General features: G+C 74.3%; 173 protein-coding genes and 3 pseudogenes (2 of these 176 only partly in view). 114 read left to right on the forward strand and 62 right to left on the reverse strand.

Going from position 1 to position 230,686, the window contains the following annotated elements:
* A protein-coding gene (locus AB0H28_RS04975; protein WP_358034367.1) for a rhomboid family intramembrane serine protease crosses the window boundary here: on the forward strand, positions 1–477 show its 3' portion. 213 nt of this gene lie to the left of the window's left edge; only the last 477 of its 690 coding nucleotides appear in the window; its start codon lies beyond the left edge, outside the window; the stop codon is at positions 475–477.
* A gap of 62 nt (positions 478–539) precedes the next feature.
* Here the strand turns inward: AB0H28_RS04975 and AB0H28_RS04980 are convergent, their stop codons facing one another.
* The 4 genes from AB0H28_RS04980 to AB0H28_RS04995 form a co-directional block, all read right to left on the reverse strand.
* Positions 540–2,339 carry an anthranilate synthase family protein gene (locus AB0H28_RS04980; protein WP_358034368.1) on the reverse strand — a complete coding sequence of 600 codons (1,800 nt, stop codon included), beginning with the start codon at positions 2,337–2,339 and terminating at the stop codon, positions 540–542.
* A 226-nt stretch (positions 2,340–2,565) separates the two neighbouring features.
* A complete protein-coding gene (locus tag AB0H28_RS04985; RefSeq protein WP_358034371.1) occupies positions 2,566–4,401 on the reverse strand; it encodes a VWD domain-containing protein in 1,836 nt (611 codons plus the stop codon).
* Positions 4,402–4,630: 229 nt separating this feature from the next.
* A complete protein-coding gene (locus AB0H28_RS04990) occupies positions 4,631–6,763 on the reverse strand; it encodes a discoidin domain-containing protein (protein ID WP_358034373.1) in 2,133 nt (710 codons plus the stop codon).
* A gap of 282 nt (positions 6,764–7,045) precedes the next feature.
* Positions 7,046–8,098 carry a hypothetical protein gene (locus AB0H28_RS04995; RefSeq protein WP_358034376.1) on the reverse strand — a complete coding sequence of 351 codons (1,053 nt, stop codon included), beginning with the start codon at positions 8,096–8,098 and terminating at the stop codon, positions 7,046–7,048.
* 154 nt (positions 8,099–8,252) lie between these two features.
* Here AB0H28_RS04995 and AB0H28_RS05000 point away from each other — a divergent pair, with 154 nt between their 5' ends.
* From AB0H28_RS05000 to AB0H28_RS05030, 7 genes are all read left to right on the forward strand, one after another.
* A complete protein-coding gene (locus AB0H28_RS05000) occupies positions 8,253–8,852 on the forward strand; it encodes a hypothetical protein (protein WP_358034378.1) in 600 nt (199 codons plus the stop codon).
* Positions 8,853–9,146: 294 nt separating this feature from the next.
* Positions 9,147–12,143 (forward strand): BTAD domain-containing putative transcriptional regulator, encoded by a 2,997-nt coding sequence (locus tag AB0H28_RS05005; RefSeq protein ID WP_358034380.1) that lies wholly within the window; start codon positions 9,147–9,149, stop codon positions 12,141–12,143.
* 375 nt (positions 12,144–12,518) lie between these two features.
* Positions 12,519–13,964: a family 43 glycosylhydrolase gene (locus tag AB0H28_RS05010; RefSeq protein WP_358034383.1), complete on the forward strand. Its 1,446-nt coding sequence runs from the start codon at positions 12,519–12,521 to the stop codon at positions 13,962–13,964.
* 117 nt (positions 13,965–14,081) lie between these two features.
* Complete coding sequence (locus AB0H28_RS05015) at positions 14,082–15,590, forward strand: family 43 glycosylhydrolase (RefSeq protein WP_358034386.1); 1,509 nt, start codon at positions 14,082–14,084, stop codon at positions 15,588–15,590.
* Positions 15,591–15,685: 95 nt separating this feature from the next.
* Positions 15,686–17,350, forward strand: coding sequence for an RICIN domain-containing protein (locus AB0H28_RS05020; RefSeq protein WP_358034389.1), 1,665 nt, complete (start codon positions 15,686–15,688; stop codon positions 17,348–17,350).
* A gap of 140 nt (positions 17,351–17,490) precedes the next feature.
* Entirely contained in the window at positions 17,491–18,879 is a 1,389-nt protein-coding gene (locus AB0H28_RS05025) for an RICIN domain-containing protein (RefSeq protein WP_358035148.1), read from the forward strand.
* Between the two features lie 157 nt (positions 18,880–19,036).
* Positions 19,037–20,518: a hypothetical protein gene (locus AB0H28_RS05030; protein WP_358034392.1), complete on the forward strand. Its 1,482-nt coding sequence runs from the start codon at positions 19,037–19,039 to the stop codon at positions 20,516–20,518.
* 22 nt (positions 20,519–20,540) lie between these two features.
* Here AB0H28_RS05030 and kynU read toward each other — a convergent pair whose 3' ends face one another.
* Complete coding sequence (gene kynU, locus AB0H28_RS05035; RefSeq protein ID WP_358034395.1) at positions 20,541–21,806, reverse strand: kynureninase; 1,266 nt, start codon at positions 21,804–21,806, stop codon at positions 20,541–20,543.
* 190 nt (positions 21,807–21,996) lie between these two features.
* Between kynU and AB0H28_RS05040 the strand changes: the two genes are divergently transcribed.
* Positions 21,997–22,998 (forward strand): beta-ketoacyl-ACP synthase 3, encoded by a 1,002-nt coding sequence (locus tag AB0H28_RS05040; RefSeq protein ID WP_358034398.1) that lies wholly within the window; start codon positions 21,997–21,999, stop codon positions 22,996–22,998.
* A gap of 335 nt (positions 22,999–23,333) precedes the next feature.
* Here AB0H28_RS05040 and AB0H28_RS05045 read toward each other — a convergent pair whose 3' ends face one another.
* A complete protein-coding gene (locus AB0H28_RS05045; protein WP_358034400.1) occupies positions 23,334–24,608 on the reverse strand; it encodes an alpha/beta fold hydrolase in 1,275 nt (424 codons plus the stop codon).
* A gap of 333 nt (positions 24,609–24,941) precedes the next feature.
* Between AB0H28_RS05045 and AB0H28_RS05050 the strand changes: the two genes are divergently transcribed.
* From AB0H28_RS05050 to AB0H28_RS05060, 3 genes are read left to right on the forward strand one after another with little or no spacing between them, the layout of a single operon-like run.
* Entirely contained in the window at positions 24,942–25,712 is a 771-nt protein-coding gene (locus AB0H28_RS05050) for a response regulator transcription factor (protein WP_358034403.1), read from the forward strand.
* Positions 25,712–26,611, forward strand: coding sequence for a branched-chain amino acid transaminase (locus AB0H28_RS05055; protein WP_358034406.1), 900 nt, complete (start codon positions 25,712–25,714; stop codon positions 26,609–26,611). Before AB0H28_RS05050 ends, AB0H28_RS05055 begins: the two co-directional genes overlap by 1 nt.
* Positions 26,608–27,792 (forward strand): acyl-CoA dehydrogenase, encoded by a 1,185-nt coding sequence (locus AB0H28_RS05060; protein ID WP_358034410.1) that lies wholly within the window; start codon positions 26,608–26,610, stop codon positions 27,790–27,792. Before AB0H28_RS05055 ends, AB0H28_RS05060 begins: the two co-directional genes overlap by 4 nt.
* 46 nt (positions 27,793–27,838) lie before the next feature.
* Here the strand turns inward: AB0H28_RS05060 and AB0H28_RS05065 are convergent, their stop codons facing one another.
* From AB0H28_RS05065 to AB0H28_RS05075, 3 genes are all read right to left on the reverse strand, one after another.
* The gene (locus AB0H28_RS05065) at positions 27,839–29,467 is read right to left on the reverse strand and encodes an AMP-binding protein (protein ID WP_358034413.1); all 1,629 of its coding nucleotides are present in this window, start codon (positions 29,465–29,467) and stop codon (positions 27,839–27,841) included.
* A gap of 87 nt (positions 29,468–29,554) precedes the next feature.
* Positions 29,555–30,109: a ferritin-like domain-containing protein gene (locus AB0H28_RS05070; protein ID WP_358034415.1), complete on the reverse strand. Its 555-nt coding sequence runs from the start codon at positions 30,107–30,109 to the stop codon at positions 29,555–29,557.
* Entirely contained in the window at positions 30,106–30,354 is a 249-nt protein-coding gene (locus tag AB0H28_RS05075; protein ID WP_358034417.1) for an acyl carrier protein, read from the reverse strand. The genes AB0H28_RS05070 and AB0H28_RS05075 overlap by 4 nt, the downstream gene beginning before the upstream one ends.
* A 315-nt stretch (positions 30,355–30,669) precedes the next feature.
* Here AB0H28_RS05075 and alr point away from each other — a divergent pair, with 315 nt between their 5' ends.
* The 12 genes from alr to AB0H28_RS05135 all read left to right on the forward strand — a co-directional run bounded on the left by alr (position 30,670) and on the right by AB0H28_RS05135 (position 69,930).
* Positions 30,670–31,785, forward strand: coding sequence for an alanine racemase (gene alr / locus AB0H28_RS05080; protein WP_358034420.1), 1,116 nt, complete (start codon positions 30,670–30,672; stop codon positions 31,783–31,785).
* The gene (locus AB0H28_RS05085) at positions 31,782–32,549 is read left to right on the forward strand and encodes a tryptophan 2,3-dioxygenase family protein (protein WP_358034422.1); all 768 of its coding nucleotides are present in this window, start codon (positions 31,782–31,784) and stop codon (positions 32,547–32,549) included. Before alr ends, AB0H28_RS05085 begins: the two co-directional genes overlap by 4 nt.
* A 196-nt stretch (positions 32,550–32,745) precedes the next feature.
* Complete coding sequence (locus tag AB0H28_RS05090; RefSeq protein ID WP_358034425.1) at positions 32,746–33,825, forward strand: acyltransferase domain-containing protein; 1,080 nt, start codon at positions 32,746–32,748, stop codon at positions 33,823–33,825.
* On the forward strand, positions 33,825–37,049 hold the full coding sequence (locus AB0H28_RS05095; RefSeq protein WP_358034428.1) for an amino acid adenylation domain-containing protein: 3,225 nt from the start codon (positions 33,825–33,827) through the stop codon (positions 37,047–37,049). Before AB0H28_RS05090 ends, AB0H28_RS05095 begins: the two co-directional genes overlap by 1 nt.
* A gap of 79 nt (positions 37,050–37,128) precedes the next feature.
* Positions 37,129–51,069: an amino acid adenylation domain-containing protein gene (locus tag AB0H28_RS05100; protein WP_358034430.1), complete on the forward strand. Its 13,941-nt coding sequence runs from the start codon at positions 37,129–37,131 to the stop codon at positions 51,067–51,069.
* On the forward strand, positions 51,056–52,279 hold the full coding sequence (locus AB0H28_RS05105; RefSeq protein ID WP_358034432.1) for an NAD(P)/FAD-dependent oxidoreductase: 1,224 nt from the start codon (positions 51,056–51,058) through the stop codon (positions 52,277–52,279). The genes AB0H28_RS05100 and AB0H28_RS05105 overlap by 14 nt, the downstream gene beginning before the upstream one ends.
* Before the next feature lie 209 nt (positions 52,280–52,488).
* Entirely contained in the window at positions 52,489–58,629 is a 6,141-nt protein-coding gene (locus tag AB0H28_RS05110) for an amino acid adenylation domain-containing protein (protein WP_358034434.1), read from the forward strand.
* Positions 58,626–66,191 carry an amino acid adenylation domain-containing protein gene (locus AB0H28_RS05115; RefSeq protein ID WP_358034436.1) on the forward strand — a complete coding sequence of 2,522 codons (7,566 nt, stop codon included), beginning with the start codon at positions 58,626–58,628 and terminating at the stop codon, positions 66,189–66,191. The genes AB0H28_RS05110 and AB0H28_RS05115 overlap by 4 nt, the downstream gene beginning before the upstream one ends.
* Positions 66,188–67,375: an acyl-CoA dehydrogenase family protein gene (locus AB0H28_RS05120; RefSeq protein WP_358034438.1), complete on the forward strand. Its 1,188-nt coding sequence runs from the start codon at positions 66,188–66,190 to the stop codon at positions 67,373–67,375. Before AB0H28_RS05115 ends, AB0H28_RS05120 begins: the two co-directional genes overlap by 4 nt.
* 3 nt (positions 67,376–67,378) lie before the next feature.
* Positions 67,379–68,119, forward strand: coding sequence for an alpha/beta fold hydrolase (locus AB0H28_RS05125; RefSeq protein WP_358034440.1), 741 nt, complete (start codon positions 67,379–67,381; stop codon positions 68,117–68,119).
* The gene (locus AB0H28_RS05130; protein WP_358034442.1) at positions 68,119–68,718 is read left to right on the forward strand and encodes a class I SAM-dependent methyltransferase; all 600 of its coding nucleotides are present in this window, start codon (positions 68,119–68,121) and stop codon (positions 68,716–68,718) included. The genes AB0H28_RS05125 and AB0H28_RS05130 overlap by 1 nt, the downstream gene beginning before the upstream one ends.
* Positions 68,719–68,733: 15 nt before the next feature.
* A complete protein-coding gene (locus tag AB0H28_RS05135; protein WP_358034445.1) occupies positions 68,734–69,930 on the forward strand; it encodes an NAD(P)/FAD-dependent oxidoreductase in 1,197 nt (398 codons plus the stop codon).
* A gap of 92 nt (positions 69,931–70,022) precedes the next feature.
* Here AB0H28_RS05135 and AB0H28_RS05140 read toward each other — a convergent pair whose 3' ends face one another.
* Positions 70,023–71,591: an MFS transporter gene (locus AB0H28_RS05140; protein WP_358034448.1), complete on the reverse strand. Its 1,569-nt coding sequence runs from the start codon at positions 71,589–71,591 to the stop codon at positions 70,023–70,025.
* Between the two features lie 204 nt (positions 71,592–71,795).
* Here AB0H28_RS05140 and AB0H28_RS05145 point away from each other — a divergent pair, with 204 nt between their 5' ends.
* The gene (locus AB0H28_RS05145) at positions 71,796–72,806 is read left to right on the forward strand and encodes a histidinol-phosphate transaminase (protein ID WP_358034450.1); all 1,011 of its coding nucleotides are present in this window, start codon (positions 71,796–71,798) and stop codon (positions 72,804–72,806) included.
* 68 nt (positions 72,807–72,874) lie between these two features.
* On the opposite strand, the gene AB0H28_RS05150 is transcribed toward AB0H28_RS05145, so the two are convergent.
* From AB0H28_RS05150 to AB0H28_RS05170, 5 genes are all read right to left on the reverse strand, one after another.
* Positions 72,875–74,128 carry an aminotransferase class I/II-fold pyridoxal phosphate-dependent enzyme gene (locus AB0H28_RS05150; RefSeq protein WP_358034452.1) on the reverse strand — a complete coding sequence of 418 codons (1,254 nt, stop codon included), beginning with the start codon at positions 74,126–74,128 and terminating at the stop codon, positions 72,875–72,877.
* 234 nt (positions 74,129–74,362) lie between these two features.
* Positions 74,363–75,958, reverse strand: coding sequence for a hypothetical protein (locus tag AB0H28_RS05155; RefSeq protein WP_358034455.1), 1,596 nt, complete (start codon positions 75,956–75,958; stop codon positions 74,363–74,365).
* Positions 75,955–76,842: an ABC transporter ATP-binding protein gene (locus AB0H28_RS05160; RefSeq protein ID WP_358034458.1), complete on the reverse strand. Its 888-nt coding sequence runs from the start codon at positions 76,840–76,842 to the stop codon at positions 75,955–75,957. Before AB0H28_RS05160 ends, AB0H28_RS05155 begins: the two co-directional genes overlap by 4 nt.
* A gap of 126 nt (positions 76,843–76,968) precedes the next feature.
* Complete coding sequence (locus tag AB0H28_RS05165; protein ID WP_358034460.1) at positions 76,969–77,646, reverse strand: TrkA family potassium uptake protein; 678 nt, start codon at positions 77,644–77,646, stop codon at positions 76,969–76,971.
* Positions 77,639–79,006 (reverse strand): potassium transporter TrkG, encoded by a 1,368-nt coding sequence (locus tag AB0H28_RS05170; RefSeq protein WP_358034462.1) that lies wholly within the window; start codon positions 79,004–79,006, stop codon positions 77,639–77,641. Before AB0H28_RS05170 ends, AB0H28_RS05165 begins: the two co-directional genes overlap by 8 nt.
* A 226-nt stretch (positions 79,007–79,232) precedes the next feature.
* On the opposite strand from AB0H28_RS05170, the gene AB0H28_RS05175 reads away from it, so the two are divergent.
* The gene (locus tag AB0H28_RS05175) at positions 79,233–80,555 is read left to right on the forward strand and encodes a cation:proton antiporter (protein WP_358034464.1); all 1,323 of its coding nucleotides are present in this window, start codon (positions 79,233–79,235) and stop codon (positions 80,553–80,555) included.
* Here the strand turns inward: AB0H28_RS05175 and AB0H28_RS05180 are convergent.
* The 3 genes and pseudogenes from AB0H28_RS05180 to AB0H28_RS05190 form a co-directional block, all read right to left on the reverse strand.
* A complete protein-coding gene (locus AB0H28_RS05180; protein WP_358034467.1) occupies positions 80,537–81,832 on the reverse strand; it encodes an ArsB/NhaD family transporter in 1,296 nt (431 codons plus the stop codon). The genes AB0H28_RS05175 and AB0H28_RS05180 overlap by 19 nt on opposite strands.
* Positions 81,829–82,275, reverse strand: coding sequence for a CBS domain-containing protein (locus AB0H28_RS05185; RefSeq protein ID WP_358034470.1), 447 nt, complete (start codon positions 82,273–82,275; stop codon positions 81,829–81,831). Before AB0H28_RS05185 ends, AB0H28_RS05180 begins: the two co-directional genes overlap by 4 nt.
* Positions 82,276–82,395: 120 nt before the next feature.
* A pseudogene (locus AB0H28_RS05190) lies at positions 82,396–82,832 on the reverse strand (MarR family transcriptional regulator).
* Positions 82,833–82,957: 125 nt separating this feature from the next.
* On the opposite strand from AB0H28_RS05190, the gene AB0H28_RS05195 reads away from it, so the two are divergent.
* Positions 82,958–83,731 carry an ion channel gene (locus AB0H28_RS05195; protein ID WP_358035150.1) on the forward strand — a complete coding sequence of 258 codons (774 nt, stop codon included), beginning with the start codon at positions 82,958–82,960 and terminating at the stop codon, positions 83,729–83,731.
* Positions 83,724–84,824: a PP2C family protein-serine/threonine phosphatase gene (locus tag AB0H28_RS05200; protein WP_358034473.1), complete on the forward strand. Its 1,101-nt coding sequence runs from the start codon at positions 83,724–83,726 to the stop codon at positions 84,822–84,824. Before AB0H28_RS05195 ends, AB0H28_RS05200 begins: the two co-directional genes overlap by 8 nt.
* 18 nt (positions 84,825–84,842) lie before the next feature.
* Here AB0H28_RS05200 and AB0H28_RS05205 read toward each other — a convergent pair whose 3' ends face one another.
* The 3 genes from AB0H28_RS05205 to AB0H28_RS05215 form a co-directional block, all read right to left on the reverse strand.
* The gene (locus AB0H28_RS05205; RefSeq protein ID WP_358034476.1) at positions 84,843–86,549 is read right to left on the reverse strand and encodes a protein kinase; all 1,707 of its coding nucleotides are present in this window, start codon (positions 86,547–86,549) and stop codon (positions 84,843–84,845) included.
* A gap of 577 nt (positions 86,550–87,126) precedes the next feature.
* Positions 87,127–88,422 carry a low temperature requirement protein A gene (locus AB0H28_RS05210; RefSeq protein ID WP_358034478.1) on the reverse strand — a complete coding sequence of 432 codons (1,296 nt, stop codon included), beginning with the start codon at positions 88,420–88,422 and terminating at the stop codon, positions 87,127–87,129.
* Between the two features lie 81 nt (positions 88,423–88,503).
* Positions 88,504–89,526, reverse strand: coding sequence for a trypsin-like peptidase domain-containing protein (locus AB0H28_RS05215; protein WP_358034481.1), 1,023 nt, complete (start codon positions 89,524–89,526; stop codon positions 88,504–88,506).
* Positions 89,527–89,738: 212 nt separating this feature from the next.
* On the opposite strand from AB0H28_RS05215, the gene AB0H28_RS05220 reads away from it, so the two are divergent.
* From AB0H28_RS05220 to AB0H28_RS05230, 3 genes are read left to right on the forward strand one after another with little or no spacing between them, the layout of a single operon-like run.
* Positions 89,739–90,008: a BON domain-containing protein gene (locus AB0H28_RS05220; RefSeq protein ID WP_358034484.1), complete on the forward strand. Its 270-nt coding sequence runs from the start codon at positions 89,739–89,741 to the stop codon at positions 90,006–90,008.
* Between the two features lie 33 nt (positions 90,009–90,041).
* Positions 90,042–90,425 (forward strand): DUF1330 domain-containing protein, encoded by a 384-nt coding sequence (locus AB0H28_RS05225; protein ID WP_358034487.1) that lies wholly within the window; start codon positions 90,042–90,044, stop codon positions 90,423–90,425.
* Positions 90,426–90,439: 14 nt separating this feature from the next.
* Complete coding sequence (locus tag AB0H28_RS05230; RefSeq protein WP_358034490.1) at positions 90,440–90,865, forward strand: hypothetical protein; 426 nt, start codon at positions 90,440–90,442, stop codon at positions 90,863–90,865.
* Positions 90,866–90,868: 3 nt separating this feature from the next.
* Here AB0H28_RS05230 and AB0H28_RS05235 read toward each other — a convergent pair whose 3' ends face one another.
* Together AB0H28_RS05235 and AB0H28_RS05240 are read right to left on the reverse strand one after the other, a co-directional pair.
* Positions 90,869–91,249 (reverse strand): hypothetical protein, encoded by a 381-nt coding sequence (locus tag AB0H28_RS05235; protein WP_278106314.1) that lies wholly within the window; start codon positions 91,247–91,249, stop codon positions 90,869–90,871.
* 65 nt (positions 91,250–91,314) lie between these two features.
* Positions 91,315–92,523, reverse strand: coding sequence for a DUF2254 domain-containing protein (locus AB0H28_RS05240; RefSeq protein WP_358034493.1), 1,209 nt, complete (start codon positions 92,521–92,523; stop codon positions 91,315–91,317).
* Positions 92,524–92,610: 87 nt separating this feature from the next.
* Between AB0H28_RS05240 and AB0H28_RS05245 the strand changes: the two genes are divergently transcribed.
* Positions 92,611–93,528, forward strand: a complete 918-nt coding sequence (locus AB0H28_RS05245) for a L,D-transpeptidase family protein (protein WP_358034496.1) — start codon at positions 92,611–92,613, stop codon at positions 93,526–93,528.
* Positions 93,529–93,532: 4 nt separating this feature from the next.
* Here the strand turns inward: AB0H28_RS05245 and AB0H28_RS05250 are convergent, their stop codons facing one another.
* Positions 93,533–94,996 carry an MFS transporter gene (locus AB0H28_RS05250; RefSeq protein WP_358034500.1) on the reverse strand — a complete coding sequence of 488 codons (1,464 nt, stop codon included), beginning with the start codon at positions 94,994–94,996 and terminating at the stop codon, positions 93,533–93,535.
* A 164-nt stretch (positions 94,997–95,160) separates the two neighbouring features.
* Here AB0H28_RS05250 and AB0H28_RS05255 point away from each other — a divergent pair, with 164 nt between their 5' ends.
* From AB0H28_RS05255 to AB0H28_RS05265, 3 genes and pseudogenes are all read left to right on the forward strand, one after another.
* Positions 95,161–95,955 (forward strand): GNAT family N-acetyltransferase, encoded by a 795-nt coding sequence (locus tag AB0H28_RS05255; RefSeq protein WP_358034503.1) that lies wholly within the window; start codon positions 95,161–95,163, stop codon positions 95,953–95,955.
* Positions 95,956–96,027: 72 nt separating this feature from the next.
* Positions 96,028–96,408, forward strand: coding sequence for an SCP2 sterol-binding domain-containing protein (locus AB0H28_RS05260; protein ID WP_358034506.1), 381 nt, complete (start codon positions 96,028–96,030; stop codon positions 96,406–96,408).
* Positions 96,405–98,437: pseudogene (locus AB0H28_RS05265) on the forward strand (glycogen debranching N-terminal domain-containing protein). The gene AB0H28_RS05260 and the pseudogene AB0H28_RS05265 overlap by 4 nt, the downstream one beginning before the upstream one ends.
* A gap of 105 nt (positions 98,438–98,542) precedes the next feature.
* Here the strand turns inward: AB0H28_RS05265 and AB0H28_RS05270 are convergent.
* A complete protein-coding gene (locus AB0H28_RS05270) occupies positions 98,543–99,223 on the reverse strand; it encodes a hypothetical protein (protein WP_358034509.1) in 681 nt (226 codons plus the stop codon).
* 42 nt (positions 99,224–99,265) lie between these two features.
* Positions 99,266–99,619 (reverse strand): hypothetical protein, encoded by a 354-nt coding sequence (locus AB0H28_RS05275; protein WP_358034512.1) that lies wholly within the window; start codon positions 99,617–99,619, stop codon positions 99,266–99,268.
* 139 nt (positions 99,620–99,758) lie between these two features.
* On the opposite strand from AB0H28_RS05275, the gene AB0H28_RS05280 reads away from it, so the two are divergent.
* The 18 genes and pseudogenes from AB0H28_RS05280 to AB0H28_RS05365 all read left to right on the forward strand — a co-directional run bounded on the left by AB0H28_RS05280 (position 99,759) and on the right by AB0H28_RS05365 (position 117,456).
* Positions 99,759–100,193 (forward strand): phage holin family protein, encoded by a 435-nt coding sequence (locus AB0H28_RS05280; RefSeq protein ID WP_358034515.1) that lies wholly within the window; start codon positions 99,759–99,761, stop codon positions 100,191–100,193.
* A 20-nt stretch (positions 100,194–100,213) separates the two neighbouring features.
* Positions 100,214–100,648: a ChaB family protein gene (locus tag AB0H28_RS05285; protein WP_358034518.1), complete on the forward strand. Its 435-nt coding sequence runs from the start codon at positions 100,214–100,216 to the stop codon at positions 100,646–100,648.
* A 55-nt stretch (positions 100,649–100,703) separates the two neighbouring features.
* Positions 100,704–101,918 carry a cation:proton antiporter gene (locus tag AB0H28_RS05290; RefSeq protein ID WP_358034521.1) on the forward strand — a complete coding sequence of 405 codons (1,215 nt, stop codon included), beginning with the start codon at positions 100,704–100,706 and terminating at the stop codon, positions 101,916–101,918.
* 262 nt (positions 101,919–102,180) lie between these two features.
* Positions 102,181–102,831: pseudogene (locus AB0H28_RS05295) on the forward strand (sigma-70 family RNA polymerase sigma factor); the annotation flags it as partial.
* A gap of 586 nt (positions 102,832–103,417) precedes the next feature.
* The gene (locus AB0H28_RS05300) at positions 103,418–104,992 is read left to right on the forward strand and encodes an ANTAR domain-containing protein (protein ID WP_358034524.1); all 1,575 of its coding nucleotides are present in this window, start codon (positions 103,418–103,420) and stop codon (positions 104,990–104,992) included.
* 141 nt (positions 104,993–105,133) lie between these two features.
* On the forward strand, positions 105,134–105,544 hold the full coding sequence (locus tag AB0H28_RS05305; protein WP_358034527.1) for a DUF1622 domain-containing protein: 411 nt from the start codon (positions 105,134–105,136) through the stop codon (positions 105,542–105,544).
* Positions 105,541–105,801: a hypothetical protein gene (locus AB0H28_RS05310; RefSeq protein ID WP_358034530.1), complete on the forward strand. Its 261-nt coding sequence runs from the start codon at positions 105,541–105,543 to the stop codon at positions 105,799–105,801. Before AB0H28_RS05305 ends, AB0H28_RS05310 begins: the two co-directional genes overlap by 4 nt.
* Positions 105,802–105,865: 64 nt before the next feature.
* A complete protein-coding gene (ctaD, locus tag AB0H28_RS05315) occupies positions 105,866–107,545 on the forward strand; it encodes a cytochrome c oxidase subunit I (RefSeq protein WP_358034534.1) in 1,680 nt (559 codons plus the stop codon).
* Positions 107,546–107,649: 104 nt separating this feature from the next.
* Complete coding sequence (locus AB0H28_RS05320; RefSeq protein ID WP_358035153.1) at positions 107,650–107,964, forward strand: NADH-quinone oxidoreductase subunit A; 315 nt, start codon at positions 107,650–107,652, stop codon at positions 107,962–107,964.
* Complete coding sequence (locus tag AB0H28_RS05325; RefSeq protein ID WP_358034537.1) at positions 107,955–109,067, forward strand: hypothetical protein; 1,113 nt, start codon at positions 107,955–107,957, stop codon at positions 109,065–109,067. Before AB0H28_RS05320 ends, AB0H28_RS05325 begins: the two co-directional genes overlap by 10 nt.
* Positions 109,064–109,987, forward strand: coding sequence for an NADH-quinone oxidoreductase subunit H (locus tag AB0H28_RS05330; protein ID WP_358034540.1), 924 nt, complete (start codon positions 109,064–109,066; stop codon positions 109,985–109,987). The genes AB0H28_RS05325 and AB0H28_RS05330 overlap by 4 nt, the downstream gene beginning before the upstream one ends.
* A 1-nt stretch (position 109,988) precedes the next feature.
* Positions 109,989–110,510: an NADH-quinone oxidoreductase subunit J gene (locus AB0H28_RS05335; protein ID WP_358034543.1), complete on the forward strand. Its 522-nt coding sequence runs from the start codon at positions 109,989–109,991 to the stop codon at positions 110,508–110,510.
* Entirely contained in the window at positions 110,507–110,812 is a 306-nt protein-coding gene (nuoK, locus tag AB0H28_RS05340; RefSeq protein WP_358034546.1) for an NADH-quinone oxidoreductase subunit NuoK, read from the forward strand. The genes AB0H28_RS05335 and nuoK overlap by 4 nt, the downstream gene beginning before the upstream one ends.
* A complete protein-coding gene (locus AB0H28_RS05345) occupies positions 110,809–112,728 on the forward strand; it encodes a proton-conducting transporter membrane subunit (RefSeq protein WP_358034549.1) in 1,920 nt (639 codons plus the stop codon). The genes nuoK and AB0H28_RS05345 overlap by 4 nt, the downstream gene beginning before the upstream one ends.
* Before the next feature lie 3 nt (positions 112,729–112,731).
* Positions 112,732–114,213 carry an NADH-quinone oxidoreductase subunit M gene (locus tag AB0H28_RS05350; RefSeq protein WP_358034552.1) on the forward strand — a complete coding sequence of 494 codons (1,482 nt, stop codon included), beginning with the start codon at positions 112,732–112,734 and terminating at the stop codon, positions 114,211–114,213.
* A complete protein-coding gene (locus AB0H28_RS05355) occupies positions 114,210–115,622 on the forward strand; it encodes a proton-conducting transporter membrane subunit (RefSeq protein ID WP_358034555.1) in 1,413 nt (470 codons plus the stop codon). The genes AB0H28_RS05350 and AB0H28_RS05355 overlap by 4 nt, the downstream gene beginning before the upstream one ends.
* A 145-nt stretch (positions 115,623–115,767) precedes the next feature.
* Positions 115,768–117,222 carry a cation:proton antiporter gene (locus tag AB0H28_RS05360; protein ID WP_358034559.1) on the forward strand — a complete coding sequence of 485 codons (1,455 nt, stop codon included), beginning with the start codon at positions 115,768–115,770 and terminating at the stop codon, positions 117,220–117,222.
* 57 nt (positions 117,223–117,279) lie between these two features.
* On the forward strand, positions 117,280–117,456 hold the full coding sequence (locus tag AB0H28_RS05365) for a hypothetical protein (RefSeq protein ID WP_358034562.1): 177 nt from the start codon (positions 117,280–117,282) through the stop codon (positions 117,454–117,456).
* A 209-nt stretch (positions 117,457–117,665) separates the two neighbouring features.
* Here the strand turns inward: AB0H28_RS05365 and AB0H28_RS05370 are convergent, their stop codons facing one another.
* The 6 genes from AB0H28_RS05370 to ccsA all read right to left on the reverse strand — a co-directional run bounded on the left by AB0H28_RS05370 (position 117,666) and on the right by ccsA (position 122,639).
* Positions 117,666–117,974 carry a hypothetical protein gene (locus AB0H28_RS05370; RefSeq protein WP_358034564.1) on the reverse strand — a complete coding sequence of 103 codons (309 nt, stop codon included), beginning with the start codon at positions 117,972–117,974 and terminating at the stop codon, positions 117,666–117,668.
* A 122-nt stretch (positions 117,975–118,096) separates the two neighbouring features.
* Entirely contained in the window at positions 118,097–118,987 is an 891-nt protein-coding gene (locus tag AB0H28_RS05375) for a cytochrome c-type biogenesis protein CcmH (protein ID WP_358034566.1), read from the reverse strand.
* Positions 118,984–119,526 carry a TlpA disulfide reductase family protein gene (locus AB0H28_RS05380; protein ID WP_358034569.1) on the reverse strand — a complete coding sequence of 181 codons (543 nt, stop codon included), beginning with the start codon at positions 119,524–119,526 and terminating at the stop codon, positions 118,984–118,986. The genes AB0H28_RS05375 and AB0H28_RS05380 overlap by 4 nt, the downstream gene beginning before the upstream one ends.
* On the reverse strand, positions 119,523–121,439 hold the full coding sequence (locus AB0H28_RS05385) for a cytochrome c-type biogenesis CcmF C-terminal domain-containing protein (RefSeq protein ID WP_358034571.1): 1,917 nt from the start codon (positions 121,437–121,439) through the stop codon (positions 119,523–119,525). The genes AB0H28_RS05380 and AB0H28_RS05385 overlap by 4 nt, the downstream gene beginning before the upstream one ends.
* Complete coding sequence (locus AB0H28_RS05390; RefSeq protein WP_358034574.1) at positions 121,429–121,836, reverse strand: cytochrome c maturation protein CcmE; 408 nt, start codon at positions 121,834–121,836, stop codon at positions 121,429–121,431. The genes AB0H28_RS05385 and AB0H28_RS05390 overlap by 11 nt, the downstream gene beginning before the upstream one ends.
* On the reverse strand, positions 121,833–122,639 hold the full coding sequence (gene ccsA / locus AB0H28_RS05395) for a cytochrome c biogenesis protein CcsA (RefSeq protein WP_358034577.1): 807 nt from the start codon (positions 122,637–122,639) through the stop codon (positions 121,833–121,835). The genes AB0H28_RS05390 and ccsA overlap by 4 nt, the downstream gene beginning before the upstream one ends.
* A gap of 84 nt (positions 122,640–122,723) precedes the next feature.
* Here ccsA and AB0H28_RS05400 point away from each other — a divergent pair, with 84 nt between their 5' ends.
* The 15 genes from AB0H28_RS05400 to AB0H28_RS05470 all read left to right on the forward strand — a co-directional run bounded on the left by AB0H28_RS05400 (position 122,724) and on the right by AB0H28_RS05470 (position 138,731).
* Positions 122,724–123,740 (forward strand): cytochrome c oxidase subunit II, encoded by a 1,017-nt coding sequence (locus AB0H28_RS05400; RefSeq protein WP_358034580.1) that lies wholly within the window; start codon positions 122,724–122,726, stop codon positions 123,738–123,740.
* Positions 123,741–123,757: 17 nt separating this feature from the next.
* Positions 123,758–125,686: a cytochrome c oxidase subunit I gene (gene ctaD, locus AB0H28_RS05405; protein WP_358034583.1), complete on the forward strand. Its 1,929-nt coding sequence runs from the start codon at positions 123,758–123,760 to the stop codon at positions 125,684–125,686.
* On the forward strand, positions 125,683–126,303 hold the full coding sequence (locus AB0H28_RS05410; RefSeq protein ID WP_358034585.1) for a heme-copper oxidase subunit III: 621 nt from the start codon (positions 125,683–125,685) through the stop codon (positions 126,301–126,303). The genes ctaD (AB0H28_RS05405) and AB0H28_RS05410 overlap by 4 nt, the downstream gene beginning before the upstream one ends.
* A complete protein-coding gene (locus AB0H28_RS05415; protein ID WP_358034588.1) occupies positions 126,303–126,701 on the forward strand; it encodes a hypothetical protein in 399 nt (132 codons plus the stop codon). The genes AB0H28_RS05410 and AB0H28_RS05415 overlap by 1 nt, the downstream gene beginning before the upstream one ends.
* Positions 126,689–127,570, forward strand: coding sequence for a cytochrome c oxidase assembly protein (locus tag AB0H28_RS05420; protein WP_358034590.1), 882 nt, complete (start codon positions 126,689–126,691; stop codon positions 127,568–127,570). Before AB0H28_RS05415 ends, AB0H28_RS05420 begins: the two co-directional genes overlap by 13 nt.
* Entirely contained in the window at positions 127,567–127,956 is a 390-nt protein-coding gene (locus tag AB0H28_RS05425) for a c-type cytochrome (protein WP_358034592.1), read from the forward strand. The genes AB0H28_RS05420 and AB0H28_RS05425 overlap by 4 nt, the downstream gene beginning before the upstream one ends.
* 3 nt (positions 127,957–127,959) lie before the next feature.
* Positions 127,960–128,778, forward strand: coding sequence for a c-type cytochrome (locus AB0H28_RS05430; protein ID WP_358034594.1), 819 nt, complete (start codon positions 127,960–127,962; stop codon positions 128,776–128,778).
* Positions 128,775–129,638, forward strand: coding sequence for a Rieske (2Fe-2S) protein (locus AB0H28_RS05435; RefSeq protein WP_358034596.1), 864 nt, complete (start codon positions 128,775–128,777; stop codon positions 129,636–129,638). The genes AB0H28_RS05430 and AB0H28_RS05435 overlap by 4 nt, the downstream gene beginning before the upstream one ends.
* Entirely contained in the window at positions 129,635–131,347 is a 1,713-nt protein-coding gene (locus AB0H28_RS05440) for a cytochrome bc complex cytochrome b subunit (RefSeq protein WP_358034598.1), read from the forward strand. Before AB0H28_RS05435 ends, AB0H28_RS05440 begins: the two co-directional genes overlap by 4 nt.
* Positions 131,344–131,835: a YetF domain-containing protein gene (locus tag AB0H28_RS05445; protein WP_358034601.1), complete on the forward strand. Its 492-nt coding sequence runs from the start codon at positions 131,344–131,346 to the stop codon at positions 131,833–131,835. The genes AB0H28_RS05440 and AB0H28_RS05445 overlap by 4 nt, the downstream gene beginning before the upstream one ends.
* Before the next feature lie 166 nt (positions 131,836–132,001).
* Entirely contained in the window at positions 132,002–133,768 is a 1,767-nt protein-coding gene (locus AB0H28_RS05450) for a thiamine pyrophosphate-dependent enzyme (protein WP_358034603.1), read from the forward strand.
* A gap of 5 nt (positions 133,769–133,773) precedes the next feature.
* Positions 133,774–136,842 (forward strand): FAD-binding and (Fe-S)-binding domain-containing protein, encoded by a 3,069-nt coding sequence (locus AB0H28_RS05455; RefSeq protein ID WP_358035155.1) that lies wholly within the window; start codon positions 133,774–133,776, stop codon positions 136,840–136,842.
* Positions 136,839–137,927 carry an enolase C-terminal domain-like protein gene (locus AB0H28_RS05460; RefSeq protein ID WP_358034605.1) on the forward strand — a complete coding sequence of 363 codons (1,089 nt, stop codon included), beginning with the start codon at positions 136,839–136,841 and terminating at the stop codon, positions 137,925–137,927. The genes AB0H28_RS05455 and AB0H28_RS05460 overlap by 4 nt, the downstream gene beginning before the upstream one ends.
* Before the next feature lies 1 nt (position 137,928).
* Positions 137,929–138,294, forward strand: coding sequence for a hypothetical protein (locus AB0H28_RS05465; RefSeq protein ID WP_358034608.1), 366 nt, complete (start codon positions 137,929–137,931; stop codon positions 138,292–138,294).
* Positions 138,291–138,731: a PPC domain-containing DNA-binding protein gene (locus tag AB0H28_RS05470; protein ID WP_358034611.1), complete on the forward strand. Its 441-nt coding sequence runs from the start codon at positions 138,291–138,293 to the stop codon at positions 138,729–138,731. Before AB0H28_RS05465 ends, AB0H28_RS05470 begins: the two co-directional genes overlap by 4 nt.
* 5 nt (positions 138,732–138,736) lie before the next feature.
* Here the strand turns inward: AB0H28_RS05470 and AB0H28_RS05475 are convergent, their stop codons facing one another.
* A complete protein-coding gene (locus tag AB0H28_RS05475) occupies positions 138,737–140,509 on the reverse strand; it encodes a glycoside hydrolase family 15 protein (RefSeq protein ID WP_358034615.1) in 1,773 nt (590 codons plus the stop codon).
* A 150-nt stretch (positions 140,510–140,659) separates the two neighbouring features.
* Between AB0H28_RS05475 and AB0H28_RS05480 the strand changes: the two genes are divergently transcribed.
* On the forward strand, positions 140,660–141,673 hold the full coding sequence (locus AB0H28_RS05480) for an SDR family oxidoreductase (protein WP_358034618.1): 1,014 nt from the start codon (positions 140,660–140,662) through the stop codon (positions 141,671–141,673).
* A gap of 113 nt (positions 141,674–141,786) precedes the next feature.
* On the opposite strand, the gene AB0H28_RS05485 is transcribed toward AB0H28_RS05480, so the two are convergent.
* Complete coding sequence (locus tag AB0H28_RS05485; protein WP_358034621.1) at positions 141,787–142,314, reverse strand: YetF domain-containing protein; 528 nt, start codon at positions 142,312–142,314, stop codon at positions 141,787–141,789.
* A gap of 174 nt (positions 142,315–142,488) precedes the next feature.
* On the opposite strand from AB0H28_RS05485, the gene AB0H28_RS05490 reads away from it, so the two are divergent.
* Positions 142,489–143,220 (forward strand): hypothetical protein, encoded by a 732-nt coding sequence (locus AB0H28_RS05490; protein ID WP_358034623.1) that lies wholly within the window; start codon positions 142,489–142,491, stop codon positions 143,218–143,220.
* 65 nt (positions 143,221–143,285) lie between these two features.
* Here the strand turns inward: AB0H28_RS05490 and AB0H28_RS05495 are convergent, their stop codons facing one another.
* The 3 genes from AB0H28_RS05495 to AB0H28_RS05505 form a co-directional block, all read right to left on the reverse strand.
* Positions 143,286–143,762 carry a GNAT family N-acetyltransferase gene (locus AB0H28_RS05495; protein WP_358034626.1) on the reverse strand — a complete coding sequence of 159 codons (477 nt, stop codon included), beginning with the start codon at positions 143,760–143,762 and terminating at the stop codon, positions 143,286–143,288.
* 135 nt (positions 143,763–143,897) lie between these two features.
* A complete protein-coding gene (locus tag AB0H28_RS05500) occupies positions 143,898–144,701 on the reverse strand; it encodes a hypothetical protein (RefSeq protein ID WP_358034629.1) in 804 nt (267 codons plus the stop codon).
* Positions 144,702–144,921: 220 nt separating this feature from the next.
* Positions 144,922–146,466, reverse strand: coding sequence for a helix-turn-helix transcriptional regulator (locus AB0H28_RS05505; RefSeq protein ID WP_358034632.1), 1,545 nt, complete (start codon positions 146,464–146,466; stop codon positions 144,922–144,924).
* 284 nt (positions 146,467–146,750) lie between these two features.
* Between AB0H28_RS05505 and AB0H28_RS05510 the strand changes: the two genes are divergently transcribed.
* The 9 genes from AB0H28_RS05510 to AB0H28_RS05550 all read left to right on the forward strand — a co-directional run bounded on the left by AB0H28_RS05510 (position 146,751) and on the right by AB0H28_RS05550 (position 158,143).
* Positions 146,751–147,590: an SAM-dependent methyltransferase gene (locus AB0H28_RS05510; protein WP_358034634.1), complete on the forward strand. Its 840-nt coding sequence runs from the start codon at positions 146,751–146,753 to the stop codon at positions 147,588–147,590.
* Between the two features lie 565 nt (positions 147,591–148,155).
* Positions 148,156–149,115: an ABC transporter substrate-binding protein gene (locus AB0H28_RS05515; RefSeq protein ID WP_358034637.1), complete on the forward strand. Its 960-nt coding sequence runs from the start codon at positions 148,156–148,158 to the stop codon at positions 149,113–149,115.
* On the forward strand, positions 149,112–149,945 hold the full coding sequence (locus AB0H28_RS05520; RefSeq protein ID WP_358034640.1) for an ABC transporter ATP-binding protein: 834 nt from the start codon (positions 149,112–149,114) through the stop codon (positions 149,943–149,945). Before AB0H28_RS05515 ends, AB0H28_RS05520 begins: the two co-directional genes overlap by 4 nt.
* Positions 149,942–150,772 carry an ABC transporter permease gene (locus AB0H28_RS05525; RefSeq protein WP_358034643.1) on the forward strand — a complete coding sequence of 277 codons (831 nt, stop codon included), beginning with the start codon at positions 149,942–149,944 and terminating at the stop codon, positions 150,770–150,772. Before AB0H28_RS05520 ends, AB0H28_RS05525 begins: the two co-directional genes overlap by 4 nt.
* A gap of 74 nt (positions 150,773–150,846) precedes the next feature.
* Positions 150,847–152,856, forward strand: coding sequence for a hydantoinase/oxoprolinase family protein (locus AB0H28_RS05530; RefSeq protein ID WP_358034646.1), 2,010 nt, complete (start codon positions 150,847–150,849; stop codon positions 152,854–152,856).
* A gap of 4 nt (positions 152,857–152,860) precedes the next feature.
* Positions 152,861–154,423, forward strand: a complete 1,563-nt coding sequence (locus tag AB0H28_RS05535) for a class I adenylate-forming enzyme family protein (protein ID WP_358034649.1) — start codon at positions 152,861–152,863, stop codon at positions 154,421–154,423.
* Complete coding sequence (gene purB, locus AB0H28_RS05540; RefSeq protein WP_358034651.1) at positions 154,423–155,781, forward strand: adenylosuccinate lyase; 1,359 nt, start codon at positions 154,423–154,425, stop codon at positions 155,779–155,781. The genes AB0H28_RS05535 and purB overlap by 1 nt, the downstream gene beginning before the upstream one ends.
* Positions 155,778–156,527, forward strand: coding sequence for an enoyl-CoA hydratase/isomerase family protein (locus AB0H28_RS05545; protein ID WP_358034653.1), 750 nt, complete (start codon positions 155,778–155,780; stop codon positions 156,525–156,527). The genes purB and AB0H28_RS05545 overlap by 4 nt, the downstream gene beginning before the upstream one ends.
* A complete protein-coding gene (locus AB0H28_RS05550; protein ID WP_358034655.1) occupies positions 156,524–158,143 on the forward strand; it encodes a thiamine pyrophosphate-binding protein in 1,620 nt (539 codons plus the stop codon). Before AB0H28_RS05545 ends, AB0H28_RS05550 begins: the two co-directional genes overlap by 4 nt.
* Positions 158,144–158,148: 5 nt before the next feature.
* On the opposite strand, the gene AB0H28_RS05555 is transcribed toward AB0H28_RS05550, so the two are convergent.
* Entirely contained in the window at positions 158,149–158,973 is an 825-nt protein-coding gene (locus tag AB0H28_RS05555; protein WP_358034657.1) for an IclR family transcriptional regulator, read from the reverse strand.
* A 103-nt stretch (positions 158,974–159,076) separates the two neighbouring features.
* Between AB0H28_RS05555 and AB0H28_RS05560 the strand changes: the two genes are divergently transcribed.
* From AB0H28_RS05560 to AB0H28_RS05620, 13 genes are all read left to right on the forward strand, one after another.
* Positions 159,077–161,095: a hydantoinase B/oxoprolinase family protein gene (locus tag AB0H28_RS05560; RefSeq protein WP_358034660.1), complete on the forward strand. Its 2,019-nt coding sequence runs from the start codon at positions 159,077–159,079 to the stop codon at positions 161,093–161,095.
* On the forward strand, positions 161,092–162,075 hold the full coding sequence (locus tag AB0H28_RS05565; RefSeq protein ID WP_358034662.1) for a tRNA U-34 5-methylaminomethyl-2-thiouridine biosynthesis protein: 984 nt from the start codon (positions 161,092–161,094) through the stop codon (positions 162,073–162,075). The genes AB0H28_RS05560 and AB0H28_RS05565 overlap by 4 nt, the downstream gene beginning before the upstream one ends.
* Complete coding sequence (locus AB0H28_RS05570) at positions 162,068–162,907, forward strand: 2-amino-5-chlorophenol 1,6-dioxygenase subunit alpha (protein ID WP_358034664.1); 840 nt, start codon at positions 162,068–162,070, stop codon at positions 162,905–162,907. Before AB0H28_RS05565 ends, AB0H28_RS05570 begins: the two co-directional genes overlap by 8 nt.
* A gap of 10 nt (positions 162,908–162,917) precedes the next feature.
* On the forward strand, positions 162,918–163,208 hold the full coding sequence (locus AB0H28_RS05575; protein ID WP_018783793.1) for a BMC domain-containing protein: 291 nt from the start codon (positions 162,918–162,920) through the stop codon (positions 163,206–163,208).
* 22 nt (positions 163,209–163,230) lie between these two features.
* Complete coding sequence (locus AB0H28_RS05580; RefSeq protein ID WP_358034667.1) at positions 163,231–163,557, forward strand: BMC domain-containing protein; 327 nt, start codon at positions 163,231–163,233, stop codon at positions 163,555–163,557.
* On the forward strand, positions 163,557–163,823 hold the full coding sequence (locus tag AB0H28_RS05585; protein WP_358034670.1) for a EutN/CcmL family microcompartment protein: 267 nt from the start codon (positions 163,557–163,559) through the stop codon (positions 163,821–163,823). Before AB0H28_RS05580 ends, AB0H28_RS05585 begins: the two co-directional genes overlap by 1 nt.
* Positions 163,824–163,838: 15 nt before the next feature.
* Complete coding sequence (locus tag AB0H28_RS05590; protein WP_358034673.1) at positions 163,839–165,350, forward strand: 2-hydroxymuconic semialdehyde dehydrogenase; 1,512 nt, start codon at positions 163,839–163,841, stop codon at positions 165,348–165,350.
* Positions 165,347–166,141 (forward strand): fumarylacetoacetate hydrolase family protein, encoded by a 795-nt coding sequence (locus AB0H28_RS05595; protein WP_358034676.1) that lies wholly within the window; start codon positions 165,347–165,349, stop codon positions 166,139–166,141. The genes AB0H28_RS05590 and AB0H28_RS05595 overlap by 4 nt, the downstream gene beginning before the upstream one ends.
* A complete protein-coding gene (locus AB0H28_RS05600) occupies positions 166,138–167,073 on the forward strand; it encodes an acetaldehyde dehydrogenase (acetylating) (RefSeq protein WP_358034679.1) in 936 nt (311 codons plus the stop codon). Before AB0H28_RS05595 ends, AB0H28_RS05600 begins: the two co-directional genes overlap by 4 nt.
* Positions 167,070–168,098, forward strand: coding sequence for a 4-hydroxy-2-oxovalerate aldolase (gene dmpG / locus AB0H28_RS05605; RefSeq protein ID WP_358034682.1), 1,029 nt, complete (start codon positions 167,070–167,072; stop codon positions 168,096–168,098). The genes AB0H28_RS05600 and dmpG overlap by 4 nt, the downstream gene beginning before the upstream one ends.
* Positions 168,095–168,826, forward strand: coding sequence for a fumarylacetoacetate hydrolase family protein (locus AB0H28_RS05610; protein ID WP_358034685.1), 732 nt, complete (start codon positions 168,095–168,097; stop codon positions 168,824–168,826). Before dmpG ends, AB0H28_RS05610 begins: the two co-directional genes overlap by 4 nt.
* Entirely contained in the window at positions 168,823–169,290 is a 468-nt protein-coding gene (locus tag AB0H28_RS05615; protein WP_358034688.1) for a RidA family protein, read from the forward strand. Before AB0H28_RS05610 ends, AB0H28_RS05615 begins: the two co-directional genes overlap by 4 nt.
* A gap of 65 nt (positions 169,291–169,355) precedes the next feature.
* Positions 169,356–169,739: a hypothetical protein gene (locus AB0H28_RS05620; RefSeq protein WP_358035158.1), complete on the forward strand. Its 384-nt coding sequence runs from the start codon at positions 169,356–169,358 to the stop codon at positions 169,737–169,739.
* Positions 169,740–169,781: 42 nt separating this feature from the next.
* Here the strand turns inward: AB0H28_RS05620 and AB0H28_RS05625 are convergent, their stop codons facing one another.
* The 4 genes from AB0H28_RS05625 to AB0H28_RS05640 all read right to left on the reverse strand — a co-directional run bounded on the left by AB0H28_RS05625 (position 169,782) and on the right by AB0H28_RS05640 (position 175,650).
* The gene (locus AB0H28_RS05625) at positions 169,782–170,465 is read right to left on the reverse strand and encodes a response regulator transcription factor (RefSeq protein WP_358034690.1); all 684 of its coding nucleotides are present in this window, start codon (positions 170,463–170,465) and stop codon (positions 169,782–169,784) included.
* Positions 170,462–171,649 carry a sensor histidine kinase gene (locus AB0H28_RS05630; protein ID WP_358034693.1) on the reverse strand — a complete coding sequence of 396 codons (1,188 nt, stop codon included), beginning with the start codon at positions 171,647–171,649 and terminating at the stop codon, positions 170,462–170,464. The genes AB0H28_RS05625 and AB0H28_RS05630 overlap by 4 nt, the downstream gene beginning before the upstream one ends.
* Positions 171,574–172,413: a hypothetical protein gene (locus AB0H28_RS05635; RefSeq protein WP_358034695.1), complete on the reverse strand. Its 840-nt coding sequence runs from the start codon at positions 172,411–172,413 to the stop codon at positions 171,574–171,576. Before AB0H28_RS05635 ends, AB0H28_RS05630 begins: the two co-directional genes overlap by 76 nt.
* A gap of 99 nt (positions 172,414–172,512) precedes the next feature.
* Positions 172,513–175,650 carry a hypothetical protein gene (locus tag AB0H28_RS05640; protein WP_358034697.1) on the reverse strand — a complete coding sequence of 1,046 codons (3,138 nt, stop codon included), beginning with the start codon at positions 175,648–175,650 and terminating at the stop codon, positions 172,513–172,515.
* A 206-nt stretch (positions 175,651–175,856) separates the two neighbouring features.
* Between AB0H28_RS05640 and AB0H28_RS05645 the strand changes: the two genes are divergently transcribed.
* Entirely contained in the window at positions 175,857–176,030 is a 174-nt protein-coding gene (locus AB0H28_RS05645) for a hypothetical protein (protein WP_358034700.1), read from the forward strand.
* Entirely contained in the window at positions 176,027–177,040 is a 1,014-nt protein-coding gene (locus tag AB0H28_RS05650) for a cupin-like domain-containing protein (RefSeq protein ID WP_358034702.1), read from the forward strand. The genes AB0H28_RS05645 and AB0H28_RS05650 overlap by 4 nt, the downstream gene beginning before the upstream one ends.
* A 201-nt stretch (positions 177,041–177,241) precedes the next feature.
* On the opposite strand, the gene AB0H28_RS05655 is transcribed toward AB0H28_RS05650, so the two are convergent.
* Positions 177,242–178,189, reverse strand: coding sequence for a TIGR01777 family oxidoreductase (locus AB0H28_RS05655; RefSeq protein ID WP_358034704.1), 948 nt, complete (start codon positions 178,187–178,189; stop codon positions 177,242–177,244).
* A gap of 241 nt (positions 178,190–178,430) precedes the next feature.
* On the opposite strand from AB0H28_RS05655, the gene AB0H28_RS05660 reads away from it, so the two are divergent.
* Positions 178,431–179,735, forward strand: a complete 1,305-nt coding sequence (locus tag AB0H28_RS05660) for an extracellular solute-binding protein (protein WP_358034706.1) — start codon at positions 178,431–178,433, stop codon at positions 179,733–179,735.
* A gap of 35 nt (positions 179,736–179,770) precedes the next feature.
* Here the strand turns inward: AB0H28_RS05660 and AB0H28_RS05665 are convergent, their stop codons facing one another.
* The 7 genes from AB0H28_RS05665 to AB0H28_RS05695 form a co-directional block, all read right to left on the reverse strand.
* Positions 179,771–180,352 (reverse strand): dihydrofolate reductase family protein, encoded by a 582-nt coding sequence (locus AB0H28_RS05665; protein WP_358034709.1) that lies wholly within the window; start codon positions 180,350–180,352, stop codon positions 179,771–179,773.
* Between the two features lie 43 nt (positions 180,353–180,395).
* Entirely contained in the window at positions 180,396–181,595 is a 1,200-nt protein-coding gene (locus AB0H28_RS05670; protein ID WP_358034712.1) for an acyl-CoA dehydrogenase family protein, read from the reverse strand.
* 142 nt (positions 181,596–181,737) lie between these two features.
* On the reverse strand, positions 181,738–182,127 hold the full coding sequence (locus AB0H28_RS05675) for a YciI family protein (RefSeq protein WP_358034714.1): 390 nt from the start codon (positions 182,125–182,127) through the stop codon (positions 181,738–181,740).
* A 141-nt stretch (positions 182,128–182,268) separates the two neighbouring features.
* On the reverse strand, positions 182,269–183,285 hold the full coding sequence (locus AB0H28_RS05680; protein WP_358034716.1) for an alcohol dehydrogenase catalytic domain-containing protein: 1,017 nt from the start codon (positions 183,283–183,285) through the stop codon (positions 182,269–182,271).
* Positions 183,282–184,541: a cytochrome P450 gene (locus AB0H28_RS05685; RefSeq protein ID WP_358034718.1), complete on the reverse strand. Its 1,260-nt coding sequence runs from the start codon at positions 184,539–184,541 to the stop codon at positions 183,282–183,284. The genes AB0H28_RS05680 and AB0H28_RS05685 overlap by 4 nt, the downstream gene beginning before the upstream one ends.
* Before the next feature lie 192 nt (positions 184,542–184,733).
* The gene (locus AB0H28_RS05690; protein ID WP_358034720.1) at positions 184,734–185,861 is read right to left on the reverse strand and encodes an acyltransferase; all 1,128 of its coding nucleotides are present in this window, start codon (positions 185,859–185,861) and stop codon (positions 184,734–184,736) included.
* 250 nt (positions 185,862–186,111) lie between these two features.
* Positions 186,112–186,756, reverse strand: a complete 645-nt coding sequence (locus tag AB0H28_RS05695; RefSeq protein ID WP_358034722.1) for a TetR/AcrR family transcriptional regulator — start codon at positions 186,754–186,756, stop codon at positions 186,112–186,114.
* Between the two features lie 142 nt (positions 186,757–186,898).
* On the opposite strand from AB0H28_RS05695, the gene AB0H28_RS05700 reads away from it, so the two are divergent.
* The 3 genes from AB0H28_RS05700 (at position 186,899) to AB0H28_RS05710 (ending at position 190,816) form a co-directional block, all read left to right on the forward strand.
* Positions 186,899–187,666: an SDR family oxidoreductase gene (locus tag AB0H28_RS05700; protein ID WP_358034725.1), complete on the forward strand. Its 768-nt coding sequence runs from the start codon at positions 186,899–186,901 to the stop codon at positions 187,664–187,666.
* A 27-nt stretch (positions 187,667–187,693) separates the two neighbouring features.
* Positions 187,694–189,076, forward strand: coding sequence for an FAD-binding monooxygenase (locus tag AB0H28_RS05705; protein WP_358034727.1), 1,383 nt, complete (start codon positions 187,694–187,696; stop codon positions 189,074–189,076).
* Between the two features lie 153 nt (positions 189,077–189,229).
* The gene (locus AB0H28_RS05710) at positions 189,230–190,816 is read left to right on the forward strand and encodes an MFS transporter (RefSeq protein WP_358034730.1); all 1,587 of its coding nucleotides are present in this window, start codon (positions 189,230–189,232) and stop codon (positions 190,814–190,816) included.
* A gap of 233 nt (positions 190,817–191,049) precedes the next feature.
* Here AB0H28_RS05710 and AB0H28_RS05715 read toward each other — a convergent pair whose 3' ends face one another.
* The 3 genes from AB0H28_RS05715 to AB0H28_RS05725 form a co-directional block, all read right to left on the reverse strand.
* Positions 191,050–191,820: an FkbM family methyltransferase gene (locus tag AB0H28_RS05715; RefSeq protein ID WP_358034733.1), complete on the reverse strand. Its 771-nt coding sequence runs from the start codon at positions 191,818–191,820 to the stop codon at positions 191,050–191,052.
* A 30-nt stretch (positions 191,821–191,850) separates the two neighbouring features.
* Complete coding sequence (locus AB0H28_RS05720; protein ID WP_358034736.1) at positions 191,851–193,167, reverse strand: GNAT family N-acetyltransferase; 1,317 nt, start codon at positions 193,165–193,167, stop codon at positions 191,851–191,853.
* A gap of 128 nt (positions 193,168–193,295) precedes the next feature.
* Positions 193,296–193,844: a dihydrofolate reductase family protein gene (locus tag AB0H28_RS05725; RefSeq protein ID WP_358034738.1), complete on the reverse strand. Its 549-nt coding sequence runs from the start codon at positions 193,842–193,844 to the stop codon at positions 193,296–193,298.
* A 275-nt stretch (positions 193,845–194,119) separates the two neighbouring features.
* Between AB0H28_RS05725 and cmdF the strand changes: the two genes are divergently transcribed.
* Positions 194,120–195,751 carry a tyrosine 2,3-aminomutase gene (gene cmdF, locus AB0H28_RS05730; RefSeq protein ID WP_358034740.1) on the forward strand — a complete coding sequence of 544 codons (1,632 nt, stop codon included), beginning with the start codon at positions 194,120–194,122 and terminating at the stop codon, positions 195,749–195,751.
* Positions 195,752–195,782: 31 nt separating this feature from the next.
* Positions 195,783–197,138, forward strand: coding sequence for a condensation domain-containing protein (locus AB0H28_RS05735; RefSeq protein ID WP_358034743.1), 1,356 nt, complete (start codon positions 195,783–195,785; stop codon positions 197,136–197,138).
* A gap of 270 nt (positions 197,139–197,408) precedes the next feature.
* Here AB0H28_RS05735 and AB0H28_RS05740 read toward each other — a convergent pair whose 3' ends face one another.
* From AB0H28_RS05740 to AB0H28_RS05760, 5 genes are all read right to left on the reverse strand, one after another.
* Positions 197,409–198,212: a TIGR03084 family metal-binding protein gene (locus tag AB0H28_RS05740; protein WP_358034746.1), complete on the reverse strand. Its 804-nt coding sequence runs from the start codon at positions 198,210–198,212 to the stop codon at positions 197,409–197,411.
* 120 nt (positions 198,213–198,332) lie between these two features.
* Positions 198,333–199,436 carry a carboxymuconolactone decarboxylase family protein gene (locus AB0H28_RS05745; protein ID WP_358034748.1) on the reverse strand — a complete coding sequence of 368 codons (1,104 nt, stop codon included), beginning with the start codon at positions 199,434–199,436 and terminating at the stop codon, positions 198,333–198,335.
* Between the two features lie 24 nt (positions 199,437–199,460).
* Entirely contained in the window at positions 199,461–201,095 is a 1,635-nt protein-coding gene (locus AB0H28_RS05750) for a GMC family oxidoreductase (RefSeq protein ID WP_358034751.1), read from the reverse strand.
* Positions 201,092–201,622, reverse strand: coding sequence for a DUF5987 family protein (locus tag AB0H28_RS05755; protein WP_358034754.1), 531 nt, complete (start codon positions 201,620–201,622; stop codon positions 201,092–201,094). The genes AB0H28_RS05750 and AB0H28_RS05755 overlap by 4 nt, the downstream gene beginning before the upstream one ends.
* A gap of 274 nt (positions 201,623–201,896) precedes the next feature.
* Positions 201,897–202,949, reverse strand: coding sequence for an NAD-dependent epimerase/dehydratase family protein (locus AB0H28_RS05760; RefSeq protein WP_358034757.1), 1,053 nt, complete (start codon positions 202,947–202,949; stop codon positions 201,897–201,899).
* A 199-nt stretch (positions 202,950–203,148) separates the two neighbouring features.
* Between AB0H28_RS05760 and AB0H28_RS05765 the strand changes: the two genes are divergently transcribed.
* The 5 genes from AB0H28_RS05765 to AB0H28_RS05785 all read left to right on the forward strand — a co-directional run bounded on the left by AB0H28_RS05765 (position 203,149) and on the right by AB0H28_RS05785 (position 212,588).
* Positions 203,149–204,144: a DUF1702 family protein gene (locus AB0H28_RS05765; protein ID WP_358034760.1), complete on the forward strand. Its 996-nt coding sequence runs from the start codon at positions 203,149–203,151 to the stop codon at positions 204,142–204,144.
* A 282-nt stretch (positions 204,145–204,426) separates the two neighbouring features.
* Entirely contained in the window at positions 204,427–210,243 is a 5,817-nt protein-coding gene (locus AB0H28_RS05770; RefSeq protein ID WP_358034763.1) for a type I polyketide synthase, read from the forward strand.
* Positions 210,244–210,248: 5 nt separating this feature from the next.
* Complete coding sequence (locus tag AB0H28_RS05775) at positions 210,249–210,677, forward strand: acyl-CoA thioesterase (protein WP_358034766.1); 429 nt, start codon at positions 210,249–210,251, stop codon at positions 210,675–210,677.
* A 19-nt stretch (positions 210,678–210,696) separates the two neighbouring features.
* Positions 210,697–211,227: a flavin reductase family protein gene (locus tag AB0H28_RS05780; RefSeq protein ID WP_358034769.1), complete on the forward strand. Its 531-nt coding sequence runs from the start codon at positions 210,697–210,699 to the stop codon at positions 211,225–211,227.
* Positions 211,227–212,588, forward strand: coding sequence for a cytochrome P450 (locus AB0H28_RS05785; protein WP_358034772.1), 1,362 nt, complete (start codon positions 211,227–211,229; stop codon positions 212,586–212,588). The genes AB0H28_RS05780 and AB0H28_RS05785 overlap by 1 nt, the downstream gene beginning before the upstream one ends.
* A gap of 16 nt (positions 212,589–212,604) precedes the next feature.
* On the opposite strand, the gene AB0H28_RS05790 is transcribed toward AB0H28_RS05785, so the two are convergent.
* The gene (locus AB0H28_RS05790) at positions 212,605–213,354 is read right to left on the reverse strand and encodes a helix-turn-helix transcriptional regulator (RefSeq protein ID WP_358034775.1); all 750 of its coding nucleotides are present in this window, start codon (positions 213,352–213,354) and stop codon (positions 212,605–212,607) included.
* 227 nt (positions 213,355–213,581) lie between these two features.
* Here AB0H28_RS05790 and AB0H28_RS05795 point away from each other — a divergent pair, with 227 nt between their 5' ends.
* Both AB0H28_RS05795 and AB0H28_RS05800 read left to right on the forward strand, forming a co-directional pair.
* Entirely contained in the window at positions 213,582–215,807 is a 2,226-nt protein-coding gene (locus AB0H28_RS05795; RefSeq protein WP_358034777.1) for a molybdopterin oxidoreductase family protein, read from the forward strand.
* 67 nt (positions 215,808–215,874) lie between these two features.
* Positions 215,875–217,338 carry a multicopper oxidase domain-containing protein gene (locus AB0H28_RS05800; RefSeq protein ID WP_358034780.1) on the forward strand — a complete coding sequence of 488 codons (1,464 nt, stop codon included), beginning with the start codon at positions 215,875–215,877 and terminating at the stop codon, positions 217,336–217,338.
* Between the two features lie 60 nt (positions 217,339–217,398).
* Here the strand turns inward: AB0H28_RS05800 and AB0H28_RS05805 are convergent, their stop codons facing one another.
* Both AB0H28_RS05805 and AB0H28_RS05810 read right to left on the reverse strand, forming a co-directional pair.
* Entirely contained in the window at positions 217,399–217,965 is a 567-nt protein-coding gene (locus AB0H28_RS05805) for a thiamine pyrophosphate-dependent enzyme (RefSeq protein ID WP_358034783.1), read from the reverse strand.
* Complete coding sequence (locus tag AB0H28_RS05810) at positions 217,962–218,483, reverse strand: thiamine pyrophosphate-binding protein (RefSeq protein ID WP_358034786.1); 522 nt, start codon at positions 218,481–218,483, stop codon at positions 217,962–217,964. Before AB0H28_RS05810 ends, AB0H28_RS05805 begins: the two co-directional genes overlap by 4 nt.
* Positions 218,484–218,848: 365 nt before the next feature.
* On the opposite strand from AB0H28_RS05810, the gene AB0H28_RS05815 reads away from it, so the two are divergent.
* The 6 genes from AB0H28_RS05815 to AB0H28_RS05840 all read left to right on the forward strand — a co-directional run bounded on the left by AB0H28_RS05815 (position 218,849) and on the right by AB0H28_RS05840 (position 226,739).
* Positions 218,849–220,111 (forward strand): acyl-CoA dehydrogenase family protein, encoded by a 1,263-nt coding sequence (locus AB0H28_RS05815; protein WP_358034789.1) that lies wholly within the window; start codon positions 218,849–218,851, stop codon positions 220,109–220,111.
* A 71-nt stretch (positions 220,112–220,182) separates the two neighbouring features.
* Positions 220,183–221,754, forward strand: coding sequence for a 4-hydroxyphenylacetate 3-hydroxylase N-terminal domain-containing protein (locus AB0H28_RS05820; RefSeq protein ID WP_358034792.1), 1,572 nt, complete (start codon positions 220,183–220,185; stop codon positions 221,752–221,754).
* Positions 221,755–221,972: 218 nt separating this feature from the next.
* Positions 221,973–223,331 (forward strand): DUF6002 family protein, encoded by a 1,359-nt coding sequence (locus AB0H28_RS05825; protein ID WP_358034794.1) that lies wholly within the window; start codon positions 221,973–221,975, stop codon positions 223,329–223,331.
* A 5-nt stretch (positions 223,332–223,336) separates the two neighbouring features.
* Positions 223,337–224,464 (forward strand): GNAT family N-acetyltransferase, encoded by a 1,128-nt coding sequence (locus AB0H28_RS05830; RefSeq protein WP_358034797.1) that lies wholly within the window; start codon positions 223,337–223,339, stop codon positions 224,462–224,464.
* A gap of 53 nt (positions 224,465–224,517) precedes the next feature.
* The gene (locus AB0H28_RS05835) at positions 224,518–225,666 is read left to right on the forward strand and encodes an MFS transporter (RefSeq protein ID WP_358034800.1); all 1,149 of its coding nucleotides are present in this window, start codon (positions 224,518–224,520) and stop codon (positions 225,664–225,666) included.
* Positions 225,663–226,739 carry a potassium transporter TrkA gene (locus AB0H28_RS05840; protein ID WP_358034803.1) on the forward strand — a complete coding sequence of 359 codons (1,077 nt, stop codon included), beginning with the start codon at positions 225,663–225,665 and terminating at the stop codon, positions 226,737–226,739. Before AB0H28_RS05835 ends, AB0H28_RS05840 begins: the two co-directional genes overlap by 4 nt.
* A gap of 14 nt (positions 226,740–226,753) precedes the next feature.
* Here the strand turns inward: AB0H28_RS05840 and AB0H28_RS05845 are convergent, their stop codons facing one another.
* The gene (locus tag AB0H28_RS05845; protein ID WP_358034806.1) at positions 226,754–227,929 is read right to left on the reverse strand and encodes a hypothetical protein; all 1,176 of its coding nucleotides are present in this window, start codon (positions 227,927–227,929) and stop codon (positions 226,754–226,756) included.
* Between the two features lie 195 nt (positions 227,930–228,124).
* On the opposite strand from AB0H28_RS05845, the gene AB0H28_RS05850 reads away from it, so the two are divergent.
* Positions 228,125–230,686, forward strand: partial view of an amino acid adenylation domain-containing protein gene (locus AB0H28_RS05850; RefSeq protein ID WP_358034809.1) — the 5' portion only. The gene runs 576 nt beyond the window's last position; 2,562 of the gene's 3,138 nt are visible here — the first part of the coding sequence; its start codon is at positions 228,125–228,127; its stop codon lies off the right edge, out of view.

Here is a 230,686-nt window from a genome sequence, read left to right on the forward strand (position 1 = left end):
GAGCTGTTGGATCAGCTGGCCCGACACGCCGACACCTGGTCCAGCGGCCGATGGTGGCAGTTCGGCACCCAGTTGCTGGTCCAGGATCCGTGGTGGCAGACGCCCATCAACCTGATCGCCCTGCTGCTGGTGGGTCCGACAGTGGAGCGGCTGTTCGGGCCGGGCCGCTGGCTCCTGCTCTACCTCGGCGGCGCCGCCGCCGGTGAGGCGGTCGCCAGGTTCTGGCAGCCCGACGGCGCGGGCAACTCGATCGCGGTGCTCGGCCTGCTCGGCGGTCTGTTCGGGTGGGTGCTGCGCCGCTTCCCGGGCCCGGCGCTCGTCGCCCGGACGATGGCCGCGCTGGGCGTGGCCGCGGGCGCCGTCCTCGCCCTGGTCCGGGACATCCACGGCCCGGCGCTGCTCGCGGGGGTCGTGCTCGGGGTGCTCGCCGCGCCGCGCCGGCCCGTCGCCGACCGCCACCGCCCGGCGGTCGGCTGACCCGGGCGGACAACCCGCAGGCCAGGAGCGTCAGGTCGCCCGGTGCCGCGGACGGCGGCAGCTCACCTCAACAGCCACAGCAGCGCCTCGCGGAGGATGGTGATGCAGTTGGTGGTGAGGACGGACTCGACATGGAACTGGAAGCTGGTGAAGCGTTCGGAGCGCAACGCCACCACCCGGCCGTCGGGCTCCACCGCCACGGTCACCCCGGCGGGGGCCTCGGCCGGGGCGTCGGCGAAGAAGGTGTTGTAGAAGCCGACGGGCTCGGCCCGGCCGAACAGGTCGACGGTCTCCTGCACACCCTGCAGCGGGGGGTCCACCGGGCGCACGGTCATGCCGAGCAGACGGCAGAGGATCTGGTGGCCGAGGCAGACGGCGAGGAACGGCGTGCCGGCCCGCATCAGCTCGCCCACGATGCGGTGCAGTTGGGCGATCTTCGGGTCGCTCAGCTCGTTCGGGTCGCCGGGACCGGGCCCGACCAACACCAGGTCGTAACCGGTGAGGCCGATGCCGGACTCCCGGTAGTCGCGCATGGTGACCTTGAACCCGAGGTGCTCGAGGATGTGCTTGAGCATCTCGGTGAACTGGTCCTCGTTGTCGACGATCAGCACCGAGCGGCCGATGAGCTCGGGGGCGGCGTACCGGTCGTCGACCTGCCGGTTGATCCAGAACCGCGACAGGTAGCGGTTGCGCCCGTTGAGCACCTCGATGACCTTGTCGTCCACGAACCGGTCGAGGAAGGGGCCGGGCGGTTCGGCGGTGGTGATCGCCTTCAGCAGCCCCTCGGCCTTGGTGCGGACCTCCCGGCACTCCTTGGCGGGCACCGAGTCGCGCACGACGCTGGCACCGCTGCGGATCACGGCGTGCCCGTCGGCGTCCACCGCCATCGTCCGGATCGTGATCGCGCTGTCCAGCCACTCCTGGCCGTCGTCCTCCAGGCCGCGGATCATCAGGGCCGACGAGTAGTAGCCGCGGGATTCGGACTCGTGGCGGTGGATGACCCGGGCGGCGTTCTCCAGCGGGCTGCCGACCATGGTCGCGGCGAACATCGACTCCCGGAACGCGTCGAGCGGGCTCATGGTGGCGCTGCCCTCGAGCACGTACTCGGTATGCACGAGCGCGCTCATCTCCTTCAGGTACGGCCCGCGCACGACGCCGCCCTCGCCGCAGATCCGCGACATCATCTTGAGCTCCTCGTCGACCACCTGGAAGAGCTCGTTGACCTCCTTGCGGTCGGAGAGGAACTCGATGAGGTCGGCCCGCTTCTGCAGCGCCGCGCGCGGCAGCGTGCCGCAGATCGGGTTCATCGTGACCGTGCCGCGGCGGTAGGTCAGGTGCCGTTCGGGCGAGGACCCGATGAAGTAGCGCTCCCCGTCGAAGAAGCAGAAGGTCAGGTACGCCCCGATCTCGTTGCGGGCGAGCCGGGCGAAGATCGTGTGCGCGACCTCGGGCCCGAAGTCACCGATGGTGACGTCGCAACGCCGCGAGATGAGGAAGTTGGAGCCCTCACCGCGCTGGATCTCCTCCTTGATCACCCGGTCGATGCGGGCGGCGAACTCCTCGTCGTCGGGGGTGTGCACGGGCTCGGAGACCACCCGCACGTCGGCGCGCACATCGGCGAACGACTCCAGGTCGACCTCACGGAACTCGCTCGGCACCAACGAGATGAGGGGCTCGTCGTCGTCGTGGCAGACGTAGCCGCGCTCCCGCAGCTGCGCGTAGGGCACCATGGTCAGCACCGGGTGGGCGGTCGGGCGAGGCACCTCGGCGAGCGACCAGGACCGCACCGTCTCGCCGCGAGCGTAGTTGACCCGGCCCTCGGAATGGACGAGGCAGTAAGGGCTGACAAAGTCAAGACTCACCGGAGGCCACCTTGCTGATCAGAAAGTGGTGTAGCACCTGCTAATCGATTTCCGCATCGGGGAAGCAGCTTAGCCCATCGGCGCCCGGCACGAGCTTCTGGTATTCGGATCACACCGGGAAGACGACCGGCAGGGCGCGGGTGTCCGGGGCCGGACCTGCCGGGCACGGCCGCGACGGGAGACGGACGAGCGCCGGAGGTGCGGGCCCCCCGGCGCTCGTCGTGCGCTACTGCTTGTTGCCGTCGACGACCGGCGGCACCAGGCCGACGTACGTCAGGGCGGCCCGGCCGCCGACGACCGCGACGTCCAGCGTGCAGGCGTCGAGCCACTCCTGGCGCACCTTGTACTCCAGGCAGGTGGCCTCCGCCCGCTTGCGGAGGTCCTCGTCGAGGTCGCGGGCGAAGAACGGCTTCGACGGGTTGCCCGAGGAGACCGCGCCGCAGGGCGCGAGCAGGGTCCGCATCGGCGACACCCGCCAGCTCGCGCCGAAGCGCTGGTAGAGGTCGTCGAAGGAGAGCGGGACGGCGAACTGGGTGCCGTCCTTGGCGGCGAGCCGCTGGGGGTCACCGTCGGGGTTGCCGAGCAGGCCGACCACCGGCGTCGGGTAGGTGCCGAGGCCGACGGTCACGTCGATGTAGCTGCTGTTGACGGTCACCCGGATGCTGTTGCCGCCGGAGTCGGTCACCACGTAGACGTTGCCGAGGCGGTGGATGTCCACCCCGGAGGGCAGGTGCAGCGCGCCGCCGGAGGCGACCTCCCTGGTCCGGCCGTCCACCACGAGGGCCTTGCCGTCGCAGAGCGCCACCTTGGTGCTGCCCATCCGCGTCGCGACCGACCTGTCGACGGAGGCGTTGGGCCAGGTGGGCGCGCCGGACGCCTTGCGGGTCTGCACCTCGAAGTCGCTGCCGGCCTGCGCCTCGACGAAGTCACCCGAGGCCTGGAAGTCGTACAGCAGGCCGGCGAACGTGTGCTGGTGGGTGTCCCCGATGACGGAGGCCGCCGCGCAGTTCGTGGCCGCGCCGCCGGCGGTGTTCTCCACGAAGACGACGGCCGGGCCGGGCGCGGTGGCGGCGGGCGCGGGCGAGCCGAAGTTGAGGTTGTTGGTCTCGCCGGTGTAGCCCTCGGCCGCGCAGATGGGCGCGGCGGTGCCGCCGTAGGTGATCCTCGTCCGGACGTTCAGCGACGCCCCGGCGTTGAAGGTGGCCGCGCCGCCGCCGTCGCTGTTGCCGCCGTAGCCGAACACGTTGAACTCGGACCGGGTCCAGCCGGCCGCCGCGTTGACCGAGTTGGAACCCGTCGCCGTGTAGGCGGTCGCGCCCACGAACAGGGTGGCGCTGTCGCTTGTCGCGCTGACCGTGCCGGTCAGCCGCAACGATCCCAGGTTGGTGATCGGTTGGTTGGGCACGGCGGTCGCGGTCGGGCTGTTGCGGTAGCAGTAGATGTCGGGGTCGCCGGTGAACGAGAACTGGGTCCAGCCGCCGGCCGGGCAGGCCGCGTTGTACTGCAGCAGCCAGTACTGGATGAACACCTGGCCACTGGAGCCGTTGTTCGCGTAGACGAACTGCTCCCAGCCCCGGCATCCGGGGTTCGGCGACCCGGCGCAGGCCGTGCTGGCGAAGAAGTTGGTGTTGACCTGGAGGGTGTAGGCGTTCGCCACGGGCGGGCCGGCGTTGGCGATGGGCGAGCTCTCGCTTGTCACGTTCACGATGTTCTCGAACGTGCCGGACGACTCGGAGATGAATCCGCTCGGGGCCTGGGCGGAGATGTCGTTGCCGTTGCCCACCACCAGGGGGCGGATGCTGCGTTTGGGGGTCATCGGGATCGCCGGCGCCACGACGCAGCCGGACCGCTGCCACGCCAGTCGCGGGTAGTCGGCGGTGAAGCATCCCTTCGCCGAGGGGCGCGGGACGGACGTGATCTGCGCCTGCCACGAGTTGAGGTTCGTGGACGAGGGCGCCGCGTTCGCCGCCGCGGCCGACCCACCGACCGCGATCAGCACCGCCAGCGCCGTGACGCCGGTAAGTCTGCGGGTCACCCCGCGTGTTCGCGCAAACAGCCCCATGGCCGCTCCATTCTCTAGCCGGCAGTGACGTCGCCGGACAGGGGAAAGGCAACCATCGATGCCGCAGTGCGGGCACCCGTTGTGACGGCGTTCTTACACGGCATGGTGGTGTCGTCTCACCGCCAGTGTCCGGGCGCGGACAGTGCCGGCGCTGCGGCGTGGGGACGGGTCGATGATGGGTCGTTGGCGGCCGGGTGCGGGGCGGCCCGGCCGCCCCGCACCCGCCGTCTCAGCGGTACACGCGCACGTAGTCGACGAGCATCCGCGCCGGGAACGGCGTCGACGCGTCCGGCGGGCCGGGCCAGTCGCCGCCCACGGCCAGGTTGAGGATCAGATAGCAGGGGTGGTCGAACACCCATGGGCCGCGGGTCGCCTCGACCGTCTCCTTGCTGGCGTAGAACACCTGCGTGCCGTCGACGAGGAAGCGCATCCCCCGGCTGTCCCACTCGACCGCGTAGACGTGGAAGTCGGCGGACAGGTCGACGGCCCAGACGTGCTCCTGACCGTAGCCGCCGCCACCGTTGTAGGCGGGCGCGTGCAGGGTGGTGTAGCTGCGGTGGGTGTCGCGGCCGAGGATCTCCATGATGTCGATCTCGCCGTTGTACGGCCACGGCCGACCGGTGAGGAAGTCCCCGCCCATCATCCAGAACGCCGGCCAGAGGCCGTTGCCCCTGGGCACCCTGATCCGCGCCTCGATCCGGCCGTACTGCACCTGGAACGTCCTGCCGGTGTTCATCCGGTGCGAGGTGAAGGCGCGCCCGCCGGCATTCTCCCGACGGGCCTCCAGCACGAGCTGACCGGTGCCGTTCATCGCCGCGTTGGCGTTGTCGGTGTAGTACTGCGACTCGTTGTTCTGCCCGGTGCCGGGGTCGGCGGTCCACTTCGCCGCGTCCGGGCGGGCGCCGGCCGGACCGTCGAACTCGTCGGCGAAGACGAGCGTGGTGGCGGGGAACGTCGGGTCGGCGGGCCGGGCCGGGGGAGCGGTCGGGGCGCCTCCGGTGCCGTACACCTGGAACTCCCACAGCGAGTATCCGTAGCCGTTGCTGCGCGCGGTGCCGTACATCCGCACGTAGCGGCCGGTGCCGGTGACGGTGAGGTCCTGCCGGAAGCCCGGGTTGGCCGTGGTGCGGTAGATCGTGGTCCAGGTGGTCGCGTCCGTCGAGGTCTGGAGCTGGTACGCGGTGGCGTAGGCCGGATCCCACTGCAGGACCACCCGGTGCACGGTGGCGGTGGCCCCGAGGTCCACGTAGATCCAGCCCGGGTCGACCCAGCCGGTGGTGGGGCTCGTCGCCCATCGCGAGGCCGGGTCCAGGTCGAAAGCCCGCGCCGGCGTGCACTGCCAGCAGGCGCCGTCGTCCTGGTGGGAGGAGGCGACGGCCGGCTTGCCGTAGGACAGCAGCACGTCACCGCCGGACGGTGGCGGTGTCGTCGGCGTCGGGTCCGTGGTGCGGACCGCGAGTTCCCAGAGCGAGTAGCCGTAGGGCGTCGCCCGCGCCGTGCCGAGGACCCGCAGGTAGCGGCCGGAACCGGTGACGGTGAGCTGGCGGCTGCCGCCGGCGCCGGTGGTGGTGGCGTAGACGGTGGTCCAGGTGGCGCCGTCGGCGGAGAGCTGGATCTGGTACGCCGTCGCGTAGGCCGCCTCCCAGGTGAGGTCGACCCGGCAGACGGCGCGTTCGACGCCGAGGTCGACGCGCAGCCACTGGGGGTCGGCGGCGGCGCTGGACCAGCGGGTGCCCGGGTTGCCGTCCACCGCCGCCGAGGCGGGCAGCGCGGCGTTCTCGGTCGAGGAGGCGGTGGCCGGGCGGTTCAACGCCGCGTTGCCGGTGGTGTCGCAGCCGGTGGCGGTGCTCGTGCCGTACACCTGGAACTCCCAGAGCGACACCCCGTACGCGGTGCCGCGGGCGGTGGTGTAGACCCGCACGTACCGGCCGGTGCCGGCGACCGCGAGGGTGTCGACGCCGCCGTCGCCGCCGGTGACGGTGCGCAGCGTCGTCCAGGTCGCGCCGTCGGCGGAGACCTGCACCTGGTAGGCGGTGGCGTAGGCGGCCTCCCAGGTGAGCGCCACCTGGCTGACGGTGGCGGCGGCGCCGAGGTCGACGCGCAGCCACTGGGGGTCGGCGGCGGCGCTGGACCAGCGGGTGCCGGGGTCACCGTCCACCGCCGCCGAGGCGGGGAAGGCGGCGCTCTGCGTGGACGAGGCGGTCACCGGCCGGCCCTGGGAGAGCAGCGGGTCGGCGCCGTGGGCCGGGCCGGCGGTGAGGCCGGTCAGGGTGGCGACGAGCGTCGCCGCGAGGGCGGCGGCGAGGAGGCGGCGACGGCGCCGCGACGGGGGGTCGACGGTGCGGACGAGGTGGTGGTTCATGGGCGTCTCCAGGAGCGGGCGGTGGCCGGAGATCGGTTCGCTGATCGGCCGTGACCAGCGATGGAGAGCGCTCCCTGGCGACAAGCGTCGGCGCGGGACGGGCCCGTGTCAAGGAAATCCGGTGGTTCCGGAACCACGCCCGCCGCTCCGCCGGGCATCGACATGCGTGCTCGCGCGCAGGGGTGGCGCAACCACTTCGCCCCGCCGGAGTCGATCCGGCGGGGCGAAGCGGGCCACTTCCCGCGGCGGTTGCGGGCTCGGGCGAGCCGGGCCGGGCACCGATCAGTTGAAGGTCGCGTCCAGCGCCCCGGCCAGCCTGTTGTGGCCCGACTCGTTGGGGTGGGGGGAGCCGCCGAAGGCCGTCTTCTGCAGGTCGGTGACCCCGAGCGCCGGGGGCGGTGCGAACCGCACCTTCGGGTGGTTCGCCGGCAGTCCGGCGCGGATCACCACGTTGAGCTCGTTCGTCCAGGCGGCTACCGTCGCCTTCCAGCCCGGGTCGTCGATCAGGTCCCGTTCCTGGGAGGGGATCTGCCCCGGCAGCCAGCCGTTCAGCTTCTGGGCGAGGTTCACCCGGTACTGCTCGGCGAGCCGGCCGACGTCGAACCGGGCCGGGCTGATGTCGTAGTAGCCCATCCACACCACCTTGTCGGCGCCGGCGTCGAGCACGTCGTCGACGATGTCTTCGACGTCGGTCTTGATCTGGTTGTAGAGGGCCGGACCGTCCCAGACGGGGACGTCGATCCGATGGTGGATGTACTGGATCCCGGTGACGTCGCCGACGACCTTGCCGTGACACGCGCCGCCTTGGATGATCTTCGACTTCGCGATGTCGTTGCCCGCCAGGTCGAACCAGTCCATCTGCGCCTGCAGGGGCAGATCGTGGTCGGCGAAGAACTCCTGCATGAGGAACCGGTAGTGGTCCATCAGCCCACACTTGGCCAGGGCCTTGAGCAGATCCGTCCACGCGGTGTTGTTCACCCCGCCGGTGCTGACGAAGTAGGCGGCCTTCCGATCCGCCTTGGCCTGCCGGATGGCCCGGGTGGCCAGATCGACCGGGGGCCAGTTGCGGGCCCATTGGTTCTTGCAGGCGTCCAGTTGTCCGAACGGCGCGTCGATGATCTGCCGCGTGCCGTAGCCGGTGCGGGCGAAGTTGTAGTACTCCACGACCCGCTGGTTGCGGTTGACGGCGTACTTGCCGGCGTAGCTGAACAGCATGTCGTTGCCGGGCAGGCCGCGGAAGTCGGCCTTGGTGTTACCGGCGCAGGCGCCCATCGGGTAGGCGTTGATGAGCTGCAGGTGGGCGGAGGTGATCGAGTCGCCGGTGGCCACCAGCACGACCGGCTGCGCCGGGTTGCGGTTCGGCGGGCAGTAGCGGTCCTTGCGCGCCTCGGTCAGCTTCGCGTCGACGGTGTTGCCCGGGCACGGTGGGGCGGTCGTCGGGCTGGGCGGCGGGGGCGGCGGGTAGGTCGGGGTGGTCGGCGGCGTGGTGGTGGGTGAGTGGCTCGGGCTGCCGGACGGCGATCCGCTGGGGCTTCCGGACGGGGACCCGCTCGGGCTGCCGGACGGGGACCCGCTGGGGGAGCCGCTGGGGCTGCCGGAGGGCGATCCGCTGGGGCTGCCGGACGGCGATCCACTGGGGCTTCCGGACGGCGATCCGCTCGGGCTGCCGGACGGGGACCCGCTGGGGGAGCCGCTGGGGCTGCCGGACGGCGATCCGCTGGGGCTTCCGGACGGCGATCCGCTCGGGCTGCCGGACGGGGAACCGCTGGGGCTGCCGGACGGCGATCCGCTCGGGGAGCCGCTCGGGCCGGGCGACGAACTGGCGCACGGCGAGGGACTGGTGCTCGGACTGCTGCTGGCCGAGGCGGTGGGGCTTGCGCCCGTCGCGACGGGCTGCGCCGTGGCGGCCCGGGTGGGCTGCGCGACCCGGGTCGGCTGCGCCGAGGAAGCCGTCGCGCTCGGAGTCGCCGACGGGCAACCGCGCGCGTCCCGCACGTCCTGCTCCAACGCCTGGCGCACGTCGGCGGGCAGCGGCTGCCCGGCCGGCACGCAGGGGTCGAAGGTCCAGCGGGTGAGCACCCCCTGGTAGGTGATGTCGCGGGTGCAGATGTTCGGGTCGGCGCCGGGCTCGGCGGCCACCGGGCTGATGGTCAGTGGGTCGGGGGGCGCGACGTGCGCGCCGATGCCCAGAGTGAGGCTGAAGACCGCCGCCGCCGCCAGGGCGGCGGTGACGGCGCTCCAGGTTCTCCCCCTGCGGTGAAACGCGGATCTCATGAGCGGGCGTCTCCTCTCAGGCTGTCAGCCGGGGCGCGCAGCACCGGGTTGTGCCCCTACGCCTCGCGAGGAACGTAGCGACGGGTGATAATTCGTCGATGAATCCGCGGTGAAGCGATGGGACGGGGCCGTGCGGATAAAGGCGCTGGGGCCGGTGCTGATCTGGGACGGCACGCAGTGGACGTCGATCACCGCGCCGCACCACCGCGTCGTGCTGGCGGTGTTGCTGGCCGAGGCCGGGCGGCCGGTGAGCCGGGAACGACTGGTCCACGAGATCTGGGGCGCGCGCCCCACCCGGACGGCGAGCAGCGCCGTCAACGGCTACGTGATGCGCCTGCGCCGGATGCTGCGCGCCGGTGAGGCCGGCGACGTGGTCAGCCGCGCCGCCGGCTACGAGCTGGTGACCGGCGAGGACCGGGTCGACATCCAGGTGTTCGAGCGGATGGTGCGCGCCGGGAAGCGGGAGGCCGCCGAGGGCCGGATCGCCGACGCGGTGCGGCAACTGTCCGAGGGGCTGGCGTTGTGGCGGGGGCCGGCGCTGGCCGACGTGCCGGACACGCTCACCGTGTCGGCGGAAGCGGCCCGGATGGAGCAGTTGCGACTGGCCGCGTACGAGGAACGGTTCGCCGCGCAGCTCGAGTTGGGCCAGCACGGGGAGATCGTCGAGGAGGTGGCCGCGCTCGCGGCCGTCCATCCGATGCGCGAGCGGCTCTGCCGGCATCTGATGATCTCGCTCTACCGCTGCGGGCGCCGCGCGGAGGCGCTGGAGGCGTACCGAAGGGTCCGTGACGTGCTCGGCGCGGAGACCGGGATCGAGCCCGGCCCGGAGCTGCGGGACCTGGAACGTGCCGTGCTCACCGACGATCGGAGCCTCGCCGCGCCCGCCGTCCGGCCGGTGACGCCGGCGCAGTTGCCCGCCGCGGTCGCCGACTTCGCCGGCCGTCGCGACCCGTTGGCGGCCCTGGACGCCAGCACCGCTCGACCGCCCGCGCCGCCGGTGGTCATCACCGGCCTGGCCGGGGTCGGCAAGACCGCCCTGGCCGTGCGCTGGGGGCACGCGGTGCGCGACCGGTTTCCCGACGGCCAGCTCTATCTCGACCTGCGCGGCAGCTCACCACGGCCGCCGGTGACGCCGATGGCCGCGCTGGCCCACTTCCTGCAGGCCCTGGGCGTGCCCGCCGATCAGATCCCGGACCAGCTGGACGAGGCCGTCGGCCTCTACCGCAGCGTGACGGCGCTCCGGCGGATCCTGGTGATCCTCGACAACGCGGCGGACCCCGACCAGGTCCGCCCGCTGCTGCCCGGGGGAGCCGGTTGCGTGGTGCTGGTGACCAGCCGCGAGCAACTCCGCGGGCTCGCCGCCCGGGAGGGGGCGGTGATGCTGCGGTTGGACGTGCTGTCCCGGGACGAGGCCGGCGACCTGCTGGCCAGGCTGCTACCCGGCGCGGCGGGGCGGGACACGGCGGAACTGGCGCGGCTCTGCGGTCACCTTCCGCTTGCCATCCGCATCGCGGCCGCCAACCTCCGGGCCGAGCTGACGCCGATCGCGCAGTACAACCGACGGCTCGAAGCCGGTGACCGGTTGGCGGCGTTGGGCATCCCCGGCGACACCGCGACCACCACCGTCGCCGCCTTCGACCTTTCCTACCAGGCGCACTCCCCGGCCGCCCGCCGGTTGTTCCGACTGCTCGGCGTCGCGCCGGGAGATGCCGTCACCGCACCGACGGCCGCCGCCCTGGCCGGCGTGCCGGTGGCCGACGTCGAGCCGCTGCTCGACGCGCTCGCCCGCGCCCACCTGCTGGAGCGGGTCGCCCCCGGCCACTACCGTTGGCACGATCTGGTCCGCCTCTACGCCCGGCGACGGAGCCTGGCCGAGGAGACCGACCGGGAGGCCGCCCTCGACCGCCTCTACGACCACTACCTGTCCACGACAGACAGTGCCGTGAGCCTGCTCTATCCGAGCGTCGTCCGGCTGCCGTTGCCGGCGCAGGTGAGCGCGCGGCACCGCGTCGAGTTCGCCGAAGCCGCCGCGGCGCTGCGCTGGGTGGAGACCGAGCGGGGCAACATCATCGCCGCGATCATGGCGGCCGGGCCGGAGCACCGTACGGCCGCCTGGCGGCTCACCGACCATCTGCGCTGGCACCTGGACTTCACCTCGCCGTCGGCGGAGTGGTTGCCGGTCACCGAGGCCGCCCTGGAGTACGCCCGCGCCGACGGCGACCCGTTGGGGCAGGCCGCCGCGTACCTGAGCCGGGCCACCGTCCTGCTGGCCGCCAGCCGGTACGCCGAAGCGCTCGACGAGTTCCACCGCGCGCTCGACTTCGCCCGGCGGGGTGGCTGGGCCGAGGGCGAGGGCAGCGCCCTGAACAATCTCGCCCACGTCTCGTTCGAGACCGGCAGGTTGGACCTGGCGGCCCGGTACAGTCTCGACGCCCTGGAGATCGACACCAGGATCGGCCGCCTCGCCGGCCGGATGGCACGGCTGGCCAACCTCGGCAACATCCGCCTGCAGCAGGGCCGGCTGACCGAAGCCATCACCTACTGCGAGCAGGTCATCGAGCTGGAGGGCAGGGTCGGTGAGTGGCACGGGCAGGGCACGGCGCACGGCTGCCTGGGCGAGGCGCATCTGCTGCTCGGCCGCCATGCCGAGGCGTCGGCCTACCTCACCCAGGCACTGACCACCCACCGCCGGGCCCGGGCCCGTAGCTGCGAGGCCGACACCCTGCGCCTGCTGGCGGCGGTGCACGCGGCGACGGGTGACCTCGATGACGCCCGGAGCGAGGCGGCGGAGTCCCTGCGGATCGCCCGCGAGGCCGGCGACCGCTGGGTGGAGGCACACGCCCTGCTCGCCCAAGCCGGTCTCGACCTCGCCGGCGGCGACGCCGACCTGGCGGTCGCCCACCTGCGGCAGGTTCTCGCCCTGGCTCGGGGCGACGGGGCCCGGCACGCCGAGGCGCAGGCGTTGATCGGTCTGGCCCGGGCCTGCCGGATGCGCGGCGCGACCGCCGCCGACGAGGCAGAGGCGTACGCGACGCAGGCATTGACCATCTGCCGGGAGTACGGCTATGAGCTGTTGGAAAAAGGCGCGCTGACGGTGCTCGACTAGCGATGTTCCACCCCTGTTATCGCTAACACAACGGCTTGGCCTGCGGGTTGGTCGATAGCGGACCCCGGACGTCGTTGCGCCGGGCCGGAAGCGCGGCTGGGGCCCGGTCGAGGCGTGTCGATGTAGTTCGATGCCTGCATTGCCTTGACGGCTGCATCTTGTTAACGCAAACATTGAGAAGTAACGCTGTGGTAACCCGGACGCCATGACTGTCGGCTCGCCTTCGCCCCTCGCGGTCCGGGCCGGTGTCGCCGTCCGAACCACCGAAGAGGGCCGGCGTCGCGAGCCGGAACGGACCAGCCACAGGAGGACCCGATGACGACGACAGGGACGGATCAGGTGCCCCGGTCGGGGTCCCGGTCGCGGGGTTGGCGGGTGGGGACGGTCGCGGGCGCCGCGGTGCTGCTGCTCGGCGCCGGGACGGTGCACGGGTTGCCGTCGGCGTCGGCGGCGACGGTGGACACGACGGCGACGTACGTGTTCGTGAACCGCAACAGTGGCAAGGCGATGGACCTCTACAACTGGTCGACGGCGGAGAACGCGCCGGTGAACCAGTGGACCCGCAACGACCTCGCGGTGCAGCAGTGGCAGTTCGTGGACGCCGGTGGCGGGTTCTACACGGTGCGGTCGCGGCACAGCGGGAAGGTGCTGGAGCTGCCGAACGGCAACGACGGCACCCAGTTGGTGCAGTCCACCGACCGGTCGTCGGCCACGCAGCAGTTCCGGTTGCAGGATTCCGCGGGTGGGTTCGTGCGGTTCGTCAACCGGCAGTCGAACAAGGTCATCGACGTGTGGGAGTGGTCGACGGCCGACGGCGGGCGGCTGGCCGCCTACTCCGACACCGATGGCGCCAACCAGCAGTGGCAGTTGGTCCGCCTGGGCGGCGGGGACCCGACCACCGGGCCCGGCCCCACCACGTCGCCGCCCGGCACCCCGCCGCCGGCCTACCCGCAGCCCGGCCGGGTCACCGGCGACATCGGCGTGCACGACCCGACGGTGGTCAAACGACCCGACGGCACCTACCTCGTCGCGCACACCGGCAACGACATCGCGTTGAAGACCTCCACCGACCGGGTCGCCTTCCGCAACGCGGGCGCCGCCTTTCCCGGTGGTGCGCCGTGGACCACCACCTACACCGGTGGCGCGCGCAACCTGTGGGCGCCGGACCTGTCCTACCACAACGGGCGCTACTACATGTACTACTCGGCGTCCACCTTCGGCTCCAACCGCTCGGCGATCTTCCTGGCCACCAGCACCACCGGGGCCTCCGGGAGCTGGACCAACCAGGGCCTGGTCATCGAGTCGCGGACCTCGGACACCTTCAACGCCATCGACCCGAACCTGTTCGTGGACGACCAGGGCCGCTGGTGGCTCACCTTCGGCTCGTTCTGGTCCGGCATCAAGCTGATCGAGATCGATCCGGGCACCGGCCGCCGGCTCGGCAGCTCCCTGCGCGGCCTCGCCGCCTACGGCCCCGGCATCGAGGCGCCCGTCCTGGTCAAACGCGGCTCGTGGTACTACCTGTACGTCTCGTTCGACCGCTGCTGCCAGGGCGCCGCCAGCACCTATCGGGTGATGGTCGGTCGCTCGGCGAGCCTGACCGGTCCGTTCGTCGACCGTGCCGGCCGGGACATGCTCTCCGGGGGAGGCACCCAGGTCCTGGCCTCGCACGGCAGCGTGCACGGCCCCGGTCACCAGGCCTTCCTCGCCGACACCGACGGTGACCAGCTCTTCTACCACTACTACGCCGACAGCGGTGTCTCGCTGCTCGGCATCAACCGCATCGGCTACGACGCCGCCGGCTGGCCCTGCGTCTACTGAGCCGCCGGTCCCGGTGGGCGGGCGCGAGCCCACCCGCCGGGACCGGACCGGGCCACAAGCGCCGGGCGCCGGTACGCCACCTCCTCCGACGACCATCTCGACCAATCGGGAGTGCGCATGTCGCACCAGCACCCTGTCCCCGCGGCCGGCCGGGCGGCCAACCCGGTGCTCGTCACCGTGCCCGCCTCCTGGCGGCTCCGATCGACCCTGGCCGTGCTGCTCGCGGTGGTCGCCGTGTCGGCCGGCCTGCCGATGTCCCGACCCGCGCAGGCGGCACCGTCGGTGACCTACACCAACCCGCTCGTCAACCAGCGGGCCGATCCACACATCGTCCGGCACACCGACGGCTACTACTACCTGACGGCGACGGTGCCGCAGTACGACCGGATCGTGCTGCGCCGGGCCACCACCCTGCAAGGGCTGGCCACCGCCGCGGAGACGACGATCTGGCGTCGGCACACCAGCGGGGAGATGGGCGCCCACATCTGGGCCCCGGAGATCCACTTCATCAACAACAGGTGGTACGTCTACTTCGCCGCCGGGCGGGCCGACGACGTGTGGCGGATCCGGATGTACGTGTTGGAGAACGCGAGCGCGAACCCGCTGGCCGGCTCGTGGACCGAACGCGGCCGGATCACCACGCCGTGGGACACGTTCAGCCTGGACGCCTCGACGTTCGCGGTCGACGGGGTGCGGTATCTGACCTGGGCCCAGCAGGAGCCCGGCATCTCCACCAACTCCAACGTCTACCTCGCCCGGATGGGCGCCGACCCGTGGCGGATCACCGGCCCGGTGACCCGGCTGGTGGTGCCGACGTACGACTGGGAGACCCGCGGCTACCGGGTGGCCGAGGGCCCGTCGGTGATCCAGCACGACGGCCGGGTGTTCCTCACCTACTCGGCCAGCGCCACCGACGCCAACTACTGCCTCGGCCTGCTGAGCGCCCCCGCCGGCGCGAACCTGCTCGACGCCGCCGCCTGGCGCAAGAGCCCGACCCCGGTGTTCGCCAGCAACGCGGCCACCGGCCAGTACGGCCCCGGGCACAACTCCTTCACCGTGTCCGAGGACGGCCAGAGCGACATCCTGGTCTACCACGACCGCAACTACCGGGACATCACCGGTGACCCGCTCAACGACCCGAACCGCCGGACCCGGATCCAGAAGCTCTACTGGAACGCCGACGGCACCCCGAACTTCGGCATCCCGGTGGCCGACGGCATCACGCCGGTCCGGCTGCGGTCGCACGACCTGACCGACAGCTACGTCCGCCACTACGACTACCGGGCGCGCGTCGAGCCGAACGTGACGAACCTGGCCGACTCGCAGTTCCGCATCGTCGCCGGCCTCGCCGGCTCGGGGACCGTGTCGCTGGAGTCCGCCAACTTCCCCGGGTACTTCCTGCGCCACCGCGACTTCGCTCTCCACGTCCAGCGGGACGACGGGTCGACCCTGTTCGACGCCGACGCGAGCTTCCACCGGCGGTCCGGCCTGTCCGCCGGCGACGGGCTCTCCCTGGAGTCGCAGAACTTCCCGGGCCGCTACGTCCGCCACCGCGACGGCCTGTTGTTCCTCGAACCCGTCGGTTCGAGCGCCGACCGTGACTCCGCCACCTTCCACCTGGAGTAGCGGTCGCGCGAGTCGCCCTGCCCACCCCGCCGACGCGCCACCTCGTCCACCCCGACGCCGGGCTCGGCGCGACGGCCTCACCGGAAGGTTCAACCATGCTCAACCCATCAGTGAAGCCGCCCCCACGGGCACAACGTAGCCGGGGCCGACGCGCCGGCCTGGTGCTGGCCCTGGTGGCGGCGCTGGCCGGCGCGGCCGGCGCCGCAGTGGTGGCCGCGCCGCCGGCGCGGGCCGCCACCATCGACACCAGCGCCTACTACGTGCTGGTCAACCGCAACAGCGGCAAGGTCCTCGACGTCCGGGACACCTCCACCAGCGACGGCGCGGCGATCCAGCAGTGGTCCCGCAACGACGGCGAGTGGCAGCAGTTCCAGTTCGTCTCCTCCGGCGGCGGCTACTACCGCCTGCGCGCCCGCCACAGCGGCAAGGTGGTGGACCTGTGGGAGTGGAACACCGCGGACGGCGCGGAATACCGGCAGTGGCCCGACCTCGACGCGACCAACCAGCAGTTCCGGGTCCTCGACTCCGACGGCGGCTACGTCCGGCTGATCAACCGGCACTCCGCGAAGGCCCTGGAGGTCTGGCAGTGGTCGACCGCCGACGGGGCCCGGATCAGCCAGTACGCCGATCTCGACGGCGCCAACCAGCAGTGGCGGATGGTCCGGGTCGGCGGCGGCACGCCGACCACCCCGCCGCCGGGCACCGGGTGCGGCAGCGGTTCGTACCAGGCCGAGGCCGTGCTGAACGGCGGCACCTGGACGGCCCGCAACGGATCGTCGACCGTCTACTCGGGTTCGAGCATGCTCTCGGCGATGCAGGCCGCGGTAAACTCGCTGTCGCCGGGACGGACCGCCAAACAGCGGGTGGTGGTGCGCGGCTCGGGCTCGGTGAGCGCCGGATCGCGGTTGTCGCTGCCGTCGTACACGACGCTTGCGGTCTGCGGCACGATCAACGTGACCGGTTCGGGATCGGGTGACAACGCGCCGGTCTACTCCCGAGGCACCACGGACGTCGAGGTGCAGAACCTCACCCTGACCGGATCGCCGCTGTACGGGATCTTCATGCGCAACGTCAACAACCTGACCCTGGGCCAGATCGACATGCGGCTCTCGGGCGGCCTCGGGGTGCGGATCGACAACCACGGCGGCGACCGGGCGGTCAAGGTGCGCAACGTGCGGATCGACACCGTCTACGTGTCCGGGACCGGCGCGCACGGGGTGGAGACGTACGGTGTGGACGGCCTGACGATCGGCACGGTCACGGCGCGCAACACCGGCTACTCCGGCCTGCTGCTCAACGACACGATCAACGCCACGGTAGGCACCGTCGACGCGCAGGGCGCCGGGACCGGCACCGGATACGCGGCGTTCCGGATGGCCAACCGCAACGGCCGGGTGGGCAGCTCGTACCCGACGAACATCCGGGTCGGCAACGTGATCGCGTCCGGCGGCGGCCGGGGGATCTTCTGCGTCTCGGAATCCGGCGGCGCGGTCATCGACCGGGTGACGATCGCCGACACCGGCAACAACTCGATCCTCGTGGAGAACTGCTACAACGTCACCATCGCCGCGGTGTCCGGCACGGTGACCGGCGGCGGCGAGGTGCGGATCGCCGCGCGGACCGAGTTCCCGATCTCCTCCGGCATCCACCTGCAGAACCTGACCGTCACCAACACCAACATCACCCAGAGTCCCTGCGGCGGATCGAACAACACGATCAGCAACGTCACCCGCATCAACTCGGCACTGACGTGGTGTTGAGCGCCGGGGCGCCGCGGCGCACCCGGCCGGAAGGCAGCAACCTCAGCCGTGGCGCCACCAGCCACCGTCCGCCAGAAGGAGTTCCCGTGACCCAGATTCTCACCGGCCCCCCGCCGGGGCGCCGGCGACGCCGGCGTTCCCTGCTCGCCGCCGTCGGCGCCCTCGTCGTCGGCATCGTCGGCGTGGTGGTCGTCTCGCCCTCGGCCGAGGCCGCCTCCATCGACACCAACGCCTACTACGTGCTCGTCAACCGCAACAGCGGCAAGGTCCTCGACGTGACGGACACGTCGACCGCCGACGGCGCGCCCCTGCAGCAGTGGTCCCGCAACGACGGCGCCTGGCAGCAGTTCCGGTTCGTCAGCTCCGGCAGCGGCTGGTACCGGTTGCAGAACCGCAACAGCGGCAAGGTGGTCGACCTGTGGGAATGGAACACCGCCGACGGGGCCGAATATCGGCAGTGGCCCGATCTCAACGCGACCAACCAGCAGTTCCGGGTCCTCGACTCGGACAGCGGTTACGTCCGCCTGATCAACCGGCACTCGAACAAGGCCATGGAGGTGTGGCAGTGGTCCACCGCCGACGGCGGCCGGATCTCCCAGTACGCCGACCTCAACGGCGCCAACCAGCAGTGGCAGCTCGTCCCGATCGGGGGCGGGAACCCGGGGACGCCCCAGACCGGCCTGGTCGGCTGGGCCACCCAGAACGGCGGCACCACCGGCGGCGGTAGCGCCGCGACCACCACGGTGACCAGCGCGTCCGCGCTCTCCAGCGCGGTCGGCTCGGCCAGCCCCGCGGTCATCCGGGTGTCCGGCACCATCTCCTGCTCCGGCATGCTGCGGGTCCGGTCCCACAAGACGATCCTCGGCATCGCCAGCGCGACGATCTCCGGCTGCGGATTCACCGTCAGCGGTGACCGCAACGTCATCATCCGCAACCTGAACTTCCGCAACTGGAACGACGACGCGATAAACGTGGAGCAGTCGGCCACCAACATCTGGATCGACCACAACAGCTTCACCAACGGCTACGACGGCGCGATCGACATCAAGCGCGGCTCCGACCTCGTCACCGTGTCCTGGAACCGGATCTACGGCCACGACAAGTCGATGCTGCTCGGCCACAGCGACAGCAACGGCAGCCAGGACATCGGACACCTGCGGGTCACCTACCACCACAACTGGTTCGACGGCTCCAACCAGCGCCACCCCCGGGTCCGCTTCGGCAACCCGGTGCACGTCTACAACAACCTCTACAGCAACGTCGGCGGCTACGGCGTCGCCTCGACGATGAACGCCGGGGTGCTCGTCGAGGGCAACTACTTCGAGAACACCGCCGATCCCTACCACCGCGGTGAGGCCGCGTCCGGCCCCGGTTCGCTGGTCGCCCGCGACAACTGCTTCGTCAACTCGGGCAGCGGGCAGGCCGGCGGCAGCGTGGCCGGCATCCCGTACCCGTACCAGATGGACACCGCCTGCACCGTGAAGGCCGTCGTGTCGGCGGGCGCCGGCGCCGGTCGCATCGGCGTCTGACCGGGCACCGCTCCCGCGCCACCACGGCACCGGCCGGGCCGCCCCGAGATCGCGTTCGGGGCGGCCCGGCCGCGGCGAGCGGACCGGCGCCGGTTGCTAGTCTGCGCGTCGCCGCAGGAGCGCCCCACCGGGCGCCGCGACCGACGGAGGAACTGGCATGCCCGCGATCCCGCGATCACGTCGCCGGCTGGCGGCCGGGGTCGCCCTGGTGCTGCTGTCGGTCGGCTGCGGCACGGACGCATCGCCTCGGGTCGACGGTCCGGTCGCCGCACCCACCTCCGCGAGCCCCGCCCGGCCGGGCGGGACCGCCACGGCGGCGTCGCCGGGCGCACGGGCGGGCCTGGGCGCCGCGCCGGTGGACTGCCCGCAGCCCGGCGCGGCGGCCCGGTCACCGAGCCGGCTTACCCCGACCGCCGGGGCGTACCTGGGGCGGGCCGGCGGCGTGGCGACCGCGGTGGACGTGACCCCGGCATGCCAGCTCGCGGTCGGTGGCCGGTTCACCGCGGTGGCCGGCGGACCGGTGACCACGATCGGCCGCGGCGGCGCCGGCGCGGTGCTGCTCCTCGACGGCACCGGCCGGCGGCTGCTGCGTACCGTCCGGCTGGCCGGCGCGGTCGAGGATCTGGAGGCACGGCGGCCGGGCGGGGAGATCGCGGTGGCGACCGACCGCGGCGTCATGCTGCTGGACCCCACGGCGGACCGGGTCCGTTGGCAGCGCGGTGGCGCCGCCGGCCGGGTCGCGGTCGGGTCCGCCGGCACGGTCGCGGCGCTGCGCGGTTCGACAGTCACCGTGTACGACCTCGGCGGCGCGACGCTGGGCCGGGTCGCGTTGCCCGGTCGTACGGTCCGCGACGTGGCGGTGGACGACCGCAGCGGCCTGGTCTTCGTCAGCGGGTTCCGGCAGACCGGCGGTGGCCGGTGCGTGCCGGTGCAGATCGCCTACCTGCACGCCTACGACCGGCGGGGGAAGCTGCGCTGGCGGGCCTACGACCATCCCGCGGACCGGTTGGGCGACCTGTGCGCGGACAGCCGCGCCGACCGGGTCGCGATGGGCCGCGACGGCCGGCTGTACCTGGCGGGGGAGACCGCCGGCGGGAACACGATCTTCTCGCGTTCGGCCGGCGACCCGGGACGTGCCGCGCCCAACGTGGTCACCGACGACTTCAGCCGGGCCAGCAACACCGCCGACGCGCACTACACCTACCTGGCGCGCTTCGACCCCGCCTCCGGGCGCCAGCTCGCCGGGCAGGTGGTGATCAGCCGGATCGACAGCAAGGGCGACCGCGGCAACACCATCACGCCGCTCGCGGTCACCGCCGACGAGTCCGGCCGGATCTACGCCGGCGGGGTGTCGGCGTACCAGATCGCCGGCCGGTCGCAGGTGACGCTGGGTGGCCGGCGGCTGGCCCCGTACGCCGGTGGTGACGCCTGGGTGCTGGTGCTCTCCGCCGACCTGCGGCGGCGGCTGACCTGGGTGGTGTTCACCGACGGCGGCGCCGGCGTGGTGCGGGGGGTGGCCGTGGCCGGCGGGGTCGCGGCGGCGGTCGCGCAGGTCGACAAGGTCGGCTTCTGGCGCGGACCGGGCCCGTCGTTCGGCACCGGTGGCGGTTACCTCGCCGCCTGGCCCGGCCTGCGCTGACCGCCGCCCCCGGGCTCGTGGCTCACGTGACCCGGGTGGGTTCGCCGGGCATCCGTTCCCACGCGCGGCGGGCCGCGATGTCGCGGAGCCGGTCCATGGCGTCCCACACGTCGACGAACCGGGTGTAGAGCGGCGCCGGACCGAGCCGGAGCCGGTCCGGGGTGCGGTAGTCGCCGACCACCCGCCCCTCGGTGGCGAGCGCCCGGGAGATACGCAGCGCCTCCGGGTGGCGCAACGTGACGTGGCTACCGCGCCGCCTCGGGTCGCGGGGGGAGGCCAGCCGGAAGCCGTACGGGGTCAGCCAGGCGTCGGCCAACTCGACGAGCAGGTCGCCCAGTCGCATCCCCTTGCGCCGGACCCGGTCCACCCCGGCCTCGGCGAGCACGTCGAGCGCGGGGTCGAGCGCGGCCAGCGACAGGATCGGCGGCGTGCCCACCAGGAACCGGTCCAGTCCCGGCGCGGGGTCGTACCCCGCCGCCATGAGGAACTGGTCCCGCTGGCCGAACCAGCCCTGGATGGGCTGGCGGAGCCGACTCTGCAGCTCCTGGCGGACGTAGAGGAACGCCGGCGCGCCCGGGCCGGCGTTGAGGTACTTGTAGGTGCAGCCGACGGCCAGCTCGGTGCCGGTGTCGGTCAGGCGCACGGGGACCGCTCCGGCGGCGTGGGACAGATCCCACAGCACCATCGCCCCGGCCGCGCGGGCGGCGGCGTTGATCCCGCCCAGGTCCAGCAGCGCCCCGCAACGGTAGGAGACCGCCGAGAGAACCACGAGCGCCACGGTGTGGTCGAGGGCCTTCCGCAACTCGTCGAGGCGGAGTCCGTGGTCGAGATCCGACGGCAGGTGCCGGACGGTCAGCCCGCGGGCGGCGGCGAGACCCTGCACCACGTACCGGTCGGTGGGGAAGTCCTCGGCGTCGACGAGGATCGTGCGGCGCGTCGCCGGGGCGGCGTCCAGCGCGGCGGCGGCCAGCTTGTACAGATTGACGGAGGTGGAGTCGGAGACCACCACCTCGCCCGGGCGGGCGCCCAGCGCGTGTCGGGCGAGCCGGTCGCCGAGGCGTCGGCTCCAGTCGATCCACGTCGGCCAGGATCGCACCAGTTGCTCGCCCCAGCCGCGTCGGACGAGCCGGTCGAGGTGGGCGGGGGTGGCCGCCGGCAGCCGGCCCAGCGAGTTGCCGTCGAGGTAGATGAGATCGTCGTCGGCGACCACGAAGCGGTCCCGCAGGTGCGCCAGCGGATCGTCGGCGTCCAACTCCTTCGCCACGTATCGCGGATGGTCGTCGCTCATGGGTCGCCTCCTCCGGCTCCGGTCTACCCGGACGGTGGTGGTTCGTCGGTGCCCGGTCGGGCACTCCGACCGTCGCGGCCCGCCGGGCGCGGTCGGCCGCACCAGAGGGCATCGCGGACGGGCGGTCCCGGCGTCAGGCTTCGGACGGGCCGTCGACCGGACACTGCGTCGGCGTCCGGAGGGAGTCGCCATGGAGGTGTCGAAGCGTCCGGTGCGGCACGCCTCGATCGCGGGGACCGGTGGTTATCTTCCCGATCGGGTGGTCGGCAACGAGGAGGTGTGCGACGGGATCGACTCGAGCGACGAATGGATCGTCCGCCGCTCGGGCATCCACCGCCGGCGGTTCGCCGGACCGCAGGAGAGTCTGGCGGCGATGGGCCACGCCGCGGGCACCAAGGCGCTGGCGGCGGCGGGCATCTCGGTGGAGCAGGTCGACTGCGTCATCGCCACCACGATGAGCCACCTCAGGCAGGCGCCCGCGCTGGCCACCCGGGTCGCCAACCTGCTCGGGTCCGGGGCGCAGCACCCGGCGGCGTTCGATGTCAACGCCGGCTGTGCCGGCTTCTGCTATGCCCTCGGCACGGCCCGCGACCTGGTGGCTGGCGGTTCCGCGGAGCACGTGCTGGTGGTGGGCGTCGAGCGAATGAGCGACATCGTCGACCCGCACGACCGAACCTCGGCCTTCCTCTTCGGCGACGGCGCGGGCGCGGTGGTGGTGGCCCCCTCGGACACCCCGGGCATCTCCACCGTGGTGTGGGGATCGGACAGCGACCACGGCGACGCCATCGCCCAGCCCCACGACTGGTCGCTGTTGCAGGACCGCGCCGGCCCGGGCTATCCCTACCTGAGGATGCAGGGGCCGACGGTGTTCCGCTGGGCGGTGACCCGCATGCGGGAGGTGGCGCTCGCCGCGTTGGCGGCGGCGCGGGTGGAGGTCGACGACCTGGTCGCGTTCGTTCCGCACCAGGCCAACGACCGGATCACCGACGCTCTGGTGCAAGCGCTCGACCTGCCCCCGAGCGTGTTGGTCGCCCGGGACGTGGCGGAACTGGGCAACACCGCGGCCGCATCGGTGCCGTTGGCGCTGGACCGGCTGGTGAGCCGGGCCCCGGAGGCCGGTGGCGGGCTGGCGCTGCTGCTCGGCTTCGGCGCGGGCCTGCTCTATGCCGGCCAGGTGGTGCGTCTCCCGTGATCGACGGCGGGGCCGCCGCGGCCGGGTGTGCGGGCGTTCCTCGGCCTGGTGGAAAAGGCCACGGCCGGGTGGATGATAGTTGCGCCGTCAGTATTCGGCGGCGGTTGCATCGAACGCCCGGAATCGTCCGGCCCGCCCGTTGTCACTGTCGGTAGCTTAACGTTGGGTAAGGAGGCGCTGACGGTTCTCCGGGGTGCGGGGAATAGCTCCGGATTTGGGGTGTGGGAGCTGCCCGCCGGGCCGCTGGCCGGTCGCCGCCGGCAAAATTCCGCTCACAATTTACAACGTTAAGACAAAGAGCAGGTCGGACGGACCGCGCGATTGCTGGCGGCCGGTCAGGCCGTCCCCCGATAGGACGACGGCGGCGTCAGCGCCGTCCACGTCGGCCACGGCGGCGGCGCGTCGGCCAGGAACGCGGTGACCACCGCCAGGAACCGCTCCGGGTGCTCGGCGTAGGTCTGGTGCCCGCAGTCGTCGAAGTAGACCAGCTCGCTGCCCGGCAGGCTGCGTCGGTAGTCGGCCACGAAGGACCACGGCAGGTAGTCGCACCCGCCCTTGACGATCAGGGCGGGCACCCGCAGCCCGGTGAGCGCGGGACGGATGTCGGGGGCCGGGCGGGAGCGGTTCAGTGGCACCTGGTTGGCATAGAAACCGGGCCGTTCCGGCGTGGCCGGGACAGGGTTTCCGGGGCAGACGAGGCCGGGTGCGGACTGCCGGTACAGCGTCGCGAACCGGCTGTCCATCTCGTCGTCGCCGGACAGTGCGTGGGCCGCCCGGGGGCTGACCTTGAGCAGGCTGTAGGTCAGCATCGCCCGCGGTCGCAGGAGGGTGCCCAGCACGCGGAGCTGGTGCCGGACGTCCAGCCGGCCCACCATCCCGGTGCCGCTCACGTCGCCGACCTCGGGGACCAGGCGTCCTGGTGAGGAGAAGACGACCCGAGAGACGTGCTCGGGATGCCGGGCCAGGTAGGCGGCGGCGAGTGTCGCACCGTAGGAGTGACCGATCAGCACCATCCGCGGTGTGCCGATCCGCAGCCGGACCTGCTCCAGATCGGCCAGGTCACGCCCGAGCGAGTAGCCGGTCGGATCGGCCAGCCGGCTGGAGCGGCCGGCCCCGATCTGGTCGTAGAACCACACGTCGCGCCCGGTCTCGGCCAGCCGGCCCAGGATCGGCGCGTCGTGGTCCATGTCGGCCACCCCCGGACCGCCGTGCAGGAAGACCACCGGATCGCCCGGGGCGCCGGCACGGCCCGGCACCCGCAGCGCGGCGATCCGCGACCCGTCCGGCAGGACCCAGAACGTCGTGCCGGCCGGCGGTGGCGTGGTCTGCGGGGTGGCCGGGTTGAGCGTGGTCCATGCCGCGGGCAGCAGCACCAGGGCAGCCGCGACGCCGCCGCCGATCACCCGGATCCGCATCGCCTCCCCGGGACGCAGCTGCCGGGTCAGCAACCAGCCGGCGGCCACCGTCACGGCCGCGTAGGCGATCAGGCCGGCGGTGAGGAAGACGGCCGGGCGGGTGGTGAGCCGCGCCGCCCCGGATGCCGCCGACCAGCCCGCCGCGAGGCCGAAGAGGAGCGAAGCTAATGCTCCGCCAATGCGCAGAACGGTCATTAGGGCCTACCGAGTGGTCGAATTCGCCGACAAGGCGCATGATGCCACAATGAGGTTACCCAACAAAGGCGTTGTGCGCCCCGCCGAACGCGCATCCGCTGTTGGGGTCGCCTACTCATCGTAGTCATTCGCTTGTTGTGGTGCGGACGGCGTCGGACCGTTAACATTCGCATAACTGATCGACCTGAACGGATATCGCATGTTGGCCGTCCGGTCGACCCGTATGGCCATGTCCACCCTCGGAGGGCGTCGACGTGCCGCAGCCCGTAACGGCCGTGGCACCCGCATGCCCAGGTGCGCGAGAGGCCCCACGGGGCCGTGGTGAGGAGAAGCATGCACGACCTGAGCAAGGCGACACCGCAGTCCGCCGGACTGGCGATCCTGGTGGCCATCGATAACGAGCTGACCCGATGCGGCCTCAGCCAGATGCTGGGTGATCTGCCGATGGTGACCGCGGTCCAGCCGGAAGGCGATCCGCACGTCACCGCCCGGTTGCTGGAGAGCGGGGCGTACCAGATTCTGATCATCTCCGCGGGCGGGCCGACCGGCGGCGCCGACGCGCTGCTCGCCGCCGCCGCCCGCGGTGGCACGTCGTCGCTGTTCCTGCTGCGCCAGGCGGAGGACGCGCTGCTGCCGGAGGTCGCCGCTCTCTCGGTGGACGGTTTCCTGCTCGAACCCGGGCTGAACCGGACGGTCCTGGCCGACAGCCTGCACAAGCTGCGCCACGGCGAGATGCCCATCCCGGGCTCCCTCGCGCGGCGCATTCTCGACGAGCTACGCACCGCTGGCAAGCCCCGCTCAGACCCGCCGTTCATGCTCACGCCCCGGGAACGGCAGGCCCTTAAGCTGCTGGCCGAAGGGCTCAGCAACAAGCAGATCGCCCGGCGGCTCGGCATCTCCGAGCACGGCGCGAAGCGGCACGTCGGCAACGTCCTGGCCAAGCTGAACTGTCCCAACCGGACGGTGGCGGTGACGGTCGCCCTCAACCACGGCTTGCTGGCCGAGGAGCGGGCGTCCCCACCGGACCCCGCCGTGGTCAACCTTCGTCGTCGCATCGCATCCGTGCCGGAGCGCCAGCAGTGGGGCAAGGGAGGGAGAGCATGATGAGCGGCACAGTGTGGCTGGACGGGTCGCTGGTCGACTGGGACGACGCGCGGGTGCACGTCAGCGCGCACGGACTGCACTACGGGATCGGTTTCTTCGAGGGCGTCCGCTGCCACGGCACCCCACAGGGGCCGGCGATCTTTCGGCTGACCGATCACCTGCGGCGGTTGGCCCGCTCCGCGGCCACCTACCTGGTCCGACTGCCCTACAGCGTGGAGGACCTCGCCGAGGCGTGTCGCGCCGTCGTCCGCGCCAACGGCCTGACCGAGGCGTACCTGCGGCCGATCGTCTTCCTCGGCCCGGGAGAGAGCCCGCTCACCGCGCCGTACCAGGTGGCGGTGCTCACGTCCGCCGACGGGCCGCTGGCCGGCGGCGCGAAGCAGGACGGGGTGCAGGCCAAGGTCGCCAGCTTTCAGCGGATGCCCTCCCAGGTGCTGCCGCCCGCGGCCAAGGCCACCGGTCAGTACCTCAACTCCTACCTCGCCCAGATGGAGGCGCTGACCAGCGGCTTCGACGAGGCGATCATGATCAACACCGAGGGGCAGGTCACCGACGGCTGGGCGCACAACCTCTTCGTCGTCCGCGACGGCGAGCTGCGTACCCCGCACCTGGCCTCGGGCGCCCTGGAGGGCGTCGTCCGCGACACCGTGCTCACCTTGGCCCGGGAGGCCGGCACGCCGGCCCGCGCCGACGTGCTGGTGCGCACCGACCTCTACCACGCCGACGAGTGCTTCCTCACCGGCACCGCGGCCGGGATCGTGCCCGTGCTCGGCGTGGACCGCCGGCCGGTGGGCAGCGGCAAGGTCGGCCCGCTGACGCAGCAGCTCGCCACCGCGTACGCCGACCTCACCAGCGGTCGGAACACCGCGCACGCCGCCTGGCGGGAGCTGGTCGGATGACCCCCGTGGCGGCAGTGGTCGAACCGGACCACCGGGCCCGCGTCCGGGCCGCGATCGCCGGCATCGACCCGGACCGGCGGCGCGACTGGACGACCGACGGCCACCTGCCCCGCGACGTGCTCACCACCCTGGCCGACCACGGGGTCTTCCGCGACCGCTGGGCGCCCGGAGCCATCGCGGGGCTGCCCCGGGTGGTCGCCATGGCCGAGGAACTCAGCGAGTTCGACAGCGGTCTCGCCCTGGCCGCGATGGGACACAGCGAGGTCTTCGTCGGGGCGTTGCAATGGCTCGCCGCCGACGACGCGCAGCGGACGCTGCTCGACGACGCGCTCGACGGGCGGGCCGTGGGCTGCTTCGGCGCCACCGAACCACAGGGCGGATCCGACCTGGCCGGACTGCGCAGCACCGCCACCCCACACCCGCGCGGCTGGCGACTGGTCGGGCGAAAGCGGTACGTGTCCAACCTGGGCGGCGCCACCCATCTGCTCGCGGTGGCCCGGGTGGCCGGCAGCGGTCCCCGTGACCTGGCGCTGTTCCTCGTCCCGCTGGATGCCCCCGGCGTCCGGGTCGAGGGCTTCTTCGGCACCGCCGGCCTGCGCTCCTGCGACGTCGGCGAGGTCGGGATCGACACCCTGCTCGGCCCCGAGGCGCTGCTCGGCGCCCCCGGCATGGGCCTGGCCTACGCCAGCCGGCTGCTCCAGTTCGAGCGGCTGTCCATCTGCGCCCAACTGCTCACCGCCGGCCGGCAGGCGCTCGGCCTGGCCGCCGCGTTCGCCCGGCGGCGGATGATCGGCGGCGGCCCGTTGCTGGACAAGCAGGCCGTTCGGCACCGGCTGGCGCTCGCCCAGGCGCGCCTCGCGGTGGCGGCGTCGGCACTGCGTGACACCGTCGCCCGGGCTACCGCTGGCGAGGGTTTCGCGCACGAGGTCGCCGCGCTGAAGCTGGTCGTCTGCGACACCGTGGAGCAGGTCACCGACGACTGTCTCCAGGTCTTCGGGGCACGTGGCTACACCACCAACTTTCCGCTCGAGGGCTGGTGGCGGGACGTGCGCCTGGCACGGATCGGCGGCGGCGCCGACGAGGTGCTGACCGAGCTGGTCGCCAGCCGGCTGATCCGGCCCGACAGCCGCTTCGACGCCCAGCTCGACGTGCTGCTCGACGCGGACCTGCCGCACCCGTGAGATCGGGGGGTGGGGCACGCCGCGGCGTGCCCCACCCCCCGAGACGTCAGGCCAGCGTGGCGAGGACGCGGCGCGCGGGCAGCTCACCGCCGAGGACCGCGTCGCGCAGCACCGGGCGGCGGGGCTTGCCCGAGGTGGTCCGCGGGATCGCCCCCTGCGGCACCACCAGGACCGGGCCCGGCCGGGTGCCGAGCGCGTCGGTCACCGCCCGCCGGGCCGCCCGGGCCAGCTCGGGCGCGACCTCGCGAGCCCGCGGCGAAACCTCCAGCACCAGCCCGAACCGTTCCCCGGCATCCCCGCGGTGCTTGAACGCCGCGCACCCCAGCAGGGCCGGCCCGGCGGTGCTGAGGGCCACCGCCTCGACGTCCTCGGCGAACACGTTGTGCCCGGACACGGACGCCACCTCCGACCGTCGGCCGATCACGTACAGCTCTCCGTCGTGGACGAAGGCGGCGTCATCGGTGTCGAACGGGCCCGGCCGCCGCTCCTGGAAGCCGTCGGCGGTCCAGTAACCCTCGAAGAGCCAGTCGGAGTCGAGCAGCAGGCTTCCCGGCGCTTCGCCGGGCGCGACCGTGTACCGGTTGCCCGGCAGCGGCGGGCCGAGCGAGACGTGCCCGTCCGGCCCCCGGACCGGCCCACGGTCGTGCGGCGCACAGGACACGCCGACGGTGCCCTCCGCCAACCCGTACGCCGGCATGATCGCTTCCCAGGGAAAGCCGAGCGGTCCGGCCACCCGGTGGAAGTCGACCAGGTCCTCCCAGATCACCCGCTCGGCGGCGTTGAGGCAGGAGCGCATCGACGACAGGTCCAGCCCGTCCGGGTACGGCACCCGGGAGGCGAGCCGGAAACCGAAGTTCGGCGCGCCACTGACCGTGGCGCGTTCCTGCGCCAGCATGGTCAGCCAGCGTGCCGGGTCCAGCACGAACGACCTCGGGTCGGCGTGGGTCTGCGTCGTGCGGGCATAGAGCGCCGAGCCGAAGAAGCAGACGAAGCCCAGATCGTGGTAGAGCGGCAGCCAGGTCGACACGATGTCCCGGGCCGGGTCCAGCCGGAAGCACCGGCTGATCATCTTGACGTGCCCGGCGAAGGTGTCCCCGCGCACCGCGACACCCTTCGGGGAGCCGAGGCTGCCCGAGGTGAACTGCACCAGGGCGGTGCGCGGTACGGCCGGCTCCGGGTCGGCGACCCGCTCCTCGCCCTGGACGGCGGCGATCGGCACGGCGCGCATCCGGCCGGTCAGCGCGGGCTCGTCGGCTGTCCCGGTGAGGTGCAGCCGGCAGTCCATCGCGTCGAGCACCGCGCCGAACCGGGCGGCGTGCCCCTCCCGGCCCCGACGTGGCGCCGGGGGGAGCGAGACCAGGGTGCCGCCGGCGGCCCAGACGGCCAGTGCGGCGGTCACCGTCGGCAGGTCGTTGGCCAGGGTGACCGCCACCGGGTCGCCGGGACGCAGGCCGGCGGCCCGCAGCCGGTGGGCGGCGGTGGCGATCCGCCGGGCCAGCACGTCGTAGCTGGCCGTGTCGCGGTCACCGTCGCCGGCGACGAAGGTGACCGTCTCCGGCGACCCGTACGGGCGGACGATCTCCTCGAGCGACAGGCCCGGCGCGGTGGCGTGAGCGTCCGGCCAGGCGACGGAGGAAGGGGGAAGATCGAGCTGGGTCACGGGCTCGCCAATCATCGTCGGAGCTGTGGTGGGAGTCGACCGGCCGGAGGACCGGCCGACGGGTGGCTGCGCCGCCACCGGCCCGGCCAGGGCGGCGACAGCTCACCGGTCGGTGCCCGCCGCCTCCGTCTCCAGCTCGGCCACGGCCAGCACGTCCGCCCGCTCGGCGCGTTCGATGATGTCGTTCACCCGCCGGTCCGCCCGGGCCCGCTCCCGCAGCGCCTCCTCGATGTAGGAGACGTGCCACGCCTCGTCGCGGATGATCGCCTTCAGCGGACGGCGGACCGCCTGCGGCAGGTCCGCCTGGTCGACGTGCAGCTCGTACTCGGACAGGCCGCGCTTCTCCGACACCAGGGTCAGCGCCAGCATGTCGGTGAGCGTCTTCGGGATGCCGAAGTGCGCCGACAGCCGTGCCTGGTACGGCTGCGCCACCTCGGCCACCTCGCCGCCGAAGTCCTCGATGGCGCGGGTCCACAGCCAGGCGTGCACCGCCTCGTCGCGCAGGTGGCGGGACAGGTCGCTGCGGAGTCGGGCGGTGTCGGCCAGCCGGGCCATCCGCATGATGGCCCCGGCGCCGTGCACCTCCGCCGCCCGGTACTGGTTGAGGATCCAGACCGGATCCTCGGGGTCGATGTGCCGGCCGCTGACGCCGATCACCGGACAACCTGCCGGGTGCTCAGCGCGCGACCGACGTCGCCGATCGTGCGCAGGTCGGACAGGTCGGACAGCGGCAGTTGGGTACCGGTCTCGCTGTGCAGGGCGGCGAGCAGCTCCGAGGCGTCCAGGGAGTCGAACCCCAGGTCGTCCACCAGATCGGTGTCCGGTTCCAGTGCCCGGGGGTCCACCCCCCGGCCTCGGGCCACCAGCCGGGTGACCAGTTCCATCGCCTGTTGTTCGTCCATCACACGCTCCCACCGGTTGCCACGAGCGGATCCGTCGGCCGGCCCACCTCGGACGGTGGGCCGCTTCCCGGACGCTAGGGCCGCTGCCGGAAACCCGGATCCCCGGAAGAGGGACCCACTTCGCCGTCACCGGTTGACCGTCGCGGTCGGAGTGCCCGACCGGGCCCGGTCCGGGTACCGGGTCGCGCCGGCGGGCCGGGCACCGAGCGCCGACGACCTGGTGCTCCGCCCGGTGCCGGCGGTCACCCGGCATCCCACCTCGGACGGCCCGATCAGGCACTGCGCCTTCCCGGGGGCGCTCGACAGACTCGCCGTATGGTCGGGTGCGAAGCGGAGATCGAGCTGGGGGCCGTCGCGCACAACGTCTCCGTCCTGCGCCGGCTGCGCGGCGTCGAGGTGATGGCGGTGGTCAAGGCCGACGGGTACGGCCACGGCCTGGTTCCCGTCGCGCGGGCCGCTCTCGACGGCGGCGCCACCTGGCTGGGCGTGGCGTACCTGCCGGAGGCGATGGCGCTGCGGGCCGCCGGGATCACCGCCCCGGTGCTGTGCTGGCTGCCGCGTCCCGGCGAGGAACTGGAACCGGCCGTCCGGGCCGGCGTCGACCTCTCCGCCTCGGACCCGGGCACCCTCGACGACCTGCTCGCCGCGGCGCGCCGGGTCGGCCGGCCGGCCCGGGTGCACCTGAAGGTCGACACCGGCTGCGCCCGCGCCGGGGCCACCCCGGCCCGCTGGCCCGACCTGGTCCTCGCCGCCGGGAAGGCGGCCGGGGAGGAGTTGGAGGTGGTGGGGGTGTGGAGCCACCTGGCCAACGCCGACCAGCCGGGTCACCCGTCGACCGCGCGGCAGGTGGCGCGCTTCGACGAGGCGCTCCTGGTGGCCGCGGCGCACGGCATCACGCCCCGGCTGCGGCACCTGGCGAACTCGGCCGGCGCGCTGGCCGTGCCGGCCGCCACGTACGACCTGATCCGGCCGGGCATCGCGATCTACGGCATCAACCCGTTGCCGGTGCCACCGCCGGTGACCCTGGTGCCGGCGATGACCCTGCGGGCACCCGTCGTGCTGGCCCGCCAGGTTCCCGCGGGCACCCCGGTCTCCTACGGTCACGAGTACGTGACGCCCGGGCCGACCACCCTGGCGTTGGTCGCCGCCGGCTACGCCGACGGGGTGCCCCGAGCCGCCGGTAACCGCGCCGAGGTGCTGCTGGCCGGGCGCCGCCGGCCGATCAGCGGACGGGTCTGCATGGACCAGTTCGTGGTCGACGTCGACGACGCACCGGTGGTCGCCGGTGACCCGGTCGTGCTGTTCGGACCGGGCACGTCGGGCGAGCCGACGCTGGCCGAGTGGGCCGCGGCGGCCGGCACCATCCCCAACGAACTGCTCACCCGCGTCGGCCCTCGGGTGCGGCGGGTCTACCGAGGAGGCCAGCGATGACCATCCACCAGGACCGGCGTGCGGAGTCGGCAGTGGTCGCGCCGGGCACCGACGACTACGGAAGCTTCCTGCACCTCGACGCGCTGCTGGCGGCCACCCACCAGGTGCCGGACCACCCGGACGGGCGGTTCTTCGTCCTGGTGCACCAGGCGTTCGAGGTGTGGTTCGAGCTCATCGTGCACGAGCTGGTGGCCGCCCGGGCAGCGCTGCACGCCGACGCCCTGCCGGACGCGCTGCACCGGCTGCGTCGGGTGGTGACGGTGGACCGGCTGCTGGTGACCCAGCTGGACACGTTGACGACGATCAGCCCGGCCGGGTTCGCCGGCCTCCGCCCGCACCTCGGCACCGCGAGCGGATTCCAGTCGGTGGGTTACCGGGAGATCGAGTATCTCTCCGGCCTGCGCGGCCGTGGTCACGCGGTGGTCGCGCCGCCGGGCAGTGCCGCCGCCGACCGGCTCGACCGGCGGTTGCGCGAGCCGAGCCTCGCCGAGACCTTCCGGGTGCTGCTGCGTCGTCGCGGGGTGAGCGACCCGGTCCGACTGCTGCGCAGCGGCCGGCCGGACAGCGACCTGCTGGCGGTCGCCGAGACGCTGCTCGACCACGACGAGGCATGGGCGATGTGGCGGGCCCGGCACGCGCTGGCGGTCGAGCGGCTGATCGGACACAAGGGCGGCACGGGCGGCTCCGCCGGGGTGGCGTACCTGCGGTCCCGGCGGGACGAGCGGTTCTTTCCCGACCTGTGGCAGCTCCGGACCCAGTTGTGAGCGTCGGGCCGGCCGGGCGGCCGGGTAGCCGTTCGGGCACCGCCGGGCGACCCTGCCGGACGGTACCCGGGCGGAGTCTCCGTCCGAGGGCGGCCCGGCCGGGAAGCGGACGGCAACGTCATCGACGGGCGGCGCCCCGGCGACCCCCGCCGGCCGCCGGCCCGACCGGTCTCGCCCACCGAGGAGAGGGGACCCGATGACCGAGACGCCGCCGACCACCGCCACCGTGGCCGAGGCTCCCACCGCGGTCCCGCGGCCGGGCGACCCCGTCCGGCTGGTGTTCCTCTTTCCCGGTCGGGCCGCCGCCACCGCCGGCATGGGTCGCGCCCTGGCCGCCGACCCGGCGGTGCGGGCCGGCATCGACACGCAACTCGCCGCCCTGGACGCCGTCGTGGCCGGTCGGGTGCACGCCGTGCTGTTCGGGCCGCCCGAGGCGGCAGCGCCACCCGACGCCGCCGGCCCCGCGTTGTTCATCCTGGAACACGCGCTGACCCGGCTGCTCGCCGGTGCCGGACTGGTACCCGACACGGTCGTCGGGTACGGCGTCGGCGAGGTCGCCGCCGCCTGCGCGGCCGGGGTCCTCGAGCCGTCCGACGCGCTGCGGCTGGCGGTCGCGTACGGCCGGCTCGCCGCCGACCTGCCGCCGACGGCCACCATGAGTGTCGGGCTACCGCCCGCGGACCTGACCCGGCACCTGCCGCGCGGGGTACGGCTCGTCGCGGTGGACACCCGGGAGTCCTGCGTGGTCGCCGGCCCCGAGCCGGAGCTGCGGCGCTGGGAACGTGACCTCGCCCAGCTCTACGTCGCCTGTCACCGGTCGGCGGCACCCGCCGCCGGGTATCCCGACGACGTGCCGGCCCGGCTCGGTCCGGTGGCGGCGGCCCTGGCCGGAACCGCGCCCCGCACCCCGCGGATCCGCTGGCTGAGCACCGTCACCGGTCGCCCCGTCAGCGCCGACGAGGCGGTCGACCGGGAGCACTGGCTGCGCCATCCGCTGCACCCGGTGCGGTTCGCCGACGCCGCCGCTCAGCTCGGCCCGGGGGACCGGTTGGTGGAGGTGGGGCCGGGTAGCACCCTCACCGCGCTGCTCCGCCAGCTCACCCCGCACCTGCCGACGCGGGCGGTCCTGCCCGCCGACAACGCCGGCCGGCTGCCGAGCCACCCCGATCCGGTCGGCACGGTGCGGGCGTTGCTCGCCGGGACCGGTCGATCGGAGTCACCCCACTTGCCCGACCAGACGGAAGCCGGCGTGCCCCGGCCCGGGAGGAGACGCTGATGGAGCACGAGGGCATCGAAGACGTCTACGAGCTGTCCCCCATCCAGGAGGGGCTGCTCTTCCACAACCTGTACTCGCCCGGCAGTGGCATCTATCTGGAGCAGGTCACCATGCGGATGCGCGGCCCGCTCGACGTGTCCGCGTACCGGGCGGCGTGGCAGGCCATCGTGGACCGGCACGCGGTGCTGCGCACCAGCTTCCACTGGGAGGGTGTCGACAAGGCGCTCCAGGTGGTGCACCGGGAGGTGGAGTTCCCGATCGAGGTGCTGGACTGGCGCGACGCCGACCCGGCCGGGCAGCGCGACCGGTACGCTCGGTTCGTCAACGAGGACCGGATGACCGGCTTCGACTACGCCGACGCCCCGCTGATGCGGGGCCGGCTGCTCCGCTTCGCCGACGACGAGTGGGAGTTCTTCTGGAGCTTCTCCCACCTGCTGATGGACGGCTGGTCGTTCGGCCTGGCCTTCGCCGAGCTGACCGCCCTCTACAACGCGTTCGCCGGCGGCGGGCCGGCCGACCTGCCGCCGGCCCGCCCGTACCGGTCGTACCTGTCCTGGTGGGCCCGGCAGGACCGGTCGGCCGCCGAGGACTTCTGGCGGGCGCACCTGGCCGGTTACACCGCCCCGGACGTCCTGGAGCTGGGTCCGGCCCCGGCCGGCCCGCTGCCCGAGGGCGAACCCACCCATGCCGTGCTACCCACGCCGGAGCTGCTGGAGCAGCTCCCGCCGCTGACCACGTTCGGCCGGCAACACGGCTTGACGTTGAACACCCTCATGCAGGGCGCCTGGATGATCGTGCTGAGCCGCTACCTGGGCCGGCCGGACGTCCTCGTCGGCTCCACCGGGACCCAGCGCCCGCCGACGCTCACCGGCAGCGAACGCATCATGGGGCCGATGCTGGCCACCATGCCGGTCCGGGGCCGGGTGCGCGACGACGCCGACCTGGTCGAATGGCTGCGCGAGCTGCAGAACGACATGGCCCGGGCCCGCGAGCACGCCGACATCTCCCTGACCGACCTGCGCTCGCTGGCCGACCTGCCGGGCAACCGGCCGCTCTTCGAACTGGACCTGGCCTTCGAGAACGTGCCGGTGCCGGACATGGCCCTGCACGAGGTGGAACTGCTGGAGTCCACCTACGACGGGCGCCCGCACTTCCCGCTCACCATGATCGTCATGCCGGGCGAGGCGATGCCGGTGCCCCGGATGGTCTACGACCAGACCCGCTTCACCGAGGCCGCCGTCCGCCGGCTGGTCGACCAGTTCTCCGCCACCCTGACCAACATGACGCGCTACCCCGAGCTGCGGCTGGGCGACGTGGACATCATGCCCGCCGACCAGTGGCGGCAGATCCTGCTGGACTGGAACCGCACCGAGGGGCAACCGGTGGCCGCCCTGCCGGAGCTGTTCGCCCGCTCCGCCGCCGCCGACCCGGGGGCCGTCGCCGTGGTCTGTGCGGGCGCCCGGCTCAGCTACGCCGACCTGGCCGCGCGGGCCAACCGGCTCGCCCACCACCTGCGCGAGTCCGGCGTACGCCCCGGCGACCGGGTCGGGCTCTGCCTGCAACGCTCCCTGGACACCGTCATCGGCGTGCTCGGCGTGCTCACCGCCGGGGCCGCGTACGTGCCGCTGGACCTGGGACACCCGGTGGAGCGGATGCGCTGGATCCTCGCCGACGCCGACGTCGCCGCCCTGGTCACCCACGACGCGGTGGCCGGCTCCGCCCCGGACTTCGCCGGCACCGTGGTCAACCTCGACACCGACGCCGAGGCGATCGCCGCCCGGCCGGCCGCCGCACCGGCCGACGGCCCCGCCCCGGACGACGTCGCCTACCTGATCTACACCTCCGGGTCCACCGGTCACCCCAAGGGCGTGCTGGTCAGCCACGCCAACGTGGCCCGCCTGGTCGCCGGGGCCGGCACCCGGATGGCGCTGACCGCCGACGACGCCTGGAGCATGGTCCACTCGTACGCCTTCGACGTGTCGGTGTTCGAGATGTGGGGCGCGTTCGGCGCCGGCGCCCGGCTGGTGGTCGTCCCGCACGACACCATCCGCGACCCGGAGGCGCTGCTGCGCCTGCTCGACGCCGAGCGGGTCACCGTGTTCAGCCAGACCCCGTCGGCGTTCCGCCAGTTCATGGTGCCCGCGCTGGCCGACGACGCGCCCCGGCTGCCGCTGCGCTACGTGATCTTCGCCGGTGAGTATCTGGACACCCCGGCGCTGGCGCCCTGGATCGACAGGTACGGCGACGAGCAGCCGCACCTGGTCAACATGTACGGCATCACCGAGACCACGGTGCACTCCACCTACCGGCGGATCACCCGCGCCGACCTCACCGGGACGGTCCGCAGCAACGTCGGACGGCCCCTGCCCGACCTGCGGATCTATCTGCTCGACGAGCGCGGGATGCCGGTGCCGCCCGGGGTGCGGGGGGAGATCTGGGTCGCCGGCGCCGGCGTCACGCTCGGCTACCGGAACCTGCCCGAGCTGACCGCCGCGCGGTTCGTGCCCGATCTCTACGCCGGGGAGGGCGAGCAGCGGATGTACCGCTCCGGCGACCTGGCCCGGTGGACCGACGACGGGGAACTGGAGTTCCTCGGCCGCGCCGACCACCAGGTCAAGATCCGTGGCTTCCGGGTCGAGCCCGGCGAGATCGAGGCCGCGCTGCGCGACCGGCCGGAGATCGCCGACGCGGTGGTGCTGCCCCGCACGATCGCCGGGGACACCCGGCTGGTGGCGTACCTCGTGCCGGCCGACGGGGCGGCGGTGGCCGACGCCGACGTGACCGCCGCCCTGCGCGCGGTGCTGCCCGAATACATGGTGCCCGCCCACCTGGTCACCCTGGAGCGGTTCCCGCTCACCCCGAACGGCAAGACCGACCGGGCCGCGCTGCCCGACTTCGACGGCGCCCGCCCCGACCTGGCCCGGGAGTACGTCGCGCCGCGCACCCCCACCGAGGAGGTGGTCGCCACCGCGTGGCGGGAGATGCTCGGGGTGGAGAAGGCCGGTGCGCACGACGACTTCTTCGCTCTCGGCGGGCACTCCCTGCTCGCCACCCGGGTGGCGTTCAAGCTGCGCGGCACGCTCGGCGTCGAGGTGCCGGTCCGGGCGATCTTCGACCACCCCGTGCTGGAACGGCTGGCCACCGCGATCGACGACCTGAGCCGCCGCCCGGCCGTCGCCGCACCGGTGATCGCCCGCCAGCCGCGCCGGGCCCAGCGGGTCTGATCCCGACCCGTGCCGGCGGGGCGCGCCCGTGCCCCGCCGGCCCCGCACCGTCCGTGTCACCCCAGCGAGGAGCGTCCGCGTGAGTGTCGATGACAACCCGGTCTCCACCCGGGAGGCGTATCTGCTGCCCACGTCGTACGGGCAGCGCCGGCTCTGGTTCCTCGACCTGCTCGAACCGGGCAGCGCCGCGTCGTACACCGAGCACGGCGCCCTGCGGATCACCGGTGAGCTGGACGTCACCGCGCTGACCGGCGCGGTCGCGGCCATGGTGGCCCGGCACGAGACGCTGCGCACCGGCCTGGTGCTGGTCGACGGCGAACCGGTGCAGGCCGTCGCCACCGACCTGACCGTGCCGGTGGAACAGGTCGACGCCACCGGTCGGGTGCCCGCCGGCGCGGACACCCCGACGGTGCACGCCGCCCTCGCCGACGAGCTGCGGGAGCTGCTGCGGCAGCCGTTCGACCTGACCCGGCCGCCGCTGTTCCGGGTGGTGCTGTACCGCCTCGGCGTGGGTGACCACGTCCTGGTGGTCGCCTTCCACCACGCCGTCTACGACCAGTGGTCCGGCGCGGTCTTCGTCCGGGAGCTGCTGGCCTGCTACGACGCCGCGGTGGCCGGGACGGAACCGGAGCTGCCCGAGCTGCCCGTGCAGTACGGCGACTTCGCCGCGTGGCAGCGGGAGTGGGTCGGCGGCGACGAGGAGGCCGGCCAGCTCCGGTACTGGGCACAGCGGCTGGCCGGACTGCCGCCGCTGGAGCTACCCACCGACCGGTCCCGACCGGCCACCCAGACCTTCGCCGGGGCCACCGTCGACACCGTGCTCCCCGCCGAGCTGGTCGCCGGGCTGGACCGGCTCGGCCGCGCGCACCAGGCCACCCCCTTCATGACGGTGCTGACCGGTTTCGCCGCCGTCCTGGCCCGACACACCCGCCAGACCGACCTGGCCATCGGCACCCCGGTCGCCGGACGACGCGCCCCGGAGCTGGACCACCTGATCGGCTTCTTCGTCAACAACCTGGTGCTGCGCGTGGACGCCGACGGCGACCCCGGCTTCGCCGGCCTGCTCGACCGGGTCCGCGCCACCTGCCTCGACGCGTACGCCCACGCCGACGTGCCGTTCGAGCGGGTGGTGGAGCGGTTGCGTCCCGACCGGGACCTGGCTCGCAGCCCGCTGTTCCAGGTGATGTTCGTCTTCGGCAACGTGCCGCTGCCCGCGCTGACCGCCACCGGGATCACCGCCGAGCTGTTCCGCGTCGACCCGGGCACCGCCAAGTTCGACCTCTTCGTCACCTGCGTGCCCCGCGCCGACGGCGCGCTCACCGTCACCGTGGAGCACAACACCGCCCTGTTCGACCCGACCACCGCCCGGCGGCTGGTGACCCACCTGCGGCGGGTCCTCGACGCGGCCGTCGCCGACCCGGACCGGGCGCTGTCCGACCTGCCGCTGCTCACCGCCGCCGACCGGGCGCGGCTGGTGGAGTGGGGGAGCGGCCCCACCCGCGAGCTGCCGGCCGACACCCTGCCGGCCCTGGTCGCCGCGCGCGCCGCCGTCGACCCCGGCCGGGTCGCGGTCACCGGCCGTTCCGGCCGACTGGGGTACGCGGACCTGGTGGCCCGGGCCCAGCGGATCGCCGCCGCCCTGCACGCCGCCGGGGTACGCCCCGGACAACTCGTCGGCGTCGCCGTGGACCGCGACGTCGACCTGCCCGCCGCCCTGCTCGGCGTGCTCGGCTGCGGTGCGGCGTACCTGCCGGTGGACGTGGCGTTGCCGGCCGACCGGGTGCGCTTCGTGCTCGCCGACGGCGAGGCCGCGCTGGTGCTCGCCGACGCCACCACCGCCGACGCGCTGCCCGGCGACCTGCCGGCGCTGCGGGTCGACGGCGACCTGCCCGAGGCGGCCGGCTGGCCGGCGGTGCCCGGCCCGGACGACCTGGCGTACGTGCTGCACACCTCCGGGTCGACCGGCGTCCCGAAGGGCGTCGCGGTGCCGCACCGCGCGCTGGGCAACCTGCTGGCCACCCTCGCCGACCGGCCCGGCCTCGGCCCGGACTCCGTGCTGGCCGCGGTCACCACCCTCTCCTTCGACATCGCCGCCCTGGAGCTGTTCGGGCCGTTGACCGTGGGCGGCCGGGTGGACGTGGTGCCGCGTGTGGTCGCCGCCGACGGGTCCCGGCTGGCCGCCCACCTGGCCGAGGCCGGCGCGACAGCCGTGCAGGCCACCCCGACCACCTGGCGGCTGCTGCTGGCCGCCGGCTGGCGTCCCGGCCCGGACTTCGCGGTGTGGTGCGGCGGGGAGGCGTTCCCCGCGGACCTGGCCCACGCCCTGGCCGCCACCGGCGCGGCGGTGTGGAACCTGTACGGGCCGACGGAGACCACGGTCTGGTCGACCGCGCACCGGGTCGGCGGCGACGAGGACCCGGTGCCGCTGGGCGCTCCGGTGGCGAACACCGAGCTGTTGGTGGTCGACGACGCCGGCCGGCGGGTGCCGGTGGGGGTGCCGGGGGAGCTGTGGATCGGCGGCACGGGCGTGGCGGCCGGCTACTGGCGGCGCGACGAGCTGACCGCGCAGCGCTTCGTGGCGCATCCGGAGCGACCGGACGCGCGGGTGTACCGCACCGGCGACCTGGTGCGCTGGTGCGACGACGGCCGCCTGGAGTTCCTCGGCCGGCTCGACTTCCAGGTGAAGCTGCGCGGGCACCGGATCGAGCTGGGCGAGATCGAGTCGGTGCTGCGGGCCCACGACGGCGTCGGCGAGGCGGTGGTGGTGGTCCGCGAGGACGCCCCGGGCGACAAGCGGCTGGTGGCGTACCACGTCGGGGGCGCCGACGCCGACGCGCTGCGGGAGGTCTGCGTGGACCGGCTTCCCGGATATCTGGTGCCGGCGGCGTTCGTGGCGCTGCCCGCCCTGCCGCTCACCCCGAACGGCAAGGTCGACCGGCGGGCGCTGCCCGCTCCCGACCCGACCCGTCGGGCCGGCGCGTACGACCCGCCGCGGGGCGAGGCGGAGGAACGCCTCGCCGACGTCTTCGCCGACCTGCTGCGGCTGGACCGGGTCGGCCGGGACGACGACTTCTTCGCCCTCGGCGGGCACTCCCTGCTCGTCACCGCCCTGGTCGGCCGGATCGCCGCCGAGCTGGGCGTCGAGGTGCCCGTCCGGGCGGTCTTCGCCCAGCCCACCGTGGCCCGGCTCGCCGCCGTCCTCGGTCTCGGCGCACCGCCCGCCGCCGGGGATCTCACCCCCGCCGAGCGTCGCGCGGACGCCGACGGCCTGATCCGGCTGCCCGCCTCGTTCCAGCAGCGCCGGGTCTGGTTCCTCGCCCAGTTCGAACCGGACACCGCCGCCGCCTACCACCTGTACGGCGGGCTGCGGCTGCACGGCCGGCTCGACCGCGACGCGCTGCGCGCCGCCGTCGACCTCGTGGTCGGCCGGCACGAGACGCTGCGCACCGGGTTCGCCGCCGTGGACGGCGAACCCGTGCAGGTGATCCGTCCCGAGGTGCCCAGCCCGCTGTCCGAGGTGGACCTGACCGGGGCCGCCGACCGGGACAGCGCGCTGGCCGACCTGCTCGACGACGCCGCCCGCCGGCCGTTCGACCTGACCGAACCGCCGCTGCTGCGGGTCGTCCTGGCCACCCTCGGCGACGACGACGCGGCCCTGCTGGTCACTCTGCACCACGCCGTCGGCGACCGGCTCGCCGTGGAGGCGCTGACCGGTGAACTGTCGGCCGCGTACACCGCGTTGGCGGCCGGGACCCGGCCGGAGCTGCCCGACCTGCCGGTGCAGTACGGCGACTACGCCGCCGCCCAGCAGCGCTGGGCCGGCGGCCCGGCCGAGCGGCGGCAGCTCGACCACTGGCACCGGCAGCTCGCCGACCTGCCGGTGCTCGACCTGCCCACCGACCGGCCCCGCCCGGCGGTGCAGACCCACCGGGGCGCCACCTGCGACGCCGAACTCCCCGCCGACCTGGTCACCGGCCTCACCGCGCTGGCCGCCGAGCGGGGCGGCACCCTGTTCATGGCGCTGCTGGCCGGCTACGCGCTCACCCTGTCCCGCTACGCGCGCACCTCCGACGTGCCGGTCGGCTCACCGATCTCCGGCCGGTACCGCCCCGAGCTGGAGCCGCTGGTCGGCTACTTCACCAACAACCTGGTGCTGCGCGCCGACCTCACCGGCGACCTGACCGTCGGCGAGCTGCTCGACCGGGTCCGCGACACCTGCCTGGACGCGTACGCCAACGCCGACGTGCCGTTCGAGCGGCTGGTGCAGCGGCTGCGCCCGGACCGCGACCTCGCGCACTCGCCGCTGTTCCAGGTGATGTTCATCGCCGCCCCGCTGCCCGCGCCGTCGCTGCGCCTGGGCACGGTCACCGCCACCGCGTTGCGCGCCCCGGAGACCGCCGCCAAGTACGACCTCACCCTCACCGTCTTTCCCGCCGGGCCGGACACCACCGCGCAGCGGGTCGTCGCCGAGTACAACACCGACCTGTTCGACGCGGCCACCGTGAACCGGATGCTCGACCACTACCGGCTGGTCCTCGACGCCCTCGTCGCCGGCCCGGAGCGCCGGCTGGCCGACCTGCCCGCCCTGCCGGCCCGGGAGCGGGCCCGGCTCACCACCTGGGGCACCGGCGTCCGGCCGGCCGTGCCGCCGGCCAGCCTCGACCGGTACGTCACCGCCCGGTTCGCCGAGTTCGCCGACCGGATCGCGGTCGCCGACGAGGACACCACGCTCAGCTACGCCGAGCTGGACGTCCGCGCCCATCGGCTCGCCCACCACCTGCGGACGCTCGGGGTGACCCGGGGCGACCGGGTGGCCCTTTTCGCCGAGCGCGGCTGCGACGTGCTGGTCGCCCTGCTCGGCGCGCTCCGCGCCGGGGCCGCGTACGTGCCGGTGGACGTCGACTTCCCGGCCGAGCGGGTGGCGTTCATCCTCGCCGACTCCGGCGCGTCGGTGGTGCTCACCCAGGCCGGCCTGGTCGACCTGCTGCCCGAGCTGCCGGCGACGGTGGCGGTGGTGCGGCTGGACGCCGACCGGCCGGCGCTCGACGCCCAGCCCGCCGACCCGGTGCCGGACGGACCGGAGCCGGACGACCTGGCGTACCTGATCTACACCTCGGGCTCCACCGGCCGGCCGAAGGGCGTCGCGCTGCCGCACCGGCCGGTGGTGAACTTCCTGCTCAGCATGGCTGCGGCGCCCGGGATGGCCGCCGCGGACGTGGTCGGCGCGGCCAACACCATCTCCTGCGACATGCCGGTGCTGGACATGTATCTGCCGCTGCTGGTCGGCGCGCGGATCGAGATGATCCCGCACGCGACCGTCGTGGACGGTGAGCGGCTCGCCGACCGGCTGCGCGGCAGCGCGGTCACCTACCTCCAGGGGACGCCCACCACCTGGCGGCTGCTCCAGCAGGCCGGCTGGCGGCCTCCGGCCGGGTTCACCGCCCTGGCCGGCGCGGAGAAGGTCCCCGCCGACCTGGCGCACTGGCTGCACGGCGCCGGCGCCCGCGTCTGGCACCTGTACGGGCCGACCGAGACCACGGTCTGGTCGACGGCCTACCGGGTGACCGGCGGCGAGGACCCGCTGCCGCTGGGCGGGCCGGTGGCGAACACCGAACTGCTGGTGGTCGACGACGCGGGCCGGCGGGTGCCGGTGGGCGTGCCGGGGGAGCTGTGGATCGGCGGCGCCGGTGTCGCGGCCGGCTACTGGCGGCGAGAGGAGCTGACCGCGCAGCGTTTCGTGACCCACCCCGAGGTGCCCGGCTCCCGGGTGTACCGCACCGGTGACCTGGTGCGCTGGCGCGCCGACGGCCGGTTGGAGTTCCTCGGCCGGATCGACTTCCAGGTGAAGCTGCGCGGGCACCGGATCGAGCTGGGCGAGATCGAGTCGGTGCTGCGCGCGCACGACCGGGTACGCGACGCGGTGGTGGTGGTCCGCGAGGACACCCCCGGCGACCAGCGGCTCGTCGGCTACGCCGACCTGCACCACCCCGACGACACCGACCGCCCGGCACTCGTCGCGGCCCTGCACGCCGCCTGCCGGGAGCGGCTGCCCGACTACATGGTGCCGTCGGCGGTGACGCTGCTCGACGCGCTGCCGCTGACCGCCAACCGCAACAAGGTCGACCGGGCGAAACTGCCCGCCCCGGACGGGCTGCGCCCCGACGTCGGCGCGTACGACGCCCCCCGCGGGGACACCGAGGAAACCCTCGCCGGGATCTTCGCCGACGTGCTCGGGTTGGACCGGGTGGGCCGGGACGACGACTTCTTCGCCCTCGGCGGGCACTCCCTGCTCGCCACCCGGGTGGTCGCCCGGATCCGCGACGCCCTCGACGCCGACCTGCCCGTGCGGGCCGTCTTCGCCGCGCCCACCGTCGCCGGACTCGCCGCCGCCCTGCCGCCGCCCGCCGCGGCCCGCCCCGCCGACCCGGCCACCGGTGCGCCGGCCGGTGCCGGCGTGGGCGCCCCGCTGCCGCCGATCGCGGCGCAGTTCCGGATGCCGCAGGTCGGCGGCGAACTGGCCGGCCGGTATCTGCTGCCGGCCTCCTCCGGGCAGCGTCGACTGTGGTTCCTCGCCCAGCTCACCCCGGACGGGGCGGGCGCCTACACCGTGGACAGCGCGGTCCGGCTGGACGGGCCGCTGGACCCGGACGCCCTGCACGCCGCGCTGACCGCCGTGGCCGCCCGGCACGAGACGCTACGCACCTCGTTCCACGAGGCCGACGGCGAGCCGGTGCAGGTGATCGCCCCCACCGTGGACGTGCCCCTGAACCGGGTGGAGCTGACCGACCCGGCCGACCTCGACGGCACCCTGGCGGCGCTCTCCGGCCGACCGTTCGACCTGGGGACCGCGCCGCTGCTGCGGGCCACCCTGATCCGCCTCGCCGCCGACCGGCACGTCCTGCACCTGGCCGTGCACCACGCCGTCTGTGACCGCTGGTCGGTGCAGGCCCTCGCCCGTGACCTGGTCGCCGCGTACCGCGCCGACGGCGCCGCGCTGCCCGCCCTGCCGGTGCAGTACGGCGACTACGCCGCCTGGCAGCGGCAGTGGAGCGCGGGTCCGCACGCGGCGGCGCAGCTCGCCCACTGGCGGGACCGGCTGGCCGACCTGCCCACCCTGGAACTGCCCACCGACCGGCCCCGCCCGGCGGTCCGCGCCTGGCGCGGCGACCTGCGCTGGGACACCGTCCCCGCCGAGCTGGTCACCCGGATCACCGAGGCGGGTCGCCGCCGGTCGGCCACCGTGTTCATGGTCGGCCTCGCCGCCTGCCAGCTGATGCTGGCCCGCTACAGCGGCCAGCGGGACTTCGCGGTCGGCTCGCCGGTCGCCGGCCGGCCGCGCACCGAACTGGAACCGCTGGTCGGGTTCTTCGTCAACAACCTGGTGCTGCGCGCCGACCTGACCGGTGACCCGACCGTCGGGGAGCTGCTCGACCGGGTCCGCGCCACCTGCCTCGACGCGTACGCCCACGCCGACGTGCCGTTCGACCGCCTCGTCGACGAGCTGCGCCCGGTCCGCGACCGCGCCCAGACCCCGCTGTTCACTGTGCTCTTCGCGGTGCAGAACACCCCGGCCGCGACCCGGTCCATGGGCCCGGTCGACGTCACCCCGGTCGAGCTGCGCGCCGGCACCACCCAGTTCGACCTGTCGATCATGCTGGTGCCCGACCCGGACCGTGGCGACCTGCGGCTGCGCATCGAGTACGACACCGAGCTGTTCGACCCGACCACCGTGGACCGGATGGCCGCCCAGTTCCGGCTGCTCCTGGCCGAGCTGGCCGGTGACCCGGACCGCCGGATCGGCGACCTCGCCCCGCTCACCGCCGACGAGGAGCGCCTGCTGCTGCACGAGTGGGTGCGGCAGACCCCGCAACCGGACCGTCCCGGGCTCGTCGCCCGGTTCCGGGACCAGGCCGGACGTACCCCCGACGCGGTGGCCGTGGAGTGCGGCGACGCGCGTCTCACGTACGCCGAGCTGCTGGCCCGGGCCGACGGCCTGGCCACCCGGCTGCGCGCCGCCGGGGTGGCCCGGGGCGACCGGGTCGGCATCCACCTCGACCGCACCCTCGACCTGCCGGTGGCGGTGCTCGGCGTGCTCGCGGCCGGCGCCGCGTACGTGCCGCTCGACCCCGGCTGGCCGACCGACCGGATGGCCTACGTGCTCGCCGACGCGGCGGTGCGGGCGCTGGTGGCCGACCGGCCGCTGCCCGGCTTCGCCGGCCCCGTGCTGCCGCCGTCCGGCGACCCGGCGGAGCCGCTGCCCGACCCGGCCGCCGAACCGGACGAGGTGGCCTACCTGATCTACACCTCCGGCTCCACCGGCCGCCCCAAGGGCGTCATGGTGACCCACCGCAACGTGGTCCGCCTCGTCACCGGCGCGGCCACCCGCTTCCGGTTCACCGCCGACGACGTGTGGAGCCTGTTCCACTCGGTCGCCTTCGACGTGTCGGTCTTCGAGCTGTGGGGGGCCTGGCTCACCGGCGCCCGGGTGGCCGTCGTGCCCTACCTGGCCGGCCGGGAACCAACCGAGCTGCGCGCGCTGCTGGCCCGGCACCGGGTCACCGTGCTGAGCCAGACCCCCACCGCGTTCCGCCAGCTCGCCGCCGCCGACGCCGACGCACCGGACCGCCTCGACGCGCTGCGCTACGTGATCTTCGCCGGGGAGTCGCTCGACGTGCGCGCCCTGGCCGGCTGGCTCGACCGGTACGGCGACGACCGCCCCGAGCTGATCAACATGTACGGCACCACGGAGACCACGGTGCACGCCACGTTCCACCGGGTCCGGGCCACCGAACTCGCCGAGCCCGGCCACCACCGGGTCGGCCGGCCCCTGCCCGACCTGCGGATCGTGCTGCTCGACGCCGACCGGCGGCCGGTGCCGCTGGGCGCACCCGGCGAGGTGGCCGTCGGCGGTCCCGGAGTGTCGCTCGGCTACGCCGGCCGACCCGAGCTGACCGCCGAGCGCTTCGTCACCGGCCCGTACGCCGAGGGACCGCTCTACCGCACCGGTGACCTGGCCCGGTGGCTGCCCGACGGCACGCTCGACTTCCTCGGCCGCACCGACGCCCAGGTGAAGATCCGCGGCTTCCGGGTCGAACCCGGCGAGGTGGAGGCGGTGCTGCGCGAACACCCGGACGTCGCCGACGCGGTGGTGGTGGCCCGGCCCGGCCGGGCCGACGACACCGAACTCGCCGGCTACCTGGTGCCCCGCCCCGGCACCGACCCGACCCCGGCCGACCTGCGCGCGCACGCCCGCCGGCTGCTGCCGGAATACCTCGTGCCGGCCACCCTCACCCTGCTCGACACGCTGCCCCGCACCGCCAACGGCAAGCTCGACGTGCGGTCCCTGCCGCGCCCCCGGCGCGGCGCGGGCGACACCGGCCACGTCGCCGCACGGGACGAACTGGAGGCCACCCTCGCCGACCTCTGGCGGCAGGTCCTCGACGTCGACACCGTCGGCGTGCACGACAACTTCTTCGACCTCGGCGGGCACTCCCTGCTGGCCACCCGGGCGATGAGCCGCACCCGGGCCGCGCTCGGCGTCGACACCGGCGTCCGGGACCTCTTCGACCACCCCACCGTCGCCGGTCTGGCCGACCGGCTGCGCGGGCGGCGCGGCAGCGGCGTCGACGCTCCGATCCCGACCGTGCCCCGCACCGGGCCGTTGCCGGCCGCCCCGGCGCAGCGTCGGCTCTGGTTGCTGCACCAGCTCGACCCGGCCAGCGCCGCCGCGTACGTCATCGGCAGCGCGGTCCGGCTGACCGGGCCGCTGGACCCGGCGGCGCTGGCGGCGGCGTTCGCCGACGTGGTGGCCCGGCACGAGGCGTTGCGCACCAGCTTCGAGGTGGTGGACGGCGAACCCGTCCAACGGATCCACCCCGACCTGACCGTGCCGGTGGAGCGGGTCGACGTCCCCGACCCGGTGGCCCTGGCCGCGCTCACCCGGGACCGGCTCACCGCCGGCTTCGACCTCGCCGCGGCGCCGCTGGTGCGGGCCACCCTGGCCCGGGTCGCCGACGAGGAGCACCACCTGCTGCTCGCCGTGCACCACGCCGTCGGCGACCAGGCGTCCACCCAGGTCGTCGTCCGGGACCTGGTCGCCGCGTACCGGGCCCGGCTCGCCGGCACCGACCCCGACCTGCCGCCACTGGCGCTCGGGTACGCCGACGTGGCGGCCTGGCAGCACGACCGGCTGGCCCGCGGCGACCACGACGAGGACCTGACCTGGTGGACCGAACGGCTGGCCGGGCTGCCCGTGCTGGAGTTGCCGACGGACCGGACCCGCCCGGCCACCCGCGGCCACCGGGGCGGCCAGCGCGAGGCGGCGCTGCCGACCCGGGTGGTGGACCGGCTGACCGAGGTGGGCCGGCGGCACGACGCCACGCCGTTCATGGTGGCGCTCGCCGGCTACCAGTTGATGCTGGCCCGCTATGCCGGTCAGGCCGACTTCGGAATCGCCGTCCCGGTCGCCGGGCGGGACCGGCCGGAACTCGACGGGCTCGTCGGGTTCCTCGCCAACACGCTCGTGCTGCGCGCCGACCTGACCGGTGACCCCGGCATCGGGGAGCTGATCGGCCGGGTCCGCCAGACCTGCCTCGGCGCGTACGCCCACGCCGACGCCCCGTTCGACGTGCTGGTCGAGCGGCTGGGCCTGACCCGGGACCTGTCCCGCACCCCGGTCGCCCAGGCCGGGTTCGCCCTGGTCGAGCGGGTGGACGCCGCCGACCGCGAGTTCGCCGGGGTGCGCGCCGAGCCGCTGCCGTTCGACCCCGGCACCGCCAAGACCGACCTCACCGTCACGGTGGTCCCCGCCGACGACGGCGGCTGGCGGCTGCTCGGCGAGTACGACGCCGACCTGTTCACCCCGGCCACCGTGGACCGGATGCTGGCCCACCTGACCATGCTGCTCACCGCGTTCGCCGATGACCCGGACCGCCCGGTCGCCGCGCTGCCGGAGCTGCCCCCGCAGGAGGCCGCCCAACTGGAGCGGTGGGCGCACGGCCCGGCCCGGGAGTTGCCCGACACCACCTGGCCGCAACTGTTCGCCCGCCAGGTGGCCGAGGGTCCGGACCGCCCCGCCGTGCTCTTCGGCGACGAGACCGTCACGTACGCCGAGCTGAACGCCCGGGCCAACCGCCTCGCCCACCGGCTCGTCGCCGCCGGGGTCGGTGCCGACCAGCTGGTCGGTGTGCTCGCCGAACGGTCCGTGGAGATGGTCGTCGCGGTCCTCGCCGTGCTCAAGGCCGGCGGCGCCTACCTGCCGATCGACCCGGGCCTGCCCGCCGACCGGGTGGCGTTCATGATCTCCGACTCGGAGGCCCGGCTGTTGCTCACCCCGGCCGCGCTCGCCGACCGGGCCGCCGGCACCGACGCCACGGTCGTCGCGGTGGACGCACCGGACCTGGCCGACCTGCCCGAGGACGACCTGCCGAGCCGCAGCGGCCCCGACGACCTGGCCTACGTCATCTACACCTCCGGCTCCACCGGCACCCCCAAGGGCGTCGCGGTCACCCACCGGTCGGTGACGAACCTCTGGCTCACCCGCGACCTGGCCGGCCTGCACCCCGGCAGCCGGGTCCTCCAGTTCGCCCCGTTCAGCTTCGACGTCTCCGTCTTCGAGATGGTGCTCTCGCTGCTCGGCGGCGTGCCGCTGGTGGTGCCCGCCCCGCAGGACCTGGCCGGCGGCGTGGAGATCGTGGGGCTGATCAACCGGCAGCGGGTCACCTTCACCTTCATCCCGCCGTCCCTGCTGGCCCACCTCGCGCCGGAACACGTGCCGACCCTGGAGGTGCTCGGCTCCGGCGGTGAGGACTGCCCGGCCGAGGTCGCCGAGCGGTGGGGCGGCAAGAAACGCTTCCTGATCGGGTACGGCCCGACCGAGGCCACCGTCTACGCCACCGTCACCGACGAGATCGTCGGCGGCGGGCACCCTCCGATCGGCCGGCCGGTCGTCAACACCGTGGTCCGGGTGCTCGACGAGCGGCTGCGTCCCCGGCCGATCGGAGCGCCGGGGGAGTTGTACCTCGGCGGGCCCGGGCTGGCCCGGGGCTATCTGCACCGGCCGGAGCTGACCGAGGCGGCGTTCATCCGGCACCCGGTCACCTCCGAACGGCTCTACCGCACCGGCGACCTGGTCCGCTACCTGCCCGACGGCAACCTGGAGTTTCTCGGCCGCACCGACGACCAGGTCAAGCTGCGCGGCTTCCGGATCGAGCTGGGGGAGATCGCCGCCGCGCTGCGCGCCGCGCCCGGCGTCACCGAGGCGGTGGCGGTGGTCCGCGAGGACCGCCCCGGCGACAAGCGCCTGGTCGGCTACGTCGTCCCCGCCGACGCCGGTGCCGGCGACGAGCTGATCCGGGCCGCCCGGGAGGCGGTCGCCGCGCGGTTGCCGCAGTACATGGTGCCAGCCGCCGTGGTCGCGCTGCCCGCCCTGCCGCTCAACGCCAACGGCAAGGTCGACCGCCGGGCCCTGCCCGCCCCCGCCGGCGCCGGCGACGAGGACCGGTACGTCCCGCCGACCACCCCCACCGAGCGGCGGCTGACCCGGCTGGTCGCCGAGGCGCTCGGAGTGGACCGGGTCGGCCTGGACGACGACTTCTTCGCCCTCGGCGGGCACTCCCTGCTCGCCGCCCGCCTGCACGCCACCATCCGCCGGCTGTGGGGGGTGGACCTGCCGGTGCGGGTGCTCTTCGAACGCTCCCGGATCGGGTCGCTGGCGGACCTGCTCGACGAGCAGGGCAGCATCGACGTGGCCGCCGCCGAGGCCGAGCACGCCGCCGCGCTGCGCGCCGACGTGGTGCTGCCCGAGGACGTCCGGCCGGTCGGCGAGGTCCGCTGGACCGACCGGCCCGGCACCGTGCTGCTGACCGGGGCCACCGGGTTTCTCGGGGCTTATCTGGCCCGGCAGCTCGCCGAGGCCGGCGCCACGGTGCTCTGCCTGGTGCGGGGCCGCGACGAGGCGGACGCCCAGCGTCGGCTCACCGAACAGCTACGCCGCTACCGGTGCTGGCGGGACGAGTGGGCCGAACGGTTCCGGGCGATCCCCGGTGACCTCGCCGCGCCCCGGCTCGGCCTCACCCCGCAGCGGTTCGCCGCGCTGGCCCGGCAGGTGGACGCGATCTACCACTGCGGCGCGGTGGTGCACTTCCTGCGCCCGTACGCGGCGCTGCGCGCCGGCAACGTCACCGGCACGGTGGAGATCCTCCGACTGGCCACCCTGGACCGTCCCGTGCCGGTGCACTACGTCTCCACCATGTCGGTCTTCGGTGGGCTGGCCCGGCCCGGCGGTCCCGGCCCGGTCGACGCCTCCGGTGTGGTGTTGCGCGAGGACACCCTGCCCGACGACCCGCCGCCGGCCACCGACACCGGCTACAACCACAGCAAGTGGGTCGCCGAGCAGGTGGTGACGCTGGCCCGGGCCCGGGGCGTCCCGGTCGCGGTGTACCGGCCCGGCCGCATCGCCGGGGACACCCGCTCCGGCACCTGGCGCGGCGACGACCTGGTCTGCCAGGTGATCCGGGCCTGCGTGGCCACCGGGCAGGTGCCGGACACCGGGCTCGCCACCGACCTGGTGCCGGTCGACCACATCGCCGCCACCATCGCCGGCCTGGCCCGGCGCCGCGCCGCCCTCGGCCGCACCTTCCACTTCGCCCTGGCGGCGAAGGTGCCGCTGGTCCTCCTGGCCGACGCGCTCACCGAGCGGGGCTGGCCGGTGCGCCGCGTGCCGCTCGGGCGGTGGTACGACGCGGTCACCGCCGCCGCGCGGGCCGGCGACGACCAGCTCGGCCCGGTCCTGGCGATGTACGCGCCGCTGGCCGAGGGGCGGGTCACCGGCCCGGGTGAGCCGACGTTCGACGACCGGAACACCCGGGAGTTGATCGGCGCGCAGCTCCCGCCGCCCCGGATGGACACCGCCCTGCTGGGCCACTACCTGGACACGCTGGTCGCCGACGGCGTCCTTCCGCCGCCCCCGGGCGGCGGTCCGCACCACTCCGAGGAAGGGAGCACCGATGGTTCCGCGTAGGCCGATCGTCGTCGCCGGGGCGGGGGTGGGCGGCCTCACCACCGCCCTCGCCCTGGCCCGCCACGGGCTCCCCGTCGAGGTGTACGAGCGGCGCACCGCCGACGAGATCCGGAACGCCCCCGGCAGCGGTCTCACGCTGTGGAGCAACGCCTCGACCCCGTTGGGCTGGCTCGGCCTCGGCGACCGGCTGCTGGCCGCGTCGGACCGGGTGGTGGCCATCCACAACTTCGACTCCCGGGGCCGGCTGCGGTTCAAGATGTCCAGCCATCCGCATCTCTGGCCGGGGGCGTTGCCGTCCCTGTCGATCGGTCGGATGGACCTCGCCGAGATCCTGATGGAGGCAGTTCGACAGCGGGACGTCCAGGTCCACTACGGCCGCCCGGTCTCGGATCACGAGATCACCGGGGACGGGGTGCGCGTCCGCCTCGTCGACGGGGACACCGTCCTGGGCGCCGCCCTGGTCGGCGCGGACGGGGTCCGGTCGACGGTGCTGCGTGAACTGCGCGGCGAGGTACCCGGCGTCTACCTGGGTCGCACCACCTATCGGGGCGTCGTGCCGGGCACCGCCGGCCTGGTGCCGGAGATCCCGCAGCTCTTCCACGACGACGAGACCAGGATCGGCGGTGGGGTCTACCGCATCGGCGGGGACCGCAGCGCCTGGACCCTGTCGTGGAAGGCGCCGGCGGGGGAGCGCGAGGAGCCCGGCACGGAGCACGCCCACGCCGTGCGACTGGCGCGGCCGTTGCCGGCGCTGCTGCGGGACCGGGTCGCCGCCACCCCGGCGGAGGCCGTCATCCGCACCGACATCTGGTATCACGAGTGGCACGAGCAGTGGGGTGAGGGGCCGGTCACGCTGGTCGGCGACGCCGCCCACGCGATGCCGAACGACCTTGGGCAGGGCGCCTGCCAGGCGGTCGAGGACGCGGTGGTGCTGGCCGACGCCCTCGCCGCCGGTGACCTGTCCAGCCAGGCGGGGGTCGCCGCCGCCCTGCGCGTCTACGAGGGCCGCCGGTACGAACGGGTGAAATGGGTCCGGCAGCAGTCGGTCCAGGTCGCCACCGCGGCCGAGCCACGCAGCGCGGCGGCGCGCTGGGTGATGGGGCACCTGACCCGGGTCTATCTGGCGATGGCCGAAAAGAAGATGTGGCAGGAGATGCAGCGTCTGCCGGAGCTGACCGTCCACCCGGACGAGGTGGTGGGCTCGCGGTGAGCCGGCGGCGCACGGGGGTGGCCGACCGGGCACCCCGGCCGGGGGCGAGGGGTGCCCGCGGCCGGGGGTGCCCGGCCGGAGCGCCCGTTGGGAGTCGGCCGAGCCGGAGCGCCGTTGGCACGGTGAGGTGACCCCTGAGCTCACGACCGTTCGTCCGGCGAACGGGACGTACGACCCGCAGTACCGACCACTCGCAGCCAGGAGCGCGCATGACCGACCTTGCCATCGAGAGCGGCATCCAGGCGACCACCCTGCTCGACATCCTGCGCGACAACGCGGTGCAGGATCCCGGGGCGGTCGCCTTCGTGCACCTGACCTTCCCCGCCGGCACCGACACCTCGGACGGGCGTGGCGTCGCCCGGCGGCTCACCCGGGGGGAGTACGACCGGCGCTCCGCCGCCCTCGCGGCCACCATCGCCCCGCACCTGGCCCCGGCGGGTCGGGTGCTGGTGCTGCTGGCGCCCGGCCTGGACTTCCTGGTCGGTCTCACCGGCGTGTTGTACGCCGGTGGCGTCGCGGTGGCCTGCCCGCCCCCGGTGGACGGCGCGGGCGACCCGCGCACCGAACGGGCCGTGCAGATCGCCGGCAACGCGGAGGTGACCGTGGTGGTGACCACCGCCGAACTCCTCGGCCAGCTCGGCGAGCTGCGCGAGCGGTTGGGCCCGCACGTGCCGTGGATCGCCGTCGACACCGTCGACGAGTCCGCCGCCGACGGCTGGGCCCCGCCCGAGCTGACCGGCGAGGACCTGGCGTTGCTCCAGTACACCTCCGGCTCGACCGGCGCGCCGAAGGGCGTCATGGTCAGCCACCGCAACCTGCTGCACCAGATCGACCAGACCGTCGCGCTGGCCGGGTTGCCCGCCGGGGCGAACGTGGTCAGCTGGATCTCCCCCTACCACGCCCTGGGTGTGGCCGGCCATCTGCTGCTGTCCCAGTACCTCGGCGGCCGGGCGGTCTTCCTCACCCCGGAGGACTTCGTCGCCGATCCGTTGCGCTGGTTGCGGGCTGTCGCCGACACCCCCGGCCCGGTCTTCGGCTGCGCCCCGAACTTCGCCTTCGAGCGCTGCCTCACCCAGGTGCCGGCCGAGCGACGGACCGGCCTGGACCTCTCCGGCTGGCACACCACCTTCAACGCCGCCGAGCGGGTCCGGGCGAGCACCATCACCCGTTTCACCGACGAGTTCCGGCGGTACGGGTTCCGGCCGGAGACGATGAGTCCCGGTTTCGGGATGACCGAGGCGATGCTCTTCCTCACCGGCCGGCACGCCGACCCGGAGCCGCTGGTGCTGACCGTCGACGCCGCCGAGCTGGAGCGGGGTCGGGTGGCGCCCGTCGACGGCGGCGAGCGCAGCCTCACCCTGGTCGGGGTCGGTCCGGCCGGGCCGCACTGCGAGATCCTGGTGGTCGATCCGCAGACCCACCAGGCCGTCGACGACGACCTGGTGGGCGAGCTGTGGGTGCGGGGAGAGGTGGTCTGCCAGGGCTACTGGCAGCGCCCCGAGCTGTCCGAGGAGACCTTCGGTGCCCGGCTCGCCGACGGGACGGGACCGTTCCTGCGCACCGGTGACCTGGGCTTCCGACACGCCGGTGACCTGGTCCTGTGTGGCCGGCTCAAGGAAATGATCATCATTCGGGGGCGGAATCTCTACCCGCAGGACGTGGAGATGACCTGTGAACGGGTGCACCCGGCGCTGGCCGGTGCCCCGGCGGCGGCGTTCGCCGTGGACGTCGACGGCGAGGAGCGTCTCGTCGTGGTGCAGTCCGTTCCCGACCCCACCGGCCTCGACCTGGATGATCTGGCTCGCCGGCTGCGCGCCGCCATCACCGACGAACACGAGGTCGAGACGCACGAGGTGGTGCTGGTCGGCCCGGACGGCGTCGCCAAGACGGTCAGCGGCAAGGTTCAGCGGGGGGCCTGCCGAGACCGGTACGCCGCCGGCGAACTGCGCCCGCTGGCGACCGCCGGCCGGGCGCCGGCCGTCGCACCCACGAGCCCGCAGCCGGCCGGCGCCCCGCTGCGGGACATGCTGCTGGCCCTCGACGACGCGCTGCGCGTGCCGGTCCTCGTGGCTGAACTGCGACGTCGACTGGCCGCCCTGCTCGGGACCGCCACCGACCGGGTCGGCACCGACCTGCCTCTGGCCGGGCTGGGCCTGGAGTCGCTGCGCGCCATCGAACTGCGCCGCGACCTGGAGCGCGACCTCGGGGTGCCGCTGCCGTTGGTGCAGTTCATGCGCGGCTCCGTGACCGACCTGGTGCGCCGGGTGACCGACCACCTCGGCGGTGCCGTCGGAACGGACGTGGTCACCTGGCGCCCCCTGGTCGCCGACCCGGAGCACCGTGCCGATCCCTTTCCGCTGACCGAACAGCAGTACGCCTACTTCGTCGGCCGGGGCAGCGGATACGAGTTGGGTGACGCCTCCGTCCACCTCTATCTCGAGGTGGAGACGACAGACGTCGACCTGGACCGTCTCACCGCCGCGCTCAACCTGCTGGTGGAGCGGCAGGAGATGCTCCGCGCGGTGATCGAGGCGGACGGCACCCAACGCATCCTCGCGTCGGCCGCCGTCCATCCGCTGACGATCCCCATCGTCGACGCCGCGGCGCTGGACGGCCCGGGACGGCAGGCCCACCTGGACGCCGTGCGGGAGGAACTGAGCCACCAGGTCCTCCCGCCCGGGCACTGGCCGATGTTCGACGTCCGGGCCACCCGCCTGCCGGGCCCGGTCACCCGGCTGCACGTCAGCCTCGACCTGCTCATCGCCGACCTGGCCAGCGTGCGACTGTTCTTCCTGGAGTGGGGCGACCTCTACCGCGACCCGCGGGCGCATCCGCGCCCTCCCGCGGTGTCCTTCCGCGACTACGTGCTCGCCCTCGACCAGGTGCGCGACTCCGCGGCCTACCGCGCGTCGCGTGCCTACTGGTCGGACCGGGTCCCGCAGCTACCGGCGGGACCGGAGCTGCCCACTCTCCCGGTGCCGGCCCGGTCCGAGCGGACCCGCCGGGCGCGGGTGCTGGAGCCCGGCCGCTGGTCCCGGCTGCGTGAGCAGGCCACCCGGCGGGGGGTCACGCCCACCGTCGTGCTGCTGGCCGCCTTCTCGGCGGTGCTGGGCAGGTGGAGCCGCACCAGCCGCTTCGTGCTGAACGTGCCGCTGTTCAACCGGCTCCCCCTGCACCCGGACATCGGGTCGATCATCGGTGACTTCACCGCGGTGACGCTGCTGGAGGTCGACGTCGCGCCGGACGACGGTCTGGCCGGCCTCGCGGAGCGGATCCAGCGACAGCTCTGGCAGGACCTGGAACACCGCTACTTCTCCGGCATCGAGGTGCTGCGCGAGGTCAGCCGGCAGCGCGCCGTCCGCCCGGGAACCTTCGCGCCGGTGGTCTTCGCCAGCGGCCGGGAACAGGGCCGCGACGCCGAGGGCACCCAGGGCGCGCTCGGCGCGGCCTGGCTCGGCGACACGACCTACGTCGTCTCGCAGACCCCGCAGGTGCAGTTCGACCACCAGGTGTACGAGGACCGGGGCGCGCTGGCCTTCAACTGGGACGTGGTGGAGGGGCTGTTCCCGCCCGGCCTCGTCGACGACATGCTGAACGCCTACTGCGCGCTGCTGGCCCGGCTCGCCGACGACGACGCCGCGTGGCGACCCGGCGCGGTGGACGTCATGCCCACCGCCCAGCGGGAGCTGGTGGTGGCGGCGAACGACACCGCCGGCCCGGCCCCGGACGGGTTGTTGCACGCCCCGTTGGTGGAGTGGGCGGTGCGGGAGCCGGACCGTCCGGCGGTGGTCGCCGGTGAGGGCACGGTCAGTTACGGGGAGCTGTATCGGCACGCCTGCGCCGTCGCGCACCGGTTGCGGGAGGTGGGGGTTCGTCCGAACGAGTTGGTGGCGGTGGCGGTGGAGAAGTCCGCCGCGCAGGTGGTGGCGGCGTTGGGGGTGTTGCTGGCTGGTGGGGCGTATCTGCCGGTGGATCCGGATCTGCCGGTTGATCGGCAGGATCATCTGGTGTCGTTCGGTGGGTGTCGGGTGGTGTTGACGCGGGTCGGTGGTCCGGTGCGGGCGTGGCCGGGCGGGGTGGCCGAGCTGGTCGTCGACCTGGCGGCCGACCCGCCGGCCGGTGTGGACAGCGCGCCGGAGCAGACCGCCGGTCCGGATGATCTCGCCTACGTGATCTTCACCTCGGGGTCGACGGGCAGCCCGAAGGGGGTGATGATCCGGCATCGGGCGGCTCGTAACACCGTCGACGACATCAATGCCCGCTATCGGGTGGGTCCGGACGACGCCGCTCTCGGATTGTCGTCGCTGAGTTTCGACCTGTCGGTGTATGACGTGTTCGGGTTGTTGGGCGCCGGTGGCCGGTTGGTGTTGCCGCGGCACGGCAGCAACCGGGACCCGGGCCACTGGGCGGAGTTGGTGGCCGCGCACCGGGTGACGGTGTGGAATTCGGTGCCGGCGCTGGCGCAGATGCTCGCGGACCAGGTGGCCGGCGGCGGACCGTCGGGCGCGGGCGCGCTGGAGTCGGTGCGGTTGTTCCTGATGTCTGGCGACTGGATTCCGGTGGAGTTGCCGGGCCGGTTGCGGGAGTTGGCTCCGTGCTGTCTGCCGGTGAGTCTGGGTGGTGCCACCGAGGCGTCGATCTGGTCGATCTTTCACGAGATCGATGCGGTGGATCCTGGCTGGGAGTCGGTTCCGTATGGGCGGGCGTTGCGGAACCAGTCCTTTCACGTGCTCAACGATCGGTGGCAGGAGTGTCCGGTCTGGGTGACCGGTGAGTTGTTCATCGGTGGTGTCGGTCTGGCCGACGGGTACTGGCGGGACGAGGAGAAGACCGCCGCGCGGTTCGTGACCCACCCGGTCACCGGGGAACGCCTCTATCGCACCGGTGATCTGGGGCGGTGGCGTCCGGACGGGACGATCGAGTTCCTGGGCCGGGAGGACTTCCAGGTCAAGGTGGGTGGTTACCGGATCGAGTTGGGCGAGATCGAAGCGGCGCTGACCCGCCACCCCGGCGTGACCGCCGCGGTGGCCGCCGCGCCCGGCGACCGCCACCACCGGCGGCTCGTCGCCTACCTGGTACCCGCCGACCCGACCACCGGGCGCGGCGGCACCGCCCACGACCTGGTGACCGAAGACAGTGCGAAGCGGGTCCTCGGCGACGTGGAGACCGACGCCGCCCGGCGGACCGCGTTCACCCTGGCCCGCAAGGGGCTGCGCGACGACCTGGACACGCCCGGCGTGCCGCTGCCGACCGCCGAGGACGAGGCCCGACAGGCGTGGACGAGACGGGCCAGCCGACGGTCCTTCCTGGCCGCACCGGTGCCGTTGGCCGCCCTCGGCCGGCTACTGGACACCCTGCGCAGTCACGACGGCGACCTGCTGCCCAAGTACCGGTACGCCTCGGCCGGCTCCCTCTACCCCGTGCAGACGTACGTGTACGTGCGACCCGGCCGGGTCGACGGGCTCGCGGAGGGCGCGTACTACCACGATCCTGCGGCGCACCGCCTGCTACCGGTGGGCTCCGGCACGACCCTGCCGACCGAGGTGCACGTCTCGGCCAACCGGTCCACCGCCGACCAGAGCGCTTTCGAGATCTTCCTGGTCGGCCGCCTGTCGGCGATCAGCCCGATGTACGGGGAACGGGCGCTGCGCTTCTGCCTGCTGGAGGCGGGCCAGATGACCCAGTTGCTGGAGGAGGGCGCTCCGGACCACGATCTCGGCCTGTGCCAGGTGGGCCTGGTCCGCGACGAGGCCGAGGTGCGTGCGGCGCTCGCCCTCGACGGGGACGACGTGCTGCTGCACAGCCTGCTCGGCGGCGGGTACCACCCGGCGGAGGCCACGTCGGGCGGCCTGGTCGACGAGGTGCGGGAACACCTGCGCCGCACCCTGCCCGGCTACATGGTGCCGGGCACGCTGACGCTGTTGGAGAAGCTTCCGCTGACGTCGCAGGGCAAGGTCGACCGCGCGGGCGTCGAGCGGATGGCGCGGGAGGCGGGAGTCGCCACCGGCGCCCGGGCCCCGTACGTCGCGCCCACCCGGGCGGTCGAACAGGCCGTCGCCGACGCCCTGCGCCAACACCTCGGGGTGGAGCGCGTCGGCCTCGACGACCGCTTCTTCGACCTGGGCGCCGACTCCGTGATCATCGTCCGGGTCTACCGGAGCCTCTGCACGGCCCTCGGACGGACCTTCCCACTGATGTCCATGTTCGAGCACCCCACCATCCGCCAACTCGCCGTCCGGCTCGACGGTGGCGACGACACCGACGCCTCGGTCGCCGACGCCTTCAGCCGCGCCGGTCGCCGTCGCGATCGGCGGCGTGGCCGGCCCACCTCGGAGGAGATCCACTCATGACGTCGGCCGATTCCGCCGGTGACATCGCGATCATCGGCATGGCGGGCCGGTTCCCCGGCGCCCCGGACATCGCCACCTTCTGGCGCAACCTTCGCGGCGGCGTCGAGTCGATCACCTTCTGGGACGAGGACACGCTGCGCGCGGCGGGCGTGCCCCAGGAGCAGCTGACCGACCCCCGGTACGTCCGGGCGGGTTCGGTGCTCGACGACATCGACCTGTTCGACGCGGGCTTCTTCGGCTACAACGCCCGGGAGGCGGCGCTGATCGACCCGCAGCAGCGACTGTTCCTGGAGTGTGCCTGGCACGCCCTGGAGGACGCCGGCTACGGACCCGGGACCACCGACGCCGCGGTCGGCGTGTACGCGGCCAGCGCCCTGTCGACATACCTGCTGAGCAACGTCCTCGGCGGCCGGACGATCTCCTCGATCGCGGAGACCTTGGAACTGCTCGTCACCAACGACAAGGACTACCTGGCCAACCGGGTCAGCTTCAAGCTCGGCCTCCGGGGGCCCGCCATGGCGGTGCAGACCGCCTGCTCCTCCTCCCTGGTGGCGGTGCACGTGGCCGGTCAGGCCCTGCTGGAGGGGGAGTGCGACATCGCCCTCGCCGGTGGCAGCGCCGTCCGGTTGCCCCAACCCAGCGGCTACCTCTGGGAGGAGGGGCTGGTGTTCTCCCGGGACGGGCACTGTCGTCCCTACGACGCCGGCGCCACCGGCACGATGTTCGGCAGCGGCGTCGGGGTGGTGGTGCTCAAGCGGCTGGCGGACGCCCTCGCCGACGGCGACCACGTCGAGGCGGTGATCCGGGGCAGCGCGGTCACCAACGACGGCTCGGCGAAGGTCGGCTACACCGCGCCGGGAGTCGACGGCCAGGCCCGGGCCATCGCCACGGCCCTCGGCGTGGCCGGCGTGGAACCGGACACGATCACCGCCGTGGAGGGGCACGGAACCGGCACCCTGCTGGGGGATCCGATCGAGGTGACCGCCCTGAGCCGGGTGTTCGGTGCCCGTACCCGCCGTAAGGGTTACTGCGCTCTCGGGTCGGTCAAGTCCAACGTCGGCCACCTGGACACCGCCGCCGGTGTGACCGGTCTGATCAAGGCGGTGCTCCAGCTCAAACACCGGGAGCTGGTGCCCAGCCTGCACTACGACAAGCCCAACCCGGAGATCGACTTCGACGACTCGCCGTTCCGGGTCAACACCGAGCTGCGCGAGTGGACGGTCACCGACGTGCCCCGCCGGATCGGGGTCAGCTCCTTCGGCATGGGCGGCACCAACGCCCACGTCGTCGTCGAGGAGGCGCCCACCCCCGCCCCGCTGCCGCCGCCGGCCCGCGCCACCCAGGTGATCACCCTGTCCGCGCGTACCCCCGAGGCGCTGGAGGCGGCCGGTGCGCAGCTCGCTGCCGCCCTCGCCGCACCCGATGCCCCACCGCTGGCGGATGTCGCCTGGACCCTGCACCGCACCCGGGCGCCGGGCCGGCACCGCCGCGCGGTGGTCGCCGCCGACGCCGCCGAGGCGTCCGCCGCGCTGGCCGATCCCACCCGCACGGTCACCGGCGCCGCCGTCGACCGGCCCCGGCTGATTTTCCTCTTTCCCGGCCAGGGCAGCCAGTACCCGGGCATGGGCGCCGAGCTGTACGGCACCGAACCCGCCTACCGCGACGCCCTCGACGCGGTCGCCGCCGACCTCGAACCACACCTCGGCCTCGACCTGCGGACCGTGCTGCACCCCGCCGCCGACGTCGACCCGGCCGAGGCGGCCCACCGGTTGGCGTCCACCGATCTCGCCCAGCCGGCCCTGTTCGCCGTCGAGTACGCCACCGCCACGCTGCTGACCTCGTACGGCATCCGGCCGGACGCGATGATCGGCCACAGCGTCGGTGAACTGACCGCCGCCTGCCTGGCCGGCGTCCTGGACCGGGCCGACGCGGCCCGCCTGGTGGCCGCCCGGGGCCGGCTGATGGCGGCGATGCCGCCCGGCTCGATGCTCTCGGTGGCCCTCGGTGAGGACGAGGTCCGGCCCCTGCTCACCGCGGCGCTCTCCCTCGCCGCCGCGAACGCTCCCGAACTCTGTGTGGTCTCCGGCCCGGACGACGACGTCGCCGCCCTGGCGGCGGTCCTCGCCGAACGGGGGGTGTCGCATCGGCGGCTGCACACCTCGCACGCCTTCCACTCGGCGATGATGGACCCGGTGGGCGAGCCCTTCGCCGCCGAGTTCGCCGGCATCCGGCTCGCCCCGCCGACACTGCCGTTCGTCGCCAACCGCACCGGGGAGTGGATCACCGACCGGGAGGCCACCGACCCGGCCTACTGGGCCGGGCACGTCCGGGACACCGTCCGCTTCGGCGCGTCCGTGGCCCTGGTCGCGGGCCCCGACGTGGTGCTGGTGGAGGTCGGCCCCGGCCGGACGCTGGGCACCCTGGCCCGGCAGGCCAGCCGGGAGTCCGTCGTGCTGGCCAGCATGCCCGCCCCCGGCGACCCGCCGGCCGGCCCGCACCCGGGGCCGACGCTGCTCGGCCGGCTCTGGACGGCCGGCGTCGACGTCGACCTCGCCGACGCCGGGCCGCGTCGGCGGGTGTCCCTGCCCGGCTACCCGTTCCAGCGCCGCCGCTACTGGATCTCCCCGAGCGGGGAGGGCGGTGCGCTGGACCTCAGTGGGCTGCACGGTGGGGCGCCGGAGGGCGACACCGACACCGCCGGGCTGGACGGACGTCCCAACGTGCAGACCCCGTACGTCGCCCCCCGCGACGACCGGGAGCGCCTGGTCGCCTCGATCTGGCAGGAGCTGCTCGGGGCCGCCCCGATCGGGGTGGACGACAACTTCATCGAACTCGGCGGGCACTCCCTGCTCGCCACCAAGGTGGTCGCCCGGGTCAACGAGGCCTTCGGCAGCCGGATCGGGCTGCGCGAGATGCTCGCCGCGCCGACGGTCGCCGGGGTGGCCGCCCTGGTCACCGCCGGCCGGGCCGACGAGACCGACGAGCCGGGGCCCGGCCTGCCGCTCGCCGTGCCCGCCCCGGACCAGGCGCACGAGCCGTTCCCGCTGGCCGAGATCCAGCAGGCCCAGTGGCTGGGCCGGCTGGGCAGCGTCGAAGGCGGCAACGTCGCCGCGCACGTCTACTGGGAGGTGGAGACCGGCGAGGTGGACCTGGACCGGCTCACCGCGACGTGGCAGGAGGTGGTCCGCCGGCACGGGATGCTCCGCGCGGTCGTCGGCGACGACGGTCGGCAGCGCGTCCTGCCCGACCCGGGCCGGTACGTCATCGAGGCCACCGACCTGCGCGACCGCCCCGCCGACGAGGTGGAGCAGGTGCTGGCCGAGCGGCGCGAGACCCTGTCGCACCAGATGCGGCCGGTGGACGTGTGGCCGCTGTGGGACGTCCGGGCCACCCTGCTGCCCGGCGGCCGGACCCGGCTGCACCTCGGCTTCGACCTGATGATCGCCGACATCGGCAGCATCCGGCTGGTCTCCCGCGACTGGCGCCGCATCCACCAGGAGGCCGGCGGCCTCGCCCCGCTGGAGGTCACCTACCGCGACTACGTGCTGGCCACCGAGGAGCTGCGCGGCAGCCCGCTGCACCAGCGGTCGCTGGAGTACTGGCGGGAGCGGATCGCCGACCTGCCGCCCCGGCCGGACCTGCCGCTCGCCGTCGCGCCCGCCGCTGTCGCCCGGCCCGAGCCGGTCTCCTTCGACCTGGAACTGGACCGGGACACCTGGAAGCGGATCACCGACCGGGCCGGCGGGCACGGGCTGACCCCGTCGGCGGTGCTGCTCGCCGTCTACGCGTACGCGCTGGGCGCCTGGTGCCGGTCCGGGCGGTTCACCGTCAACGTCACCGTCACCAACCGGTTGCCCGTGCACCCGCACGTCGGTGACCTGGTCGGCGAGTTCGCCTCGTTCGACCTGCTCCCGGTCGACCTGACCGCCGCCGGCAGCGTGGCACGGCTCGCCCGGCGCCTGCAGGAGCAGAGCTGGCACGACCTGGAACACCGCTACGTCAGCGGGGTCGAGGTGCTGCGCGAGATGGCCCGCGCCCGGGGCGGGGCGGCCGGCGCGGTGATGCCGGTGGTCTTCACCAGCACGGTCGTGCAGGAGAGCGAGCCGGGTGACGAGACCTGGTTCGGCTGGCTCGGCGAGATGGTCCACGAGGTCGCCCAGACCCCGCAGGTGTGGCTCGACTTCGCCCTGCTGGAGACCGCCGACGGGGTCCGGATGAGCTGGCACGGGGTCCGGCAGCTCTTCCCCGACGGGGTGCTCGATGCGATCTTCGGCGCGTTCGGCCGGCTCACCACCGCCCTCGCCGAGGACGAGGCCGCCTGGCAGGCCGACCCCGGCGACCTGCGTCCGGCCGCCCAGCGGGAGCTGGTGGTGGCGGCCAACGACACCAGCGGGCCGCCCGCCGACGGGCTGCTGCACGCACCGTTCGTCGACTGGGCCACCCGGGAGCCGGACCGCCCGGCGGTGGTGACCGCCGAGGGCGCTGTCAGCTTCGGGCAGTTGTATCGGCACGCCTGCGCCGTCGCGCACCGGCTGCGGGAGCTGGGGGTACGCCCCAACGAACTGGTCGCCGTCGCGGTCGACAAGTCCGCCGCGCAGGTCGCCGCGGCGCTCGGCGTGCTGCTGGCCGGTGGGGCGTACCTGCCGGTGGACCCGGATCTGCCGGGTGACCGGCAGGATCACCTGGTGTCGTTCGGTGGTTGCCGGGCGGTGCTGACCCGCGCCGGCGGCCCGACCCGGTCCTGGCCGGACGGGGTGGCCGAGCTGGCGGTCGACCTCACCGCCGACCCGCCGGCCGGTACGGAAACCGCACCGGAGCAGATCGCCGGTCCGGACGATCTGGCCTACGTCATCTTCACCTCCGGCTCCACGGGCACCCCGAAGGGCGTGATGATCCGCCACCGGGCGGCCCGCAACACCGTCGACGACATCAACGACCGCTATGCGGTGGGCCCGGACGACGCCGCGCTCGGATTGTCGTCGCTCAGCTTCGACCTCTCCGTCTACGACGTGTTCGGGCTGCTCGGCGCCGGCGGTCGGCTGGTACTGCCCCGGCACGGCAGCAACCGCGACCCCGGCCACTGGGCGGAGCTGGTGGCCACGCACCGGGTGACCGTGTGGAACTCGGTGCCGGCGCTGGCCCAGATGCTCGCCGACCAGGTGGCCGCCAACGGACCGGCGGGTGCGTTGGAGCCGGTGCGGCTGTTCCTGATGTCCGGCGACTGGATCCCGGTCGACCTGCCGGGCCGGTTGCGGGAGTTGGCTCCGCACTGCCTGCCGGTGAGCCTCGGCGGCGCCACCGAGGCGTCGATCTGGTCGATCTGCTACGAGATCGGCGACGTGGACCCCACCTGGGAGTCCATCCCGTACGGCCGGGCGCTGCGCAACCAGACCTTCCACGTGCTCAACGACCGCTGGCAGGAGTGCCCGGTCTGGGTGACCGGCGAGTTGTTCATCGGCGGCGCCGGCCTGGCCGACGGGTACTGGCGGGACGAGGAGAAGACCGCCGCGCGGTTCGTGACCCACCCGGTCACCGGGGAACGCCTCTACCGCACCGGTGATCTGGGGCGGTGGCGTCCGGACGGGAGCATCGAGTTCCTCGGCCGGGAGGACTTCCAGGTCAAGGTCGGCGGCTACCGGATCGAGCTGGGTGAGATCGAGGCGGCGCTGACCCGCCACCCGGGCGTGGCCGCCGCGGTCGCTGCCGCGCTCGGCGACCGGCACCACCGCCGGCTCGTCGCGTACGTGGTGCCGGCCGATCCGGCCGCCGACCGGGACGCCCTCGTCGAGGCCGTCCGGGAGGAGGCCGCCCGCGTGCTGCCGGCGTACATGGTGCCGACCGTGGTGGTGGCGCTGGACCGGCTGCCGCTGTCGGCCAACGGCAAGGTGGAGCGGGCGGCCCTGCCCGACCCGGCCCGACTGGCCGGACCGGACGCGCCGACCGGCGAGGCGACCCCCACCGCGTTGCTGCTGGCCCGACTGGTCGGGGAGGTCCTCGGCCAGCCCGGGGTGGGACCGTTCGACAACTTCTTCGCCATCGGCGGTGACTCCATCACCGGCATCCAGATCATCGGCCGGGCCACCGCCGAGGGCCTCGACGTCACCCCCGCCGACCTCTTCGCCCACCAGATCGTCGCCGACCTCGCGGCGGTCGTCGAGGCCCGGGCCGCCGCCGCCGGCCGGGCCACCGCCGACGGCAGCTTCCCGCTCACCCCGTGGCAGCGCGCGCTGCTCGGCCCGGACGGGCCGGCCCGCCCGCTCGGCGTGCAGGTGCTCGACGTGCCGGTGCCCGCCGAACTGGACGCCGACACCGCCGGCCGGCTGCTGGCCGCCCTGCTCGCCGCCCACCCGGCGCTGCGGCTGCGACTGGTCGACGGTCCGGACGGCTGGCGGCAGCGCATCGGCGCGGCGGACGAGGAGTACGTGCCGCTGATCGACCTCGCGCCGCTGCCCGAGGCCCGGCGGGCGGCGGCCCACACCCAGATGGTCGCCGACATCCGCGCCGAGCTGGACCCGGTCGACGGGCCGTTGACCCGGGCCGCCCTGTTCGACCTCGGCGCCGGGGAGCGCCGGCTGGTCTGGCTGGTCGCCGACCTCGCGGTGGACGCCCGCTCCTGGGCGCCGCTCTGGGCCGACCTGCGCCGGGCCCTGGAAACCGCCGCCGCCGGCGCCGAGCCGGAACTGCCCGCCCCGCCCGTGCCGTTGGCCCGCTGGGCGGACCGGCTGGCCGCCGTCGACCAGCCGTCGCCGGTCGACCCCGGTGCCGACGGACTCGCCCCGCTGCCACTGGGCCCCGCCACGCCGGGAGCCGACTACCGGCGGCTGCTGCGGGTGCCGGCGGCGCGAGCGCTGCTCGACGCGGCGTCCCGGGCGTACCGGCTGACCGCCGACGAGGTGGTGCTGGTCGCGCTCGCCCGCGCGCTGGCCGGAGCCGGCAACGACCGGGCGGTGTTGGACGTCGAGCACGACCTGCGCGCCGACGGCGTCGCCGACCTCGACGTCACCGGCGCGGTCGGCCCGTACGCCGTGATCGCCCCGCTCGCCCTGACCCTCACCGACGACCTGGCGGAGCTGGTGCCGGCGGTCAAGGAACACCACCGGCGGGCCGCCGCGCGGCCGGTGCCGACCGTCCGGCCCGCGCAACTGCTGCTGCGGCACCTGGGCGACCTCGACGGCGCACCCGGCGCGGCCGGCGAACCGGCGGGCGCTCCCCGGGCGCACGACGGCCCCGGGCACCGGGTGCTGGTCACCGGGCACCTCGCCGCCGGTGACCTGCTGGTCGACGTGCAGGCCGCCGACGTGGGCCCGGTCGACGCCGCCACCCTGGACGCCCTGGTGGACGCGCTCGACGCCGCCCTGGGCGAGCTGGCCGCGCACTGCGCCCGACCGGGCGCCGGCACGGTCAGCCCGAGCGACTTCCCGCTCGCCGGCCTCGGCGGCGTCGACCTCACCGCCTTCCTGACCGCCGTCACCAGCCGCCGGTCCGGCGCCGCCGGACCCGCCCCCGACGCGGACGACGGCACCGCCGGGCGGTCCGCCGACACCGAGGGGAGCCCACGATGACCGTCCCCACCGCACCCGGCGTGCCGCAGCCGGTGACCTGGCTGCCGCCCGAGGACCAGAAGTGGCGCGACACCGTCCGGGTGGTCACCGCCGAGACCGTCGCGCCCCGGGTCCGGGCCATGGACGAGGCCGCCCGGATCGACCCCGACCTGATCCGGGAACTCTTCGCCGCCGGGCTGATGGGCGTCGAGATCCCCGAGGTGTACGGGGGAGCGGGCCGGGACCTGTTCGCCGTGGTCGTCGCCGTCGAGGAGATGGCCCGGGTGGACCCCTCGGTGGCCGTCCTGGTCGACGTGCAGAACGCCCTGGTGGCCAGCGCGCTGCTGCACCACGGCGACGGGGACACCCGCCGTCGGCACCTGCCCCGGCTGGCCAACGGCACCGTCGGCGCGTACGCGATCAGCGAGCCCGACGCGGGCAGCGACGCCTTCGCCGGCCGTACCCGGGCCGTCGCCGACGCTGGCGGATACGTCATCGACGGCGGAAAGCGCTGGATCAGCAGTGCCGCGGAGGCCGGCCTGTTCGTGGTCTTCGCCCGACTCGCCGACGCCGGGCTCACCGCGTTCCTGGTCGACCGGGACACGCCCGGCCTGAGCGTCGGCCCGCCGGTGGCCAAGATGGGCATCCGGGCCAGCTCCACCTGCGACGTCACCTTCGACGGCGTCCGGGTCGGCCGGCGGGACCTGCTCGGCCGCCCCGGCGCGGGGGAACTGGTGGCGGTGGAGACGCTCAACGTCGGCAAGGTCGGTATCGCCGCCCAGCTCGTCGGCCTGGCTCAGGGGGTGCTGGACGCCGCCACCGGCTACGCGGCCCGCCGCCACCAGTTCGGCCAGCCGATCGGCGCCTATCAGGGAGTGGCGTTCCCGCTGGCCCGGGTCGCCGCCGAGCTGCAGGCCGCCCGCGCGTTGCTCTACGACACCACCCGGCTGCTCCAGCACGGCGGCTCGTCCACCCAGCGGCTGCGTGCCACCGCGATGGCCAAGTACGTCGCCTCGGAGGTCGCCGAGCGGGCCGCCGGGCTGGCCGTGGAGACGCTCGGCGCCAACGGCTTCGTGCCCGAGCACGGGGTGGAGAAGTTCTACCGGGACGCCAAGGTCGGAAAGATCTACGAGGGGACCTCCAACATGCAGTTCCGTACCATCGCTGCCACCGGTGACCGGGGCGTCGCCCCGGCGGAGCGCTGACCGGTGAGCCGGGTCCTGCTGTTCTGCCTGCCGTACGCCGGCGGCTCCGCGATGCGCGTCTACGGACGGTGGCAGCGGGAACTGCCGGACAGCGTCGAGGTGGTGCCGGTGGAGTTGGCCGGACGCGGCGCCCGGATCGTCGAGACGCCCCTGACCAGCGTGGACGACATCACCGCGGACGTCCTTCCGCCGGTGCTCGACCGCATCGACCGCCCGTACGCCCTCTTCGGCCACAGCCTCGGCGCGCTGGTCGCGTTCGAGCTGGCCCGCCGGCTGGAACACCTGCACGGTCGGCCCGCGACGCACCTGTTCGTCTCCGGCCACATCCCGCCGCAGCACCCGCGACCCCCCGGCCAGTACGACTACCGGCTGCCCGACGCGCTGTTCCGGGAGCGGCTGCGGGAGCTGGCCGGCACCCCGGAGGAGGTGCTCGCCCACGACGAGCTGCTCGACCTGGTCATCCCCGTCCTGCGCGCCGACTTCGAGGCCGCCGACACCTACCGGTCGCGGCCCGGCCCTCGGATCAGTCCACCACTGACCGTCTACGGCGGCGCGGACGACCCGGAGGCTCCACCGGAGACGCTGCCGGACTGGGCGGTGCTCACCACCGGCCGGCACGAGGTGCGGATCCTGCCCGGCGGCCACTTCTTCCTCAACGACGAGCAGGCGACCGTGCTCAAGGGGATCGCCGCAGACCTGGAGCCGGCCCGGACGGTGCCGGTGGAGAACGGAAGGACGTCCTGATGCGGTTTCGCCCCGGCTTCTACAACACCCTCTACCGGTTCAACCTGGCGCCCTGGGACAAGGAGGTCCGCCCCCAGCTCACCGAGCTGGTCGAGTCCGGCCGGCTCACCCCGACGGAGCTGCCCCGGGCGCTGGACCTCGGTTGCGGCACCGGCGCCGAGGCGGTCTACCTGGCCCGGCAGGGCTTCGGGCCGGTCGTCGGGGTGGACTTCTCGCCGGTGGCGCTGCGCCGGGCGCGGGCCCGAGCGAAGGCGGCCGGGGTCACCGACCGGTGCACCTTCACCGAGGCCGACGTCACCGCCGGCCCGATTCCCGGCCTCGCCGACTCCTACGACCTGATCTGCGACTTCGGCGCGCTCAACGACACCGAGGGGGAGCAGCGGTTGGCGGTGGCCCGGGCCATCCACCGGCTCAGCCGGCCCGGTGGCGCGGTGCTGCTCTGGTGTTTCCAGGGCGACAAGAGCCAACTGAAGGGCGGCGCGAAGATCGCGCCGATGATCGCTCCCGGTGAGGAGAAGGAGCTTTTCGGCGACGCCTTCGACCTGGAGTACCTGCCGACCCGCCCGCGCACCGTGATGCTGCTGATGACCCGGCGCTGACCTGGAGGAGCCACCATGAAGACCACCGGACCGATCCTCGTCGCCGGCGCCGGGGTCGGCGGCCTGACCGCCGCCCTGGCCCTGGCCCGGCACGGCATCCCCGTCCAGGTGTACGAGCGGCGCGACCTGGACGAGATCGTCACCAACGCCGGGTTCGGCCACACCATCTGGAGCAACGCGACGACCTCCCTGGCGTCGCTGGGGCTGGCACAGCGGCTGCTCGACCGCGCCGAGGTGCTGACCGGCTCGGAGAGCCGTGACCAGCGCCAACGGGTGATGTTCCGGATGGCCATCGCGGAGAGCATCTCGCCCGGCGGCACCCCGGCGGTGGGCATCGGCCGCGGCGACCTCATCGAACTGCTGCGGGAGGCGTGCGCGGAGCACGGCGTGCGACCCGAGTACGGGCAGCGCGCCACCGGGTACGAATCCACCGCCGACGGGGTGACCCTGAAACTCGGCGACGGTCGGACGGTGACCGGCGCCGCCCTGGTGGCCGCCGACGGCATCCGCTCGACGATCCTCACCCAGCTACGCGGCGACCTGCCCATCATCCACACAGGTCGGTCGACCTACCGGGGCATCGCCCCGGGCACCTGCGGGCTCAACCCTGGTGTGGTCAATCTCCTCTCCAACCCGGACACCCGGATCGGCGGCGGCGCCTGGCTGATCGGCGGCGACCGGGTGGTGTGGACGCTCTCCTGCGAGCGGGAACCCGGCGGCGAGGACCCGCAGGGCACCGCGGCCCGCGCCCGGGAACTCGCCGCCTCCGTCGGCGGGCCGGCCCCCGTCTTCGTCGGCGCCACCCCGCCGGAGAGCATCAGCCGGCTGGACGTCTATTACCACGAGTGGCACGACCGGTGGGGTGAGGGACCGGTCACGCTGCTCGGCGACGCCGCCCACGCCCTCCCCACCGACCTCGGCCAGGGCGCGTGCATGGCCATCGAGGACGGGGTCGTGCTCGGCGACTGCCTCGCCACCGCCCCCGACGTCACCAGCGGACTGCGGGAGTACGAGCGCCGCCGCCGGGAACGCGTCTTCTGGATCCGGGAGCGGGTGCTGCGGGTGAACCGGTTCAAGCCGGTCCGGAACAAGGCACTGCGGTGGGCGGTCGGCAAGGTGGCCAAGGTGGTCGTGTCGCGGAGCGCGCCGAAGATGTGGCAGGAGATGCAACGTCCGCCGCGGATCACCGCCCCCGACGCCTCCCGGCGGTGAGCCGTCGCCCCGTCGCCCGGATCGGCGGCGGGGCCACGGCACCCCCGCACGCCGCGCCGGGTGGAGCCGGTCGTCGTCGCCGGCCCGCCCGGTCAGCGGTGTGCCGGCTCCACCACGGCGGCGGACGCCGCCGGGACCGCCGCCCGGGGCTCCCGGATCAGCACGGCCACCGCCGCGGCGACCAGGGCGGCGATCCCCGCGGCGGTCAGACCGAGGTGGATGCCGGCGGTGAGCGCCCGGTCCACCAGGGCCGTGACGGCCGGGGTCGTCGTGCCGCCGAGGTCACCGTCCTGGGCGAAGAGCCGCCGGGCCAGCTCGGCCGAGTCCGCGCCGGACAGGCCGACCGCATCCGCGCCATCGGCCACCACCCGACGGAACCCGCCGGTGACCAGCGCGCCCAGCACCGCGATGCCGACCAGCGCCCCGATCTGCTGCCCGGTCTCCCCGGTGGCCGACGCCAGGCCCGCCCGGTCGGGTCGGACGCTGCCCATCAGGGCGCTGTTGACCGGTGGGATGGCCAGCCCGACGCCCACGCCGAAGAGCACCAGCAGCGGCCACCACCCGACGTACGGGTCGTCGGTGCCGACCCGGGCCAGCAGCAGCAGCGCGACGCCCATCAGCAGCGCCCCGGCGCACACCGGCACCCGGGCGCCGACCCGCCCGGCCAGCAGCCCCGCCAGTGGGGCGGCCACCATCACCGTGGCCATGGCCGGCAGGAAGCGCACTCCGGCCTCCGCCGCCGAATACCCCTGCGCCTGCTGAAGGAAGAGACTGATCAGGAAGAACGAGGCGTACATTCCGAACGCGACGAGCCCGATCACCAGGGTGCTGGCGGTGAAGGTGGTCGACCGGAACAGGTTCAGGTCCAGCATCGGATGCGCCGCCCGCCGCTCCACGGCCAGCAGCGCCGCCAGCGCCACCACCGAGGCGACGAACAGGCCGACGATCAGCGGTGAGCCCCAGCCGAAGCGGCTCCCCTCCACCAACGCGACGGTGAGCGTGCCGAGCCAGATCACCGCGAGCAGTTGACCCGGCAGGTCGATCACGCGGCGCAGCGGACCGGCGGCGGGGGCGGTGCCGTCCCGGCCCAGCAGCGCCCGCGCGCCCAACAGGAGCGCCAGGGCGCCGACCGGCAGGTTGACCAGGAACACCGACCGCCATCCCCACCGCGCGGTGAGCACTCCACCGAGCACCGGCCCGAGCAGCAGGGCCAGCGCGGACACCCCCGACCAGATGCCGAAGGCCCGCGCCCGCTCCCGGGGGGTGGGGAAGGTGTGCGACAGGATGGCCAGCGTCTGCGGGGTCACCAGGGCCGCCCCGAGCCCCTGCACGACCCGGCCGGCCACCAGCAGCTCCAGCCGGGGTGCGGCGGCGCACAGTGTCGAGCCGACCGTGAAGACGGCCAGCCCGGCGAGGAACATCGGCGCCCGGCCGAGCCGGTCGCCGAGGCTGCCCGAGGTCAGCAGCAGCGCCGCGAAGACCAACACGTATCCGTCGGCGATCCACACCAGACCGGTCAGGTCGGCGTCGAGGTCGGCCCGCATGGCGGGCAGCGTGAGGCTGATCGCGGTGCTGTCCAGCAACGCCATGAACAGCGCCAGGCAGACCACCACCAGGACGGCGGTGCGGGAGGACGAGGGTCGCGCGGATCCGGCCGCCACGGCTTTCTCCTGTCTTCGGCGTGTGATCGGCGGGGCGGTGCCCCGGCCAGGCGACGCTGCCACCGGGTGCCCCGACCGGCCAGCCGACGGCGACCGCGCCGACCGAGGTGCCCGACCGGGCAGCCCTGTCGCGCCCTCGTGGCCGCGCCGTCCGGCCGCTTGCCACTGCCCGGACCGGACATAGCGTCGGGCTGAGGAGGCGACATGTCGGAACAACGGATCCACCGGGCGGACGCCAACGAAAGCCCCGACCCGCCGGCGCCGGCGGTGCTCGACGCGATCGTCGGCGCGGCGGACCGGGTCAACCGCTACCCACAGGTCTATCCGACCGCGCTGGCGGAGGCGATCGCCGCGTACCACCGGGTGGCGGCCGACCAGGTGGCGGTCGGCGCGGGCGCGGCCGGACTGATCCAGCAGATGCTGCACCTGGTGGCCCGTGGCCGGCGACGGGGGGAGGTGCTCATCGCCTGGCGCTCCTTCGAGGGCTATCCCGTGGTCGCCGCCGGCATGGGCGTGCCGGTGCGGCGAGTCCCGCTGCGCAACCACGCCCACGACCTGGCCGCGATGGCGAAGGCGGTGCGTCGCCGCACGAAGCTGATCTTCCTGTGCAGCCCCAACAACCCGACCGGCGTCCCCATCCGGCAGGACGACCTGGACCGTTTCCTGGCCCGGGTGCCCCGGCGGGTGTTCGTCGTCCTCGACGAGGTCTACCGTGACTTCGCCAGCGACCCCGCCACCGCCGACGGCCTGGCCACGCTGCCCGGACATGCCAACCTCATCGTGCTGCGCAGCTTCTCCAAGTCGTACGGGCTGGCCGGGTTGCGGGTGGGCTACGCGGTCGGGCACCCGGGCCCGATCGCCGCCCTGCGCGGGGTGACGATGCCGTTCCTGGTGCCGGAGACCGCCCAGGCCGCCGCGCTCGCCGCGCTCGCCGCCGAACCGGAGTACGCGGCCCGGCGGCGGGCGGTCGTCGCCGAGCGGGATCGGGTCACGGCCGCGTTGCGCGCCGCCGGTGTCGCGGTGCCGGCGAGCGAGGGGAACTTCGTCTGGTTGCCGCTGGGTGACCGCACCGCCGGGTTCGCGGCGGACTGCCGGGCCCGAGGCCTGTTGGTGCACGCCTTCCCCGGCGAGGGCGTCCGGGTCACCGTCGGCTCACCCGAGGGCAACGACCTGCTGCTGGAAGTGGCCCGTTCGGGTGATGTCGCGCGCACCTGAGAGAGCGCCGGGCGGGTCGGCGGGGGCTGCCGGGCGGCCCGGTCACCGCCCGCCCGGCCCAGCGACGTTCACCCCGCGACCATGTCCACCGGGTGTACGGCCAACTTCCGGGCCAGCACCGCGAACGCCGCCACCACCCGTTCCAGATGCTCGTCGGTGTGCGTGGCCATCACACTGACGCGGAGCTGCGCCTGGCCGCGGGGCACCGCCGGATACAGCGCGACGTTGACGTAGACGCCCTCGTCGTAGAGAAGCTTCCACATCCGGGCGGCGGTGGCGTCATCGGGCGCGGGGACCCGCAGGATGGGCGTCTGCACCGGCACCTCGTGCGCGGTCACCGGCACCGGGGCGAGGTCGAAGCCCAGGCCGGTCAGGTCCTCCCGCAGCCGCGCCGTGTTGGCCGCGAGTCGTGCCCGGCGCTCCTCACCCTCGTCGGAGCGGACGATCTCGATCCCGGTCAGGGCAGCCGCGACACCGCCGGCCGGCGCCGCAGCCGTGAACAGGAACGAACGGGCCTGGACCCGGAGGAAGTCGATCACGTCGGCCGGCCCGGTGACGAAGCCGCCCCCACCGCCGAGTGCCTTGGAGAACGTGCCCATCCGCAGGTCGACGCCGTCGGCGAGGCCGGCCAGCGCGGTCACCCCCTGGCCGTCCGGTCCGAGCACGCCGACGGCGTGCGCCTCGTCGACCAGCAGCCGGGCGTCGTACCGACGGGCCAGCCCGGTGACCGCCACGATGTCCGAGAGGTCACCCTGCATGGAATAGACGGTGTCGACGACCACCAGCACCCCTGCCTCGGTCGTGCTCGCCCGGCGCAGCAGCGTCTCCAGCCGGTCCATCCGGTTGTGCCGGAACGCGAGCAGCCGGCCGGGAGCCAGCCGTGCGCCGTCCAGGATCGAGGCGTGGTCACCGGCATCACAGACGGCGATGTCGCCCTCACCCACGAGCGCGCCGATGACCCCCAGGTTGGCTGTGTATCCGCTGCCGAAGACGAGCGCGTCCTCCTCGCCGAACCAGTCGGCGACCGCCGCCTCGGCCCGCAGGTGCAGCTCGGTGGTGCCGTTCATCAGCCGCGATCCGTTGATCGAGGTGCCGTAGCGCTGGTGGGCGTGGTGGGCCGCGGTGGTGAGCCGCTCATCGCCGGAGAGGCCGAGATAGTTGCTGGAACCCAGGTTGATCCGCGGGGCCCCACCCATCATCGTCACCGCTGTCGGCGGCCCCTGCATCACCCGGAAGTAGGGCAGCTCACCCTGTGTCTCCAACTCCCGGCGCAAGGCGTACGAATCGTATCGGCGAACCTTGGCGAACAGATCTCCACTCATGTCTCCATGCCATCCGGCGGCGGCCGGTCCGGCGATCCCCGGTCAACCCGACAACCGGCCACCCCGACCGTGCAGCTTGCGCACGGCCGCGGGGCCGCTCTCGCCAGGTCCGGCGGCACCGCCGCCGCGAAGATCAGGGTCCTTCACCACCCCGGGCACCGTCAGCAGGATCCGGGTCGCGCCGCCGAGGATCACCGCCGCGCGATCAGGTGGTCCGGGCCGTACTCCGGCGCCTCAGAGCCGGAGGTCGCGACGGGCGTAGCTCAGGATGCCCGCGCCGGTCAGAGCGGCGGCGCCCGCGACCATCACCAGGGTCGCCGGCCAGTTCGGCGCCGTGGCCGGCACGGCGGCGAGGTGCCCGTACGGCGACAGCGCGCCGACCCAGGGCGGCGCGTGGACGCTGTCGGCGGTCACCGTGAGCAGGAACCCGCCCGCGGTGGGCAGCATGCCGATCGCGGTGACCGCGCGGGGCGCCACCCCGAGCGCGAGGGTGGCGGCGGCGCCGCCGAGCAGTGCGACCGGCAGGACGTTGGCGGTGCCGGCGAGCGCGGCGGCGAGCGGCAGGCCGGCGCCCACCTGCGTCGTACCGACCCAGGTGGCCACCGCGGCCACGGCGGCGAGCGCGGCGCCGCCGGCGACGGTGGTGGCGACCTCGGCGGCCAGCAGGCGGGTGCCGGTGACCGGCCCGGCGCGCAGCAGGGTCAGCCGCCCGGCGGTCTCGGCCGCGGCGAACGCGGCCAGGCGGACGGCGGCGAACGCGCCGATCGGGATGGCGAGCAGGGCGAACAGGGTGGCGGTGTACCCCTCGACGGTGCCGAGACCCGCGAAGCCGGCCTGCGCGGCGAGGTCGGCGAAGCGGGGATTGTCGGCGAGGAAGCCGGTGAGCGAGTCGGCGAGCAGCCCGATCAGCAGGAAGTAGGCGCCGATGCCGGCCGACCAGCCGGCGAGGGGGCGCGCCGCGCGCCGCACGGCGAACGTCTCGACGGAGCCGAGCAGCCAGCGGCGGGGCGCCCGGCCAACCGGCGGGCGCAGCAGCCCGGCCCGGATGTCGCGTCCGCCGGCCAGGGCCAGCGCGGCGCCGGCCGGCACGGCCGCGGCGACGGCGAGCGCGAGCAGGGGAGCCCACCGGTCACCGTGGTAGGGGCGGGTCAGGGCGAGCGGCCCGTACGGCGGCAGCCAGCGCAGCCAGGCCGCCGCCGGCCCGCCGTCGCCGATCATGCGGGCCAGCAGCCCGACGCCGAGGAAGGCCATGGTGGCGCCGGTGGCTCCGGCGCGGGTGGGGAAGACCTGCGTGGCGCAGGCGGCCACGGCGACGGCGGTCAGCCCGGCCAGGGTGAGGCCGGTGGCGTGCAGCAGCGCCCCGGCCGCCGGCGTGCCGCTGGCCTTGAGCGCCCCGGCCAGCAGGATCCCGGTCGACACCAGCGCCGCGGTGAGCACGGCGAGGTGCCGGCCCAGGACGCCGGCCGGGGTCAGCCGGCCGGCGAGCAGCAGGTCCCAGCGGCCGGCCTCCTCCTCGCCCCGGGTCACCCGGGTGGTCGCCAGCGCGCCCCAGGTGGTGAGCAGCACGGCGAGCACCGTGCCGGTGCGCCAGACGGTGAACCCGCCGGCGGTGTCCAGGCCGACGGGTTCACCGAACAGGGTGCGGATGGCCGGGTTGCCGGCGAGCGCGGCCAACGCCGACGCGGCGCCCGCGTCGCCCATCGTGCGGGCGTAGGTGGCGACGACGAGGGCGGACATGCCGGCGGTCACCGCCGCGACGACGAGCGCCGGGCGGCGCACCTGGCGGGCCGCGAGGCGGGTGACCGCCTGGCCCGGCGCGACGGCGCTCACTGCTCGGCCTGCCCGTAGTAGTCGAGGAAGATCTCCTCGAGGCTCGGCTCGCGCACGGTGAGGGCGGTGACGTCGGCCGCGGCGAGGGCGCGCAGCGCCGCCGCCGGTGGCCCGGCCAGCGCGAAGCGCAGCATCCCGTCGGCCCGGTCGAGCAGGTCGACACCGGGCACGGCGGCCAGGTCCGGTGCCGGGCCGGTGAACCGGGCGGTGACCTCGCTGCGGTGCAGCCGGCGCAGCTCGGGCACCGTGGCGACGTCGACGAGCCGGCCGGCGCGCAGGATCGCCACCCGGTCGCAGACGGCCTCCACCTCGGCCAGTTGGTGGGAGCAGAGGAACACCGCCTGCCCGTTGGCGCGCGCCTCGGCGACGGCCCGGCGGAACTGCAGTTCCATCAACGGGTCCAGGCCACTTGTCGGTTCGTCGAGCACCAGCAGGGGAGCGCGGGTGGCGAACGCGGCCACCAGCGCCACCTTCTGCCGGTTGCCGGTGGAGTAGGTGCGGGCCGGGCGGGACAGGTCGAGGTCGAAGCGGGCGACGAGGTCGGCCCGGTAGGCGGTGTCGGTGCCCGGGCCGGTGGCGGCGAGCAGGTCCAGCAGTTCCGCGCCGGTGAGCTGCGGCCACAGCGCCACGTCGGCGGGCACGTACGCCAGCAGCCGGTGCGCGGCGGCCACGTCGCCGGCGTCGACGTCGAAGATCCGGGCCCGGCCGGCGGTGGGCCGGGCCAGGCCGAGCAGCAGGCGGATGGTGGTGGACTTGCCGGCGCCGTTGGGGCCGAGGAACCCGAACACCTCACCGGCGGGCACGGTCAGGTCCAGCCGGTCCAGGGCGAGGAGGCGGCCGTAGCGTTTGGTGAGCTGGTCGGTGCGCACGGCAGGCGTGGTCATCAGGAGCCTTCTCGGTCGACGGAGGATCACGAACGCCGACCAGGCTTCCCGGCACACCACCGGTCACCGTACCCACGCTTCGCCAACCCGGGAAGCGCCGCCGTCGTCGACCCGACGGGGGACGGCCTACTCGCTGGCGGCGAAGCGTTCCACGTTGTCGACCGGCCCGACGATGAGGATCAGGTCGCCGTAGGCGAGCACGGTGTCGGCCGTGGCGTGGCTGAACTCGGGGCGTCCGCCCGGCGGCGGGGCCTGCGGCTTGACCGCGACCACGGTGACGCCCCACCGGCTGCGTACCCGGGAGTCGCGCAGCGGCACGCCGACGACCTCGCGCGGCGGGGTGGTCTTGACCACGGCGAAGTCGGCGTCGACCTCGACGTAGTCGAGGATCCGGCCGGAGAGCAGGTGGGCCACCCGTTCGCCCATGTCGTGCTCGGGCGCGACGACCTTGTGGGCGCCGACCCGGGTGAGGATGTGCCGGTGCTGGTCGCTGACCGCCTTGGCCCAGATGTCGGGGATGCCGAGTTCGGAGAGCAGGCTGGTGGTGAGGATGCTGGCCTGGATGTCGGTGCCGATGGCCACGACGGCGCGCCGGAACTCCCCGACGCCGAGCTGCCGCAGCGCCTCGATGTCGGTGGAGTCGGCGGTGACCACGTGCGGGAGGTGGCCGGACAGCGCCTGGACCACCTTCGGCCGGTGGTCGATGCCGAGCACCTCGGTGCCGCGGCTGATCAGCTCCAGGGCCAGGGCGGAGCCGAACCGGCCCAGGCCGACGACCACCACGGGTTCGGTCAGGTCAGCCAACGATCGTCCTCTCCTCGGGTAGTTCGAAGCGTCGGGTCCGTTCCCGCAGCGCCAGCGCCGAGGCCAGCGTGAGCGGCCCGATCCGGCCGGCGAACATCAGCACGATCAGCAACAGGTCGGCCTGCGGTGGCAGGCTACCGGTGATCCCGGTGGACAACCCGACGGTGGCGAACGCCGACACCACCTCGAACAGCGCGCGGTCGAGCCCGTGCGGTGTGATGGCCACGAGCGTGAACGTGGCGGCGACCACCGCGCCGACGCTCAGCAGCGCCACCGCGAGCGCCTGCCGCTGGTTGCTGGCCGGGACGCGCCGCCTCCCGACGTGCACGTGGGTCTCGCCGCGCATCTCCGACCAGAGCACGAACGCCAACAGCCCGAACGTGGTGACCTTGATCCCACCGGCGGTGCCCGCGCTGCCGCCGCCGATGAACATCAGCACGTCGCTGGCGAGCAGGCTCTCCGGACGCATCGCGCCGATGTCCAGGCTGTTGAAACCGGCCGTGCGGGTCATCGTCGAGGCGAAGAACCCGGCCAGCAGTTTCTCCGGGCCGCGCAGCGGGCCCAGCGTGGCGGGGTTGGTGAACTCCGACAGGGTCAGCACGACGGTGCCCAGCGTCAGCAGCGCCGCCGTGAGGGTGACGGTCAGGCGGGTCAGGACCGACCACGTCGCGGGCCGCCGCCAGCACCGGGCGAGTTCGAACACCACCGGGAACCCCAGGCCGCCGAGGATCACCGCCCCGGAGATCGTCAGGGTGATCCAGGGGTCGGTGACATAGCCGACGAGGCTGTCCGGGTTGGTGGAGAAGCCGGCGTTGTTGAACGCCGACACCGCGTGGAACACCCCGTGCCAGGTGGCCGGCCCGGCCGCCTCGCCGTGCCCGAACGCGAACCGGAGCGTCAGCACCACGGCCACGACCGCCTCGGCGGCGAGGCTGAACAGCACGATCCGCCGGACCACGCCGCGTACGTCGGTGAGGTCCAGGCTCTTCGTCTCCGCCTGCGCGAGGAACCGGGCCCGCAGGCCCAGCCGCCGCGACACGAGCACGGTGAACAACGTGGCCAGCGTCATGATGCCCAGGCCGCCGGCCTGGATCAGCAGCAGGATGACCACCTGGCCGAACAGCGACCAGTAGCCGCCGGTGTCGACGGTCGTCAGGCCGGTGACACAGACCGCCGAGGTCGCGGTGAACAGCGCGTCGACGAACGGCGCCCGCTGGCCCGACTGGGCGGCCACCGGTAGCGACAGCAGCCCGGTGCCCGCCGCGACGGCCGTGCCGAACCCGACGGTGATCACCTGGGCCGGGTGCCGGAAGCGGGCGCTGCGGCGCTGCCAGACGGGCCGGCGCGCGGTCAGGACCACGGCGGTCCCGCCCGTCCCGGGCCGCCCGTCCGGGCCGTCCGCCCCACTCGTCCCGTCCGTGTCACGCCTGGATCCTGCCATGGCCGCACCGGCGGCGATCGTCAGCGTCGGCCCACCGTGACGTGCGAGGGCGGCCCGGGCGCGGGGCCGTTATGATCGGCCCGGTCCGTGGAGCGCCGGGAAGTCTGGTCGGCACCCTGTCTCGCCGTGCCCGCCGGAGGTCCCCGTGCTGCTGCTCTGCTTCGCTGCCGTCCTGCTCGCCGCCGTGCTGGTGTCGGCGCTGGCCAAACGGACGATCCTGTCGACCGCGGCGCTGTTCCTGATCGCCGGCTTCGCCCTCGGTGAGGGCACCACCGGGGTGCTGCACCTGCGGGCGGAGTCGCCGATCGTCGCGCAGTTGGCCGAGCTGGCGCTGTTCGCGGTGCTGTTCACCGACGGGATGCGGGTGGGCTGGGCGGACCTGCGCAGCGCGTGGCGGCTGCCCGGCCGGGCGTTGGGCTGGGGCCTGCCGCTGACCCTGCTGGTCACCGCCGTGCTGGCGCACTACGTGGCCGGGCTGGACTGGGCGGAGGCGCTGCTGATCGGGGCGATCCTGGCGCCCACCGACCCGGTGTTCGCCGCCGCGCTGGTCGGCAACGACAAGGTGCCGGCCCGGCTGCGGCACCTGCTCAACGTCGAATCGGGCGTGAACGACGGGCTGGCGTTGCCGTTCGTGGTGGTGCTGCTGGCCGTCGCCGCCGGCTCCGACGACCTGCACCTGGGCGAGTTGGCGACCGAGCTGGGCGTCGGGTTGGCGATCGGGGTGCTGGTGCCGCTGGCCGCGATCGCGCTGGAGCGGACCCGGTTCTTCGCCGCGTCGGCGGCCTACGCGCCGCTCAACGGGGTGGCGATCGGGCTGCTGGTGCTGGCGCTGGGCAAGGCCACCCACGGCAACCTGTTCCTGGCCGCGTTCGCCGCCGGCATCACGGTGGCGACCTTCGGGCCCCGGGAGCGCGTCGCGTTCGAGCACTTCGGCGAGAACGTCGCCGAGTTGCTGAAGCTGGCCGCGCTGCTGGTGTTCGGGGCGCTGATCTCGCCCGGCTTCCTCGGCGAGATTCCCTGGACCGGGTGGGTGTTCGCGCTGCTGGCCATCGTGGTCGCCCGGCCGCTGGCGTTGTGGGTGTCGTTCCTGCGCTCCGGGCTCAACCTGCGCGAGCAGGCCGCGGCGATGTGGTTCGGCCCCAAGGGCTTCGCCTCGGTGGTCTACGGACTGCTCGTGCTGGAGGCCGGCATCGGCGCCGCGGACGAGGTGTTCCACCTCGTCGCGCTGACCATCGTCATCTCCATCCTGGCCCACTCCTCGACCGACGTGGTGGTGGCCCGGGCGTTCGACGAGAGCGCGGAGGTCCCGAACTGGTACGGCGTGCTGCGCCGGATCCGGCGCACCGGCCGCGCCGACGCCGGGCCCGGCCGGCCGGCGGCGGACGACGCCGGCGCGGCGCAGCCGACCGGCCGGGACGGCCCGGCCGGCGACGGCGCGACGACGGAGCCTCAGGCGAGGGCGAAGTAGCGCAGCCACAGGTACGGCACGGCCAGCCCGACGGTGACCACGGTGACCACCAGGCCGTAGCGGGTGAACTGCCAGAAGCTGATCCGCTGCCCGGCCCGTTCGGCGAGACCGAGCACGACCACGTTGGCGGAGGCGCCGACCGCGGTGGCGTTGCCGCCCAGGTCGGCGCCGAGGGCCAGGGCCCACCACAGGACGTGGGACTGTCCGCCGCCCTGGGCCTGCACCAGGTCGGCCACGACCGGACTCATCGTGGCGACGTACGGGATGTTGTCGACGAGTGCCGACAGCACCGCGGAACCCCACAGCAGGACCATCGAGGCCGGTAGCAGCCGGCCGTCCGTGACGTCGATCGCGGCGCGCGAGATCTGCTCGACCACGCCGGTGTTCACCAGCGCGCCCACCATGATGAACAGGCCGGCGAAGAAGACGAGCGTGGGCCACTCGACGTCGCGGCTGATCTCCCCGGCGTCGAGCCGGGAGAGCGCGAGCAGCAGCAGGCCGCCGAGCAGCGCCACCACCGCCGGCTCCAGGTGCAGCGTGGTGTGCAGCACGAACGCGGCGGTGACCGCGCCGAGCACGGCCAGGCCGATCATGAGCAGCCGGCGGTCGCGGATGGCGTCGCCCTCGTGCAGGGCGGCGATCTGCGCGGCTCGCTCCGGGTCGTAGCGGAACGAGTCCCGGAACAGCAGCCGGCACATGCCCAGGAACACCACCAGCAGCAGCACCACGAACGGCGCGAGGTGGACGAGGAAGTCGTTGTAGCTCAGGCCGCCCCGGCTGCCGATGATGATGTTCGGCGGGTCGCCGACGAGCGTCGCGGTGCCGCCGATGTTCGAGGCCATCGCCTCGGCGATGAGGAACGGCACGGCCGGCACGCCGAGGCGCTCGCAGACCAGGAAGGTCACCGGCGCGATCAGCAGGACGGTGGTGACGTTGTCCAGCGCCGCCGACGCCACCGCCGTGATCAGCACCAGGATCACCATCACCCGGTACGGCCGGCCGCGCGCTCGTTTCGACGCCCACACCGCCACGTACTCGAAGCCGCCGGTGCGTTTCAGCACGGCGACGATGAGCATCATGCCGATCAGGAGGAAGATCACGTTCCAGTCGATGCCGGCGTCCTCGGAGAAGAACGCGTGCCCCGTGTCGGTCGCGCCGATCAGGAACATCACCGCCGCCCCGCCCAGCGCCGCGGCCACCCGGTGGATCTTCTCGGTGGCGATCAGCACGTACGCGACGGTGAAGACGGCCACCGCGGCCCAGGCCAGCCCGCTCATGCGGCGAGCATCCGGTCGAGCAGGGCGTCGAGCGTGATGCCGCCGACCATCGGCTTGCCGGGTGGGGCCACCGCGACCAGGGGGCTGCGCTTCTGGGCCATCACCGCGGCCACCTCAAGGACCGTGGCCTCCGGGCCGACCACCGGTGGGGCCAACCTTTCCGGTGGCAGCAGGTCCGCGACCGACCGGCCCTCGGCTCCCCGCAGGAACATGTCCGCGGCCGGCTCGTCGATCATGCGGGCGAGGGCTGGATCCTCCCGGCAGTAGCCGGGGATCACCAGCCGCAGCACCTGCGTGCCGGGCAGGACGGTCACCGGACGGCCGGCGGCGTCGACCACGATCAGGCCGGGCAGGTTGTGCCCGGCCAGCAGGCGGGCGGCCTCCAGGACCGAGGTGCCGACGGTGATGGTCGGGAAGGAAACGGCCAGGTCTCGGGCTCGCACGACAACTCCTGCGGGTTCGGTGAACGCGACGGTGGGTGTGCCGACCGGACTCTCCGGTACTCCGATGATCACCTTAGTCGGCGGCGGCGCGGTGCGTGCCGGGCGGCGCGGCGGGGTGGCTCAACCGCCGGCCGCGCGGTGGGCGCTGCCCGCCCACCGCCGCCACCACTGGTCCTCGGTCGGCTCGCCGGCGGCTGCCACCAGCGCGCCGATGAGTTCCGCCCCGGCCGCGGCGCGCGGCGGCGCGGCGGCGCGGACGAGGCACGAATCCGGTCGGCCCGCCCCCGGACCACCTCCCCGACCAGGTCGCGCCCCGTCTCGGTGAGGGTCAGCCAGGCCACCCGCCGGTCGGTGGTGCCCTGCCGGCGGGCCACCAGGCCGCGCCGGACCAGCCGGTCGCAGGCGCGGGTCGCGGTCGACGGGTGGACCTCCAGGGCGGTGGCGAGATCGACCGTCCGCAGCGGTCCGCGCGCGGCGAGCAGCACCATCGTGCGGTACTGGGAGAGGGTCAGCTCCGTGTCGCGGCCGGCCAGCGTGTGCGCGGTGAAGCCCACCATCACCCGGCTCAGCGCGGCGAGCTGCGCGACGAGCGCCGACTCGGGGTCCTTCACCGGCCCTTCCGCCGGCACGTAGAGTCCCACCACACAATGGTTGCACGGGTGCAGGAAAGGGCGGTGGAGTGGTGTTCGGCCAGCGGCACGAATCCCGGCAGCGGGCGGTCGGGCGCTGGGAGCAGCTCAGCGCCGCCCCGCTGACGCTGCTGTCCGTGGTCTTCCTCGCCGCATACGCCTGGCCGATCCTCGTGCCGCAGCTTGCCCACCGGTGGGTGGTCGCCTGCGAGGCCACCAGCCTGACGATCTGGCTGCTCTTCTGGGTCGACCTGCTGGTGCGGTTCGCGCTCGCCGGTGACCGGCTGCGGTTCCTGCGCTCGCACCTGTTCGACCTGACCGTGCTCGTGCTGCCGTTCCTGCGTCCGTTGCGGGCGCTGCGGCTGGTGACCGTGGTGCTGAATCTGACCCGGCGCACGACCGACTGGGCCCGTGGCCGCCTCGCCCTCTACGTCACCGCCACGACCGTGCTGCTGGTGGTCGTGTCGGCGCTGGCGGTGCTCGACGCGGAACGAGGCGCGCCGGACGCCTCGATCACCTCGTTCGCCGATGCTCTCTGGTGGGCCGCGGTGACGATCACGACAGTCGGGTACGGCGACCTGTTCCCGGTGACCGCGGCCGGGCGGTTGGTCGCGCTCGGCCTGATGGTCGGCGGGATCGGTCTGATCGGTTTCGTGACCGGGTCGCTCGCGACCTGGATCGTCGAGCGGGTCGCCGACCGGAGCCGCGCGGAACCGGCGACGGCAGCCGACGTCGCGGCCCTGCGCGACGAGATCGCCGCGTTGCGGGCGCGGCTGGAGTCGCGGTCCTCCGCCGGTGTGCCCGATCCGCTCGGCGTCGATGACTGACCCGGGGCGCTCCGCGGATTCGGGCCACCGGTCGTGGCTCGGACTGCCGGCGGCGTTGGCCTTCATCGCCGTCGTGCTGCTGGTCGACGTGGCGGCGGCCGCGCACGCGGTCCTCATCGGGTTCCTGGCCCTGGCTCCGCTGCTGGCCGCCGCGGTGGACACGCCACGGCGTACCGCCGTCGCGTCCGCCGCGGCGACGCTCGCCGCCGTCCTGGCCGGCCTGCCCAGCCAGACCCTGGGCAGTCTCGACCACGTCCTGCGGGTGGCCGTGGTGATCGCGGTCAGCGTCGCGGCCCTGTACGTGGCCCGGGCCCGCACGTTGCGCGAGGAGCGGATCCGCCGGATGAGCGAGATCGTGCGGGTCACCCAGCGGGCCATCCTGCGGGAGGTCCCGCCCACGATCGGCGCCGTCGCGCTGGGCGCCCGGTACGTCTCCGCCCAGCAGGGCGCGGGGGTGGGCGGCGACCTCTACGAGGTGGTGCCGGGACCGGATCGGCTGCGGATCATCATCGGCGACGTCTGCGGCAAGGGCCTGCCGGCGGTGCAACTCGCCTCGGCGGTGATCGGCGCCTTCCGGCAGTCCGCGATCGTGCGCGACCGGCTGGAGGAGGTCGCCGCGGACCTCGACGCCCTGGTCGCCCGGGAGCCGAAGCCCGCCTACGGGGTCACCTTCGTCACGGCCGTGCTGCTGGAGGTGCGTGGGCCGGACCTGTGGGTGACGAGCTGCGGGCACCCCATGCCGCTGCGACACCGTCCCGGGCGTACGCCCGGCCCGCTCGCCGAGGTCGAGCCGGGCCGGCCGCTGGGGCTGGGCGGCCGGCGTGACCCGCCGACGCGCCACCCCTGGTCGATCGGGGACCGCCTGCTGCTCTACACCGACGGCCTGATCGAGGCGCGCGACGACGGCGGCCGGTTCTTCCCGCTCCGGCTGCTCGACCGCCCGTTGTCCGCTCCCTCGCTGCCCCGGGCGCTCGACGCCATCTGGCGCGTGGTGCGGGCGCACGTCGACGGTGAACCCCGCGACGACCTCGCGCTGCTGCTGATCGAACGACTGCCGGACGACGTCACCGACGCCGCTCGCGGCGGGCGATGACGTTCCCCGGGCGGGCGGTCAGACCGGGACGTCGGTCCCGGTCGGCGCGGGGTCGCCGGTCGGCGCGGCCGAGGTCGGATCGGCCGGGGTGGCCGGCGCATCCGTGCCGGGCGGCGCCGACGCGGAGGCGGACGGGCTGGTGGTCGGTTCGGCGGAGCCGGTCGGGCTGGCCGACGGCGCGGGGGTGGTGGACGTCGATGGTGACGGCGACGGCTTGACGCTCTCGGTGGGCTTCCCGGTCGCCGGCGGTGGGCTCGCCGGAGTCGCCTCCCCGGTGGGCTGCGGTGGCGTCGTCGCCGGCCCGGTGGTGCGCGGCGGCGCCGGTTCGTCGACCCGGGCGCGCGGTGCGCGCGTCGCCGGCGCGCTCGACTCCGGCTCGTCGCCGCCGGCGATGGTGACCAGCGCCGCGGATCTGCGGCAGGGCACGCCGGCGAGCGCGAAGCCGTCCGGACCGGACCGGGCCGGCTCGGTGTAGGTCCCCCGCAGCGGCACCCGGATCGGCGCCGAGGTGTCCGACGGCAGGGGCAGCCGCACCTGCCGCCCCGACTGCCACCGGTCCATCGGCGCGTCCAGGTGCTGGCCGGGGGAGAGTCGGAAGTGCAGCACCTGCCGCCCCGTCGGCTGCCGGCCGGTCACCTCGACGGTGACTTCCGCGCCGAACGTGCCCTGCGCACGCTCGGCGGAGTAGGTGACGGTGCAACCGAAGGTCGGGCTCGGTGTCGCCTCGGACGCGCCGTAGGCGTCCGGCGTCGAACCGGACCCGGAAAGTTGGGCGACGAGCAGCGCGCCCGCCAGGACGACCGGCAGACCACCCGCCAACGCCGCGCGTCGCAGCGTCGTCCGCCGGCCGCTGCCCGGTGACGCGAGGGTCGTGGGCCGCAGGTCCTGGCGCGCGCCGACGGCCGGCCGCATCGGCGCCGGCGCCGGTGCGGCAGCGCCAGCGGTGGCGAGCGACCGGGCCACGGTTCCCGCGCTCGGCCGCTCGGCGGGGTCGGGTGCGAGGCAGCGGCGACGCAGCTCGTCGACGGCCTCGGGCACCCCCTCGACCCGCAGCGTCGCCTCGTGGTCGTCGCGGCCGTGCCGGCCGGGTTGGGCGGGGGGCCGCCCGGTGAGGCACTCGGTGAGCAGGAGGCCGAGCGCGTAGATGTCGCACGCGGGCACGGCGGGTTCGCCGCGCAACTGCTCGGGCGACATGTGCGAGGGCGTGCCGCGGATCTCGCCCCGGCCGTCGACAGTGGCGGCGCCGACCGCGAGCGCCACGCCGAGGTCGACCAGTTTCGCCCCGTCCGGCGCGAGCAGCACGTTGCCCGGCTTGACGTCGCGATGGACCAGCCCCGCCTCGTGGACCGCGGCGAGCCCGGCCGCGACCTGCGCGCAGATCTGTCCGCCGTCGGGCCAGCCCAGCGCGCCGACCCGGCGCAACCGGTCGGCGAGCGTCTCGCCCTCGACGTACTGCAGCACCAGGAAGGGCACCCGCCGCAGCCCCGACAGCCGGGCCTCGCCGTAGTCGTAGACCGCCGCGACGTTCGGGTGGTCCAGCCGCGCCGCGGCCCGCGCCTCGCCGCGCACGGCCCCGCGCCACCGGGGGTCCTCCGCCGGACCGGGGGCGAGCAGCTTGACCGCGACGGTGCGGTCGAGAAGTTCGTCCACCGCCTGCCAGACGACGGCCGACCCACCCCGGCCGACCTGCCGCACCAGGCGGTAGCGTCCCGCCAACACCCGCATCGCGCACCCCCTTCCACGGTCGATCCGACCGCTCGATCGGCTGTGCGAGCGTCTTCCTCCTACCCCAGGCACCAGCAGGGAAAACAGTCGGGCCCCGGCGGGCCGGCGCGGGGGGTCGGCCGGCTGCGGGGGTCCCGGCCGCCGCGGGCCCGATCGGCGGGGGTGGCGGCGCGACGGGGGTCAACGGCGCGGCGACCGGCGCCGGTCCGGTGACCCGCTGGCCGTTGCCGAAGTCGAAGGTCACCGTCGCGTTCTGGCCCGGGCGCAGTGACTCGTCCAGACCGAGAAGCCGGAAGTGGCGGCCGGCCTGGTCGTTGAACCGCACGAAACTGAGCGGGGGCAGGTCGAAGCGCGCGGGCCGGGTCGTCGACCCTGACGGCGGGCCGCTGGCCGCCGGTGACGGGGTCGGGGAGTAGGGGGCGAGGCGGGCCGGGTCGCCGGGGGTGTCTCCGGCGAGGGTGGTGGGGGCTGCTCCGCGCCGACCCGTCGTTCGGCCTTGGAGCCCGCGGCCATCTGCGGCTCGTAGTGGACGATCTCGATGTCGTTGCGGCGGGTGCGCCCTCGCGGACCACGTCTGTCAGAGGTTCTCCCGCCGCCACTGGCTGACCGCCCGCTCGACCGCCTCTTCCTCGTGCCGCAGCGAAGCCTTGATCCGGCGGCGGGCGGCGGCGCCGGTGAACCGGTCGACCACGATGAGGGCGATCAGGACGGCCACCAGCCAGCCCAGCGCGGCGAGGGGTGCGACCAGCGTTGCCGGCCAGCTCAGCAGGCACACGGCGACGGCGGTGACGATCCTGGTGGGCCGCGTGCGGCGGAAGGTGCGCGCGACCACCGCGACCTCGGTCAGCAGGAACAGTGCGACCCCGCCGTAGAGGGCGACCACCCCGGCCCATCTCAGCGGCTCGACGAGGACCTGGGCGACCGCTTCGAGGACGAACTTCAGCCCGAGCGCGACGGCGATGACACTCAGGATCATCAGCAGGTGGAGGTAGGTGAAGACGTCTCGGGCCAGCGAGATCCGCCGCACGTCCCGGGTGCCGTGCATGGCTTGCTCCACGCTGGGCGCGAGGGTGTCGAAGTGCAGCCACCACAGGGCCGCGAGCAGCAGGATGCCGAGGGCCGACCCGGCGATCACCGGTGCGGACAGCGCGAGACGCTCGAACCGTCCCGGCCCGAGCCCCAGCGAGATGACCGCCTCGCCGAGCGCGATCAGGATGATCAGGGAGTGGCGTTCGGCCCAGTGCCCGGCCGAGGCGACCGTCCACCTGGCGTAGGGCAGGATCAGACCGACCGAATACTCGGCCAGGAGCGCGGCCGTCCACAGGCCGAGACGGGCGTCGAACCGCACGTCCGGCGGGGCCCACCACGCCGCCGTGGCGGCGAGCACGACGAGGACGGCGGCCACCACCGGCGGCGCGGAGACGAGCGCCAGTTGCCAGCGGGCTCGACCGACGCCGGTCAGCACGAACAGGAACGCGCCCAGCGTGAGACCGCGCACGACCAGATAGGCCAGCGCGAACACGATCGGGCCCGCCAGGTCGTCGAGCTGGTTCCGGAAGGCCTGCGGGATGGTGATCGCCAGCACGAACGTGGCGACGGTGATGCCGAGGCCGAACACCGGCAGGACGCCCTTGTCGAGGCGAGCCAGGTTGCCCAGGGCCGCCAGCACCGTCCAGCACCACCAGAGCAGCGCCAGCACGAGCAACCCGGCCAGCACCGACCTCGGGGTCGGGTGGGTGGAGACCAGGCCGGTGACGTTGAGGAACGCGAAGACGAAGATGAGGTCGAAGAACAACTCCAGGCGGGTGACCCGCGTTCCCGGCTCGATCGGCGTCAACCAGGGTGACCGGCGCACGGCGATGGGAGCACTCACCGCCCCAGTCTCGTCGGGCGCCGGCCGGGCCGCCCCGGTTTCGGCGTAGCGCCGCCGACCGCGTCGTCCGGCGGGCCGGGGTCAGCGGGTGGCGGCCGTCGGCGTGACGGTCGCGCGACGGGTGTCGCCCCCGCGCAGGTAGGTGACCGACACGCGCTGGCCGGGTTCGACCGCGCGCAGGGCGCCGAGGAACGCCTCCAGCGTCTCGGTGCGCTCACCGGCCAGCTCGGTGATGATGTCCCCGGGTCGCAGGCCCGCCTTCGCCGACGGGCCGGCCCCGGCGACGTCCCGCACGAGCACGCCCCGGTCGGTGGCGGCGCCGAGCGACCGCGCGATCTGCGACGTCAGCCGGGCCACCGCCAGCCCGAGGTACGGCTGGGTGACCTTGCCGTCGTCGAGCAGGTCGTCGGCGATGTCGACGGCGGTTGCGGCGGGGATGGCGAACCCGATGGACACCGCCCCGGTCTGCGGCGGCAGGTGGGCGTCGTTGATCCCGACGACCCGGCCGGAGTAGTCGGCCAGCGCGCCGCCGGAGTTGCCGGGGGAGATGGCGGCGTCGGTCTGGATCAGGTCGACCAGGGCGTTGCCCTGGGTCGCCGAGCCGGGGATCTCCCGGCCGACGCCGGAGACGATGCCGGCGGTCACGCTGTTGAGGAAGCCCAGCGGGCTGCCGAGCGCGACGACCGGCTCGCCGGGTTGCGGGAGTTCGGTGCGCAGCGGGGCGGGCGGCAGGTCGGTGCGCTGCGCCCGCAGGACCGCGAGGTCGGTGACGGCGTCGGCGGCGACCACCCGGGCGGGCACCCGGGTGCCGTCGGCGAGGGCGAGTTCCACGTCCTTCTGGTCGCCCACCACGTGTTCGTTGGTCAGCACCAGCCCGCCGTCGCGGAAGACCACGCCGGAGCCGAGCCCCTCGTCGGTGCGGACCGTGACCACCGACGGTTGCAGCCGGGCCACCACCTGCGGCAGGCCGGCGGCCGGCGCGGCCGAGACCGTCGGCGCCGCGGCGGCCTTCTCGTCGACGCCGCCGTCCGCCGTGCAGCCGACCGTCACGGCCAGCAGCGCCACGCTGCCGATCAGCGCCGCCCGGCGCGATCCACGTCCCACGTCTCTGCCCTCCCCAAGTGCCGGTGACCCGACGGACCTTCCGGCCCTCTGGCGAGCCGCTACCCGGTGCCCGCACCGCCAAACGCCGCCCGACGCCGACCCGGCCGGTTGTCACGATGGCGAATGCGGATCGTCACGAACCTGTCGTATTGCCGGCGGAACCCTTGGGGTAGGGCGTGAGGAACGCCGATGTGAGACGTCAGGAGGCAGTCGTGACCCACCCGTGGTTCTTCCCCGAGGGGCTGCCGTCGCTGTTCGACGACGGGCCCGCCGCCAACGACACCCGGTTGGCCTGCCGGGTGGTCGACCAGATGCACCGCGACCCGCTGCTGCGCCGCGAGCGCATCTGCGTGGAGGCGCAGAACCGGGTGGTCATCCTGGAGGGGCGGGTCCGCTCCGCCGACGTGCTGGCCCACGCCCGCGCGCTCGCCTGGGCGGTGCCCGGGGTGCACGACGTCAATATCCGGCTGCACGTGGTCTGATGTCGTCACCCGATCCGACAGGAGCCGCGCATCATGGCAGTCGACCCCACCGGCCGGGACCTCAAGGGGTTCCTCGCCACCGACCCCGACGCCCCGGTGGTCATGCTCAACCTCCTGCGCTTCGCCGAGGGCGGGCGGGAGTCCTACGCGCGTTACGCCGCCGCGTTGCGGGAGACGTTCCTGCCCCGCTACGGCGGCGAGGTGCTCTACGCCGGTGACGGTGGACCGGCGCTGGTGGCCGAGGAGGGCCAGGCGTGGGACGCGGTGCTGCTGGTGCGCTATCCGAGTCGGACGGCGTTCAGCCGGATGGTCGCCGACCCGGAATACCAGGAGGTGACCCGCTGGCGGACCCGGGCGCTGCGGGAGGCCGTCCTGCAACCGACCGTCGCCTGGGCCGGACCCGGTCGCGAGCAGTGAGGGAGCAACCGCGGATGGACAGGTGGCGACCCGGGGCGCGCCGGGCGGCCGTGGCACTGTCGGCGATCGTCCTGCTCGCCGCCGGCTGCGCCGGCCGGCCGGATCCGGAGCCGACACCGGAGCCGACCCCCACGGTCCGCCTGGGCACCGTCGCCCGGGCTGAGGTGGGTGCCCGGCTGACCGTGACCGCGACCGTCGACCGCGTGGTCACCGGCGGCGCGTTCGTCGTACGCGACGTGGACTTCACCGACGGCACGATGCTCGTGCTGTCGGCCGAGCCGATCACGGCCGAGCCGCCGCAGTTGGTGACCGTCAGCGGCGCCGTCGTCGACTTCTCGTACCGCGAGTTCGCCGACCGCTACGATCTGGGGCCCTCCGGTCCCTACCGGAGCTTCGAGGGCGGCCGGGCGATCGTCGCCGAGAAGGTGACCGTGCACTGACCGTCAGCTGTCGAGCCGGTCGCGCAGGTCGTCGACCTGCTGCTGGAGCCGGTCGACCGCGCCCTCGTTGTTGAGGAAGGTCGTGATGCCCGCGCCGAGCGCCAGCCCGAGCAGCAGGGCGACCACACTGAGCACGAGCCCGCCGATCGCCACCCCCCGGCCGGTCACGCCCGGTCGGGCGGCCATCCGCAGGCCCACGATGCCCAGGACGATGCCGACGATGGCGAGCACCACGCCGATCCAGGCGAGGATGGCGGTGAGCACGCTGAACAGGCCGGACACGCCGAACACGAGCGCGAGCGCGGCGGCGGTGCTGGTCTTGGCCCCCGCACCGGCGCGGGTCGGGGCGCCGGCTCCGCGGGCCGGCTCGCTGGACGCGGTCATGGCACTCCCTCCGCCGCACCGGGTGGCGCGGGCTTGTGCCGGCCGCTTCCCCCGTCACCGCCAGGTCATGCCTGCCGCTCGGCGATCCTGCGGACGATGTCGGGCAGATGGTCCGGCAGGGCCACGGAGCGCAGGTCGGCGAGCATGTCGTCCAGGAGCCGGGTGATCCGCGGCTGGTCGCGTCCCGACCGTCGGACGTCGTCGACCGCGACCGCGAGGAAGCCGTCGAAGTCCTGCCCCCGGGCCCGCACCCGGGGCGTGCCGTCGGGGTCGTCGACGAGCAGGCGGTGCCCGGGCCGGCCGGCGAGGCGGCGCAGCAGGTCGTGCATCTCCTGCACGCTGCGGACCGCGGTGGTGGTGTCGTTGATGCCCGGGGAGAGGGCCCGTTCGGCGATGTCGGTCAGTTGTCGGAACCCGAACCCGACGTCCTGGCCGAGGGTCCGTTCCACGCCGAGATTCACCGCGACGCAGGCCTGCGCGTCCGGCACGGTGGTGGGGGAGGGGTCACCGGGCAGGGGGTGGACCGCGATCAGCGGTTGCCCGGCCACCACGAAGTCGCCCGGCGCGGTCAGGACCGACAGCGCGCAGTCGTGCTTGCGGGCCAGCGCGGCGAGCCGGTCGAGGCCGACGTGCTGGATCATGCCGGGCTGCACCGCGACGATCACCTGCACCGGCGGCGCCAGCGGCGGGACCGGCTCGGACGCCCGGCCGACCGGATACTGCTCCTCGATCACCCGGCGGGTCTGGGCGCCGACGGCCGAGATGATGTGCGAGACCCGCATCACGGTGGTGACGTGGTGCAGGTAGTAGACGAAGAGTCCGCTGCTGGCGAGCACGAAGGTCATCGCCACGGCGAGCGACAGGTCCGGCAGCCGGGGGTCGGCGCCGGCCGGTAGGGCGGCCAGCACCACCATGGCGAACAGCGCGGTCGCCAGGAAGGTGCCCAACGCGGCCTGCGTGATCCGGTCCTGCAGGAAGGTCCGCAGCACCCGGGGGGAGTACTGGCTGCTGGCCAGTTGCACGGCGACAACGGTGATGGAGAAGACGAGCGCGGTGAACGAGATCATCGCGGTGATGATCGACGACAGCAGCGACCGGGCGCCGGCGACGCTGCTGGGCAGGAACCCGCCGGTGGGCAGGCCCAGGCGCAGCTCGGCCACGGACAGCGCGAGCGCCAGCAGCACGGCTCCGGCCGCGAACGCCGCCGGCACCAGCCAGAAGCCCGACCAGGCCGCGGTGAGGCGGGCACGGAGAGTACGCGGGGCGTGGTCCATCCCGCACTAGTCCCCGCTGGGCGCCTTTTGCATACCTGCCGAAAGGTCTGCTTTTCTGGGCAGAGGGAGATTCCGACGACGAAGGGGGTGGGCCGGGACCCCGGCACGCTGATCATGAAGAGTCGACACCTTACGGCCGGCGTCACGTCCGCCGTCCTGCTGATCCTCGGGGCCGGCTGCGGCGACGCCCGGGACGACGGGCCGACCACGGCCGCCCCGAGTCGCCCGGTGACGGCGTCGCCACCGCCGGGACCGCCGACGGCCACCCCGACCGGCGCCGCCCCCTCGCCCACCACGGAGTCGCCCGCTGCCTCGCGCTCGTCGAGCCCGTCGTCGGGGCCGTCGTCGGGGCCCTCGTCGAGCCCGTCGCCGGCCAGCCCGTCGCCGTCGGGTCCGGCGGACGCCGAGGACGCCCTGCGCCGGGGCGACACCGGCGACGCGGTCCGGGCGCTCCAGCAGCGGCTGGACCGGCTCGGCTACTGGGTCGGCGCGTCCGACGGAACGTTCGGCCTGCTCACCGAGCAGGCGGTCTACGCCCTGCAGAAGGCGGCCGGTCTGCGTCGCGACGGGATCGTCGGCCCGAAGACCCGGGCCGCGCTCGCCGCCGGGAAGCGCCCGGACGCCCGCAGCACCGACGGCCACCTCGCCGAGGTGGACCTGGACCGGCAGCTCCTCATGATCGTCGACGATGGCGAGGTGAGCCGGGTCTTCAACACCTCGACCGGCACGTTCGAGCACTACACCTACCGGGGCGAGACATACCTGGCGGACACCCCGCGCGGCAGGTGGACGATCGACTGGCAGGTCGACGGCTGGCGCGACGGCCCGCTCGGTCGGCTGTACCGGCCGAAGTACTTCCAGGAGCAGGGGATCGCGATCCACGGCTACACCAGCGTGCCGCCGTACCCGGCGTCGCACGGGTGCGTGCGGGTGACGCTGCCGGCCATGGACTGGCTGTGGGCCCAGGACGTCCTGCCGAAGAAGACCCGGGTCTGGGTGTACTGAGCGCTCACCCCGGGCCGCCGTCGCCGGCCCGGTCGGACGCGGTGGCGGTGGCGACATCCGTCGGGTAGGTGCGCCGGGCGGCCAGCAACAGCATCCCGTTGGCCAGCAGCGGAACGAGCATGACCAGGAAGGCATTGCGCAGCCCGGTGCCGCTGGACCGGCCGGCCGGACCGCCGAGCTGGTCGGCGACCCAGCCGAAGGTCGCCGGCGCGGCTGCCTCGGCGACCAGTCGCAGCATCGTCCGCAGGCTCTCCGCCCGGCCCCACAACCGGCCGGGAACGATGTCCAGCCGGGCCGCGTCCAGGGGCGGGTTCGCCGCGGCGAGGCCGGCCGCGCCGAGCGCGATCAACGGCAGGGCCGTCGCGACCGAGGTGACCCACACGCCGGGCAGGAACAGCACCGCGGCGAGGGAGTAGCCGGCGGCGGGCACGACGATGCGGACGTCGAGCCGGCCACCAGCGAGGGCGCGGTCGGTCAACCGCCCGGCGAGCACCGCGCCGGCCAGCGCCGCCACCCCGATCGCCGGCACGAGCGCGCCCAGCGCGGTCTGGGAGACGCCGAAGTGCCGGACCGCGAAGACGACCACGAAGGTTCGCAGCCCGGCGAAGAAGAAGTAGCCGACCGCGGACGCCACGATGAGCAGCCGGTTGGTGGGGATGGTCAGCAGGTATGCCAGCGCGCGGCGCAGCGACCAGCCGTTCGGGTCGTCGGTGACCACCCGGTCGCGGGCCGGCGGGACCGCCCGGTCGCTCAGCGCCTCCCGCAGGCGGTCCGCCGACCCGCCACCTCCGGCCGCCGTAGGGTCGGGCCGGGCCGCTGCGCGCGGTGGCTCCGGCAGCAACCGCCACACCGCCAGGGCCAGCCCCACGCTGGCCGCCGCGAGCACGAGGAACGCGGCCCGCCAGGACACCAGGGCGGCGACCTCGCCGCCGACCAGCAGCCCGACGCCGGCGCCGACGATCTCGCCGGTCAGGATCCAGCCCAGCACGGAGGCCCGGTCCGCCGGTGGGAAGAGGTCGCCGGTGAGGGAGACCACCACCGGGCCGGAGGCCGCCACGGCGGCGCCGAGCAGCAGCCGGGAGGCCAGCAGCCACCCGTAGCCGGGGGCGAGGCCACCGGCGGTCATGGCCGCCGCCCAGAGCGTGATCGTGAGCGCCAGCAGCCGGGTCCGGTCGACCCGGTCGGCCAGCACCCCGAGCGGCACGGTCGCCAGCGCGCCCACGCCCGAGGAGGCGGTGGCCAGCAGGCCCAACTGGGCGTGGTTGATGCCGAGGTCCGCCTCGATCTGGGCAGCCGCCGCCCCGACCGTGCCGGTGTCGGCGCTGTTCAACGCGAGCACGGCCGCCAGCAGGGCGACGACCCGCACCCGGTGCGGGCCGCCGAGCAGGTCGGCCGCCCGCCGGCGCAGGGCCGCGAACGGGTGCCGGCGACCGGGGTACGCCGTCGCGCCGCTGTTGTCCGTGGGCATGACCGGTGCCTCCCGTGACGCCCGGCGGGCAGGTCCGTCGCGGCCGGCCGGATTCGCCCCCGCGGTCCGGTCGTCGACGGTGGACCGGCGGTGATGTGCGGCGGACCCCCGCGTACCGGCCGGCGGCGAGGGTATGCGCCAGCGTCGAACGGGGGTGTCGAGCCATGAGGATTCCGGGCGGAATTGTCGATGACCTGCGGACGGACGTGGTGGCGCCGCCGCCGCTCGACGCGGTGGCGGCGGGTCGGCTCGTCGTGCGCGCGGCGGAACACGAGGATCTTATCGGGATGTCCCGGGCGCACGTGGCGTTTCTCCCGATCGGGTTCTTTCCGTCGCTGGGCGCCGCGTTCGTCCGGCGGTGGCATCGCACCTATCTCGACTCGCCGCACGGTCTGGGCCTGGTCGCCGTCGACGCGGTCTCGAACGGCGCGGTGGTCGGGTTCGTCCTCGGCGCCAGCGACCAGGCGGCCTACGCCGCGGCGCTGGCCGGCGACCGGCGGGCGCTCGCCTTCCTGGCCCTCGCCGGGCTCGTGGCGCTGGGCGCCCGACCGCGGGCGGTGGCGCGCCTGCTGCGCTCCCGGGTGCGGCCGTGGACCTGCCGTCTGCTGCGGCGCCGACGCGGGCCGGCCGGTCGCGGCGCGCGCGGTCGGCGGGCGTCGGCGAGCACGCCGGACCCGGACCGCGTGCGGTCGGGCCCGCAGGTGGCTGTCCTGACCGCCCTGGCCGTGCACCCGACGTGGCGCAGGAGCGGCATCGGCATGGCGCTGGTGTCGCATTTCCTCGCGGCGGCGCGCAGCGCGGGCGCCAGCCGGGCCGAGGCGCAGACCTCGACCGGTTCGCTCGGCGCGACGAGCTTCTACGAACGGTTGGGCTGGATGGCCGGCGAGGCGCGGCCCACGCCGGACGGGGACGTCGTGTGCACGTACCACTGTGATCTGCCGGGGACGGGCGACGGGTGAGCCTCGTCCTCCTCCCGGGTCGGACCTCGACCCGACCCCGCTCTTTGCCCGTTCTGCACCTATTGTTGTTGTATGGATGCGCTCGTGGGGCAGTTCTTCAGCACGCTGCAGGCGAGAACGCCGCAGGGGTTGCGCAGCCCGGTGGACGGGGTGCTGCGGGTCGACCTCTACACGGGGGAGCACACCGATCACTGGGTGGTGACGCTGCGATCGGGCCGTCCGGTGGCCGCCCCCGGATACGCCGAGGCGGACACGGTGTGGCGCAGCGACGCCGAGCTGTTCGAGAGGCTGGTCACGGGCGAGTCCCAACCGGTGGCGGCGCTGCTGCGTAACGACGCGACGCTCAGCGGCGACGTCGAGCTGTTCCTGGCGTTCCGGCGGTTCTTCCCCCCGTCGCCGCGAGCGCGCGACCCGCGGACGGTGGGCGCGGTGGAACCGGAGACACCGGCGTGAAGGAGCTGATCAGCATCCTGGACGGCAACACGTTCGTGGTGTCCGACCGGCGGGGCGACATCGAGCCCTCGCTGGACTACCCGACCGGGCTGTTCTCCTTCGACACCCGCTTCCTGTCCACCTGGGTGCTGACGCTCGACGGGGAGCGGCTGAACGCGCTGTCGGTGGACGAGGAAACCTCGTACGAGACGACGTACTTCCTGGTGCCGGGGGTGCCCAGCCACTACGTCGACGCGAACCTCTCCGTGCTGCGCTACCGGGCGATCAACGGCAGCTTCGAGGAGACGCTTACCGTGCTCAACCACACCACCTCGGCCGTCGATTTGACGTTACGGATCGAGGTGGGTTCGGACTTCGCCGACCTGTTCGAGATCAAGAACGCGCAGCGCAAACCGGGCGGGGCCACGGCCCGGGTCGCGGGCGACGAGTTGCTGCTGAGCTACCGACGGGAGCGGTTCCACCGCGAGGTGCGCGTGACCAGCAGCGCCCCGGGTGAGGTGGACGAGCAGGGCATGACGTTCCACATCCGGGTGGAGCAGCACGGCGAGTGGCGGATGAGACTGCTGGCGCAGGCTTTGATCATCGGGGCGGACGGACGGGACTTCCGTGAGGCGCTGCCGATCGGCCTCGATCGCGACGTCGAGCAGATCCGCGCCGAGCGCACCAGCTTCGTCGCGTCCGTGCCGCGGCTGATCTGCGACTACGCGCCGTTGGCCGCCGCGTACCACACCGGGGTCCGCGACCTGGGAGCGCTCCGCTACCAGTCCATCACCTTCGGTAAACAGTTGATCGCCGCCGGTCTTCCCTGGTTCATGACGCTGTTCGGCCGGGACAGCATCATCACCGGCCTGCAGGCGCTGCCGTTCCTGCCCCGTCTCCTACCGCCGACCATCGCGGTCCTGGCCGGTATGCAGGGCAGCCGGCTCGACGACTTCCGGGACGAGGAGCCGGGCAAGATCCTGCACGAGCTGCGCTACGGCGAACTGGCCGGTTTCGAGGAGCAACCCCACTCGCCCTATTACGGCTCCGCCGACTCCACGCCGCTGTTCGTGATCCTGCTCGACGAGTACGAACGCTGGACCGGGGACCAGGACCTCGTCCGGCGCCTGGAACCGGAGGTGCGCGCCGCGCTGGACTGGATCGACACCTACGGCAACAGCCGCGGCACCGGCTATCTCTACTACCAGACCCGCAACCCGCGCACCGGCCTGCCCAACCAGTGCTGGAAGGATTCGCCGGACGCCATCTGCTACCGCGACGGCCGGCTTCCCGGCTTCCCCCGGGCGACCTGCGAGCTGCAGGGCTACGCCTACGACGCGAAGATCCGCGCCGCCCGGCTGGCCCGCGACGTGTGGCACGACCACGCGTACGCCGGACGGCTGGAACGCGAGGCCGCCGACCTCAAGCAGCGGTTCAACCGTGACTTCTGGGTCACCGACGGCGGATACTACGCCCTCGCGCTGGACGCCGACGGCAACCAGGTGGACGCCCTGGCGTCCAACATGGGACACCTGCTGTGGAGCGGCATCGTCGACGTCGACCGGGCCAGGAGCGTCACCGACCACCTGCTCGGCCCGGACATGTTCACCGGCTGGGGGGTCCGCACCCTCGCGGCCGGCCAGGCCCGCTACAACCCCCTCGGCTACCACGTGGGCACGGTCTGGCCGTTCGACAACTCCATCATCGCCTGGGGGCTCTGGCGGTACGGCATGCGGGAGGAGGCCGGACGCGTCTGTGCCGGCATCCTCGAAGCGGCCCGGCACTTCCAGGGCCGCCTGCCGGAGGCTTTCGCCGGCTATCAGCGTGGCCTCACCAACTACCCGGTGCAGTATCCCACCGCGTGCAGCCCGCAGGCCTGGTCGGCCGGAACACCGCTGCTCCTGCTCCGGGTCATGCTCGGCCTGCAACCGCACGACGACCACCTGGTCATCGATCCCGACATCCCCCCGGGCTCGGTCGTGTCGAGATCCTCGACATCCCCGGCCGGTGGGGCACCGTCGACGCGCTGGGACGCAGCCGGCCGGACTGACGGCACCGGCACGAGCGGCCGGTGCCGTCAGCCGGCGGCCCTGGCGCGGACCTTCCGCGCGCCGTCCGTCGCCTTCCCGGTCCGGCCGTGGCCTGACGGCGACGCTCACTCCTGCGGTCGGCGGCGTTCGTCCTCGGCCCGTTCCCGGCTGAGGAAGAACGCGCCGAGCGCGCCGGCCAGCGTGCCGAACACCGCCACCGAGTACGCGGCCAGCACCAGCTCCAGAACCTGCGCGAAGGTGTCGGTCACGCGCAGCGGCTCACCGGTGATGGTGGTGAAGGCCGCGTCGTGCAGCGCCCGGGGGAGACTGCGGTAGGAACCGGTGACGACGAGCAGTTGCCCGGCCGCGAGGATGACGGCCACGGTCACCACCGCGAGCCAGGCCAGCCGGTCGGTGAGCAGCCGGCCGGCGGACCGCGATCCGCGGATGGCGGCGGCGACCACGCCGCCGCCCCGGGCCGCCCGCAGTGCGCTCGCCGCGCGCAGGAAGCGCAGGAACGGCACCGCCAGGAAGATCAACTGCCACCAGTTGTGCTTCCAGAACTCGCCGGCGCGGTGCCGGGCGAGCCAGGCGCGGAGCGTGAACTCGGCGACGAAGACCGCCCACAGGATCCAGCTGGTGACGGTGAGCACGGTGCTCAGCGGCTCGTCGTGGACGATCGCCTGGGCGAGCACGAGCAGCAGGAAGAACAGCCCCAGGATGCCCATCGGCTTGTCCAGCCGGTGGGCCAGGCCGTTGAGGCGGGCGTCGTCCTCGCGGTGTCGTCGGCCCGGATCGTCGCTCACCCTGCGGCAGCCTACCCGCCGGCCGGGACCGGGAACCGCCGCTCACGGCACCCGGCGCGCGACCAGCTCCAGATACTGCTTCCGCCACGCGCTGACCGTCTGCTCGACGGCGTGCTCCTCGCGGCGTAGCGATGCCTTGATCCGCCTGCGCTCGCCGGACATCCGCTGGAACACCGCGAGCGCGCCGCAGCTCGTGACGAGCACCGTCAGGGCGACCAGCGGCGCGACGTGAGCGACGGGCACCGCCAGCGCGGCGATCAGCACCACCCCGACGAGGGTGGAGCGGCTCGTCCGCCGGAAGGCGCGGCGGGCCACCGCCGCCTGACTCGACAGGTAGATCACCACGCCGCCGTGCAGGACCGCGCTGACCGGACCGGACAGCGGGGAGTGCCGCACGGCGACCGCGAGACCCCGATGAACACGGCGGCCAGCAGCGGCTGGCTTTGTCGCCGCACCCGCCCACGGAGACGGCGGGGGTGTGCGGCCGGCCCGGCCGGGTACACCGGGAGCACGCGGTGACGCAGCGGGAGGTGTGATGAGCGACGGGACCGTGGCCGGGGACGGGCGGCGAAGCCCCACCGAGCGGCTGGCCGAGGACGTGGCCGAGGTGGCCCGCGCGGAGGTCCGGGCGGTGCGCGCGCAGGTGGGTGAGGCGGCCCGCCCGGCCGGGGTGGGGATCGCGCTGCTGGCCGCCGCCGGCGGCTGCCTGGTGCTCGGCGCGGGAGCGGCGTCGACCACGGTGCTGCGGGTGCTGGAGACGATGCTCCCGCGCCGGCTGGCCGCCGCCGGCCTCACCACCGGCTATCTGGTGACGGCCGTGCTGCTGGGACGCGTGGGCCTGGCGCGGCTGCGCGCGGCCGGCGGCCCGTCGGCCCGGCTCGCCGACGACGTGCGGGACATGGTCACCGGGACCGCCGGGCGGGTGCTGCCCGCCGGCGCCGAGGCCGCCCGCGACGAACTGGACAGGTGACGCGGAACCGGGAGGACGACATGCCGGACAAGCACGAGCAGGCCGAGGAGATGCGCGACGAGGTCCCGTCGACCATCGCGCGCTCCGACGACAAGGCCGTGCGCACCTACAAGAAGACGCTGGAGTCGGCCGAGGAGAGCTACGGCGACGGCGAGCGCGCGCACCGGGCCGCCTACGCGTCGTTGAAGCACACCCACGAGAAGGTCGGCGACCACTGGGAGCCCAAGGAGCACAAGGGGCCCTCGGACCCGCAGGCGGCGCAGGGCACCCCGGCCTCGCGGGAGCGTGACCGGCCCACCGCCCAGGGGGTGGACGCCAACGCCAACAAGGGCCACCTGGACGACGTGGCGCGCAGGGTCGGCATCGACGATCCGGAGAACATGAACAAGGGTGAGCTGGTCGAGGCGATCGAGAAGGCCAACGCCCGGGCCACCGCCCGCGCCCGGCGCCGGTGAGGCGTCGACCCCGGGAGGTGGGTGTGGTCGGGGCCGCGGCGGGTAGCGGCCGGCCATGAGTCCGCTGCTGCTCGCGTACGCCCTCGTGGGAGGGCTCGGTGTCCTGCTCGCCTTCTGGTCCAGCGCCATCCGCCGGACCGTGCTGTCCGAACCGCTGCTCGCCCTGGGCCTGGGGGTGTTGGCGGGCCCGGTGCTCGGCCTGGTCGACCTCGCCGACCGGCTGGGCGCCGACCTGATCCGCGAGGTGAGCCGCGCCCTGCTGGCGGTGTCCCTGATGGCCGTGGCGCTGCGCTTCTCCGCCGCCGGCTACCGGGCCGTGCTGCGGCCGGTGCTGGTGCTGCTCTCCGCCGGCATGATCGGCATGGCCGTGCTCAGCACCGGCCTGTCCTGGCTGGTGCTCGGCGTGCCGCTGGGGCTGGCCGCGCTGCTGGGGAGCTGCCTGACCCCCACCGACCCGGTGCTGGCTTCCAGCATCGTCTCCGGCGGCCCGGCCGAGCGGCAACTGCCGGCCCGGCTCCGGCGGGTGGTCAGCGGCGAGTCCGGCGGCAACGACGGCCTCGCGTTCCCGCTCGTCGTCCTCGCCCTGGCGGCGGTGGGCGCGCAGCCCTGGACCGACCAGGTGACGACAGCGGTGTGGGGCGTGCTCGGCGCGGTGGGCGTCGGCGTCCTGCTCGGCTGGTTGGCCGGGCACGCGGTGCGCGCGGCGAGCCACCGGGAGACGCTCGACCAGGGTTCGCTGCTGGTCTTCGCGGTGCTGCTCGGCATCGCCGCGCTCGGCGTCGCGCGGGTGCTCGACACCGACGGCATCCTCGCCGCGTTCGTCACCGGGCTGGCCTACAACCGGGTCATCGGCGACCAGCCGCGCCTCGCCGAGCAGAAGCTCGACGACTCGCTCACCCGCTATCTGCTGCTGCCGCTGTTCTTCCTGCTCGGCGTCGAACTGCCGTGGCGCGACTGGCTCGACGCCGGCTGGCGGTTGCCGCTGTTCGCCGTCGCGGTGCTGCTGCTGCGGCGGCTGCCGGTGGTGCTGGCGCTGAAGAAGCCGCTCGGGCTGCCCTGGCGGGAGCTGGTCTTCCTCGGCTGGTTCGGCCCGATCGGCGTGTCCGCGCTGTTCTACCTGGCCTTCAGCGCCGACGAGGGCGCGGGGCAGGAGATGTTGTGGACCGCCGGCAGCCTCGTCGTCGCGCTCAGCGTCGTGGTGCACGGCGTCACCGCGATGCCGGGCCGCCGTTGGTACGCCGCCGGGCAGCGCGAGGTCTCGAAGCGGTAACGGTGCGCGGGCCCGGGTTTACCGGCGGCGTGCCAGGAAAGCGATCACGGTAGCTCGCGCCTGGCAGCCGCGGTGTCGACCAACGGCACCAGGATCACCACGTCCACCTGACGGCTCGGCGCGCCGGTCCGGGGCCGACCCCTGCCCGCTCGCGTGCCACCCACGCGACGCGGCGGTCGCCCCGCGCCTATCGACCCGTTGCCCCTCGTGGAGGACGACCATGACCATGTCCGTCTCGCGGTCCGACGCAGACGTCGACGAGATGTTCGCCGCCCTGCGCGATGCCGAGGGCCCGACCGCCCGGCGCGCCCGGGACCGCCTGGTCGAGGCCCATCGACCGCTGGCCGTGGGCCTGGCCCGCCGCTTCACCCACCGCGGCGAACCCCTCGACGACCTCGTGCAGGTGGCCTGCTACGGCCTGGTCAAGGCGGTCGACGGGTACGACCCGCGGCGCGGGGTGCCGTTCGTCGGTTACGCCACCCCGACCATCCTCGGCGAGTTGAAGCGTCACTTCCGGGACCACGGTTGGGACGTCCGGGTGCCCCGGAGCCTGCAGGAGCGCTACCTGCTGGTGCACGCCGCCGAGGCCGAACTGACCCGCCGCTCGCAGCGCGCGCCCCGGGCCGACGAGGTGGCCGGGCACCTGGGCGTGCCGGTCGACGTGGTGGTGGAGGCGCTGGCCGCCGGGCGGGCGTACCGGAACGTGTCCCTGCACCGGCCGGCCGGTGGGGACGACGAGCCGGTGGAGCGGGAGGACCTGCTGGCCGAGCGGGACCTGCGGGTGGACGGGCTCTGCGACCGGCTGGACCTGCTGGCGGCGCTGCGCCGGCTGCCGGAGCGGGAGCGCGCTGTGGTGATCCGCTACTTCCACGGCAACCAGACCCAGGAGCAGATCGGCGATCTGCTCGGCGTCTCCCAGATGCACGTGTCGCGCCTGCTGCGTCGGGCGATCGGGTTGCTCCGGCGGGAGATGACCGCCGAGGAGCCGGCCGACCCCGGCGGCGCCCGGGTCCGGGTGACGTTCCACAGTGCCGGCGTCACCACCCTGGCCGGCGTGAGCGGGGTCCTCGACGACGACGGCGTGGACGTGCTCCGGGACCGGCTCACCCGGATGGCGGTGACCGAACGGCCCCGCGGCGTGGTGGTGGACCTGCGGCGGGCGTCGGTCGAGTCGCCCCGGCTGGCCCGGGCCGTCCTGGACCTGCACCGGGCCTGCGCGCACGTGCGGGCCCGGCTCACGCTGGTCAACCTGCCGCCGAACGGGCTGCGCCTGCTGCGGCGGGCGGGCCTGACCCGACTGATTCCCTGCCTGCCGGTCCGGGGCCGGGCCACCGGTGTCTCCCCGGCCGGGCCGGGCGTCGCGTCGGGGGACGTCGAGGCGGACCGGCCGTCGCCGCCGTGCCCGGCGGCACCCGCGGCGATAAGGTCGGCTGAGGTCCATCCTGTCGTCGTCGAGGGCTCCGGTCCCGTCGACGGCGCACCGACGACGAGGAGAACAGGTGACGCGACGGCGGGCCGCGGCTGTCCCGCCCCCACCCCTGGTGGCGACCGTGCAGCGCCTGCAACGCGAGCTGGACGCGCTGCGTCGGGAGCGGCGCGCCCACGCGGTGGTGGAGCAGGCCACCGGTCTGCTGATCGCCCGGCAGGGCTGCTCGCCGGAGGAGGCGTTCGCGCAGCTGCGGCGGATCTCCCAGCACAGCAACATCCGGCTGGTGGACGTGGCCGCCGGGCTGCTCGGCGCCGCCGCTCCGCCGCCCTCGGCCCCGCCGCCTGCGCCCGAGCCGTTCCGGCCGGAGCGCTACCTGCACCCGCCCGCGCCCCGGCCGGAGCCGGACACCGGCGCTCCGGCGCCGCTGACCGGGGAGGCCGCCGCCCGCTATCACCTGGCCCGGGCCGCCATGGCGACCGCCGGCGACGCGAACGCGCTGGCCGAGACGCTGGCGGGGGCGGTACGCCACCTGGGCGCCGACTCGACCCTGCTCGGTCTGCTCGAACCGGACGGCGCGGTCCGGCTGGTCGGCTCGCACGGCCTGCCGCCATCCGTGGCGAGCCTGTGGCAGCGCGCCCCCGGCACGGTCAACATGGCGCTGTTGCGCGCCGCGGTGGACGGCAACCCGCTCTGGCTGACCCGGGACGAGGCCCGCCGCCGGGGCTACGACTTCATCGGCGGCGCAGCGGTGCGGGTCTGCCTTCCGCTGCGCCGGGCCGGCCGCACGATCGGGGTGGCCGCGATCAGCTGGGACGCCCACCGGGACCTCGACGACGGGCAACGGGCGTACCTGGGCGCGCTCGCCGAGGTCGCCGGCCGCCGGTTGTCGGCGCTGTCCGGGGGAGTCGGGGACGCGCCGGCCGCCCACTGGCTGGAGGCGGTGCTCGACGTGCTGCCCGGCTCGGTGGCGTGGTGGTCGCCGGTGCGCGACGACGACGCGGCGGTCGTCGACTTCCGCCTCGACCGGTGCGGCCCGGACGCGACCGACGGCGCGGAGCGCGGCCGGGACGCGCTCACCGGCCTCCGGCTGCTCGAACTCCACCCGTCGGCGGCCGACGACGGCATCGTCGCCGGGTGCGCCCGCGCCCTGCGCGACGGGCGTCCCTTCCACTGGGGACCGGGTCAGGTGTGGCGGGCCGGCGGCGCCAGGCCGACCCGAGTGCTGTTCAGCCTGCGCGCCGTTCCGTTCGGCGACGGGCTGCTCGTCGGCTGGCGCTATCACGACGAGCAGCGCCGGGCGGCGGACCGCACGGCCCGGCTGGAGCGGGCCGGTGCCGTCGGCTGGGTGGAGTGGGACCTCGCGGGCGACTCCGTCGCCTGGTCGTCGGGCGCGTACCGGGTGCTCGGCCGCGATCCGGCCGACGGCCCGCTGCCGCTGGGCGCGCTGCACCGCTGGGCGGCGCCGCCGGACGCGCCCCGGGTGCGGGCGGCGCTGCGCGCCCTGGTCGAGCGGGCCGAGCCGGCCGACCTGGAGTTCACCGTGCGGCGGCGCGGTGCAACGTGGCCGGTGCGGCTCGTCGCCGACCCCGTCGTGGACCCGGACGGCCGGGTGGCCGGGGTGCGCGGCGCGGTGGCCCGCCGCTGACGTCGCCCGGCCTGGTCGGTGCCGCTGGGGGCAGGTCCTGATCCGGCTTTCACCTAGCCTCCTAGGAAGCGCTGCGCGACGTGACGCATGTCTACTGAGCACGGGGCGTGACCCCGACCGGTGCGGGCATCGGAGCGCGTCATGGACGATGTGCTCGGTGAGGAGTGGCTGTCGCACTCCGTCGACCTGCTGGTGCGACTGGTGGAGACCGCCGGCGCCTTGATCATCTTCGTCGGTGCGATGACCGCCCTGGTGCGTTTCGTGGTCGTCGGCCTACGGGACCGGCGGACCCGTGCGTTCGTGCCCGTGCGGCTCGGCCTGGGCCGCTTCCTGGCCCTCGGGCTGGAGTTCCAGCTCGCCTCCGACATCCTGCGCACCGCCATCGCCCCGACCCTGCGGGAGATCGCGGAACTGGCCGCGGTGGCCGCCATCCGGACCGCGCTGAACTTCTTCCTGGCCCGCGAGATCCGGCAGGAACGCGCGGAGTTGGCCCGGAGCGAGGGCCGGGCCACGCCGGACCCGGTGGACGAGCCGGCGGGACGGCCGTCGTGAGCGCCCTCATCGGGTACGCGGCGGCGGTTTGCGTCGCCGCCGGGCTGCTCGCCGGGCTGGTCGTGCTGGTCGTTGCCCGGGACGGCCGGCTCGCGCTGCGGGTCGCGCTCGACCTGTGGCTCGCCGCCGGGCTGCTCCGGCTGGCCCTGCCGCCGTCCTGGGACCAACTGCTCAGCGCGGCCGCGATCATCGCGGTCCGGCAACTGGTCGGTCTCGGCCTGGGGCCGTCCCGGGCGGCGAGCACCGGCGAGAAATGAACCCGGCCGAGGTTTCCGGCCCGGCCCGGCCGGACACCGCCTCCGCGCAGGGGAGGGGGAGCTGATGGACCTGTGGACGGCGCCCGGGCCGGTCGACGTGGTGGGGCCGGTCCGCCGGCCGGTGCGCGGCTCGGCGCTGGCGCGGCTGCTGCGGACCACCGACGCCAAGCAGATCGGCATCCTCTACCTGACCACGGCGTTCGGCTTCTTCCTGGTGGGCGGGCTGCTGGCGTTGGTCATGCGGGCCGAGCTGGCCCGCCCCGGGATGCAGCTGCTCTCCCCGGAGCAGTACAACCAGATGTTCACCATGCACGGCACGATCATGCTGCTGCTGTTCGCCACCCCGATCGTGTTCGCCTTCGCGAACTATCTGGTGCCGTTGCAGATCGGCGCGCCGGACGTGGCGTTTCCCCGGCTCAACGCGTTCGCCTACTGGCTCTACCTGTTCGGCGGGCTGCTGGTGCTGGGCGGGTTCGCCACCCCCGGCGGCGCGGCCGACTTCGGGTGGACCGCCTACCAGCCGCTCGCCGGCCCGGCGCACTCGCCGGGCGTCGGCGCCAACCTGTGGGCGGTCGGCCTGGTGATCTCCGGGCTGGGCACCATCCTCGGCGCGGTCAACCTGATCACCACCGTGCTGACGTTGCGCGCCCCCGGCATGACCATGTTCCGGATGCCGATCCTCACCTGGAACATCCTGGTCACCGCCGTCCTGGTGATCCTGGTGTTCCCGCTGCTGGCCGCCGCGTTGCTCGCGGCGCTGGCCGACCGGCAGCTCGGCGCGCACGTGTACGACCCGGCCACCGGCGGGCCGATGCTGTGGCAGCACCTGTTCTGGTTCTTCGGGCACCCCGAGGTCTACATCGTCGCGCTGCCGTTCTTCGGCATCATCACCGAGATCATCCCGGTGTTCTCCCGCAAGCCGGTCTTCGGCTACCGCGGGCTGGTCGGCGCGACGCTGGGCATCGCCGCGCTGTCGATGAGCGTGTGGGCGCACCACATGTTCGCCACCGGTCAGGTGCTGCTGCCGTTCTTCAGCTTCCTGAGCTATCTGATCGCGGTGCCCACCGGGATCAAGTTCTTCAACTGGATCGGCACCATGTGGAAGGGGCAGATCACCTTCGAGACGCCGATGCTGTTCGCGCTCGGCTTCCTGGTCACGTTCCTGCTCGGCGGCCTGACCGGGGTGCTGCTGGCCAGCCCGCCGGTCGACTTCCACGTGCACGACTCGTACTTCGTGGTGGCGCACTTCCACTACGTGCTGTTCGGCACCATCGTGTTCGCCGTCTTCGGCGGCATCTACTTCTGGTTCCCGAAGATGTTCGGCCGGATGCTCGACGAGCGACTCGGCAGGATCCACTTCTGGCTGACCATGATCGGTTTCCACACCACGTTCCTGGTGCAGCACTGGCTGGGCGCCGAGGGCATGCCCCGCCGCTACGCCGACTACCTGGCGCAGGACGGCTTCACCGGGCTGAACACGGTCTCCACCATCGGGTCGTTCGTGCTCGGCGTCTCCACGCTGCCGTTCCTGTGGAACGTGTGGCGCTCCTACCGGTTCGGCCCGGTGGTGCGCGAGCCCGACCCGTGGGGTCACGGCCTGTCGCTGGAGTGGGTGACGTCCTCCCCGCCGCCGCTGCGCAACTTCGACCGGATGCCCCGCATCCGCTCCGAGCGACCCGCGTACGACCTCCGTCAGGACCGTGCCGCGGCGGTGCCGCCCGGCCCGCGCTCGGCGGCGGACTGACCGATACCGGGCGGGAGCGCCGGCCGGCTGGCAGGGTGGAGGCACCGATTCCGGAGGGAGCAGGGCGGATGGGAGGGTTCGCGCCGGTGCTGGCCATGCTCGGGCTGGCCGCCGCGGCAGTGGGCACGCTGTATCTGGCGCACCTGCGGACGGCGGTGGCCGCCACGCCGTCGACCGTCGCGGCGTTCCGGTCCGGGCTGCCGCCCGCGGAGCACGCCGTCTCCCGGTTCCACGTCCGCTGGTACGCGGTCAGCCTGCTCTTTCTCGCCTTCGACGTGGAGATGCTGTTCATGTACCCGTGGGCGGTGGTGGTCGCCGACGTCGGCACGCCCGCCGTGGCGGAGATGTTCGTCTTCCTCGCCCTGCTGATGGCCGGTGTCGTCTACGCCTGGCGGGAGGGGGCGCTGCGGTGGGCCTGACCGGTGACCTCCTGGCCCGCTGGGCGGCCCGCCGGCCGCATCCGCTGGTCGTGGCCGCGCCCGGCGCCACCGTCGCCCGCCTGGCCGTGGAGGCGCACGCCGACCGGGGCGGATGGCCGCTCGCGCCGTCCCCGGCGGACGCCGACCTGCTGGTGGTGGTCGGCGAACCGGGGTCCGAACTGGCGGCGGCGGTCGAGCGGGTGTGGGCCCAGTTCCCGGGCCCCCGCGCGCGGGCGCGGGTCACCGACCCGGCCGGTGCGGCGTCCGCGCTGCACGCGGCCGTCGCCCGGCTGACCGGGACCGGCGGCGAGCCGGCGGACCCCGGGCCGGAGGCGGGCGGCGGGCAGCACGACGGCGGGTCGGGATCGTCCGGCCACGGTGACCACGACGGGATGTCCATGCCGGGCGGCCTGATGATGGCCGAGCGGGCCGAGGACCGCGACGGGTTGAAACTGGACGTGCTGCACCTGGCGCTCGGTCCGGTGCTGGCGGACTGGCCGGCCGGCCTGGTCGTGGAGCTGGCCGTGCAGGGCGACGTGGTGCAGTCGGCGGACGCCCGGGTGCTGCCGCCGGCCGATCCGGCGGCGGTGCGGCCGTACCCGGACGTGGACCATCCCGAGCTGCGCCGGCGCCGGCAGGCGGTGGCTCACCTCGACGCCCTGGGCCGGCTCTGGGCGGTGGTGGGCTGGCCGGCCGGCGCGGTCGCCGCGCGTCGGTTGCGCGACGCGCTCGTCGACCACGTCCCGCTCGCCACGGCGTACGCCGGTTTCCGGGCGCTGGACCGGCGGGCCCGGCGCTCGCGGGCGTTGCGTCGCGCCACCGACGGGCTGGGCGTGCTGCCCGAGGTGACGGCGGGGCGGGCCGGGCTGGCCGACCCGGCGGCGGTGTGCGGCGACGCGACCGACCGGTGGCGGCGCCGGCTGGCCGAGACTTACCGGCTGCTGGCCGGCGGTGAGCCGGCCGCGCCGGAGCCGGACGCGGCGGCGGTGCTGGCGGTGGCCGCCCGGCTGACGGTCGGGCTCGACCTGGCCGCGGCCCGGGTGGTGCTGGCCTCGTTCGACCCCGACCCGGACGCGGTGGTGGCCGCCGGGGTGCGGTCGTGACCGCCGGTCCGTGGTGGGGTGTGCTACCGGCCGCCGGGGTGCTGCTCGGCCTCGCGCTGGCCGCCGCGGCGCTGGCCGGACTGCTCGACCCGGCCGGCGGGCCGACGCTCGCGGGCCGGGCCGGGCGGCCGGTGTGGGAGGCGGCCCGGCTGCTGCGGCAGCGCCGGCGACGTGTGGTGGCGGCGGACCTGCTGCTGTGGCGGCTCGGGCTGGCCGGGCCGCTGGTGGTGGCGCTGCTGATGGTCGTGGTGGTGCCGCTGGGCGACCGGGTGGTGGCCGACCTGCCGGTCGGCGTGGTCTGGTTCAACGCGATGGACGTGCTGCTCTGGGCGGCCGTGTGGCTCGCCGGGTGGGGCAGCAACAGCGGGCCCGGCCTGGTCGGTGGCTACCGGTTCCTGGCGCAGGCGCTGGGCTACGAACTGCCGCTGATGTTCGCGCTGACCGCCCCGGCGGTGGCGGCCGGCAGTCTCCGGATCGCCGACGTGGTGGCGGCGCAGCGGGAGCTGTGGTTCGTCGGGTGGATGCCGGTGGCGTTCCTGGTCTTCCTCGGCGCGGTGCTCGCGTTCAGCATGTCCGGGCCGTTCGCCTACCCGGACGGGCGGGACGTCGCCGGGGGCGTGCTGGCCGAGCCGTCCGGGGTGGACCGGCTGGTCCTGCTCGCCGGGCGGTACGCGCTGCTGGCCGCGGGCGCGGCGACGGCGGTGGCGCTGTTCCTCGGCGGCGGGTCGGGTCCGCTGCTGCCGGCGTGGGCGTGGAGTGTGGTGAAGACGCTCGTCGTGCTGGCCGCCCTGGTGGCGCTGCGGGGCCGGGTGCCGGTGCTGCGGGCCGACCGGCTGATGCGGGTGGCCTGGCTGGTGGTGTTGCCCGCCACGCTGGCGCAGGTGCTCGTGGTGGCCGTGCTCGTGGTGGGGAGGGGTTGAGGTGGTCGTCGTCGCGTTCGTGGTGCTGGCGCTGGTGGCCGTGGCGTCCGGCGTCGCCGTGTTCACGGTGGACTCGATGGCCCGGGCGACGTTCGCGCTGGCGCTGTCGTTCGTCGCCGTGGGTGGCGAGTTGCTCCTGCTCGACCTGGGCTACCTGGGCGTGGTGACCGTCCTGATGATGGTCATGGAGATGGCGGTCATGGCGGTGTTCATGGTCATGTTCATGATGAACCCGGCCGGTCTGATGCCCATGTCGATGCTGCACAACCGCCGGGGCGCGCTGGCGGTCTCGGTGGGTGTCTTCGTCGTGCTGGCGGCCGGCTCGGTCCTCGTGCCGTGGCCCACCCGCCGTGGCGGGCCGCCCGCCGATCCCACCCGGGCCCTGGGCGAGGCGATCATGGGGTCGAAGATGCTGGTCATGATGTCGATCTCGGCGGTGCTGTTCGCCACCATGGTCGCCGCGCTGGTGCTCGCCACCGCCCGGGGCCGCTACGACCGTGCGGACTCCCCGGAGCGGCCGTGACGTTGCCGATGTTCCTGCTGCTGGCCTCCGCGCTGTTCAGCGTGGGCCTGTACGGCGCGCTGAGCCAGCAGGCGGTGGTGATGGTGATGATGGGCCTCGAACTCATGATCAACGGGGTGGTCGTGGCCGCCGCCGCGCTGTGGTGGTTCCTGGCCCCGCAGCAGCCCGACGGGCAGGTGCTGGTGCTGGTGGTGATCGCCGCGATGACCGTGGAGATGGCGATGGGCTTCGCGGTGGTGACCCTGCTGTTCCGCTCGAGCGACGCCGACATGACCGACATGGCGGGGGAGCTGCGCGGATGACCGTCGCGCTGTGGGCCCTGGTCGTCCTCCCGGCCGTCGCCGGGGGGCCGCTGCTGCTCGGCGGGCGGCGAGCGGATCGGGTCGCGCCGGCGCTGGCGCTGGGCGTGGCCGCGCTGGTGGCGGCGCTGGCCGTCGCGGTGGCGGCGGCCCGGCCGGCCGTCGACGCACCGATGATGGCCGGCGCCCGGTGGGGTCTGGCCGTCGACGGGACCGCCGCGCTCGTCGTGCCGGCGGTGGCCGTGGTGGCGCTGCTGGTACTGGGGTACGCCGCCGCCGAGATCCGGTCCGGCCGGTCCCGGTTCCACGGGCTGATGCTGGTCTTCCTCGCCGCGGTGCTGCTCACCGCCACCGCGACGACGCTGCCGGTGCTGCTGCTGGGCTGGGAGGTGATGGGCGCGATGTCGTACGCGCTGATCGCCCACCACTGGCGGCGCGACGACGCGGTCGCGGCGGGTGGCACCGCGTTCCTCACCACCCGCGCCGGCGACCTCGGGCTCTACCTGGCCGCCGGGGCCGGACTGGCCGGCGGCACGCTCGACCTGGCCGGGCTGGCCGGGCTGCCGCCCGGCTGGCGGGACGTGGCCGCCGCGGGCGTGCTGGCCGCCGGCTTCGGCAAGGCCGCCCAACTGCCGTTCTCGTTCTGGCTGTCCCGGGCCATGCTCGGCCCGAGCCCGGTCAGCGCGCTGCTGCACTCCGCCGCCATGGTGGCGATGGGCGGCTACCTGCTCGTGCGGCTGCACCCGCTGCTGGTGGCGAGCGGCTGGGCGGTGGACGTGGCCGCCTGGGGCGGCGCGCTGACCGCCCTGGCGCTGGGGGCGGTGGCGCTGGCCCAGTCCGACCTGAAGCAACTGCTTGCCGCGTCCACCAGCGCCCAGCTCGGGTATGTGGTGCTGGGCGCAGCCGTCGCCCCGGCCGGGGCGGTCGCGCACCTGATCGGTCACGCGGCCACCAAGGCGTTGCTGTTCCTCGCCGCCGGGGCGTGGCTGAGCGCGCTCGGCACCCGCCGGCTGTCCGCGCTGCGCGGCGCGGGCCGGCGCCACCCGCTGGTCGGGGCCGGGTTCGCGGTGGGCGCCCTGGGGCTGGCCGGGGTGCCGCCGCTGGCGTTGTGGGCCACCAAGGACGAGGTGCTCGCCGGCGCCCGCGAGCGGTCCCCGGCGCTGTATCTGGTCGGCTTGGCCGGCGCGCTGCTCGCCGCCCTCTACGCGGGTCGGGCGCTCGCGGTGGTCCTGCGCCCGGTGCCGCCCGGCGTCGAGTCCGGCTACGACACCGAGCGCGACGGCACCCGCGTGGTGACGCCCGGGCAGCGGGGCCCGCTGGTGCCGCTGGCGGTCGGCGCGGCGGTGCTCGGCGTCCTGGCGCTGCCGCCGCTGTCTCAGGCGGTGGCCGACGCGGTCGGGTCGGGCCCGGCCCCGCCGACCCGGATCGCCGAACTGGTCCTGTCCGGCCTGCTCGCGGTCGCCGGGCTCACCGTGGCGGTCGCCGCGCCGGCCCGGCCGCCGGCTCCGGGTTGGGCGCGGGCCTGGCTGGGGCTCGACCTGGCCGCGCGGCTGCTGGTGGTCCGGCCGACCCTCGCGCTGGCCCGGGGGCTGGCCCGCTTCGACGACCGGGTGCTCGACCGGGCCGTGCGGGCGGTGCCGGGCGCGGCCCTGGGTGCGGCGCGGGGGCTGGCGAGGTTCGACGACGCCGGGCTCGACCGCGCGGTCGGCGCGGTGCCGGCCGTGACCCGGCGGGCCGCGGACGCCGTGGCCCGGCTGGACGACCACGGGGTGCACGCCCTGGTGCGCCGGCTCGCCCGGGCCGCCCGCCGGCTCGGTGTGCTGGCCCGCCGGCCGCAGACCGGCCTGGTCCACCAGTACTACGTCCAGGTGGTGCTCATGCTGGGCGCCGCCGTGCTGATCCTGCTGCTGGCGAGGTGACCCGTGCTGTCCCTGATCGTCTTCACGCCGCTGGCCGTGGCCGTGCTCCTGCTGTGCTGGCGTGGCCTGCCGGCGCGGGCGGTGTCGTGGCTCTGGATCGCGGTCACCGTCGTCGAGGTCGTGGCGGTGCTGGGCGTGTGGTGGGCGTACCCGGGGGAGGGCTTCGCGTACGAGGTGGACCGGCCGTGGATCCCGGGCGCCGGGGCCGGCTACCACGTCGGGGTGGACGGGCTGTCGCTGCCGCTGCTCGCGCTCACCACAGTCGTCTTCGCCGCCTGCGCGGTGTACTCGCTGCGTCGCCAGCCCCGGCCGCGGCAGTTCGCCGCGCTGTTCCTCGCCCTGCAGACCACCTGCCTCGGGCTGTTCGTCTCGCTCGACCTGATCCTGTTCTTCGTCTTCTTCGACCTGTCCATCGTGGGCATGTACGCGGTGATCGCCGGCTGGGGGCACGGCCCGCAGGCCCGCCGCTCGGCGCTGACGTTCTTCCTCTACACGTTCCTCGGCTCGCTGGCGCTGCTGCTGGGCTTCATCGGCCTCTACGTCGCCGCCGCGCCGCACACCTTCGACATGGTGGCGTTGACCCGGGACCCGCCGACGCGGGGTGTGGCCGGCGCGCTGGTGCTGCTGGCGATCCTGCTGGGGCTGGCGATCAAGACGCCGACGTTCCCGTTCCACACCTGGCTGCCGCCGGCGCACACCGACGCACCGGCCGCCGGCTCGGCGGTGCTGGCCGGGATCCTGCTGAAGATGGGCACCTACGGGTTCGTCCGGATCGCCATGCCGGTGCTGCCGGACGCCTGGCGGCGTCACGCCTGGGTGGTCGTCGTGGTCGGGGTGGTGAGCGTGCTCTACGGGGCGCTGGTGGCGCTCGCCCAGCGCAGCTTCAAACGGATGGTCGCGTACACGTCGGTCAACCACATGGGCTACGTGGTGCTGGCGGTCGGCGCGGCCGGGCTGGTCGCCGGCTCGGACGCGCAGGCCCGCGCGGTGGCGGTGACCGGCGCGGTCACCCAGATGGTCAGCCACGGGCTGATCACGTCGGCGTTGTTCCTGCTCGCCGGCGTGCTCTACGACCGGGGCGGCACCTACCGGATGGACGCCTACGGCGGGTTGGCCGGCGACACGCCCCGGTTCGCCGCGCTGACCGCGGTGGCGGCGTTCGCCAGCCTCGGCCTGCCCGGCTTCTCCGGGTTCATCGCCGAGTTCCAGATCTTCGCCGGCAGCCTGGGCTCCGCGCCGGTGGCGGTGGCGTTCGCGCTGCCCGGCATCCTGGTCACCGCCGCCCTGTTCCTGTGGGCGCTGCACCGGGTCTTTCTCGGCCCGGCCCGGCACCGGCTGTCCGCGACCGCCGACGTGACCGCCGCCGAGACCGCCGCGGTGCTGCCGCTGCTGGCGCTCTCCCTGCTGATCGGCGTGTTCCCCCGGCTGCTGCTGGACGTGGTGGAACCGGCCGCGCGGGCGGTCACCGAGCTGGTGGCCCGGTGACCGAGCGTCCGCTCGCCCTGCTGCCGGAGCTGCTCCTGCTGGCCGGCGCGGTCAGCACGCTGCTCACCGGCGCGTTCCTGCCGAGGGAACGGCAGTGGGTGGCCCGGCTGGTCGCCGCCGGGGCGTTGCTCGCGGCCGTGCTTGCCACGCTGCCCGCCGTGGGCGAGCGCACCACCGTGTACGCGCACAGCTACGCCCTCGACGCCGGCACCACGGCCGCCCGGCTGTTGATCCCGCTGGCCGGGCTGCTGGTGGTCGGGATCGCCGCCGGCCGGGTCGCCGGCAACCGTCGGGAGACCGAGTTCTACGTGCTGACGCTGCTCGCCGTGCTCGGCGCGGTGCTGCTCGCCGGCGCGTCGGACCTGCTGCTGCTGGCCGTGGCGTACCTGTTGTCGTCGGTGCCGCTGGCCGGGCTGGCCGGTTGGGGGCGGGACCGGCGGGGCGCCGAGGCGGCGCTGAAGGTCTATCTGGTCGGCGCGCTGGCCGGGGTGGGCCTGCTGGCCGGCGCGGCGCTGCTGACCGCGCTCGGCGGCGGGGCGAGCGACTACGACCGGCTGGCCGCCGGCCTGGCCGGGGCGCCGTCCACCGCCGTCGCGGTCGGGGTGGTCGGGGTGCTGGCCGGCCTGCTGTTCAAGATCGGCGCGGTGCCGGGGCACTTCTGGGTGCCCGACGCGGTGCAGGGCGCCTCGATCCCGGCCGGCGCGCTGCTGACCACGGTGCCGAAGCTCGGCGGCCTGCTCGCGGCGTACCGGCTGTTCGCCGTCGCGGTGCCCGCCGACGTGGTGGACTGGCCGCTGCTGGTCGCGGTGCTCGCCGCGGTCACCATGACGCTCGGCAACTTCGCCGCGTTCGGCCAGGCCGACCCGCGCCGGCTGCTCGCGTACTCCACCGTGGCGCAGGTGGGCTACCTGCTGATGGCCGTCGCGGTCGCCGGCCGCGCGGAGCGCGCGCTGCCCGCCCTGCTGGTCTACCTCGCCGGGTACGCGGTGACGAACCTCGGCGCGTTCGCGGTGCTGGCCGCCGAGCCGCACGACACCCTCGACGACTACCGCGGGCTGGCCCGCCGCCGGCCCTGGCTCGCCGCGACGCTGGTGATCTGCCTGCTGGGTCTCGTCGGCACCCCCCCGACGGCGGTCTTCGCCGGCAAGCTCACGGTGTTCACCGCCGCCTGGGACGGCGGGCTGGCCTGGCTGGTGGTGGTCGCCGCGGTCAACACCGTGGCCAGCCTCTTCTACTACCTGCGCTGGCTGGTCCCCGCCCTGTCGCTGCCCTCCGGCCCGCGCCCGCTGCGGCCCGCTTCGCCGCGAGGACCGCGGGTGGTGGCGGTGGCGACCGCGGTGGCGGCGCTTCTCGGTGCGGCCGGCGCGCTTCCGCTGGCCGGTCTGGTCGAGCAGACGCTGCAACGCTGACGTCTCGTCGACGGATCCGTGGTGGCAGCGGAGGGTCGCGGTCACCTTGTCGGTGGACCTCCGGTCCCGGTTAACCGGGACCGGAGCGGGTAGCGGTAGCCGACGGGTGCTCGCGGGGGCGAACCGGAGCGGGAACGGGGTGGCGGTGACGGAGTTCGCGATCTACGTCGCCGCGCTGGGCGCGGTGGCGGTCCTCGCGGTGTTGTCCAACCGGCTCGCCGACCGGCTGCGGCTGCCCGCGCCGGCGCTGTTCCTGTTCGCCGCCGCGATCGTCTCCGACCTGTTCCCGAAGCTGAACGAGCTGTCCCTGTACGCGGTCCGGCACCTGGTCGAGATCGCGCTGGTGCTGGTGCTGTTCAGCGGCGGGATGAGCATGGGCTGGCGGCGGCTGCGGCCGTCGCTCGGCCCGGTCGCGCTGGTGGGCGTGGCCGGGACGCTGCTGACCGCCGGCGCGCTGGCCCTGGTGCTGCGCTGGGTGTTCGGCTTCGACTGGCTGGCCGCGCTGCTGGTCGGCACCGCGCTGTCCCCGACCGACCCGGCCGCCGTGTTCTCGGTGCTCGGGCGGCGGACCGTGGTGGGGCGCAGCGGCACCATCCTGGAGGGCGAGTCGGGCGCGAACGACCCGGTCGGGATCGCGTTGATGGTGAGCCTGCTGGCCGCCGGGACCGCCGGCGGGTGGTCGGCGGTCGCCTCCGGGGCGGGCGAGTTCGCGCTGCAACTCGTGGTCGGTCTGGTGCTCGGGCTGGCCGGCGGGTGGCTCATCCTGCAGTTGATGCGCCGGGTGTCGCTGCCGGACGAGAGTCTCTACCCGCTCCAGGTGCTGTTCGCCGCGGCGTCGATCTACGGCGTGGCGACGCTGGCCCGGGGCTCCGGCTTCCTCGCGGTGTTCCTCGCCGGCATCGTCGTCGGCGACGCCCGCGCGCCGTTCAAGCGGGAGATCCAGCGTTTCCACGGCGCGTTGGCCAGCCTCGGCGAGATCCTGGCGTTCGGCCTGCTCGGTCTGATCGTGTCGTTGCGCAGCATGGTGACCGAACGGGCCTGGCTCACCGGCCTGGTGCTGGCCGTGCTGCTCACCTTCGTGATCCGGCCGATCGTGGTCGGTGGCCTGCTCACCACGGTCCGGCTGCGCTGGGGTGAACGGATCTTCGTGGTCTGGTCCGGGCTCAAGGGCGCGGTGCCGATCCTGCTGGGCACGTTCATCCTTACCGCCGACCTGGAGCAGGACCTGCGGCTGTTCGACATCGTCTTCGCCGTGGTCGCGTTCTCGATCGTGGTGCAGGGCGGGCTGGTCCCGCTCATGGCCCGCTGGTGCCGGGTGCCGATGCGCAGCATCCCGCTGCAACCGTGGGCCGTCGGCATCCGGGTGCAGGGCGAACCGGTCGGGCTGCGCCAGTACACGGTCGCGTCCGGCGCCCCGGCCGACGGCCGGCCGTTGTTCGAGCTGAGCCGGGACGAGGGCGTCTGGGTGAGCCTGATCAGCCGCGACGGCGAGCAGGTCCGGCTCGGGCGGGCGACGGTGCTGCGGGCCGGCGACGAGGTGCTGGTGGCCGGCGGTGAGCAGCCCGCCGCGGAGCGGGTCTTCACCCGTCCCGGCGGGTAGCCGTTTCGATAGTGGTCCGCCGGGTAGGCGGCAACTTCCGGAAGGGTGGTGGGTCGGATGAATCTCGGCAAGCTCGGCGACGTGGTGGTGGGCACGGCCGGCGACGTTGCCGGCAGCGTGGTGGACCCGAAGGCGGGCCTCGGCAAACTGCGCGCGGCGGTGACACCGCGGGCGGTGGTGCTGGTCGGTGGCGGCCTGCTCCTCGGCTACCTGGTGGCCCGGTCCCGGCACTGACGACCGCGCCCGCTCGCGGTCACCGGCGCCGTGTCGCCCGGCCCGCCTGCTGTCGCACCGCCAGCGCGGCGGCCAGGCAACTCGTCAGGACGATGAGGACCTGGCGGCCGCGCCCCGGCCGTACCGGTCGGCGCCGGTGATCTGTCGCCACACCGGCCACGCCCGCATCGAGAAGTTCCCCACCGGCCCGTCCCTTCCGCCCCGTTCGGTCAGCCCTGCCCGCTCGCGCGCGCGGCCCGCTGCATCTGCGCGTCGTCGGCGGCCCGGCGACGTATCCACGCGTGCACCCGCGGCAACGAGGTGGGGTTGACCTCGCGGTCGTTGACCAGGCGCTGCGTCCGGGACGGCAGCACGCCCGTCCGCTCGCGCCGCGACCCGGTCACCGCGTCCCCGTTGTCCGCCGGCATGCCGGTGGCGATCAGGTAGGCCCGCCCCGGCGGGATGCCGAGCAGGCGGGAGATCTCGTGGTAGTCGCGTCCCTGGTCCAGCAGGTCCAGGATCTGGCGCTTGTCGGGCACGATGACCGCCTCCTCACCGTCCTGACCCTGTCATATCGGTCATCCTCGGCCGGACGGAATGGTGGATCTGGTCGAGAGGCCCGCGCGGGCGGGGGACCGCGTGCCCGGCGAATCGTGGTCGTTCAGCCGGTCCTGGCCTTCGCGCCGCCGTCCAGCAGGCGGCGGATCTCCGCGGCGGCGGGGTGCGTCGGCGCGACCGCCAGGAACCGGCGCAAGGTGGCCGGCGCCTCGCCCGGGTGGGTGGTGCGCTGCGCCAGGCCCAGCACCAGCAGCCCGTCCGGCGACCTGGGCGCGTGGTCGAGGACGTCGCGGGCCGTCCGCTCGGCGCCGGCCGCGTCCGCCGCCCGCAGCAGCGCGAAGGCCAGGCGCAGCCGGACGGCGTCGTCGGGCCGCTCCCGCAGCGCCTCCCGGTACATCTGCGCGGCGGCGTCATAGCGCTGCTGGCCCTCCAGGTCCTGCGCCAGCCGCAGCGCGACCGCCGTCGGGTCGGCGCGGGGCGTCACCACCGGCGGGGCGAGCCGGTCGGCGGCCACGGCCACGGTCGCCACCAGGGCGACCAGGCCGCCGGCGGTGAGCCACCAGACCGGCCGGCGCGACCGCCGCCGGCGTCCGGGCGCGGGCCCGGCCCGGGGTCGGGCCCGCAGCGTCCGCGCGGCGGCGATGCCCGTGCCGAGCAGCGCCACCGCCGGCACCAGCCACAGCAGCAGTCCCGGCCCCCGGGCGGGCGGCTCGGCCAGCACCTCCTCGCCGTAGCGCGCGACGAACCACCGGCGGATCTCGGCCGGGCTGCGGCCCTGCGCGCTCTGGTCGGCGATCACCTGCCGCATCGAGGCGGCGATGGGGGAGCGGGAGTCGGCCACCGACTCGCCCTGGCAGGCGGGGCAGCGCAGCCCGGCGGCGATCGCCGCGCCGGGATCGACCCGGCCGGCGGGCGTCGCCGACCGGATCAGCCCGACCGCCGCCGCCGCGACCAGCGCCACCGCCGCCAGCCCCACCGCCAGCCGCCGGATCACGGCGCGGCCAGCAGGGCGGACAGGTGCTCGTCGAGCCACTGCCGGGTGACCACCCCGGGCCGGTGTGCGACGATCCGCCCGTCCCGGTCCACGAGGAAGGTCTCCGGCACGCCGCGTACGCCCCACTCGACCGACCGGGCGCCGTCCGGGTCGGGCACGACCGTCAGCTCCGCCGCCCGGCTCTGCGCCAGCAGGGGCCGCACCGCGTCCGGCCCGTCCCGCAGGTTCAGCCCGACCACCCGCAGCCCGCGCGACGACCACTGCCGCCCGGTCTCGGCCAGCAGCGGCAGTTCGTCGCGGCACGGGCCGCACCAGGACGCGAACACGTTGACCAGCACGACCTGCCCGCGCAGCGCCGCCAGGTCGAACCGTCCGCCGTCGAGGGTGGCGCCGGCCAGCGCCGGCGCGGCCGGCGCCGGCCCCGGGTCGGTCGGGCCGGGCAGCCGGGCCGCGACGAGCGCGGCGGCGGCGACGGCGACCAGCAGGGCCGTCGCCGGGACCGGCCGGATCCGTCCCCACCGCGACGTCCGGCGGTTCACGCCGGCACCGCCGCTCTCGCCGCGACGCCGGTGTCCCGTGGCGGTCGCCGTCGGCGTGCCCGCAGCGTGTCGGCCAGGGCGAGCAGGCCGGCGGCGACGCCCACCGCGCCGCCGGCCCAGACGAGACCGACAAGCGGGTTCACCGCCAGGCGTACGGTCGCGCCGGTGCCGTCGGCGGCCACGGCGAGCAGGGTGAGGTAGACGTCGCGGCGGGGGCCGGCGTCGATCGCCGGGACGGTGACGGCCATGTCCCGCGCCGGGTCGTAGCGCAGCGCCGGGGCGGCGGTGCGGGTGTGCCCGCCCGACGAGACGGCCAGCCGGGCGCGTACCGTCATCCGCCCGCCGGGGGCGGACCGTTGCACCGACTCCAGCCGCGCGGACACGTCGCCCACCCGGACCGTCTCGCCCGTGCGCAGCGTCCGCTCGTCGACCCGCTCGTACGTGGCGGACGCGGCGACCCCCACGGCGAGCAGGGCGAGCCCGGCGTGCCCCAGCGTGGCCGCCGGCAACCGGCGGCGCCCGCCCGCCGCGGCTCGGTCGTCGCGGGCGGTGACCAGGCCGGTGAGCACGAACGCCGCCGCGCCGAACGCGGTGAGCGCGGCCGGACCGGGCCGGCCGAGCAGCCCCACGCCGGCCACGGTGGCCAGCGCCGCCGCGCCCGGCAGGGCGAGCCGGCGCAGCACCCCCGCGCGGTCGCGCACCCGCAGCGCCGGTGGCAGCCCGGCCAGCAGCAGCACCACCACGGCCAGCGGCACCGCCGTGCGGTGGTAGTAGCCCGGCCCGACCGAGGCGCGCGCGCCGGCGAGCGGCTCGGCCAGCAGCGGCAGCACCGTGCCGATCAGCACCACGGCGGCGACGGTGACCAGCGCGACGGCGTTGACCAGCACGGCCGTGGATCGGGACCACGGCCTGACGCCCGCCCGGGCGGGCACCGGCCGGCGGCGGGCGGTGAGCGCGGTGGCGGCCAGCACGGCCAGCAGCACGAACCCGAGCAGCAGCGGCCCCAGCGGCGACTCGGTGAAGGCGTGCACGCTGGCCACCGCGCCGGAGCGGGTCAGGAGCGTGCCCAGCAGCACCAGCAGGAAGCCGGCGCAGGCCAGGACGCTGTTCCACAGTTCCCGGCCCCGGCCGCCGTCCAGGCTGGTGTGCAGGAACGCGGTGGTGGTCAACCACGGCAGCAGGGACGCGTTCTCCACCGGATCCCAGGCCCAGTAGCCGCCCCAGCCGAGCACCGCGTACGACCACCAGGCGCCGAGCACGATGCCTGCGGTGAGCGCGGTCCACGCCACCAGCGCCCACGGCCGGGCCACCCGCAGCCAGTTCCGGCCGGCCGGCCCGGCCAGCGGGGCGGCCAGCGCCAACGCGAACGGCACCACCATGCCGAGATAGCCGGCGTAGAGCAGCGGCGGGTGCACGCCCATCGCCGCGTGCTCCTGCAACAGCGGGTTCGGGCCCGGACCGTCGGGCGGGGCCGGCTGCACCGACCGGAACGGGTTGGCGGCGAAGGTGGACAGCGCGAAGAAGAACGTGGTGACCACGCTGACGACCACCATCGCGTACGCGCGCAGCCGGTCCGGCCGCCCGCGCGCCAGCAGGGCGCCGTACCCGCCGAGGACCAGGAGCCAGAGCAGCAGCGACCCGTCCATCGCCGACCACAGGCTGGTCACCGTGTAGTAGCCGGGCACGTGCCGGCCGCCGTTCTCGGCCACGAACCGCACGCCGAAGTCGTGGCCCAGCAGCGCCGCCTCCAGCACCGCGCAGGCCGCGACCGCGGCGCACAGCGCGCCGACCGAGGCCAGCCGGGCCGGCCGGGCGGGGGCGCCGGTCAGCGCCACCCGCAGCCAGAGCAGCGCGGCCAGCGGGGCGGCGAGCAGCCCGGCGACGAGGCCGGCGGTGCCCAGCTCACCGAGCATCGGCCGGCTCCGGAGCGGGTGCGGAGGGTCGGTACTCGTTGCCGTGCCGCACCACCACGTGGTCGGCGTCGAACACGCCGTCCATGCCGAGCCGCCCCTCGACGACCGCGTCCGCGCCGTCCCGGAACGTCTCCGGCGGCGCGCCCCGCTGCCGCACGGCCACTTCGTGCCCCGATCCGGCGAGCCGGAACAGCACCAGGTCGCCGTCGCGGCGTACCGAGCCGGGCACCACCGCACCGCCCAGGCGGACCCGGTCGCGGGCTGCGGCCGGGTCGGCGAGCACCTCGCCCGGCGTCCGGTAGTAGGTGAGGGTGTCCCGCAGCGCGGCGGTGACCAGCAGGCCGCCGCCGGCGAGCAGCACCGCGACGAGGACCAGGCGGGCGGGGCGCCGGATCACGGCACCAGGTCCGGCTGGCGTACGGGCGGTCGCGCGGCGGCGGTCCGGACGGTGCCGGCCCGGCGGTGCAGCCGGACCAGCCGGTGGGCCAGCACCCAGGTCGCGGCGACGGTCGCCGCCGCGACGGCCAGCAGCAGCGCCAACGCCATCCGGGGGTCGATGGGCGGCCGTTGCGGGGCCAGCACGGTTGCCTGTTGGTGCAGCGAGCGCCACCAGAGCACGCAGAAGTGCACCAGGGGGACGAGCAGGAAGCCGCCGACGCCGAGGACGGCCACCGGCCGGGTCACCCGGCCGTCGCCGTGCGCCGGCCGGCCGGACCGCTCGGCGAGGGCCCGGCGCAGGGCCAGCGCGGCGGCGTACACCAGGAACAGCAGCGCGGTGCCGACCAGCCGCGGGTCCCAGGCCCACCAGGTGCCCCACACCAGGTGCCCCCAGAGCGAGCCGGTGGCGAGCGTGACCGCGGTGAGCACGACGCCGATCTCGGTGGCGGCCAGCGCGACCCGGTCTGATCCGGCGTCGCCGCGGGCCAGGTGGGCGACGCTGGCCGCGAGCACGACGGCGAACGCCAGGTAGGCCACCCATGCGGCGGGCACGTGCAGGTACATGAGGCGCTGCGCCGGGCCCTGCGCGGCGTCGGTCGGGGCCAGCAGGCCGCCGGCGAGGGCCGCCCCGGCGGCGAGGCCGACGGCGGTCCAGGCGGTGGTACGCCTTGCGGCGGCACCCCGGGGGGAGTCCGCGGTCAGTTCCACGGTGGAGGTTCGCATCATCGTCCCGTCGACGGTCGCCTGCTGCTTGCCGAGCACCGAACGTATCGGAGTCAGCGTAACGAAGCACCCAAATCACTTAAAAGGACAATTGAGCTTGAATCGTCACTACAGTCGACCCCGGTGAACACGCGAGCCGGACCGACGACCGCCACCCGGCACCTCGCCCGGGTGGCGACGCCGGCTGCCCTGCTCGCGCTCTCCGGCTGCTCCGGGACAGCGCCGTCGGCCCTCGACCCGGCCGGCGCCGGCGCCGGCCGGGTCGCCGGCCTGTGGTGGGTGCTGTTCTGGCTGTCCATGGCGGTGTTCGCCGAGGTCATGGTGGTGCTGGCCTGGGCGCTGGTGTTCCGCCGCCGACCTGGCGCGAAGGTCCGGCACGGCCAGCCGCTGCGGTTCGTCACCGTCGCCGGCGCGGGCGTGCCGCTGGTCATCCTGGTGACGGTCTACGCGCTCGGCCTGTGCGACCTGGCGGCGCTCGGCGACGGCCCGGGTCCCCGGGCGACCACCGTCGAGGTGACCGGCCACAAGTGGTGGTGGGAGGTGCGGGTGGCCGGGGTCTCCGGCGCCACCGCCAACGAACTGCACATCCCGGTGGGGGAGAAGGTGCGGATCCGGCTGCGGACCGCCGACGTGCTGCACAGCTTCTGGGTGCCGCAGTTGATGCCGAAGACCGACCTGATCGCCGGCGAGGTCCGCGAGACCTGGCTGCACGCCGAACGGGCCGGCAGCTACCGGGGGCAGTGCGCCGAATACTGCGGCACCCAGCACGCCCACATGGCGTTCCTCGTGGTCGCGGAGCCGCGCCGCGACTTCGACGCCTGGGTGACGCGCCTCGGCGCGCCCGCCGCCGCGCCCCGGACCGACGCCCAGCGACGCGGTCAGCAGGCGTTCGTCCAGGGCACCTGCGCCGGCTGCCACGCGATCCGCGGCACCGGAGCGGACGGACGGATCGGGCCGGACCTGTCCGACGTCGGCGCCCGCTGGAGCATCGGCGCCGGGGCGGTGCCCAACGACGGCGGGCACCTCGGCGGCTGGATCGCCAACTCGCAGACGGTCAAGCCGGGCAACTACATGCCGCCGCAGCCGGTCGACGCGCAGCGGCTGCCGGACCTGATCGCCTACCTGCGGTCGCTGACCTGAGCGGAAGGGAGGGAAGGATGTCCACCACCACCGCGCCGGCGTCCGGCGCGAGCCGGGACGACCTGGCCCGGCTGGAGGAGCACTGGGGCGAACGCGCCTCGGTGCGGGCCTGGTTCACCACCGTCGACCACAAGAAGATCGGCCGCCGCTATCTGGTGACGGCCGGGCTGTTCTTCGCCCTGGCCGGGCTGAGCGCGCTGGCGATGCGGACCCAACTGGCCCGGCCGGAGGCGCGCCTGCTCTCCCCCCAGGAGTACAACCAGCTGTTCACCATGCACGGCACCGCGATGATCTTCCTGTTCGCCACTCCGATGCTGTTCGGCTTCGGCAACTTCCTGGTCCCGCTGTTGATCGGCTCGCGGGACATGGCCTTCCCCAAGCTGAACGCGCTCGGCTACTGGGTGTTCCTGTTCGCCGGGCTGTTCATGTGGGCCAGCCTGCCGTTCGGCGCGGCGCCCAACGGCGGGTGGTTCGCCTACGTGCCATTGACCGCGGAACAGAACACCCCCGGTCTGCACCTGGACGTCTACAGCCTGGGCCTGCTCTTTCTCGGCATCGCCACCACCGCCGGGTCGATCAACTTCATCGTCACCGCGCTGAAGCTGCGCGCGCCGGGGATGTCGCTGAACCGGGTGCCGCTGTTCGTCTGGGCGATCGTCGCCACCGGCTTCATGGTGATCTTCGCGTTGCCGGCGCTGAACCTCGACAACGCGATGCTCTTCCTCGACCGGCGCTTCGGCACCCACTTCTTCGACCCCGGCGCCGGCGGCAACGTGCTGCTCTGGCAACACCTGTTCTGGATCTTCGGACATCCGGACGTCTACATCATCGTGATGCCGGCGCTGGGCATCGTCTCGGCCGTGCTGCCGGCGTTCACCCGCCGCGGCGTGGTCGGCTACCCGCTGATCGTGCTGGCCATCGTGTCCATCTCGATCATCTCGTTCGGGGTCTGGGTGCACCACATGTTCGCCACCGGGCTGCCCCAGCTGTCGTACAGCTTCTTCAGCGCGGCCAGCACCATCATCACCATCCCGTCCGGCATCCAGATCTTCGCCTGGCTCGCCACCATGGCGCTGGGCCGGCTGGTGGTCCGGGTGCCGCTGCTGTTCGTGATCGGGTTCGTCGTCACCTTCGTGCTCGGCGGCCTCACCGGCACCATGTTCGCGCTGACCGCGTTCGACCAGCAGGTCACCGACTCCTACTTCGTGGTCGCCCACTTCCACTACGTGCTCATCGGCGGCGCGGTCTTCCCGATGCTGGCCGGCATCTACTACTGGCTGCCGAAGATGACCGGCCGGATGTATCACGAGGGGCTCGGCCGGTGGGCGTTCTGGCTGGTGTTCACCGGCATGCACGTGACGTTCTTCCCGATGCACCTGTACGGCCTGTTCGGCATGCCCCGGCGGGTCTACACCTACCGCAGCGAGGCCGGCTGGGACGGCTGGAACCTGGTCAGCACCGTCGGCTCGTACGTGCTGGCCCTCGGGCTGCTGCTGGTCCTGGCCGGGGTGGTGCACGCCGTCCGGCGGGGCCGGCCCGCGCCGCCGGACCCGTGGGGCGGCGACAGCCTGGAGTGGTCCACCGAGTCGCCGCCGAAGCCGTACAACTTCCCGGTGCTGCCCCGGGTGCACAGCCTGCACCCGACCTGGGACGAACCGAGCCGGGAGTCGATGGGCGCCGGCGCGCGGCCGGACCGGGTCCTCGCCGAGGGCCGGCGCACGCTGTTCACCAGCGAACTCGACGGGCGGCGGGAACGTGCGGTGGAGATGCCCGAGGCGTCCGTCCAGCCGCTGGTGCTCGCGCTGGCGATGCTGACGTTCTTCACCGCCATGCTGTTCGCCTGGTATCCGGTGGCGGCCGTGGCGGCGGTGGCGGTCGCGGTCACCATGGCGGTGTGGCTGTGGCCGCCGCGCCGACCCGCCGAGCAGGTCGGGGTGAGCGCGTGAGCGGCGGGGTGACGGCGGCCACCGGCGCCGAGGCGCTCACCACCGAGCTGCCGGTCGGCCGGTCCACCGGCTGGTGGGGCATGGTGATGTTCGTCGTCACCGAGGCGACGCTCTTCGCCTGCCTGCTCGGCAGCTACTTCTACCTGCGCTTCCAGTACGGCGCGCAGTGGCCGCCGCCGGGCATCGGGGAGCCGAAGCTGCTGCGCCCGCTGGTGATGACCGCCGTGCTGCTGCCCAGCAGCCTGCCCGTGGTCTGGGCGGAGCACGGCATCCGCCGGGGCGAGCGGTGGCGGCTGCGGTCCGGGCTGGCCGCCACCCTGCTGCTCGGGGTGACGTTCCTGGCGTTGCAGGCCAGCGAGTACGCCGAAAAGCTGCGCGAGTTCACCATGACCACCGACGCCTACGGCTCGCTGTTCTACGTGATCACCGGCTTCCACGGCCTGCACGTCCTGGTCGGCCTGACCATGGTCGGCTGGCTGCTCGCCGCGTCCCTGCGCGGGGGCAGCTTCGGCGCGCACCGGCACGACCGGGTGCGCAACGCGGCCATCTACTGGCACTTCGTGGACGTGGTCTGGGCGGCCATCCTGTTCACCGTCTACCTGTCGCCGAGGCTGTGATGAGCACCCATCCCGGCCCCCGCGCCCGCCTCGCCGGCGGCCTGCTGTTCTGGTACGCCGTGCTCGGCGGCGCGTTCGCCTGGGCGGTGCACCTGCTGGCCGGCTGGGGGGTGGACGAGCTGACCTGCGCGGCCGGGTCGGAGCACGTCGCCGGTCTTCCGCTGCGCGTGGTCGTCGGCGCCGCCGTGGTGCTGCCGGCGCTGGCCACCGTGGGCGCGCTGCTGGCCGCGGCGCTGCTCTGGCGGCGTACCGCCGCAGCGCCGCACGACGGCCGGGACCGCTCGGTGGGGCGCAGCCGGATGCTCGCCGTGGTGGGCATCTGGTCCAACCTGCTGTTCCTGACCATCATCGTGCTGGGCGGCGTCGCCCTGCTGGTGCTGCCGCCATGCCAACGCTGACCGCCGCGGGCGGGAACGACGTCGCCGCCGGGCTGCTCGCCATCCTGCTCGGGGCGGCGCTGGCCCTGCTCGCCGCCGGCTACGGCCGCGGCGTGCACGAGTTGTGGGCGCGGCGCGGCGCCGGTGCGATCCTCCCCGGCTGGCGGGTGGCGGCGTTCGGGACCGGGCTGCTCGCCGTCCTGGCCGCCCAGAGCGGGCCGGTCACCGCCCTGGCACAGCGGGGTCTCGCCGGGCACATGACCCAGCACATGCTGCTGCTGCTCGTCGCCGGGCCACTGCTCGCCGCCGGCGCGTCCGGGCTGCCCCTGACGCTGTCGTGCCCGGTCCGGGCCCGCCGGTGGCTGGCCCGGCTGCGCGCCGGGGCGGCGGGCCGGTGGCTGCGCAGCCCGGTGGTGGTCGCGTTCGCCGCCGGCGGCGGACAGAGCGTCGTGCTCTGGTTCTGGCACCTGCCGGTGCCCTACGCCGCGGCCGAACGGGACCCGCTGCTGCACGTGCTGGAGCATGCCTGCTTCGTCGGCGCGGCCTGGCTGCTGTGGGCGCCGCTGCTCGGCGTCGCCCGGCACCGGCTGCCCGCACCCACCGGGATGCTGCTGCTGGTGGCCACCATGCTGCCGGCGTCCGCGCTGGGCGCGGTGCTCACCTTCGCTCCCCGGCCGGTCTACCCGGCCGACGTCCTCGGCACCGACCCACTGACCGACCAGCAGCTCGCCGGTCTGCTGATGTGGATCCCGATGGACGTGGTGGCGCTGCTGGTCACGCTCGCGTTGTTCCTGCGCTGGCTGCTGGCGCTGCAACGGCGGCGCCCCGAGCGGGTGACCTCGCCGGAGGCCGGGGGCCGGCTGGCCGCTACCGAGGGAGTGGTGTCGTGATCCACCGCGTCCGCGCGTCGCTCGCGCTGCTGGTCGCCCTGTCGCCGCTGGCCGCCGTGCCCGGCTGCGCCAGCACCGATCCGCCACCGCCGCCGGAGGTACGCGGCGGGCAGCCGGCCCGGGGCGCGGAGTTGATCGCCCGCTACGGCTGCGGCTCCTGCCACGCCATCCCCGGCATCGACCGGGCCGACGGCCTGGTCGGGCCGCCGCTGACCCGTTTCGGGTCCCGCTCCTACGTCGCCGGGAAGCTGGTGAACAACGCCGACAACCTCCAGCACTGGATCGCCGACCCGCAGGCGGTGGAGCCGGGCACCGCCATGCCGGACCTGGGGGTCAGCGCGCTGGACGCGCAGGACATCGCCGCCTATCTCTTCACCCTGGACTGACCGATGGCCGTCTGGACGCACCGGTGGTGGCATCCGGCCCGGGCCGCGACGGCGGGGGCGGCGCTCGCGCTGGCCGCCGGGCCGGCCGCCCTCGCCGCGCCGGCCGAAGTCGCGCCGCCGCCGGTGACCGCCGCGCTCGTCGCGCCGGCCGGGGTCGCGCCGCCGCCGGTGACCGCCGCGCCGGCCCCCGACGGGGAGGCGCTGTATCGGCAGAACTGCGCGAGCTGCCACGGTGACCGGGGCCAGGGCGCCCAACGGGGGCCGTCGCTGATCGGTGTCGGCGCCGCGTCGGTGGACTTCCAGGTCGGCACCGGACGGATGCCCATCCCGCACGAGGTGCAGCAGCCGCGCCGCGCCGAGCCGGTCTTCTCGGCCGACGAGATCGCCGCCCTCGTCGCGCACGTCACCAGCTTCGGTGGTGGCGGTCCGGCCGTTCCCCGGGTGGGCCCGGGCCGCCTGCCCACCGGGCGGGAACTGTTCGCCGCGAACTGCGCGCCCTGCCACGGCGGCACCGGCGCGGGCGCGCCGCTGACCAACGGCTGGATCGCCCCACCGCTGTACGACGCCACCGCGGTCCAGGTCGCCGAGGCGGTCCGGGTCGGCCCCGGCCTGATGCCGGTCTTCCCCAGCCAGGTCCTCACCGACCAGCAGGTGGACGATCTCGCCGCCTACGTGCAGCGACTGCGCAGCGAGCGGCTGGACCGGGGCGGGAACCCGCTCGGCCGGCTCGGCCCGCTGGCCGAGGGGCTGGTCGCCTGGGTGGTCACGCTGGGCCTGCTCGTCGCCGCCGCGCGGTGGCTGGGCCGGAGGGCCGGCGAGTGAGGCGGCCACCTGTCGCGCCCGCCCCGCCCGGCGTCAACCGGCGGATCGTCCTGTCCTTCCTGGCCGGCGCCGCCGGGGCGATCGGCTTCGCGGTCACCTACGGCCTCGGCGGGCAGACCCGGTGGGAAGGGGTCTGCCTGGCGGTGGCGTTCGCCGGGCTCGCCTGCGGCCTGGCGATCTGGGGTCGCCGGCTGGTGCCGGTCGGCGGCTACGTCGAGGAGCACGAGGGGTTCGCCCCGCCGCCCGGGGAGCAGGCGTTGACCGCGGCGGTGCTGACCGCGCCGGACAGTCCGATCCGGCGGCGCGGCCTGCTCGCCGCGCTCGGCCTGGCGCTTACCGCGCTCGGCGTCGCCGCGTTGTTCCCGCTGCGGTCCCTGCTCCCGTGGGACCGGGCCCGCCCGGTGCGGGCCCTGACGGACACGCCGTGGGGGCCCGGCGTGCGGCTGCTGACCGCCGACGGCCGGCCGCTGCGCCCCGGCGACGTGCCGGCCGGCACGGTGGTCGCGGTGTTTCCCGAGGGCGGTGCCGAGGCCGGGGACGCGCCCGCCTTCGCGGTGCGGCTGCGACCGGAGCGCCTCACCCGGCCGCCGGCGGCCGGGCACCTCGACGGGCTGGTCGTCTACTCGCTGCTCTGCACCCACGCCGGCTGCCCGGTGCGGCTCTACCTGAAGGGCACCGGACGGGTGCTCTGCCCGTGCCACCAGTCCTCCTTCGACCTGCTCGCCGACGCGCGACCGGTCGCCGGCCCGGCCGCCCGCCCGCTGCCCGGGCTGCCGGTGGCGGTCGACCCGGACGGCTACCTGCGCGCCACCGGCGACTTCACCGCCGCACCGGGCGCCGGCTTCTGGAGCCGGCGGTGATCGTGGACCGGTTGGCGCGTGCCGTCGACGACCGGCTGCGGCTGTCGCCGGTGGCGCGCAAGGCGCTGGCCAAGGTGTTTCCGGACCACTGGTCGTTCATGCTCGGCGAGATCGCGCTCTACGCCTTCGTCGCGCTGGTGCTGACCGGCGTCTACCTGACCCTGTTCTTCGACCCCAGTTCCGCCGACCGGGTCTACCACGGCTCGTACGCGCCGCTGGACGGCAGCACCACCTCCGCCGCGTACGCCTCGACGGTGCGGCTGAGCTGGGACGTCCGGGCCGGGCTGCTGATCCGGCAGACCCACCACTGGGCGGCTCTCGTCTTCGTCGCCGCCATCCTGGTGCACCTGGTGCGGATCTTCTTCACCGGCGCGTTCCGCCGGCCCCGGGAGGCGAACTGGCTGGTCGGCGTGACAATGCTGACGCTGGCCTTGGCGAACGGCTTCACCGGGTACTCGATGCCCGACGATCTGCTCTCCGGCCTCGGTCTGCGGATCATCGTCTCGGTGGTGGAGTCCATCCCGCTGGTCGGGTCCTGGCTGGTCTTCCTCGGCCTCGGCGGGGAGTTCCCGTCGGACGCGATGATCCCGCGGATGTTCGTCAGCCACGTGCTGCTGGTGCCCGCGGTGCTGGTCGCGCTCGTCTCGGCGCACCTGGCGATGATCGTGCGGCAGAAGCACACCCAGTTCCCCGGGCCCGGCCGCACCGAGCACAACGTGGTGGGCTCCCGTCTCTATCCGAGCTACAGCCTGCGCTCGCTGGCGCTGTTCGCCTGGGTGCTGGCGGTCCTGTTCGCGCTCGGCGGGCTGGTGCAGATCAACCCGGTCTGGCTGTACGGCCCGTTCGCGCCCGGCCAGGCCACCTCGCCGGCGCAGCCCGACTGGTACGTCGCCTGGGGCGACGGCGCGCTGCGGCTGTTCCCGCCCTGGGAGTTCCGGATCGCCGGTCACCTGGTGCCCGCGCCGTTCTTCCCGGGTGTGGCGCTCGGCGGCGTCACCTTCCTCGCGCTCTACGCCTGGCCGTTCCTGGAACGCCTGTGCACCGGCGACCGTCGGCCCCACCAACTGCTGGACCGCCCGCGGGACCACCCGGTGCGCACCGGGATCGGCGTGGCGGCGCTGACCTTCTTCGCGGCGCTCGTGGTGACCGCCGGCGACGGCATCCTCGCGCGGCTGCTGCGGGTTCCGGTGTACGACGTGCTCGACGTGCTGCGGGTGGTGGTGCTGGTGCTCCCGCTGCTCACCGGCGCGCTGGCGGTGGTGCTGGCCCGGGCGCTGCGCCGCGGCGACGCCGCCCGCCTCGGCGAGCTGACCCGGGCGGACCTGCGGGCCGCCGGTCGCCCGGCACCGGGCGCCCGGTCGTCGCCGGACGAGCCGGAGCTGCCGGCGGCGGACCGCCCGGGGGAGCGGATCGAGCTGTGGCCGGAGGGCGGGGTGTGGCGCTGGCGCTACCGGGACGAGCCGGCCGGGGTGGCGATCCTGAGCAACCGGGCGGTGCACACCGAGCGGGAGGCGGCCGACTCGGCCCGGCTCGCCTACCCGGGCGTCGACCAGGTGACCGTGCCCGGCCCGCCGCCCCCCGCGCCGCCCGGCCGGGTCCGCACCGCGCTGCGCCGCTGGGGCAACGCCGCCCTCGGCGTGTCGCTGCTGGCCGCCGCCCTGCGCCGGCGGCGGGAGCGGGATCGCGGCGGGGGCGGGCCGCCACGGTGACCGCCGTCGACGCGCTCGTCGGTCACCCGGGCTGGCTGCTCTGGGTGGCGGTGAAGGCATTCCTGCTCTACGTGACCGCGGTGCTCGCGATGCGCCTGGGTGGCCGCCGGACCCTCGCGGAGTTGTCCGGCTACGACTTCGTGGCCGCCGTCGCGGTGGGCGCGATCGTCGGGCGGCTGCCCAGCGCCCCGGACGCGAGCTACCTGTCCGGTGCGGTGACCCTGGCGGCCATCCTGGCCGCCCACGCGCTGATCACCTGGGTGCGCCTGCGACCCGGCGGGCGACGGCTCATCGAGAAGGGCCCGGTGGTGGTGGTCGCCCGTGGCCGGGTGCTCACCGGCAACCTGCACCGGGCCGGGTTGACCCGCGCCGACCTGGACGCCCTGGTGCGGGAGCACGGCATGGACGGGACCGACGCCGTGCACCTCGCGGTGCTGGAGGGGCGGGGACGACTGTCGGTGCTGCCCCGCGACGGGAGCCACGGGTGACCGCCCCGCGCGCAAACCCGGCCGCCCGGTTGGTTTGCCGTCGGGGAGGCCGGGTAGCCGCCGAACTGTCCGCCCTGGTGCGCCGTGTCCGGTACGGCGGGTGACCGCCACCGGGCGGCGGATGTTGTGGACGAGGACGGGCGAACCCGCAAATGAGGAGGACGACGTGCAGGAGATCGTGGGCGAGAGTCTGGCCCGACGCCTGGTGGAGTGGGGGGTCGACACCGTGTTCGGCCTGCCCGGCGACGGCATCAACGGACTGATGGAGGGCTTCCGCCGGCAGCGGGAGAAACTGCGGTTCGTGCTGGTGCACCACGAGGAGGCGGCGGCGTTCATGGCCACCGGCTACGCCAAGGCCACCGGCCGGCTCGGGGTCTGCTGCGCCACCTCCGGCCCGGGGGCGATCCACCTGCTCAACGGGCTCTACGACGCCAAGCTCGACCACGTGCCGGTGCTGGCCATCACCGGCATGCAGGAGACCTCGGTGCTGGGCTCGCACTACCAGCAGGAGGTGCACACCACCCAGCTCTACCAGGACGTCGCCTCCTACAACCTGATGGTCACCAACCCGCAGCAGATGCCGGCGGTGGTCGACCTGGCGATCCGCGACGCGATGAGCAAGCGGACCGTGGCGCACCTGACCTTCCCCAACGACGTGCAGGTGGCCCCGGCCTCCGACGACCCGTACCGGCACGTCAGTCCGGGCACGCCGCCGATGAGCGCGACCACGGTGTCGTACCCGCAACTGCCGGCGGACCCGCGGGAGTTGGCGAAGGCGGCCGAGGTGCTCCGGGCCGGGCGGAAGGTGGCCATGCTGGTCGGCGTGGGCGCGCGCGGCGCCCGTGACGAGGTGCTGGCGGTGGCCGAGGCCCTGGCCAGCCCGATCGTCAAGACGTTGCCGGGCAAGCTGGTGGTGCCGGACGACCACCCGTTGACCACCGGCGGGCTCGGCCTGCTCGGCACCGCGCCGAGCGAGGAGCTGATGGAGGAGTGCGACACCCTGCTGATGGTGGGCACCTCGTTCCCGTACGGGAAGTATCTGCCCGGCCCGGGGCAGGCGAAGGTGGTGCAGATCGACGCCGACCCGAGCCTGATCGGGATGCGGCTGCCGGTCGAGGCCCCGGTCTGCGCGGACGCCCGGCTGGCGCTGCGGGACCTGCTGCCGATGCTCGACCACGGGCCGGACCGGTCGTTCCTGGAGAAGTACCAGGGCAAGATGAACGACTGGCGGTCGGAGATGACCAGCCTGGTGGACCCGGAGCGGTCGCCGATCGCGCCGCAGTATCTGATGGGCTGCGTCGACGAAGCCGCCGCCGACGACGCGATCCTGACCTGTGACTCCGGCACCATCGCCACCTGGTCGGCGCGGCACTGGACGATCCGCGGGGATCGCGAGTTCTACCTGTCGGGCAACCTGGCCACGATGGCGCCGGGCCTGCCGTACGCCATCGCCATGCAGCACGCGTACCCGGACCGGCAGGTGATCGCGTTCGTCGGCGACGGCGGCTTCGCCATGCTGATGGCCGAGTTCCTCACCGCGGTCCGGCACGACCTGCCGATCAAGGTGGTGATCAACAACAACAACTCGTACGGGCAGATCCTGTGGGAGCAGATCATCCTCGGCTACCCCGAGTACGCGGTGCGGCACCGCCAGCCGGAGGCCGACTTCTCCACCTGGGCGCGCGGCTGCGGCGCGTTCGGCGTCAAGGTGACCGACGCGAAGGCGTTGCCGGGGGCGATCCGGGAGGCGCTCGCCCACCCCGGCCCGGCGCTCGTCGACTGCGACGTCAACCCGAACGAGCCGCCGATGCCCGGTAAGATCAAATATGACCAGGCGAAACACTTCACCGAGGCGTTCCTGCGCGGGCAGCCGCACAAGGTCGCCACCGTGGCGTCCGTCGCCCGCGACAAGATCAACGAGCTGCGCTCATGACCGCGGTGCTGCCCGACCCGGTCCTGCGTCCACCCGAACCGGCCGACGACGTCGACCTGACCGCGCTCGCCGCCGACCTGCGTGCGGAGGTCGACGGCGAGGTCCGCTTCGACGCCGGCTCCCGCGCCGCGTACTCCACCGACGCCTCCAACTACCGGCAGGTGCCGCTCGGCGTGGTGGTGCCCCGCACGGTGGAGGCGGCGGTCGCCGCGGTGGCGGTCTGCCGCCGCCACGGCGCGCCGCTCACCTCGCGCGGCGGCGGCACCAGCCTGGCCGGCGAGTGCACCAACACCGCCGTGATCCTCGACTGGTCCAAGTACTGCCACCGCCTGCTGGAGGTCGACGAGCGGGCCGGCACCTGCCTGGTCGAACCCGGCATCGTGCTGGACGAGCTGAACGCCCAGCTCGAGGCGACCGGGCTGGAGTACGGCCCCCGGCCGGCCACCCACAACCACTGCACGCTCGGCGGCATGATCGGCAACAACTCCTGCGGCGCCACCGCGCAGCGCGCCGGCAAGGTGGTCGACAACATCGTCGAGCTGGAGGTGCTGCTGTACGACGGCACCCGGATGTGGGTGGGGGAGACCAGCGACGACGAGTACGCCCGCATCCAGCGCGACGGCGGACGCCGGGCCGAGATCTACCGGCGGCTGCGGGCGCTGCGCGACGAGTACCTGGCCGACCTGCGCACCCGTTACCCGCACATCCCCCGCCGGGTCTCCGGCTACAACCTGGACAGCCTGCTGCCGGAGAAGAACTTCCACGTCGCCCAGGCCCTGGTCGGCTCCGAGGGCACGCTCGTCACCGTGCTGCGCGCGCGGTTGAAGCTGATCCCCCGGGTCAAGGCCGACGCGATGGTGTTCCTCAGCTACCCGGACGTCGCGTCGGCCGGCGACGACGTGCCGCGGGTGCTGGCACACCAGCCGATCGCGCTGGAGGGCATCGACGACAAGCTGGTCAGCTTCGAGCGGCGCAAGAACCTGCACCCGCACGCGCTGCACGAGCTGCCCGAGGGCGGCGCCTGGCTGATGGTGCAGCTCGGCGGCGACACCCCCGAGCAGGCCCGGGCCGCCGCCGACCGGCTGATCGACGCGGTGCGCCGCGACGGCGGGCCGCGCGTGCACGAGTTCGCCGACCCGGCCGACGAGAAGCGGATGTGGGCGGTCCGCGAGTCCGCGCTCGGCGCCACCGCCCACGTGCCCGGCGCCGAGAACACCTGGCCCGGCTGGGAGGACTCGGCGGTCGCCCCGGACCGGCTCGGCGACTACCTGCGCGACCTGCAGGCGCTCTACCGGGAGTACGGCTACCAGCAGGCCTCGTTGTACGGGCACTTCGGGCAGGGCTGCGTGCACACCCGGATCCCGTTCCGGCTGCGCACCGCCGACGGGGTCCGCGACTTCCGCTCCTTCGTCGAACGCGCCGCCGACCTGGTGGTGTCCTACGGCGGGTCGTTCTCCGGCGAGCACGGCGACGGGCAGGCCCGCGGCGAGCTGCTGCCGAAGATGTACGGCGAGCGCCTGATCCGGGCGTTCGGCCAGGTCAAGGCGATCTTCGACCCGGACGACCGGATGAACCCGGGCAAGGTGATGCCGCCCTACCCGCTCGACAGCCACCTGCGCCTCGGCGTCGACTACGACCACGGCGACGTGTCGACCACCTTCGCCTACCCCGACGACGGCGGCAGCTTCGGCGACGCGGTGCTGCGCTGCGTGGGCGTCGGCAAGTGCCGGCGGCACTCCGGCGGGGTGATGTGCCCGTCCTACATGGTCACCCGGGAGGAGGAGCACTCGACCCGGGGCCGGGCCCGGCTGCTGTTCGAGATGCTCGACGGCGCGGCCCGCGGCGGCGCCATCGGCGACGGCTGGCGCTCCGACGCGGTCCGCGACGCGCTCGACCTCTGCCTGGCCTGCAAGGGCTGCAAGGCCGACTGCCCGGTCAACGTGGACATGGCCACCTACAAGGCCGAGTTCCTGTCCCACCACTACGCCGGCCGGCTGCGCCCCCGCGCGCACTATTCGATGGGCTGGCTGCCCCTGGTGGCCACCGTCGCCGCCCGGCTGCCCCGCACCGTCAACGCCCTCGCGCACGCCCCCGGGCTGAGCCACCTCGCGAAGATCGTCGGCGGGATCGACAGGCGTCGGGACATCCCGCCGTTCGCGGCGGAGTCGTTCCAGCGCTGGTTCGCCCGCCGCACCCCGACCGGCGACGGCTCCCGGGGCGAGGTCGTGCTCTGGCCGGACACCTTCACCAACCACTTCCACCCGGGGGTGGCCCACGCCGCGGTCGAGGTGCTGGAGGCCGCCGGCTGGCGGGTGCGCGTACCGGACGGACCGGTGTGCTGCGGCCTGACCTGGATCTCCACCGGTCAGCTCGACGTCGCCAAGCGGGTGCTGCGCCGCAGCGTCGACGCGCTGCGGCCCCACCTGCGCGCCGGCACCCGGGTGGTGGGGCTGGAGCCGAGCTGCACCGCCGTGTTCCGCAGCGACGCGCACGAGCTGTTCCCGGCCGACGACGACGTCACCCGGCTGCGGGAACAGACCGTCACGCTCGCCGAACTGCTGCACGACCACAGCCCCGGCTGGCAGCCGCCCCGACTGGACGCGCACGCGCTGATCCAGACCCACTGCCACCACCACGCCATCCTCGGCACCGCCGCCGACCAGGCCGTGCTCGCCGCGGCCGGCGTCGACGCCGAGTTCCTGGACTCCGGCTGCTGCGGCCTGGCCGGCAACTTCGGCTTCGAGCAGGGCCACCACGAGGTGTCCGAGGCGTGCGCGGAACGGGTGCTGCTACCCGCCGTCCGGGACGCCGCCGAGACCGACGTGATCCTCGCCGACGGGTTCAGCTGCCGCACCCAGGTCGAGCAGAGCGCCTCCGACGGCCGTTCCGCGCTCCACCTGGCCGAGCTGCTGCGCGCCGCGCTGCACAACGACACCGTCCCCCGGCGGCCGGAACAGGGCTGGGGTGACCGGCCCCGAACGCCCGGACCGGTCACCCGCTGGGCGGCGGCCGGCCTGGTGGTAGCCGCCGGGGTGGCCACGGCGACCGCGCTGGCCCGCCGGTGGGCGCGGTGAGCGGCGTCGGCCTCACCGCCGAGGCGTACCGGATCCCCACCGACGCCCCGGAGGGCGACGGCACCCTCGCCTGGAGCGCGACCACCCTGGTCCTGGTGCGGGCGACCGCCGACGGGCACACCGGCATCGGCTGGACCTACGGCCCGATCGCGGCCGTCGCCGTGGTGGCGGACCTGCTCGCGCCGGTGCTCGCCGACCTCGACCCGGACGACGTGCCGGCCGCCTGGGACCGGATGCGCCGCCGGCTGCGCAACGCCGGCCGCCCCGGCGTCGCCGGGCTCGCGCTGTCCGCCGCCGACTGCGCCCTGTGGGACCTGAAGGCACGCCGGCACGACCTGCCGCTGACCCGGCTGCTCGGCGCCGCCCGCCGGGAGGTGCCGGTCTACGGCAGCGGCGGCTTCACCACCTACGACGCCCAACGGCAGCACCGGCAGCTCGCCGGCTGGGCGCACGAGCAGGGCATCCCCCGGGTGAAGATCAAAATAGGTGAGTCGTGCGGCACCGAGGTGCGGCGCGACCTGGAGCGGATGGCCGCCGCGCGCCGCACCATCGGCGACGACGTCGAGCTGTTCGTCGACGCCAACGGCGCGTACCAGCGCAAGCAGGCGATCCGGGTCGCGCACGCCGCCGCGGACCTCGACGTGCGCTGGTACGAGGAGCCGGTCAGCTCCGACGACCTGCCCGGCCTCGGCCTGGTCCGCGACCGGGTCGCGCCCGACGTCACGGCCGGGGAGTACGGCTACGACCTGGTCTACTTCCACCGGATGGCCCCGTACGTGGACTGCCTGCAGATCGACGTCACCCGGTGCGGCGGGATCAGCGCGTTCCTCCGCGCGGCGGCGGTGGCCGACGCCGCCGGGCTGCAGGTGTCCGGGCACTGCGCGCCGCACCAACACCTCGCGGTCGCCGCCGCCACTCCCAACCTGCGTCACCTGGAATGGTTCCACGACCACGTCCGGATCGAGGCGATGCTCTTCGACGGCGCGCAGTCGGCCACCGGCGGCACGGTGCCGGTGCGGACCGACCGGCCGGGCAACGGGCTGAAGTTCCGCGCCGAAGCGGCCCAGCAGTACCGGGTGGCGTGAGGTGGGGCGTCGACGACCGGGACGGGCGCTGCGCCGCGCGGCGGTGACGGGCCGACTCGCCTGGGGCGCCCTGCTGCTGCTCGCCCCCGGCGCGCTGCTGCGGCCGGTCGGCCCGACCACCGCCGCCGCGACGGCGACGCTGCGGGTGCTCGGCGTTCGGCACCTCGCCCAGACCGCGGTCACCCTCCGGTGGCCGGCGCCGGGCGTGCTCGCCGCCGGCGCGGCGGTCGACGGCGCCCACGCGCTCACCGCCCTGGCCCTCGCCGCGGTCGACCGGCGGCAGCGACACGCCGCGCTGGCCGACGCGGCAGTCGCCGCCGCCTGGGCGGCGCTGGGCGTGACCACCGCACGAGAGGAGAAGCCGTGAGGACCGAGGAACTGCACCAGCCGACCGGCCGGGTGCTGGTCGTCGTCTGCGACAAGGGCGACGAGCCGGTCACCGCCATCGGCGACGCGCTGCGCCGGCACGACCTGCGTGCCGGCCGGGTCACCGCCGTGGGCGGCTTCCAGGAGGCCGAGGTCGGCTGGTTCGACCGGGATCGGGGCGACTACCGGCCCATCCCGGTCCGCGAGCAGGTGGAGGTGCTGTCGCTGGTCGGGGACGTCGCCGCCCGCGACGGCGAGCCGGCCCTGCACGTGCACGCGGTGCTCGGCCGGTCCGACGGCAGCACCGTCGGCGGGCACCTGCTCTCGGCCCGGGTGTGGCCGACGCTGGAGGTGATCGTCACCGAGGTCGCCCCCGAGCTGGCCAAGCGGGTCGACCCGGAGACCGGGCTGGCGCTCATCGCCGGAGCGGGCCGGTAGGGCGGTCAGCGGCAGGGCTCCACCTGGCCGAGCGTCACCGCGGTCTCCAACATCAGCGCGTGCACGAAACCCTGGGGCAGGTTGCCGCGCAGTTGGCGCTGCCGCACGTCGTACTCCTCGGTGTAGAGGCCCGGCGGGCCGCAGGCGGCCCGGTTGCGTTCGAACCACCGGTTGGCGCCCACCGCGTCGCCCGCCTGCCAGGCGGACAGCGCGGCGGCGAACCCGCACAGCAGGAACGCGCCCTCGGCGTCGCCGAGCGGTCGCCGGTCCGGACGGAACCGGTAGAGGTAGCCGTCCTGGGCCAGGTCGGCGATGACCGCCCGGTGGGTCCGGTCGGTGCGCGGATCACGTGCCGGGAGCGCCCCGCGGATGCCGGGCAGCAGCAACGCGGCGTCGACCCGGTCGTCGTCGTAGGCGCGCCGCCAGCGCCCGTCCGCGGCCAGCCCGTGCGCGGCGGCGTCGGCCAGGATCCGGTCGGCCAGGGCCGACCAGTGCGCGGCCGGACGCGCGGTGGCGGTCCGCGCCGCCGCCCGCAGCCCCGCCACACAGGTCAACTTCGAGTGCGTCCACTGCCGCGGCGGCAGCTCCCAGATGCCGGCGTCCGGCTGCGCCCAGCGCCGCTCGATCGCCTCGGCGGCCACCCGCATCGCCCGCTGGCCGTCGCTGTCGAGCCGGTCGCGGCGCTGCGCGGCGGCCAGCACCATCAGCACCTCGCCGAACGCGTCGAGCTGGAACTGGCCGCGCACCCAGTTGCCGGTGCGGGCCCCGGCCCCCGGATAGCCGGGCAGACCGTCCAGCTCCTGCTCCGGCGGCACCGGCCCGCCGCCGACCGTGTACGCCGGCGCGAGGTCGTCGCCGTCGGCCAGCACCCGATCGGTCAGGAACGCGACGGCGTCGTCGAGCAGGTCGTACCGGCCCACCAGCGCGGCGGCCTGACCGGCGAAGGACTGGTCGCGGATCCAGGCGTACCGGTAGTCGTAGTTGCGGCCCGCCATCGCCCGTTCCGGCAGGGCGGTGGTGGTGGCGGCGACCATGCCGCCGCCCGGGCGGGTCATGCCGCGCAGCACCGCGTAGGCCAGCGTGGCGTCCCGGGCCGCCGGCCCGTCCAGCGACGGGACCGCCGACGCCCAGTTCTGCTCGGTGGCGCGCCACAGCTCCCCGGGCGACTCGCCCGGCTGGTCGAGCGGGCCGGCGGCCAGCTCCAGCACCAGGTCGTGCCGGCCGCCCGCCGGGACCGTCAGCTCACCGGCCAGGAAGCCCTGCCGGTCCGGGTGCAACCCGCCACCGCCCTGCAACCGCAGGTGCAGCCCACCGGTGCGGGCCCGCCACCGCTCGCCGTCGCGGGTCACGTCCCGCACCGGCTCCCGGCCGAAGCCGGCCCGCGGATCCAGCACCACCCGCACCCGCGCCGGCCGCTGCAACGCGCGAACCTGGCGCAGCAACACCAGCCGGCCCGCCTCGCCGGGAAAGACCAGCGCCTCCCGGGACTCGACGATCCCGTCCCCGGTGACCCACCGGCTGCGCCAGATCAGCGAGCCCGGCTCGTAGTGCCCGCCCCAGACGAACCGGTCCGCCGCCGGCGCGACCAGGAACCGGCCCGCCCCGCCGAGCAGCGCGCTGAACACCGCCGGATCGGACCAGCCGGGCGCGCACAGCCAGGCGACGTCGCCGCCGGGGCCGACGAGCGCGCCCCGGTGCCCGTCGCCGAGCAGCGCATAGTCACGCAGCACCGCCGGCGTGGTGCCGCCGGCCGGCTGGTCGTCGCCCGCTGCGGCCATGGTTCGCCCCTCTCGTCGGTGTCCGTGGCGTGCGGTACCCGCCCGACCCGCCCTGACACACGCGGGGCAACCCGAATCAACCCCGCCGGGATGACTGGGCCGGGCGCCGACGGGTAGTGCGGGCAGCAGGACTCGACGACGGGAGACGAGATGGGCAGGCGACGGCAGGACATCCAGGTGGCGGTGGTGACCGGAGCCAGCGCGGGCGTCGGCCGCGCCACGGTACGGCTGCTGGCCCGGCGCGGCATCGCCATCGCGCTGCTGGCCCGCGGGCAGGTCGGGCTCGACGCCGCCGCCGAGGAGGTGCGCGCCGCGGGCAGCCGGGCCCTGCCGATCGCTGTCGACACGGCCGACCACGACCAGGTGGCCGAGGCGGGCCGGCGGATCGAGGCGGAACTGGGTCCGATCGACCTGTGGATCAACGACGCGTTCAGCTCCGTCTTCGCGCCGTTCCAGCAGACCCGGCCGGAGGAGTTCCGCCGGGCCATGGAGGTCACCTACCTCGGCTACGTGCACGGCACCCGCGTCGCGCTGTCCCACATGACCCCCCGCGACCGGGGCACCATCGTGCAGGTCGGCTCCGCGCTGGCCTACCGGGGCATCCCCCTGCAGGCGGCCTACTGCGGGGCGAAGCACGCCATCGTCGGGTTCACCGAGTCACTGCGCTGCGAGCTGATGCACGAGCAGAGCAACGTCAAGGTGACCATGGTGCACCTGCCGGCGGTGAACACCCCGCAGTTCGACTGGCTGCTGTCCCGGCTGCCCCGGCACGCCGAGCCGGTGCCGCCGATCTACGAGCCGGAGGTGGCCGCCCGCGCGATCGTCGGCGCCGCGGACCGCCCCGGCCGGCGCGAGTACTGGGTCGGCGCCTCCACCGCGCTGACCATCCTCGGCAACCGCGTGGCGCCCGGCCTGTTGGACCGCTACCTGGCCCGCACCGGCTACCAGTCCCAGCAGACCGGCCGCCCGGCCGATCACGACCGGCCGAACAACCTCTGGCATCCCCTCGACGGGCCCGGCGGCCACGACTACGGCGCACGGGGCGACTTCTCCTCCCGGGCGCACGGGCGCAGCCCGCAGGCGTGGCTCTCCCGGCACCGGGTGGGGGTGGCCGCCGGCGTGCTCGGCACGGCGGCCGGTGTGCTCGCCTGGCGCCGGACCTGACCCGCCGTCGCCGGTCGGCCCGGGGGCCGACCGGCTCTGCCGCCGGCACGTGGGCGGCCGGCGTCCGGGCCGGCGATTCCGGGTCCCGCGGCGCCCGCCGGCGCAACGAGCGGTCACCCGCCGGGGCGTGGCTGCGCGTCGGGCACGTCGGCGAGGCTGCTGCCGTCGCCGAGGCCGGCGCGGGTGATGATGCTGAGGCTCCCGTCGGTCTCCAGCACCACCGCCGCCAGGTCACCGAGGTCGCCGGTGCCCTGGCTGCGCGCGGCCTGCCGGATCTCGCTCTCCGCCACCCGCACGCTGCGCATGGTCTCGTGCCGCAGCCGCCCGTCCCGCAGCAGCAGGGTCGGCCGGGCCTTGAGCAGCCGCTGCGACGGCGGCCAGCGGACCGCGAGCAGCGCGACCCCGTACTGGAGACCGACCAGCAGGGCCAGCGCGAGGACCCCCTCGACCAGGGAGACGTCCCGGGACAGCAGGATCGTCGCCAGCGTCGAGCCCAGCGCCACCGTGACCACGAAGTCGAACGCGTTGAGCTTGGACAGCGTCCGTTTGCCGGACACCCGGAGGATGACCACCAGCAGGGGGTAGACGAGCAACGCGACGACGAGCAGACGCAGCAGGTCCGCCGGGTTCTTCCACACCATCGCAGTGAGCTACCCGCCGGGCCGGGCCCCTACACCGCGGAGCATCCCGCCTCGTGGCCCCCGGAGCCGGCCGCGCAGCTGATCGGCGCGGGTCCACCGATCCCGGCGTCGGCCGAGTCGACCGGGGCGTCGATCCGGCCGGGACGGGGTAGGAACAGTGCCGTGATGCGGCGGATGCGCGGACGCGCGACGGGCGGGATGATCGTCGGTCTGCTCCTGGGGGTGACCCTGCTGAGCGGCTGCCGGTCGGGCGAGTCGCGGGACGCCGGCCGCCCGGACACCGGCGGCGCGGGCGGACCCCACACCGCGGCGGCGGACCGGGGCGACCGGCGTACCGCCGTGTTCGTGCTGGTCGACGGCGCGGACGTGGTCCGGGTGCGGACCGCCGACCTCGGTGACGACCTGTACCGGGTGTCGACGCCGGCGGGCGCGAAGGTCCGCCCGGCGGTGTCGGCGTCCGACGGCACGGTGACCGCCGGCCTGGCGGCCACCGACGGCGCGGGTCCGGCGTTGGTCGAGGTGGCGCTGCACGACGACGTGCGGTGGCGGGTCCGGCTCGCCGGTGGCGCTCAGGAGGAGGTGCTCGACCTGCGCGGGGGCCGGATCGAGGAGGTCGAGCTGACCGCCGGGGTGAGCCGCGCCGAGGTCACGCTGCCGCCCGCGGCGGGCACCGTGCGACTGTCGATGACCGGCGGGGCGAGTCGGCTGCTGGTGCACCTCGGCGGCGACGCGCCGGTGCGGGTGCGCGCCGCGGGCGGGGCCGGCCGGGTGAGCGTGGACGGCGTCGACCGGACGGGCGTGGCCGGCGGCACGGTGTGGACGCCCGACGGCTGGGCCGCCGCGACCGACCGGTACGACATCGACGCCGTCGCGGGCGTCTCCGAGCTGGTCGTCGACCGCACCTGAGCGCGGCCCGCCCCGGTCGGTCCGGTTGCCGGAGACACGGTGGCGCCCGGGACGATGCCGGGGTCTCAGGCCGGCCCGGGCCCGGTCGCCGTCCGGTGCATGATGTGCCCGGTCGCCGGGAACGCCTCGTTGCCGGCGAGCCGGCCCGTCCGGGTCTGCGTCAGGGTGAAGCCCTCGCTCGCGTAGAGCGCGAGGGCGGCCGGGTTGCCGTCGAGCACGGTCACCTCCACCCGCGCGCCGGCGGCGCTCAGCGCGTGCCGCAGCAGGGCCCGGCCGATGCCCTGCCGGTAGCGCCGCGGGTCGACGTACAGCCAGGTGACCTCGTCGTCGGCGAGCGCGACGAAGCCGGCCACCCGTCCGGCGGTCTCGGCGACCCACACGTGCCCGTCGAAGAGTCCCTCGGCGTCGGCGGTCTGCGCGAGCGTGCGGAACGCCTCGACGCCGGCGGAGCCGCGCAGCTCGTCGAGCCGGGCGGCGTCGTGGATCCGCGCGATCGCCGGCCAGTCGTCCTCGGTGTAGGGCCGGATGGCGATGTCAGGCATCGCGCGATCATGGCAGTTGCCGGGGGCCTTTCCCAAGCCGATTGTCGGTGGGAGGCGGGCCGGCGCCGACCGTCCAACTCCGGCGGCGCCGAGCGGCAGGAGCGGGTCGGATGACCCGCTCCTGCCTGGTCACCGTCAGAGATACGACAGCTGGCAGTGCATGCCGTTGGCCTGCGGCACCGACAACTGCCCGGTGCCGACGTAGCGGTCGTTCCCGGTGCCGCCGCCGAGGAAGCGCTCGTACAACCGGTACTCGATCACCTGCGAGTAGGGGGTTCCGATCAGCACCGCGGTGCAGATGGAGTTGACCGAGACGGTGCAGCTGGCCGAGACGGTCGTGGTGGACGAGTTGGTGAAGCCGAGCTGGGCGCTGATCGCCTGGACGCTGAGACCTGTCGTCAGGGTGGCGGACCGCTGCACCGCCTTGGTGACGGTGAGGGTCAGCTGGGCCTGTCCGCCGTTGGAGGAGATCCGCCCGAGTTCGACGGAGGGCGTGGAGACGACGCCGAGGTTGGCCGAGCGGACGACGTAGTAGCCGAGCGAGACCGACTTGCAGCGCGCCTTGATGGTGAAGTCGTACCACGGCGAGGACGAGCCGGGGGACGGCCGCGTCCCCTTGGTGGTCGACAAGCTCTCGCAGTCCGCGTGGTGCTGGACCTCGTGCGCCTTCATCAGGTCCTGCGCGGCTGCGCGGGCGCGGTCGAACGCCTTGTCGGTCTCGGCGCCCGGCTTGCACGGCAGCAGCCCGCAGGCCGACGAGCCGCGGAAGTCGATCCGGTAGGGGTCGCCCGCGGCGGCCGAGGCCGGGGACGACACGACAACGGTCGCCGGAAGCAGCAGGCCGATGGCCAGGGCGACCTTCAGCGTGCGGACGAGGCCGGATCGGCCGGCCGTACGGGGGCGGTCGGCGGCGTTCGGGGACGAGTAGTGGGACGACACGGGTCCTCCTGACGGACTGTGGAAAGGATCGACCCGGGGCGGGTGGCCGCGCGCCGGGCTGAGACGTGCGCGCGGTCACCGGCCGGATCGATGATTTTCTATCTCCGGCACCGCTGCCCGGCACAGGCACAACCGGTCGTCTCGACGAGAACGGCCGGAACGGCCGGCTCGACCGCCGGTGCCACGTGCTGAGCCGGACCGGGCAGGGCCGACGCTCACGTCAGGCGGTTCGCCCGGATGCCCGGTCCAGCAGGTCGAGCCGCAACGCATAGCCGCCCGCCGCGGCCAGCTGCCGCGCCGCCCGGTGGTCGGATCGGGCTGCGGCATCCACCCCCAGGGCGAGATACGCCGCGGTGCGGGCGCGCAGCGCCTCGATCCGGTGCAGCGTGCTGCCGGTGGTGTTCGACGCCGCGAGGAACCGGTTGGCCAGCGCGAGGGCATCGTGTGCCATCCGTCCGGCCAGCAACGCACTGACCAGTGCGAAAGCCACGTCTGGCACGACGAGGCTGGTCGGGTCGGTGCGCTCGGTCAAGCCGCGGAGTCGGTGCAGCGCGGCGTCGAGGGCGCCATCGCGCGCGTCGATTCCGATCAGTAGGGCTGTGGCCTCCGTCCGGGTCGTCTCGTCGGCCGCGCGGGAGACGGGATCCACCAGGGGCGCCAGGAGACCCCGAGCACGTGGGAACGATCCGTGATCGAGGGCGAGCAGGGCCAGCAGCACCTCCGCGTGGTGGACCCGGACCGACTCCTCGCCGTAGCCGGGCCGCGAGGCCATCCGCGCGTACCGGACCGCGGCGGACACGTTCCCACTCTCCCGGGCGATGGCGGCGGCGTGCACCGCGGCCGCGCCGGCCCGCAGCACGTCGCCGATGCGCTCCGCACCGGTCAACGCCTCTTCCGCATGACGCCGCGCTTCGTCGAGCGGCCCGGTGCGCAACAGCACGATGGCCAGTCCGGTCGCGGCCTGCACGGCGCGTAGGCTGTCGCGCTGTCCGGCGGCGACGGCGGCCGCCTCGCCGAAACTGCCCCGGGCCGCCAGCAGGTCACCGGTGGCTGTCCGGATCGACGCCACCCGGATGTTGGCGTCGACGATCAGCAGTTGGTCCTGCGCCGCCCCGGCCAGTTCGAGCGCCGCACCGGCGTGCCGGGCCGCGTCGTCGTACGCGCCCTGCAACTCGTAGGCCCGCGCGGCCGCCAGCGCGAGCCGGGCCCGGGTCTGCGCGCCAACCGTCTCGGTCAGCGGCGCCGCCAGCACCTCGGTCAACGCGGCGTCGCACCGCCCACGCTCAATGAAGATCAGACCCATCGCGCCGTGCACCCGGCAGCATCCGTCGGGGTCGGCGAGCCGACGGTATCCCCGGCGGGCTGCTTCCAGCTCGACCAGCGCGTCGTCGAAGCGTCCGGTGCGGTAGAGCGCGAGCCCGAGCGCCTCAGCCGCGTGCGCGGGTAGGCCGGTGGACCGGTGAGCGGCGATTCCTGTGCCTCTCTCGCCGGGCGCCGTGCGGCGCCCGGCGCCAGGCACGTCGGCGGTCGCCGGAGCGCGGCGGGTGGGTGTCTCCCGGGCCGGCGCACCTCGGCGGGCCGCGGTCAGGAGGAGGTGTTCGTCGTTGGCGGTGAGGCCCAGCGCGGCTGATATCCGCCGCACGGTCTCCCGTTGCGGCGCGGCGCGTTCCGCACGCTCCAGGGCGCCGATCGTACGCGGCGCCAGGCCGGCCCGGCGGGCGAGTGCCTCCTGGGTGAGCTCACCCGCGCGTCGCAACTGCGTCAAGACCTCACCGAAGGACCGACGATCCTCGTGCACAGCTGGATTATCCGGGCCGGCGCTCCGCCTCGCCAGCCCGCCCGTTGCGGGTGCCGGCGCGTTCGCTGAGCGCTGGGACCGCGGTCCACGTCGACCCGACACGCCGGTCCGCGCCGCGCGACGTGCTCGCTGGTCGCGGTGCCGATCCGCTGGGAGCGATACCAACAGGGCGACGGTCCACACCGTCCGGTCGCTACACTGCCGGACATCCGCGAAACCGCCGCAGGACCCGGTGCGCTGATCAGGATCGGATGGAGACGCCAGTGACCCGCGACAAGGCCGCACCCCCCGGCATCGACCGCACGGTTCCCAGCGTGGCTCGGGTCTACGACTACTTCCTGGGCGGCAAGGACAACTTCGAGGTCGACCGGAAGGTCGCGGAGCACGCCCTGCGGATCACTCCGGACGGGCCGGCGGCCGGCCAGGCGAACCGGGCCTTCCTGCGCCGGGTGATCCGGTTCCTCGTCGCCGAGGCCGGCATCGACCAGTTCCTCGACCTCGGCTCGGGGCTGCCCACCCAGGGCAACGTGCACGAGGTCGCCATCGCGCACAACCCACGCGCCCGGGTGGTCTACGTGGACAACGACCCGATCGTCCTGACGCACGGGCGGGCCCTGCTCGCCGCGGAGGGCACCGCGACGGTGATCCGGGCCGACATCCGGCGACCGCAGGAGATTCTCGACGATCCGGACGTCCGCCGGTTCCTCGATTTCGACCGGCCGATCGGGTTGCTGCTCTTCGCGATCCTGCACCACCTCGGCGACGACGAGGCGCCGAAAGCGGTGTCGGCGGAGTTGATCGACGCGCTGCCGTCGGGCAGCTACGTGGCGATCTCGCACTTCCGTGACCCGGGCGAGCGAGACCCGGAGGGTTCCCGCAAGGCCCGCGAGGTCGAGCGGGTCTTCAACGAGTCGCTGGGCACCGGCCGGTGGCGTACCGACGAGGAGATCCTCTCCTTCGCCGAGGGGTTGACGCTGCTGGAGCCGGGGCTGGTGCCGCTGGCCGAGTGGCGTCCGGATCCGGGCACGCCGGCGCCGGAGCAGACTGACACTTACCACACCTTCGTCGGGCTGCTCGCCCGCAAGCCGTAGGCCGTCGCGAGCCCGCCGCGCGTCGTCCTCGCCGGACGATTCGGCGGCCGTCAGTCGCCACGAGCGGGCCCGCCGGAATTGGTGCGGCGGGCCGGCCGCTCGCGTCCGCGCCGCCGGTGGACGTGCCGCCCCACGGCGGCCACGCCGGGCCCGGCCCCGCGACGGCGGGCAACCGCTCCCGGCCGGGGCGATGGGCTCCCGCGCCGGCCGGAGCGGGCCTGCCGCCATCCGGGCCGCCCGTGCCCCGGTGCCGCGCCGCACGTAACAGGCGGGTGACGAAACCCGGGCCGCCGCCGGCCCTTCGACACTTTCAGTGACCGCCTCGTGCTGGCTCACTGCCGACCGAGATTTCGGATTCGCGGTGACAAGCCGGCTGTTCAGGCGCTTCTTGGTGGCTCCCGCCCCGAAGCGCGGGCGACGCGATGGGGAATCCCAGCCGAGTCTGCCTACTCTCTGTGTCTACAGGTCCTCGGGCGAGACCCTTGACGTGGTAAAGCGGCTCACAGTAGCGTCCCATATTAAGCAACTAAGACCACAATATGAGCCGCTGAAGTCTGGGGTAGCCATGAGAGTGCGAGTGCGGGCCGCAGCCGCAGCCCTGCTGATGACCGTCGCCGTGTCGGCGTGTTCCGAGAACCAGTCCTCCGGAGAGTCCGGCGGCGACAGCGGCGCACCCTCGGCCGCCGTCAACTTCGGCGTCGGGGTCGACCCGGCGTACTCGCCGATCTACCTGGCGAATCAGGAGAACCTCTTCCGGGAAGCCGGCCTCGACGTGACCGTCACCCAATACCAGGAGGGGACCGGCGGGCTCGACGCGATCCTGGCGAAGCAGGGCCAGGTCACCGCCAGCACCGAGTCGAGCCTGCTCAACCGGGCCGCCCAGGGTGACGTCAAGGGGCTCGCCGTCTTCTCGCAGTCGCCCGACTTCATCAAGCTCGTCGCCCGCGCCGGCATCGCCGACGTCGCCGGCATCAAGAAGTACGGCGTCGTGCCGGGCACCGTGAACGAGTACGCCACCAACAAGGTGCTCGCCAACAAGGGCATCAGCCGCGACGCGGTCGAGTTCGTCAAGGCCTCGCCGGCCGAGATGCCGGCGCTGCTGCAGCGCGGCGACATCGACGGCTACATCATGTGGGAGCCGTGGCCCTCGCGGGGCGTCGCCAACGGCGGCAAGGTGCTGCTCACCAGCGGCGACATCGGGTACGTCTACAACCTGGTGATCGGCGTCGACGGCTCCTGGTACGAGGCGAACAAGGAGACGGCCGAGAAGGTCGTGGAGACCGTCGGCAAGGCGTGCGAGCAGATCACCGCCGACCCGGCCAAGGCCGGCGCGGCCACCGAGAAGGCGATCAAGGTGCCGGCGGCCGAGGCGCAGGACCTGCTCGAGGGCGTGCAGTGCCAGGTCCGGGACTTCACCGACGACGACATCCAGCGCTACAACGAGATCGCCCAGTTCCAGCTGGACAACAAGATCGTGAACGAGAAGGTCGACGCGGGCGACGTCATGGTCCGGGGGGTGGCGTGAACCGCTCCGGCTCCCCGGTGTCGGTGCGCGACGTCGACATCCGGTTCGGCGACTTCGAGGCGGTCCGCGAGGCGAACCTCGACATCGCGGGTGGGGAGTTCGTCTGCCTGCTGGGCCCCAGCGGCTGCGGCAAGTCGACGTTGCTCAACGCGATCGCCGGCTTCGTCCGGCCGGCCGGCGGGGAGGTGACCTGCGCGGACGCGCGGGTCACCGCCCCGGACGTGTCGCGGGGCGTGGTGTTCCAGAGCGCCGAGGCGCTCTTCCCGTGGCTGACCGTGCGGCAGAACGTCGACTTCGGCCCGCGGATGCGCGGCGTCGGCAAGGCGCAGCGGGCCAGCGCGGTCGACCGCTACCTGGCCATGGTGGGGCTCAGCCACAGCGCCGACCGGTTTCCCGGTCAACTCTCCGGCGGCATGCGCCAGCGCGCGCAACTGGCCCGGGTGCTGGCCAACGAGCCGTCGGTGGTGCTGATGGACGAGCCGTTCGGCGCGCTGGACGCGCAGACCCGGCTGGTGATGCAGGTCGAACTCGACCGGATCTGGCGGGAGACCGGGGCCACCATCGTGTTCGTCACCCACGACATCGGCGAGGCGATCCTGCTCGGCGACCGGATCGTCACGATGACCGCCGGTCCGTCCGCGGCGATCAAGAACGTCTACCCGTGCGACCTGCCCCGACCCCGGGACCTGACCGACCCGGCGAGCGCCGCGCTCTTCCGCCGGCTGCGCGAGGACATCGGCGCCGAGGTGGCCCGGACCCTGCAGGCCCAGGGCCTCGACGACGGGCACGACGGCCGGTCCGCCGGCGGCGACCGGGAGGAGCGACGATGACCGTGGACGTGCGCACCGTTGCGGAGCCGACCCGGCACGACGCACCCGGCGCCGCCCGGCGGCGTCGGCACCGGCCCCGGTTGACCCGGGCCGGGCTGTCGCTGCTGTCGGTGGTGCTGGGCGTGGTCGTCTGGGACCTGGTCAGCCGCAACTACACCGCCTTCTTCCTGCCGTCGCCGTTGCTGACCTGGCGGGGCGCGGTCGACCTGGTCCAGGACGGCACGCTGTGGAGTTCGGTGAGCGCCTCGTCCACCCGGATCCTGACCGGCTGGGCGCTCGGCGTCGTGATCGGGGTGCCGATCGGCCTGCTGATGGGTTGCGTGCCGTGGCTGCGGCTGATGGTGGACCCGTACATCCAGTTCTTCCGCTTCGTGCCGCCGATCGCGTTCGTCACGCTGGCGATCATCTGGCTCGGCCCGGGCGAGGCGTCGAAGGTCGCGCTGATCTTCTACACCACCGTCTTCATCGTCGCGCTGAACACGCTCGCCGGGGTCCTGTCGGTCGACGAACTCCGCCTGCGGGCCGCCCGGGCGCTCGGTGCGAACCCAGCCCGCACCCTGGTCTCGGTGGTGCTGCCGTCGACCGTGCCGCACGTCGTCACCGGCGCCCGCCTGGCCATGGGCAACTCGTTCCTGACCATCGTCTCGGCCGAGATCGTGGCGGCGCAGAGCGGCCTCGGCTCGCTCATCTGGACCGCCCGCAACTACGCCAAGACCGAGTGGGTCTTCGTCGGCATCATCGCCCTGGGCCTGCTCGGCTACCTCTTCGACTGGATCCTGCGGGCGGTCACCAGCCGCACCCTGCGCCGCTACGGCGTCACGTTCTGACCTGAGCACCGACGACGGCGGCCGGGCGACGGCCGCCCGGGTCCGCGCGCCCCACCACTACCGAAAGGCTCGTCATGCTGTGCATCGGCGTCGACATCGGGGGCACCTTCACCGACGTCATCGTGTACGAGCCGGCCACCGCCCGGCTCGCCGAGGCCAAGACCCTGTCCACGCCGGACGACCCGGCCGCGGCCATCTTCGAGGGCCTGGCCAAGCTCGGCGTACGCCTCGACGAGGTCGACCGGTTCGTCCACGGCACCACCCGGGTCACCAACGCGCTGCTCGAGGGCTCCGGCGAGCCGGTGAGCGTGGTGGCCACGGCGGGCTTCCGGGACGTGCTGGAGATGGGGCTGGGGCACCGGCCGCAGCTCTACAGCGTCAAGGAGTCGGGTCGCCCGCCGTTGACCCCGCGCCGGCTGCGGCACGTGCTGCGGGAGCGGATCGGCGCCGACGGCAGCGTCGTACGCCCGGTGGACCCCGCCGACCTCGACGCCGTGCTGGACCGGGTGGCCGCCGCCGGCCCGACCGCGGTCGCCGTCTGCCTGCTGCACTCCTATCGCAACCCGGCGCACGAGCGGGCGGCAGCCGCCCGGCTCGCCGAGCGTCACCCCGGGCTGGTCTGCACGATCTCCTCCGACGTGGTGCCGGAGCAGGGCGAGTACGAGCGGTTCGCGACCACCGTGCTCAACGCGAGCGTCCGGTCGACGGTCGCCGACTACCTGCGCGGGCTCGGCACCGCGCTCGCGGCGGGCGGCTACGCCCAGCCACTGTCGATCATGACCAGTAGCGGCGGGGTGGTCTCCACCGACGAGGCCGGCCGGCTGCCGATCAACCTGGCCCTGTCCGGACCGGCCGGCGGGGTCGCCGCCAGCGTCCACGTCGCCGGGCTGGCGGGCTACCCGAACGTGATCACCTGCGACATCGGCGGCACCAGCACCGACGTCTGCCTGATCAAGAACGGCGCCCCGTTGATGACCAACGACGGGAAGATCGCCGGATATCCGAACCGCACCTTCCAGGTCGAGATCAACACGATCGGGGCCGGGGGCGGCTCGATCGCCTGGCGGGACCTCGGCGGCGAGCTACGGATCGGGCCGCGCAGCGCCGGCTCGACGCCCGGCCCCGCCGCGTACGGCCGGGGCGGCACCGAGCCGACGACCACCGACGCGCACCTGGTCGTCGGGCATCTCGACCCGAAGGAGAGCCTGGGCGGCGAGGTCGGTCTCGACGTCGCCGCCGCGAGGGCGGCGATGAGCCGGCTCGCCGCCGAGTTCGGCCTCGACGACCTGGAGCTGGCGCACGGCATCCTCACCATCGCCACCGTCAAGATGACCAGCGCGATCAAGGAGATCTCGGTCGCCTGCGGCCACGACCCCCGGGACTTCGTGCTGATGCCGTTCGGCGGCGCCGGCCCGATGCACGCCACCGCGCTCGCCGACGAGCTGGGCATCCGCCGGGTGCTGGTGCCGCCGGTGCCGGGCAACTTCTCCGCGCTCGGCTTCGTCACCGCCCAGGCCCGGCACGACTACGTGCGCACCGTGCTGGCGCCGGCCGACGAGACCGGGCTGGCCGCCGCCCGCGCCGTCGTGGCCGAACTGCGTGACGCCGCGCGGGCCCAGCTCAAGGCGGAGGACGGCGTCGAGGCCCACGAGGTCACGTTCGGCCTGTCGGTCGGCATGCGCTTCCGGGGCCAGTCGTTCGACCTGGCCGTGCCGGTGGCTGACGTGCCGGCGACCGCCGGGGAACTGGTCGAGGCGTTCCACGCCGCCTACGCCGAGCGGTACGCGTACGCCCGGTCCGGCCACCCCGCCGAGATCGTCAACTGCCGGCTGACCGCGTTCGGGCCGCGGCCCGCGGTGCGGTTCACGCCCCCGGCGGGCGCGTCGTCGCGACCGGGACGGACCCGGATCTACGGCGCGGACGGCTGGGTGGACGCCACCGTCCGGCGGCGTGCCGAGCTGGCCCCCGGCGTCACGGTGCCCGGCCCGGCGGTGGTCCGGGAGAACGGCAGCACGACGGTGGTCGGCGGCGGTTGGACCGCGACCGTCGACAACCACGGAAACCTGCTGCTCGTCAAGGAGTGATCCGGTGATCCCGCCCGCCTTCGACGCCACCGTCCTGGACCGCGCCGCCCGGGAACCGGACCGTCCGTTGTACGCCTTCGACGAGTGCGACCGGCCGCTGTCGGCCGGCGGGTTCGCCGACCTCGCCGGCCGGGGGGCGTCGGTGCTGGCCGCGCTCGGGATCGGTCCCGGTGACCGGGTCGCGGTGTGGGCCGAGAACGGGCTCGGCTGGCTGGTCCTGCTGGCCGCCGCCGCGTGGCGGGGCGCCGCGCTGGTGACCCTGCACCCCGGCCTGACCGCCGCGGAACTCACCGCGGCACTGGCCCGCAGCCGCCCCCGCCGGCTCTTCGTCGCCGAGCGGGTGCGCGAGCGCGACGGCCGGGCCACCGCCGCCCGGGCGGTCGCCGGGTTGCCGCCGGACGTCCGCCCGGACGGCTGGCACGCGTTCGGTGACGACCTGGCCGGGCTGCGCGGCTGGACCGGTTCCGTGCCGGCTCCGGCCGGACATCCCGACGCGACGTTGAACATCCAGTTCACCTCCGGCTCGACCGGCCCGGCCAAGATGGTCTCGCTCAGCGCCCGCAACCTGATCACCAACGCGCGGTGGACCGCCGAGGCCGCCCGACTCGGCGCCGACGACCGCATCGCCTCGCCGCTGCCCCTGGCGCACGCGGCCGGGCTCGGCAGCGGCGCCGTGCTGGCCCTGGTCACCGGCGCGCTGTGGGTGTCAGCCCGCCGGTTCCGGTCCGAGCCGGTGCTAACCCAGATCGCCCGGCACCGGTGCACGGTGCTCCAGGCCGTGCCGACGATGGCGGCGATGCTCGCCGACACCGTGCAGGCGGAGCCGGACCGCTTCGACCTGTCCTCGCTGCGGGTCGGCTTCGTCGGCGGCGCCACGTGCGCCCCGGCGCTGCTCGCCCGGACCCGGCGGGTGTTCGGGCTCGACCGGGTGGCGGTGATCTACGGGCAGACCGAGGCCGGGCCGACGATAAGCGTCGACCCCGGCGACGGAAGCTGCGGGCCGCCCGGCGGCACCGTCGGCCGGGTCGTGCCGGGCCTGTGCGCGGTCGTCGTCGCGCCCGGCACCCGCACCGCACTGCCCACCGGGCAGCCGGGCGAACTGCTGGTGCGCGGCGAGTCGGTGACTGCCGGCTACCTCGACGACCCGGTCGCCACCCGGGCCGCGCTCACCGACGACGGCTGGTTGCGCACCGGCGACCTGGGCGCGCTCGACGGCGAGCGGGTCCTCACCCTCACCGGGCGGGTCAAGGAACTGATCATCCGGGGCGGCGAGAACGTCAGCCCGGCCGAGGTGGAGGCGGCGCTGCTCGACGATCCGGCCGTCGCCCAGGCGTGTGTGCTCGGCGTGCCGTCGCCGCGCTGGGGCGAGGAGGTAGGCGCCCTGGTCGTGGTCGCCGCGGGCGCCGAGGCCGATCCCGGCCGGCTCACCGCGACCGCCGCCGCCCGGCTGGCCCGGCACAAGGTGCCGACGCTGATCCGCGCGGTGCCGGGGCTGCCGTTGCTGCCGTCCGGCAAGGTCGACAGGCGTGCCGCGCTCGGCCTGCTCACCGGTGGGGAGGAGCGCTGATGCAACTCGGCTCGTGCTTCCTGGACTCGTTGACCGTGACCAGCTTCTTCGGCAACACGGAGATGCGTGGCGTGTTCAACGACCGCCAGCTCATGCAGGCCTGGCTCGACGTCGAGGCGGCCCTGGCGCGGGCCCAGGCCGGCCTCGGCGTCATCCCGTCGACCGCCGCCCGGGCCATCACCGACGCGGCCCGGCTCGACCGGCTCGACACGGCGGTGCTCGCCGCCGACGCCGCGGACACCGTGCACCCGCTGGTGCCGCTGGTCCGGGCGCTGACCGCCGCGTGCGCCGGCGACGCCGGCCGCTACGTCCACCTGGGCGCGACCACCCAGGACGTGATGGACACCGGGTTCGTGCTGCGGGCCCGGGCCGGCCTGGACATCGTCGCGCGCCAGGTCGACGAGCTGGTGCGCGTGCTGCGCCGGCTGGCGCTGCGGCACCGCGCCACCGCGATGCCGGCCCGCACCCACGGCCAGCAGGCGCTGCCGACCACGTTCGGGCTGCGTTGCGCGGTGTGGCAGAGCGAGCTGCAACGGCACCGGGCCCGGTTGGCCCAGATGCGCGCCCGGCTGCTGGTGACCAGCATGGGTGGGGCCGCCGGCACGATGGCCGGCTACGGCCCGCAGGCGTTCGCCCTGGAACGCGCGGTGGCCGACGAACTCGGCCTCGGCGTCGCGGACACCCCGTGGCACGCCACGTCGGACCGGTTCGCCGAGTGCCTGATGGTCCTCGGTCTGGTCGCCGCCAGCGCCGAGAAACTGGCCCGGGAGGTCTACTTCCTCGGGCGCACCGAAGTCGGTGAGGCGTACGAGCCGCAGCGGGCCACCCAGGTCGGCAGCAGCACCATGCCGCACAAGCGCAACCCGATCCGCTGCGAGGCGGTGATCGCCGCCGCCGGCACGCTGCGCGCGCAGGTGCCGCTGGCGTTGCAGACCATGGTCGCCCAGGACGACCGCGACATGGGCGTCGGCATGACGCTGTGGAAGCTGCTGCCGGAGTGCTTCATCCTCGTCGGCGGCGCGCTGGAGCGCCTGGTCGAGGTCTTCGGCGACCTCGGCGTCAACCCGGACCGGATGCGCACCAACCTGGACCTCACCGGCGGGCTGGTGCTCTCCGAGGCGGTCATGCTCCGCCTCGCCGGGCCGCTCGGCCGGGAACAGGCCCACCACCTGGTGATGCGCGTCGTCCGCGACAGCCTGGAGCAGAACCGGCCGTTCGCCGAGGTGCTGCGCGCCGACCCGCAGGTGGCCGCCGCGCTGCCCGGCGGCGACCTGGCCGGGCTGCTCGATCCGCTGTCGTACGTCGGCCACGCCGCCGCGCTCGTCGACCGGGCCCTTCTGACCTCGGAGTCGCCATGACCACTGACCAGTCCGTGCTGCTGCACCGCTCCGGGCGACTGGCCCGGGTGACCCTGCACCGGCCGTCCCGGCGCAACAGCTTCGACCTCGCCATGCTCGCCCGGTTCGAGGACGTGCTGCACGAACTCGGCCGCGACCGCACGGTCGAGGTGGTGGTGCTCACCGGCGCGGGGACGGCGTTCTGCGCCGGCACCGACCTGCGGGAGCTGGCCGGTCTCGACGCCGGCACCACCATGCACGTGCAGCGGCGCACCGCCGAACTCGTGGAACGGTGGTATCGGCTGGAACAGACCACCGTCGCGGCCTTCAACGGGCCGGCGATCGGCTCGGGCGCGGTGCTCGGACTCGCCAGCGACCTGCGGGTGGCCGCCGACAGCACGTTCCTCACCTTCCCCGAGGTGACCTTCGGCATCCCGCTGACCTGGAGCGGGATGGCGATCCTCGCCGACCTGGTCGGCGCCGACTTGGCCAAGCGCTGGTTGCTGCTCGGCGAGCGGGTCGAGCCCGCCGACCTGCTGGACCTGCGCCTGGTCACCGGCGTGGTCGACGCCGACGGGCTGCCGGACGCCGTCGCCGGCCTCACCGACCGGCTGCTCGCCACCTCGGCGGTCGGCCGCTCGATGACCAAGCGGGCCGCCCGGCTCGCCGGCCCGCGGTTCGACGCGGCGGCCAACGACTCCTACCTGGGCGCGTTGAGCGTGGCGCTGCGCCCACCGGGGGACTACCTGGACGGGGGTGCGCGGTGAAGGTCTTCGAGGCGGTCGCCGACGCCCTCGTCGCGCACGGCGTCGACACCGTGTTCGGCCTGCTCGGCGACGCCAACATGTTCCTCGTCGCCGACCTGGTCGACCGGCACGGCGTGCGGTTCGTCGCGGCCCGCAACGAGAACGCCGCGGTGATGATGGCCGACGGGTACGCCCGCAGCACCGGCCGGTGCGCGGTCGCCACGGTCACCCAGGGGCCGGGGCTGGCGGTGGCCGGCTCGGCGTTGACCATCGCCCGGCAGGCCCGCACGCCGCTGGTCCTGGTCGCCGGGGACACCCCGCCCGGCGACCCGCTGCACGTGCAGCACTTCGACCAGCAGCCGTACGCGCTGGCGACCGCGGGGGCGTTCGTGCCGGTGGCCGCCGCGTCGACCGCCGTACGCGACGTCGGGTCGGCTTTCCGGACGGCCCGCGAGCGGCCCGGCCCGGTCGTGCTGAACCTCCCGATCGACCTCGCCGACGCGCCGGTGCCGCCCGGCCCGCCGGTCGCCGCGCCGGCGGTGCCCCGCGCGCCGCGACCGCTCCTGCCAAACCCCGCCGACGTCGAGGCGCTGGCGCGACGGCTGCGGTCGGCGCGCCGCCCGGTGCTGCTCGCCGGCCGGGGCGCCGAACCGGCCGCCGCCGCGATCCGGGAACTCGCCGACCGGGCCGGGGCCGTGCTCGCCACCACGTTGATGGCCGCCGGGCTGTTCACCGGGCACCCGTACGACCTCGGGGTGGCCGGCGGGCTGTCCCGGCCGCTGACCCGGCGGACCCTGGCCGGGGCGGACCTGGTCGTGACGTTCGGCGCCGGGCTCAACCGGTGGACCGCCGACCACGGCGCGTTCTTCGCGGACGCGGTGGTGGTCGGCGTGGACGTGGACCCGGCGGCGATCGGGGCGCGCTGGCCGGTGACCGCCGGGGTGGTCGGCGACGCGGGGGAGACGGCGCGGGCGGTGTCGGCGGCGCTGGCGCCGGTGCGCCGGCCGCACTGGCGTAGCCCGGAGTTGGCCGCGGAGCTGGCGACCGCCGACCCGTTCGCCGGTCTGGCCGTGGAGTCCACCGCGGGCCGGATCGACCCCCGGGAGTTCATCCGGATCTGCGCCGAGCGTCTGCCGCGCGAGCGGACCACCGTGGTCGGCGTCGGTCACTTCGGCGGCTGGCCCAACCTGCTGCTCGACTCGGCCGCGACCGACCGGTCGTTCCTCGCGCCGTGGGAGTTCGGCAGCATCGGCGTCGGGCTGCCGTTCGCGGTGGGCGCCGCCGTGGGCCGGCCGGACCGGCCGGTGGTCGCCTTCGAGGGCGACGGCAGCCTGCTCACCGGGCTCGGCGAGCTGGACACCCTGGCCCGGGTCGACGCACCGGTGCTGCTGGTGCTGCTGGACGACGCAGCCTACGGCGCGGAGGTGCGCAAGCTGGCCCCGCGCGGGGTGGACCCGGGGCTGGCACGCTTCCCCGAACGGGACCTGGCGGCGGTGGCCCGCGCGCTCGGGCTGCCGGCGTGGACGGTCACCGACGCCGCGGGCGCGCGGGCGGCCTTCGACGAGGTGCTGCCGCTGACCGGGCCGGCGGTGCTGCACGTGCGGGTCCGCCCCGACGTGGTGCAGGAGAAGTTTTGACCGCCTCAGTCGCCCCAGACGTTGCCGAGGCCGTGGCCGAGCTGGCGGGACAGCTCGTCGGCGGTCCGTCGGGCCGCCGCGGCCAGTTCCGCCACCCGGGCCTCGTCGAGCCGGAAGATCGGGCCGGAGACGCTGATCGCGCCGGTGACCCGGCCGTGCCGGTCGCGGACCGGCGCGGCGACGACCCGCAGCCCCTCCTCGCTCTCCTGGTCGTTGAGCGCCCAGCCCTGTTGCCGGACGGTCGCCATCCGGTTCACGAACGTGTCGAGGTCGGTGATGGTGTTGGCGGTCAGGGCGGTGAACGGGGCGGTGGCCAGCATGGCCCGCAGCGCCGCGTCGTCAAAGTCGATCAGCAACGCCTTGCCGGCGGCGCTGCACCACAGCGGGATGCGCCGGCCGAGCCGGGAGACGAGCTGGAGGTTGCGGGTGCCCTGCACCACGTGGAGGGAGATCGCGTCGAGGCCCTCCCGGACCGACAGGTTGACGCTCTCGCCCTCCTCCTCGGCCAGCCGGTGCACCAGGGGACGGGCGAGGGTGTGCAGGTCGAGGCCGGCGAGGTAACGCGCGCCGAGCTCGAAGACGGTGACCCCGAGCCGGTAGTTCCCGTTCTCCTCGTTGCGGTGCAGGAAGCCGGCGTCGGCCAGCGCGCGGAACAGCCGGCTGGCGGTCGACTTGTGCAGGCCGAGTTCCCGGCTGACGTCGCTGACCTTGCGTTCGGCCTCGGGCCCGCGGAAGGCGAGCAGCACGCTGAGCGCGCGGTCCAGCGCCTGCGTGCCGGACTCGCGGGGGACCGGCCCGGCGTCGGGGCCGGCGTCAGTGGCGTACGACATCTTGCTTCCCACCTTCTCGGTTGCTAGGTTTCATAATATAACTCTAGGACCACAATATGGTCCAGCCCGCCCGGGATCGAACCGGAACCAGTGAGGCATCCGCATGACTGTGAACCCGATCGACCTGGAAGTCGTCACCGAAGGTCTCATCTCGATCGTCCGGGAGATGCGACAGACGATCTTCCGCACGGCGCACTCGCCGGTGATCGCCGACGCGCAGGACTTCTCCTGCGCGCTGTTCGACCCGCAGGGGCAGATGGTCGCCCAGGGCCGGGACATGCCCGGTCACGTCATCGCCATGCCGGCCTCGGTCGCCGAGATCTTCGCCGACTTCGCCGACGAGATGCGCCCCGGCGACCTCTATCTCGTCAACGACCCCTACCGCGGCGGCAGCCACCTCAACGACGTGACCCTGATCAGCCCGGTCTTCGTCGACGGGAAGCTCTTCCTCTTCCCCTGCGTGCGCATGCACTGGGCGGACATCGGCGGCATGACCCCGGGCAGCGTCTCCGGCCAGGCCACCGAGATCCTCCAGGAAGGGCTGCGGATCCCGCCGATCAGGCTGATCGAACAGGGCCGGCCCAACCGGGCCGCGTTCGACATCGTCTTCGCCAACGTGCGGATGGCCGAGGAACGCCGCGGCGACCTCGAATCCAGCATCGCCGCCTGCCACACCGCCGAACGGCGGCTGCGCGAACTCGTCGCCCGCCACGGCGCCGACCTGATCGGCGAATCCGTCGCCGCCAACATGGACCGCACCGAGCAGCGGCTGCGCGACATGATCCGGGCGCTGCCCGACGGCACCTACCGCTACGAGGACTACCTCGACCTCTACACCGACGGGCACTACGACGCCGCCATCGTCCGGTGCCGGCTCACCGTCGACGGCGACGAGATCGAGGCCGACTTCCGCGGCTCGTCGAAGCAGGTGGCGGCCGTGGTGAACTCCTCCCGCGCGATGACCGTCGCGGGCGTCTTCATCGCGGTCAAGTCGGCGCTGGACCCCGGCGGCCTGGTCAACCACGGCGCGTTCCGGCCGCTGCGGGTGCGCACCGAACCGGGCACCGTCGCGCACGTCAGCTATCCGGCCCCGGCCAACGCGCACAGCGAGGTCCGCAAGCGGGTCATCTCGGCCGTCATGGCCGCCCTCAGCCAGGTCGCGCCCGACCTCATCGCCGCCGACCAGTTCGGCACCACCTTCCAGAACCTCATCGGCGGCGTCGACGAGCACACCGGACGGCCCTACCTTTACTACGACTACCCGGCGGGCGGCAACGGCGGGTTCCTCGAATCCGACGGGCCCAGCGCGATGAACCCCGTCGACCTCGGCGACATCTCCACCATCCAGTCCGTCGAACGGCTGGAGACCGAGATCCCGATCCTCGTCGAGGCGTGCGAGCTGCGCGCCGGGTCCGGCGGCGACGGCGTACGCCGGGGCGGGCTCGGCAGCCGCCGGGAGACCCGGCTGCTGGCCAGCGGCGGCGCGTACTCGGTGCAGACCGACCGGACCACCGTCCCGCCGTACGGACTGCGGCACGGCGGCCCGGGCGCGCCCACCGTGACCCACATCCGCCGGCCCGACGGCGAGCGCGTCGACTTCGCCACCCCCGGCAAGGTCGCCGGCTTCCCGATGCGCGCCGGCGACGTGCTGGTGATGGAGTCGGCCGGCGGCGGCGGCTGGGGCGACCCGCTGGAACGGCTGCCGGCGGACGTCGCCGAGGATGTGGCCCAGGAATACCTGACCGCCGCCGAGGCCGAGCGGCGCTACGGCGTCGTGCTCGACCCGGCCGGCTCCGTCGACGCGACCGCGACCGCCGCCTGCCGGCACCGGCTACGCGAGGAACGGCGTTGGCTGCGCACCACGGTCACCGCCCACCCGGCCTACACCGGCCGGCGCGGGCAGCGGCGGCTGGCGTACGTGGCTCCCGCCAGCGGCTTCGCCGAGGACACCCTCGTCGAGGTTCACGGTGGACACCCGGCCCCGCTGCGGGCCTGGATCCGGCACGACGCGGCCCTGGCCGCGGACGAACTCGCCCTCGACCACGACGGGCTCCAGATTCTCGGCACCGCCCCGCACGACCGGTCCTACGTGCGGGTGCTCGCCGGGGAAGGACAGTCATGAGCAAGGTGTTCCGGGTGCCGCTGGCACCGGCCCGCGGCGGCGTCACCACCGCCCCCCGGGTCCCGCAACCGACCACCACCGCGCCGCCCCGCTGCGGCATCGTCGCCGGCTGTCTCAGCCCGCACCCCCCACACCTGATCTACGCGGAGAACCCGCCGCAGAACGAGCCCCGCTCCACCGGCGGGTGGGAGACGCTGCGTTGGGCGTACGAGCGGTTGCGGGCCCGCATCCGCGAGGTGCACAAGCCGGACGTGCTCATCGTGCACGCCCCGCACTGGATCACCATGGTCGGCCACCACGTCAACTGCGTGCCGAACCCGCGCGGCATCTCCGTCGAGCCGATCTTCCCGCACCTGTTCCGCTACCGCTACGACTTCCGCAGCGACGTCGAACTCGGCGAGGCGATCGCCGCGGAGGCCAGCGGGCTCGGGCTGGTCACGAGCACGATGCGGGACCCCCGGGTGCGCGTCGACTACGCCACCATCGGCGCCCTGCACCTGGCGAACCCGGCCTGGGACATCCCGGTGGTGTCGCTGTCGGCGAACAACAACCCCTACTTCTACTCCGACGCGTCGCTGGCGGAGATGGAGGTGCTGGGCGAGGCCACCCGGCGGGCCGTCGAGGCGACTGGCCGGCGGGCCGTGCTGCTCGCCTCCAACTCGCTGTCGCACCTGCACTGGCACGAGGAACCCGCGCTGCCCGAGGACATGGAGCGGGAGCACCCGTACAACAACCACCAGTACCGGTGGGACATGAAGCTGCTGGAGGCGATCCGGCGCGGACCCACCGCGCCGCTGCGCGAACTCATCGTCGAACACATCGAGGCGACCGCCTCGGAGACCAAGGCCGGCAGCCTCACCTGGATGCTCGCCGCGATGGGCTGGCCGAAGGTGGCCGGCGACGTGCTCGGCTACGGCACGATCATCGGCACCGGCAACGCGGTGGTGGAGTGGCTGCCCGAGGGGAGCCACCATGGCTGACCGGACCGGGATCGTCGCCGGGGCGCTGCTGCCCGGCATGCCGCACCTGCTCGCCGACGACCCGGCGCCGAGCTGGTCGGCGCTCGCCGACGGGGCCCGCGACGTCGGCGCCCGGCTGCGCCGCCTCGACCCGGACGTGGTGCTGCTGCTGTCGACCCAGTGGTTCACCGTCCTCGGGCACCAGTTCCAGTGCGACAGCAACCCGCGCGGCCAGCACGTCGACGAGAACTGGTACGCCTACGACTACGGCCTGCTCGACTACGACCTGCGGTTCGACGTCGAGTTCACCGAACGCTGGGCCGACCGGGTGCAGGCCGGCGGGTTGCAGGCCCGGCGGACCCGCTACGAGGGGTTCCCGATCGACGCCGGCACCATCGTCACCTCCGCGCTGCTCGACCCGGAGCGGAAGCTGCGCTGGGCGCAGGTCTCCTGCAACCTCTACGCCGACGCCGAGACCCTCGCCGAGGTCGGCCGGGCCGGTGCCGCCGCCGCCCGCGACGCCGGCCTGCGCGCCGCCGTCGTCGTCGTGACCGGCATGTCCTCCGGGCTCCTCCAGGAGTGGATCGAGCCCGGCCAGGACCGCATCGGCGCACCCGGCCACGAGCAGTGGAACACCCGGATTCTCGACCTGCTCACCGCCGGCAAGGTCGACGAGGCGCTCGCCGTGCGGGAGGACTTCGCCCGGCAGGCGCAGGCCGACAGCCAGTTCCGGGCGCTGGCCTTCGCCGCCGGCGCGGACGCGACCGCCGGCCCGGCCCACCTGCACGCCTACGGCCCGATCTGGGGCACCGGCGGCGCCGTCCTGTCCTGGAACCTGACCGACCATCACTAGAGGAGAGACCATGCGGAACATGGCCGTGGGCTTCGTCGAGGCCGAAGGCTTCACCCCCGTCTTCGACGCCGTCGACGCGATGGTGAAGGCCACCGAGGTCGAGGTGACCAAGGTCGTCCGGCTCGGCGGCGGCATCGTCGCCGTCGCCGTGCGCGGTGACCTCGCCACCGTCGAGGAGGCCGTCGACATCGGCGAGGAGACCGCGCGGGCCAAGAGCCGCTCGGTGCGCTCGATCGTCTTCGCCAGTCCCTGCGACGCCGTCAGCGCGCTGGCGGCCGACCCCCAACTCGTCGGCAACTGACTTCCGGACAGGAGCACCAGACATGTCCTCAGACATCGCGATCGGAATCGTCGAGACCCGCGGCATCGTGGCTCTCTCGGCGGGCATCGAAGCCATGATCAAGACCGCCGACGTCAGGTGCGTCGGCGTCGAGCGGGTCACCAGCGGCTACCTCGCCGTCGCCGTACGCGGCACCCTCGCCGCCGTGCGGCAGGCCGTCTCGGCCGGCGAGGCCGCCGTCAAGGCCCACGGCGAACTGCGCAGCTCGCAGGTCTACCCCAAGCCGCACCCGACCACCGCGGCGCTGCTCGACGGCCCGGAGACCGCCCGGATCCGCGAGGTCATGGCCGCCCTGCGCGGAGAAGGCTGATGGTGCTCGGCGAGGTCGTCGGCAAGGTGTGGGCGGACCGCATCCTGGCCCCGCTGCAGGGCCGGCGGCTCGTCCTGGTCCGGGTCCGGCCCGACGGCCCCGACCTGGTCGCCGTCGACCCGCTGAACGTCGGCGTCGGCACGACCGTGCTGGTCGTCACCGACGAGGCAGCCGCCGCGGTGGCCGGCGAGAGCACCGTCGACGCCGCGGTCGTCGCCCTGATCGCCGACCCGGACGCCACCGACTCCGCGCCCACCACCGCCTGACGAGAGGTGCACCTGATGACCGACGGGCTCTGGTCCCCGAGCCTGCTCGCCGGCCGGCCGGCCGGCGAGCCGACCGTGCTGCCGAACTTCGTCGACGGCGAGTTCGACACGTCCGGCACCCGCTTCGCCAAGGTCTCGCCGGTCACCGGCGAGACCATCCGCCACGTCGCCGAGGCCGACGAGTCGACGGTGGACGCCGCGGTGGCCGCGGCGCGCTCGGCGTTGCGCGGGCCGTGGGGCCGGATGGGGGAGCGGGACCGCGCCGCGGTGCTGTACCGGGTCGCCGACGAACTGGAACGCCGGTTCGCCGACCTGGTGGCGGCCGAGGTCGGCGACACCGGCAAGTCGATCTCGCAGGCCCGGACGCTCGACGTCCCGCGCGGCGCGGCGAACTTCCGGGCCTTCGCCGAGATCGTGTCGACCGCGCCGACGGAGTCGTTCACCACCGCGACCCCGACCGGCGGGCGGGCGCTGAACTACGCGGTCCGCAAGCCGGTCGGGGTGGTCGCGGTGATCGTGCCGTGGAACCTGCCGCTGCTGCTGCTGACGTGGAAGGTCGCGCCGGCGCTCGCCTGCGGCAACACGGTGGTGGTGAAGCCGTCGGAGGAGACGCCGTCGTCGGCCACGCTGCTCGCGGAGGTGATGGCGGCGGCGGGCGTGCCGGACGGGGTCTTCAACGTGGTGCACGGGTTCGGGCCGGGCTCGGCGGGGGAGTTCCTGACCCGGCACCCCGGGGTGGACGCGGTCACCTTCACCGGTGAGTCGGCGACCGGCGCGGCGATCATGCGGGCGGCGGCCGACGGGGTGAAGGCGGTGTCGTTCGAACTGGGCGGCAAGAACGCCGGCCTGGTCTTCGCGGACGCGGATCTCGACGCCGCGGTCGAGGGCTCGGTCCGGTCGTCGTTCACCAACGGCGGTCAGGTCTGCCTGTGCACCGAGCGGCTGTTCGTGCACCGGCAGGTGTTCGACGAGTTCACCGCCCGGCTGGCGAAGCGGGCCGACGAGTTGACGTTCGGCTGGCCCGCCGACGAGGCGACGGTGAACATGCCGCTGATCTCGCACCAGCACCGAGACAAGGTGCGCGGCTACTACGACCTGGCCCGCGCCGAGGGCGCGACGGTGCTCGCCGGTGGCGGCGTACCCCGGTTCGGCGACGCCCGCGACGGCGGCGCCTACGTCCAGCCGACCGTGTTGACCGGCCTGGCGCCCACCGCCCGGATCAACCGGGAGGAGGTCTTCGGCCCGGTCTGCCACGTGGCGCCGTTCGACGACGAGGACGAGGCGTTCGCGCTGGCCAACGACAGCGAGTACGGGCTCGCCGGCACCGTGTGGACCCGGGACGTCGGTCGGGCGCACCGGGCCGGCGCCCGGCTGGACGCCGGGATCGTGTGGGTGAACACGTGGTTCCTGCGGGACCTGCGCACCCCGTTCGGCGGGGTGAAGGCGTCAGGTGTCGGCCGGGAGGGCGGCGTGCACTCGCTGAACTTCTACTCGGAACTGACGAACGTCTGCGTGGACCTGTCATGAGTGCCGTCGGGCGGGCCGCAGGCCTGCTGCGCGCCGCCCACGAGACCGGGCAGCCCGTCGCGCCGCTGCGCGGTGACCTGCTGCCGGTCGGTGACGTCGACGCGGCGTACCAGGTGCAGCGGGCGCAGGTCGCCGCGTGGGAGGCCGCCGGCCGGCGGCGGGTCGGCGCGAAGATCGGCCTGACGTCGCGGGCGGTGCAGGCGGCGTTCGGCGTCCACCAGCCGGACTTCGGGGTGCTGTACGCGGACATGGCGGTCCCGGACGGCGACGAGATCGACCTCGGCCGGCTGGTGCAGCCCCGGGTGGAGGCCGAGGTCGCGTTCGTGCTCGGCGCGGACCTGCCGTTCGCGCAGCCGACCGTCGTCGACGTGATCCGGGCGACCGACCACGTCCTGCCGGCGATCGAGGTGGTGGACTCCCGGATCGCGGACTGGGACATCTCCATCGTGGACACGGTCGCCGACAACGCCTCCTCCGGTCTGTTCGTGCTCGGCGACCGGCCGCGCACGCTGTCGCAGGTCGACCTCCGGCTGGCCGGGATGGTGCTCGAACACGCGGGGGAGCCGGTGTCGGTCGGCGCCGGCGCGGCCTGTCTCGGCCATCCCGTGCACGCGGTCGTGTGGCTGGCGCGGCGGCTGGCCGCCGCGGGCACCCCGCTCGTCGCCGGTGACGTGGTGCTGTCCGGGGCACTCGGGCCGATGGTGCCGGTCACCGCCGGCGCGGCCTACGAGGCACGTATCTCCGGTCTGGGTTCGGTCCGGGTCTGTTTCAGTGCGGAGGTGCACCGGTGAGCACGGGTGTGGCGGTGATCGGGTCGGGGAACATCGGCACCGATCTGATGATCAAGGTGCTGCGGTTGTCGGAGTCGCTGCGGATGGTGGCGATGGTCGGCGTCGACCCCGCTTCCGACGGCCTCGCGCGGGCCCGCCGGCTCGGGGTGGCCACCACCGCCGACGGGATCGACGGGCTGCTGGCGATGCCGGAGTTCGCCGACGTGGCGGTGGTGTTCGACGCGACGTCGGCGGGGGCGCACCGCCGGCACGCCACGCTGCTGCGCGAGCACGGCCGGCTGGTGGTGGACCTGACCCCGGCCGCGGTCGGCCCGTACGTGGTGCCGCCGGTGAACCTGGCCGAGCACCTGGACGAGCCGAACGTGAACATGGTGACCTGCGGCGGTCAGGCGACAGTACCCGTGGTCGCCGCGGTCGGCCGGGTGACACCCGTGCGGTACGCGGAGATCGTCGCGTCGATCGCGTCGCGCTCGGCGGGCCCGGGCACCCGGGCGAACATCGACGAGTTCACCGAGACCACGGCGCGGGCGATCGAGGTCGTCGGCGGCGCCCGCGCCGGCAAGGCGATCATCGTGCTGAACCCGGCGGAACCGCCGTTGCTGATGCGGGACACCGTCTACTGCCTGTGCCCCGACCCGGACGTCGACCGGGCGGCCGTCGCGGCGTCGGTCGAGGCGATGGTCGCCGACGTCGCCGGGTACGTGCCCGGCTACCGGCTCAAGCAGCGGGTGCAGTTCGACCCCGTGGACACCCACGTGCCGGCGCTCGGCGGCCGGTTCACCGGGGTTCAGGTGTCGGTGTTCCTGGAGGTGTCCGGGGCCGGGCACTACCTGCCGGCGTACGCCGGCAACCTGGACATCATGACGTCGGCCGCGCTGCGCACGGCGGAGCGGATGGTCGCCCGACACGCCGAGCGGGAGGTGCCGGCATGACCGGGTTGTACGTGCAGGACGTGACGTTGCGCGACGGCATGCACGCGGTGCGCCACCGGTTCACCGTCGACCAGGTCCGGTCGATCGCCGCCGCGCTCGACGCGGCCGGCGTCGCCGCGATCGAGGTCGCGCACGGCGACGGCCTGGCCGGTTCGAGCGTGAACTACGGGCACGGCGCCGCCTCCGACGCGGACTGGATCGCGGCGGCGGCGCAGGCGGTCACCACCGCCCGGCTGACCACGCTCCTGCTGCCCGGCATCGGCACCATCGCCGACCTGAGGGCCGCCCGCGACCTCGGCGTGACGAGCGTGCGGATCGCCACGCACTGCACCGAGGCGGACATCTCCGCGCAGCACATCGGGTGGGCGCGCGACAACGGCATGGACGTGTCGGGGTTCCTGATGATGGCGCACATGACCGGGCCGGCGGCCCTGGCCGAGCAGGCGAAGCTGATGGAGTCCTACGGCGCGCACTGCGTCTACGTCACCGACTCCGGCGGCCGGCTGCTGACCCGGGACGTCGCCGAGCGGGTCGACGCCTACCGTCAGGTCCTCGACCCGGCCACGCAGATCGGCATCCACGCGCACCACAACCTGTCCCTCGGGGTGGCGAACAGCGTGGCGGCGGTCGAACACGGCACCGTCCGGGTCGACGCCAGCCTGGCCGGGCACGGCGCGGGCGCCGGGAACACGCCCCTGGAGGTGTTCGTCGCCGTCGCCGAACTGCACGGCTGGGACCACGGCTGCGACGTGTTCGCGTTGATGGACGCCGCCGACGACCTGGTGCGGCCGTTGCAGGACCGGCCGGTCCGGGTGGACCGGGAGACGCTGACGCTCGGCTACGCGGGGGTCTACTCCAGCTTCCTGCGGCACGCCGAGCGGGCGTCGGAGCGCTACGGCGTGGACGTCCGCTCGATCCTCGTCGAACTCGGCCGCCGCCGGATGGTCGGCGGGCAGGAGGACATGATCGTCGACGTCGCCCTCGACCTGGCCGGCGACACCACCCGCACCGGAGGGGACCGATGACCGCCGTCGACCAACTCGCCGCGCGTCTCGACGCCGCGGCGACCGGCCGGGTCGCGGTCGGGCAGTTCGGCGCCGACGCCGGCCTGGACGTGCCCACCGCCTACCGGGTGCAGGAGGCCGTGGTCGCCCACCGGTTGGCCCGTGGCGAACGCCTCGTCGGGTTGAAGTTGGGGCTGACCAGCCGGGCCAAGATGGCGCAGATGGGCGTCGACGAGGTCATCTGGGGTCGCCTCACCGACGCCATGCGCGTTCCCGACGGCGGCACGCTCCGGCTCGCCGACCACCTCCACCCGAAGGCGGAGCCGGAGGTCGCCTTCCTCGTCGAGGGCGGCGCCGTCGCGGCGGTCGCCCCGGCGATCGAGGTCATCGACTCCCGGTACGTCGACTTCCGCTTCACGCTGCCCGAGGTCGTCGCCGACAACACCTCGGCGAGCCGCTTCGTGCTCGGCGCCTGGCAGCCGGTGCCGACCGGGATCGACAACCTCGGCGTGCTGCTGGAGGTCGACGGACGCGCCGTCCAGATCGGGTCGACGGCGGCCATCCTCGGCGATCCCCGGCGGGCGCTGCCCGAGGCGGTCCGCCTCGCCGGCGTCGGTGGCGTGGAACTGGTCGACGGCTCGGTCCTGCTCGCCGGCGCGGCCACCGCCGCCGTCGCGCTGCGGCCCGGCACGCACGTCCGGGTCACCGTCGAGAAGCTCGGCACGGCGTCCCTGCGGGTCGCGTCGTGACCGGGCGCGGCGAGCCGGCCAGGGGCGGCACGAGCGGTCACGGCGGGGTGGTGCCCGGCCTGGCCACACCGCGCGGTCGGTTCCCGCACGTCACGGTGGCCGGCGACCTGATCTTCGTGTCCGGCACGTCCAGCCGCCGGCCGGACGACACCATCGCCGGCGCCCGGGTGGACGCGATGGGCGTCACCGATCTCGACATCCGCGCGCAGACCCGCGCCGTCCTCGACAACATCCGCGACATCCTGCGCTCGGTCGACGCCGACCTCGCCGACCTGGTCCAGGTCACCACCTACCTGGTGAGCATGAACGACTTCGGCGGCTACAACGAGGTGTACGCCGAGTACTTCGACGAGACCGGCCCGACCCGCACCACCGTCGCGGTGCACCAGCTGCCGCACCCGCACCTGCTCATCGAGATCCAGGCGGTGGGGCGAGGTCGCGCCGGCCCGGCCGGCCGGGGTTGACGGAGCCGGGTCGTGGGTACGCTCCCACGGTCCGGTTCCCCGGCCCGAGGAGACTGCTCGTGATCATGGCGCTACTGCTCGACCTCGCCAACATCGTCGGCGGATTCCTGCTCGCCGCCGCACTGCTGCGACTGCTGCCGCGGGTCGGCGACGACCTCAGCCGGCTCGCCGACCGGGCCGCCCCGATCGCCTGGGTCGTCGGCCTGGTGGCGCTCGTGACCGGCGGCTACTACCTCATCGTCCACCTGGTGTCCGGCCCTCAGGTGTTCCACTTCGAGGTGGTCGGCGTGGGTGTCGGCCTCGCCCTGCTGTGGAGCCGGCTGACCGGGCGACCGGCGGCCCGCGCCGAGCAGCCCGACCGGGCCACCGGCGTCCGCCTGCTGCTGGCCGTCTTCGGCCTCATCGCGATCGTGGTCGGCGTCCAGGGTCTGTTCACCCCGGACGGCTGACCGGCGCGCGGTGGCATGCCGGGGCGGGAGGGCGCCGGTCGGTCACCAGCGCCGATCGGTGACCGGGGGCGCCTCGGCCGCGCTGGGTGCGCCGAGGCCGTGGTCCCGGGCCGCCGCGATGGCTTCGGCGCGGCTGCCCAGGTGCAGTTTGACCAGGATGGCCGAGACGTTGTTGCGTACCGTCTTGGCGCTCAACCCGAGCCGGTGCGCGATCAGCGGGTTGGCCAGGCCCCGGGCGAGCAGGCCGAGGATCTCCCGTTCCCGGTCGGTGAGCTCGGGGAACGGCGCGTCCGCGCGCACGCCGAACAGCGCGCCGGCGCGGTCGGCGAGCGGGCCGCCGAGGATCAGGTCGCCGCCGGCCACGCCGCGGATGCCGCGTTCCACGTCGGCGGCCGAGGCGCCCTTCAGCACGTAACCGCGGGCCCCGGCGCGGAGCGCGGCGACGAGTGAGGCGTCGTCGTTGAGCATGCTCACCACCAGGACCCGCACCGCGGGGTGGTCGCGGCGCAGCAGCCGGGTGGCCTCGATCCCGGAGCCCTCGCCGAGGTGCAGGTCCATCAGCACCACGTCGGGGCGTACCCGGGCGACGAGGGCCAGCGCGTCGGCGGCGTCGGCGGCCTCGCCGACGCACTCGATGCCCGGCAGCGTGTCGAGCAGCGCGCCCATGCCGAGCCGGAAGACCGGGTGGTCGTCGACCACGACGACGCGGATCGGGGTGTCGCTCACGGCTGCTCCAGGGGGATGGTCAGGCAGACGGTGGTGCCGCGGTCGCCGGCCGGGCCGACGGTCAGGGACGCGCCCACCGCCTGTGCCCGTTCCCGCATGGCGTGCAGCCCGACGCCGGGGCTGGTGGGCTCGGCCGGTACGCCCCGGCCCTCGTCGGTGACGGTGACGCGCAGCAGGTCGGGTCGCCGGTCCAGCGACACCGTGCACCGGTCCACCCCGGCGTGCCGCTGCACGTTGCGGATCGCCTCGGCGGCGACCCCGTAGGCGGCCGTGGCGATCGGCTCCGGCAGCGGGTCCAGGGTGGCCGGTCCGTGCAGCACCACCCGCAGGCCGGCGCGGGCGTACTGGTCGCGGAGCAGATCCAGGGCGGGACCGAGACCACCGTCGGCGAGCACCGGCGGCAGCAGGCCGTGGGCCAGTTCCCGGACCTCCGCCGCGCGGGTGGTCAGCTCCTCGGTCAGCCGGTCCAGCAGGTGCTCCGCCCGGTCCGGGTCGCGGCGCAGCAGGTTGCGGGTGGCGGCCAGGCCCAACCCGATGCCGCTGAGCGCCGGGCCGAGGCCGTCGTGCAGGTCCCGGCGCAGCGAGCGGCGCTCCTCGTCGCGTACCTCCGCCAGCCGTTGCCGGGATCGGGCCAGGTCCCGGTTGGTGCCGGCGAGGTCCACCACGGCGGCGACCACCGGGGCGAGAACGGCGAGCGACTCGCGGGCCCGCCCGCCGAGCAACTCGCCGGGTCGCGGCCAGGCGTGCAGGTGGCCGACCAGCCGGTCACCGCTGGTCAGCGGCACGGTGACCGGCGGACCGTGGTCGCGCGGCGGTGGCTGCGGCCCGTCCTCGGTGACCCGCACCTCGGCCAGCCGGAGCGCGGCGGCGACGGTCGCGCCGAGGTCGGCGGTGCTGCCGACGCTGTGCACCACCCGGTGCAGCAGCGGCTCGGGCGCCTCGCCGTGCACCAGCCGGTCCACCCGCCGCTGCACCGCCTGCCGGACCGGCTGGAAGGCCGCCGCCAGCACGCCGGTCACGACGAGCTGCGGCAGCGGCAGGGCGCGCGGCAGCAGCCGGTCGAGCAGGGCCACCGCGGCGCAGTAGGCGGCGATCACTCCGGCGGTCATCAGATACCAGACGAGGGTGCGGCGCACGGCCAGCCGCAGCCCCCACAGTTGCTGGCGCAGCACCACCACCGCCACCGCGGCGGGAAAGAACGCCTGGGAGAAAGCATCAGCAGCGCGGGCGCCGCCGCCGGGACGACAGGTGGCAGGAGGGTGGTGAGGAAGGCGAGGGTGAGCAGCGTGCTGCCGGCGGTCGCCCAGCCGAGGCCGTGACGCTGCGCCGCCGGGCCCCGCCGCCACCGCCAGGCCAGCCCGGCGCAGGCCAGCAGGCCGAGCCCGACCAGCGGGTACGGCAGCACGGGTGCCAGCGGTCGCAGCAGCGCGGCCCGGACCTCGCGCAGCTCGGGTGCCAGCGGCAGCACACCCAGCGGCGGCGGCCCGGTGACGGCGGCGGCGAACGTCACCGTCACGTAGCCGGCTCCGGTGGCGGCGGCGAGCCGGTCGAGGCGCCCGAGCGGCCGGTCCGGCAGCAGCCAGGGCATCACCACGACCAGCGCGTACAGCCCGGGTATCCAGGCCGACCCGTGCAGGGCGGACAGGACCGGCGGCCCGCCGACGGCGAGCTGCCACTGAGCGGCGAACGCGGACAGCGCGCTGCCCACCGCCGCCGCGCAGGCGATCGCGCCGGGCAGCCGGCTGCCGGTGCGCTGCCGGGTCAGCAGCAGCCAGGCGACGGCGCCGTAGACGATGCCGTCGAGCAGGTCGACGAGGGAGTAGAGCCCGGTGGCGGTGAACGGGGGAGTGGCCACCGACCAGGCGGCGACCGCGCCGACGCTGAGCAGGCCGGTCAGGGCGAGCACGGCCCATCCGGCCGCTCGCCGCCCCCGGGATACGTTCGACATGTCGGGTCCACTGTGTCAGTCCGGCGGCCCCGACGGGATCACCGGAACGGTGTGCGCCGGTGGCGGGCCGGCCGGTGCGACCGGCCCGCCACCCGCGGGTCAGCTCTGCGCGACCGCCTTGCCGCTGACCTTCAGTTGGTCGACCACGGCGGCGACGTCGGGCAGCCGCTCCCGGTAGACGTCACCGGCGAGCCGCTGCGAGTACGTCTCGTAGAGCGCGGCCAACTGGCCGGCCCGTTCGATGGCGACCGCGTGGACGCAGTTGCCCAGGTACTCGTTGGGTGAGCCGGGGCTGTCCGCGCCCGAGCACGACGGCCCGAAGACCGGCGCCTGCCCGACCCGCGGGTCGATCTCCGACATCGCCTCGGGGCACGGGTCGCCGGGCGCGGCCTGGGTGCAGGGTGCGTAGTCGGCCTCGGCGACGGTGTACGCCCGGCCGATGTGGGTGTCCGGCAGTTCCCGCCCGACCGGCGCGCCCGGGAGGCGGTGGTCGCTCGGCAGCAGGTTGCCGCCAAGCAGATAGCCGCTGAGCGAGGCGTCGGAGTCCAGCGCCACCGGGAAACCGAGCTTGGTGTACGCCTGGAGCAGTCGGAACGCCTCGGTGACCTTCCCGCCGGCGGACCGCAGATCGGAGGTCGGGTCGGCGAACTTGCGGTTGACCACCTGGTAGTACTCCTTCTGCTTGCCCCACAGCATCCGGTCGGCCAGCCGGCGGGCGATGGTCAGCCGCTCGGGGTTGTCGGCCGAGCCGGCGCCCGCCTCGAACGCGGTCAGGTGCGCCTCCTCGTTGTAGGTCATGTAGTAGACCTCGTCGTGGCAGTAGCCGACGGGCGGATTGTCCCGGGTGGTCCAGGAGCAGACGATGCCGGCGCTCTTCGTGTTGCGCCAGGTCCGCACGTCCATCCAGAAGTCGCTCTGGTCGACGCTCATCTGCGCGTGCACGGTCAACCGGAGGTCGGCCTTGCTGATCTCGCGGGTCGGCTGGGTGGCGCTCGTCCAGTTGATCAGCTCGGCGTCGTAGCAGATCCGGAAGTGCGGCTCGAACCGCTCCTTCGTGCCGTGGGCGAGCAGTTGGAACGCGCTGGGCAGGTCGGCGAGCCGCACGTTCGTGGGGATGCGCACCTTCGGCAGCAGGCCGTCGCAACTGGGCATCGTGTCGTTCTCGTTGTAGGTCCGCTGCCCGCCGGCGGTCCAGTACGAGCGGCTGTTGCTCAGCCGGGTCGGCGGCATCTGGTCCGGCCCGTACCACGGGTTGTAGCCGCCGCCGGTCACCGTGTCGCGCAGCTTGCGCAGCTCTGCGGACTGGGCGTTGACCGCGGTCTTGTAGCTGTCCACCAGGCCGGTGAACAGCGCGTTGCGGTGCCCGTCCGCGGTGGGCCGGCTGAACCGGCTGCTCGCGTCCAGGATCTGCTGGCCGGAGCGGCCGATCCGGGCGGCGAACGAGTCGTCGCCGGTCATGTCCCCGGCCAGCGTCGGGTTCTCCAGCGCCAGCGCGGTGAACGGCCGGGTCGACATCGTCCAGACCCCGGCGTGCGGGGTCCTCGTGGTCGCCGGATACGTCGGGTCCCAGGTGCGGGCCAGGTAGGACAGGTAGTCGACGGCGCCGTAGGGGGTCTTCTCGTCGAGCACCCGCACCGGGTCGACAGTGGACTGCGACCACTCGGCCGGGGTGAGGACGAAGGGCGCGCCGGCCGCGGTGGAGGTGGCCGCGGTGAACAGCCGCCCCTCCGTCTCGTCGTACTGGGCCACCGAGAGGGTACGCCCGGTGCGCGCCCGGTAGCCGACGTAGGTGTTGATGACGTACTCGGCGTCGCTGAGCGCGCTCTTCTTCAACGCCTCGTGCATGGAGAGGCTGAGCTGGTCGACCTTGGTCTCCAGGCCGTAGATCTGGTGCTTGATCGCGTCGATGTCCCGCATCACCTCGCCGATGTCGTCCCGCATCCGCAGCAGCACCGACATGACGTCGTCGTAGATCGCCGAGAGCATCGCCTCCACCCGGTCGAACCGCTCGTGCATCTCGGCGCGCAGCTCGCCGACCTGCTCGCGCAGCTTGCCGATCTCCTGCATCACCAGCTCGTGCTCGCTCGGGCCGGAACCCATGAACATCGGCAGCAGGGTCATCACCGCGCCGAGCACGTTGCCGGTGAGCACCACGGTGCTCAGCGACCCGATCGCGTCGCTGAGGCTGAGCCCGGCCACCGTGGGCAGGTACTTGTTGATCGCGGTGGCGATGCCGACCGCGGCCTTGCCGATCGCCAGCACCTCCTTGCCGGCCTTGGCGTCGGCGAACCCGGCGAGCGTGGCCAGGATGGTCACCGCGGAGTCGGCGGCGTCGATCGCCACCTGCCGGCCGGCGGCCTCGGCCAGGGCGGCGGTGTAGTCCTGCGGCGTCGGCTTCGGGCCGGGGCCGACCGGATACTTCAGGTCGGCGGCGGCCAGCTTGTCGATGATCTGCGAGTTCTGCTCGGCGACCTTTTCCAGCGCCCCGGTCAACTGCGTGCGCAGCGCCGCCAGGTACGCCTGCTCGTTGCCGAGGTGCTCCAGGATCGCCTCGGTGTTGACGAACGAGGCGAGCAGCGGGTCGGCCAGCAACTGCTCGGTGGTCGCGGTGGCGCGCACGTTGAGCTGCGCGCCGATCTCCCCGTCCCAGGCCGCCGCGAGGTCGCCGTCCTGCGCCGCCGCCCGGGTGAGCTGACCCCAGGCACGCTCCTGCTGCGCGTAGAGCGCATCCATCCAGCGGTAGTTCTGGTAGGCGCTGGTCACCGCGTCCTCGACCTCGGCCGAGGCGGTGATCGTGCCACCGACGGTGGCGTCCAGCAGGCCCTTGACCATCGGTGCGCCGATGCTGACCCCGGGGATGCCGGACAGCGCGTCGATCACCTTGATCATGGTGGCGTACGTGGTGCGGGCGGTGGTGTCGGAGACGCCCGCCGCGTTCACCGCCTGCCGCGTGGCGACCAGGTGCCGCACCACGTCGTCGCGGGACGCGCCGGGGTTGCGGTCCCGCCAGTCCAGCAGCTCCGCGGTGAGCACCAGGTTCTTCAGCCCCGCGACGCCACCGTTGTGCGCCCGCAGGTACGCGGCGAACACGCCGTCGTGGAACCTCGTCGACTCGAAGTCGACGGTCTCCGCCGCCACGGCCGGCGTCGGCGACACGACCACCACCGCCGCCACGATCGCGGCGACAAGCGCTCTGAACCGCCCTCGGCGGCGGGGAGCCCACAGCATCACACCCACAGGAATTCCTCCGGATCACTCCGCGTCCACCGGGCCGGTGGACGCGCAGCGCAGCCTGCGTCCGGGCCCGTCCCGCCGGCCAGGGGTGGATGTCCCCGCGCCGACGGGACACCTGACCCCCACCGTGCGGTGCGACGCCACGTCCCGACCCGGCCGGGACCGGTGTCCCTGGTGGACCGGGACGCCGCGCCGGTTGACTGCCCGGCATGACCGACACCTCGCCGGACCACATCCCGGCCCACGTGAAGAGCTCCTACGTCAACTGCTCCGAGTACACCCGGGCACCCCGGCTCACCCCGCTGCCGGCCGGCGTCGGCCCGGAGAAGGCCGTACCGTCGGCCCGGCCGTCCGAGCCGGTCCGCCTGGCGGTCGTCCGGTGACCGTGGCCGCCGCGCCGGGCCTGCTTCCCGCCTGGCGGGAGTGGCTCGCCGAGAACCTGGCGATGGGCATCGCCACCGAACAGGCCCGCGCGGCGGCCGTGGCCGGCGGCGCGGACGCCGACGCCGTCGACGCCGAGCTGGCGGCGTTGGCCGCCCACCCGTACTTCGCCGTCTGCCGGCGGCTCGCGCTGCGCTACGACTGGATGGAGTCGGTGCTCGACACCTACCGGGTGCTGCGCGACGACGACGGCGGTCGCGAGGTGGACCGGCGTGCCGACCTCACCGCGGCGGAGTTCTTCGGCCGCTACTACTACGCCAACCGCCCGGTCGTGCTCGACGGGCTGATGACCGACTGGCCGGCACGGCACTGGACGCTCGACGAGATGGCCCGCCGGTGCCCGGACGCTCTGGTCGAGGTGATGACCGGCCGGGACGCCAACCCCGAGCACGCCTGGCAGTACGACCGGCACCGCACCAGCACGCCGTTCCGCGACTACCTGGCGATGCTCGGCTCCGGCGCCCGCACCAACGACTACTACATGGTGCCCCGCAACGAGAACTGGACCGGGGCGCTGCGCCCGCTCGCCCGGGACGTGCGCCCACCGAGTGACCTCGTCGACCCCGCCGGTGGGGGGCACCTGCTGCTCGGCCCCGCCGGCACGGTGACCCCGCTGCACGTCGACAACAGCACGGTGCTGCTCTGCCAGGTGCTCGGCCGCAAACACGTCCGGCTGGTCCCGTCGTACCAGCGGCACCTGGTCTATCCCCGGGGCGGGACCTTCAGCGCGGTGGACGCGGCCCGGCCGGACCTCGACCGCCATCCGCGCTACGCCGAGGCCACCGTGCTGGAGGTCGTCCTCGAACCGGGGCAGATGCTGCTCGTCCCGGTCGGTTGGTGGCACTGGGTGCACGCGCTCGACCTCAGCGCCACGGTCACGTTCCACCACTTCCGGGTGCCGGGGCAGAACCACCGGATGGCCACCCCGCCCGCGGCCAGGGCGGGGGAGTGAGGGACCGGGGCTCCCCGCGCCCGACCGCAACGACCACCAGCGGCGCACGAGGTCGCGGTCCACGTCGGCGCCCGCCGCCGCCCACGCGGCAGGTGAAGCGGTGGACGGCTCGCCGAGCGCATCGCCTCGACCTCGTGCATGCGGGACATCATCGCGGAACCCGCCACCGGCGTCACCGGAATGGTCCCGGGGGAGTCCCGTTCAGCCGCCGGCGCGGCGACGCCGCGTCACCAGATCCCCGGCCGCGCTCCGCCACCGGGGGTGGGCGAAGGTGAAGCCGGCGTCGGCGAGCCGTCCCGGGGTGACCCGCCGGCTCTTCACCAGCAGTTCGGTGTCGGATCCGATGGCGAACGCGCCGACCTCGGCCATCCACCCGGTGGCCGGCAGGCCGATCGGAACCCGCCAGGCCGACCGGAGGTCCCGCATGAACTCCCGCTGCGGCAACGGGTTCGGCGCGGCGAGGTTGACCGCCCCGGCGAGGTCGTCGCGTTCGATCAGGAACCGGACGGCGCGGACGAAGTCCTGGTCGTGGATCCACGAGACGTACTGCCGGCCACCCGCGACCGGTCCGCCGAGCCCGAGTCGCGCCAGCCGGCTCAGCACGTCGAACACGCCCCCGCGGTCGGGGCTCATCACCATGGCCGACCGCAGCGCCACCTTGCGCGTGCCGGGCGTCGCGGCCCGTTCCTGCGCGGCCTCCCAGTTGCGGGCGATCGCGACGCTGTAGGACCAGTAGCCGGGCACGCCGGGTTCGTCGCCGCCGATCAGACCGGCGTGCTCGTCGTTGGCCGCGTCGAACCGGTGCGCGTAGATGGTCGCGGTGCTCATCTGCAACCACACCCTGGGAGGTCGGGCGGCGCGGGCGACGGCCTCGCCGACGACCCGCGTCGACTCCACCCGCGAGCGCATCATGGCGTCCAGGTTCGCCGCGGTGTACCGACAGCTCACGCTGCGTCCGGCCAGGTTGATGACGACGTCGCTGCCGCTGATCGACCTGGCCCAGTCGCCGAGTGTGACGCCGTCCCAGTGGACCTGGCGCTCACCCCGGGGAGAGCGCGTCAACAGCACGACGTCGTGGCCCTCGGCGGTCAACGCCCGATCCAGGATCGTGCCGACCTGCCCGGTGCCACCGGCAATGACGATCCGCACGACATCTCACCGGCCTCACTTGAACACGTTCAACTCCGTGGTGAGCCTATGGTCGGCCAGCCGTACCGTCAAGATCTCCGGGGGCGCCCGCCGGACGGCTCCGGCGGTCCCGTCGTGGGCCGCGTCGGCGAACCGGCGCGGCGCCGACCGACGACGCAATCGCGAAGATGCCCGACACCGTCCCCGGACGGCACCGTGGAGTCGGAACGACGTAGCGACCACTGGTGAGGATGGGGCAATCGTGGGCGAGAGGCTGCACGGCAGGACGACCGTCGACCTGTGGATGAACTACTGGCCACTGCTGCCGAAACTGCTCGACCCCATCAAAGAACAGGCGCGGGAGTTCAACAGCCGGCACCCCGAGTACGAGGTCCGGATCATCGGCGTCGACGTGCGCACGATGCTCCAGGACCTGGCGGAGGCCGTCCGGGCCGGCCGGGGCCCGCAGCTCGTCACCATCCAGTACCTGTGGGCGCAGCACGCGCGCGACATGCGCGACGCGGCCGGCGAACCGGCTTTCACGTCCATCGAGGAAGCGATCGGCGGCCGGGCGGAGATCCTCGGCGAGCCGGTGGTCGTCGACGACCTCATGCCGAACATGGCCCGCAACCAGACCATCGACGGCACCCTGCGGGCCTGGCCACGGAACCCGTCGACGACGCTGCTCTACGCCAACATGACAATCCTGCGCGAGGCCGGCGTCAGCGAGCCGCCGCGCACCTGGCAACAGGTCGACGTGGCGTGCGAGGCCATGGCGCGGCTGCGCGGTCGGCCCGCCAACGCGATCACCTGGCCCAACCAGGGCTGGTTCTTCGAACAGGCCGTGGCGCAGCACGGCGGGCTCTTCGTCGACCACGAGAACGGCCGGACCGGTCGCGCGGAGAAGATCGACCTCGCGACGCCCGAGATGCTCTCGTTCGTGAGCTGGTGGCGGAAGCTGAACCGGGACGGGCACTTCACCTACTCCGGCAAGCAGGTGGACTGGCTGGGCTGCTTCGACGCGTTCGTCAGGGGTGAGGTGGCGCTGACGCTCAACTCGTCCGTCGAGGCCGGGCCGCTGGTGGCGACGGCGCGCGGGAACGGCTACGAGGCCGTGGCCGTGCCGTTCCCGTACGACGAGGACGCGCCCTACGTGGGCAACTCGGTGGCGGGAGACGGGATCTGGCTCGCCGCCGGCCTGGACGACCGGGTGCGGGACGGGGCGCTGGCGTTCCTGCAGTTCCTCACGGCACCCGAGCGGGCCGCGGCGGTGCACGCGGACAAGCGCACCTTCATGCCCATCACCCGGTCGTCCGTCCGGCTGCTGGAGGAGCAGGGCTGGTACGAGCGGAATCCGCACGAGCGGGCGGCGATCGAGCAGTTGCGGCGCAGCGCCGACTCACCCGCCAGCCGAGGACCGGTGTTCGGCCGCTTCCGGGCCGTCCAGGACGTCATCACCGCGGCGATGCACGACGTGCTGGTCTCCGACGTCGACCCGGCGGCGCGCTTCGCCCGGGCCACGGCGACGGCCCAGCAGATGCTGGACGAGTACAACGACACCCACTGACCGGGCGTCGCACGCGGCTGCCCTCCGGGTCGGGATCACCGGGGCCGGAGGGCAGCCGGACGGTCGCCGGTCGGCGACCGGCGCGGGCCCACCCGGTAACGCAGGTTCGCCAGGTCGCCGGAGGTCTCCAGACTGGTCGCCGACAGGTCGATCCAGTCCTCGCCGGCGCTGTCGAACAGCCGTACGCCGTCGCCGAGCAGCGCTGGCACGAGATGCACGACCAACTCGTCGACCAGGCCCGCGTCGAGGCACTGCCGGGCGGTGTCCGCGCCGAGCACCGCGACGTCCCGGCCCTCGGCCGCCTCGCGCACGGTCTGCATCACCTCGCGGATGTCGCCGCCGGTGAAGGTCACGGCCGGGTCGGGATGCCCGGGCGGACGGTGGGTCAGCACGAACAGCGGGCCGGAGAAGGCGCCGTTGTAGACCTTCCCGCCGACCGCGCTGATGCCCTCGTCGTAGGTGCGACGGCCGGCCAGCACCGCGCCGAGCGACTCGACGATCGCGCGGAACAGCTCCGGCGGCGGGCCGGAGTGGCCGTTGATCCATTCCATCCGGCCGCCCGGGCCGGCGATGAAGCCGTCCAGGGACAGTGTCGTGTGCCAGATGACCTTGCCCATCCCGTCTACCTCCCGAAGTGTTTCCGCCGGCTCGTCACCTGGGTCAGCGTCGCCAGGGCATCGCCCCGCCGACCAGGTACTGGCCGACCATCTCGAAGTGCGCGGGCGCCATGGAGATGTGCTTGTTCGCGGTGTGGATGTCGCGGAAACAGCGTTCCAGCCGGTTGCCGGTGTAGATGGCCGACGTGCCGGCGAGGTCGTAGAGGGTGTCGACGGCCTCGGTCGCCTTGTGCGCCACCGTGGCGGCGGTCAGCCGCACGGTGGCGGTCAGTGGTTGGCCGCCCGCCGCGCCGTGCCGGTCGCCCTGGCGGGCGGCCTCCCACAGCAGCACCCGGGCCGAGTAGGCCGCCATCTCGGCCCGGGCCAGCCGGTCCTGCACGGTGTGGTTCTCGGCGAGGGCGACGGTGCCGCCGACCGGCACCTTCCTGGTCACGACGGGGCGGAACGCCTCCAGCGCGTCCTGGGCGATGCCGAGGGTCACCGGGGCGTCCGCGTAGTGCACGAAGGTGAAGTAGTCGATCGCGTACCCCTGCGACGGGCGGGCCGGCGGGTACGCCAGGATGTCGCTGCGAGCCACGGTCAGCTCCTCGGGCACGAAGACGTCCGCCACCCGGAAGTCGTTGCTGCCCGTGCCCCGCAGGCCGAGGGTGCGCCAGGTGTCGCGGCACTGCGCCTGCTCGCGGGGCACCAGCAGCAGCCGTGCCTCGCGACCGGCCGGCCCGGTCACCGGTTCGCCGCCGGAGGTGACGACGGCCGTGCACAGCAACCACCCGGCGTGCGCGAAACCACTGGCCAGCGGCCATTCTCCGGTGAGACGGTAGCCGCCGTCGACGCGCTCGGCGTGACCGGTGGGGCGGGTCGCGCCGACCACCAGGCCGGTGTGCTCCCGGTAGAGCCGCTCCGCCACCGGCTCGGGCAGGTAGTCGGATAGCCGGGACAACGCGGCCTGCGTGCCGACCAGCCAGGCGACGGAGGCGTCGAGGCGCGCCAGCGCCTCGACGACCGTCACGCCCGCCAGGATGCTGAGCTGGCTCCCGCCGAACTGCTTCGACACCCACATCCGGGTGAGACCGGCGTCGCGCAGTGCCTCGAACACCTCCCGTGGGGTCTCCCGGGCGTGCTCGGAGCCGTCCCGGTGCGCGGCTATCAGCGGCGCCAGCTCCCGCACCCGGCCGAGCCACTCCCGCTGTTCCGCGGTGAGCGTCGGCTGGAACAGTCCCGGCGCGTCTGCCTGCTCGATCATCAGAGGTTCCTCCCCGTGTGCGTACGGCGGCTCCGCGCCACGTCCGCCCGGATCGTCAGGTGCTGAGAGGATTCCGGACGCTCCATACAGGCTCGCGCCGGTCGGGACCGGGGGTCATCTTCCTGTGTGCCGGCGTGCGGGTTCAGCCGCGCATCGCCGGGTCCGCGCCGGCGGCGACCATGCCGAAGGAGTCGTGGATCGTGCGGACCTCGACCGAGGTGACGTGGAAGTCCAGGATCCGCTCGGCCACCCCGAGCGCGTCGTCACCGCTGTCGCACTCCACCACGTAGTAGGCGGTGAGTTGCTCCCGGGCCGTCGAGAGGGGCCCGTGGGCGGCGACCCGCCCGTTCCCGTCCCGCCGGACCGACCGGGTCTGCTCGACGTGGCCCATGCCGGCGCCGGCGACCAGCATGCCGGCCGCCGTCAGCTCCGTGCGCAACTGCTGATGCTTGCGGCCGATCTCCTGCAGCTCCGGCCGCGACATGGCGGCGGTCTGTGCGGGGTCGCTGTACATCAACAACGCGAATCTCATGCCCGGTCGTCTCCTCGGTCGGCGGTCCGCGCCGGCCCGTCGCCCGGCGTCACCAGACAGTAACCGGGACGGTCGGCCGGCGGCGGGACCGGCGCCCGCTCGTGCGGGCGCCGACGACCACGATCCGAGAAGGAGACGGCGTCAGAAGCGCAGCACCGCCCGGAACCGCACCTCGTTGCGTTCCACCCGGCGCACCACCTCGTCGGCCCGATCGGCGTCGAAGGTCTCCACCATCGGCGTCACCGCGCCGCCGGCCGCCAGGTCGAGCGCCTCGCCGAGGCGGTCGAGCCCGAGATGGGTGGCGCCCAGGATCTGCTGCCCCCGGGACCAGATCGGGAAGGTGGGGCCGATCGCCAGCGTCCCGCCCGGGTCGATGCCCGCCAGCACCATCCGGCCCCGCGGTCGCAGCCCGGCCAGCGCGTCGGTGGCCGCGGCGTACGAGGTGCCGGTCACCAGGATCACGTCCGCGCCACCGGCGGCGCGCAGCGCCGCGCCGTCGCCGACCACCTCGTCGGCGCCCAGCTTCCGCGCCAGCTCGTGCTTGTCCGGGGTGCGGGTCACCGCGACCGTGTCGAAGCCGCAGGCCCGGGAGAACTGCACGGCGAGGTGCCCGAGACCGCCGATGCCGAGCACCGCCACCCGCTCGTGCGGCCGCGGGTTCGCCGTCCGCAGCGCGCTCCACGCGGTGTAACCGGCGCAGAGCATCGGCGCCGCCGCCTCGTAGCCGAGCGCCTCGGGCAGCAGCACCGTGCTCGCGGCCGACACCGCCACGTACTCGGCGTGTCCGCCGGGGGCGTTGAGCCCGGTCATCCGTACGCCGGGGCAGCTGGTGGCGGCGCGGCCGGTGAGCCCGGGATCGCGCCGGCAGTGCTCGCACCGGCCGCAGGTGCCCTGCACCCAGGTCGCGCCGACCCGGTCGCCGACCTGGCGCGTGGTGACCCCGGCGCCGACCTCGACGACCTCGCCGGCCGGCTCGTGCCCGATCACCACCGGGTCCAACTGCGGGAACGGGAAGACCCCGCGGGACACCAGCACGTCGTTGTGGCACACGCCGCTCGCGTGCACCCGGATCAGGACCTCGCCCGGGCCGGGCCGCGGGGTGTCCACCTCGCGCACCCGCCAGGGCGCGTTGACGGCGTCGACGACGGCGGCCCTCATCGGGACGCCTCCGCGCGCTGCCGGGGCCGGGCCACCGGGGCGGGGGAGAGCCGCACGGGCAGGGCACGCCGGCCGTTCATGATGAAGCCGCCCTGCGGTGCCACCTGTTCCGGCGGCACGGCCAGTTTCAGGCGCGGGAAGCGTCGGAACAGCGCGTCCAGGGCGATCTCGGCTTCGAGCAGGGCCAGCGCCGAGCCGACGCACCGGTGTGCGCCGTGCCCGAACGACAGGTGCCGCTGGTCCTGCCGGTCGAGGTCGAACCGGGCCGGGTCGGGGTGCACGGCGGGGTCGCGACCGGCGGCGGCGAAGTGGACCAGCACCGGCTCGCCGCGAGGGATCGTCACGTCGGCGACGGCGACGTGCTCGACCGGGAAACGGAACGGCAGGTGGGCCACCGGGGCCTCGGATCGCAGCGTCTCCTCGACGACCGCGGACCAGGAGGCGTGACCGCCGCGCACCAGGTCGAGCTGGTCGGGGTGGCGCAACAGCGCGCAGACGGCGTTGGTGATCAGGTTCATCACCGGCTCGGTGCCGGTGTTGAGCAGCAGCAGCACCGTGCTCGCCAGCTCGGCCTCGCTGAGTCGGGCGCCGTCCTCGGCGCGCGCGGCGAGCAGGTCGCTGGTCAGATCGTCCGCCGGGCGGCGCCGCTTGGCCTCGATCAGGTTCTGCACCGCGCCGCGGATCGCGGTGAACAGGGCGTTTGCCTCCTCCGGCGTGCCCGGCGGGGTCGCGTCGTAGCTGCCCCGCAGGATGGTGACCCGCTCGCTCGGCGGCACACCGATCAGGTCGCCGATGACCTCGGCGGCGAGCGGCCGGGCGAAGTCGTCCTTCAGGTCGACGACCGTCCCGTCGTCGTGCGCGGCGAGGCGGTCGAGCAGTTCGTCGACGATGCGGGTGACGTGTGCCCGCATCACTGCCACCCGTCGCGGTCCGAACGCCGAGGCGATCAGCCGCCGCTGCCGGGCGTGGTCGTCGCCGTCGGCGGTGGTCAGGTTCTCCATCCTGGCCCAGTGGATCAGGGGGAAATCCGGGCCGATCTCGCCGGCGGCGTACGCCGTCCAGTGCCGGCGGGCGTCCTTGGACAGCCGCGGGTCCGCGAGTGCCTGGCGGGCGGCCTCGTAGCCGGTGATCGACCAGGCGGGCAGGCCACCGGGGAGGGTGATCCGGGCGACGGGGCCCTGGGCGCGGATCCGGGTCGCCTCGCCGTGGATGTCCGAACCGGCACCGTCGATGGCGACGGGACACTGACCTTCCATGGAATCCTCCGGTCGTTCAGGGGGACGTCGGCGGGCCGGCACTGGTCCTGCCCACTGCGGGTGGACGACCCTGATCCGAGCCTATCGATGCCGGCCGCGGCCCCCGCATTTCAGATTGCGATCCTTCGCCGGGCGTGGACGAGGCCGGGTCGGCCGTCGCCGACCCGGCCTCGCCGGAGGGGTGCGTAGGGTCTACTGGGCGGCGTTGCCGGCCGGCACGGGTGGCGCCGGGGCCGCGGTGGCCGGCGCCGGCTCGGCCGGCGGGTTACGCCGGGGTGCGGCGAAGCGACGCATGATCGGCCGCTCCCAGAAGCTGAACAGCAACCAGGACAGCACGAGGGTGACCGCGAACAGCAGGGCGATCACCCCGATCGCGGCCGGCGTGCCCCACTGCCGGGTGGCGCCCAGCGCCCGGTGGCCGAAGGTGATCACCATCGAGTGCCAGAGGTAGAAGGCGAACGAGATCTCGCCCAGCCACACCATGGCGCGGCTGGACAGCCAGGTCGCCTGTCCCGCGACGTCGGCCGTCGCGCCGGCCGCGATCACCAGGGCGAGCGGCAGCGCCATGATCGCTACCAGGGTGTACTTGCCGGGCAGGACCAGCGGGCCCACCGCGTACGCGGCGACGGCCAGCGCCACCGCGCCGCCCAGGCTCAGCGGCAGCCGGCGCCCGGCGAGCACGATCCTGGCGACGATGATGCCGAGGACGAAGTCGAGCATCCGCACCGGCGGGAAGAAGTAGATGAACCAGAACTGGTTCTCCGAGGCCGGCGCCCAGACCAGTTGCGGCTGGTAGGGCAGCAGTTCGGAGAGCGAGGGGACCAGGAAGATGCCGGCCAGCACGACGAACGCCCAGGCCCACAGGCGCTCCGGCCGGATCCGCCGGACCAGGGCGATCAGCAGCGGGAAGCAGAGGTAGAAGAGTGCCTCGCAGGACAGCGACCAGGAGATGTTGTTGACGCTGTTGTTGATCTCGAACTGCGGGAACCAGGCCTGCACGAGCAGCAGGTTGAGCAGCGCGTACTTCTTGTCGATCACGGTCCCGGCCACCTGGGTGATCAGGATGAACGCCGCCAGGAAGGTGAACAGGTGGTTCGGGTAGATCTTGAAGAAGCGGCGTCGCCAGAACCGCAGGGTGGTGTCGGTGGAACGGGCCGACCAGGTCAGGACGAAACCGCTGAGGATGAAGAAGAAACCGACCCCCAGATAACCGCTGCGGCCGAATATCGCGCTGTATTTCGCCTGGTGGTCCTGGTTGGCGAAGAACAGTTGGAACATGACGTGAAACAGGAACACCGCCGCGGCGGCGATGAACCTCATTCCGGTCAGTGACGGCAGGCGATTCTGGCGCCCGCCGCCGGCCGTTTCCGGTGTCATCGTGGTGCTCACCATTGCCGTACCTCTTTGTCGCCGATCCAGTGGGAGGGATCCGCGAGCCCGTTGCTGTCAACCGCGGCGGGCCGGCAGATTGGACGCACTCTGGCACCGGCGAGAAGCGACGTGCATCTTCCACGTTGCTCAGTTCGGCGCGCGCGCCGGGCCGCCCGGCGGAAACCGGGACGAGACCGCCTCAGATGCCCCGCTCGACCATGTCCAGCAGCCGCTGGCCGACGTCCCCGGCCGCCGCCCGGTCGAGGGCCCGCAACGGCCCGTCGATCAGCAGCATGGCGAGCCCGTGCACGGTGGACCAGGCCAGGAACTCGGCCTGCGGTCGCCGCTGCGCCGGTAGCGCGCCGGCCGCCACCAGTTCGTCCAGCGCCGCGCCGAGCAACTGGAACGGGGCCAGCCCGCTGTCGCCCCGCTTCGCCTGCTCGTCGGCGGTCGTCAGGTCCACCGGCACCGAGATGGCGGTGCGGAACAGGCCGGGCTCGGTCGTCGCGAAGGTGAGGTAGCCGGTGCCCACCGCACGCAGGCGGGCCCGGGCCCGGGCGGCCGGGTCCCCGCCGGTGGGCACCTTGGCCAGCTCTTCCTCGATGGTCCGGGCCAGCGCCGCCTGCGCCGAGGCGCTCACCGCCTCCAGCAACGCCCGCCGGTCGGCGAAGTGCCGGTAGGCGGCGTTGGGCGCCACGCCCACCCGGCGGGTGACCGCGCGGAGCACCACGTCGTGCGGGCCGCCGTCGCGGGCCATCGCCACGCCCGCCTCCAGCAGCGCGCGGCGCAGATCACCGTGCCGGTAGGTGCTGCGCCGCGGTGGTTGCGCCCGGGTGGCCGTCATCGTCTTCCCATCGCCGCCGACGTCCTGGTGCGCCGGTCCTGAACAGCAGCGTACGCAGGCTGGGCCGGGTCGACCTGTGGGGTGGCAGGCTCGGCACGCACAAAGATGCGTCGCCGCGCGGGCCGGTGTGACCCTGATCGACATGAACCAATTCGAGGGTAAGACCGTGATCATTACCGGTGGAGGCAGCGGCATCGGACTGGCCACTGCCCGGCGGCTGCTGACGGACGGGGCGAACGTGGTGCTCGCCGGCCGCAGCGGCGAGCGGCTCGAGGCGGCGGTCAAGAGCCTCGACGGTGACCGGCGGGTGCTCGCCGTGCCCACCGACGTGAGCCGGGTCGACGAGCTGGACCGGCTGGTCGAGACGGTGCGCGGGCGGTTCGACCGGGTGCACGGCGTGTTCGTCAACGCCGGCGTCGGCTTCGCCGCCCGCACCGACGGTGTCTCCGAGGCCGACTTCGACGCCGTGGTCGGCACCAACTTCAAGGGCGCCTTCTTCACCGTGGCGCGCACCCTGCCGCTGCTGGCCGAGGGCGCATCCGTGGTGCTCAACGGGTCGTGGACGGTCCATCGCGGCCTGGCCATCGGATCGGTCTACTCCGCGAGCAAGGCCGCCGTGCTCGCGTTGGCCGGCTCCCTCGCCGCCGACCTCGCCGACCGGGGCATCCGGGTCAACGCGGTGGTCCCCGGCCACGTCGCCACCGAGATGTTCGACGGTCTCACCGGCGGCTCCGAGCAGGTCCGCGAGATCTTCCGGGGACAGGTGGCGCTGGGCCGCATCGGCGCGGCGGAAGACGTCGCCGAGGTGGTGCGCTTCCTGCTCTCGCCGCAGTCCGCCTACGTCACCGGTCAGCAGTTCGTGGTGGACGGCGGGCTGCTCGGCGCGGTGCCGTTCCAACCCGGGCCCTGACCCGAACCGAGCGAGGAGACGACCGAGATGAGCAGTGACGACCAGACGCGGGCCGTCGTGTTGGGCGGAAGCATCGCGGGCTTGTTCGCGGCCCGGGTGCTCTCCGACGCGTACGACGAGGTGCTCGTGGTGGATCGAGACGAACTCGTCGGCGTGACCGGGCCGCGGCGCAGCCGGCCCCAGGGCCGGCACATCAACGCCATGCACGTGCGGGGCCGGGTGGTGATGGAAGAGCTGTTCCCCGGCATCACCGACGAGCTGATCGCCGACGAGTGCCCGGTCGGCGACTTCGCCGGGTCGGTGCGGTGGTACTTCCACGGCAAGGCGGTCAAGCGCACCGACATCGGCTTCATCGCGGTGCCGGCCACCGCGCCGCTGATGGAGCGGCACATCCGGGAGCGGACCCACGCCCTGCCGAACGTCACGTTCGTGGAGCAGCGCGACATCGTCGGGTTGGCGACGACCGCCGACCGGCGGCGGGTGACCGGGGTGCGGGTGCGCCAGGCGGCGGCGGACACCGACGAGACCATCGCGGCGGACCTGGTGGTCGACGCCACCGGGCGCGGCACCCGGCTGCCGGTGTGGCTCGAGGAACTGGGCTACGGCCGGGTGCCGGAGGAGCGCAAGAAGATCGGCCTGGGCTACGTCACCCAGCACTACCGCATCCCCGGCGACCCGCTCGACGGCGACCTGGCGATCATCCCGGTGGCCTCGCCCGAGTCGCCCCGCGGGGCGATCTTCACCAAGACCGACCACGGCCGGTACGAGCTGACCGCGTACGGGCTGCTCGGTGACCACCCACCCACCGACCAGGAGGGCTTCTACGCCTTCGTGAAGTCGCTGGCGGTGCCGGAGATCCACGAGGCGTTGCAGAGCGCGGAACCGCTCGACGAGCCGGTGGCGTTCCGGTTCCCGGTCACCATTCGGCGTCGGTACGAGAAGTTGGCCTCGTTCCCGGCCGGCCTGCTGGTCACCGGCGACGCGGTGACCTGCTTCAACCCGGTGTACGCCCAGGGCATGACGGTCGCCGCGCTCTCCGCGCTGACCATGCGCGACCATCTGCACTCGGGGGCCACCCCGGACTCGCTGGCCTACCTGCGCGACCTGGCCCGCGACGTCATCGACCCGCCGTGGGAGATGACCAACACGGTGGACCTGAGCTTCCCCGGTGTGCAGGGGGCGCGCACCCCGAAGGTCCGGATGGGACAGGTGTACCTGTCGCTGGTGCAGGCCGCGGCCACCCGCGACTCGGCGGTGACCACCGCGTACATGCGGGCGGCCGGCATGGTGGACCGCCCGGAGGCCCTGATGCGCCCCGCCGTGGTGGCGCGGGTGCTGTGGAACGCCCTGCGGGGCACGGCCGGTCAGGTGGCGCGTCAGCTGCCGACCGCGCGTCCGGTACGACCCTGACGTCCGACGCGCCGACGCTTTCCGGTGCGGGTCGCCTTCCGCCATCGACGCCGGTGACATATTGTGGACACCGTCCACAAGTGTCGTGCCGGAGATCGTGGCGCGGGTCCGCGCCCAGGCGACGGTAGGGCGGCGAACGAGGAAGGATCCTTCATGCAAGACGCGACTACCGCGGTGGCCAGCCCCCGGGCCGGCCGGCGGGAGTGGCTGGGGCTCGCGGTGCTGGCCCTGCCCACCCTGCTGGGTGCCCTGGACATCGGCGCGCTGTTCCTCGCGTTACCGCACCTGAGCGCGGATCTGGGAGTGACCAGCACCCAGCAACTGTGGATCGCCGACATCTACGGCTTCCTCACCGCCGGCTTCCTGATCACGATGGGCACCCTCGGCGACCGCATCGGCCGCCGGAAACTCCTGCTCATCGGCGGTGCGGCGTTCGGCGTGCTGTCCGTGGTCGCGGCCTACTCGTCGAGCGCGGAAGTGCTGATCGCCTCCCGGGCCCTGCTGGGTGTGGCGGGCGCGACCCTGATGCCGTCGACGCTCGCCCTGATCACCAACATGTTCCGCGACGACCGGCAGCGGGGCACCGCCATCGCCACCTGGGTGAGCTGCATGATGGCCGGCGCCGCGATCGGGCCGGTCGTCGGCGGGCTCATGCTCGACCACTTCTGGTGGGGCTCGGTGTTCCTGCTCGGCGTGCCGGTCATGCTGCTGCTGCTGGTGGCCGGTCCGGTGCTGCTGCCGGAATACCGCAACGAGAACGCCGGCCGGCTGGACCCGAGCAGCGTGTTGCTGTCGCTGCTGGCGATCCTGCCGCTGATCTACGGCCTCAAGGAGCTGGCGGTGCACGGGTTCGACCGGCCGCTGGTGCCGCTGGTCTCGCTGGTGGCCGGCATCGTCTTCCTGGTGCTGTTCATCCGCCGGCAGCTCGGGCTCACCAGCCCGCTGCTGGACCTGCGCCTGTTCCGCAACGGGGTGTTCAGCGCCACGCTGGTCTCGATGCTCGTCGCGGCGGCTGCCATGGCCGGGGCGTTCCTGCTGGTCAGCCAGTACGTGCAGACCGTGCTCGGTTACTCGCCGGCCAAGGCCGGCATCTGGCTGCTGCCCGCCGGCATCTCGATCGCCATCGGCTCCCAGTTCGGACCGCTGCTGGCCCGCCGGATGAACCCGTCCACGGTCATCGCGCTCGGCCTGGCGGTCGGGGCGGTCGGGTTCCTGCTGATCACAGTGCTGCGCGACTCCGGCGTCGCCGCCGTCGTGCTCGGCCTCGCCCTGATCCACGTGGGCGCCGGGCCGCTGTTCGCCCTCGGCACCTTCCTGGTGGTGGGCTCGGTGCCACCCGAACGGGCCGGTTCGGCGGCGTCGATGTCCGAGACCGCGAACACGTTCGGCTCCACGCTGGGGCTCGCCGTGATGGGCACCATCGGCGCGGCGGTCTACCGGCACCGGATGTCGGACGTCGACCTGTCCGGCCTGCCGGAACGGGCCGCGGACTCCGCCCGGGACACCCTGGTCGGGGCGATCGACGCGGCCCGGCAGCTCAGTGGCGCGTCGGCCGACCGGGTGACCCAGTTGGCCCGGGACGCGTTCACGGCCGGCCTGAACACCGTGGCCGTGCTCGGCCTGGTGCTCTTCGTCGCGCTGGCCGTGCTGCTGCTGTCCGTGACCCGCACCAAGCGGCCGACGGAGGCCGCCGCGCCGGCGGAACCGGTGGCGGCGCCCGAGACCGAACCCGCGAACTGATATCCCCGGTCCCACCGCCCCGGCCGGTGGGCTCGATCCCGAGCCCACCGGTTCCGGGGCGGTGGGCCGACGTGTTCCGGCCGGCACACCCTGATCGCCGCGACAGCGACCGTGCCCGCCGCAGCCCCCGCACCGCCGCCTGGTCCCGGCCGGCGGGCCCCGGCCACCCCGGGGCGCACAGACCGCGGCGCGGGCCCGCCGGCTGACGACGGGCCCGCGCCGCGGGAGGCGGTTCAGGCCGGCCGGGTGCCGAAGACCATGTGCATGCTGGTGTCCGACAGCCGCTCCTCCTGCGTCACCACGGTCCGGAAGCCGTGCCGGTGCAGCAGGGCGTCGACCTCGGCCAGCCGGCCGTCCACGTCGTGCACCTCCAGCACGAGCTGGCCGATGCGGGGCCAGTCCTCCTCGGCGATGCCGGCCAGGACGTCCCGCTCGGCCCGCTCGACGTCGACCTTCAACAGGTCGACGGTGTCGACGCCGGCGTCCCGGATCAGCTTCGACAGCGTGGTGGTCGGCGTCTCGACGTACTGGATGCGGTGCCGTTGCCGGGAGAAGCGCTCGGCCTCGCGCTCGGCGAAGCCGGTCCGCAACATCAGCTGCTTGGCCAGCGCGATCTCCTCGCCCGGGTCGGTGTAGAGACCGGACTCGGCGGGGGCCTGCGGATAGTAGCCGAAGCGCGCCGTGCCCTCCCGACTGGAGACCGCCACCTGGTGGGCGCTGCCGCCCGGGATGTGCCGGGCGAAGTTCTCCGCCAGGGCGCGGAACGTGTCCGGGCCCGGCTCCGCCGCCACGATGACCGCATCCGGAAAACGCTGCTTGAAGTACATCGAGGCCAGGCCGATGTTAGCCCCGACGTCCACGATGACCCGGGGTTCGACGGCCGGGAAGCCCGGCGGGTCGTAGGAGTGCTCAACGAAGATCTCCCGATAGATCAGCGCCGCCTCGGCGGCGTCGACCTGGGCGACCTCCTGCCCGGTGGGCAGGCGGCGGTGGATCAGAGGCATGGCTCCTCCGGGTTCACAGGCGGGATCCGGTCAGAACAGGCCGAGGGTGGACGGCGACACCGGCCAGCCGAAGGCGGCGTCCGCGGCGGCCAGGGCCTCCGGGTGACGTACCGTCACCCGCCCCGCGGCACACAGCGACCCCCACGAGGTGCCGCCCAGGTAGGTCGCGCCCAGGACGCTGACGTCGCAGTCCAGGTCGGCCGGCTCCTCGGTGCGGGTGCAGGTGGCCCGCCCCTGGGCGACGGTCAGCCGCCAGTGCCCGTTGTTCTCGGCCAGCAGCGCGTCGCCGACCTTCAGCACGGTGTCCACGTCGGCGGCGTAGCGGCGGGCGGTCAGCGCCGCCGGCACGTCCAGCACCCGCAACCACAACCCGTCGCTGATGGTGGGGTTGAGCGAGCGGGGCTCGTTGACGATCAGCCGCAGCGGCTCGTCGTCGGCCACGAAGTCCCAGTGCACGGTGCGGGTCAGGTCCACCGAGAGCAGGAAGTGCCACAGCGCCGCGTACGCCTGCGGGGTTGCCGCGACCAGCTCCACGACGTTCACCTCACCGTCGCGGATGTCCCCGGTCCACTGCTGGCGACGCTGCCAGATGGCGTACCCGGCGGGACCGGAGTCACCCTCCACGAGCAGCGCCCGCTTGGCCGACCAGCCCTGGCGCAACGGCGGCGGCGGGTCGTCCACCAGTTGCCGCCACACGGCCTCGGTCCGCGACGACCAGCCGGGGCGGCCGGGCAGCACCCGCTCGTACACCGCCTTCAGCGGCTCGACGAGTTGGCCGGGCGCCGCCTCCCGCAGGGTGACGCCGGCCGGCGGGTCGACGACCCGGACCTCCCGGTTGTTGATGGCGAGGCGGACGTTCTGGCTGGCCATGCCGCACTGGTAGCGCTGGTAGATCCGCGCCTCGCTGGCCCACCAGACGGCCACCGGTTCACCGTGCAGGTCCCGGGCGGCGCGCAGGTGGTGGTGCATCAGCCGGCTCATCAGCCGGCGCCGGCGGTGGGCCTGGCGGACGGCCCCGCGGGTCAGGTGCGCCGCGGGGATCAGCCCGCCGGGCACGGCCAGTTGCCGGGTCAGCGCCGCGACGTTGGCGACCGGCTCACCCTGGTACTCCACCAGCACGTTGCGCTCCGGCTCGAAGATGGAGTATTCCGGCGGCCCGCCGACCAGCCCCTCGATGCCGAAGGCGTCGGTGAGCACGGCATCGACGAGCGCCTCCTCGTCGGGCTCGGTGAGCGACCGCAGCACGTAGCCGTCGTGGTCGTCCCGGGCCTCCCCGGGCGACACCGTGGTCACGGCGCCGGCACCGTTGCTGGAGATCACATCGGTTCTGCTGTCGAAATCGGCCATGGTCTCACAGTGGTTGCCGCGGCGCGCCGGCCGCATCTCTGTGGTTGCGCTGCGGACCGCCCGGCCCCGGCCCGCGTGCCGGCCGGGTGGAGTCGGACTCCACCCGGCCGGCACCGTGCGCCCCCGGGTCAGCCCCGGGCAGCCTCGCCGACCACCCGGTACCGCAGATCCACCAGGTCCCCGGAGGGGGCCACGTCGATGGTCTCCAACCGCACCGAGGAGGTCCCGGGGGAGTCGAACAGCCGCGTCCCGTCGCCCACCAGCGCCGGCACGACGTGCACCAGCACCTCGTCGACCAGCCCGGCGGCGATGCACTGCTGGGCGACGTTCGCGCCGATCAGCACCACGTTGCGGTCCCCGGCCGCCGCCCGCGCGGTGTCCACCGCGGTCGCGATCTCCCCGGTGAGGAACGTGATCTGCGGGTCGTCGTCCTCCGGCGGCTGGTGGGTGAGGACGAACACCGGGCCGGTGAAGGCGCCGCCGTAGACCCGCTTGCCGACCTTCGCGCCCGCGTCGTAGCTGCGCCGGCCGGTCAGGGCCGCGCCTGTGGTACGCAGGATCTCCTGGAAGACCTCCGGCCGCGGGCCCGAGTGGCCGAACATCCAGTCCATCTCGCCCTTGGAGCCGGCGATGAACCCGTCGAGCGACATTGTCGTGTGCCAGAGCACCTTGCCCATGCAACAAACCTCCGTACCTGTTTGAGTCCTGAACCCTGTCGCCCCCGGCGACGGTTTTCAACCCTCCACGCCGATCGGGCCGCGTCCTGTGTCCATTTGCGGATCGCAGGCTGGGCAATGCGGAAGAAGACCGGCTGTCCCGTTCCTTGCCAAAATCGGGTCGGGAATCGGGCGTCGGAGGAGAACGCCTCCCCAATTTCCCTGGCCATCGGCCAACCCGGCCCGGCGAACGACCTGATTCGGTTCGCGGTCTCACCAAACCCTCTGGAGTGGAAATGACGGTTGTCGCTACTGACGTCAGTGTCGAGTTCGACGGGGAGACGGTCGGCCTCGCCGAGGTCCGGCGGGTCGCCGAGGACCACGCCCGGTGCGTGGTGACGCCCGCCGTGCTGGAGCGGGCGTCCCGGAGCCGACGCATGTTCGAGGACATCGTGCACCAGGACATCCCGGTGTACGGCGTCACGACCGGCTACGGCGAGATGATCTACATGCTGGTGGACACCTCCCAGGAGGTGGCGCTGCAGACCAACCTGGTGCGCAGCCACAGCGCCGGCGTCGGGCCGCTGTTCAGCGAGACCGAGGCCCGGGCCATCGTCACCGCCCGACTGAACGCCCTGGCCAAGGGACACTCGGCGGTCCGCCCCCGGGTCCTGCAGCAGTTGGCGCTCTATCTCAACGAGAACCTGACCCCGGCGATCCCGGAGATCGGTTCGCTCGGCGCCAGCGGTGACCTGGCCCCGCTGGCGCACATCGCCAGCACCGTCATCGGCGAGGGCTACCTGCTGCGCGACGGCGAGCGGGTACCGACCGGGCCGGTGCTTCGCTCGCTCGGCATCGAGCCGCTGGAACTGCGGTTCAAGGAGGGCCTGGCGCTGATCAACGGCACCTCGGCGATGACCGGCCTGGGGGCGCTGGTGCTCGATCGGGCGTACGAGCAGGCGCGGCACGCGGAGATCGCCGCCGCGCTGGTCATCGAGGTGCTCCAGGGCTCGATGAGCCCGTTCCAGCCGGAGGGCCACGACATCGCCCGCCCGCACGCCGGGCAGATCGACTCGGCGGCGAACATGCGCCGGCTGATGCGTGCCAGCAAGCTCACCGTGGAGCACTCGGAGCTGCGCCAGCAGGTGGCCGCCAGCCGGGACAGCTCCAACGGCAACGGCAACGGCACCGCCACCGGGGTGCACCGCACCGACGTCTACCTCCAGAAGGCCTATTCCCTGCGGGCCATCCCCCAGGTGATCGGCGCGGTCCGGGACACCCTCGGGCACGCCAAGCTCAAGGTCGAGATCGAGCTGAACTCGGCCAACGACAACCCGCTGTTCTTCGAGGGGCGGGAGATCTTCCACGGCGCCAACTTCCACGGCCAGCCGGTGGCCTTCGCGATGGACTTCGTGACCATCGCGCTGACCCAGCTCGGCGTGCTGTCAGAGCGGCGCAGCAACCGCCTGTTCAACCGGCACCTCAGCTACGGCCTGCCGGAGTTCCTGGTGATGGGGGAGCCGGGCCTCAACAGCGGCTTCGCCGGCGCCCAGTACCCGGCGACCGCGCTCATCGCCGAGCACCGGACGATCGGTCCGGCCAGCACCCAGAGCGTGCCGTCCAACGGCGACAACCAGGACGTCGTCAGCATGGGTCTGATCGCCGCCCGCAACGCCCGGCGGGTGCTGGACAACAACAACATCATTCTGGCGCTGGAGTTCCTCGCCGCCGCGCAGGCGACGGACGTCTCCGGCCGCCGCGACCGGCTGAGCCCGGCGGCCCGGGTCACCTACGACACCATCCGGTCGTTGGTGCCGACTCTCGACACCGACCGGTTCATGGCCGACGAGATCGAGCTGGTGGCGGCCGAGCTGCGGCGCGGCACCCTGCTGAAGGCGCTCGCCGACGCGGGGGTGGCGCTGCGATGAACCGCACCGGCCCGATCCGAGGGGGTATCTCATGACCATCGCCGGCGTCGGCGCCGAGGTGGCGCCGCTTTCCCTGCAACAGGAGTTCCTCCGGCTGTTCGACCAGGGGGACGACACCGGACCGTTCGGTCCCCGCTACGTCATCACAGACGGCTGGCGGGTCCGCGGCCGGGTGGACGTGGCGGCCCTGCGCCGGGCGCTCGACGACGTGTGCGCCCGGCACGAGTCCCTGCGTACCGTGATCAGCCGCGGCGCGGCGGAGCCGGCGCAGCGGGTGCTGCCGCCGGCGTCGGTCGAGCTGCTGGTCCACGACCTGCCCGGGGTGCCGGCGGCGGAGCGCGCCACCCGGGCCGAGGAACTGGTCAACGAGGCGGAGGCGCGGCCGTTCCCGGTGACCGACCTGCCGCTGCTGCGGGCGGTGCTGGGCCGCTTCGACGACCGGGACGCGGTGCTGGTGCTGACCACCCACCACAGCGCCGCCGACGCCTGGTCGATGCAGGTCATCGTCCGGGAGGTGGCGGCCTGCCTGGCCGCCCGGTCCGCCGGCCGGGAGCCGGAGCTGCCCGAGGCGGCCCAGTACCGGGAGTACGCCGCCCGGCAGCGGGAGAACGCGGACGGCCCCGCGGTGGCGGCGGCCCGCGAATACTGGCGGACGACGCTGCGCGGCGCCCGGATCCTGGTCCAGCCCACCGACGGGCCGCCCAGTGGCCCGCCGACCACCGGCTGGCACCGGTTCCTCACCTCGTCGCAGGTGCGCGCGAACACCGTGCGGCTGGCCGCCGAGAAGCGCAGCTCCCCCTTCATGGTGCTGTTGGCGGCGTTCACCGTGCTGGTCAACCGCCAGTCGGGAGCAACCGACATCGTGGTGCCGACGTTCGCCCCGGGGCGCGGCGACCGGCAGTTCGAGAACACGGTCGGCTCGTTCTTCAACTTCGTCCCGCTGCGCGTCGACCTCGTCGGATGCCGCACCTTCTCCGACGTCGTCGGGCGGGTCCGGGCCACCTGCATCGGGGCGTACGCCCACGAACTGCCGCTGGTGCAGGTGCTCGCCGAGGCGCCCGAGCTGATGGCGTCGGCCATGGCGCCGGGCGTCGCGCCCTGCCTCTTCCAGGTCATCCAGCCGCCGTTCATGCTCGAGGGGGAGCGCATCGGCGAGCTGGCGTACGAGGCGATCTGGCGTCGGGAGATCTCGCAGCCGATCGGCTCGGACATCCCCGACGGGATGCTCTGGTCGGTGCACGTCGGGCCGTCGGACGACCTGGTGGGCGCGATCGGCTTCAGCAGCCACCTCTACCGGACGAGCACCGTGGACGGTCTCGCCCAGCGGTTCGTGGCGCTGCTGGGCGAGCTGGTCGCCCGGCCGGACGACCAGCTCGACCGGATCTGACCGCCCGGCCCGCGGCCCCGAGCCGAACGGCTCGGGGCCGCGGCGTGTCTCCGGCGCGGCGTGTCGGGCCGGCCCCGGGTCGTCGGCGGCGGCCCCACCGCCCCGGGCCGGACACGACGGCGGGCCGGTCGACCCCGGGCCGGACACGGCGGCGGCCGGTCGACCCCGGGCCGGACACGGCGGCGGCCGGTCGACCCCGGGCCGGACACGGCGGCGGGCCGGTCGCCCCCGAATGTTCGGAGGCGACCGGCCCGCCGGCGAAAGCGAGGGTCAGGCGACCGCCGCGCGGAACTGGCCGGGTCGACGTCCCTCGCCCGCCGGCCCGCGGTACGCCTGCGCGATGTCCAGCCACCGCCGTGCCTCGTCGCCGGTGGCGTGCAACGCCAGGTCGTCCGGGTGCCGCCGGCGCGTCGCCAGCAGGCACAGGTCGACGGCCGGCCCGCTGATCACCTGGTCGCTCTCGTCCGGCCCGAGTCGCCACCGCGCGCCGGACGGGGCGGTCAGCTCGAACCGGGGGGCGACCGGGGGCACCGGCAGTTGCCGGGACAGGTAGCCGAAGTCCCAGGTGCGGGCCGTGAACTCGGCCAGGTGACGGATCCGGTCGGTGTGCTCGCGCCGGACGCCGAGGGCGTCGGCGATGTCCTGCCCGTGGCCGAACAGCTCCATCATCCCGGCGGCGGCCAGCACCGGCGCCGGCAGCGGGCGGACCAGCCAGGGCAGGAGCTGCCCGGCCGGGACGGCGACCAGGGCCTTCTCGGTCGTCGCCCGCTCCGCACGCCAGCGGGCGAGCAGGGCCGGCCGGGGCAACGCCAGGTAGGGGGCCATGGCCCGGGCGACGTTGGCGGTGAAGCTGTCGCTGAGACCCTCCAGAAAGGCCCGGAACCGGTCCGGTTCGGCGGCGGCCGTGCCCGCCATGTGGAAGGTGGCCGCGAGGTGCGCGACCTGGTGCGCGATCGTCCAACCGGGTGCCGGCGTCGGTCGCTCCCAGCTCTCCTCGTCCAGGTCGGCGACCAGGCGGTCGACGTCGTCACCGTCTGCCGCCAGGGCGGCGAACACGTCCTGCTGTGCGGTCACGCGCTCATCCTCTCGTCGTGGGGGAGTTCGGGTCGCGGTCACCGCCGGCCGGGCCGGCGGTGCGCGCAGCCGGCCGGGCGGACGGTCGTGCCGTGCGGCGGTCGACGACCTCCGGCCTCATCATCCGTCGCCCGTTCCCGGGCCGTCTTCTCCGACCGTGCGACCTGTCCGGCGAGCCCGCGCCGGCCGGGCGAGCCCCGCCTCGACCCGCCGCGCGGCCGTCAGGGCGGCCCACGCGGTGAGCCGGACCAGGGCGGCGTCGTCGAACCCCGTGGCCCGGCAGTCCGCCACCACCCGCGGGGTTACCCGGTATGCGGCGGCGGCGGTGAGCAGTGCCAGCCGCCCGGCCGGCCGCTCGTCGGGCGGCAACGCGGCGACGCCCGCGGCCAACCAGGCGGCCTCGCCGCCCGGCCCGCCGTCCGGCGGCGGTCCCGGCAGCCGATCCGCCAGCAGCTCCCGCACCCCGGCCGGGACGACGGCGGCGCCGGCGGTGTCGATCGCCCGGTACGCCCGGGACAGGGCCTCGGCGACGCGCGGCTGGCTCCGCGCCCAGTCCAGGTCCGCCGGGACGGCCGCGCGGGGCAGCAGGTCCAGGGACCGTCCCGGGGCGCGGGCCGGCCGGGCCAGCCGGCCCATCATCCGGCCCGCGACCCGTCGCGCCGTGTCGGCGGCGCGCGCCGGCACGTCGGGCAGCGGCGAGTCCCGCAGGAAGACGTTGACCATCCGGTTCAGGTAGTGGAAGGTCACCGCGACGCCGGTCAGTTCGGCGAGCTGACCGGCGTCGACCGGCGGCGGGACCGACCGGTCGCCCTGGCCGAACGCGCGGGCCAGGGCCGCGAGCCGGTCGTCCGCCACCGGTTCACCGGCGAGCACCGCGCGCCCGGCCGCCGAGCCGAGCAGCCCGTCGAGCGTGCTGCCGTGCACCGTGACGCAGTACGGGCAGCGGTTGGCCTGGGAGACGGCCGCGGCCACCGTCTCCTTCGCCGCCCGGGGCGCCCGGCCCGACGCGATGAGCGTCTCGCGCAGCATCACCCAGCAGGCGGCCAGCACGTCGGGCGCGGGGGAGTGCAGCAGCACCGGCGGCGCGAGCATCCCGAAGTCGTCGGTGAGCTGCCGGTAGACCGACGCCACCGGGCCGGTGGCGTCGGCCGGGGCGACCGGTACGACGTGCCGCACGTGGTCGCGGGTGGCGCGGTACGTCGCCCGGGCGAGCAGTCGGCCCATTGTCGTCCCTTCTCGCCGTGCCGGTCAGGCGCGCGCGGCGGCGGGCGACGGAGCCCGCTGGCCGTCCGGCAGGGAACCCTCGTACCGCACGTCGACGCCGCGCTCGCGGGCGGCCCGCACGATGCCGGGCACCGCCCGTTCGGCGAGCGCCGCGATGGTCAGCGCGGGGTTCACCGTCAGCGCCCCCGGCACCGCCGAGCCGTCGGTGACGAAGATCCCCGGGTGCTCCCGCAGCTCGTGCCGGTCGTCCAGGGCCGAGGTGGCCGGGTCGTCGCCGATCCGGCACGACGACAGCGGATGCACCGTGTACGCCCCGACCACGTCGTTGGTCCACGGCATGACCTTGGACAGCCCGTCGCGCTCCAGGATGTCCTTGACGTCCGCGTCGGCGAGCGCCCAGCCGCGCAGGGTGTTGGGGGTGGGGTCGTAGCGCAACGGCCCCCGCCCCAGCATCTGTTGCGAGATCCGCTCGGCGTTGCCGGTGGGCGGCGGCGGGCCGAAGACGCCCTCGTTGTCGTCCTCCGACATGGTGAAGACCGTCAGCCACGACTGCCAGCGTCGCAGCATCTCCTTCTTCTCCCGGCCGAACCAGGTCGGCCCGGTCGCGTCCGGCACCTGGGCCAGGATGGTGCCCAGGCCGGGCGGGAAGTAGAGCTGCTCCAGTGAGTACCGCTCGTACTCGGGCAGCGTGCCGTCGAGCCGGTCCCAGGTGGCCACGGTCGGGCCCCGGCCGATCTGGTTGGCGGCGTACGCCGAGCCGTCCGGCCGGCTGAGGCCGAGCACGTCGCGCACCCGGTCCTCGTCGAAGACGGCCGTGTTGAGCCGCTCCCCGTTGCCGGAGAAGTAGCGACCGACGGCCGCCGGCATCCGGCCCAGCTCCGGTTCGGAGCGTTGCAGGATCACCGGGGTGGCCCCGGCGCCCGCCGCGACGATGACGATCTTCGCCTCGATGGTGCCGCTGTCGTGCAGCACCCGGTAGTCCTCGTCGTCGACGATCCGGTAGTGCACCCGGTAGGCGCCGTCGGCGGTGCGGGACAGACTCTGCACCTCGTGCAGCGGGCGGATCTCGGCCCCGTGCGCGACCGCCGCGGGCAGGTAGTTGAGCAGCAGCGACCGCTTGGCGTCGAACCGGCAGCCGGCCATCATCCAGTTGCAGTTGGTGCACTTCTCGACGTCCACCGCGGACGGGGTCGGGTTGGCCGTGCGCCCCGCGTGGGCGCAGGCCGCGGCGAACAGCCCGCCGCCGTAGGGCACCTGGTCCCAACGCTGCATGGTGACCGGCAGCGCCTCGGCGACCCGGTCGTACCACGGCTCCAGCGAGTCGCGGCTGATCGCGGCGGGCCACATCCGCCGGCCGATGCTGCCGTGCCGCTCGAAGACGAACCGGGGGGCGCGCGGCATGGTGGCGAAGTAGACGACGCTGCCGCCGCCGACGCAGTTGCCGCCGAGCAGGCTCATCCCGTCGCCGACCACGAAGTCGAAGACCCGCGTGTACGACGAGCCCAACTTGAAGTCGTGCTCGAAGTCCTCGCCGGACAGCCAGGGCCCGCGTTCGAGGACCACCACGCGGGCGCCGCCGGCGGCCAGGTGGTAGGCCGGGATCGCCCCGCCGAAGCCGCTGCCGATGATCAGCACGTCGGTGCGCTCGACCGCGTTCACGACGGGCTCCCGGTCGCCGTGGTGCCGGGGTGGATCGGGGCGAGCTGCCGGCCGTACGAGTATTCGGGGAAGCGCCACAGACCGTCCGGGTCGGGTCGGGTGATGCCGATCGTGGCCAGGCCCGGGTGGCCGGCGGCCATCGCCTCGCCGGTGGCCAGGTGGGCGGCGCTGTCGAAGGCCATGTTGCTGAACAGGGCCAGCCCCACCCACATCTCCTTCTCCGGGTTGCCGGGGGCCAGCAGGCGTTGCAGCAGGGCGGTGCGGTGCGGGTGGTCCAGCGCCGCGAACGGCGGCACGTCCGGGTCCAGGTCGATGCCGGCTTCCGTGGCGTACCCGGTGGCGTGCGCGTTGAGCGCGTCGGCGAGCGGCTCCAGCACGGCGGCGTAGCCGCTGGCCGACTGGTCGAGCAGCTCCAGCGCCCCGGAGGCGACGGCCCCGCCGCCGGTGGACACGCCGGCCACCGCCCGGTCGCCGGGGAACCGCTTCTCGCCCGGCACGATCGTGTCGGCGAACGCCTCCAGGGTCATAATCTGTGCGTCGTCTCTTTCTTTTTCCTCTGTCGGCACGGCAGATCGCTCCTCCCAGATGGAATGACAGCGGCATGGGCGGGGGGATTCTCGGGCACGATTGTCGTGTCGCCGAATCCGTAGGGCGGCGCATTCCTGATCGAGTGCGGTGGCCGATCGTTTATCCGGCCCGATTCTCTGCCGCACAATCGTGCAGATTCCGACCGCGCGGACGCATCTTCCTGGTTGCTGGTCGCGCTTGACCGGCGACGCGGTCGACGCCGGTGCGGGCCGGTCAGCCCGTGGACGCGGTGGCCCCGGCGGGGTCGCTCGCGGCGCGACCGGCCGCCGCCCGGCCGATGAGCCCGGCCCGGTGCAGCCACCGGACCGCGTCACCCATCGTCTCGTCGAGTGGCCGGGGAGCGCCGCCGAGCAGTTCGGTGGTCTCCGCGGTCCGCACCGGCGTGCCGGCCCGGCACAGGTAGACGGCCCCGTACTGGACCGGCAGGGGGAACGGGAGCGCCCGTTGCGCGAGGTCGGCCAGCGCCGCGACGGGCAGCAGCGCGGCGGCGGGCAGGTGCAGCGCCGGCAGGCGTCGCCCGGTGACCCGGCGCAGCGCGTCGAGGTATTCCCGGGTGGTGACGTACCGGCCGGGGGCCAGGTAGCGGCGGGGACCGAGCCCGGGGGTGAACACGGCGCGGTGCAGGTGGGCGACGTCCCGGACGTCGCCGATCGGGAAACCGCCGGTGGGCCAGAGTGGGGTCAGACCCCGCAGCACGTCCCGTACCCGCCGGAGCTGGTCGCCCACCTGCGGGTCGTGCGGCCCGAGGGTGGCCAGCGGGTAGGTGATGACCACCGGCGCGCCGTCGGCCTGGTGCGCCCGGGCGATCGTCTCGGCCGCCGCCTTGCCGGCCAGGTACGCCTCCCGGGGGGTGCCCACCGCGGTCTGCGGGCCGACCGTCCGGTCGGTGGTGGGCAGCAGCGCGCCGAACGTGGAGACGTGCACGACCGGGTCCGCGCCGGCCGCCCGGGCCGCGTCGAGCACCACCTCGGCGCCGGTGACGTTGACGTTGCGCATCTCCGCCCGCCGGCGGGGATCGAAGCTGTAGACGCCGGCGGCGTGCAGCACCCCGGCGCAGCCGTCCACCGCCCGCCGGACGTCGGCCCGGTCGGTGACGTCGCCCACCGCCAGTTCGACGGCGCCCGGGTCGACGCCGAGCGGCGTCAGCGCGCCCGGCACCCGGTCCGGGTGGCGGACCAGCATCCGCACCTCGTGCCCGTCGCCGAGCAGGGCCGCGACGGTGTGCGCGCCGAGGAAGCCCGTTCCGCCGGTCACCAGAACCCGCATGTCCGCTCCCGCAGTCGTCGAGGCCACCATCATCCGACCTCACCACGGCCGCCTCTTCTCGCGTCGTGCGCTCTGCGCCCGGAACGCGGGCCGGTGACGTCGGCGCACCCGCACAGCGCACGGCGGAAGAGGTTTTGCCCCCGACGCCGTCACACGATGAAGGCGCCGACGGGCGCGGCAGGCGCCGTAGGGAGGGACCATGGCTACCACACTGGGCACGGTGCGCCGACTGCTGCTGGCGCCGTCGTTGGACGAGGTGAGCTTCGCGCGGCGCGGCTTCCCCGGGGCGGGCGCCCCGGCCGCCGCGCACCTGGAGGCTGTACCGCAGGCCGTGGTGTGCGGCTTCGAGTGGGGCATCGAGACGCCGGGTCAGCCGGAGCTGGAGCGCCGGTTGGAACTCGTCGACGCGGCGCAGCGCGGCTTCGCGTACGAGGGCGCGACCATGGCGTACACGGTGCGGGACGCGATGCGCGGCGGTCGGGGCACCAGGACGCGGGACCTGTTGCGGGGGCCCGGCGACCGGCACCTGTTCCTGGCCTACATCGGCATCGGCTTCGCGATGGCCCGGCTGCCCCGACCGCTGTGGCGCGGGGTGCTGCCCGACCTGCCCGACTCGCCGTACCACCCGACGATGAGCTGGCTGGCCGTGGACGGGTACGGCTTCGACCGGGCCTACTTCGAGACCCGGCGCTGGGTCGACGAGCAGCGCCGGCTGCCGGCGTACCCCTGGCTGGGGCGGGCCGACTACTTCCCGCGAGCGGTGGACCAGGGCGTCGGGCGGGCCCTGTGGTTCATCCACGCGGCCCGGGTCGACGACGTGGCCGCCGCCGTGCGTCGGTTCGCCGTGCAGCGGCGGGCCGACCTGTGGAGCGGGGTCGGCCTGGCGGCCACGTTCGCCGGTGGGGCCGCCGGCGCGGACCTGGCCGCGCTGCGCCGCGACGCCGGGGAGTACGCGCCCGACCTGGCCCAGGGCGCGGTCTTCGCGGCGAAGGCCCGGGCGCACTCCGGCCATGTGCCGGAGCACACGGAGGCGGCGATGCGGGCCCTCGGCGACCGGTCGGTGGCGGCGGCGGACCACCTCGCCGACGAGGTGGCGGTGCGCGCGCGCCCGGCGGACCGGGTGCCGGCCTACGAGACGTGGCGGGCCAACGTGCGGGCCGCCTTCGCCCCCGCTCCGGTCGGCCGCGACCACTGACCGCCGGCGGCGGAGCGCAATTTCCTACCCGTTTTCCGACCGAACCCGCACAGCGGAAGAAGACGTGTCGAACTGCATTTGCAACGATCGATATAAGTGCTTCGAACAGCTGAATCGACGTCTGGGGGGATCGCCACATGTGCGGATCCCGCAGGGTGGTCGAAAGTCGTATCTGGGAGTGGTCGGCGTGGGATTTCCGTCCCCGTCGGAATTGCAGCGTAGACGGGCACCAGTCGGGCCGCCGTGCCGACCGGGCCGGGCCCGTGCCGAAGGAGGGAACTCGTGACCAGAGTCGCCGTCGTGGGGATGGCGTGCCGGTACCCGGACGCCACGTCCCCGCGCGAGTTGTGGGAGAACGCGCTGGCCGGGCGGCGGGCGTTCCGTCGACTGCCGGACCAGCGCATGCGCCTGGAGGACTACTGGCATCCGGACCCGACGGAGCCGGACCGGTTCTACGCCCGCACCGCCGCCGTCATCGAGGGGTACGAGTTCGACCGGATCGCCTACAAGGTCGCCGGCAGCACGTACCGCGCCACCGACCTGACCCACTGGCTGGCTCTCGACGTGGCCGCGATGGCGCTGGCCGACGCGGGCTTCCCGATGGCGCAGGGCCTGCCCCGCGAGCGCACCGGCGTGGTGGTCGGCAACACGCTCACCGGTGAGTTCTCCCGCGCCAACCAACTGCGCCTGCGCTGGCCGTACGTGCGCCGGATGGTGGCCGCCGCGCTCAAGGAGCAGGACTGGGACGACGACCAGCTCGCCACGTTCCTGGACGGTTTCGAGGCCACCTACAAGCGTCCTTTCCCGGAGATCGACGAGGACTCCCTCGCGGGCGGCCTGTCCAACACCATCGCCGGGCGGATCTGCAACCACTTCGACCTCAAGGGCGGCGGTTACACCGTCGACGGCGCCTGCTCGTCCTCGCTGCTCTCCGTCGCCACCGCGTGCAAGGCGCTCACCGACGGCGAGGTGGACGTGGCGGTGGCCGGCGGCGTCGACCTCTCCATCGACCCGTTCGAGATCGTCGGGTTCGCCAAGACCGGCGCCCTGGCCAAGGGTGAGATGCGGGTCTACGACCGCGGCTCCAACGGCTTCTGGCCGGGCGAGGGCTGCGGCATGGTGGTGCTGATGCGGGAGGACGAAGCCCGCGAGGCGGGACACCGGGTCTACGCCACCGTCGCCGGCTGGGGCATCTCCTCCGACGGCAAGGGCGGCATCACCCGCCCCGAGGTGAGCGGCTACCAACTGGCCCTGCGGCGGGCCTACGAGCGGGCCGGTTTCGGCATCGAGAGCGTCTCGCTCTTCGAGGGCCACGGCACCGGCACCGCGGTGGGTGACGCCACCGAACTCAAGGCGCTGTCGATGGCCCGGCGCGACGCCGACCGGGACGCCCCGCCCGCCGCGATCAGCTCGATCAAGGGCATGATCGGGCACACCAAGGCCGCCGCCGGCGTGGCCGGCCTGATCAAGGCGGCGATGGCGGTGCACCAGCAGGTCCTGCCGCCCACCGTCGGCTGCGTCCAGCCGCACGAGTTGTTCAGCGAGCAGGACGCGGCGCTGCGGGCGTTGCCGCGCGCCGAGCCGTGGCCGACCGACATGCCGGTCCGGGCCGGCGTCACCGCGATGGGCTTCGGCGGCATCAACACCCACGTCGTGCTGGAGAACACCCGGCGGCGGCGTCCGGGCCGGCTGGACAGCCGGACCCGGACCATCGCCTGCTCCATGCAGGACGCCGAGCTGCTGTGCGTGGACGGGGCCGGCCCGGACGAGCTGCGCGAGCGCCTGGAGCAGCTGCGCGACTTCGTCATCACCCTGTCGTACGCGCAACTGGCCGACCTGGCCGCCACCGTGCACCGGCAGTTGCGCGACCTGCCCTGGCGGGCCGCGGTCGTGGTCTCCTCGCCGGAGGACGCCGAGCGGCAGCTGACCCGCGTGATCGAGAGCCTGCGGGCCGGCGAGCGGACGCTGTTCGACGCCGACGGGCGCGCCCTGCTCGGCCACGCCGGCGGTCCGGGCCGGATCGGTTACCTCTTCCCCGGCCAGGGTTCCGGCCGGGGCACCTCGGGCGGCGCGCTGCGCCGGCGTTTCCCCGACGTCGAGGACGTGTACCTGCGGGCGGCGCTGCCGACCAGCGGCGACATGGTCGCGACCGAGGTGGCCCAGCCGCGGATCGTCACCGGCGCGCTCGCCGGCCTGACCGCGCTGTCGCTGCTCGGCGTGGAAGCGACCGTGGCGGTCGGCCACAGCCTCGGGGAGATCGCCGCGCTGCACTGGGCCGGGGCGATGGACGAGCAGACGCTGCTGCGGGTCGCGGCGGTGCGCGGGGCCACCATGAGCCGGCACAGCGCCTCCGGCACGATGGCCGGGGTCGGCGCCGCCCCGGAGGCCATCCCGGCGCTCACCGAAGGGCTGCCGGTGGTGATCGCCGGCTACAACGGTCCGACCCAGACCGTGGTGGCCGGTCCGGTCGACGACGTCCAGGAGGTGTGTCGCCGGGCGCGCGAGGCCGGCCTCACCGCCACCGAGCTGGCGGTGTCGCACGCCTTCCACTCCCCGCTGGTGGCGCCCGCGGCGGCCGCGTTCCGCGACGCCGTGGCGGGGGAGGAGTTCGCCTCGCCGGGCCGGCGGATCATCTCGACGGTGACCGGTGAGGAGCTGTCTCCGGACACCGACGTGACCGCCCTGCTGCACCGGCAGATCACCGATCCGGTGCTGTTCAGCCAGGCGACCGCCCGGGCCGCCAAGGAGGTCGACCTCTTCGTCGAGGTGGGTCCGGGCCGGGTGCTGTCCGGGCTCGCCGCACAGGTCGCCGACGTGCCGGCGGTGGCGCTGAACACCGACGACGAGTCCCTGGTCGGGCTGCTGCGGGTGGTCGGCGCCGCCTACGTGGTGGGCGCCGCGAGCGTCGAGCCGGCGCTGTTCCACGGCCGGCTGACCCGCCCCCTCACCGTGGGGCAGCAGTTCTCCTTCTTCGCCAGTCCGTGCGAGTCCGCCCCGGTCGTCGGGATCACCGCGGCCCGCTCGCGCGTCGCGCCGACCGAAGGCGCCGCTCCCGCGCTCGACCGGCCCGCCGTCGACGAGCCGACGGTGGAGGAGCCCACGACCGGATCGAGCATCGAGCTGCTGCGGCAGCTCGCCGCCGAACGCGCCGAGCTGCCGTTGGAGATGGTGCACGAGCACAGCCAGCTCCTCGACGACCTGCACCTCAGCTCGATCACCGTCGGGCAGTTGGTCAACCAGGCCGCGCAGCGCCTCGGCGTGCCGCCGGCCCAGGCGCCCACCAACTTCGCGACCGCCACCCTCGGGCAACTGGCCGAGACCCTCGAACAGCTCGCCGGCACCGGCCGGGCGGCGGACGCCGAGCCGGGCCGGCCGTTGGTCAACGGCGTCGGTGACTGGGCCCGCGCCTGGTCGGTGACGCTCCAGCCGCGCCCGCTGCCGGCCGCGCCGGCGGGCCGTGCCGACGGGTCCTGGCAGGTGTACGCGCCGCCGGAGCACCCGCTGGCGCAGCCGCTGCGCCACGCGTTCGAGCGGGCCGGCCTCGGCGGCGGGGTGCTGGTGTGCCTGCCGGCCGAGTGCGGTCCCGCCGACCTGGAGCTGGCGCTGGACGGGGCGCGGACCGCCCTGGCCGGCGGTGAGGGCAGCCGGTTCGTGCTCGTCCAGCACGGCCGCGGGGCGGCGGCGCTGGCGCGTACGCTCCGGCTGGAGGCGCCGCACCTGCACACCACCGTGGTGCACGTGCCACCGGTGCCGCAGGCGGTCGACTGGGTCACCGCCGAGGTCGCCGCGACCACCACCTGGTCCGAGGCGAGCTACGACGCGGCGGGCACGCGCAGCGTGCCGACGCTGCGGGCGCTGCCGGTGCGGCCCGCCGTCGAGCAGCCGCCGCTGACCGACCAGGACGTGCTGCTGGTGACCGGCGGCGGCAAGGGCATCACCGCCGAGTGCGCCCTGACCATGGCGCGCGACAGCGGCGCCGCCCTGGGCGTGGTCGGCCGTTCCGACCCGGCCCAGGACGAGGAGCTGGCGGCCAACCTGCGCCGGATGGCCGACGCCGGGGTGCGGGTGCACTACGCCCGGGCCGACGTCGGCGACGGCGAGCAGGTGCGGGCCGCGGTCCGGGAGATCAGCGAGCGGCTCGGCGTGGTGACCGCGGTGCTGCACGGGGCGGGCCGCAACGAGCCGGCCGCCCTGACCAACGTGACAGCCGACCTGATCCGCCGCACCTTCGCGCCGAAGATCGACGGTCTGCGGGCGGTGCTGGCGGCCGTCGACCCGGAGCGGGTCCGGCTGCTGGTGACGTTCGGCAGCATCATCGGCCGGGCCGGCCTGCGGGGTGAGGCCCACTATGCGATGGCCAACGACTGGCTCGCCGACCTCACCGAGGAGTTCGGCCGCGAGCACAGCCACTGCCGCACCCTCTGCCTGGAGTGGTCGGTGTGGTCCGGCGTCGGCATGGGCGAGCGGCTGTCGGTGATCGAGTCGCTCAGCCGGGAGGGCATCACCCCGGTCACCCCGGACGAGGGGGTGGCGCTGCTGCGCCGCCTGCTGGCCGACCCGTCGGCACCGTCCACGGTGGTGGTCAGCGGCCGTACCGAGGGCATCGACACCGTCCGCTACCATCTGCCGGAGCTGCCGCTGCTGCGCTTCGTCGAGCGTCCGCTCATCCGCTACCACGGTGTCGAGCTGGTCAGCGAGGTCAAGCTCAGCGCGGCGACCGACCTCTACCTCGACGACCACCTGCTCGACGGCAACCTGCTTTTCCCGGCGGTGTTCGGGATGGAGGCGATGGCCCAGGTGACCGCCGCCGTCACCGGCGACGACCGGACGCCGGTGATCGAGCGGGCGGAGTTCCTGCGGCCGATCGTGGTCCCGCCGGCGGGCGCCACCACCATCCGGGTCGCCGCGCTGGTGGTCGACGACGACACCGTCGACACGGTCATCTACAGCGAGGAGACCGACTTCTCGGCCGAGCACTTCCGGGCCCGGCTGCGTCTCGACGGCGCCCCCGCTCCGGCCGGCCCGCCGGACCAGGCGTCCGACGACCTGCCGACGGTGCCCCTGGCGCCGGCGGAGGACCTGTACGGCGACACGCTCTTCCAGGGCGGTCGGTTCCAGCGGCTGCGCGCCTACCACCGCGCCGCGGCGCGGCACGTCGACGTCCAGGTGGCGGCGGTCGGCGAGACCCGCTGGTTCGCCGGCTACCTGCCGGACACCCTGCTGCTCGGCGACCCGGGCGTGCGGGACGCGCTGATGCACGGCAACCAGGTCTGCGTGCCGGACGCCACGCTGCTGCCGGCCGGCATCGAACGTCTGCACCCGGGGGGCGCGCAGCTCACCGGTGACCGGACGCTGCGCTACTGCGCCACCGAGCGCAGCCGCGACGGTGACACCTACGTCTACGACATCGCGTTGCGCGACGCCGACGGCGGCACGGTCGAGCGCTGGGACGGGCTGCGGCTGCGGGCCGTCCGCAAGAACGACGGCCGCGGCCCCTGGGTGGCGCCGTTGCTCGGGCCCTACCTGGAGCGGACCGTCGGCGACCTCATCGGCGCCGAGGTGGCGGTGGTGGTGGAGCCGGCGCCGGTGGACGGGGCCGGCACGGGCGACCACGTGGCGCGGCGGCGGGAGCTGACCGCGTTGGCCGCCGGGCGGGCCTGCGGCCGGCCGGTGCGGGTGGACCACCGCCCGGACGGCCGCCCGGAGATCGCCGGGGGCCCCGGGCTGTCGGCCGCGCACGACGGGGACCTGACGCTCTGCGTGGTGGGCGCCGGAAGCCTCGGCTGCGACGTGGAGACGGTCACCGGCCGCACCGACGAGGACTGGGCGGCCCTGCTCGGCCCGTACGGCGACCTGGCCCGGCTCGTCGCGGAGCGGGACGGGTCGGCGGACACGGCGCGCACCCGGGTCTGGTCGGCGATGGAGTGCCTGCACAAGGCCGGCCGGGCGCCACGTTCGCCGCTGGCGCTGGTTTCCGCGGAGCGGGCCGGCTGGGTGGTGTTCGGCTCCGGGGAGCTGCGGATCGCCACCCTGGCGACCACGGTGCGGGACCGCACCGAGCCGCTGGTGTTCGCGATCCTGACGGAAGGGCGGAGGTGACCGGGATGAAGTACTTCGAATACCTGCACACGGTGGGCTTCGAGGAGACCAACCTCGTCGGCAACGTGTACTACGTCAACTACCTGCGGTGGCAGGGCCGGTGCCGGGAGATGTTCCTCAAGGAGCGCGCGCCCGAGGTGTTGGCCGACATCCGCGACGACCTGAAGCTGTTCACGTTGAAGGTGGACTGCGAGTTCTTCGCCGAGATCACCGCCTTCGACCAGGTCTCGATCCGGATGCGGCTGACCGAGCTGGCGCAGACGCAGGTCGAGTTCGGCTTCGACTACGTGCGGTTGGAGCCGGACGGGGGCGAGACCCTGATCGCCCGGGGACGCCAGCGCGTCGCCTGCATGCGCGGACCGAACACCAGGACGGTGCCCGCGCGGGTGCCGGAGGCGCTGGTGCGGGCGCTACAACCGTACGCGCTGAGCTGACGGCGCCGAGGAGGCCACAATGGACGTGCAGAAGGCAGCTCTCGACCTGACCGACGCTCGGCTGCTACGACGCGCCTTCGGCGCCTTCGCCACCGGCGTCACGGTGGTCACGGTGGGCGGGCCCACCCCGCACGGCATGACCGCGAACTCCTTCACCGCGGTCTCGCTGGACCCGCCGCTGGTGCTGGTCTGCGTGGACCGGCAGGCCATCATGCACCAGGGCCTGGCCGAGAACCCCTCGTTCGGGGTGTCGGTCCTGGCCGCCAACCAGGAGGGGGTGGCGCGATACTTCGCCGACCGGCGCCGGCCGGTCGGGGCGGAACAGTTCGACGCGGTGGACTGGACGCCGGGCCCGCACACCGGGGCGCCGTTGATCACCGGCGCCCTGGCCCACTTCGAGTGCGACCTGTGGCGCTCGTACGACGGCGGGGACCACTCCATCTTCGTCGGGCTGCTGCGGTCGGTGCACCGGCAACCCGACGACGAGGCGTTGTTGTTCCTGCACGGCCGCTTCCGGCAGGCCGTCCGAGAGCCGAGCGGGGTGGCCTGATGACCGCCACCGTCACCCCGGCCCGCCGGGTGCCGCCGGGGCCGCCCCGGCGGGCCGCCCTGTCGCTGCTGCTCACCATGGGTCGCGACCGGCTCGGCATGATGACCGGGGCCGCCGGCCGCTACGGCGACGCCGTCCGCCTGCCGGTGGGGCCGAAACAGCTCTACTTCTTCAACGGCCCGGAGCACGCCAAGCGCGTCCTGTCCGAGAACAGCGGCAACTATCGCAAGGGGCTCGGTCTGGTGCACGCCCGCCGGGCCCTCGGCGACGGCCTGCTCACCAGCGAGGGCCGGCTCTGGCGGGAGCAGCGCAAGGTGATCCAGCCGGCGTTCCAGGCGCGGCGGCTGAGCCGGTACGGCGCGCTGATCGGCGAGGAGGCGGTGGCGCTCGTCGCGCGGCTGCGCGCCGCCGCCGGCCGGGGGCCGGTGGACGTGTTGGAGGAGCTGACCGCGCTCACCCTCCAGGTGTTGGGGCGTAGCCTGCTCAACGCCGACCTGACCGCGCACGAGGGCATCGGTGAGTCGTTCGCCGCGGTGCAGGACCAGGCGATGTTCGAGTTGGCCTCGTTGAGCGCGGTGCCGATGTGGATCCCGCTGCCGCACCAGCTCCGGTTCCGCCGGGCCCGCCGGCATCTGCAACGGGTCGTCGACGAGCTGGTCGGCGCCCGGTCGGCCGAGGCGGGGGAGCAGGACGACGTGCTGTCCCGGCTGATCGTCTCGGCCGGGCGGGAGGCCGATCCCCGGGTCGGCCGGCAGCGGCTGCGCGACGAGCTGGTGACGCTGCTGCTGGCCGGGCACGAGACCACGGCCAGCACGCTGGGTTGGAGCCTGCACCTGCTGGACCGGCATCCCGAGGCGCGGCGGCGGCTGCGCGACGAGGCGCGGGAGGTGCTGGGCGACCGGGTGCCGACGCACGAGGACCTGCACCGGTTGCGCTACACCACGATGGTCGTGGAGGAGGCGATGCGGCTCTACCCGCCGGTGTGGATCCTGACCCGCGAGGTGATCGCCGACGACGAGGTCGGCGGATTCCACGTCCCGGCCGGCGCCGACCTGCTGATCTGCCCGTACACGCTGCACCGCAACCCGCGGCTGTGGGCCGATCCGGACCGCTTCGACCCGGAGCGGTTCAACCCGGAACGGTCGGGTGACCGGCCCCGCTACGCTTATCTGCCCTTCGGGGCGGGACCGCGGGTCTGCGTGGGCAGCAACCTGGGCATGATGGAGGCGGTGCTCGTGCTCGCGACGCTGGTGCGGGACCTGGACCTGGACGGTGTGCCGGGTCGGGTCGTGGTGCCGGAGCCGATGCTGTCGCTGCGGGTGCGCGGCGGACTGCCGATGACGGTGCGCCCCCGGTCCTGAGCCGGCCCCGGGGCCGTCACGCGGCGGCGACCTCCGCGACGACCCGGTGCAGCACCGCCTTGCGGCAGGCGAGCAGCCGCTCCAGCATCGCCGACTCCAGGGTGACCGGCACCAGGCGCAGCTCCACCGGGTCGGCGGTGCCCGCCTCGACCGGGCCGGCGGTGGCCTGGAGCACGCCGCGCGGCCGGGTTCGCAGGATGCCGCCGGGGACCACGTGGCAGAGCAGGTACCAGGGGCCCGGCGGGACCTCGTCGAGGTAGCAGGGACCGGGGCGGGTCAGGATGGTCGAGCGGACCGGACGGCAGCGCGGCACCGCGTCGGCGAACAGCGCCAGGAAGATCGGCCCGGCCGGGACGACGCCCGGTGGCAGGTGGATGTTGGCCCGGATGCCCGACGGCGGGGCGCCGGCCGACCCGTCCCGCCGGGTGCTGTCGCGGCGGACCCGACGCCGGTAGGTCGCCGGGGACAGACCCACGATGCGGGCGAACCGGGTGCTGAACGTGCCGATGCTGCGGTAGCCGACCAGCAGGCCGATGTGGGTCACGTTCATCTCGGTGGTGGACAGCAGGCGTTTCGCCTCGTGCAGGCGTAGGGCGCCGAGGAACTGGCCGGGTGACACGCCGGTCACCCGGCGGAACAGCCGGGTGAAGTGGAACTTGCTGAACCGCGCCTCGCGGGCCAGGTCGTCCACCGTGAGCGGCTCGGACAGCTTGTCGCACATGGTGTTGATGACACGTTCGACCGCGCGGTTGGCGCTGCTGCTCACACGATCCTCCACAATCGATGGACGGAACGCCGGTGGGCGCCGGCCGACGGGCCCCTACCCATGGGTGCCGCTCGATGTTAGGGGGACGAGAATCGCACGGTCAACACAGAACGCGATATGACAATTACTGTGCGGCATCACTTGTTCATGGGCATCGCAAGGAGGAAGATGCCGACCCTCTCCGGGGCGGACGAAGATTCCCTTCGACCGAGGCGGGGAGAGGACCCATGGGTACGACGCTGCGCACCTGTCCGCTCTGCGAGGCCGTCTGCGGCCTCCGGATCACGCTCGACGACGAGGGCCGGGTGTCCGCGGTGCACGGGGACGAGCACGACCCGTTCTCCCGTGGCTTCCTCTGCCCGAAGGGCGCCAGCCTGGGCCGGCTCGACGAGGACCCGGACCGGTTGCGCGGCCCGCTGGTCCGCGACCGGGGGCGGTGGCGGCCGGTGGACTGGGACCGCGCCTTCGCGCTCGTCGACGACGGGTTGAGCGGGGTGATCGACCGGCACGGTCGGCAGGCGCTGGCCCTCTACCTCGGCAACCCGACCTTCCACACCATGGCCGGGATCCTCTACCGCGGCCCGCTCGCCGCCGCGCTCGGCACCCGGAACGTCTTCTCCGCCAGCACCGTCGACCAGATGCCCAAGCACGTGGCGTGCGGGCTGATGCTCGGCGACCCGTGGGCGGTGGGGGTGCCGGACCTCGACCGCACCGACCACCTGCTGATCCTCGGCGCCAACCCGGCCGTCTCCAACGGCTCGCTCTGCGCCGCGCCGGACTTCCCGGGCCGGCTGAAGGCCCTGCGTGGGCGCGGCGGGCGGGTGGTCGTCGTCGACCCGCGCCGCACCCGGACCAGTGAGCTGGCCGACGAGCACGTCTTCGTGCGGCCGGGCACCGACCCGCTGCTGCTGTTCGGCATCGTGCACACCCTGCTCGCCGAGGGGCTCGACCGGGTCACGCTGCCGGTCGACGGGCTGGCCGAGCTGCGCGAGCTGGCCCGCGGCTTCGCCCCGGCCACCGTCGCCCCGGTCTGCGGAGTGCCGGTCGAGGTCATCGTCCGGCTGGCCCGCGAACTGGCCGCGGCCCCCACCGCGGCGGTGTACGGGCGCATCGGCACCTGCACCGTCGAGTTCGGCACCCTCGCGCAGTGGCTCATCGACGTGATCAACGTGCTCACCGGCAACCTCGACCGGCCCGGCGGGGTGATGTTCTCCCGGTGCGCCACCGCCGAGGTGCACCGCAGCCCCGAGCCGTACGTGCCGGGTCGCTGGCACAGCCGGGTGCGCGGTCTGCCCGAGACGCTCGGCGAGCTTCCGGCGGCCACCCTGGTCGACGAGATCGAGCAGCCCGGCGAGGGTCAGGTGCGGGCGCTGGTGACCGTCGCCGGCAACCCGGTGCTGTCCACACCGGACGGCGCCCGGTTGGACCGCGCGCTGCCCGGGCTCGACTTCATGGTCTGCGTCGACCCCTACCTGAACGAGACGACCCGGCACGCGCACGTGGTCCTGCCGCCACCGCGGATGCTCCAGATGCCGCACTACGACTTCCTGATCTCCACCATCACGGTGCGCAACTACGCCCGCTTCTCGCCGCCCTCGCTGCCCCTCGGCCCGGACCAGCGGTCCGAGGCGGAGATCATGTCCCGGCTGGTGATGATCGCGTCCGGGCACGGCGCGGACGCCGACCCCGAGGGGTTGACCGAGCAGATGCTCGCCGGCATGCTCCAGGCCGCCACCGCTACGCCGGGTTCCCCGGTGGCCGGCGTCGAGCCGGACGCGATCCGCGCCGGGCTCACCGGTGACAGCGGGCCGGAGCGGCTGCTCGACGCGATGCTGCGGATCGGCCCGTACGGGCTGTCGTTGGAGCGCCTGCGGGAGCACCCGCACGGCCTCGACCTCGGCCCGCTGGAACCCCGGCTGGCCGAGCTGCTGACGACCCCCACGGGTCGCGTGCAGCTCGCCCCGGCGCCCCTGGTCGCCGACGTCGACCGGCTGCGCGCCGCACTGGCCCGTCCCCGGCCGGACCTGGTGCTGATCGGCCGCCGTCACCTGCGTTCCAACAACAGTTGGATGCACAACGTGCCCCGGCTCACCGGCGGCAGCAACCGGTGCACGCTCCAGATCCATCCGGACGACGTGCGCCGGCTGGGGCTGGGCGACCGGGCGCGGATCACCTCGGCCGTGGGTGAGCTGGTGGTCGAGCTGGAACCCACCACGACGATCATGCCGGGCGTGGTCAGCCTGCCGCACGGCTGGGGGCACGGCGCGACCGGCCAGCGGGTGGCCCGGGCCGACGCGGGGGCGAACGCCAACGCGCTCACCGATGGCGGTGTGCTCGACGAACTCTCCGGCAACGCCGTGTTCAACGGTGTGCCGGTCCGGCTGGCCCGGCCGGAGGAGTCCGCGGCTCAGCTGAGCAAGTTGGAAGAAGAGCAAGCCTCACTTCGCCGGTAGCGTCGGGCCGTCCTGGCGGCGGGCGGGAGTTGCCCGCCGTCGCTGTGCGCCCGACGGGAGTCCCGCTGTGCTGAATAGACGGAACCTGATCGCGCTCGGTGGCGCCGTGGCCGGTGGGGCGTTGCTCGCCCAACGGGCCGCCTTCAGCAGCACCACCACCGGCAGCGCCCCACCGGTGGACCACGCCGGTCACCATCCGGCCCCGAAAGCCACCCAGAGCGCCCCGGCGCTGACCACCGAGGCGTTCCGGGTGCCGATGCCGCTGCCGCCGGTCGCCGCGCCGGTACGCTGCCTTCCCGACCGCGACGAGTACCTGCTCGACCTCCGGCCCGCCGACGTGGAGATCGTGCCCGGGCTGCGCACCGCCGCCTACACCTACGGCGGCAGTTTCGTCGGCCCGGTCATCCGGGCCCGGCGCGGGCGCCCCGTCCGGGTCGCCTTCCGCAACCGGCTGGACGTCGCGTCCAACGTGCACCTGCACGGCGGGCACGTCCCGGCCGACAGCGACGGGCACCCGATGGATCTCATCCAGCCCGGTGAGCGGCGCGTCTACGACTACCCGAACACCCAGCCGGGCACCACGCTCTGGTATCACGACCACGCGCACGGGGTGGAGGCCGAGCACGTCTACCGCGGCCTGCACGGCTTCTATCTGATCGAGGACGACGACGAGCGGCGCCTGGGCCTGCCGACCGGGTCGTACGACGTCCCGATCATGCTGCGGGACGCGCAGTTCGACCCGGACGGCGCATTCGTCTACGGCAATCCGGCCCTGCGCAACACCGTCCTGGCCAACGGACGGCCGCAGCCGTACTTCCCCGTCGACGCCCGGCGCTACCGGTTCCGGCTGCTCAACGCCAGCAACGAGGGCGTCTTCACGCTGCGCCTCGACGGCGCGCAGATCTGGCAGATCGGCACCGACGGCGGCCTCCTGCCCGCCCCGGTGGCCCGCTCCGAGATCAGCTTCGGCTCCGGTGAGCGGGTGGAGATCCTGGTCGACTTCTCCCGCCAGCGGCCCGGCACCAGCCTCACGCTGACCGACGCCGTGCGCGGGCCGGTGGTCCGCTTCGACGTGCGCCGGCGCGTCCGGGACACCAGCCGGCTGCCGGACCGGATGCGCGCCCTGCCCGACCTGCCGCCGGCGACCGTGGAGCGCGAGGTGCATCTCGCCTTCGACCTCAGCGGCGTGCCCACCGGCCTGGTCAACGGCAAGCCGTACGACCCGGAGCGGGTGGACTTCGTGGTCCGGCGCGGCGCCACCGAGATCTGGCGGGTCTACAACGACGACACCGAGTACGGCTTCCTGCACAACTTCCACATGCACCTGGTGCAGTTCCGGGTGCTCGACCGCGACGGCGCGCCGATGACACCTGATGACGCCGGGCTCAAGGACACCGTCACCGTGCCGCCCGGGACCTCGGTGCGGGTGCAGGCCACCTTCACCGACTTCCTCGGCCGCTACGCCTACCACTGCCACTTCCTGGAGCACTCCAGCGTGGGCATGATGGCGCAGATGGAGATCGTGCCCTGACGCCGCGTCCGGGCGGGGCGGGCCGGCAGCCCGCTCCGCCCGGAGGCACGCGACCGCGGGTCAGCCGAGCCGGGCCAGGTGGTCGCGGAACCGTCGGGCGTGCTCCGGCAGTTCCGGGTCGATCCGGCCGGGCACCGGCGCGTCGGGTTCGGTGAGCGCGGCGCGGATGAAGACGGGCGCGTCGGCGTCGGCCAGCGCGGCCCGCAGCTTGTCGGCGAACTGCTCCGGGCAGGACGTGTCGACGGTGCGGGCGTAGCCCGCCGCCCGCGCCCAGGCGCACAGGTCGACGTGGTGCGACGGGACCGCCTGACCACCGGTCGAGGCGTAGCAGCCGTCGTCGAGGACGACGTGCACCAGGGGCAGGCCGGGCACGGACCCCGCGGCGATCAGGCCCACCGGGTTCATCAGCAGCGCGCCGTCGCCGTCGACCACCACGGTGCGGCGGCGGGCCTCCAGCGCCACCCCGACGGCGATCGACGAGGCCAGCCCCATCGAGCCGGTCATGTAGAAGTGGTTGGGCCGGTCGTGCAGACCGGCCGCGATGCGGCAGGCGTAGCCGGTGGTGAAGATGACCGGCTCCCGGTCGGTGGCGGCGATGACGGTGGCGATCGCGCTCGTCTTGTTCACGGCCGCCACCCGAAGGCGTCCGGCGGGATCAGCAGCGCCGCGGGTCGACCCGGATCACGGACGACCTCGTACAGCTCACGCGCCGTCACGGCGGGGTCGGCCTCCGGTGTCAGCACCGCGGTGTGAATGCCCAGGTCCCGCAGCAGCGGCGCGGTCAACCGGCCCATCACCGTGTTCTCCGGCGTCGGGTCCGGGTGCACGCCCCGCAGGCTCACCACCAGCAGCATCGGGATCCGGTACGGGCTCACCAAGGAGGCCAGCGCGTTGACGCACTGGCCCAGCCCGGAGTTCTGCATGAGGACGACCGGACATCGGCCGGCGAGGGCGGCGCCGGCGGCCAGACCCACCGCGTTGTCCTCCCGGGTGACCGTCATCAGCCCCGCGCGGTCCTGCAGCGCGAGGTACAGCGGCGACAGGATGCCGCAGGGTGTGCCGTAGAAGCCGCCGAAGCCCGCACCGACCAGCTCGGTGCCGAGCATCTCGGCGGTGGTGGCGACCCGTTCCGTTACGGAGATCACGTCGTTCCCCCCATTTCGTGACCGGACCGCGGGCCGGGACGGCCGGGTTCCGGCAGAGCGCCTCCGCCCGAAGCGCCGGACCGGTGCCGTCGGCGGGCCCGTCGCGGGGCGGGAGGACGAGGCGGTGTCCGTGAGCGGACACAGCCCGGTCGTCAATCCTCATCGTGGCGGTGCGGAAGCACATCTTCCGGATTGCGCTGTTCGGCGGCGTCGGCCGGGGCGTCGGCAGAGCGCATCTGCGGAGATGCGGCCCGGTGCCGGGCGGTGTGAGGCTTTGCCGCAGGACGGGCCGGGGCGGCGTCGCCATCCCGGCCGCCCGGGGCGTGCGCCGCGCCGGGCCAGCCCAACGGAAGGGACCTGGAACGATGACCCTCACCTCGCCCGTGGTGGAGCGCGCCGCGTCCCGCCCGCCGGAGCCCGGCCTCACCCCCGCCGATCTGGTCGCCCGGGCCGAGGCCATGGCGCCGACCCTGGTCGCGCGGCAGGCCGAGACCGAGGAGCGCACCTACTACGCCGAGGACACCCACCGGGCGTTCGCCGAGGCCGGCTTCTACCGGATCACCGTGCCGCGCCGCTACGGCGGCTACGAGTTCGGCTTCGACACGTTCCTGCGGGTCGCGATGACGCTGGCCCGGGCGTGCCCGTCGACCGGGTGGATGTACTGCCTCGGCGCGGCCCACTCCCTGGTCGCCGCCACGCTGTTCAGCGAGAGCGCGCAGGAGGAGATGTTCCGGCAGGGCGACTTCATCGCGCCGGCCGTGGTGGCGCCCGGCGGCACCGCCCGCCGGACCCCCGAGGGCGACTGGGTGCTCGACGGTGTCTGGCGATACTGCTCCGGCGCGCCGTACGCCACCCACCTCATCGGGCATGCCCTGGTGGACGACCAGGACGGCGCCCCGCCGCGCCCGCTGCTGTTCGTGGCCCCCCGCGACCGGTGGCGGCTGCTCGACGACTGGGGCGCCCAGCTCGGTCTGCGGGGCAGCGGCTCGCACAGCATCGCCATCGAGAACGGTCGCATTCCCGGCCACTTCGGCCTGGACGGCACCCACCTGAGCGAGATCTCCGTGGTCGGCGGCACGCCGGGCCGGGCGCTGCACGAGCACCCGCAGTACGGCGGCGCGCCGTTGTCGTCGATGGCGCTGGAGGGCGCGGCGATCGGGGTGGCCATGGCCCAGGGGGCGCTGGACGCGTACGCCGAGCTGATGACCACGCGCACGACGATGTTCCCGCCCTTCGCGCGGCGCGTCGAGGACCCGGACTACCAGCGTTGGTACGCGCAGGCCGACGGCATGATCGTCGGCGCCGAAGCGGCGTTCCGGGACGCGACCCGGCAGTGGCACGAGCTGTGCGCCGGCGACCCGGCGGAGTTCACCCTGGAGCGTGACCTGCGCATCGCGCTGATCTGCCGGGAGGCGGCCGAGCTGGCGTGGCGGGCGGTCGAGCAGGTCATCCAGCCGACGGCCGGCACCTCCGCGGTCAAGGCGGGGGAGCGGTTGGAGCGCGTCTGGCGGGACCTGTCGACCGCGCACACGCACGCCGGGTTCGCGGTGCTGCTCACCACCGCCGCCGGCCGGATGTACACCCAGGCGCGTTTCGCCGCGGAACTGTCCGGCGGCCAGCCGGCCTGACCCGCCCTCCGCCCACGGACCCGCGCCGAGCCGGGCGGGTCGGTGGCGGCCATCCACGGAGAGGAAGTTCCATGACGGAGCAGACGCAGGGCGCGGCGGCGCGGCGCACGTCCCGACCGCTGACCGGCGACGAGTACGTGGAGAGCCTGCGCGACGACCGGGCGGTGTTCCTCTACGGCGAGCGGGTCAAGGACGTCACCACCCACCCGGCGTTCTGCAACCCGGTGCGGATGACGGCCCGGCTGTACGACGCGTTGCACGACCCGGCCCGCCGCGACGTGCTCACCGCACCCACCGACACCGGCAGCGACGGTTGGACGCATCCGTTCTACCGGACGCCGCACAGCGTCGAGGACCTGGTCGCCGACCAGCGGGCGATCGCCGAGTGGGCCCGGATGAGCTACGGCTGGATGGGGCGCAGTCCCGACTACAAGGCGTCGTTCCTCGGCACCCTCGGCGCGAACGCGGACTTCTACGACCCGTACGCCGACAACGCGCGTCGCTGGTATCGGGAGTCGCAGGAGAAGGTCCTGTTCTGGAACCACGCGATCGTGCACCCGCCGGTGGACCGCAACCGACCGCCGGACGAGGTGGCCGACGTCTACATCCGGGTGGAGAAGGAGACCGACGCCGGGCTGGTGGTCAGCGGGGCGAAGGTGGTGGCCACCGGGTCGGCGCTGAGCCACTACAACTTCATCGCCCACTTCGGACTGCCGATCCGCAAGCGCGAGTTCGCCCTGATCGCGACCGTGCCGATGGGCGCGCCGGGGGTGAAGCTGATCTGCCGGCCGTCCTACAGCGCCGCGGCGGCGGCGACCGGCACCCCGTTCGACTATCCGCTCTCCTCCCGGCTGGACGAGAACGACACCATCCTGGTGCTCGACAAGGTCCTCGTGCCGTGGGAGAACGTGTTCGTCTACGGCGCCCTCGGCAAGGTGGCGATGTTCGCCGGCTACTCCGGCTTCTCCGAGCGCTTCACGTTCCACGGCTGCACCCGGTTGGCGGTGAAGCTGGAGTTCCTCGCCGGCCTGCTGCTCAAGGCCGTGGAGATGACCGGCACGAAGGACTTCCGCGGGGTGCAGAGTCGCATCGGCGAGGTGCTGGCCTGGCGGAACCTGTTCTGGGCGCTGTCGGACGCCGCGGTGCGCAACCCCACCCCGTGGAAGAACGGCGCCCTGCTGCCCAACCCGCAGTACGGCATGGCGTACCGCTGGTTCATGCAGATCGGCTACCCCCGCGTCAAGGAGATCATCCAGCAGGACGTGGCCAGCGGGCTGATCTACGTCAACTCGGGCGCGGACGACTTCCGCAACCCGGAGGTGCGCCCCTACCTGGACCGGTTCCTGCGCGGCTCCGACGGCTCGTCGGCGCAGGAGCGGGTGAAGCTGATGAAGCTGCTCTGGGACGCCACCGGCACCGAGTTCGGCGGCCGGCACGAGCTGTACGAGCGCAACTACGCCGGCAACCACGAGAACACCCGGCTGGAACTGCTCTTCGCCCAGACCGCCGCCGGCCAGGTGGACGGCTACAAGGCCTTCGTCGACAGGTGCCTGAGCGAGTACGACCTGGACGGTTGGACGGTGCCGGACCTGACCAGCTTCGACGAGTTGCGCAAGGCCACCGGGGACATGCTGCACGGCTGACGCCACGCCGGTCGTCGCGCCGCCGGCGCAGAGAGCACGCTGGAAGATGTGCGACCCGGCCCGGACGAGCAAGCTGATGATGATCACTGGACGGGGGCCGGTGCCGTCGCCCGCGGCCTGACTGATCGCCGCACGCCGGTCGGCCGGCTCACGCCTCGACCGGGCCGTGCACCGCGCCGGGACCGGCGCCGTCGTCCACCGTCGCACGGAGGTGTCCCGTGACCGCCACCGCCACCCAGACCACCGTCCTGCCCACCCTGCTGCGGTTCCACGAGCAGGTGTCCGACGCGCTGCGTCGGGTCGGCGCGCGCCACGCCGGCACCGGCTTCCATCCCGAGTTCGCGCTTCCGGCGATCGACGACCGGGTCGCCGGATACTTCGCCGCGGCGGATCTCCGCATCGACGATCTCGGCGAGACGGCGGGCTGTCGACTGCTGCTGCTCGACCTGACCCGCAACCCCCGCACCCGGACCACCAAGACGGTCGCCTCGCTGGTCATGGTGGCCCGGGCGGTCCGGCACATCCAGCGCACCGGCGAACCCATCATGATCGTCACGCCGTCGTCGGCGAACAAGGCGACGGCCCTGCGCGACGCGGTGCTGCGGGCGTACGAGCACGAGCTGGTCACCCCGGCCCAGCTCCAGATCGTCACCGTGGTGCCCGGCGTGGCCCGGCACAAGCTGTGGGCGTCCCCGCTCGACGCGCCGGCCCGCAGCGGGCGGAACCCGATGTGCGTGCACCACGGCAGCCACCCGTCGGATGTCAAGGCCGTCGCCGAGGCGGCCGTCGCCGCGGTGACCCCCGAGCTGCGGCAGCGGCACGGCATCAACGTGTGGTATTCGCTCAGCCTGGACAACTACCGCCCGGCCGACACCGTGCGGGCCTTCGCCGAGCAGGAGCTGCGACCCGTGGCCCCCGGGGTGCGCCGGGTGCACGCGCACTCGGTGTCCAGCGCGTACGGGCTGCTCGGCCACCACTTCGGCACCACCCTCGCGCCGGGTGACACCCCGCCGCCGGGTTACCTGCTCGTGCAGCACCTGGCCACCCCGGACATGGTGCTCAGCCTGCACCGCGGGTCACCGGATCGCGCCGGCCTGCCGGCGTACCGCCTCGACCCCGCCTCCGGCCTGCACGTCCAGGACGAGGACCCGCGTTTCCCGGCGGCCACGCACGACCCCGACGAGAACCTGGAACCCACCTTCTACACCCGCACGCCGGTCACCTCGGACGAGATGAACGGGATCATCCGGGCCCAGGGCGGCGGCGGCATCGTGGTCTCGCTGCACGAGTGCCTGCAACGCTACGCCCGGATCCGTCACCTGCTCGCCGGCACCGACGTCCGGCTGCCCGCCGACCCGCGGCGGTTGCGGGAGTGGTCGCTGGTGATGGCGTTCACCGGGGTGCTCAACGCCCTGGAACGCGGCCTCGTCGAGGCGGACGAGATCATGGTGCACGGCTCCGGCAGCTACTCCACCGACGACTTCGACGTCGTCCCGGACGACCTGCTGACCACGGTGCCGGACGCCTCGGCGCTCGCCGACGTGCTGCTGCGCGCCGCCGCGGCGGACCGGCGGTGACGGCGGTGTCGACGCGCCGGTGGCGCCTGCGACAGCGCTACGCCTGGAGCAGCGAGGGCGGCCGGTGGGCGGCGCTGCACGGCCGCTGGGACAGCCGGCCGGGTCGTCGCTACCCGAGGCAGTTCCGGTCCACCTCGGTGCCGGGCGATGGCGCCAGCGTCGCCTACCACGGGCTGCCGGAGGGACCCACCTACGCCCTGCCGCACCTGTTCGACCGGCAGCGGCAGCGGTGCGCCTCGCCGGTGGCCGTGCGGGAGCTGCCGGCCCGGCGTTGGCCGGAGCTGACCACCACCACTGCCGACCTGCTGGTCGTGGGATGCTCGGCCCGGCAGGCCGCGCGGCTGCCCCGGGAACGCGCCCTGGTGCTGCCGTTCCGGATCAACCTGGTGATCGACGTCGACCCGGACGTCGAGGTCATGCGCCGGCGGATCTCCGGCAACGAGCGGCGCCAGTTCGCCAAGCTGCGCCGCCAGTACGAGTGGGAGTGGGAGACCAGCACCGACCCGGAGGACCTCGCCTGGTTTTACGAACGGATGCACCAGCCGACGATGGCCGGGCGGCACGGCGAGGGCACCCGCAGCACCGACCTGGACACCGCCGCCGAATGCCTGTTCGCCCGGGGCCACCTCTTCTTCGTCGCCGAGGGCGGCAAGCGGGTGGCCGGGGTGCTCTGCCGCCGCGACGACGGCACCGGCACGCTCACCATGCGACTGCTCGGCGTGCTCGACGGCGACGAGACCCACTACCGCAGCGGCGCGGTGAAGGCGGTCTATTATCTGGCCATGGAGTGGGCCTGCGCCAACGGCATCCGCCGGCTGGACCTCTCCGGCGGCGAGCCGTTCCCCGGCACGGGTGTGTTCCAGTTCAAGCGCCGGTTCCACCCGACGGTGACTCTGCCCGAGGACCACTTCCACGACAAGCGGCTCTGGCTGCGGATCGGGCGGGACACCCCGGCCGTGCGGGATCTGCTGGTCGACGTGCCGTTCTTCGCCATGGACGCCACCGGGGGCCTGGAGGTGGTCTACTTCGGCGACGCGAACCGGCCCGCCCGCACCGACCTCCGCGCGGGCGCCGGCCTGAGCGGCACCCGGACCATCGACCTCGACGAGTTCCTAGCCGGCGCGCCGACGTGACGGGGGCCGGTGTCGGCCTCGCGCCGGAGACCACCCGTCGGCAACGACTGTCGATGAGACTGGTGCTGCTCGGCATCGCCCTGACCTATCTCGCGGTCACCCTGGTCATCCCCGTGCTGCCGCTCTACGCCCGCGACCGGCTGCACGTGGACGCGGCCGTCATCGGTCTGCTGATGGGGGGCCCGGCGTTGACCGCGGTGGTGGCCCGGCCGCTGGCCGGGATGGTCGCCGACTGGCGGGGCGCGCGGGGCGCCTTCCTGTTCGGCGCGGCCACGGTGGCGGTCACCGGCGCGCTGTACCCGCTCTGCGTCAACACCACCCTGCTGGTCGCCGACCGGCTGGTGCTCGGTCTCGGCCAGGGCGCGAGCTTCGCCGCCGCGACCGTCTGGGTGGTGGATCTCGCCCCGGCGCATCGGCGGGGTTGGGCCATCGGCCTGGTCGGTCTGGTCAACTACCTGGTGCTGGCGCTCGGCGCGGCCGTCGGGCCGGCCATCCTGGCCGCCTCCGGCGGATACGGCGTGGTGTGGCTGCTCGCCGCCGCGCTGCCCGCCACCGGGGTCCTGCTCGGACTGTTCGCGGTCCGGCCGGCGCCGGCGCCGGCGCCGCCCGCCTCCGCCGCGGCGTCCGACGCGCCCGCCGCCGGCCGCTGGGCGGCGCTGGCCGCGATCGCCGCCCCGGGCGGGAGCCTGGCGCTGGCCTTCGTCGGGTACGCCACCCTGACCGGGTTCACCGTGGTCGCCCTCGACGAGCGGGGCGTCGCACACGGCGCTCTCGTGCTCAGCGCGTACGCGATAGCGGTCGCCGGGGCCCGTCTCGTGCTGGGCCGGGTGCCCGACCGGCTCGGCGTGCTGCCCACCCTCGGTCTCGCCTGCGCCGCCGAGGCGGTGGGCCTGCTGGTCATCGGGTTCGCCCCCACGCTGCCGGTGGCGGTGGCCGGCGGCGCGCTCACCGGCGTCGGCATGTCGCTCGTCTATCCGGCGCTCGGGCTGCGGGTGCTGAGCAACACCGACGGTCTGCCGCAGCGGCAGACGGCGGTGGCCTCGTTCGGCGCGTTCGTCGACATCGGCGCGGGGCTGGGCGGCCCGCTGGTCGGGCGGGCCGCCGGCCTGGTCGGCTATCCGGGCGCGTTCGGCCTGACCGCGGCGTTGGTCGGGGCGGCCTTCGTCGTCCAACTCCTGCCCGGCGGCCGGAGGCGGCGATGAGCCGCCTGGTGGTGCTCGGCAGCGGCCTGCTCGCCCGGGCGCTGTGCCACTCGCTCGCCGTGGTGGTCGACCGGCCGGTGACGGTCACCGTGCTGGCCCGCGACGTCGCGCGGGCCGCCGAGGTCGCCGACGTGTCCGCCGTCCGGGCGGCGCTCGGCGGCAACCCGGTGCGGTTCGCCGCCGAGGCGCTGGACGTCGCGGACGAGGCGGCCCTGGCCGCGGTCCTCCACCGGCTCGACCCGGCCTGGGTGGTGCAGTGCGCCTCCTACCAGTCGCCGTGGGAACGGCTCACCGCGCCGTCGGAGTGGACCCGGCTGCTCACCGCCGCCGGCTTCGGCGTGACCGCCCCGCTGCAGGCCGGGCTCGCCGTGCGCACCGCCGCCGCGCTGCGCCGTGCCGGCTCCTCGGCCCGGCTGCTCAACGCCTGCTTCCCGGACGCCGTCAACCCGCTGCTCACCGCGCTCGGGCTGCCGGTGACGGCGGGGCTCGGCAACGTCGCGCTGGTGACCGCCTCGCTGCGGCAGGCGTTGGGTCTGCGTCCGGACGACCGGCTGCGGGTCCTCGCCCATCACGTGCACCTGCACGCGCCGCGCCACCCGGCGGACGAGGCGCTCGCCTGGGTCGACGACCGCCAGGTGACCGGCGTGACCGAGGCGCTCACCCGGCAGCGGCGCACCGGCCGCCCCGAGTTGAACGCCATCACCGGTCACACCGCGGCCCTGCTGTTGCGCGACCTGATCGCCGGCCGCACGGTGGCCGCCAACCTGCCCGGCCCGGCCGGCCTGCCCGGGGGCTACCCGGTCCGGCTCGACCCGACCGGGGCGGTGACCCTGGACCTGCCCGCCGGGTGGGACCGGGACGCCGCGGTGGACTGGAACGACCGGGCCGGTCGACGGGACGGGTTCCGGCTCGCCGACGGTCGGGTCCGGTTCTCCGACGCGGCGCGTGCGGCGCTCGCCCCGTGGCTGCCCGAGTACGCGGCCGGCTTCCCGGTGGCCGACCTGCCCGGCGTGACCGCACGGCTGCTCGCGTTGCGGGAGGACCTGCGCGCGCGGCCCGGCCGGCCGGCCTGACCGGGCCGCCACGGTCAGGCCGGCGGCGGCAGCCAGCGCAGCACCGGCTGGCCGCCCAGCCGGCGCACGGTGTGGTAGCGCTCCACTATGGAGTCGTGGACGACCTCTCCGTCGACCCGGAACAGGGCGGTGGCCGCGGCCGTGGCCCCGAGGCGGGGCACCCCGACGGCGGGTGGCACGTCGGCGAGGGCGCACACCTCGGCCAGCGTGCGGCCGTCCTGGACGTGGTCGGCCAGGAGCAGGTCGAGCGGCGCGAGCACGTACGAGGGCAACGACCCGCCGGTGAGCCCGTCGAGCAGCCGGGCGGTGCTCTCGTCCCATCCGCCCCGGGGCAGGTCGAGGTCGCGGTGGCGTCCGGTGAGCACGGCGACCTCCACCTCCCGGATTCTCTCCCGCCCGGCGGTGACCAGCGCCGCCAGCCCGGTCAGACCGTACTCGCGGTAGAGCAGCGCGGCCTGCCGGAGGTGGTCGCCGTAGACGGTCCACAGCGGCGCCCGTCCGGCGCCCTGCCGGCCGTGCAGCAGGATGGCGCGCAGGGCCGGGGCGGGCACCACCGCGGCCGCCGCCCAGCAGCATCCGAGCAGTTCCGCCAGGCCCTCCTCCAGGCCCTTGATCCCGTAGGGCGTGCCGGCGCGGTCGGTCACCGTGTGCACCAGCTCGTGCGCCAGGATCGTCACGCTGTGGAACGGCCGCAGCCGGTCCCGTCGCAGGTGCACGGCCAGCTCCGTGCCGGCGGCGCGGGCCTGGTCCCGGCCGGGGACGAAGGCCGCCAGCCCGACGTCGCCGAACGGCGCGGGATACCTGTCGACCACGGACACCGGCCGGTCGTCGAGCGGCAGCCCGAGCGCGGCCAGCCGGGCCCGCACCGGCGCGACCGCGTCGTGCAGCGCCTGCTCGGCCGGGACGACTGCCGCCGGCACCTCGGCGTCGGCGATCGACCGCAACTCCTCGGCGAGCAGCCACCGCGTCGCCAGGTCGTCGTCGGCGAGCGGGCCGTCGGGCCGCGCCGCCGACGCCGCGCGTCGCAGCGCCGCCACCGGGTCGTCCCCGTCGGTCCGGTGCAGGTACGGGCCGGCGGCGTCGACGAACCGCTCGATGTTGGCGAATCGGGTGGGGGAGAGGTAGATGCCGGCGTAGAGCCGTTCGCGTAGGCGGGCCGCCGGGTCGGCGGCAACGTGCGGGGAGATCATCCTTCCATCCCCCCGGACGGCCCCCGGCGGCGTCAACTTCGTCCATGCGCACCTGCCGTCGAGGCGGCCCGACCCGTCGCACGGCGGAAGAAGATCCGCCCCCCGACCCGCTGCGAGACTGGACCCGGGCGGGGCCCGCCCGGTGCCCCCGGCCCGTCAGGGAGGCGTGATGGGTTCCCGTGAAGGCCACCGGCGATGACTGTCACCTCGTCGCGGCCCGCGAGCCGCACCAGGGACTGGGTGCGGGACGAGCTGTGGCTCCAGCACCGGCTGACCGGCGGCGCGTCCACCCCGCACGAGTGTCGGGCGCTGCGGATCGACGGACCGTTGGACGTGACCGCGCTGCGTCGGGCCTGGCGCCAGGTGTGCCGGCGGCATCCCGCCCTGCGCACCAGCGTCGAGGAGCGGCACGAGTTGCCGGCGGTCGTGGTGACCGGGGAAGGCGCGCCGGTGCGGTCGGTCGACGTCTCCGCCGATCCGCAGCCGGAGCGCCGGGCGGACGAGGTGTGCCGGGAGATCGCCGGCGCCCCGTTCCGGCTGGCCGAGGTCCCGCTGGCCCGACTGCTGGTGGTCCGGATCGCCCCGACCCGGCACCGGTTGATGCTGGTGACCCACCGCGCGGTCGCCGACGGCGCCGGCCCCGACCGGGTCCTCGCCGACCTGATCCGGGCCTACCCGGCCGCGGCGCGTCCCGCCCCGTCGGCCACCGTCGGACCGGCGGGTGCCGGACCCGGGTGGCCGGTCCCGGACGCCGGGCCGGCGCCGGTCGACGGGCCACCGTTCGCGCCGCCGGACGACCGGGCCGAGCCGATGCGGTGGTGGCGGGAGGCCCTGGCCGGCTGCCCGGCCACCCTGACCCTGCCGGCCGACCATCCGCGTCCCGGCGGCCCGTGCTGGCGGGCGGGCGTGGTGCGGTTCGACTGGGGAGCCGGGCCGGCCGCGGCGGTCGCCCGGCTCGCCGACGCCACCGGCACCACCGGCGGCGTGGTGCTGCTGGCCGCCGTGCACGCGCTGGTGCACCGGTGGACGGGCGCGGACCGGGTGACCGTCGGGTATCCGGTGGACACGCCGCCGCTCGAGGTCGGCCCGTACCGGAACCTGCTGGCCGTTCCCGTCGATCTGACCCGGTCGCCGCGGTTCGAGACCCAGGTGCGGCGGACCGCGGCGACGCTGCGGCGGGCCCGCGCCTACGGCGGGGTGCCGCTGCGCGACCTGGCCCGGGAGTGCGGCGTGCCGCCGCTGCCCGGTCGACTGCCGTGGTGCGACGTGCTGGTGGTGCCACCGTCCACCGTGACCGCGCCGGCCCGGCCCGGCTGGCACGCGGTGCCGCCGCCGTTCACCGGCACGGCGCGCACGGATCTGACCTTCGTGCTGGACCGCGTCGCCGGCACCGTCGCCGGGTCGCTGGAGTATCGCGCCGACCTCTTCACGCCGGAGACCGCCCGGCTGCTCGTCGACCAACTGCACACGCTGCTCGACGCGGCCCTGGCGCGCCCGCGGGTGCCCGTGTCCGCGCTGCCGGTGGACCCACCGCGGTCGGCGCCCCACCGCCCGCCGCAGGTCGTGGCGCCGGGCCGGACGGTCACCGAGGCCGTGCACCGGCTGGCGGTGCGCCAGCCGTGGAATCCCGCCGTCCGGTGGCAGGGGCGGTCGGTGTCCTACCGGGAGTTGGACGCCTGGGCCGCCGCCGTCGCCGGCCGGCTCGACGCGGCGGCCGGCACGGCGGTCGCCGTGCGGGTGCCCACCGGCCCCGGCCGCGTCGCCGCCCTGCTCGGGGTGCTGCGCAGCGGCGCCCACCTGCTCTGGTCCTCCGCCGGCGACGGCGGGCAACGGGGTCGGGCGGTGCTCGCCGACGTGCGCCCGCGCTGGCTGCTCACCGGGACGGACCAGGCCGACCCGCAGGCCGACTGGTACGCCCGGACGCACGACGGCCAGCTCCTGGCGGTCGACCGGCCGGCCGGCGAGCACCCCCCGGCCGGCCCGCCGCCGCCGGGGGCCCCGACCGCGCTGGCGTACGTCGCGCACACCTCCGGATCGACCGGCCGCCCGAAGGGGGTGCCGCAGACCCACGCCGCGCTGTTGCAGTTCGCGTCCTGGTTCGCCGCGACGTTCGACTGCCGTCCCGGGGTGCGGGTGGCGCAGTGGGTGGCGCCCGAACACGACCCCGCCATCTGCGAGGTCTTCGCCGCGCTGGTCGGCGGCGCCACCCTGTGTCCGGTGCCCGACGCCACCCGGGCCCACCCGGAGCGCCTGGTGCGCTGGCTCGCCGAGGAACGGGTGGACGTCTGGCAGACGGTGCCGAGTTTCGCCCGGGAGGCGGCCCGGGCGATGCGCGCCCTCGGTGTGCGTCCGCCACTGCGGCACCTGGTGCTGATGGGCGAGGCGGTCCCCGACGAACTGGTCGAGGAGCTGCGCGAGCTGCTGCCGGACACCGCCCTGAGCAACCTGTACGGCCCGACCGAGACGGTGGCCGCCACGTGCCACCGGATCGACGGGGCCGGCGGCGGCCGTACCCCGATCGGTCGGGCCATCCCGGGCCGGCGGGTGCTGGTGCTCGACGAGCGGGACCGGCTCTGCCCGGCCGGCGTCACCGGCGAGCTGGTCGTGGTCAGCCCCTACGTCACCCCCGGCTATCTGGGGGACGTCCCGGACGGCGGGGCGTTCCGGCCCGCTCCCTATCCGGTCGACGACGGCGAACGCTGGTACCGCACGGGCGACCTCGCCCGGCGCCGGGCGGACGGCGTGCTGGAGTTCCGG

This window comes from Micromonospora sp. NPDC050980 (assembly GCF_040653835.1).
GTDB lineage: Bacteria > Actinomycetota > Actinomycetes > Mycobacteriales > Micromonosporaceae > Micromonospora.

Bases quoted from the DNA above. Each gene is read 5' to 3' on its own strand.
- AB0H28_RS04985 (WP_358034371.1), bottom strand. From the start codon at position 4,401: ATGGGGCTGTTTGCGCGAACACGCGGGGTGACCCGCAGACTTACCGGC.
- AB0H28_RS04990 (WP_358034373.1), bottom strand. From the start codon at position 6,763: ATGAACCACCACCTCGTCCGCACCGTCGACCCCCCGTCGCGGCGCCGT.
- AB0H28_RS05015 (WP_358034386.1), top strand. From the start codon at position 14,082: ATGTCGCACCAGCACCCTGTCCCCGCGGCCGGCCGGGCGGCCAACCCG.
- AB0H28_RS05020 (WP_358034389.1), top strand. From the start codon at position 15,686: ATGCTCAACCCATCAGTGAAGCCGCCCCCACGGGCACAACGTAGCCGG.
- AB0H28_RS05030 (WP_358034392.1), top strand. From the start codon at position 19,037: ATGCCCGCGATCCCGCGATCACGTCGCCGGCTGGCGGCCGGGGTCGCC.
- kynU (WP_358034395.1), bottom strand. From the start codon at position 21,806: ATGAGCGACGACCATCCGCGATACGTGGCGAAGGAGTTGGACGCCGAC.
- AB0H28_RS05040 (WP_358034398.1), top strand. From the start codon at position 21,997: ATGGAGGTGTCGAAGCGTCCGGTGCGGCACGCCTCGATCGCGGGGACC.
- AB0H28_RS05045 (WP_358034400.1), bottom strand. From the start codon at position 24,608: ATGACCGTTCTGCGCATTGGCGGAGCATTAGCTTCGCTCCTCTTCGGC.
- AB0H28_RS05050 (WP_358034403.1), top strand. From the start codon at position 24,942: ATGCACGACCTGAGCAAGGCGACACCGCAGTCCGCCGGACTGGCGATC.
- AB0H28_RS05055 (WP_358034406.1), top strand. From the start codon at position 25,712: ATGAGCGGCACAGTGTGGCTGGACGGGTCGCTGGTCGACTGGGACGAC.
- AB0H28_RS05060 (WP_358034410.1), top strand. From the start codon at position 26,608: ATGACCCCCGTGGCGGCAGTGGTCGAACCGGACCACCGGGCCCGCGTC.
- AB0H28_RS05065 (WP_358034413.1), bottom strand. From the start codon at position 29,467: ATGATTGGCGAGCCCGTGACCCAGCTCGATCTTCCCCCTTCCTCCGTC.
- AB0H28_RS05075 (WP_358034417.1), bottom strand. From the start codon at position 30,354: ATGGACGAACAACAGGCGATGGAACTGGTCACCCGGCTGGTGGCCCGA.
- alr (WP_358034420.1), top strand. From the start codon at position 30,670: ATGGTCGGGTGCGAAGCGGAGATCGAGCTGGGGGCCGTCGCGCACAAC.
- AB0H28_RS05085 (WP_358034422.1), top strand. From the start codon at position 31,782: ATGACCATCCACCAGGACCGGCGTGCGGAGTCGGCAGTGGTCGCGCCG.
- AB0H28_RS05090 (WP_358034425.1), top strand. From the start codon at position 32,746: ATGACCGAGACGCCGCCGACCACCGCCACCGTGGCCGAGGCTCCCACC.
- AB0H28_RS05095 (WP_358034428.1), top strand. From the start codon at position 33,825: ATGGAGCACGAGGGCATCGAAGACGTCTACGAGCTGTCCCCCATCCAG.
- AB0H28_RS05105 (WP_358034432.1), top strand. From the start codon at position 51,056: ATGGTTCCGCGTAGGCCGATCGTCGTCGCCGGGGCGGGGGTGGGCGGC.
- AB0H28_RS05110 (WP_358034434.1), top strand. From the start codon at position 52,489: ATGACCGACCTTGCCATCGAGAGCGGCATCCAGGCGACCACCCTGCTC.
- AB0H28_RS05115 (WP_358034436.1), top strand. From the start codon at position 58,626: ATGACGTCGGCCGATTCCGCCGGTGACATCGCGATCATCGGCATGGCG.
- AB0H28_RS05120 (WP_358034438.1), top strand. From the start codon at position 66,188: ATGACCGTCCCCACCGCACCCGGCGTGCCGCAGCCGGTGACCTGGCTG.
- AB0H28_RS05130 (WP_358034442.1), top strand. From the start codon at position 68,119: ATGCGGTTTCGCCCCGGCTTCTACAACACCCTCTACCGGTTCAACCTG.
- AB0H28_RS05135 (WP_358034445.1), top strand. From the start codon at position 68,734: ATGAAGACCACCGGACCGATCCTCGTCGCCGGCGCCGGGGTCGGCGGC.
- AB0H28_RS05145 (WP_358034450.1), top strand. From the start codon at position 71,796: ATGTCGGAACAACGGATCCACCGGGCGGACGCCAACGAAAGCCCCGAC.
- AB0H28_RS05150 (WP_358034452.1), bottom strand. From the start codon at position 74,128: ATGAGTGGAGATCTGTTCGCCAAGGTTCGCCGATACGATTCGTACGCC.
- AB0H28_RS05160 (WP_358034458.1), bottom strand. From the start codon at position 76,842: ATGACCACGCCTGCCGTGCGCACCGACCAGCTCACCAAACGCTACGGC.
- AB0H28_RS05180 (WP_358034467.1), bottom strand. From the start codon at position 81,832: ATGAGCGGGCTGGCCTGGGCCGCGGTGGCCGTCTTCACCGTCGCGTAC.
- AB0H28_RS05200 (WP_358034473.1), top strand. From the start codon at position 83,724: ATGACTGACCCGGGGCGCTCCGCGGATTCGGGCCACCGGTCGTGGCTC.
- AB0H28_RS05205 (WP_358034476.1), bottom strand. From the start codon at position 86,549: ATGCGGGTGTTGGCGGGACGCTACCGCCTGGTGCGGCAGGTCGGCCGG.
- AB0H28_RS05225 (WP_358034487.1), top strand. From the start codon at position 90,042: ATGGCAGTCGACCCCACCGGCCGGGACCTCAAGGGGTTCCTCGCCACC.
- AB0H28_RS05230 (WP_358034490.1), top strand. From the start codon at position 90,440: ATGGACAGGTGGCGACCCGGGGCGCGCCGGGCGGCCGTGGCACTGTCG.
- AB0H28_RS05235 (WP_278106314.1), bottom strand. From the start codon at position 91,249: ATGACCGCGTCCAGCGAGCCGGCCCGCGGAGCCGGCGCCCCGACCCGC.
- AB0H28_RS05240 (WP_358034493.1), bottom strand. From the start codon at position 92,523: ATGGACCACGCCCCGCGTACTCTCCGTGCCCGCCTCACCGCGGCCTGG.
- AB0H28_RS05250 (WP_358034500.1), bottom strand. From the start codon at position 94,996: ATGCCCACGGACAACAGCGGCGCGACGGCGTACCCCGGTCGCCGGCAC.
- AB0H28_RS05255 (WP_358034503.1), top strand. From the start codon at position 95,161: ATGAGGATTCCGGGCGGAATTGTCGATGACCTGCGGACGGACGTGGTG.
- AB0H28_RS05260 (WP_358034506.1), top strand. From the start codon at position 96,028: ATGGATGCGCTCGTGGGGCAGTTCTTCAGCACGCTGCAGGCGAGAACG.
- AB0H28_RS05280 (WP_358034515.1), top strand. From the start codon at position 99,759: ATGAGCGACGGGACCGTGGCCGGGGACGGGCGGCGAAGCCCCACCGAG.
- AB0H28_RS05285 (WP_358034518.1), top strand. From the start codon at position 100,214: ATGCCGGACAAGCACGAGCAGGCCGAGGAGATGCGCGACGAGGTCCCG.
- AB0H28_RS05290 (WP_358034521.1), top strand. From the start codon at position 100,704: ATGAGTCCGCTGCTGCTCGCGTACGCCCTCGTGGGAGGGCTCGGTGTC.
- AB0H28_RS05305 (WP_358034527.1), top strand. From the start codon at position 105,134: ATGGACGATGTGCTCGGTGAGGAGTGGCTGTCGCACTCCGTCGACCTG.
- ctaD (WP_358034534.1), top strand. From the start codon at position 105,866: ATGGACCTGTGGACGGCGCCCGGGCCGGTCGACGTGGTGGGGCCGGTC.
- AB0H28_RS05345 (WP_358034549.1), top strand. From the start codon at position 110,809: ATGACCGTCGCGCTGTGGGCCCTGGTCGTCCTCCCGGCCGTCGCCGGG.
- AB0H28_RS05365 (WP_358034562.1), top strand. From the start codon at position 117,280: ATGAATCTCGGCAAGCTCGGCGACGTGGTGGTGGGCACGGCCGGCGAC.
- AB0H28_RS05385 (WP_358034571.1), bottom strand. From the start codon at position 121,439: ATGCTCGGTGAGCTGGGCACCGCCGGCCTCGTCGCCGGGCTGCTCGCC.
- ctaD (WP_358034583.1), top strand. From the start codon at position 123,758: ATGTCCACCACCACCGCGCCGGCGTCCGGCGCGAGCCGGGACGACCTG.
- AB0H28_RS05415 (WP_358034588.1), top strand. From the start codon at position 126,303: ATGAGCACCCATCCCGGCCCCCGCGCCCGCCTCGCCGGCGGCCTGCTG.
- AB0H28_RS05420 (WP_358034590.1), top strand. From the start codon at position 126,689: ATGCCAACGCTGACCGCCGCGGGCGGGAACGACGTCGCCGCCGGGCTG.
- AB0H28_RS05430 (WP_358034594.1), top strand. From the start codon at position 127,960: ATGGCCGTCTGGACGCACCGGTGGTGGCATCCGGCCCGGGCCGCGACG.
- AB0H28_RS05475 (WP_358034615.1), bottom strand. From the start codon at position 140,509: ATGGCCGCAGCGGGCGACGACCAGCCGGCCGGCGGCACCACGCCGGCG.
- AB0H28_RS05480 (WP_358034618.1), top strand. From the start codon at position 140,660: ATGGGCAGGCGACGGCAGGACATCCAGGTGGCGGTGGTGACCGGAGCC.
- AB0H28_RS05485 (WP_358034621.1), bottom strand. From the start codon at position 142,314: ATGGTGTGGAAGAACCCGGCGGACCTGCTGCGTCTGCTCGTCGTCGCG.
- AB0H28_RS05490 (WP_358034623.1), top strand. From the start codon at position 142,489: ATGCGCGGACGCGCGACGGGCGGGATGATCGTCGGTCTGCTCCTGGGG.
- AB0H28_RS05495 (WP_358034626.1), bottom strand. From the start codon at position 143,762: ATGCCTGACATCGCCATCCGGCCCTACACCGAGGACGACTGGCCGGCG.
- AB0H28_RS05510 (WP_358034634.1), top strand. From the start codon at position 146,751: ATGGAGACGCCAGTGACCCGCGACAAGGCCGCACCCCCCGGCATCGAC.
- AB0H28_RS05515 (WP_358034637.1), top strand. From the start codon at position 148,156: ATGAGAGTGCGAGTGCGGGCCGCAGCCGCAGCCCTGCTGATGACCGTC.
- AB0H28_RS05525 (WP_358034643.1), top strand. From the start codon at position 149,942: ATGACCGTGGACGTGCGCACCGTTGCGGAGCCGACCCGGCACGACGCA.
- AB0H28_RS05530 (WP_358034646.1), top strand. From the start codon at position 150,847: ATGCTGTGCATCGGCGTCGACATCGGGGGCACCTTCACCGACGTCATC.
- purB (WP_358034651.1), top strand. From the start codon at position 154,423: ATGCAACTCGGCTCGTGCTTCCTGGACTCGTTGACCGTGACCAGCTTC.
- AB0H28_RS05545 (WP_358034653.1), top strand. From the start codon at position 155,778: ATGACCACTGACCAGTCCGTGCTGCTGCACCGCTCCGGGCGACTGGCC.
- AB0H28_RS05555 (WP_358034657.1), bottom strand. From the start codon at position 158,973: ATGTCGTACGCCACTGACGCCGGCCCCGACGCCGGGCCGGTCCCCCGC.
- AB0H28_RS05560 (WP_358034660.1), top strand. From the start codon at position 159,077: ATGACTGTGAACCCGATCGACCTGGAAGTCGTCACCGAAGGTCTCATC.
- AB0H28_RS05565 (WP_358034662.1), top strand. From the start codon at position 161,092: ATGAGCAAGGTGTTCCGGGTGCCGCTGGCACCGGCCCGCGGCGGCGTC.
- AB0H28_RS05570 (WP_358034664.1), top strand. From the start codon at position 162,068: ATGGCTGACCGGACCGGGATCGTCGCCGGGGCGCTGCTGCCCGGCATG.
- AB0H28_RS05575 (WP_018783793.1), top strand. From the start codon at position 162,918: ATGCGGAACATGGCCGTGGGCTTCGTCGAGGCCGAAGGCTTCACCCCC.
- AB0H28_RS05580 (WP_358034667.1), top strand. From the start codon at position 163,231: ATGTCCTCAGACATCGCGATCGGAATCGTCGAGACCCGCGGCATCGTG.
- AB0H28_RS05585 (WP_358034670.1), top strand. From the start codon at position 163,557: ATGGTGCTCGGCGAGGTCGTCGGCAAGGTGTGGGCGGACCGCATCCTG.
- AB0H28_RS05590 (WP_358034673.1), top strand. From the start codon at position 163,839: ATGACCGACGGGCTCTGGTCCCCGAGCCTGCTCGCCGGCCGGCCGGCC.
- AB0H28_RS05595 (WP_358034676.1), top strand. From the start codon at position 165,347: ATGAGTGCCGTCGGGCGGGCCGCAGGCCTGCTGCGCGCCGCCCACGAG.
- dmpG (WP_358034682.1), top strand. From the start codon at position 167,070: ATGACCGGGTTGTACGTGCAGGACGTGACGTTGCGCGACGGCATGCAC.
- AB0H28_RS05610 (WP_358034685.1), top strand. From the start codon at position 168,095: ATGACCGCCGTCGACCAACTCGCCGCGCGTCTCGACGCCGCGGCGACC.
- AB0H28_RS05620 (WP_358035158.1), top strand. From the start codon at position 169,356: ATGGCGCTACTGCTCGACCTCGCCAACATCGTCGGCGGATTCCTGCTC.
- AB0H28_RS05635 (WP_358034695.1), bottom strand. From the start codon at position 172,413: ATGTCGAACGTATCCCGGGGGCGGCGAGCGGCCGGATGGGCCGTGCTC.
- AB0H28_RS05645 (WP_358034700.1), top strand. From the start codon at position 175,857: ATGACCGACACCTCGCCGGACCACATCCCGGCCCACGTGAAGAGCTCC.
- AB0H28_RS05665 (WP_358034709.1), bottom strand. From the start codon at position 180,352: ATGGGCAAGGTCATCTGGCACACGACACTGTCCCTGGACGGCTTCATC.
- AB0H28_RS05670 (WP_358034712.1), bottom strand. From the start codon at position 181,595: ATGATCGAGCAGGCAGACGCGCCGGGACTGTTCCAGCCGACGCTCACC.
- AB0H28_RS05675 (WP_358034714.1), bottom strand. From the start codon at position 182,127: ATGAGATTCGCGTTGTTGATGTACAGCGACCCCGCACAGACCGCCGCC.
- AB0H28_RS05680 (WP_358034716.1), bottom strand. From the start codon at position 183,285: ATGAGGGCCGCCGTCGTCGACGCCGTCAACGCGCCCTGGCGGGTGCGC.
- AB0H28_RS05685 (WP_358034718.1), bottom strand. From the start codon at position 184,541: ATGGAAGGTCAGTGTCCCGTCGCCATCGACGGTGCCGGTTCGGACATC.
- AB0H28_RS05690 (WP_358034720.1), bottom strand. From the start codon at position 185,861: ATGAGGTTCATCGCCGCCGCGGCGGTGTTCCTGTTTCACGTCATGTTC.
- AB0H28_RS05695 (WP_358034722.1), bottom strand. From the start codon at position 186,756: ATGACGGCCACCCGGGCGCAACCACCGCGGCGCAGCACCTACCGGCAC.
- AB0H28_RS05700 (WP_358034725.1), top strand. From the start codon at position 186,899: ATGAACCAATTCGAGGGTAAGACCGTGATCATTACCGGTGGAGGCAGC.
- AB0H28_RS05705 (WP_358034727.1), top strand. From the start codon at position 187,694: ATGAGCAGTGACGACCAGACGCGGGCCGTCGTGTTGGGCGGAAGCATC.
- AB0H28_RS05710 (WP_358034730.1), top strand. From the start codon at position 189,230: ATGCAAGACGCGACTACCGCGGTGGCCAGCCCCCGGGCCGGCCGGCGG.
- AB0H28_RS05715 (WP_358034733.1), bottom strand. From the start codon at position 191,820: ATGCCTCTGATCCACCGCCGCCTGCCCACCGGGCAGGAGGTCGCCCAG.
- AB0H28_RS05720 (WP_358034736.1), bottom strand. From the start codon at position 193,167: ATGGCCGATTTCGACAGCAGAACCGATGTGATCTCCAGCAACGGTGCC.
- AB0H28_RS05725 (WP_358034738.1), bottom strand. From the start codon at position 193,844: ATGGGCAAGGTGCTCTGGCACACGACAATGTCGCTCGACGGGTTCATC.
- cmdF (WP_358034740.1), top strand. From the start codon at position 194,120: ATGACGGTTGTCGCTACTGACGTCAGTGTCGAGTTCGACGGGGAGACG.
- AB0H28_RS05735 (WP_358034743.1), top strand. From the start codon at position 195,783: ATGACCATCGCCGGCGTCGGCGCCGAGGTGGCGCCGCTTTCCCTGCAA.
- AB0H28_RS05745 (WP_358034748.1), bottom strand. From the start codon at position 199,436: ATGGGCCGACTGCTCGCCCGGGCGACGTACCGCGCCACCCGCGACCAC.
- AB0H28_RS05755 (WP_358034754.1), bottom strand. From the start codon at position 201,622: ATGACCCTGGAGGCGTTCGCCGACACGATCGTGCCGGGCGAGAAGCGG.
- AB0H28_RS05760 (WP_358034757.1), bottom strand. From the start codon at position 202,949: ATGCGGGTTCTGGTGACCGGCGGAACGGGCTTCCTCGGCGCGCACACC.
- AB0H28_RS05765 (WP_358034760.1), top strand. From the start codon at position 203,149: ATGGCTACCACACTGGGCACGGTGCGCCGACTGCTGCTGGCGCCGTCG.
- AB0H28_RS05775 (WP_358034766.1), top strand. From the start codon at position 210,249: ATGAAGTACTTCGAATACCTGCACACGGTGGGCTTCGAGGAGACCAAC.
- AB0H28_RS05780 (WP_358034769.1), top strand. From the start codon at position 210,697: ATGGACGTGCAGAAGGCAGCTCTCGACCTGACCGACGCTCGGCTGCTA.
- AB0H28_RS05785 (WP_358034772.1), top strand. From the start codon at position 211,227: ATGACCGCCACCGTCACCCCGGCCCGCCGGGTGCCGCCGGGGCCGCCC.
- AB0H28_RS05795 (WP_358034777.1), top strand. From the start codon at position 213,582: ATGGGTACGACGCTGCGCACCTGTCCGCTCTGCGAGGCCGTCTGCGGC.
- AB0H28_RS05815 (WP_358034789.1), top strand. From the start codon at position 218,849: ATGACCCTCACCTCGCCCGTGGTGGAGCGCGCCGCGTCCCGCCCGCCG.
- AB0H28_RS05820 (WP_358034792.1), top strand. From the start codon at position 220,183: ATGACGGAGCAGACGCAGGGCGCGGCGGCGCGGCGCACGTCCCGACCG.
- AB0H28_RS05835 (WP_358034800.1), top strand. From the start codon at position 224,518: ATGAGACTGGTGCTGCTCGGCATCGCCCTGACCTATCTCGCGGTCACC.
- AB0H28_RS05840 (WP_358034803.1), top strand. From the start codon at position 225,663: ATGAGCCGCCTGGTGGTGCTCGGCAGCGGCCTGCTCGCCCGGGCGCTG.
- AB0H28_RS05845 (WP_358034806.1), bottom strand. From the start codon at position 227,929: ATGATCTCCCCGCACGTTGCCGCCGACCCGGCGGCCCGCCTACGCGAA.